Source organism: Variovorax paradoxus (assembly GCA_016806145.1).
Classification (GTDB): domain Bacteria; phylum Pseudomonadota; class Gammaproteobacteria; order Burkholderiales; family Burkholderiaceae_C; genus Variovorax.
The window spans coordinates 5,359,097-5,579,124 of sequence record CP063166.1; the positions used below are offsets into that span (position 1 = coordinate 5,359,097).

The 220,028-nt window shown below is 68.1% G+C and carries 231 protein-coding genes, 2 tRNA genes and 2 pseudogenes (2 of these 235 running past the window's edge); 112 read left to right on the forward strand and 123 right to left on the reverse strand.

Going from position 1 to position 220,028, the window contains the following annotated elements:
- A protein-coding gene (locus tag INQ48_24915; GenBank protein QRF56551.1) for a DUF262 domain-containing protein crosses the window boundary here: on the forward strand, positions 1–356 show its end. 898 nt of this gene lie to the left of the window's left edge; 356 of the gene's 1,254 nt are visible here — the last part of the coding sequence; its start codon lies off the left edge, out of view; the stop codon is at positions 354–356.
- A gap of 14 nt (positions 357–370) precedes the next feature.
- On the opposite strand, the gene INQ48_24920 is transcribed toward INQ48_24915, so the two are convergent.
- Positions 371–1,351: an SOS response-associated peptidase family protein gene (locus tag INQ48_24920; GenBank protein ID QRF56552.1), complete on the reverse strand. Its 981-nt coding sequence runs from the start codon at positions 1,349–1,351 to the stop codon at positions 371–373.
- 83 nt (positions 1,352–1,434) lie between these two features.
- On the opposite strand from INQ48_24920, the gene umuD reads away from it, so the two are divergent.
- From umuD to INQ48_24945, 5 genes are read left to right on the forward strand one after another with little or no spacing between them, the layout of a single operon-like run.
- Entirely contained in the window at positions 1,435–1,875 is a 441-nt protein-coding gene (gene umuD / locus INQ48_24925; GenBank protein ID QRF56553.1) for a translesion error-prone DNA polymerase V autoproteolytic subunit, read from the forward strand.
- 1 nt (position 1,876) lies between these two features.
- A complete protein-coding gene (locus INQ48_24930) occupies positions 1,877–3,175 on the forward strand; it encodes a Y-family DNA polymerase (GenBank protein QRF56554.1) in 1,299 nt (432 codons plus the stop codon).
- Positions 3,176–3,198: 23 nt separating this feature from the next.
- Positions 3,199–3,411 (forward strand): hypothetical protein, encoded by a 213-nt coding sequence (locus INQ48_24935; GenBank protein QRF56555.1) that lies wholly within the window; start codon positions 3,199–3,201, stop codon positions 3,409–3,411.
- 5 nt (positions 3,412–3,416) lie between these two features.
- Positions 3,417–3,680: a hypothetical protein gene (locus INQ48_24940; protein ID QRF56556.1), complete on the forward strand. Its 264-nt coding sequence runs from the start codon at positions 3,417–3,419 to the stop codon at positions 3,678–3,680.
- Positions 3,677–3,976, forward strand: coding sequence for a hypothetical protein (locus INQ48_24945; GenBank protein ID QRF56557.1), 300 nt, complete (start codon positions 3,677–3,679; stop codon positions 3,974–3,976). Before INQ48_24940 ends, INQ48_24945 begins: the two co-directional genes overlap by 4 nt.
- On the opposite strand, the gene INQ48_24950 is transcribed toward INQ48_24945, so the two are convergent.
- From INQ48_24950 to INQ48_25095, 30 genes and pseudogenes are all read right to left on the reverse strand, one after another.
- Positions 3,952–4,284: a hypothetical protein gene (locus INQ48_24950; GenBank protein ID QRF56558.1), complete on the reverse strand. Its 333-nt coding sequence runs from the start codon at positions 4,282–4,284 to the stop codon at positions 3,952–3,954. The two genes, INQ48_24945 and INQ48_24950, sit on opposite strands and share 25 nt — an antisense overlap.
- Entirely contained in the window at positions 4,281–4,634 is a 354-nt protein-coding gene (locus INQ48_24955; GenBank protein ID QRF56559.1) for a hypothetical protein, read from the reverse strand. The genes INQ48_24950 and INQ48_24955 overlap by 4 nt, the downstream gene beginning before the upstream one ends.
- Positions 4,631–5,215: a hypothetical protein gene (locus INQ48_24960; protein ID QRF56560.1), complete on the reverse strand. Its 585-nt coding sequence runs from the start codon at positions 5,213–5,215 to the stop codon at positions 4,631–4,633. Before INQ48_24960 ends, INQ48_24955 begins: the two co-directional genes overlap by 4 nt.
- The gene (locus INQ48_24965) at positions 5,212–5,607 is read right to left on the reverse strand and encodes a hypothetical protein (protein QRF56561.1); all 396 of its coding nucleotides are present in this window, start codon (positions 5,605–5,607) and stop codon (positions 5,212–5,214) included. The genes INQ48_24960 and INQ48_24965 overlap by 4 nt, the downstream gene beginning before the upstream one ends.
- Positions 5,594–5,965 carry a hypothetical protein gene (locus INQ48_24970; protein ID QRF56562.1) on the reverse strand — a complete coding sequence of 124 codons (372 nt, stop codon included), beginning with the start codon at positions 5,963–5,965 and terminating at the stop codon, positions 5,594–5,596. Before INQ48_24970 ends, INQ48_24965 begins: the two co-directional genes overlap by 14 nt.
- A 20-nt stretch (positions 5,966–5,985) precedes the next feature.
- Positions 5,986–6,219, reverse strand: a complete 234-nt coding sequence (locus INQ48_24975) for a hypothetical protein (GenBank protein ID QRF56563.1) — start codon at positions 6,217–6,219, stop codon at positions 5,986–5,988.
- Positions 6,220–6,222: 3 nt separating this feature from the next.
- Positions 6,223–8,115, reverse strand: coding sequence for a hypothetical protein (locus tag INQ48_24980; protein QRF56564.1), 1,893 nt, complete (start codon positions 8,113–8,115; stop codon positions 6,223–6,225).
- A complete protein-coding gene (locus INQ48_24985; protein ID QRF56565.1) occupies positions 8,105–8,515 on the reverse strand; it encodes a hypothetical protein in 411 nt (136 codons plus the stop codon). Before INQ48_24985 ends, INQ48_24980 begins: the two co-directional genes overlap by 11 nt.
- Entirely contained in the window at positions 8,512–9,996 is a 1,485-nt protein-coding gene (locus INQ48_24990; protein ID QRF56566.1) for a hypothetical protein, read from the reverse strand. The genes INQ48_24985 and INQ48_24990 overlap by 4 nt, the downstream gene beginning before the upstream one ends.
- A 1-nt stretch (position 9,997) precedes the next feature.
- The gene (locus INQ48_24995) at positions 9,998–11,215 is read right to left on the reverse strand and encodes a hypothetical protein (GenBank protein QRF56567.1); all 1,218 of its coding nucleotides are present in this window, start codon (positions 11,213–11,215) and stop codon (positions 9,998–10,000) included.
- Between the two features lie 18 nt (positions 11,216–11,233).
- Complete coding sequence (locus tag INQ48_25000; protein QRF56568.1) at positions 11,234–14,818, reverse strand: hypothetical protein; 3,585 nt, start codon at positions 14,816–14,818, stop codon at positions 11,234–11,236.
- Between the two features lie 3 nt (positions 14,819–14,821).
- On the reverse strand, positions 14,822–15,169 hold the full coding sequence (locus INQ48_25005; GenBank protein QRF60886.1) for a hypothetical protein: 348 nt from the start codon (positions 15,167–15,169) through the stop codon (positions 14,822–14,824).
- A 53-nt stretch (positions 15,170–15,222) separates the two neighbouring features.
- On the reverse strand, positions 15,223–17,940 hold the full coding sequence (locus INQ48_25010) for a phage tail tape measure protein (GenBank protein ID QRF56569.1): 2,718 nt from the start codon (positions 17,938–17,940) through the stop codon (positions 15,223–15,225).
- 97 nt (positions 17,941–18,037) lie between these two features.
- A complete protein-coding gene (locus tag INQ48_25015; protein QRF56570.1) occupies positions 18,038–18,823 on the reverse strand; it encodes a hypothetical protein in 786 nt (261 codons plus the stop codon).
- 10 nt (positions 18,824–18,833) lie between these two features.
- The gene (locus tag INQ48_25020) at positions 18,834–19,247 is read right to left on the reverse strand and encodes a hypothetical protein (protein ID QRF56571.1); all 414 of its coding nucleotides are present in this window, start codon (positions 19,245–19,247) and stop codon (positions 18,834–18,836) included.
- Positions 19,247–19,549, reverse strand: coding sequence for a hypothetical protein (locus tag INQ48_25025; protein QRF56572.1), 303 nt, complete (start codon positions 19,547–19,549; stop codon positions 19,247–19,249). Before INQ48_25025 ends, INQ48_25020 begins: the two co-directional genes overlap by 1 nt.
- Positions 19,550–19,559: 10 nt before the next feature.
- On the reverse strand, positions 19,560–20,573 hold the full coding sequence (locus tag INQ48_25030) for a major capsid protein (protein QRF56573.1): 1,014 nt from the start codon (positions 20,571–20,573) through the stop codon (positions 19,560–19,562).
- A gap of 45 nt (positions 20,574–20,618) precedes the next feature.
- Positions 20,619–20,996, reverse strand: a complete 378-nt coding sequence (locus tag INQ48_25035; protein QRF56574.1) for a head decoration protein — start codon at positions 20,994–20,996, stop codon at positions 20,619–20,621.
- A 26-nt stretch (positions 20,997–21,022) separates the two neighbouring features.
- Positions 21,023–22,369: a S49 family peptidase gene (locus INQ48_25040; GenBank protein ID QRF56575.1), complete on the reverse strand. Its 1,347-nt coding sequence runs from the start codon at positions 22,367–22,369 to the stop codon at positions 21,023–21,025.
- On the reverse strand, positions 22,366–23,994 hold the full coding sequence (locus INQ48_25045; protein QRF56576.1) for a phage portal protein: 1,629 nt from the start codon (positions 23,992–23,994) through the stop codon (positions 22,366–22,368). The genes INQ48_25040 and INQ48_25045 overlap by 4 nt, the downstream gene beginning before the upstream one ends.
- A gap of 2 nt (positions 23,995–23,996) precedes the next feature.
- Positions 23,997–24,266, reverse strand: coding sequence for a hypothetical protein (locus INQ48_25050; protein QRF56577.1), 270 nt, complete (start codon positions 24,264–24,266; stop codon positions 23,997–23,999).
- A 91-nt stretch (positions 24,267–24,357) separates the two neighbouring features.
- Positions 24,358–26,277 (reverse strand): AAA family ATPase, encoded by a 1,920-nt coding sequence (locus INQ48_25055; protein QRF56578.1) that lies wholly within the window; start codon positions 26,275–26,277, stop codon positions 24,358–24,360.
- Positions 26,264–26,764, reverse strand: coding sequence for a hypothetical protein (locus INQ48_25060; GenBank protein ID QRF56579.1), 501 nt, complete (start codon positions 26,762–26,764; stop codon positions 26,264–26,266). The genes INQ48_25055 and INQ48_25060 overlap by 14 nt, the downstream gene beginning before the upstream one ends.
- Positions 26,758–27,321: a hypothetical protein gene (locus INQ48_25065; GenBank protein ID QRF60887.1), complete on the reverse strand. Its 564-nt coding sequence runs from the start codon at positions 27,319–27,321 to the stop codon at positions 26,758–26,760. Before INQ48_25065 ends, INQ48_25060 begins: the two co-directional genes overlap by 7 nt.
- Before the next feature lie 341 nt (positions 27,322–27,662).
- Entirely contained in the window at positions 27,663–27,968 is a 306-nt protein-coding gene (locus INQ48_25070; protein ID QRF56580.1) for a hypothetical protein, read from the reverse strand.
- Between the two features lie 7 nt (positions 27,969–27,975).
- A complete protein-coding gene (locus INQ48_25075) occupies positions 27,976–30,027 on the reverse strand; it encodes a phage terminase large subunit family protein (GenBank protein QRF56581.1) in 2,052 nt (683 codons plus the stop codon).
- Entirely contained in the window at positions 30,027–30,560 is a 534-nt protein-coding gene (locus INQ48_25080) for a hypothetical protein (GenBank protein QRF56582.1), read from the reverse strand. Before INQ48_25080 ends, INQ48_25075 begins: the two co-directional genes overlap by 1 nt.
- A 181-nt stretch (positions 30,561–30,741) precedes the next feature.
- Positions 30,742–31,527 (reverse strand): hypothetical protein, encoded by a 786-nt coding sequence (locus INQ48_25085; GenBank protein QRF56583.1) that lies wholly within the window; start codon positions 31,525–31,527, stop codon positions 30,742–30,744.
- A gap of 602 nt (positions 31,528–32,129) precedes the next feature.
- A pseudogene (locus INQ48_25090) lies at positions 32,130–32,408 on the reverse strand (MarR family transcriptional regulator).
- Positions 32,409–32,419: 11 nt separating this feature from the next.
- Entirely contained in the window at positions 32,420–32,992 is a 573-nt protein-coding gene (locus INQ48_25095) for a phage regulatory CII family protein (protein ID QRF56584.1), read from the reverse strand.
- Between INQ48_25095 and INQ48_25100 the strand changes: the two genes are divergently transcribed.
- Together INQ48_25100 and INQ48_25105 are read left to right on the forward strand one after the other, a co-directional pair.
- Positions 32,991–33,284: a hypothetical protein gene (locus tag INQ48_25100; protein ID QRF56585.1), complete on the forward strand. Its 294-nt coding sequence runs from the start codon at positions 32,991–32,993 to the stop codon at positions 33,282–33,284. The genes INQ48_25095 and INQ48_25100 overlap by 2 nt on opposite strands.
- Positions 33,285–33,449: 165 nt before the next feature.
- A complete protein-coding gene (locus INQ48_25105; GenBank protein ID QRF56586.1) occupies positions 33,450–33,740 on the forward strand; it encodes a hypothetical protein in 291 nt (96 codons plus the stop codon).
- Between the two features lie 62 nt (positions 33,741–33,802).
- Here the strand turns inward: INQ48_25105 and INQ48_25110 are convergent, their stop codons facing one another.
- Positions 33,803–34,165 carry a hypothetical protein gene (locus INQ48_25110; protein QRF56587.1) on the reverse strand — a complete coding sequence of 121 codons (363 nt, stop codon included), beginning with the start codon at positions 34,163–34,165 and terminating at the stop codon, positions 33,803–33,805.
- Positions 34,166–34,377: 212 nt separating this feature from the next.
- On the opposite strand from INQ48_25110, the gene INQ48_25115 reads away from it, so the two are divergent.
- From INQ48_25115 to INQ48_25190, 16 genes are all read left to right on the forward strand, one after another.
- Positions 34,378–35,148 (forward strand): helix-turn-helix transcriptional regulator, encoded by a 771-nt coding sequence (locus tag INQ48_25115; protein QRF56588.1) that lies wholly within the window; start codon positions 34,378–34,380, stop codon positions 35,146–35,148.
- 89 nt (positions 35,149–35,237) lie between these two features.
- Complete coding sequence (locus tag INQ48_25120) at positions 35,238–35,435, forward strand: hypothetical protein (protein QRF56589.1); 198 nt, start codon at positions 35,238–35,240, stop codon at positions 35,433–35,435.
- Positions 35,436–35,438: 3 nt separating this feature from the next.
- Positions 35,439–35,789, forward strand: coding sequence for a hypothetical protein (locus tag INQ48_25125; GenBank protein ID QRF56590.1), 351 nt, complete (start codon positions 35,439–35,441; stop codon positions 35,787–35,789).
- Positions 35,786–36,217: a hypothetical protein gene (locus INQ48_25130; protein QRF56591.1), complete on the forward strand. Its 432-nt coding sequence runs from the start codon at positions 35,786–35,788 to the stop codon at positions 36,215–36,217. The genes INQ48_25125 and INQ48_25130 overlap by 4 nt, the downstream gene beginning before the upstream one ends.
- Positions 36,218–36,401: 184 nt before the next feature.
- Complete coding sequence (locus tag INQ48_25135) at positions 36,402–36,674, forward strand: hypothetical protein (protein ID QRF56592.1); 273 nt, start codon at positions 36,402–36,404, stop codon at positions 36,672–36,674.
- Between the two features lie 166 nt (positions 36,675–36,840).
- Positions 36,841–37,014: a hypothetical protein gene (locus INQ48_25140; GenBank protein QRF56593.1), complete on the forward strand. Its 174-nt coding sequence runs from the start codon at positions 36,841–36,843 to the stop codon at positions 37,012–37,014.
- Positions 37,011–37,355 (forward strand): hypothetical protein, encoded by a 345-nt coding sequence (locus INQ48_25145; GenBank protein ID QRF56594.1) that lies wholly within the window; start codon positions 37,011–37,013, stop codon positions 37,353–37,355. The genes INQ48_25140 and INQ48_25145 overlap by 4 nt, the downstream gene beginning before the upstream one ends.
- 22 nt (positions 37,356–37,377) lie before the next feature.
- Entirely contained in the window at positions 37,378–37,566 is a 189-nt protein-coding gene (locus INQ48_25150) for a hypothetical protein (protein QRF56595.1), read from the forward strand.
- The gene (locus tag INQ48_25155) at positions 37,563–38,228 is read left to right on the forward strand and encodes a hypothetical protein (GenBank protein QRF56596.1); all 666 of its coding nucleotides are present in this window, start codon (positions 37,563–37,565) and stop codon (positions 38,226–38,228) included. Before INQ48_25150 ends, INQ48_25155 begins: the two co-directional genes overlap by 4 nt.
- A complete protein-coding gene (locus tag INQ48_25160) occupies positions 38,222–39,976 on the forward strand; it encodes a DNA cytosine methyltransferase (protein ID QRF56597.1) in 1,755 nt (584 codons plus the stop codon). Before INQ48_25155 ends, INQ48_25160 begins: the two co-directional genes overlap by 7 nt.
- Entirely contained in the window at positions 39,973–40,422 is a 450-nt protein-coding gene (locus INQ48_25165; protein ID QRF56598.1) for a hypothetical protein, read from the forward strand. Before INQ48_25160 ends, INQ48_25165 begins: the two co-directional genes overlap by 4 nt.
- A complete protein-coding gene (locus INQ48_25170) occupies positions 40,419–41,849 on the forward strand; it encodes a hypothetical protein (GenBank protein ID QRF56599.1) in 1,431 nt (476 codons plus the stop codon). The genes INQ48_25165 and INQ48_25170 overlap by 4 nt, the downstream gene beginning before the upstream one ends.
- Before the next feature lies 1 nt (position 41,850).
- Positions 41,851–42,069, forward strand: a complete 219-nt coding sequence (locus INQ48_25175; protein ID QRF56600.1) for a sporulation transcriptional regulator SpoIIID — start codon at positions 41,851–41,853, stop codon at positions 42,067–42,069.
- Positions 42,066–42,551 (forward strand): DUF1643 domain-containing protein, encoded by a 486-nt coding sequence (locus tag INQ48_25180; protein ID QRF56601.1) that lies wholly within the window; start codon positions 42,066–42,068, stop codon positions 42,549–42,551. The genes INQ48_25175 and INQ48_25180 overlap by 4 nt, the downstream gene beginning before the upstream one ends.
- Positions 42,548–42,931 carry a hypothetical protein gene (locus tag INQ48_25185; GenBank protein ID QRF56602.1) on the forward strand — a complete coding sequence of 128 codons (384 nt, stop codon included), beginning with the start codon at positions 42,548–42,550 and terminating at the stop codon, positions 42,929–42,931. Before INQ48_25180 ends, INQ48_25185 begins: the two co-directional genes overlap by 4 nt.
- Positions 42,928–43,344 (forward strand): HNH endonuclease, encoded by a 417-nt coding sequence (locus tag INQ48_25190; protein QRF56603.1) that lies wholly within the window; start codon positions 42,928–42,930, stop codon positions 43,342–43,344. Before INQ48_25185 ends, INQ48_25190 begins: the two co-directional genes overlap by 4 nt.
- Positions 43,345–43,346: 2 nt before the next feature.
- Here INQ48_25190 and INQ48_25195 read toward each other — a convergent pair whose 3' ends face one another.
- Positions 43,347–43,595 (reverse strand): hypothetical protein, encoded by a 249-nt coding sequence (locus tag INQ48_25195; GenBank protein QRF56604.1) that lies wholly within the window; start codon positions 43,593–43,595, stop codon positions 43,347–43,349.
- A 163-nt stretch (positions 43,596–43,758) separates the two neighbouring features.
- Here INQ48_25195 and INQ48_25200 point away from each other — a divergent pair, with 163 nt between their 5' ends.
- Positions 43,759–43,947 carry a hypothetical protein gene (locus tag INQ48_25200; protein ID QRF56605.1) on the forward strand — a complete coding sequence of 63 codons (189 nt, stop codon included), beginning with the start codon at positions 43,759–43,761 and terminating at the stop codon, positions 43,945–43,947.
- Positions 43,919–44,977 (forward strand): hypothetical protein, encoded by a 1,059-nt coding sequence (locus tag INQ48_25205; protein QRF56606.1) that lies wholly within the window; start codon positions 43,919–43,921, stop codon positions 44,975–44,977. Before INQ48_25200 ends, INQ48_25205 begins: the two co-directional genes overlap by 29 nt.
- A gap of 2 nt (positions 44,978–44,979) precedes the next feature.
- Here INQ48_25205 and INQ48_25210 read toward each other — a convergent pair whose 3' ends face one another.
- The 6 genes from INQ48_25210 to INQ48_25235 all read right to left on the reverse strand — a co-directional run bounded on the left by INQ48_25210 (position 44,980) and on the right by INQ48_25235 (position 50,300).
- Positions 44,980–46,158, reverse strand: coding sequence for a tyrosine-type recombinase/integrase (locus tag INQ48_25210; protein QRF56607.1), 1,179 nt, complete (start codon positions 46,156–46,158; stop codon positions 44,980–44,982).
- A 174-nt stretch (positions 46,159–46,332) separates the two neighbouring features.
- A tRNA-Ser gene (locus INQ48_25215) sits at positions 46,333–46,422 on the reverse strand.
- Positions 46,423–46,503: 81 nt separating this feature from the next.
- The gene (gene serS / locus INQ48_25220) at positions 46,504–47,835 is read right to left on the reverse strand and encodes a serine--tRNA ligase (GenBank protein QRF56608.1); all 1,332 of its coding nucleotides are present in this window, start codon (positions 47,833–47,835) and stop codon (positions 46,504–46,506) included.
- A gap of 50 nt (positions 47,836–47,885) precedes the next feature.
- Positions 47,886–48,836: a threonine/serine dehydratase gene (locus INQ48_25225; GenBank protein ID QRF60888.1), complete on the reverse strand. Its 951-nt coding sequence runs from the start codon at positions 48,834–48,836 to the stop codon at positions 47,886–47,888.
- 11 nt (positions 48,837–48,847) lie between these two features.
- Positions 48,848–49,816, reverse strand: a complete 969-nt coding sequence (gene ispH, locus INQ48_25230; protein QRF56609.1) for a 4-hydroxy-3-methylbut-2-enyl diphosphate reductase — start codon at positions 49,814–49,816, stop codon at positions 48,848–48,850.
- A 31-nt stretch (positions 49,817–49,847) separates the two neighbouring features.
- Positions 49,848–50,300, reverse strand: a complete 453-nt coding sequence (locus INQ48_25235) for an FKBP-type peptidyl-prolyl cis-trans isomerase (protein ID QRF56610.1) — start codon at positions 50,298–50,300, stop codon at positions 49,848–49,850.
- 107 nt (positions 50,301–50,407) lie between these two features.
- Here INQ48_25235 and radC point away from each other — a divergent pair, with 107 nt between their 5' ends.
- Positions 50,408–51,085, forward strand: a complete 678-nt coding sequence (gene radC, locus INQ48_25240) for a DNA repair protein RadC (GenBank protein ID QRF56611.1) — start codon at positions 50,408–50,410, stop codon at positions 51,083–51,085.
- Positions 51,085–51,756: a Smr/MutS family protein gene (locus INQ48_25245; GenBank protein ID QRF56612.1), complete on the forward strand. Its 672-nt coding sequence runs from the start codon at positions 51,085–51,087 to the stop codon at positions 51,754–51,756. Before radC ends, INQ48_25245 begins: the two co-directional genes overlap by 1 nt.
- A 30-nt stretch (positions 51,757–51,786) precedes the next feature.
- Here the strand turns inward: INQ48_25245 and INQ48_25250 are convergent, their stop codons facing one another.
- The 4 genes from INQ48_25250 to INQ48_25265 all read right to left on the reverse strand — a co-directional run bounded on the left by INQ48_25250 (position 51,787) and on the right by INQ48_25265 (position 56,891).
- Positions 51,787–53,862, reverse strand: coding sequence for a bifunctional 2',3'-cyclic-nucleotide 2'-phosphodiesterase/3'-nucleotidase (locus INQ48_25250; GenBank protein ID QRF60889.1), 2,076 nt, complete (start codon positions 53,860–53,862; stop codon positions 51,787–51,789).
- Between the two features lie 151 nt (positions 53,863–54,013).
- A complete protein-coding gene (locus tag INQ48_25255; protein QRF56613.1) occupies positions 54,014–55,237 on the reverse strand; it encodes an FAD-dependent oxidoreductase in 1,224 nt (407 codons plus the stop codon).
- A gap of 28 nt (positions 55,238–55,265) precedes the next feature.
- A complete protein-coding gene (locus tag INQ48_25260) occupies positions 55,266–55,685 on the reverse strand; it encodes a group II truncated hemoglobin (protein ID QRF56614.1) in 420 nt (139 codons plus the stop codon).
- Positions 55,686–55,688: 3 nt separating this feature from the next.
- Positions 55,689–56,891, reverse strand: a complete 1,203-nt coding sequence (locus tag INQ48_25265; GenBank protein QRF56615.1) for a trans-2-enoyl-CoA reductase family protein — start codon at positions 56,889–56,891, stop codon at positions 55,689–55,691.
- A gap of 201 nt (positions 56,892–57,092) precedes the next feature.
- Here INQ48_25265 and INQ48_25270 point away from each other — a divergent pair, with 201 nt between their 5' ends.
- The 5 genes from INQ48_25270 (at position 57,093) to INQ48_25290 (ending at position 61,350) form a co-directional block, all read left to right on the forward strand.
- Positions 57,093–57,920 carry an ABC transporter substrate-binding protein gene (locus INQ48_25270; GenBank protein ID QRF56616.1) on the forward strand — a complete coding sequence of 276 codons (828 nt, stop codon included), beginning with the start codon at positions 57,093–57,095 and terminating at the stop codon, positions 57,918–57,920.
- A 218-nt stretch (positions 57,921–58,138) separates the two neighbouring features.
- Positions 58,139–58,834 (forward strand): amino acid ABC transporter permease, encoded by a 696-nt coding sequence (locus INQ48_25275; GenBank protein ID QRF56617.1) that lies wholly within the window; start codon positions 58,139–58,141, stop codon positions 58,832–58,834.
- Positions 58,835–58,853: 19 nt separating this feature from the next.
- Complete coding sequence (locus tag INQ48_25280) at positions 58,854–59,588, forward strand: amino acid ABC transporter permease (GenBank protein ID QRF56618.1); 735 nt, start codon at positions 58,854–58,856, stop codon at positions 59,586–59,588.
- Positions 59,585–60,328, forward strand: coding sequence for an amino acid ABC transporter ATP-binding protein (locus tag INQ48_25285; protein ID QRF56619.1), 744 nt, complete (start codon positions 59,585–59,587; stop codon positions 60,326–60,328). The genes INQ48_25280 and INQ48_25285 overlap by 4 nt, the downstream gene beginning before the upstream one ends.
- Positions 60,325–61,350: an isopenicillin N synthase family oxygenase gene (locus tag INQ48_25290; GenBank protein ID QRF56620.1), complete on the forward strand. Its 1,026-nt coding sequence runs from the start codon at positions 60,325–60,327 to the stop codon at positions 61,348–61,350. Before INQ48_25285 ends, INQ48_25290 begins: the two co-directional genes overlap by 4 nt.
- Here the strand turns inward: INQ48_25290 and INQ48_25295 are convergent.
- The 3 genes from INQ48_25295 to INQ48_25305 all read right to left on the reverse strand — a co-directional run bounded on the left by INQ48_25295 (position 61,293) and on the right by INQ48_25305 (position 63,715).
- The gene (locus INQ48_25295) at positions 61,293–61,616 is read right to left on the reverse strand and encodes a hypothetical protein (protein QRF56621.1); all 324 of its coding nucleotides are present in this window, start codon (positions 61,614–61,616) and stop codon (positions 61,293–61,295) included. The two genes, INQ48_25290 and INQ48_25295, sit on opposite strands and share 58 nt — an antisense overlap.
- A complete protein-coding gene (locus tag INQ48_25300) occupies positions 61,613–62,293 on the reverse strand; it encodes an HAD family phosphatase (GenBank protein QRF56622.1) in 681 nt (226 codons plus the stop codon). The genes INQ48_25295 and INQ48_25300 overlap by 4 nt, the downstream gene beginning before the upstream one ends.
- 87 nt (positions 62,294–62,380) lie before the next feature.
- Entirely contained in the window at positions 62,381–63,715 is a 1,335-nt protein-coding gene (locus INQ48_25305) for an MFS transporter (GenBank protein QRF56623.1), read from the reverse strand.
- A gap of 187 nt (positions 63,716–63,902) precedes the next feature.
- Between INQ48_25305 and cyoA the strand changes: the two genes are divergently transcribed.
- From cyoA to INQ48_25345, 8 genes are all read left to right on the forward strand, one after another.
- Complete coding sequence (cyoA, locus tag INQ48_25310) at positions 63,903–64,937, forward strand: ubiquinol oxidase subunit II (protein QRF56624.1); 1,035 nt, start codon at positions 63,903–63,905, stop codon at positions 64,935–64,937.
- 2 nt (positions 64,938–64,939) lie between these two features.
- On the forward strand, positions 64,940–66,943 hold the full coding sequence (gene cyoB / locus INQ48_25315) for a cytochrome o ubiquinol oxidase subunit I (GenBank protein QRF56625.1): 2,004 nt from the start codon (positions 64,940–64,942) through the stop codon (positions 66,941–66,943).
- The gene (gene cyoC, locus INQ48_25320; GenBank protein QRF56626.1) at positions 66,936–67,604 is read left to right on the forward strand and encodes a cytochrome o ubiquinol oxidase subunit III; all 669 of its coding nucleotides are present in this window, start codon (positions 66,936–66,938) and stop codon (positions 67,602–67,604) included. The genes cyoB and cyoC overlap by 8 nt, the downstream gene beginning before the upstream one ends.
- Positions 67,601–68,011 (forward strand): cytochrome o ubiquinol oxidase subunit IV, encoded by a 411-nt coding sequence (gene cyoD, locus INQ48_25325; GenBank protein QRF56627.1) that lies wholly within the window; start codon positions 67,601–67,603, stop codon positions 68,009–68,011. Before cyoC ends, cyoD begins: the two co-directional genes overlap by 4 nt.
- 59 nt (positions 68,012–68,070) lie before the next feature.
- Entirely contained in the window at positions 68,071–68,862 is a 792-nt protein-coding gene (locus INQ48_25330; GenBank protein QRF60891.1) for an SURF1 family protein, read from the forward strand.
- Positions 68,846–70,231 (forward strand): HAMP domain-containing histidine kinase, encoded by a 1,386-nt coding sequence (locus INQ48_25335; protein ID QRF60890.1) that lies wholly within the window; start codon positions 68,846–68,848, stop codon positions 70,229–70,231. Before INQ48_25330 ends, INQ48_25335 begins: the two co-directional genes overlap by 17 nt.
- Positions 70,212–70,781, forward strand: coding sequence for a response regulator transcription factor (locus INQ48_25340; GenBank protein ID QRF56628.1), 570 nt, complete (start codon positions 70,212–70,214; stop codon positions 70,779–70,781). The genes INQ48_25335 and INQ48_25340 overlap by 20 nt, the downstream gene beginning before the upstream one ends.
- 121 nt (positions 70,782–70,902) lie before the next feature.
- Entirely contained in the window at positions 70,903–71,541 is a 639-nt protein-coding gene (locus INQ48_25345; GenBank protein QRF60892.1) for a hemolysin III family protein, read from the forward strand.
- A 21-nt stretch (positions 71,542–71,562) separates the two neighbouring features.
- On the opposite strand, the gene INQ48_25350 is transcribed toward INQ48_25345, so the two are convergent.
- From INQ48_25350 to INQ48_25360, 3 genes are all read right to left on the reverse strand, one after another.
- Positions 71,563–71,787 (reverse strand): SlyX family protein, encoded by a 225-nt coding sequence (locus INQ48_25350; GenBank protein ID QRF56629.1) that lies wholly within the window; start codon positions 71,785–71,787, stop codon positions 71,563–71,565.
- A gap of 74 nt (positions 71,788–71,861) precedes the next feature.
- Entirely contained in the window at positions 71,862–72,758 is an 897-nt protein-coding gene (locus INQ48_25355) for an SDR family NAD(P)-dependent oxidoreductase (protein ID QRF56630.1), read from the reverse strand.
- Between the two features lie 29 nt (positions 72,759–72,787).
- Positions 72,788–73,531 carry an SDR family oxidoreductase gene (locus INQ48_25360; GenBank protein ID QRF56631.1) on the reverse strand — a complete coding sequence of 248 codons (744 nt, stop codon included), beginning with the start codon at positions 73,529–73,531 and terminating at the stop codon, positions 72,788–72,790.
- Positions 73,532–73,654: 123 nt separating this feature from the next.
- Between INQ48_25360 and INQ48_25365 the strand changes: the two genes are divergently transcribed.
- The 5 genes from INQ48_25365 to INQ48_25385 all read left to right on the forward strand — a co-directional run bounded on the left by INQ48_25365 (position 73,655) and on the right by INQ48_25385 (position 82,400).
- Positions 73,655–74,560 (forward strand): LysR family transcriptional regulator, encoded by a 906-nt coding sequence (locus tag INQ48_25365; GenBank protein ID QRF56632.1) that lies wholly within the window; start codon positions 73,655–73,657, stop codon positions 74,558–74,560.
- A 155-nt stretch (positions 74,561–74,715) separates the two neighbouring features.
- Positions 74,716–77,178, forward strand: coding sequence for a type VI secretion system tip protein VgrG (gene tssI, locus INQ48_25370; GenBank protein ID QRF56633.1), 2,463 nt, complete (start codon positions 74,716–74,718; stop codon positions 77,176–77,178).
- Positions 77,179–77,183: 5 nt separating this feature from the next.
- Positions 77,184–78,188 (forward strand): DUF4123 domain-containing protein, encoded by a 1,005-nt coding sequence (locus INQ48_25375; protein QRF56634.1) that lies wholly within the window; start codon positions 77,184–77,186, stop codon positions 78,186–78,188.
- A 20-nt stretch (positions 78,189–78,208) separates the two neighbouring features.
- A complete protein-coding gene (locus INQ48_25380) occupies positions 78,209–81,163 on the forward strand; it encodes a metallophosphoesterase (protein ID QRF56635.1) in 2,955 nt (984 codons plus the stop codon).
- A gap of 10 nt (positions 81,164–81,173) precedes the next feature.
- On the forward strand, positions 81,174–82,400 hold the full coding sequence (locus tag INQ48_25385) for a right-handed parallel beta-helix repeat-containing protein (protein ID QRF56636.1): 1,227 nt from the start codon (positions 81,174–81,176) through the stop codon (positions 82,398–82,400).
- A gap of 14 nt (positions 82,401–82,414) precedes the next feature.
- Here INQ48_25385 and INQ48_25390 read toward each other — a convergent pair whose 3' ends face one another.
- A complete protein-coding gene (locus INQ48_25390; protein ID QRF56637.1) occupies positions 82,415–83,974 on the reverse strand; it encodes an MFS transporter in 1,560 nt (519 codons plus the stop codon).
- A gap of 156 nt (positions 83,975–84,130) precedes the next feature.
- On the opposite strand from INQ48_25390, the gene INQ48_25395 reads away from it, so the two are divergent.
- A complete protein-coding gene (locus INQ48_25395) occupies positions 84,131–85,036 on the forward strand; it encodes a LysR family transcriptional regulator (protein QRF56638.1) in 906 nt (301 codons plus the stop codon).
- Between the two features lies 1 nt (position 85,037).
- Here the strand turns inward: INQ48_25395 and INQ48_25400 are convergent, their stop codons facing one another.
- The 3 genes from INQ48_25400 to selD all read right to left on the reverse strand — a co-directional run bounded on the left by INQ48_25400 (position 85,038) and on the right by selD (position 90,281).
- A complete protein-coding gene (locus tag INQ48_25400; GenBank protein ID QRF56639.1) occupies positions 85,038–86,519 on the reverse strand; it encodes an AAA family ATPase in 1,482 nt (493 codons plus the stop codon).
- Between the two features lie 113 nt (positions 86,520–86,632).
- Positions 86,633–89,149, reverse strand: coding sequence for an ABC transporter permease (locus INQ48_25405; protein QRF56640.1), 2,517 nt, complete (start codon positions 89,147–89,149; stop codon positions 86,633–86,635).
- Positions 89,150–89,195: 46 nt separating this feature from the next.
- The gene (selD, locus tag INQ48_25410; GenBank protein QRF56641.1) at positions 89,196–90,281 is read right to left on the reverse strand and encodes a selenide, water dikinase SelD; all 1,086 of its coding nucleotides are present in this window, start codon (positions 90,279–90,281) and stop codon (positions 89,196–89,198) included.
- Positions 90,282–90,390: 109 nt separating this feature from the next.
- Between selD and INQ48_25415 the strand changes: the two genes are divergently transcribed.
- Genes INQ48_25415 through mnmH form a run of 5 tightly spaced genes read left to right on the forward strand, consistent with a single transcriptional unit; the run spans position 90,391 to position 94,801 of the window.
- Complete coding sequence (locus INQ48_25415; GenBank protein ID QRF56642.1) at positions 90,391–91,245, forward strand: putative selenate ABC transporter substrate-binding protein; 855 nt, start codon at positions 90,391–90,393, stop codon at positions 91,243–91,245.
- 22 nt (positions 91,246–91,267) lie between these two features.
- Positions 91,268–92,080 (forward strand): ATP-binding cassette domain-containing protein, encoded by an 813-nt coding sequence (locus INQ48_25420; GenBank protein QRF56643.1) that lies wholly within the window; start codon positions 91,268–91,270, stop codon positions 92,078–92,080.
- Positions 92,071–92,904 carry an ABC transporter permease gene (locus INQ48_25425; protein QRF60894.1) on the forward strand — a complete coding sequence of 278 codons (834 nt, stop codon included), beginning with the start codon at positions 92,071–92,073 and terminating at the stop codon, positions 92,902–92,904. Before INQ48_25420 ends, INQ48_25425 begins: the two co-directional genes overlap by 10 nt.
- Positions 92,905–92,930: 26 nt before the next feature.
- Positions 92,931–93,695: a phosphonate ABC transporter, permease protein PhnE gene (phnE, locus tag INQ48_25430; protein ID QRF60893.1), complete on the forward strand. Its 765-nt coding sequence runs from the start codon at positions 92,931–92,933 to the stop codon at positions 93,693–93,695.
- A gap of 38 nt (positions 93,696–93,733) precedes the next feature.
- Positions 93,734–94,801 carry a tRNA 2-selenouridine(34) synthase MnmH gene (gene mnmH / locus INQ48_25435; GenBank protein ID QRF56644.1) on the forward strand — a complete coding sequence of 356 codons (1,068 nt, stop codon included), beginning with the start codon at positions 93,734–93,736 and terminating at the stop codon, positions 94,799–94,801.
- Here mnmH and fdhD read toward each other — a convergent pair.
- From fdhD to INQ48_25455, 4 genes are all read right to left on the reverse strand, one after another.
- Positions 94,735–95,643, reverse strand: a complete 909-nt coding sequence (fdhD, locus tag INQ48_25440; protein ID QRF56645.1) for a formate dehydrogenase accessory sulfurtransferase FdhD — start codon at positions 95,641–95,643, stop codon at positions 94,735–94,737. The two genes, mnmH and fdhD, sit on opposite strands and share 67 nt — an antisense overlap.
- Positions 95,644–95,704: 61 nt before the next feature.
- Positions 95,705–95,971, reverse strand: coding sequence for a hypothetical protein (locus INQ48_25445; GenBank protein QRF60895.1), 267 nt, complete (start codon positions 95,969–95,971; stop codon positions 95,705–95,707).
- Between the two features lie 44 nt (positions 95,972–96,015).
- A complete protein-coding gene (locus tag INQ48_25450; GenBank protein QRF60896.1) occupies positions 96,016–98,373 on the reverse strand; it encodes an FdhF/YdeP family oxidoreductase in 2,358 nt (785 codons plus the stop codon).
- Between the two features lie 111 nt (positions 98,374–98,484).
- A complete protein-coding gene (locus tag INQ48_25455) occupies positions 98,485–99,399 on the reverse strand; it encodes a LysR family transcriptional regulator (protein ID QRF56646.1) in 915 nt (304 codons plus the stop codon).
- A gap of 109 nt (positions 99,400–99,508) precedes the next feature.
- On the opposite strand from INQ48_25455, the gene INQ48_25460 reads away from it, so the two are divergent.
- Entirely contained in the window at positions 99,509–100,369 is an 861-nt protein-coding gene (locus INQ48_25460; protein QRF56647.1) for an NAD(P)H-binding protein, read from the forward strand.
- A 6-nt stretch (positions 100,370–100,375) separates the two neighbouring features.
- Here INQ48_25460 and INQ48_25465 read toward each other — a convergent pair whose 3' ends face one another.
- From INQ48_25465 to modB, 3 genes are read right to left on the reverse strand one after another with little or no spacing between them, the layout of a single operon-like run.
- A complete protein-coding gene (locus INQ48_25465; GenBank protein ID QRF56648.1) occupies positions 100,376–101,167 on the reverse strand; it encodes an ATP-binding cassette domain-containing protein in 792 nt (263 codons plus the stop codon).
- Positions 101,164–101,928, reverse strand: a complete 765-nt coding sequence (modA, locus tag INQ48_25470) for a molybdate ABC transporter substrate-binding protein (protein QRF56649.1) — start codon at positions 101,926–101,928, stop codon at positions 101,164–101,166. Before modA ends, INQ48_25465 begins: the two co-directional genes overlap by 4 nt.
- An 18-nt stretch (positions 101,929–101,946) precedes the next feature.
- Positions 101,947–102,630 carry a molybdate ABC transporter permease subunit gene (gene modB / locus INQ48_25475; GenBank protein QRF56650.1) on the reverse strand — a complete coding sequence of 228 codons (684 nt, stop codon included), beginning with the start codon at positions 102,628–102,630 and terminating at the stop codon, positions 101,947–101,949.
- A gap of 224 nt (positions 102,631–102,854) precedes the next feature.
- Here modB and INQ48_25480 point away from each other — a divergent pair, with 224 nt between their 5' ends.
- The gene (locus tag INQ48_25480; GenBank protein QRF56651.1) at positions 102,855–103,112 is read left to right on the forward strand and encodes a hypothetical protein; all 258 of its coding nucleotides are present in this window, start codon (positions 102,855–102,857) and stop codon (positions 103,110–103,112) included.
- A 2-nt stretch (positions 103,113–103,114) separates the two neighbouring features.
- Positions 103,115–103,762 carry a nitroreductase gene (locus tag INQ48_25485; GenBank protein ID QRF56652.1) on the forward strand — a complete coding sequence of 216 codons (648 nt, stop codon included), beginning with the start codon at positions 103,115–103,117 and terminating at the stop codon, positions 103,760–103,762.
- On the opposite strand, the gene tsaA is transcribed toward INQ48_25485, so the two are convergent.
- Both tsaA and INQ48_25495 read right to left on the reverse strand, forming a co-directional pair.
- Entirely contained in the window at positions 103,759–104,256 is a 498-nt protein-coding gene (gene tsaA, locus INQ48_25490; protein ID QRF56653.1) for a tRNA (N6-threonylcarbamoyladenosine(37)-N6)-methyltransferase TrmO, read from the reverse strand. The genes INQ48_25485 and tsaA overlap by 4 nt on opposite strands.
- The gene (locus tag INQ48_25495) at positions 104,253–104,600 is read right to left on the reverse strand and encodes a winged helix-turn-helix domain-containing protein (protein QRF56654.1); all 348 of its coding nucleotides are present in this window, start codon (positions 104,598–104,600) and stop codon (positions 104,253–104,255) included. Before INQ48_25495 ends, tsaA begins: the two co-directional genes overlap by 4 nt.
- 170 nt (positions 104,601–104,770) lie before the next feature.
- Here INQ48_25495 and INQ48_25500 point away from each other — a divergent pair, with 170 nt between their 5' ends.
- Entirely contained in the window at positions 104,771–105,346 is a 576-nt protein-coding gene (locus INQ48_25500; GenBank protein QRF56655.1) for a hypothetical protein, read from the forward strand.
- 34 nt (positions 105,347–105,380) lie between these two features.
- Here INQ48_25500 and INQ48_25505 read toward each other — a convergent pair whose 3' ends face one another.
- The 3 genes from INQ48_25505 to apbC all read right to left on the reverse strand — a co-directional run bounded on the left by INQ48_25505 (position 105,381) and on the right by apbC (position 109,594).
- A complete protein-coding gene (locus INQ48_25505; GenBank protein ID QRF56656.1) occupies positions 105,381–107,072 on the reverse strand; it encodes an OFA family MFS transporter in 1,692 nt (563 codons plus the stop codon).
- 140 nt (positions 107,073–107,212) lie between these two features.
- Entirely contained in the window at positions 107,213–108,160 is a 948-nt protein-coding gene (locus INQ48_25510) for a LysR family transcriptional regulator (GenBank protein QRF56657.1), read from the reverse strand.
- Between the two features lie 342 nt (positions 108,161–108,502).
- Positions 108,503–109,594: an iron-sulfur cluster carrier protein ApbC gene (gene apbC / locus INQ48_25515; GenBank protein QRF56658.1), complete on the reverse strand. Its 1,092-nt coding sequence runs from the start codon at positions 109,592–109,594 to the stop codon at positions 108,503–108,505.
- 76 nt (positions 109,595–109,670) lie between these two features.
- Between apbC and INQ48_25520 the strand changes: the two genes are divergently transcribed.
- Complete coding sequence (locus INQ48_25520) at positions 109,671–110,888, forward strand: patatin-like phospholipase family protein (protein ID QRF56659.1); 1,218 nt, start codon at positions 109,671–109,673, stop codon at positions 110,886–110,888.
- An 11-nt stretch (positions 110,889–110,899) separates the two neighbouring features.
- Here the strand turns inward: INQ48_25520 and INQ48_25525 are convergent, their stop codons facing one another.
- Genes INQ48_25525 through INQ48_25535 form a run of 3 tightly spaced genes read right to left on the reverse strand, consistent with a single transcriptional unit; the run spans position 110,900 to position 113,398 of the window.
- Positions 110,900–111,580, reverse strand: coding sequence for a YceH family protein (locus INQ48_25525; protein ID QRF56660.1), 681 nt, complete (start codon positions 111,578–111,580; stop codon positions 110,900–110,902).
- A 31-nt stretch (positions 111,581–111,611) separates the two neighbouring features.
- Positions 111,612–112,340, reverse strand: coding sequence for a phosphodiester glycosidase family protein (locus tag INQ48_25530; protein ID QRF56661.1), 729 nt, complete (start codon positions 112,338–112,340; stop codon positions 111,612–111,614).
- 26 nt (positions 112,341–112,366) lie between these two features.
- Complete coding sequence (locus tag INQ48_25535) at positions 112,367–113,398, reverse strand: NAD-dependent isocitrate dehydrogenase (GenBank protein ID QRF56662.1); 1,032 nt, start codon at positions 113,396–113,398, stop codon at positions 112,367–112,369.
- Between the two features lie 263 nt (positions 113,399–113,661).
- Between INQ48_25535 and metG the strand changes: the two genes are divergently transcribed.
- Together metG and INQ48_25545 are read left to right on the forward strand one after the other, a co-directional pair.
- On the forward strand, positions 113,662–115,758 hold the full coding sequence (metG, locus tag INQ48_25540) for a methionine--tRNA ligase (protein QRF56663.1): 2,097 nt from the start codon (positions 113,662–113,664) through the stop codon (positions 115,756–115,758).
- A 47-nt stretch (positions 115,759–115,805) separates the two neighbouring features.
- The gene (locus INQ48_25545; protein ID QRF60897.1) at positions 115,806–116,006 is read left to right on the forward strand and encodes a hypothetical protein; all 201 of its coding nucleotides are present in this window, start codon (positions 115,806–115,808) and stop codon (positions 116,004–116,006) included.
- A 117-nt stretch (positions 116,007–116,123) separates the two neighbouring features.
- Here the strand turns inward: INQ48_25545 and INQ48_25550 are convergent, their stop codons facing one another.
- Complete coding sequence (locus INQ48_25550) at positions 116,124–117,026, reverse strand: helix-turn-helix transcriptional regulator (protein QRF56664.1); 903 nt, start codon at positions 117,024–117,026, stop codon at positions 116,124–116,126.
- Between INQ48_25550 and INQ48_25555 the strand changes: the two genes are divergently transcribed.
- Positions 117,025–118,458: an amidase gene (locus INQ48_25555; protein ID QRF56665.1), complete on the forward strand. Its 1,434-nt coding sequence runs from the start codon at positions 117,025–117,027 to the stop codon at positions 118,456–118,458. The genes INQ48_25550 and INQ48_25555 overlap by 2 nt on opposite strands.
- Positions 118,459–118,462: 4 nt before the next feature.
- Here the strand turns inward: INQ48_25555 and INQ48_25560 are convergent, their stop codons facing one another.
- The 4 genes from INQ48_25560 to INQ48_25575 form a co-directional block, all read right to left on the reverse strand.
- Positions 118,463–121,993: an autotransporter outer membrane beta-barrel domain-containing protein gene (locus tag INQ48_25560; protein ID QRF56666.1), complete on the reverse strand. Its 3,531-nt coding sequence runs from the start codon at positions 121,991–121,993 to the stop codon at positions 118,463–118,465.
- A gap of 131 nt (positions 121,994–122,124) precedes the next feature.
- The gene (locus INQ48_25565) at positions 122,125–123,942 is read right to left on the reverse strand and encodes a hypothetical protein (protein QRF56667.1); all 1,818 of its coding nucleotides are present in this window, start codon (positions 123,940–123,942) and stop codon (positions 122,125–122,127) included.
- Positions 123,942–124,655: a response regulator transcription factor gene (locus INQ48_25570; GenBank protein QRF56668.1), complete on the reverse strand. Its 714-nt coding sequence runs from the start codon at positions 124,653–124,655 to the stop codon at positions 123,942–123,944. The genes INQ48_25565 and INQ48_25570 overlap by 1 nt, the downstream gene beginning before the upstream one ends.
- Before the next feature lie 98 nt (positions 124,656–124,753).
- Positions 124,754–125,230 (reverse strand): outer membrane protein assembly factor BamE, encoded by a 477-nt coding sequence (locus INQ48_25575; protein ID QRF60898.1) that lies wholly within the window; start codon positions 125,228–125,230, stop codon positions 124,754–124,756.
- Positions 125,231–125,301: 71 nt separating this feature from the next.
- On the opposite strand from INQ48_25575, the gene INQ48_25580 reads away from it, so the two are divergent.
- From INQ48_25580 to INQ48_25615, 8 genes and pseudogenes are all read left to right on the forward strand, one after another.
- Positions 125,302–125,508 (forward strand): DUF3460 family protein, encoded by a 207-nt coding sequence (locus INQ48_25580; protein QRF56669.1) that lies wholly within the window; start codon positions 125,302–125,304, stop codon positions 125,506–125,508.
- 75 nt (positions 125,509–125,583) lie between these two features.
- Positions 125,584–126,426, forward strand: coding sequence for a segregation/condensation protein A (locus INQ48_25585; protein ID QRF56670.1), 843 nt, complete (start codon positions 125,584–125,586; stop codon positions 126,424–126,426).
- 127 nt (positions 126,427–126,553) lie between these two features.
- On the forward strand, positions 126,554–128,143 hold the full coding sequence (nadB, locus tag INQ48_25590; protein QRF56671.1) for an L-aspartate oxidase: 1,590 nt from the start codon (positions 126,554–126,556) through the stop codon (positions 128,141–128,143).
- A 70-nt stretch (positions 128,144–128,213) separates the two neighbouring features.
- Positions 128,214–129,107 (forward strand): 3-methyl-2-oxobutanoate hydroxymethyltransferase, encoded by an 894-nt coding sequence (gene panB, locus INQ48_25595; GenBank protein QRF56672.1) that lies wholly within the window; start codon positions 128,214–128,216, stop codon positions 129,105–129,107.
- A gap of 42 nt (positions 129,108–129,149) precedes the next feature.
- A complete protein-coding gene (locus tag INQ48_25600) occupies positions 129,150–130,001 on the forward strand; it encodes a pantoate--beta-alanine ligase (protein ID QRF56673.1) in 852 nt (283 codons plus the stop codon).
- On the forward strand, positions 129,998–130,636 hold the full coding sequence (queE, locus tag INQ48_25605; GenBank protein ID QRF56674.1) for a 7-carboxy-7-deazaguanine synthase: 639 nt from the start codon (positions 129,998–130,000) through the stop codon (positions 130,634–130,636). The genes INQ48_25600 and queE overlap by 4 nt, the downstream gene beginning before the upstream one ends.
- A 36-nt stretch (positions 130,637–130,672) precedes the next feature.
- Positions 130,673–131,035: a 6-carboxytetrahydropterin synthase gene (locus INQ48_25610; protein QRF56675.1), complete on the forward strand. Its 363-nt coding sequence runs from the start codon at positions 130,673–130,675 to the stop codon at positions 131,033–131,035.
- 360 nt (positions 131,036–131,395) lie between these two features.
- Positions 131,396–132,042, forward strand: a pseudogene (locus tag INQ48_25615) (acid phosphatase).
- Positions 132,043–132,051: 9 nt separating this feature from the next.
- On the opposite strand, the gene nadA reads toward INQ48_25615, so the two are convergent.
- The 6 genes from nadA to INQ48_25645 form a co-directional block, all read right to left on the reverse strand.
- The gene (nadA, locus tag INQ48_25620) at positions 132,052–133,164 is read right to left on the reverse strand and encodes a quinolinate synthase NadA (GenBank protein QRF56676.1); all 1,113 of its coding nucleotides are present in this window, start codon (positions 133,162–133,164) and stop codon (positions 132,052–132,054) included.
- Between the two features lie 13 nt (positions 133,165–133,177).
- On the reverse strand, positions 133,178–134,053 hold the full coding sequence (locus INQ48_25625; protein QRF56677.1) for a carboxylating nicotinate-nucleotide diphosphorylase: 876 nt from the start codon (positions 134,051–134,053) through the stop codon (positions 133,178–133,180).
- Between the two features lie 39 nt (positions 134,054–134,092).
- Positions 134,093–135,121, reverse strand: a complete 1,029-nt coding sequence (locus INQ48_25630; protein ID QRF56678.1) for an NAD(P)-dependent glycerol-3-phosphate dehydrogenase — start codon at positions 135,119–135,121, stop codon at positions 134,093–134,095.
- Between the two features lie 29 nt (positions 135,122–135,150).
- The gene (gene secB / locus INQ48_25635; GenBank protein ID QRF56679.1) at positions 135,151–135,615 is read right to left on the reverse strand and encodes a protein-export chaperone SecB; all 465 of its coding nucleotides are present in this window, start codon (positions 135,613–135,615) and stop codon (positions 135,151–135,153) included.
- A gap of 129 nt (positions 135,616–135,744) precedes the next feature.
- Complete coding sequence (grxC, locus tag INQ48_25640) at positions 135,745–136,011, reverse strand: glutaredoxin 3 (protein ID QRF56680.1); 267 nt, start codon at positions 136,009–136,011, stop codon at positions 135,745–135,747.
- Positions 136,012–136,031: 20 nt separating this feature from the next.
- Positions 136,032–136,439 (reverse strand): rhodanese-like domain-containing protein, encoded by a 408-nt coding sequence (locus INQ48_25645; protein QRF60899.1) that lies wholly within the window; start codon positions 136,437–136,439, stop codon positions 136,032–136,034.
- Between the two features lie 84 nt (positions 136,440–136,523).
- Here INQ48_25645 and gpmA point away from each other — a divergent pair, with 84 nt between their 5' ends.
- From gpmA to moeB, 3 genes are all read left to right on the forward strand, one after another.
- Positions 136,524–137,267: a 2,3-diphosphoglycerate-dependent phosphoglycerate mutase gene (gene gpmA / locus INQ48_25650; protein ID QRF56681.1), complete on the forward strand. Its 744-nt coding sequence runs from the start codon at positions 136,524–136,526 to the stop codon at positions 137,265–137,267.
- Between the two features lie 109 nt (positions 137,268–137,376).
- A complete protein-coding gene (locus tag INQ48_25655; protein QRF56682.1) occupies positions 137,377–138,819 on the forward strand; it encodes a S41 family peptidase in 1,443 nt (480 codons plus the stop codon).
- 93 nt (positions 138,820–138,912) lie between these two features.
- Positions 138,913–139,677 carry a molybdopterin-synthase adenylyltransferase MoeB gene (moeB, locus tag INQ48_25660; protein QRF56683.1) on the forward strand — a complete coding sequence of 255 codons (765 nt, stop codon included), beginning with the start codon at positions 138,913–138,915 and terminating at the stop codon, positions 139,675–139,677.
- Positions 139,678–139,689: 12 nt separating this feature from the next.
- Here moeB and INQ48_25665 read toward each other — a convergent pair whose 3' ends face one another.
- Positions 139,690–141,711, reverse strand: a complete 2,022-nt coding sequence (locus INQ48_25665; protein ID QRF56684.1) for an AsmA family protein — start codon at positions 141,709–141,711, stop codon at positions 139,690–139,692.
- A 285-nt stretch (positions 141,712–141,996) separates the two neighbouring features.
- Between INQ48_25665 and INQ48_25670 the strand changes: the two genes are divergently transcribed.
- Positions 141,997–142,395 (forward strand): response regulator, encoded by a 399-nt coding sequence (locus INQ48_25670; GenBank protein ID QRF56685.1) that lies wholly within the window; start codon positions 141,997–141,999, stop codon positions 142,393–142,395.
- 24 nt (positions 142,396–142,419) lie between these two features.
- Here INQ48_25670 and INQ48_25675 read toward each other — a convergent pair whose 3' ends face one another.
- Positions 142,420–143,052: a response regulator transcription factor gene (locus tag INQ48_25675; GenBank protein QRF56686.1), complete on the reverse strand. Its 633-nt coding sequence runs from the start codon at positions 143,050–143,052 to the stop codon at positions 142,420–142,422.
- 131 nt (positions 143,053–143,183) lie between these two features.
- Between INQ48_25675 and INQ48_25680 the strand changes: the two genes are divergently transcribed.
- From INQ48_25680 to INQ48_25705, 6 genes are all read left to right on the forward strand, one after another.
- The gene (locus INQ48_25680) at positions 143,184–144,494 is read left to right on the forward strand and encodes a CHASE3 domain-containing protein (GenBank protein QRF56687.1); all 1,311 of its coding nucleotides are present in this window, start codon (positions 143,184–143,186) and stop codon (positions 144,492–144,494) included.
- 212 nt (positions 144,495–144,706) lie between these two features.
- Complete coding sequence (locus tag INQ48_25685) at positions 144,707–144,871, forward strand: DUF1328 domain-containing protein (protein QRF56688.1); 165 nt, start codon at positions 144,707–144,709, stop codon at positions 144,869–144,871.
- A 51-nt stretch (positions 144,872–144,922) separates the two neighbouring features.
- Positions 144,923–145,294 (forward strand): hypothetical protein, encoded by a 372-nt coding sequence (locus INQ48_25690; protein ID QRF56689.1) that lies wholly within the window; start codon positions 144,923–144,925, stop codon positions 145,292–145,294.
- 33 nt (positions 145,295–145,327) lie between these two features.
- Entirely contained in the window at positions 145,328–145,711 is a 384-nt protein-coding gene (locus INQ48_25695; GenBank protein ID QRF56690.1) for a hypothetical protein, read from the forward strand.
- Positions 145,698–146,234: a hypothetical protein gene (locus tag INQ48_25700; GenBank protein ID QRF56691.1), complete on the forward strand. Its 537-nt coding sequence runs from the start codon at positions 145,698–145,700 to the stop codon at positions 146,232–146,234. The genes INQ48_25695 and INQ48_25700 overlap by 14 nt, the downstream gene beginning before the upstream one ends.
- Complete coding sequence (locus INQ48_25705) at positions 146,231–146,785, forward strand: ferritin-like domain-containing protein (GenBank protein QRF56692.1); 555 nt, start codon at positions 146,231–146,233, stop codon at positions 146,783–146,785. Before INQ48_25700 ends, INQ48_25705 begins: the two co-directional genes overlap by 4 nt.
- Before the next feature lie 65 nt (positions 146,786–146,850).
- On the opposite strand, the gene INQ48_25710 is transcribed toward INQ48_25705, so the two are convergent.
- From INQ48_25710 to serA, 22 genes are all read right to left on the reverse strand, one after another.
- Positions 146,851–147,366 (reverse strand): BON domain-containing protein, encoded by a 516-nt coding sequence (locus INQ48_25710; protein ID QRF56693.1) that lies wholly within the window; start codon positions 147,364–147,366, stop codon positions 146,851–146,853.
- A 68-nt stretch (positions 147,367–147,434) separates the two neighbouring features.
- Positions 147,435–147,632, reverse strand: a complete 198-nt coding sequence (locus tag INQ48_25715; protein ID QRF56694.1) for a CsbD family protein — start codon at positions 147,630–147,632, stop codon at positions 147,435–147,437.
- A 147-nt stretch (positions 147,633–147,779) separates the two neighbouring features.
- A complete protein-coding gene (locus INQ48_25720) occupies positions 147,780–148,628 on the reverse strand; it encodes a DUF429 domain-containing protein (protein ID QRF56695.1) in 849 nt (282 codons plus the stop codon).
- Between the two features lie 3 nt (positions 148,629–148,631).
- Complete coding sequence (locus INQ48_25725; protein QRF56696.1) at positions 148,632–149,513, reverse strand: EamA family transporter; 882 nt, start codon at positions 149,511–149,513, stop codon at positions 148,632–148,634.
- A 77-nt stretch (positions 149,514–149,590) separates the two neighbouring features.
- Positions 149,591–150,013 carry a BLUF domain-containing protein gene (locus INQ48_25730; protein ID QRF56697.1) on the reverse strand — a complete coding sequence of 141 codons (423 nt, stop codon included), beginning with the start codon at positions 150,011–150,013 and terminating at the stop codon, positions 149,591–149,593.
- Between the two features lies 1 nt (position 150,014).
- Positions 150,015–150,746 (reverse strand): GTP cyclohydrolase I, encoded by a 732-nt coding sequence (locus INQ48_25735; protein QRF56698.1) that lies wholly within the window; start codon positions 150,744–150,746, stop codon positions 150,015–150,017.
- Positions 150,747–150,819: 73 nt separating this feature from the next.
- A complete protein-coding gene (locus tag INQ48_25740) occupies positions 150,820–151,575 on the reverse strand; it encodes an endonuclease/exonuclease/phosphatase family protein (protein ID QRF56699.1) in 756 nt (251 codons plus the stop codon).
- Positions 151,572–152,048 (reverse strand): dihydroneopterin triphosphate diphosphatase, encoded by a 477-nt coding sequence (gene nudB / locus INQ48_25745; GenBank protein ID QRF56700.1) that lies wholly within the window; start codon positions 152,046–152,048, stop codon positions 151,572–151,574. Before nudB ends, INQ48_25740 begins: the two co-directional genes overlap by 4 nt.
- Positions 152,038–152,349, reverse strand: a complete 312-nt coding sequence (locus INQ48_25750; protein QRF56701.1) for a CcdB family protein — start codon at positions 152,347–152,349, stop codon at positions 152,038–152,040. The genes nudB and INQ48_25750 overlap by 11 nt, the downstream gene beginning before the upstream one ends.
- The gene (locus tag INQ48_25755; GenBank protein QRF56702.1) at positions 152,350–152,631 is read right to left on the reverse strand and encodes a type II toxin-antitoxin system prevent-host-death family antitoxin; all 282 of its coding nucleotides are present in this window, start codon (positions 152,629–152,631) and stop codon (positions 152,350–152,352) included.
- A gap of 87 nt (positions 152,632–152,718) precedes the next feature.
- Entirely contained in the window at positions 152,719–154,530 is a 1,812-nt protein-coding gene (aspS, locus tag INQ48_25760; protein ID QRF56703.1) for an aspartate--tRNA ligase, read from the reverse strand.
- Between the two features lie 35 nt (positions 154,531–154,565).
- Positions 154,566–155,201, reverse strand: coding sequence for a DUF502 domain-containing protein (locus INQ48_25765; protein ID QRF56704.1), 636 nt, complete (start codon positions 155,199–155,201; stop codon positions 154,566–154,568).
- Between the two features lie 42 nt (positions 155,202–155,243).
- Positions 155,244–155,570, reverse strand: coding sequence for a zinc ribbon domain-containing protein (locus INQ48_25770; protein ID QRF56705.1), 327 nt, complete (start codon positions 155,568–155,570; stop codon positions 155,244–155,246).
- 106 nt (positions 155,571–155,676) lie between these two features.
- A complete protein-coding gene (locus INQ48_25775) occupies positions 155,677–157,125 on the reverse strand; it encodes a sodium:solute symporter family protein (protein QRF56706.1) in 1,449 nt (482 codons plus the stop codon).
- A gap of 75 nt (positions 157,126–157,200) precedes the next feature.
- Positions 157,201–158,766, reverse strand: a complete 1,566-nt coding sequence (ubiB, locus tag INQ48_25780) for a ubiquinone biosynthesis regulatory protein kinase UbiB (protein QRF56707.1) — start codon at positions 158,764–158,766, stop codon at positions 157,201–157,203.
- A complete protein-coding gene (locus tag INQ48_25785) occupies positions 158,763–159,329 on the reverse strand; it encodes a hypothetical protein (protein QRF56708.1) in 567 nt (188 codons plus the stop codon). The genes ubiB and INQ48_25785 overlap by 4 nt, the downstream gene beginning before the upstream one ends.
- Before the next feature lie 51 nt (positions 159,330–159,380).
- The gene (locus tag INQ48_25790) at positions 159,381–160,397 is read right to left on the reverse strand and encodes a Tim44 domain-containing protein (GenBank protein ID QRF56709.1); all 1,017 of its coding nucleotides are present in this window, start codon (positions 160,395–160,397) and stop codon (positions 159,381–159,383) included.
- A 31-nt stretch (positions 160,398–160,428) separates the two neighbouring features.
- On the reverse strand, positions 160,429–161,160 hold the full coding sequence (gene ubiE, locus INQ48_25795) for a bifunctional demethylmenaquinone methyltransferase/2-methoxy-6-polyprenyl-1,4-benzoquinol methylase UbiE (protein ID QRF56710.1): 732 nt from the start codon (positions 161,158–161,160) through the stop codon (positions 160,429–160,431).
- Positions 161,161–161,307: 147 nt separating this feature from the next.
- A complete protein-coding gene (locus INQ48_25800; protein QRF56711.1) occupies positions 161,308–161,721 on the reverse strand; it encodes a DUF971 domain-containing protein in 414 nt (137 codons plus the stop codon).
- A gap of 10 nt (positions 161,722–161,731) precedes the next feature.
- Positions 161,732–162,181: an HIT family protein gene (locus tag INQ48_25805; protein QRF56712.1), complete on the reverse strand. Its 450-nt coding sequence runs from the start codon at positions 162,179–162,181 to the stop codon at positions 161,732–161,734.
- Positions 162,178–166,056, reverse strand: a complete 3,879-nt coding sequence (locus tag INQ48_25810; protein ID QRF56713.1) for an FAD/FMN-binding oxidoreductase — start codon at positions 166,054–166,056, stop codon at positions 162,178–162,180. Before INQ48_25810 ends, INQ48_25805 begins: the two co-directional genes overlap by 4 nt.
- Positions 166,057–166,270: 214 nt before the next feature.
- Complete coding sequence (serA, locus tag INQ48_25815) at positions 166,271–167,503, reverse strand: phosphoglycerate dehydrogenase (GenBank protein QRF56714.1); 1,233 nt, start codon at positions 167,501–167,503, stop codon at positions 166,271–166,273.
- A 231-nt stretch (positions 167,504–167,734) separates the two neighbouring features.
- Between serA and ugpB the strand changes: the two genes are divergently transcribed.
- The 6 genes from ugpB (at position 167,735) to INQ48_25845 (ending at position 175,226) form a co-directional block, all read left to right on the forward strand.
- Positions 167,735–169,048 (forward strand): sn-glycerol-3-phosphate ABC transporter substrate-binding protein UgpB, encoded by a 1,314-nt coding sequence (gene ugpB / locus INQ48_25820; protein ID QRF56715.1) that lies wholly within the window; start codon positions 167,735–167,737, stop codon positions 169,046–169,048.
- Between the two features lie 128 nt (positions 169,049–169,176).
- A complete protein-coding gene (gene ugpA / locus INQ48_25825; protein ID QRF56716.1) occupies positions 169,177–170,058 on the forward strand; it encodes a sn-glycerol-3-phosphate ABC transporter permease UgpA in 882 nt (293 codons plus the stop codon).
- A gap of 63 nt (positions 170,059–170,121) precedes the next feature.
- Positions 170,122–170,970 carry a sn-glycerol-3-phosphate ABC transporter permease UgpE gene (ugpE, locus tag INQ48_25830; protein QRF56717.1) on the forward strand — a complete coding sequence of 283 codons (849 nt, stop codon included), beginning with the start codon at positions 170,122–170,124 and terminating at the stop codon, positions 170,968–170,970.
- A 17-nt stretch (positions 170,971–170,987) separates the two neighbouring features.
- Positions 170,988–171,995, forward strand: a complete 1,008-nt coding sequence (gene ugpC / locus INQ48_25835) for a sn-glycerol-3-phosphate ABC transporter ATP-binding protein UgpC (protein QRF56718.1) — start codon at positions 170,988–170,990, stop codon at positions 171,993–171,995.
- Positions 171,992–172,732 (forward strand): glycerophosphodiester phosphodiesterase, encoded by a 741-nt coding sequence (gene ugpQ, locus INQ48_25840; GenBank protein ID QRF56719.1) that lies wholly within the window; start codon positions 171,992–171,994, stop codon positions 172,730–172,732. Before ugpC ends, ugpQ begins: the two co-directional genes overlap by 4 nt.
- Before the next feature lie 70 nt (positions 172,733–172,802).
- Entirely contained in the window at positions 172,803–175,226 is a 2,424-nt protein-coding gene (locus tag INQ48_25845) for a mechanosensitive ion channel family protein (protein QRF56720.1), read from the forward strand.
- An 18-nt stretch (positions 175,227–175,244) separates the two neighbouring features.
- Here INQ48_25845 and INQ48_25850 read toward each other — a convergent pair whose 3' ends face one another.
- Positions 175,245–175,715 (reverse strand): Lrp/AsnC family transcriptional regulator, encoded by a 471-nt coding sequence (locus INQ48_25850; GenBank protein ID QRF56721.1) that lies wholly within the window; start codon positions 175,713–175,715, stop codon positions 175,245–175,247.
- Between the two features lie 256 nt (positions 175,716–175,971).
- On the opposite strand from INQ48_25850, the gene INQ48_25855 reads away from it, so the two are divergent.
- The 4 genes from INQ48_25855 to INQ48_25870 all read left to right on the forward strand — a co-directional run bounded on the left by INQ48_25855 (position 175,972) and on the right by INQ48_25870 (position 179,159).
- Positions 175,972–176,895: an ABC transporter substrate-binding protein gene (locus INQ48_25855; GenBank protein ID QRF60900.1), complete on the forward strand. Its 924-nt coding sequence runs from the start codon at positions 175,972–175,974 to the stop codon at positions 176,893–176,895.
- Between the two features lie 76 nt (positions 176,896–176,971).
- Entirely contained in the window at positions 176,972–177,868 is an 897-nt protein-coding gene (locus INQ48_25860; GenBank protein QRF56722.1) for an ABC transporter permease, read from the forward strand.
- On the forward strand, positions 177,868–178,662 hold the full coding sequence (locus INQ48_25865; protein QRF56723.1) for an ABC transporter ATP-binding protein: 795 nt from the start codon (positions 177,868–177,870) through the stop codon (positions 178,660–178,662). Before INQ48_25860 ends, INQ48_25865 begins: the two co-directional genes overlap by 1 nt.
- Positions 178,659–179,159, forward strand: coding sequence for a GNAT family N-acetyltransferase (locus tag INQ48_25870; protein ID QRF56724.1), 501 nt, complete (start codon positions 178,659–178,661; stop codon positions 179,157–179,159). Before INQ48_25865 ends, INQ48_25870 begins: the two co-directional genes overlap by 4 nt.
- Before the next feature lie 10 nt (positions 179,160–179,169).
- Here INQ48_25870 and INQ48_25875 read toward each other — a convergent pair whose 3' ends face one another.
- Positions 179,170–179,448 (reverse strand): hypothetical protein, encoded by a 279-nt coding sequence (locus INQ48_25875; protein QRF56725.1) that lies wholly within the window; start codon positions 179,446–179,448, stop codon positions 179,170–179,172.
- 104 nt (positions 179,449–179,552) lie between these two features.
- Between INQ48_25875 and INQ48_25880 the strand changes: the two genes are divergently transcribed.
- The 6 genes from INQ48_25880 to INQ48_25905 all read left to right on the forward strand — a co-directional run bounded on the left by INQ48_25880 (position 179,553) and on the right by INQ48_25905 (position 185,197).
- On the forward strand, positions 179,553–180,824 hold the full coding sequence (locus tag INQ48_25880; protein ID QRF56726.1) for a glutamyl-tRNA reductase: 1,272 nt from the start codon (positions 179,553–179,555) through the stop codon (positions 180,822–180,824).
- Between the two features lie 188 nt (positions 180,825–181,012).
- Positions 181,013–182,101, forward strand: a complete 1,089-nt coding sequence (prfA, locus tag INQ48_25885; GenBank protein ID QRF56727.1) for a peptide chain release factor 1 — start codon at positions 181,013–181,015, stop codon at positions 182,099–182,101.
- Positions 182,098–182,949 carry a peptide chain release factor N(5)-glutamine methyltransferase gene (prmC, locus tag INQ48_25890; GenBank protein QRF56728.1) on the forward strand — a complete coding sequence of 284 codons (852 nt, stop codon included), beginning with the start codon at positions 182,098–182,100 and terminating at the stop codon, positions 182,947–182,949. The genes prfA and prmC overlap by 4 nt, the downstream gene beginning before the upstream one ends.
- Positions 182,950–182,978: 29 nt before the next feature.
- Positions 182,979–183,305: a Grx4 family monothiol glutaredoxin gene (gene grxD, locus INQ48_25895; GenBank protein ID QRF56729.1), complete on the forward strand. Its 327-nt coding sequence runs from the start codon at positions 182,979–182,981 to the stop codon at positions 183,303–183,305.
- 13 nt (positions 183,306–183,318) lie between these two features.
- A complete protein-coding gene (locus INQ48_25900; protein QRF56730.1) occupies positions 183,319–183,834 on the forward strand; it encodes a cupin domain-containing protein in 516 nt (171 codons plus the stop codon).
- Positions 183,835–183,913: 79 nt separating this feature from the next.
- Positions 183,914–185,197 carry an HlyC/CorC family transporter gene (locus INQ48_25905; GenBank protein ID QRF56731.1) on the forward strand — a complete coding sequence of 428 codons (1,284 nt, stop codon included), beginning with the start codon at positions 183,914–183,916 and terminating at the stop codon, positions 185,195–185,197.
- Between the two features lie 15 nt (positions 185,198–185,212).
- Here the strand turns inward: INQ48_25905 and INQ48_25910 are convergent, their stop codons facing one another.
- Together INQ48_25910 and INQ48_25915 are read right to left on the reverse strand one after the other, a co-directional pair.
- Positions 185,213–185,890 (reverse strand): lytic transglycosylase domain-containing protein, encoded by a 678-nt coding sequence (locus tag INQ48_25910; GenBank protein ID QRF56732.1) that lies wholly within the window; start codon positions 185,888–185,890, stop codon positions 185,213–185,215.
- On the reverse strand, positions 185,887–187,632 hold the full coding sequence (locus tag INQ48_25915; protein ID QRF56733.1) for a proline--tRNA ligase: 1,746 nt from the start codon (positions 187,630–187,632) through the stop codon (positions 185,887–185,889). The genes INQ48_25910 and INQ48_25915 overlap by 4 nt, the downstream gene beginning before the upstream one ends.
- A gap of 137 nt (positions 187,633–187,769) precedes the next feature.
- Between INQ48_25915 and INQ48_25920 the strand changes: the two genes are divergently transcribed.
- Both INQ48_25920 and INQ48_25925 read left to right on the forward strand, forming a co-directional pair.
- Entirely contained in the window at positions 187,770–188,447 is a 678-nt protein-coding gene (locus INQ48_25920) for an RNA pyrophosphohydrolase (GenBank protein ID QRF60901.1), read from the forward strand.
- Positions 188,368–188,988: a hypothetical protein gene (locus INQ48_25925; GenBank protein QRF56734.1), complete on the forward strand. Its 621-nt coding sequence runs from the start codon at positions 188,368–188,370 to the stop codon at positions 188,986–188,988. Before INQ48_25920 ends, INQ48_25925 begins: the two co-directional genes overlap by 80 nt.
- Before the next feature lie 71 nt (positions 188,989–189,059).
- Here INQ48_25925 and INQ48_25930 read toward each other — a convergent pair whose 3' ends face one another.
- The 4 genes from INQ48_25930 to rplU form a co-directional block, all read right to left on the reverse strand.
- Positions 189,060–190,199 carry a glutamate 5-kinase gene (locus INQ48_25930; GenBank protein QRF56735.1) on the reverse strand — a complete coding sequence of 380 codons (1,140 nt, stop codon included), beginning with the start codon at positions 190,197–190,199 and terminating at the stop codon, positions 189,060–189,062.
- Positions 190,200–190,277: 78 nt separating this feature from the next.
- Complete coding sequence (obgE, locus tag INQ48_25935; GenBank protein ID QRF56736.1) at positions 190,278–191,354, reverse strand: GTPase ObgE; 1,077 nt, start codon at positions 191,352–191,354, stop codon at positions 190,278–190,280.
- 71 nt (positions 191,355–191,425) lie between these two features.
- On the reverse strand, positions 191,426–191,686 hold the full coding sequence (rpmA, locus tag INQ48_25940) for a 50S ribosomal protein L27 (GenBank protein ID QRF56737.1): 261 nt from the start codon (positions 191,684–191,686) through the stop codon (positions 191,426–191,428).
- 12 nt (positions 191,687–191,698) lie between these two features.
- Complete coding sequence (rplU, locus tag INQ48_25945; GenBank protein QRF56738.1) at positions 191,699–192,010, reverse strand: 50S ribosomal protein L21; 312 nt, start codon at positions 192,008–192,010, stop codon at positions 191,699–191,701.
- A 185-nt stretch (positions 192,011–192,195) separates the two neighbouring features.
- Between rplU and INQ48_25950 the strand changes: the two genes are divergently transcribed.
- From INQ48_25950 to INQ48_25995, 10 genes are all read left to right on the forward strand, one after another.
- Complete coding sequence (locus INQ48_25950; GenBank protein QRF56739.1) at positions 192,196–193,188, forward strand: polyprenyl synthetase family protein; 993 nt, start codon at positions 192,196–192,198, stop codon at positions 193,186–193,188.
- Positions 193,189–193,232: 44 nt separating this feature from the next.
- A tRNA-Pro gene (locus INQ48_25955) sits at positions 193,233–193,309 on the forward strand.
- A 121-nt stretch (positions 193,310–193,430) separates the two neighbouring features.
- Entirely contained in the window at positions 193,431–195,164 is a 1,734-nt protein-coding gene (gene pilB / locus INQ48_25960; GenBank protein ID QRF56740.1) for a type IV-A pilus assembly ATPase PilB, read from the forward strand.
- A 30-nt stretch (positions 195,165–195,194) separates the two neighbouring features.
- Entirely contained in the window at positions 195,195–196,430 is a 1,236-nt protein-coding gene (locus INQ48_25965; GenBank protein QRF56741.1) for a type II secretion system F family protein, read from the forward strand.
- Entirely contained in the window at positions 196,430–197,395 is a 966-nt protein-coding gene (locus tag INQ48_25970; GenBank protein ID QRF56742.1) for a prepilin peptidase, read from the forward strand. Before INQ48_25965 ends, INQ48_25970 begins: the two co-directional genes overlap by 1 nt.
- Positions 197,396–197,411: 16 nt before the next feature.
- Positions 197,412–198,020: a dephospho-CoA kinase gene (locus INQ48_25975; protein ID QRF56743.1), complete on the forward strand. Its 609-nt coding sequence runs from the start codon at positions 197,412–197,414 to the stop codon at positions 198,018–198,020.
- 74 nt (positions 198,021–198,094) lie between these two features.
- The gene (locus INQ48_25980) at positions 198,095–199,585 is read left to right on the forward strand and encodes an MBOAT family protein (GenBank protein ID QRF56744.1); all 1,491 of its coding nucleotides are present in this window, start codon (positions 198,095–198,097) and stop codon (positions 199,583–199,585) included.
- A gap of 1 nt (position 199,586) precedes the next feature.
- Positions 199,587–200,600 carry a hypothetical protein gene (locus INQ48_25985; GenBank protein QRF56745.1) on the forward strand — a complete coding sequence of 338 codons (1,014 nt, stop codon included), beginning with the start codon at positions 199,587–199,589 and terminating at the stop codon, positions 200,598–200,600.
- Positions 200,601–200,634: 34 nt separating this feature from the next.
- Positions 200,635–201,390: a cell division protein ZapD gene (zapD, locus tag INQ48_25990; GenBank protein QRF56746.1), complete on the forward strand. Its 756-nt coding sequence runs from the start codon at positions 200,635–200,637 to the stop codon at positions 201,388–201,390.
- Positions 201,387–201,611, forward strand: coding sequence for a DNA gyrase inhibitor YacG (locus INQ48_25995; protein ID QRF56747.1), 225 nt, complete (start codon positions 201,387–201,389; stop codon positions 201,609–201,611). Before zapD ends, INQ48_25995 begins: the two co-directional genes overlap by 4 nt.
- A gap of 55 nt (positions 201,612–201,666) precedes the next feature.
- Here INQ48_25995 and INQ48_26000 read toward each other — a convergent pair whose 3' ends face one another.
- From INQ48_26000 to secA, 4 genes are read right to left on the reverse strand one after another with little or no spacing between them, the layout of a single operon-like run.
- Positions 201,667–202,125, reverse strand: a complete 459-nt coding sequence (locus INQ48_26000) for an NUDIX domain-containing protein (protein QRF56748.1) — start codon at positions 202,123–202,125, stop codon at positions 201,667–201,669.
- On the reverse strand, positions 202,122–202,997 hold the full coding sequence (locus tag INQ48_26005) for an ATP-binding protein (protein ID QRF56749.1): 876 nt from the start codon (positions 202,995–202,997) through the stop codon (positions 202,122–202,124). Before INQ48_26005 ends, INQ48_26000 begins: the two co-directional genes overlap by 4 nt.
- Positions 202,998–203,004: 7 nt before the next feature.
- On the reverse strand, positions 203,005–204,234 hold the full coding sequence (gene argJ / locus INQ48_26010; GenBank protein ID QRF56750.1) for a bifunctional glutamate N-acetyltransferase/amino-acid acetyltransferase ArgJ: 1,230 nt from the start codon (positions 204,232–204,234) through the stop codon (positions 203,005–203,007).
- 25 nt (positions 204,235–204,259) lie between these two features.
- A complete protein-coding gene (gene secA, locus INQ48_26015; GenBank protein QRF56751.1) occupies positions 204,260–207,046 on the reverse strand; it encodes a preprotein translocase subunit SecA in 2,787 nt (928 codons plus the stop codon).
- A 221-nt stretch (positions 207,047–207,267) separates the two neighbouring features.
- On the opposite strand from secA, the gene INQ48_26020 reads away from it, so the two are divergent.
- The 3 genes from INQ48_26020 to INQ48_26030 all read left to right on the forward strand — a co-directional run bounded on the left by INQ48_26020 (position 207,268) and on the right by INQ48_26030 (position 209,798).
- Positions 207,268–207,576 carry a hypothetical protein gene (locus INQ48_26020; GenBank protein QRF56752.1) on the forward strand — a complete coding sequence of 103 codons (309 nt, stop codon included), beginning with the start codon at positions 207,268–207,270 and terminating at the stop codon, positions 207,574–207,576.
- 66 nt (positions 207,577–207,642) lie between these two features.
- Positions 207,643–208,632: an ornithine cyclodeaminase family protein gene (locus INQ48_26025; GenBank protein QRF56753.1), complete on the forward strand. Its 990-nt coding sequence runs from the start codon at positions 207,643–207,645 to the stop codon at positions 208,630–208,632.
- A 23-nt stretch (positions 208,633–208,655) separates the two neighbouring features.
- Positions 208,656–209,798: a DSD1 family PLP-dependent enzyme gene (locus INQ48_26030; GenBank protein QRF56754.1), complete on the forward strand. Its 1,143-nt coding sequence runs from the start codon at positions 208,656–208,658 to the stop codon at positions 209,796–209,798.
- A 36-nt stretch (positions 209,799–209,834) separates the two neighbouring features.
- Here the strand turns inward: INQ48_26030 and INQ48_26035 are convergent, their stop codons facing one another.
- Positions 209,835–210,977 (reverse strand): pyridoxal-phosphate dependent enzyme, encoded by a 1,143-nt coding sequence (locus INQ48_26035; protein QRF56755.1) that lies wholly within the window; start codon positions 210,975–210,977, stop codon positions 209,835–209,837.
- Positions 210,978–211,009: 32 nt separating this feature from the next.
- On the reverse strand, positions 211,010–211,918 hold the full coding sequence (locus tag INQ48_26040) for an amino acid ABC transporter substrate-binding protein (GenBank protein QRF56756.1): 909 nt from the start codon (positions 211,916–211,918) through the stop codon (positions 211,010–211,012).
- Between the two features lie 165 nt (positions 211,919–212,083).
- Between INQ48_26040 and INQ48_26045 the strand changes: the two genes are divergently transcribed.
- Positions 212,084–212,710, forward strand: a complete 627-nt coding sequence (locus tag INQ48_26045) for a PAS domain-containing protein (protein QRF56757.1) — start codon at positions 212,084–212,086, stop codon at positions 212,708–212,710.
- Positions 212,711–212,723: 13 nt separating this feature from the next.
- Here the strand turns inward: INQ48_26045 and INQ48_26050 are convergent, their stop codons facing one another.
- Together INQ48_26050 and INQ48_26055 are read right to left on the reverse strand one after the other, a co-directional pair.
- Positions 212,724–213,701 carry a tripartite tricarboxylate transporter substrate binding protein gene (locus INQ48_26050; GenBank protein QRF56758.1) on the reverse strand — a complete coding sequence of 326 codons (978 nt, stop codon included), beginning with the start codon at positions 213,699–213,701 and terminating at the stop codon, positions 212,724–212,726.
- A gap of 44 nt (positions 213,702–213,745) precedes the next feature.
- Positions 213,746–214,954 (reverse strand): pyridoxal-phosphate dependent enzyme, encoded by a 1,209-nt coding sequence (locus INQ48_26055; GenBank protein ID QRF56759.1) that lies wholly within the window; start codon positions 214,952–214,954, stop codon positions 213,746–213,748.
- Between the two features lie 108 nt (positions 214,955–215,062).
- On the opposite strand from INQ48_26055, the gene INQ48_26060 reads away from it, so the two are divergent.
- Positions 215,063–215,983 (forward strand): LysR family transcriptional regulator, encoded by a 921-nt coding sequence (locus tag INQ48_26060; protein QRF56760.1) that lies wholly within the window; start codon positions 215,063–215,065, stop codon positions 215,981–215,983.
- 3 nt (positions 215,984–215,986) lie between these two features.
- Here the strand turns inward: INQ48_26060 and INQ48_26065 are convergent, their stop codons facing one another.
- Positions 215,987–216,853: an alpha/beta hydrolase gene (locus tag INQ48_26065; GenBank protein QRF56761.1), complete on the reverse strand. Its 867-nt coding sequence runs from the start codon at positions 216,851–216,853 to the stop codon at positions 215,987–215,989.
- Positions 216,854–216,995: 142 nt separating this feature from the next.
- On the opposite strand from INQ48_26065, the gene INQ48_26070 reads away from it, so the two are divergent.
- The gene (locus INQ48_26070; protein ID QRF56762.1) at positions 216,996–217,628 is read left to right on the forward strand and encodes an ABATE domain-containing protein; all 633 of its coding nucleotides are present in this window, start codon (positions 216,996–216,998) and stop codon (positions 217,626–217,628) included.
- On the opposite strand, the gene INQ48_26075 is transcribed toward INQ48_26070, so the two are convergent.
- The 3 genes from INQ48_26075 to INQ48_26085 all read right to left on the reverse strand — a co-directional run.
- Positions 217,615–218,211: a hypothetical protein gene (locus INQ48_26075; protein QRF60902.1), complete on the reverse strand. Its 597-nt coding sequence runs from the start codon at positions 218,209–218,211 to the stop codon at positions 217,615–217,617. The two genes, INQ48_26070 and INQ48_26075, sit on opposite strands and share 14 nt — an antisense overlap.
- Positions 218,212–218,393: 182 nt before the next feature.
- Entirely contained in the window at positions 218,394–219,419 is a 1,026-nt protein-coding gene (locus INQ48_26080) for a response regulator transcription factor (protein QRF56763.1), read from the reverse strand.
- Between the two features lie 7 nt (positions 219,420–219,426).
- Positions 219,427–220,028: the 3' portion of a response regulator gene (locus INQ48_26085; GenBank protein QRF56764.1), read on the reverse strand. The gene runs 3,007 nt beyond the window's last position; the window shows 602 of its 3,609 coding nt (coding positions 3,008–3,609); its start codon lies off the right edge, out of view; its stop codon occupies positions 219,427–219,429.

Below are 220,028 nucleotides of genomic sequence, written 5' to 3' on the forward strand. Positions count from 1 at the left end.
CATGGTTCATGTGGACTGAGTTGAATGACATCCCGTCAGAAGAATACAGCGGTCGGCTTTATGAATATCATCGCTTATCGCAAGAAGGAGTTCAGAAAAAGTCAAATCGCTTAGCTCGATTTGACATTCTTACTCAGTATCTTCAAGAAACGCTGGGCGGGCAGCCCCAAGGCCACAACCGCCCTTTAGCCGTCAAATACAGCGATTCATCAGTTTTGAATTCCGCCGAATCGTATGAGATCGACTATTGGGCAAAAGCGCTTGGAGTAACCGACCAAGAACTCAGAGATGCCGTTGCAAAAATTGGCCCGTCGATCAATGAACTTAGAAAAGAACTTTCCAAGAAAAATACATAGCTGAACTTAGCAATCTAGGCTGCCATTTGATGCTCGTAATACGGCCGCTCCTTATCCTCAAGGATTTTTTCAAGATCAGCTTTTGATCGTCCCTCCGGGGAAAGCCAAGCCTCGACGTTTTCATGGCGCAGTTGCACGATGCAACGATCATGGCCCGCATCGGCGACCTCTAGCGGCGGCTCATCCGTGATCGCCGCGAAAGACCATAGTTCAGGCTCATCGGAGCCCTCCGGCGGCGTCCAATGCGAGTAAAGGCAAGCGATGAGCATGTCTTGTGTCGGCCGCGGCCGGAACTCGAGCACGACGTTTTCGGGCTCCTCGCCCGGCCGCAGCTCTCGGTGCTCCATGTCGTGCCGCTTCACGTTCTCGTAAAAGCCGTTGACGATCATGAGCCCATGGCTCTGCCCAAATTGGCCCTTCCAGAAGCCCTCGAGGCTGTTGCGCCGTGCGTTATAGGTGCCAGGGTACTTCGTGTCGTAGAACGCCGGTTTTCCCGCCGGCCGGCACTGGTAACGCATCGGCTTGATGAGCCATTCGCCATCCTCGATGACCAGCACCGGGGCATACCACCCCGGGAAGATGCGCCCGTCCCGCGGCTTCAGTTCGGTACGCTTCAAGTCCTCGAGCTTCGCCAGGGCCGCTGCGATTTTTTCAGACGCCACGCGCTGATCGTGGAGCGCCGTCTTCGTCTCCTTCTCCTGCAGCTTTCGCTCGGCCTTCACGAGGCGCGCGCGCTGCTCGAAAAGCGTTCGCTCATACCCCATCGCCTGCTCGGCGTCGTACTCATCGATCAACGCCTTGATGGCCCGCTCATCGTTGGTCGTCGGATTCGAAAAGTTGGCATCCATCGCCTTCGGAAACTTCGGCACGAAAGGCCTCGACTTCTTCTTGCGCGAGATGTATTCCCGATAAAAGTCCTTGATCGACAGTAGGGATTTCGGGAACAGCCGCCGGAAAGCGGAATGCTCAGCGCGGGTCGAGGCGGAAAAGCACATGCGAGGTGTCTCCGATGCGCGCCTGTGGGCGCTGTAAGCAAAAGGGCTGACGCCGCTGCGCCTGCCCGCCCTATACTGTATGCATGAACAGTATTGCAGCACAACCCGCCCCGGTGCCAGTTTGCATCGAGAGCCTGCTGCTGCCGATGGCCGAGGTAACGGTACACGCCGGCTTTCCGTCGCCTGCCGAGGATTTTCTCGTCAAGCGCATCGACCTCAATGCCATCCTCATCACGCACCCACAGGCAACGTTCCTCCTTCGCGTGGCCGGCGACAGCATGAGCGGGCACGGCATCGAGAACGGCGACATGCTGGTGGTTGATCGGGCGATCAAGCCGCAGCACGGGCATATCGTCGTGGCCGTGATCGACGGCGATTTCGCAGTGAAGTTTCTACATCTTCGCGGCGGCCGCCTCAAGCTCAAGGCCGGCAATCCCACCTACCCGGACATCACACCCTCGGAGGGCCAGACCGTCGAGGTGTGGGGCGTGGTGACGAGCAACATCAAGCAATTTCGTACGTGAGATGTTCGCGCTGCTCGATGGGAACAATTTTTACGTCTCCTGCGAACGGGTCTTCCGGCCCAGTCTGCAGGGGCGCCCCGTCGTCGTCCTGAGCAACAACGACGGTTGCGCGATCAGTCGCAGCGACGAAGCGAAGGCCCTCGGAGTCAAGATGGCGCAGCCGCATTTCGAGTTCCGGCACCTCGAGGAGCACGCCGGGCTCGTGGCGCTGTCGGCGAACTTCACCTTGTACGGCGACATGTCGGATCGCATGATGAGCCTGGCCGCCGGCATGGGACCTGGACAGGAAATTTATTCGATAGATGAATCTTTCATCGATGTCACGGGCGTGCAAGGCGATCTGCGGAAGCGAGCGCGCGCCGTACGGTCGCGCATCCTGCAATGGATCGGCATCCCCTGCTGCGTGGGCATCGCCCCCACCAAGACCCTCGCCAAGCTCGCGAACCACATCGCCAAGGACGCCGAACGGAAGCCCGGCAGCTATCCCGCAACGCAAGCCCAGGTCTGCGACCTCTCTTCGCTGTCGAGCAACGAAGTCGAGGAACTGCTCGCCAGCACCGAAGTGGGCGACGTGTGGGGCGTAGGCCGGCGCATCGGCGAGCAGTTGCGCGAGGGCGGCGTGACCACTGCGCTAGACCTCGCAAAGCTCGATCCAGCAACAGCCAGGCGACGGTGGTCCGTCGTGCTCGAGCGCACGGTGCGCGAGCTGCAAGGGCTGTCCTGCATCGACCTCGATGACGCCCCATCGCCAAAAAAGGAAATCGCCTGCACGCGCTCTTTCGGGCATCCCGTGCGCGAGCTGCCACCGTTGATCGAAGCAGTGAGTGAGTTCGCGGCACGCGCGGCCGAGAAGCTGCGCCGCCAGGGCAGTTTGGCCGGCATGGTCCACGTCTTTGCGCACACGTCGCCCTTCCGGCCTGGCCCAAAGTTCGCGCGCTCGCTGACCGTGCCTCTTCGTCGGCCAACGTGCGACACAGCCGCCATCACTCAGGCCGCAGTGATGGGCATTGAGCTGCTGTTTGAGCCCGGCTACAACATCGCGAAAGCAGGCGTGATGCTGCTCGAGCTCAACGACGGAAGCATCCTGCAGGGCGAGTTAGACCTCGAGAGCGAGGAAGGCCGCGAACGCAGCAAGCTGATGCGCGCAGTGGACACGCTGAACGATCGATACGGCAAGGGCACGCTACGCATCGCAAGCACCGGCACCGCAGGCGACCAACGCGAATGGACGATGAAACAGCAGCGACGCACACCGAACTACACCACCGACTGGCGCCAAGTCCCCATCGCACGGGCATAGCGCCCCCACTGACAATCGAAGCCATGAGCCAAGCAGATTTTTTTCCTCCCGAGCCCACCATCCTCAGCGCGCCGACCTGGTACAGCGATGAGGCCCGCGACGAGCACGCACTTCCCCTGGCACCTGGCGACTACAAGGTGACGCCCGGCACCCGATGGACCGTCACCTCTCTAAAAGATGGAACGACCGTCTACGACGGCATCGGCCCGGTGGAAATCCGGCGCGCCTCGAGGTGAGCGGCATGGCATCTCTATACCTTTCGATGACCGAGAAGCTGTCCGCCCACTGGAAAGCCAACAGCAACGTCTACCCGCAAAAATTCGTACTCACGCCGCCGCAGCTCGAGGCCTACACGGAATCGCGCATCCGATGCGGTGCCGACCCCAAAATTATCAGCAGCGAAACCCACATGGGCGTACGCATCGAAATCTCTGACAGCACGCCCGGGATCATGGTGGCCGCTGACGGCACCGAGATACCGCTACTGGGCACATCGGAAGCATGAAAACAGCCGAGCTGGCCGGTGCTGCCCTCAATGCTTGGATCGCAAAGGCGCTTGGCGAGCCGGTCGACATCGACTATGCGAACGAATGGCCGGGCTTCGACCGAGTGCTCGAGAGAGAGGCGATCCACATCGCACCTATGCCAGGCAAGGGTTATCAGTGGTGCGCCATCGTGACAGGCAAGCCAGGCAGTCGCTTTCCGGACGGGCGCGCGCCCTGGCAAGAGGGGCCGACTCCGCGCGTAGCCGTCGGCCGCGCCATTGTGGCCGCGCGCTACGGCGCCGAAGTGTTAGATTGACCGATCTTCGGCCCCGCTCGGCTTTTTGAAAGAGTCGCGCCAATCGGGGCCGCGCAAGCCCTCACAGCCGCGCGCAGTTCTCCCTCATAGCCCTCGCGCAGCTCGATTTCCGCCATCGCCGCCGCGGCAAACCGGTCGAGATCCACGCCAGGCGAAAGCGCCTCGGTGGGCATCGCCGGCCGCGCTGGCTCGGCGGCATCGCACGGGATAGGGATCGGCACTTTCACGGTTTGCACCGACGCAACCCCGCACGCCGCGAGAAGCCAACCGAGGCTCGCCATCACCCCCAGGAGCGCCAATCGCTTCACGGCTGCGCCCTCCCCTTCAGCCACCCATCGACGCGAACCTGTGCGCTCGCGCAGGCATCTCCCGGCACCGCCGGCGGCGTGCTCAGGATCGTGTGCGCCGCCTGCTGGCGCCCACCGGCATCAGCGCGCGCCACGGCCTGCGCATTCTTCACCTCGGCGCCGCGCTTGTCGGCCAGGTCGCGGAGATCCTCGGTCGCATCGCTGCAGGCCGAGGCCGCGGCGCGCGCGTCATCGCGCTGTAGCACCGACGTAGCCGCTCGTTCAAGGGCGCCCACCCAGGCCCAGCCGAGCGCAGCATTGCCCGCCAGGCTGATGCAGAGGGCCGCCATCAAGGCTTGCAGCATGCTCATGCGCTCAGCACCTTGAACGCGCGCGCCGTGGCGGCTTTGCGCTCGGCCAGCTTCAGGCGCTTTGGCCCGTTGACGCGGCCCGTCACGTCGTAGATGTCGCCGCGCTCGGCGGGCGCGATACAGCCCTTGTACTCGGCGAAAAACCAGCACGCCGAGAACGCCGCATGCTGCGGCTGCAGGAGGAGATCCGGATTGCCACGGTAGTCGGCGCCGATGGCGCGTCCCGCTGCAATGTAGGCCTCCTCCCAGGTCAACTGAATCAGGCCACGACCATGGAAACCCTTGTAGCGAAGCTGGCTTAGTGCGCGCGGGTTGCGAATGTAGTCCTCGGCGCGATAGCCCCCCTTCACGAACAGGCTCGGGAAGATCTCGCGCAAGCGATCCGGCGTCTTGTAGTTGAGATCCTCCTCGACCTTCTGCAGGGCATCCGACTCGATTGTGAGCTGTCCGAGAAATGCGGCCACCGCGCTATCGGAGTGAATCCGAAAACGGTTCATGCCGTCCGCAAGGTGCAGCGTGTAGCGCTCGGCGTCCGCGCGCGTCGCGCCCGTGCATGCGATGAGGGTTTGGGTGTCGATCATGGCTTCTTGAGATCCTTCGCCGCGGTCTTCGCGGCCTGGTTGGCGGTTTGTGCGGCGTTCTGCGCAGTGCTCGCGGCCTCGCCCGCGGTCTGCGCAGCGCTCGCTGCGGTATCGGCCGCCTCGGTGACGCGGCCGGCAATGGAAGAGAGGCGGTCGCCGTAGGCCTGGCGCAGCCGGCCTATCTCTGCGAGGTGGTCTTCGCGCTGGCGCGACATCTGCGCCTCTGCATTGCGCGTGGACCAGAAGTAACCCGAGCCGAAGCCGCCGAGGAAGAGGCTTCCGACGACGGCAACGGTTTCGAGCAGGCGGCGCCACTGGCGCGGAGCACGAAGGCGCGGCAGCTCCTCGAGCGGCGCTGCGTCAGAGTCAATGGGAAGGTCATTGCGGCGCATGAATTTGCTCCTTGAGTTGGCGGACCTGATCGCGCAAGGACGCAAGCTCGGACGTCTGCGCAGTGAGGGCCTCGTTCATTGCCTTGAGCTGCCCCCGCATCTCCCAAACCTGCTGCATCGCTTCGTTCCGCTCGGCCGCGAACTTGTCTGCCCGCTCCTCGGCCTTCACGCGGGCCGCGCGCTCTCCCTCGAGCAGCTCTTTCCACGTACCGAGCGCGGCAATCTGCCCTTCGCTGTCAGCACGTTCCTTGGCTTCGGTCGGCTGCTGCGCGCGCCAGACCTTGTAGCCACCCGCGGCCGACAAGATCAGGAACATCAGCTGCGCGATGGGATTGCCCGCGATGTCGCCTATGTCCATGTGTTCCTCTGCTTTCTTCGTCAAATCTCGAGCTGCACGAGCGGCAGGCCAGCGGGCGCGTCGCCCTCGATCACGCCATCGCGAACGAACACCTCGGCTCCGATGGCTCGGTCACCCACACCTCGCGCCGTAAGAACACCGCCGCCCGGCAGCGCGAGACGCGCGATATCTCCATCGATGGCGGTCACGGTCGCGATCTGCAGCGGCGTCGCCGGCAGCAAATCGAGAAACACGCGGTAAACGTTGCGGCTCATGCGTCACGCCTCAACATGCGTTTCGAGGCTCAGCACCTGGCGCAGCACCGGCCGCGACCAATCGAGCTGCATACCGCGTACGAGGCCCAAGCGCACGGCGTCGCCGCCGTCGTAGCTCACAAGCGAGCCAGGCAGGATCAGCCCCGTTTCGGGAAGTACCTGCATGCGCAGGCTGACGTTCGCTTGCCGTCCGGTGTTGCTCAACTCCGCGAGGCCGCGCTGCGCCGCCGCGTCTGCATGGGTCATCAGCGCATGCACGACCGGCGGGGCCACGCTGTCGCCCTGCGTGCCGCTGCGCGTGACCTGACCGCGGAAGCGCGGCTCGGTCGCGCCGGAAAGAAAGACACGGTTGTAGTCGGGCCGCGTGATCCACTCGACACCCTCCACCGCGATGGCATCGGCCGGCAGCACATAGTCGGGCGTGAGCGTGTTCCAGTTCCACGGCGCAGCCGGATAACGCGGCAGGATGCGCAGCGTTGCATCCGTTGCGTGCGGCTGCACGATGGCCCCGGCTGCGGAAGCGATATCGAGCAAGGCGGCTATCGGCGTGCCCTGGAACGCCCACGTGTCAGCCGGCACCAACCAATCGCCGATGCGGTAGTCAACGGCCCAGCCGTTTGACACGCCGTTGACGGTCATCGTCAAAGCCATGAGCTGCGCCGCAGTGCGCGCCGAGGAGGACGCGAAATTGAACACCGGCGCATACGGCGCGTCGAGAATCGCTGCGCGACCGCGCCCCTGCACACGCACCTCGGCTTTGCCGAAGCTCCGATCACGCCGATAGCTCTCGGCCGTGAGGCGGTAGGGCACACCGTTGACAGTCGCAATGACTTCTGCCGGATCGCCGCTGCCGTCGGCAGTCACGAGAGGCAACGCCGCGGCCGGAATCGTCGCGCTCCACGCCCATGTCCAAGAGTCCGCATCAAGGGACATGCCGAAGCCCTTCGCTTCGATGATTTCGCCGCCATCGACGCGCACGAGCGCAATACTGTTCTCCACGGAATAGACCTCCAGAAGGGGGACCACAACGGTTTCGCCGGTGGCCGGCGGCGGCCCGTGCCGCTCGCAATAAAAGACAAGGGACGTGCTGTAGCGCTGCCGCTCGCGGAGCACGAGCTGCGTCGAAGGCACATAGCAAGGGTCGAGCGGCACCACGACATCCGAACGGCCCGGCATCGGCGGCATGGCCGCCTGCCAACGCGCCAGCCAACCGCGGTCAACGACCTGCGCCACGCCAAAGGCCTCGACATGCGCGCGGTGCAGCCGACCCGCCTGCTGCCACTGCGCAACTGCCAGGCGGCGCAGGCGCAGCGCCTCTTGAAAACGAACCGCCACCGCAGCCGGCGCGAGCTGCTCGGCCGCCTGCCATCGCACCGCACCGCCGCGAACCACGCGACCGGCCTCCTGATGTCGCTGACCCGACGACATCGCAAGCCCATCGGCTGCCTGGTGCCGAGCACCCGCGGCATATCGCGCGTGCTCAGCGTCTTCCCAGCGCACCGTACCGGCCGTTGCGCGAGGCGCTGCGCGCTGCCATGCGGCGATCTGGCCGCGCTGGGCGAGGGCAGCGCTCTGGTGCAAGGCACGCACAACGGCCCGCCCAGGCTCAGCAACCTGCCAGGCGCTCGACACCTTACCCACGAGCGGGCGAGACACCGCGCTGTCGTAGCGCGTCGCCCCACTCACCATGAATGCGGGCAACGGAATCGCGCCGGATGCAGTAGCCCGCGGGGGAAGCGTCGCAGTGACCGTGCCCAGCACCATGAATGCGGGCAAGGCGATGCGTCCGAACGCATGGGCCGCGCCGCTGGCAGGTGCATCCGGCTCGCCCAAAACGAGGACGTTCGGCGGGCCACCAGCCGGCGGCTTGCGAAAGATGAGATCGTTAGCCGCCAATCTTCACCTCGCCGAGGAAGAACGTGCCGCCCTGGTAGACCTTGCCCTCGGGGTCGTTCTCGGGCGGGTTCTGTACGAGGATCTTCACCTGCCCCGCGCCTGACGGCCCGCTCACGCTAAAGTCGGCCACCCACACGCCACTGGCGAGCTCAACGCGCCCCCAGGTCGAGATTCCGGTCGCCAGCACCATGTCGCCATCCGCACTCGCCTGAGCCAGCATCAGGGCGCCTGCATCGACAGCGCCGGCCGGCACGGCGAGCACCGCCGATGCAAGAACCGTCGTCAGCGCCCCACCTTCGAGCGGCTGCACACCGTCGCACACGAGGAAGCGCGCGCCCTCCCCGAGATACGCCACAAGGCCCGGGCCGGCGAGCATTGCATTGATAGCGAGCACGTTCACGGCATCAGCTCCACCTTGCCATTGGCAAGGGTCAGGCTGTCAGCGATCACCGCGCGCTTGTCGTGTGTGTAGTCGTGTGCGATGACGGTATAGGCCTCGCCTTCCTCGACATACTGGAAGTCATAGACGCCGGTGGCACGGTCGCTCCACTGCTGCATCACGATCAGCATGTCGCGCTCGCGCACCAGAGAGACGCGCCGGCTCACCGGGACATTGGTGATGCCACTGAACAACAGCACATTCCCACGCACGCGACCGCGCGCGAGCGGGTCAAACAGATAGCTCGGCCGAGCGCGAGCCTGCAGCGCCTTCAAGCTGACGCCAGCAAAGGAAGACATCGCGCCGGGCGTCGGAACAACTACCGGTCGCGTGAATGCTGGCGAAAAAGTTACCGCGTCGATCATCCACTCGGGCTGCGGGACGATGGCAGCGGGAGGCGTGAAGTCGCCGAAGTACAGCGCCTTGAAATCAATGCCGACCTCATCGATGACGCCAAGGAACGAGTTCGATCCTCCCACGGTGTAGTTGCCGATAGTGAAATCTGGGTTGCTGTAGCCCGTGAATGTGCCGGCTCCCGTGGTCGTTGCAACAAGAACACCGTCAATAAAAAGCCGGAGTACACCGTTCTCACTGGTCGCAGCTACGTGGCGATTGACGTTCAATGGGCCGAAAGCGCCGGCAGGGCTGACCACAAAGCGCGTAGTCGAGCCGACGACCGATAGCGAGACAGTCCCTGTGCTGGAGTCGAGCCCGAGATACGCAACCGATATACCGTCACGCATCCCGCCGAACGCAGCGATCACGCGCATGCCCGAGATGCTTGCAGTAGGCCGAACCCTCGCCTGTATCGTGAAGTCAAGCCCCGCTGAAAACGCGAAAGAGGACACCGAAGTGACCGACAGCGACCCAGTGCCAGAAAACTGTACAGAGCGTGCACCACTGATTGGGTTGACGGTCAATGCGCTTGCGCCTACGCTGGCCGAAAAAGAGACAGAAGGCCCGTACTCGTTCAGCCACCAACTGGCGGGTTCGAACGACATCCGGATCGTCCTTTGCTCTATTGGTGGAATGCGCAAAACGCTCTCAGTGAGTGTTCGTGCACCGGGCCACTTGATACCCGCCCAATTGCGAAGCAGCTGCAGTTCTCGCCAAACTACACCATCGTCCGACCACTCGACGTAGCAGATAGCCGGGAAACGACCGCGGCCATCCCCGGCGCCCATGCGGATGTTCGTGACATCGGTGGGCACGCCAAAGTCCCACGACAAGACGGTCTTGTCCGAAAGAAGAACACCGGTCGAAAGATCGTTGTCCTGTAGCGATGAGAGCGCACCGCTGACCGGTGCGATGTTGCTACTCAGCGTGACACCTGCGTCTGCACGGGTCGCGCCGCTGAGTAGCCAGAACTCGTTGAGCTCAACGACTGAGCCTAGGTCGTAGGGCCGAAGCCCCGACACTCGCCAATAGCGATGTGCAGCCATATCAACGCCACGGCCCCGTCACGTCAAAGAACGCGATACCGGTGTTTGACGAATCCGAATTGTTGTTCTTCGTCGTCGCAGAAGCCGGGCAGGTAAAAGCAGCGAGATTGCGGCCTGTAAGAGCACCGGTAGCAGGCGCTCGATCCCCTGTCTTGAAGAAGTTATACAGACCACTCTGTAGCACTCTGTAGAGACCGGGGAATTCACCACGAGGTTCAACCGTCCCCGCTCCCGTCCAAAACTCCTTGGCCATGTACATCGCACCATCTACGCGATTAGGGAAGCCGCCGTGCAGCGCGGTGGCACCGCTGTAGTAGAGGCTTCCGCTACTCCCTCCCCAATGCTGTGGGTATCCGAGGACCGCAGAGCCAAGGCCAGTGAAACTCCGCGGCACAGCAATCTGGCTGGAGCCGTTGTTTCCAAGGCAGTTGTCGACGGAGGTCGTCGTTCCGGTAAAGCTGCCTGCGATGAAAGTCGCGAACGCATCGCCCGACGGACGAAGCGCAACCAAGTCCCCGAAGCCCCAGATCGTGCCCATGTCGTAGCCCGCGCCCTGCGACAGACCTGACCGGATGCTGTGGTAGAAAGTTCGGCTGTCACCCGCAAAAGCCCACCCGACGGCTATCGCATTTGCGCTAACCGATCTATGCCAATACGCACCGCCGTTGACCTGAGCCGTCGTCGGAAACAAGCCCGTCCCCGTATCAACGTCCGTCATCGTCTCGTATCCAATCACGCGCATCCACTGAGCGTTGGTGTCATCGACACGCAGGCACATGCCGTTCGAGGCCGGGTCGCTGCTCTTGTACACGGCAACGTTCGTTTTGCTGAAAAGCTTGGTGAAGCCCAGCGGCGCCATCTTGATCGTGATGGTCCCGGTGTAGGTGCCGTCGGTGGCCGCCGTGGCAAAGGTCAGCGTGTTTGTGGTTGGTCTGCCCGTCACCTTCTGCTCGCCATTCAGGCCTGCGAATCCCGACGGGCCGCCGCTCACGCCGGCCACCGCTATAACCGAATCGAGGATCGCGCTATGCGAGCCAGTGAAGGCAGCAGTGGCCACGCCCCCGGCCACGGTGAGCGCGCTCAAGGTCTTCGTGTCGAAGCCGTTCACGAGCAGCGCGTCGAGCCAGGCAATGCCCGAGCCCACGGTGCCGGACAGCACCGGCGCGCCCGCCATCGTGCTCAGAAAATGCTTGACGCTGGTGTCTACAGGGGATGCCATGTGGTTCTCTCTCTCGAATCAGGGACGGTCGACGCCGATGCGCACGAGCAGCTCGAACGAGTCATCGAGCACGGTTTCGGCGCCCATCTGCACGGTGCGGATGACGACAAACGGGAAGGTCGCGGCGATGGTGTTGAAGCGGATCACCGAGCCAGCGGGCCAGCCTCCAGAGCCGAAGCCAGCGGCCGGGATAGTCATGTAGGGAACGCCCGAGGGCCCGAGCGGCGAGCAATCGGCCGAGAGGGCTTGCCCTGTCACGATCTGGCCGACGTGCTCGCCAATCAGGTTGTAGGTGGTGCCGTTGCTGTTGATCTGCATGCGCCAACGCTCGGTCACGGCGCCTTTGTTGGTGACCGTGATCGGGAAGTCGATGTCGTTGAACGTCGGGTCGGCGGCGTTGCCGATCAGGCTGTCGGACCACACTCCCGTCCAGCTCTGCTGATCGAACAGCAGCGGAACGCGCGCCTTAAGGTCGCCCATTCGCACGGCGCTGCTGACATAGCTTTCGCCGGCCAGGTAGTCATGTGAGATGCGACTCGCGAAAGCGAGCCGACCGTCGATCGACACATCGCTGACGGTGAGCAAGTCCTCGACAGTGTGCTCGTAGGTCACGGGCTGCGCATAGCCACTCACGTCCGAGAACAGCACAGTGCCCGCGTCGAGGTTGCGCACATAGCCAGCCTGAACGGCCAGTCCATTCGCATCGAGGATGCGCATACGGGACAGCCGCTCGCGGCCTGCATCGAGCGTTTGCCCGTTCGCCACGACCTGGGGCCCGAGCTTGCGCGTGTTGCCGATGATGGCCAAGCCACCCTTCTTGAAAATCGGCACGCGACCATCGGGCGGCAGCCGCACCGGGTCGATGCCGAGCAAGGTCGCGTCCATCGGCAGCGTGGAGGTCCCGACCGCGTTGAACCGCACGGTGTTGGCGAACACCGGCACCGGCCGCCAAATCTTGCCGTCGCTCCCAACCGCATCCGGCGAATACCAAGGCTGTGACTCGTTGCCTGCGGCGGTCACCCAATCGCCGAAGCGGACCTTGCCCACGCCGGTGTTGGCCTCGATGGTGCCGTGCACGTTGGCCGCGCTGATATTGCCGTTGGCGTCGGCCGTGACATTGATCGTGCCGCCGTTGAGCTTCGTCGCGAGGAGCTGCAGCGATCCGGGGGCGATAGGTGCCACCGGCGTGCGAAACACCACGTACTCGACGGGCTGACCGTCCAGCGCTGTCAACAGGCTGTTGACCCTGACCGGCCCGGACGCAGCCGAGGGCCAGACCGAGAGGCTCGCCATACTGGTGGCGTAGTCGTAAGTCCCTGCGAGGGTTGCCGCGCCCGTTGCTGGATCAAGGTCGATGTAGAGGGATCCCGCGCGGTCGAAGTAAGTTTTATCGCCGTAGGTGAAGTTGACACTGCCAGGCACGCTCACCTCGCTCGCATTCGTCAGCAGACGAATTGAGAGCTTCGGCTGATTGAAAACCTGGCTCTTGGCAGTGCCGGCGCCGGCTACCCGGAAATTCACGTTCACGAGACCTGTCGAATCGACAGGCAGCGTCGCGTCGAGCGTCACGTAGTTGTAGCCGGTCAGCGTGTTGCGGAAGATGCCCGGGAGGTTCGGAGAAAGCACCGTGCCCAGCGCCCCGAGCTGGTTCACGGCCCACTGCGGCACCGCGACCGAGACCTGCGCTTCCGGATGCAGCGTGATGACGCCCGTGGCGTAGACGATGGTCCCGAAGGCCACGCCCAGGCCGTCGCGCAGCGTGCCCGCGCCGTCATCGGTGATGGTCTTCGTGGACGCGAAGTTCTGCGGCACCCAGAGGTCAGCCGGCACACCACCGGTGGAGAGCAGCACCAGATTCCAGTCGAGCGACACCGACCGCGGCGCGATGTTGGTCTGCCCAAGGTTCAGCGTGATGGAACCATCACCGTTGCGTGCAGGCGCCGGGAACGCCTTCGCCTGCGGCGTGCCGTGGCTGTAGTTGACGGTGAAGGCCACCGAGGACGCCGGCAGCGCATTGGGCCTCAGCTCGATGGTGCTGGTCGCATAGGCCACGGGGCCGGTGGCATCACCGGTGAGCGCCCCGCTGCCGTTGTCGGTTGCCACACGGGCGGCGCCGTCGTTCCAGTTCACCGAGATGGTGGTGGCCTGTGCTGCCTGGCTGTCCAGCGCCAGCGCTACGAACGGTGCGGCCGCGAGCACGCCGCTGCGGTCGCGGTAGTTGACCTTGGCGCCCCAGAAGAAGATGACTTCGCTGCCCACGTCGGGCAGCGCGCCCAGAGTCGGAGCCACCGTGCCGGTGCCGTAGTCCACCGTGCCGGTGCCGATGGTCGCGTCTGCACCTCGAAGCCGGCCCGCGCCATCGTCAGCCAGCTCGTACCAAGAGCCGCCGGCTCGGAACGCGACGCGCAGGGTGCCAGGCGCTGGCGGCGGCAGTATCGTCAGCGGATAGTTGATCCGGCGCGACTCGGCGGTCACGACGATGGAAGCCGAGTCCGCCAGCTCGATGGGCGCGCCGGCCGGCGCGTAGGTGATGGCTTTCGTGCCCGTGATCTGCGGTGCATCGGATGCGCATGTGATCGTGCCACCGACATACGACACGCTGCCGATGGTGAGCGCGCCCAGCTTGAGGCGGCCGCCATCGTCGGTGATCGTGCCGGCGCTGGTCGCCACCGACAGCGTGCCGGCATAGATCGGGTTCCCGAGCGTCAGGACGACATTCGGCCCGATCAGCGCCCCGGTGTTGAGCGACACCGTGCCGCTGCCCGAGCGCACCAGCGCCACCGACGAACCGGCCGCGAGCGTGTCCACGATGGGTATCTCGGTCGTCGCGCTCGGCACGAGCTGCGTGTCGATGCGCTCAACCTTCGCCGAAAGGTCGCCGGTCGTGACGTTGGCCGCCAGCTTCGACACGCCATAGAACCGAGCTGCGTCGGCCGTCAGCATGCGATTGATGGCCGCGGCGGTGGGACTGCGCTCGAAAAGGCGATTGGCAGCGGTGCCCGTGTAGTCGTTCTTGAGCCCGGACTCGAGTTCGCACACGCAGACCTGCGCCTGATAGTCCACGAAGCTGCCGCCGGTCGAGTAGCTGTAGGTCCGCGTCTCGATGTCGACATCCACGAGCCGAATCGATTCGGTCTTGCCGCCGCCGCTGATCTGCACCGTGCTGTTGATGCTTGGAGGGGTGGCACCGGGTCGCTGGAAGATTTGCAGCGACCGCTGCCCCTGCACGTGATTCGACAGCATGAAGCCGGACACTTCTTCCCCGGCGGTCGTGTAGGCCTCGACACGGCCCTGGATGGCCGCGCGCCGGTCGAAGAAGTCGCCCGTGACGAACAGCGTCGCGCTCACCTTCGGGTCGGCCGGTGGGCGCGCGATGCTGACCGTGCCGCCAAGAGCGGTATCGGTGTTGAGCGTCTGGACGGTCGCGGCCACCTTCATGATGGACACGTCACCCTGCGCACGGTCCACCTCGCTGATGTCCTTGAAGATGGCATTACTGGCGCCATCGGGGATCACGGTCGAGGTCGGCGCGCCGCCGCCTTCGGGCACGTCGTCCATCACCTGGGTGGCGACGATCTTGATGTCGGATTCGAGAATGGGCATGGGTCAGACGGTGATGAGTCGAACGGTCGCGATGTAGGGCTGCTGGTCATCGGGAAGCTCGGGGCGCGCGAGCGGCTTGCCCTCGACAGGGATTGCGGCCGGCGCAAACTGCACGTTGAACGTGCGGCCATCTGCCAGCACGAGCGTGTACGACGCCACGGCATCGGCTTCGGAGAGCTGGCGCAGCGCCTCGAGCTTTCCGCGCTGAATCCATCCGGCATCTACTTCGCCCTGCAGAGTGATAGGCCGGCCGGCTTGACGCTTGGCGCCATCGATGAGCGCGGCGCCTGTGAGCGAGTACTCGAGACTCTTCTCGACGGCGCTCCATCCGTATTCATCGACCCAGACCATGCCGCGCGAGATCTGCAATCCGTTGAGGGCGTGAAACTTCGGTGCTGGCATGCTCAGCTCCCCGGCCGAATGGAAGAGGTGCCGGCGGCGGCGCCGAGTTGCGCGAGCAGACCTTGAATCGCATCAGCGCCCGCGCTGTCGGTGTTGACGGTGCCGAGGTCGCGGCCGTTGAGTCGCAGGTTCAAGTCAACGCGCCGCGTCGATTCCGGCCTCGGGATCGTGGTGGCCGTGTCACCCTTGCCAAAGAAGGTCTCTTTTTCTGCGGCGCGCAACAGCGCCTGGCTGATCGTGTCCCCGCCGTAGAGGCGCTGGCCGGGGTTGCCGAAGAAAGGAATGTTTCCCTTCCCATCGGAAAACTGTAGCGCGATGGCGCGGGCCTTCTTCTCGTCGGCAATGCCGGCTTCTTTCAGGAAGGCAGCGATGCCGGTCAAGGTGTTGAGGTTCCCCCCGGCGTTGACCGTGTTGCCGGCCTTGTCGGTTGAGAAACCGTTTTTATCGACGCCCAGCCGCTTGCGCTCGAGTTCCTGCTCGCGCTCGGCGAGCTGCAGCGCCTTCTCGCGCGCCTCGATGTCTCGTTCCCGCGCGCTGGTCACCTCGCGGATGGCACCAGCCAGGCCATAGGCCGCCTGGGTCGCATCCTGCTGTGCATCGCGCAGCTTGAGTGTCGAGCGGCCCGCGCTGTCGAGCACCACGTCGAAGCCACGAAGCGCCGCCTGCGCCTGCACCCAACCAGGCGCGATGCCGTTCGCCGCAGCGATGGCGGCCTCGGCTGCGCGCTTCCACGCCTCGCCCAAGCCGATGGCGGTCGCCTGCCCGCTGTCGCGGATCATCTCGAAATCACGCAGCGCCGTCTTTGCTGCTGTCTCAAGTTCGACCTTCGTCTGCACGCCGGCTCGCTGGAACGCCGCCGCGATCTCGGCCGCAGCTTCGGTCTGCGCGTTCTTGTTGGCCGTAGCCGCCTGCGCCGCGGCGATGTTGGCCTTGCGCAGCTCCTCGAGCTTCTCGGCCGCGAGCTGCATATTCTCTGTAGCGATGGCTTGCTTGTATTCGGCCCGCAGACGCTCGACCGCGGCGCGCGCCTGCTCGGCACTCAGTTTCTGGGCCTCGGACGCGCCTGCAGCCTTCTGGCCCGCTTCCTGCGCGCTGTCGCCTGCGGCCTGCATCGACGCCGCCATGTCCGCGAAGGCATTGCTACCGGCCGCGGCTGCTGCGGCCGTTTGCTCCGCATCGCTGGTCAACCCCGCCCATCCCGCACGCGCCGCCTCTGCGCCCTCGGTGGCACGGTCGAAGGCCTCTGCCGCCTTCTCCCCGAAGGCCTCCGCCACGGCAGCGGTCGCCTCGGCGGAGAGCTGGACCTCGGCCGCCGCCGCCTTGAACGCCGCGGCCACCTCGCCGAACGTGACCCGCGAGAGGCCCGACAGGATCAAGCCAATACCTTCCTGCACCGTCGAGGCGGCGTGCGCCATGCCCTCGGCGATCTTGAACGTGATCGCCACGACAGCATTGCCGCCGGCAACCATCACGCCCCAGACGGTTTGCACGATGTTGCCCGCCGCCTGCGCCCTCTGGCCGATGCTGTCGAGCTGGGCACCAACCCGCGCCGCCAGGTCTTCAGCCTTCGCGACAAGGGCGGGCACATCCACGCTCGCGACAAACTCCTGCACCCACTTGATGCCATTGCGGAAAGCCGAGGCCAGCGCTTCGCCGAAGCGGCCCACGGTGCCGTCCGCCACCGCGCTGCGCAGCGCGCCCGCCAGGCGCTCCACGGCCTGCGTGAGCACTGGCAGGATGGGAGTCGTGAGCGCGTTGCGTACCGAGTCCCAGGCGGTCACCAGCCCCGAGAATGCGCCCTTGAGGTTGCGCTGCATGATCGCAGCCGCTTCCGCCGCGCTGCCGCTCGCTTCCTGCAGCGACTTCTTCAGGTCATCGAGCTTGCCGATGCCCTGATTCAGCAGCGCACGCAACGCCGGGCCAGCCTCTTGGCCCACAGCAGCAATCGCCCGCTGCCCGGCCGGGCCGGCGGCAGCCAGCTCGTGCAGCATCTTCTCGAAATTCGTCGTCGTGATGCCGGCAGCGGCCAGCTCGGTGCGGAACTTGGAAGCAGGGTCTGAGAACTGCGCAAGAATGCTGTTCAACGCTGTGCCGGCGCGGCTTGCATCGATGCCGGCGTCTGCAAACTTACCGATGATCGCGACCGTCGCCTCAAGGCCGATGCCCAGGGTATTCGCGAGAGGTGCGGCATAGCTCAACGCCTGCGCCAGGCCGACAACACTGGTGTTCGTGGCGTTGGCCCCCTTGGCGAGGACGTCCGCGACGCGGCCCGACTCCGAGAACGAAAGTCCCAGCCCGTTGACAATCTTCGTGAGGTACTCGGCAGAGGTCGCAAGCTCGACATCGCCGGCCCGCGCCAGCGACATCGCCGCCGGCAGCGTTGCAATCGCATCGCGCACCGATAGACCCGCTTTCGCGAGGTTCTCCAATGCACCCGCCGCCTCAAGCTGCGTAAAGTTGTAGCGCGCATCCGCCGCCGCATCGGCGGTCGCCTTCCGCAGCAACCGCATTTCCTCTGCCGTCGCCCCCGTCGCAGCCTGCACCCGACTGAGCTGCTGCTCAAGATCCGCCCCGCCCTTGACCCACCCCGCAAAGGCTTGAATGCCGAAGTACCCAGCCACCAGCGCGGCGAATGCAATCACCCGCTGCTGCAGGCGATCAAACACCTTGGACGCATCGTCCTTCGCGTTGATGAGGATCTGAATCGGCTTGAATGCCATGGGAGCTAGCTAGGAGAGAGTCAGGAGACGGATGCGGCCTCGCCGGAAGCCGCATGCGTCACCCGCCCGACCCCACGAGGGACCGGGCGCATGGAGGTCAGGCGACCGGTCGGCCTCCCACGTAGACGGCTTCCGCGTTCGCGGGCTTCAACACGTCGATGTCGAACTCGACTTTCACGAACTCGACATCCGCCGACACGATGGGCAGCTCGCCCGACGGCGTGACGTTGACTCGGGGCATGTACCAATCCTTGTTGCTACCCGCGGCGTTGTCGGCCACCACACGAATCGCGGCGAGGAACGTGGTGTTACCGCCGGTCTTAAGACGCTGGTACGTGCCGGCGGCAGGCGTGTAGCCGAACTGCACCACGCCAGCAGCGATGCCGCCCCCGGCCATGATTTGCACGGCGCCGGTTTCCGGATCGACGTTGAAATCCTCGCCGGCCACGTAGGGCGTGTTGCCGTCCTCGGTCTTTACCGTGACGGCGCTCACGTTGCGCACGCCGATAGGATTGGCGGCAGTCTGGCCGAGCTGGTAGATCTTGCCCGGCAGCACCTTGCGGAGTTCTGCGGTCACGGGCGCCGACGATTGCGTCACCGTCTCGCTGGTCGCCGCGAGGAAGCGCTGATAGGTCGCCATGCTCATGTTGTTGCAGACGATCTTGGCGGTGCGCTTGATCTTTCCCGTCATCGTGCCGATGAGTTCGCTCGCCGCCGTCTCGGACGAAAACTCCTCCGCTTTCTCCGAGTCGATGGAGAGGACGAAGCTCGGGCAGTTGCCCATCTCTTCCTCGCCCGTCAGCTCCTCGAGGGCGTTCATGATGTCGAGACGCAGGCGGCCACGCGGGGCCGACAGCTCGGTTTTCTGATGCACGATAGGCATGGTTTTCCTTTCAGGGTTGCCCGTCGAAGCGGGCCGATGTTGAAAAAGCGAGTTCGATGCCGATAAGGCCGTTCTCGAGAAAGGGGGGCGGCTTCACGCGCAGCAGTTGAAGACGTTCCCACCGCCTGCCGCTCACTTGCCCCGGCGCCCAGCCGTGAAGCGCCTCGATGACTTGCGCGAATGCGCTATCGAGCTGCGACAAGGCCGCTGCATCGGCGCGCCTACCAACGAGCGTTATGAGCCACAACGGCCGCACCAGCACGCCAGGAACCTCACTGGCCGGCACATCCGCATCACCAAACATCACGGACGCGAAGAAGTCGGGCTCCCGCTTTCCGGGGTCGGAGAACATGCCCTTTACGGTCCATGCTTCGGTCAAGATCGCGCGCAGCCGCTCCACGATGGCGGGTTCAAGTGCCAGCATCAGAGGCTCCCCAGCACGAGGCGGATGAAGCCGGCGCCATCGGGCTCCGCAGTCACCACCTCGTAGCTGCGCCCGCGCAAAACAATGGTGTCGCCCCGCTCGACATTTGCTAGTAGCTCGGCGGCCCCGCTGCATTCAGGTGCGCTGGCGTCGATCTGCCCGCCGAAGGACTGCGCGGACGGCACATCGAAGATGACCGGCACGTCGACGCCCGCCACCGTCGCGATGGCGTTCGTAAGGTGGCCGAGCACCCCGGCATCCACCATGGCTTCGATATCGGCGAAGGGCGCGCGTGCGGACATGCTCGGGGCCTCAGCGAACCTTGGCCGACATCGAGGCATTGACGCGGTACGGCACCGGCAGCGGGGCCGATTGCAGCAGCAGCAGGCGCACGGCCGGGTCCTTCTCCACCCAAGACTTCGAGAAGTACGGCATGGCCTGGAAGCCGGACTCTTCGTCTTTGATCGCACCGTAGGCGCGCGTGCCTTCGAGGTCCGGGCTCGTGATGAGCACCGTGTGGTCGGGTAGGTACGGCGTCAGCTCACCGGTGTCCGGGTCTTCGTACCAGCCGGCATAGACCCAAATATCGAAGTCGCCGATGTTGCCCATGTAGCGACCGCCCTCGCCGAGCACGGTCGCGTTGAGCTTGTCGGCGCCGCGGAAGCGGTCGAGCAGCTTCTGCACCGAAGGCGCAGCGCTGAAGAGCTGCCAGGCCTTCACGTCCATGATGAGCGTATTTCCGGCCGCCCCGGAGTGCTGCGTGACGCCCATCGACCAACCCTGCACGTCCTCGAGCGGGTCGACGCCGGTTTCGCCCCAGCGGTCGCCGGCAGTGAGTTCGACGGTCAGGTCGGCATGGCGGCCGAAATCCACGACCACCGTCGGATACTGCTCGCCCTTGACGGTAACCTTGCCGGTGCGCAGCGCTTCCACGGCCATGACTTCCTGACGGCGGGCGAGCATCTCGAGCTGATCCTGCAGATCGGCGGCGAGCAACGCCTGCAGGCGCTGCGCCGGCGACAGCTCACCGCCGATGCGCTCACCGATTGCGCGCTTGAACGGGCGCGAACTGTCAAAGACGCGCTTGTCCTTGATGTAGGCGGGCTTGAAGGTCTTGGTGACGAAGCCCTTCGATTGCACGACCTTGCCGGCCACGATGGGCGCGACGAACGGCGCCAGGCGGCGACGGCCGCTCTCCACATCGAAGTGGATCTCCTCGCTCGTTTCGGTCTGCATGGCAGTGAAGAACGAATTGAGGATGAACGGCGCGGGGGCCGGAAGCTCGGCGATCACACGCGCGAGGACGCCGATGGAAAAGATGTCCATGAAAGTTGCTCCTGATTGAGAGGTTGAATTGCTGGGTGCTGGGCGTCAGGCCACGTCGGCCAGCAGGGTGATGCCCTTGATGCGCAGGGCTTCGGTGATGCTGGCAACGGTGTGGCCCGCGCCGAGCACGATCGCGCTCGTGTTGAAGTCGCCGCGTGCATAGCCGAGCGCCTCGCGGTCGCCTGCGGTGGCGTCGACCGTTTCGGCCAGGATCAGGTCCGGCTTTTCGCTGCCATCGGTGGCCGCCGAGGCGCTGACGGTGTGCTTCTTCGAAGCAGTGATGACGCCGAGCACCGTGCCGGCCGCGTAGACCGCGCCCGCCAGCAGGGTGACCTTGCGGCCCACCAGCAGGTGGGCGTTGCCGGCCACGAGCACCTTGGAGGCAGAGACGCCTTCGGTCGAGAAACTTGCGCGATAGTTCATGTTCGCAACTCCTGTGAATGGTTGAATCAGCGCGAGCCGCGGAAGCTCGCGACGATCTGGCTCGCGAGTGCGGTCTCGTCGGTCTGCGCGCCGCTGGCGGCCTCGACGCCCGAAACATCGGGATTGCCCACCGCGGCCATAGCGGCGGCGAAGACATTCACCGGCGCGGCGGTCGCCACCGGCGCGGCACCGAGAACGGCGCCGGCTTGCTCGACGCTCAGGCCGCTGGTGACGCACTGAATGGCGAGCTGCGTGCGCCCGGCCGCGGCCTCGTGCGCAAAGATGCCGCTCACGCGGGTGCGCTCGGTCAGCGCGCCCTCATCGCGGCCTTCCGCGCGTGCCTCATCCACATTGGCCTGCGTGAAGGCGGAGGGAACTGCCGGCGCACCGGCGAGGGCTGCTGCGGCTTGATGACCGCCCGCCTCGTTGGGGGAAATGCCAGACATAGATGCTCCTTTGTCGTTGGCGTTGGATCGGGCGGTCGGCCCGACAGGAAAGGACCGGCCGCGTTGGGCGGCCAGTTCGGAGATCAGCTGGTCTGTGGTGGCAATGCGGTCGGCCAGGCCAGAGGCCACGGCCGCGACGCCGGAATAACTGGCGGCCTGCGTCTTGCGCACTGCCGCCGCTTCCATGCCGCGATGGCGCGCGACCGCATCCACGAACATCGTGTAGAGCCCGTCAATCTCGGCTTGCCAGGCGCTGCGCACGTCGGCAGGCAGCGGCTCGTAGGGGTTGCCGTCGACCTTGTGCGCACCGGCAAAGATGTGCGTCACGGTAATGCCGTCCTGATCGAGCGCGCGCGAGAAGTCGACGTGCCGCGAGACCACACCCACGGAGCCGGCATAGCCGGTTGCGGTAACCGCCACTTCGTCGGCGGCGCTGGCACCCAGGTAGGCGGCAGACAGCGCCATGCCGTCAGCGATGGCTTGCATGGGCTTGCGACCACGCAAATCGAACACGCGCTGCGCATATTCGAATGCGCCCTGCGCTTCGCCACCCGGGCTGTCGTAGACCTGAAGGACCGCGTGGATGTCAGGATGACTCATCGCATCCTCGAGGTCGGCGGCCAGGTCGTTGTAGCCAACGAGGAAAGTGCTCTCCGCCACATCGAGACGGCTGCGATGCAGCAATGCGCCGTTGACGTTGAGCACCGCGACGCCCTCGACCACGCGATAGCCGCGGTCGCTCTGCTCGCCGCGTCGCGTCGAAAACAGTTCAGGGGCCAGCTTGGGCAAGCCATCGGCCGAGGCAACCATCAACGGCACGGCGCCGAGCAGGCGGTCGCTCAGGCCGGCAATGATGGCGTCGAGCTTTTGCGGATGGATGAGCAGCGGCGTGTTGAAGATCCTCGCTGCGAGATGGGGGTATTTCATGCGGAGGTTTCCTCGTTCTGCTCCTGGGATGCGCCAGGCTGTTCGTCGTCGGATTTGCCCTGCTCGGCCGAAGCCAGAGCCACGGCGATGGGTTGCGCGGTGCTGAGGCCGCGGTCAGAGGCCATGCGCAACTCGATAGCGCGCTGATCCATGATTTCTTCGTAGTCGTCGCCCTGCTCTGCGCACTCTTTCTCGAGCGTGGAGATGCCCATTTCGATGCGCAGCCCGGCGGCCTGCGCCTCCTTCACTGGGTCTACCCAGCCGCGGCCGCCGAAAATGAAGCGGGCACGCAAATAGGCGTAGCGGTTTTCGTAGAAACCTGGCGCTTCGATCTCACCGGCGTTTACGGCTTCTTCGAACCACAGTTCGTAGATGGCCCGAAGCCAGTAGTCGGTGAGCCAGCGGCGGCGGCCGTGGAAGTAGCGCCAGGCCTCAAGCAGGGCGGCACGCGCGCTGCTGTAGTTCGACTTGCTGAAGTCCTTCAGCAGCAGCTCATAGGGCAGGTTCATGCCTGCTGCGATGTGCCGCAACGAGGCCAGCATGAATGCCTCGAAGGCTTGATTTGGGCGGCCAGGTGTGAAGCTGGATAGTCGCGCTCCAGCGGGCAGCGGAATGACCGCAGCGCCCTTGAGCTGGCGGATGTTGCGGGTCTGCGCCACTGACGCATTCCACTGGTCGCGCGGGTTGTCGCCAAACAGTGCGGCTGCCGAGTTCGGATCGAGGTCCGACTCAAGAAATGCGGCAACGAGCGAGTTCGCAAGACTGGCCTGCAGCTCGTTTGCCGCGTACTTGCCGGCCATATGGAATTCGCGCATAACGGCGGTAACAACGGGCTTGCCCCGCGATTGGCCGGTTCGTTCCTTGTCGTGCAGATGGATGACGCGACGACGTCCCCACGCGGTGAACGCGGGGATGCGGTCCCATTCCATGAGCTGCGCTTCTCGGGTCATGCCATAGAAGCCGAACGCGAACACATCGCCCGGGTGGCGCTTGAGGATGTGGTACGCGACGGGCGCGCCCCAGCGATCGAACTCAATCCCCTTGCGAATGTCGTCGCGATGCTCGAGTCCCAACGGCGTGGCGAGCCGGTCCGCCTCGACCATCATCAATCGTGTGTTCCAGCGAGTGCCAGGACGGGGCAGCCACAGAGGCAAGCCCAAGGCGTCACCGTTGAGCATCGCACCGCCAAGAGCCTGCAACGTCAGGCCGAGCAGGTTCTGCGTGCGCGCCGCATCGCACTCGGTAGTCTCGGCCCATGAACGAAACTTCGCTTCGACCACGTTGCCCCACTCGCGGCCTTGCTCACGCGTCCACCCGAGCAAGCGATAGTCCGGCGTTGAACTGAGGCGCAGCACCGATCCCACGATGTTGTCGCGCATCGTCTGCATGCCACCGGCCATGAGGCCGTTGTTGCGGCCGAGGTCGCGCGAGCGTGCCGCCAGCGTGTCGAGGTCGGGTAGCAGATCCGCATCTGCGCTGCCGGCGATGGGGTTCCAACCATGCAAAGCCAGGTCGTTAGTTGACGCGGCTTCGTGCGCGTTCATTCCCGCGCCTGCGGGACCGCTGGCCCCAAGCGCGGAGATGCGCTGGCCAGCGGACATGAGGCGGCGATTGCGGCGACCCATCTTCAAACGATGTAGATGGGGCCGCGCACTGCGCCGCCGGAAGCACCAGCTCCGCGAGATTCCAGCTCCTCGCTCAGCGCCGCGATTTCCTTACGGATTTCAGCGACGTTCTGCTGATACTGAACGGAGCGCCCGTGGTGGGCTGCGGATGTAGGGGAAGCAAGTCGATCCTGCAGCGACGCCATTAGGCGCGTGCGCATCGCTTGAAGCTCTGGAACTGTGAGGTGGCGGTAAATGCCCATGAAGCGATGACAACAGCTCATCGCGGACATTTCCGCTGGACAATGTCACAAACACGCGTCCAGCCTCAAAAAACTAGATGCTTGAGTCGCCCTCTAGCTCGACCCCCCAGATTATTAGGATTCAAATATCGTGAACCTTGAGGGATCTCGATTCTGGCGTGAATGCTTTTCCAACTACCAACTCGGATCCCTCCAATACAGGATTGATTTCGGACGTCGCGAAAATCAGTTGAAAGTCTGATTTATAGGTCGCACACTCTTCGACTATGATTCGCTGCAGCTGATGGCTTCTCCCCTTTTCCATGCCGCCATCATCGATTCCGTCAAGCAACAAAAATCTTGGGACCCGCATATATGCCAATTCCATGCTGGCACTCAGTAGCGCCAGATGGAAAAGATGCCGCAAAACCACTGCCGAACTCTCAGAGAAATTTCTAGATCCATTAATCCACACAGTGTTGTTCGCAAACGAAATAACCACTGATTTCGGGTCAATGAACTCAGGCTGAAGCGGAATGTCTTTCTTCAAAAGTCGAATCAAGGCGCGTTCAATCGCGGCATGCACCTCTGCCTGCCTAGTCTCTTGATTCTTCTTAAGTGAAGAAATAGTATCGCCAAGATGCAACATCTCTGTTTTCACTGCATCGCGTCGAGCCTGTAGATCTGAAATTACAGCTGCGAGCTTTTGCCGTTCATATGCATGCTTGATTTCTTCATCAAGCACCCCAAGCATTCGGTTTATCTCTTCGAGTTTTGTTTCAACATCACTCGACCAAGATGATGAAACAACTGAATACTCTCTCTCGAGGCGTTTAATTCGCTCGATTAAAGAAGGGATTTCCCGCCTCAAAGCCTCTGCATCGGATGAGCGCTGCTCCAACAGTGTGCTTGATTCTTTGAGCTGAATGCTTAGCTCATTTCGCATTCTCAGCAGTTGTGCATCTCCTCGCCCGTCCTCCAAAAGGGATGAGCAAAGATTGCAATGCTCTTTGTCCGAGTCCCCGTTTTTTAACTCCGATAGGCAGCTGGGGCAAAACTGAAACTGTACCCGCCCGAAATAAGATCGAGTTTGCTTCGACTCATCCAGATTTGCCAGACGATCTTCAAGCTCTCGTACAAACAGCAAAGAATCCGCGAGGTCCAATTCCAAAGAACTCAAACGCTCTTTCAGGATGGATTCATTTTTCCTCGCCTCATTTAGTAGACTTCGGAGATTGTCCGCCTTGACTCTTGCTTCGTTTGCATCTTTTCTCGGAAGCGCTCGCTTTAACTTCAATTGAATAACCTGCCGAGTGAGATCCTCGCGCCTCGCCTCAAGCTCCAAAATATGCGCACCGGTGATTACAAGCTCCGGAGTTTGGCCAGATTGGCCAAGCACACTAAAAATCCCGCGAAGTTCCGCCTCAAAGCTAGAGAGCTGCGCATTAACTTCACGCAGTCTCAGTTGTGCTGAATAGAGCTCGTCGTCAAAGGCACCAGAAAGATAGCTACCCACAGTCTCTCGAGTGAGCGCCTTATCGAAAATGTCATCGCGGAAGATAGGACTATGAATGGACGGCTGATCTGCATACAGGACGCGAATAATCTGATGGAGGGTCAGATTTGAAGCTCCCTCGCCTTGCGCCAAGGGCATTTCAAGGGCAGTAAATATGGCTTGCGAAAAGCTAACCTGATGCTCGGTGCGTCTAAAAGGAAACTGTTGCCAATCCTGAATTTTGGCGCCCGCAAGATCACTCATTGCGCCCCAAAATATCCTCATAGGTCGTTGCGATTCCGTACTTATATCTCTCGATAGGCAAACAGTTTTACCATTCAGATCGACTTCGACTAAAGTTTGCGTGCACCGCAGCGCCTCTGGCTTCCATCGGATGTTTTCAGAACCCAATGAAAAGGCCAACAAGTCCATCACCGTTGTTTTGCCTGAACTGTTCCGGCCGCGAACCACATTCACACCAGCATGAAAAATGCAATCGAATGCAACATGTGCATTTTGATAAACAATAAGCCTATTAACCTTTAAGGTCGGCCTAAGCAATGTCATACCGGTGTTCCATAAGTTCCGTACGATGTTTCAAACCGTTATCACCTCTAAGAGGTAATGATGCCAGTTTTGTCAAAACGACTCCGGCCACAGGCTGACGCTTCGCAATAAATTCCGAAATTTTTTGGCTGATTTCACTTGGGATTTGTCGTGATGTTCGAACAATCATTCCCTTCGCAAGCTTTTGGACCTCTATAAGCTCAGAAGCAGCAATACATTTAAGTGCAGCCATTTGAATCTGCTCCATGTCCCGAAACGTCGTGGCAACGTTAATTGGATCATGATAAACGTTAGAAAAAGAATTTGCTTGTCGCCGCGCCTCCTTTACCTCAGCTGGCAGGCGAATTTTAGAAACTGCCGCGGGAAACATTAGATAGAAATCAAGTATTTGAGCTTTCTCCACTTCCAAGCTCTGAAGTGTCTCAGCAATCATCAACATTCTAAATATGCAGTGATACGCGTCGAAGGCGGGGTGATAAATTAGCATTTATCCCACCTTATATGACAATTCCCTCCAAGGAAATACAACAAGGCGTACAAGTCCTTGACCGTAATTTCAAGAACATTCTCGCCCAGCATCGAGCGCGTCTCGTCCAATATTTGCTTGATGGACAAGTCAACAGCTGGGCGTGGTGCACCTTGTTCGATCAACGGAGTAACCGTAAGCGAAAAACGCGTGTGCAAATCGTCCAAAACAATCGTGTAGATCCTTTGGGCGGTGCGCGAAGTTTGATGTTTCATTACTGCCTTAGTTGCGCGCTCTTTAAGGTCAGTAGCAAAAGAGATTAAATCCGCTCGGCCGCTCGCAATTAGCTTTTCCCTCAAGCCACGAACATCAATCTGCGAATTTGCCGACAAATAGTGCTCGAGCTTTTCGCAAAAATTTCCGTCCGACGGGTCGCCAACATCATTGAGTTTCAATTTCGCATAAAGCGCGTTCAGTTCCTCATTCGAGGTGGCGTGAACGATATTGAAGTTATTCGTATTTTTATTGCCTGCAACGATATCTCCGTCGGCTTCGTTGCCGGTCTGGCGGACCAAAATCATGGCCGCGGGGGTCGTGAATTTGTGTGCTTGTCGCCGGCGACGATGTCGCCCTTTGCTTCGTTGTTCCGCTGGGAAACAACCGTTGTCCGTGAGGTTCGAGAGGACCGGCTCGAAATGATGACCTTCAAAGTCCAGCCGGCTCCCAAGCCGGCAACGAACGCTACTGCGTGGGACCACCAATCCATAAATCGCCTCCAGAAATTTCGGATTGCTACATCTTGTTAAACCATTGTAGTACCCGTTACGAAAAGCAAGCAATGCCAGTGTTCTTGAGGCGCGGAACGGTGACACTAACTCAGGGTCGCACAATGGACCGGGACCGAAGGGCCCTTCCAATCTCATGTACGCATCGAGCGATGTAGCGCGACGATACGGCGAACGTGTCGAGGCGTGAGCTGAAACTCGCGCGCTAACTCAAAGAGGTTGCTGCCATTAAAACGTTGGGCAATTTCTTCGTGCGTTCTGCGTCGATCTCTTGAGGTTCGTTGCGGAAGGTAGATGTGCGACCCACCGAGTCGAAGAAGGATCCGATCGACAAGCGACGCCGCAGCTTCATCAGGCGCAGCCGCGCCAAAGCATCGAGCCATCGCTCGAGCCTCTGCCTCGATGATGGACAACGGCTCGTCTTCAGGAATGTGATGCATCGTTTCGTCAGGTAAGTGAAATTGGCGAGAAAACGTCTACTTCATCCGCGGCAGATGGTTCGGAACTCGGAAGTGCGTGTGCTGTCGCGAAGGGCGGCGCCCTCGAGTCGAGTGCGGTTTTCAAACTCGCTGGCGGGGGAGTGAAAAGGTCGACCGGTGGTTGAACTGAAGCTTCAAGGTCACTCCAGCGCTTGTCTGTGTAGTTGTGAAGCCCGAGGCCGAAGGCGGCGTGCAGCGCGTAATTGCGGTTGTCGAGCACTTCGTTGCGCGGCCTGCGCTTAACCCAACGATAGGCTTCTTTCCCGTTGACCTTCACAAGGATGCGCTGCTCCGACGTGAGTTGCTCGAACCACTCTTGCGGCAAATCCTGGCTGAAATGCACAAAGCCCGGCCCCGGCTTCTCGATGGCGAGTTGTCCAAGCAACAGATCCTTCGCCGAGTCGATGCCCACATTCCACAGCTTGATGCCGTTGGGGATCTTCGTACCGTTCCAACGCACCTCCTGCGGGCTGCTAGGACCCAGGACGGGTACGTTCTCTTCGCCTCGCCCCTTGATGGCGCGCAATCTCGGAAGCTGGTGTTGTGTTTTTCGCACCCAGTTGTAGACCGCCTGCGTTTGGTCGCTCGAGTCGATGGAAATTGCGCTCAACCCCATTGAGCCGCCATGCCAAGCCTGCACGTAGCGGCTCGAAAGGTAGGCCGCGACCGGAGCCCAGTCATCTTCGGACGCAGGATTGCCATGGATGACGTGGTGGTCAACGTGCCACGACTCCAAACCGCGGCCCCATGCCCACACGTCGATTTCCCAACGGTCGCGCTGCACGTCCACGCCTGCTGTCAAGATCAGGCCGCCGGCCGGCACGGTCTTCAGTGGATAGTCCTCGGCGCGCGATTGCAGCGCATGCTCATCGGTGCGCTCACCGACAACTTCCCATGTCTCACCGAGCGTCTCGTTGACGAAGAGCTGCATCGGCCCCGAGTCGCCGCGGGCGAGCGCGTCAAGCGCCTCCTCGAATTCCTTCACGATATTTTCCCAGGTTCGCTGCGGGCTGTACGCGGCCCAGATGTGCACGCCCAAGGTCCTCGGCGGGCGAGTGGGCATGCCGGCGCTGTCGCGCCATACCCTGTCCGGCCCGAACCTCTTGCCCGTCTTCTCGCATACCCAGGTGCCCTGCATGGGAAGGCCGCCCTGCAGGAAGTCGCTTTGTCGAATGGACTTGCGGCAATGCGGGCAGACATGGTGCACGCTGGCGGGGTTGCCGCGGTCCCACTTGAAACCGTGCAGTTTTCCTTTGCCACCCCATGCGAGCGGATGCTCAAGGCCACAGTACTTGCAGTCGATGTAAAAGCGAACAAAGCCCTCGGCGTTGAGCACTGCACGCTCAACATGGCACAACCCTTTGAAACCAGGCGTCGAGCCGCCAACGAACTTCGGATAGGGCGCGCCTTCAAGGCGGCCCTTCGCCAGGCCGCCCGGATCACCTGATTTCTCGATGGTCTGGTCGAAGGCTGACCACTCATCGAGGATGGCAATCGCCACGGTGATTCGACGATAGGCTCGCTTCGCCTTTCCGCCGAGCAGATGAAGAACGCTGTCGCGAAACTTCTTCATCTTGATGGTGTCATCGTTGCCGCCACCTTTGCGACGCGCGGCCTGCACCGAAGGCACACCGTCGCGCGCATCGAGGATAGGGTCAATCTCGCTCTTGACGTAGCTGTCACGGTCGTCGTCTGTCGGCTGCCAAAGCGCCTGCTTGCGCCTGCGGTGCGCGATGTTGTAAGCCACGAAGGCGGTGATCATCTTCGTGTAGCCGACGCGCTTGGACTTCATCACATCGAGTTCCTCGATGCGGTCGTCGCTCATGAAGTCGAGGATGCCGATCTGAAAGAACCACGCGATCCATCCGCCTTTCTGGTGCGAGCTTTCGCCAGCGAGCTTGAAGTTGTCGCGGGCCCACTCACTGAGCGTCTGAAAGACCTCGGCGCGCAAACTGCCAAGGCCAAGGCTCACCGCGTGGATCACGGCGCGTAATGTTTCACGCGAAACGTACTCGGCCACTACTGCCCCGTCTCTTCACCGAGCGCATCCTCTGCGCTGCCGTCGTCGTCCGAAGCCAACCGATCCATCTCAAGCACCACGAGCTTTTCGGTCGCGCGAATCCACTCGTTGCGCGCGTTCGCAATGACCTGCTGCACGGTGGCCTTCGCCTCGTCCGGCAAGTCAGGGCTCGCCTTGCGCAGCGCACCCTCGAGCTGCTCGAAGCGATCCACGACCGCGCTCGATGCCATGCCGAGCACGTCGGCGAGCAGGCCGATGGGCGCGAACTCGCCACGCGCCACGGCGTTCTTGATGTCCTGTGCTTCGCGCTGGCTGCGCGCGAGCCTGGCGCGCTCTTGCACGAGGTCGAGGCCGCCGTCTTCGGCCGATGCGCGGCCAGCGGCCACCTCGCGCAGCCGTTCGCAGTACGCGAGCAGCCACGCATGCGCGGTCTGGCCACGCTCGATGACGCCCTCGCCCACCAGCTGGCTCGCCTTTGCTTCGCTCACCCCGACCAGCACAGCAAACTCCGCTTGCGTGATGCCCACGCCCATAGCCTCAACTACCTTCACTTAACCCCCTTAGGAAGGTCGGTGAACAGTCCGAGGACGCGGTTCGAATTACCCGCATTGCAGACCTCCAGGAGGGACCCGCCCCGCTGTTGACGCGCGACACCCCGCAAGGCCGCACGAGAGGTGCGGGACACAGCGGACATCGATTGAAATGACGTTCTATTCATTCGCCTGCCAGCCTGCGGATGCGATAGCGGATGCGACGCTCGATGTATGGCTCGAGGTCTGCACGCTCGGCAACGCGCTCTCTGCTGATGCGTGGTTCGTAGATGCCATCACGAACGAACATGAGCACAGGCCGCACGATGAACCCATCAAGCCCGGTCGCCGCCCATATGCCTGGCGCCAGGTGCTTCGCTGGCCCGCTGCGCAGATAGCCGAACGAGACGAAGAAGCGCACACCCTCGCGCGTCTTCGTGCCCTTGTGCAGCCGGGCCTTGCGCCTATCCGTCATGTTGGCCTTGTAGCCTTGCTCTCCCATCGCCTGGAAGTAGGACAACAACTGCACTAGGAAGCCACCACGGATGTTGCCCCTACCGTCATCACTACCCGGGTAGGGCGTTGCCGGTATCGCCGTCTGATAGCCCGACGGCAGGATGCCGATACGCCGCAGCGCCGCCTCGCTTCGCTTGTCTCGACGCGCGCCGCCGAACTCCTGCGCTTGGAGGATCTTTTGCGGGTCCACGCCCTTGCCACCGAAGTACGTGGGTTCAATCTCCACGCTCAACCGCTCGGGCGTGGCCTTGCGCACGTACACGCTCTTGAGGATGTAGGGGGTTGGCCGGTCGAAATGGTCGCGCATCTCGCGCTGCCATTCGCGCCGCCCCTGAAAGCCACCATCGTTCAGGCCCTCGGCATACGCCTGCTTCACCTGTTGGCCCGACAGCTTGGCGAGCTGCGACTGCACGCTCTTGAGGCTGCTCGGGTCAAATGCCACGGTCACACGCATACCGCCTCCCCTGCCGCTGCCGCGGCGCGCATCACGGTGCGGGTGAACGCGATGAAGTCTGGGCCGCGCCCCACCGAGAAGGCGACTTCATCCCACGGCGCGAGGCCCAGCTCGATGGCCCTCGCGTCGATGCCACCTCGCGTCTCATGCCACGGGCGCGCCGCCACCGCGGGAACGCAGACCTCATCGAGCCAGCGTGCATTACGAAGCCAGGTCGCGAACTCGGGCACGAACTCTCCATCGTCCTTCGTCCACTTCCTGCTAAGCCTTTGGGCCTCGATGGCCGAGCGCATCGTTTGCTGCAGCGCTGCGGTCGGCGCGATCCGAAGGTATCTACGCTCAGCCTTGAGGCGGTTGGCATGGTTCGGGTAGATCGACCAAAGGTCATCAAACCCGGTCGCCCCCCCGCCGGGGGGTAGGGGGGTATGGTTAATGACGGTTCCTGAAGATTCGGGTGACATAGCTGTGTCACCCCCCCGCGACATAGCTATGTCACCCCTCGCGTCACCGGTGTCACCCCTCACGCCATCTTCGACGGGTGTCAATCTGTCACCCGTGTGGATAACTTCGCCCCCTTCATGGGGTGTCACTTTGTCACCCCTCGGTGCGATGTCCTGTCCGGCCACCCACGAAGGGGCCACGCGGTATTCGTTGGTCGAGCCTCTCCGCCCGGTCGCGGCGCTGACGCGCTCCAACCACCCGAGGGCTACCATCTTTTGAAGCTGCCGCTGGACCGTGCGCGTGCTCTGTCGCGTCTTGCGCGCCAGCTCACCGACGGACGGCCAGATCTTCGAACCATCGTCATGGGCGTGATCGGCCAGCGCGAGCGCGAGCAGCATCTCGCTGCCACCCTCGGGATAGCGGTCAAACACCATCGTCATCAGCCGGATGCTCATGGGGCGGCGCGCTCTCCCCGCCCCGCCTGAGGCGCACCGCCCATCCGCGGCTCCTCGCGCATCAGGCTGCGCAGCAACGCGAGCGCGTGCCCGATACCGGCGACCGCTTCGGCCGCGTGGAACTCCGCTTTGCGCATCTGGTTGGCAGACACCCCACCAGCACGTCGGGTGAGCGCCTCGCCGAGCGCCTGCGCGTAGTCCGCGAACGCCATCTGCATCCGTACCAAGGTGTCGATCGGATCGCCCTCGGAATGGACCGGCGTGGCCGGAATGCAGGCGAACCCCAGCTCACCCGCGATGGCATGCAGGATCCGATAGTCACGGCTCTGCCACTGCATCTCGATGGCGTCGCGCAGCGTCAGAAAGTGGGTGGTGTTCTTAGGGTTGACCTTGTGTGTCAACGTGTTGGCATTGACCTGCATGCGCTTCGCCAGAGCATCGATGCCCCCGGCATACCCGTGCGCCGTGTCGTGCGCCGCAATCGCGGCATCGTGGCCGCGGGGCATGTCGGGCACAGGCTCATCGGCGCCATAGCCGTGCGCCGCGTCAATTGAGATATTCGTTCTCATGCAGACCTTGGAAAAAAGCGACCAGTACCCCGCGCCTGCTGGCTCGGCTCCGACGCTGGCGGAGCGGATCGACGCCATCGAGCAATTCCTGCAGCAGCTCGTGGTGCTGCTGGAAGTCGAGCCAGACCTAAATCGAGAGTGCATCGCTGCGTGGATTGAAATATCCACCTCGAGCGCGAGCGCCCATGGCTTATTGACGCTACGAGAAAGAGCTGCGATGGAGCGGCTGTGCGCGCGCGTGTTCTCGCCTGCGGTTGAAGTGCTACAGCCGGCGGCGGATTGCCTGTCATGAAGAGGGAAGGAAACGCGCCGGCCAACGCCAGGCGCATCCACCTAGCGCGAGGGCTACACATGAGCGCCGGCTCCCTGGGCATCAACTTCCAGACACCCGCGCGGCACATCCACGTACCTGTGGCCAAGCGAAAATTCCTCGATCTCCATTTCGCCAGAGGCACTCATGCACGATCCGGAAGAGTTCCAGAAGCAGACGATCAAGGCCATCACCGATCTTCAAAACATGCTTGCGCAGAATCAGAGTCGCCTTTTGGCGCTCTCGGCCGTGGTCCGAGCGGTTCTGACTCAGGTTCATCCGGCGCGCATCCATCAGGTGATCGAGGAGTTCGACACCGGAGTCGATCAACTAGTCGCGCAACTGGATCCGAAGTACCAACGCCCCAAATACTGGGAGGAATGGTCGGAGTTGCTTCAAGACCTGCAGGAGAAGATGAAGGGTGCGCCGCCAACTTGAGCAACGAGACGCGCGCATGCGCGAGGTCGGTTTCGGCGATGCCGGGAAAGATGCGTTCGCACTTAGCCATGCCAAGCTTCCCGTTCTCGTCTGCGGAGCGCCTCGACGCCCACCTCACCCAGCACGCACATGAAGCCAAGAAGACCGTGCCCGCACCAAATCAACGCGACAGCGAGCGCTATGCCGAAGGCGCGTACATACCGCCATCCGTAGGCATAGGGCAACGGCCGATCCTCCGGACGAAGCTGCACGGCCGGCAGCAACATGCCGACCCCGAAAACTCCAGAAACAACAATCCACGCCGAGAGGACGTTCCCGGCGCCCGGCACATCGCCGACCTTCCAGACAAGCAGCAGGGCGCACTCGGCGCCGATGCCCGCCCAATCGATCACGGTGGCGAGGCGACGGCTGATGCAGCTAGGCATGAGCCCCTCCTCCACAATCGCCCACCGGGCCGACATCGATGCCCAAGAGAGCCGGCGGAAGGTGCTTCCGCGCCTGGGCCGCGAGAACGCGGTCTTCGATGCGTGGCGGAAGCTCGTCCGGCCACTTATCGACCGCTTGGTAGGACACACGTACTGCTGCCGCAGCGGCAGCAATCGTGCCTCCTAGCAGTTCAATAGCTGTTGACTTGCGCATGCGCGATATTGAACCACAGTTCAACATTGTTCGCCACCGCAGTTCAAATCATCTCTGCGAATATGCAACCATGGTTGAACTAGGTGAGCGGCTGAGTTCCGCGATGAAAGACCGCGGGGTCTCGATTTCTGCCTTGGCCACGGCAGTGGGAATGTCCTATCAGGGCATCCGAAAGATCGTGCGTGGCGAAACGAAGGAAATGGAGGCGAGCAACTGCGACAAGATCGCCGCCTTCCTACATATCAACAGCCGTTGGCTCTCGACTGGCGTAGGTGAGATGTCGTCTTCACCACCGGCAGATGGGGATGCAGCGAGCACCGAACTCCCCGACGGGGCGATTCCAGTAGATCCGGAAAAGGCGAAACGTATCTGGGTCGTTGGCAAAGGGGCTGGCGGACTCGCAGCCCGCATCTGGACCGATGGGGACTACCCCGTCGGAGTAACCGAGCGATACGGCCTGGTCGCCAGCACGGACCCGCATGCATTCCTGACTGAGGTCAGCGAGGAAAGCATGATCCCGAAGTACACGCCGGGCGATTTTGCACTGGTCGAGCCAGGCACAGAACCGGAACTTGAAGACGACGTGCTGGTGCGGTTGATCGGCGGCGAAACCATGATCAAGCGCCTTCTCTCAAGGCGCGGGGCATATCGTTTCGGGAGCTACAACAGCACGGCCGTGCTTCATTTTCCATTCGATCAGGTCGATTGGGTGTACTACGTCGCGCACCCTGTGCCACGACGCAAGATCAAGTCACGCCACTGGGACTGAACCGCAGTTACGAAAATCTTGCGGACAATTTGAACTGTGGTTGCAATCATGATTGAACTGTGGTTCAATATTTCCATCTCAACACGGAGATGGAAGTGCAAACCACAGCCACACGCAGCTATCGCTGCTTCTACACGCCCAAGGATGCCCTCGGGCACCTAACCCCCTCGGATACCGGCGCCCTGCCCTTTGTGCAGGTGCTGGCTGCAACTGCTGAGCACGCTCAGCACAGCGCCCGCCACGTCACCGGATGCCCGGTGGCCGAAGTCGTCCGCATCGAAGACTGAGCGATGGCACGCGCTCAGATCAACCACGCGGCACCCGGCCGCGCGACCGGCGGCCTCATCGCCACAGGAAACGCGCGGGTCGAAATCTGGCTGCGCACGACTGGCCGCAGGCGCCAGGCCTTCTACCGGTGCGCCGCCGTCGGCATCGCGACTTGGCAACCCCTCGGCGTGCCGCTCGCCAACAAGGCAATCAAGGCCGGAAAGATCAGCCTCCCCGGCATCGCTGACGCGCCCGTCGCGCAGTGGGAAGACGAGGAGGAAGACCACCCGCTGGCCGCCGAATTCGCCGCGCGCGCAACCGCGCTCAACGGCGAAATTGACGTGATCAACCTCGCCGCACGGGGCGCAGCATGAAGACGCCGGCCATCCCGCCGTCGCTCTACGGTGTGCATTGCGCCATCGTCAGCTTGCCGAGCCAGCTCTGCGAGCGCTCCCGCCCGCTGCAAGAGCGCTATGTCTTCTTCGAGGCCAAGGGCGAACCCGGCGCCCACCTCGAGAAGCTGCTCGCCATCACCTGGGGCGTGGACACGCGCGGATGGTGCGAGAACTGCTGGATCTACAACGTCCGCTCCGCTCACGACCGCATCGCGGAGGCAGTGGGCGAGGGCAATTCGCGCGTCTTCGAGTGCGGATGGGGCGGCCCTGAGCGCATCACCTACATCGACCGCGCCGACTGCGATTTCCTCGTGACGCCGCGCATGCGGTCGCGCCTTGAAGCCGCGCATGCAGAAGCCATGGCCGCCGCAAAGCGCCTGCGCGCCAGTGCGAGGGCGACATCGTGAGCGCAGCGCAGCACACACCTGGGCCGCTTCCTGCGGCGCCGCTTTACGGCTTCTTCATGTTGCCGCGTGGCCTGCTGCTCAAGGTGCACGCTGAGCCGTGCGTGTACGCACCGGGCTACTTGCAGTCCATCCGCCCGCGCTGGCCCGGCGCCGCCCCTAGCCAGGCCACCGAAAGCGCAGCGTAATGACCTTCCTGTTCCGCTGCCCCGAGTGCCGCACGCGCCGCCGCGACTATGGGCTGTTCACGCAGCACCTTCGCGCGACCGGGCATCGCCTCTGCCGGTGCGGCGGATACCACTTCGAGCACCGCCCGGGCTCGCCGTATTGCGAGCGCAATCCGATGAGCGCCGCCCTGATCGCCAGCCGTGCCGGCGCATCCGACGAAGAGGTGTTCGACATCGCGCTCGAGATCTCCCTCACCACGACGATGCGCGCGACCGCGCATTGCCCCTTCTGAAAGCGCCACGCATGAATCGCGATGCGCACCCCACGACGCGAGGCCCCATGCGGACCTCGCCCGTAGAGCCCTGCCCGGGCCTTCTCAAAACCGCCGCCATGTTGGCGGTGCCCTTCGTCCTGCCCTGCGCCCTCGCGGCGATGTGGGTCTACGCCTGGAGCACTCCATGAGCATTCTCGTTCCCGATCAGCGCCGCCGTCGCCCCATCCAGACGCCGCGCAGCGGCCCCGTCGGCGGCCTCGATGACCATCGCTTCGTCTACACGCCGAGCGTCGCTACTGACATCCGCAAGACCTTCCGCCGCATTCGCGCCGAGCAGCAGCGAGGGGAGCGCCAGTGACCACCACAACCACCGGCATTTTCTTCGTCGGCAAGGACCGCGGCCCGACGCAACCCGCCGTGAGCGAACACAACAACGATGCAGGCGAGTTCGTCCTGAAACTTCGCCTCATCGACAACCAGGGCCCGCGGCGCACCGAGGTCTACGTCGCGCGCTGGACTGGCGCCGACGCTGCCGCCTGGCGCAAGCGACATCCGCACCTCAAGGCCGGCGACGCGCTGCGCCTCAAGCTGGTCAACCCCCGCTCTATGCCTGGCGCAGTCGCGCCGGAGATCCACGCCGCCATCCGCGCGTGCGAGCTGCTGCCGGCCCGCTCGGCCGCCGCGGCGCAACCCGCCTGACCCACCACCCTTCGGAGACTTCATGGACTTTCCCATTGTGTCGCTCGCACAGATCGAGCGCGAAGCGAAGGAGGCGGCCGAGGCAGGCCATAGCCTCGACTTCGCTTGCCCGTATCCCTTCAACGATCCCGCCGGCCAAGAGTTCCGGCGCGTCTTCAACGCTCGCCGCGCCGCCCTCACCGTGCCGGCATCCGCGGAGGTCGCGCAATGACGTGGATCCTCACGGCCAGCGGCGCCGACTACCACCTGACCGGGACCGCGATCCTTGGTCCCGAAGCGCGCCCCATCCTCATCGAGGACATCGCGCACCATCTCGCGATCATCAATCGCTTCACGGGCGCGACCTCGCGGCCGTACAGCGTGGCCGAGCACTCGCTGCTTTGCTGCGACATCGCCCAGCGCGCAGGCGCGCCGGCCTTCGTGCAGCTCGCGGCACTCATGCACGACGCGCACGAAGCCTACGTCTCCGACGCCAGCAGCCCGGCGAAAACCGCCATCAATGGCTACAGCATGGCCGGTGGCGGCGTGCCGGCGTGGACCGTCTTCGAGATCGAGCACATGAAGGCCGTGCGCGAGCACTTCAACCTGCGAACCGCATTCGCCGGTTATGGCGGCTTCATTCGCGAGCTGGACCTGCAGGCCCTGGCCACCGAGCGCCGCGACCTCACCGCGTACGACCCCGAGCGCTGCGCCGGCTGGCCGGTCCTCGGCGAAGGCGGTCCCACGCCCATCAGGCCGCTCGACTGGGCGCACCTCAACACGACCTATCGCGAGCACACAACGTGGCAAGAGTGGCGCGAGGACTTCAAGAACCGCTTTCATCGGCTGCAGGCCGAGGTGAGGGCATCGACCACAGCGAGGTCTGCATGCTGAATCCTCAATTCGATCTCAACCTCGCCTCGAAACTGGTGGTGGTGCTGTTCGCGGGTTCGGGCGGAAGCTGCACGGGCATTGAGCAAGCCATCGGCCGGCATGTAGACATCGCGGCCAACCACAACGACGACGCAACTTCGTGCCACGCCAAAAACCACCCGCAGACGAAGCACTACCGCGCCGACGTGCGCGAGCTGTGCCCTCGCGAACTCGTTGCCGGCCGCCCCGTGGGCTACTTCCACGCCTCGCCAGACTGCACGCACTTCAGCCAGGCTCTCGGCGGTCAGCCGCGAGACACCGCCATCCGCTCCCTCTCGTGGATCGTGCTGCGGTGGGCCGGCCAGGCGGCGCCGGATGTCATCACGCTCGAAAACGTCGAGCAGATCCGCAAATGGGGCCGCCTGATCGCCAAGCGCGACAAGGCCACCGGCCGAGTAGTGAAGCTGGACGGCATCGTGGCCGAACCCGGCGAAGTCGTGCCGCTGCGAATGCAGCACCTCGTGCCCGACCCGAAGCACGTCGGCAAGACTTGGGAACGCTTCCTGCGCCTCTTGCGCGGGATGGGCTATGCCGTCGAGCACCGCCTGCTATGCGCCGCAGACTATGGCGCACCCACCACGCGCACGCGCCTCTTCATGGTCGCGCGTCGTGACGGTCTTCCCATCTGCTGGCCGACGCAAACGCACTTCCGCAATCCCACCACCGGGCAGATGCGCTGGCGTGCCGCGGCCGAATGCATCGACTTCTCGCTGCCGACCGCGAGCATCTTCGACCGGAAGCGGCCCCTTGCCGAGGCAACCTGCCGGCGCGTAGCGCATGGCCTTAAGCGCTTCGTCCTCGACAGCGCCAATCCGTTCATCGTTCCCGTGACCCACTCCGGTAGCGTTCGCGTGCACGACATCCGCGAGCCGCTTCGGACCATCACCACTGCCCAGCGCGGCGAGTTCATGATGGCATCGCCCGTCATGATCCAGATGGGCCACGGCGAAGGCAAGCCCGGCGCACGCCGGTGGAGCTACGGCGCCACCTCACCGACGAATCCGCTCGGCACGGTCACCGCCAGCGGAGGCGGTCACGGCATCGCCATCGCATCCCTCGTGCAAACGGGCTATGGCGAGCGGGCCGGCCAGGCGCCGCGCGCGCTCGACATCGAGAGTCCCCTCGGGACCGTGGTCGCAGGCGGCGCAAAACACGCGCTGGTCACAGCGTTTGTCGAGCAGGCCAACGGCGGCCACAACACCGTCCCGGCGCGCCCCGCTACCGCGCCTCTCTCGACTGTGACCACGAGCGGAAGTCAGCAGCGCCTCGTGACTGCTGAACTTGCCCACGCAGGCGAGAGCAGCAACGCATGCGAAGCGCCGAGCTACGACCTCGCCCCCGATGCGGAGGCCGGCGCGCTGCGCTGCGCCGCCTTCCTGATCCGCTACTACGGCGAGGGCGGCCAGCTCGGCGACCTGCACGAGCCGATGCACACCATCACAACCAAAGCGCGCCTCGCGCTGGTCACCGTGTGGATCAAGGGCGAACCGTGGGTCATCGTGGACATCTGCCTTCGCATGCTGATGCCGCGCGAGCTCGCGAACGCCACGAGCTTTCCGCCGCAGTACGTCATCGAGCGCGGGCACGACGGCCGGATGTTCTCCAAGTCGAAGCAGATCACCATGATCGGCAACGCCGTTCCGCCGCTGCTGCAGCGCGCTGTGACCGCTGCGAACTACTACGAACGCGACATGCGGAGGGCTGCATGAAGCGCAACAGCCGCCGATCCAACTTCGTCGCGATGGCCTCGGTGGTCGCCGCCCGCCAGGCGCATTCGCGCGGGCGGACCGGCGACGCCTTGAACAAGCTGCGCAGCGCCGTATCTGCCCTCTGCTCTGGCATCGCAGAAGAGACAGTCTTCGCTCACGTCGTGCGAACCCTTGATGTAGCCATCGTCTGGTCCGAGGAATTCGACAGGCTGCTTATTCAGCCGCTGCAGGACGCGCGCGAAGCGCTGGACCGCTGCAATGCGATCTATTGCCGGCATGGCCGCTACGGCTTCGACGGCCTCGGCCTGCAGGCCATGAGAGGCGCGCTCGACGCCTACGAACAGCTCGTTCACAACAGCACCCCCCAACAAATGTGCGACGCCTTCACCGAGGCGCTCGCACGCTCGCGCCGCTGGGATGCGGCAGACGAAGGATTTCTCAAATGATTCACCTCGCAACCGATCAAGACCCCAAGACCGGCGAAGCGCCCGAGGCGGCGGCGTGGCGCTTCGAAGAAAAGTATGCGGATGCAGAGGTTCACACCGTCACCGATGGCCGGCTGCTCGCAGTAGTGCACGCCGGCCCCGAGCAGCAGCGCATCCTTCGCGCCCTGAAGTTGGCCGCATCGGTGGACGGACAGAGCGCCACAATCTTCATCGACTTCAAGCAAGCATCCGACATCCTGTCGATGTTCGGCGGCGAGCCGGGCGAGGTCACGCTGCAGCTCGGACAAGGGCACAGCGGGCGCGGCCTGTATGCGCACTACACCGAGTATCCGGAGGAAGGCGCCGAGTTCCTGGGCATGACTGACGCGGAAGCGACGCCCGTCGCCGATGCGGGAGAAGCGGCCAAGCCGGCGGGCTTGCATCCGGCAACGGCCGCCCTCGTGCGACGCTTCTCCGCAGCACTGACCGAGAAGTTGGCAGCCGCCGAAAAGAAGTACGGCTACAGCGACGGATGGGCGTCGGCCGACTGGATGGAAGAGTGCCGCGCGAAGCTGATGGAGCACATCGCCAAGGGTGATCCGCGCGACGTGGCGGCCTACTGCGCGTTCCTGTGGCACCACGGGGCAAGCACGGCGCCCGCCGCTATACCGGCCGCGCCTATGACGGATGGCGCTGCGCGCGAGCAGGAGGTTGACGAAGCTACCGCCATGAAGGGCGGCCGGTGGGTATCCGCTGACGATATCGAGCACATGACCGGCGAGCTACTGTCGCTTGTCACCGGCGATCCGTACACGCCGACCAAAATGGTTGATGCGTTCCAGACGCTGCGCTCCGCCCTCGCCCATAACGCGCCCATGCAGCAGGACGCGGCGCACTACCTGCTTCCTGGTGACCTCGCGGCGCTCGAGCGGTTCATCGAAACGACCGAAGACGACCAGAGCTACGACATCGGCAAGGCCGCTATCAAGCGCCTCGCAGAGTTGGGCGTCGTGCAAAGCCACAACTTCGGCCGGTACAGCATCACGGCATTCGGCCACTGGGTGCATGAGAAGTGCGCGGCGCTGCCCCTCCTGCTCAACAGCGACCGGGACGCCCGCCACCGCGCAGCAATCCAGCCCACCCAGGGCGCAGCGCCGATGCCCTGGCCCAAGGCCCGCGACGTGGGCCGCCTCGGCGACATGAGCCCGACCGCCAGCATGCGAGTCGGCCTGGACTCCGACAACGATGTCTACGTCGCGGTCTATGGCGACGACGGCGGGGGCAGCGTGGAGTTCTGCACGCCCGGCAGCGGCGGCGGCCAGTCGCCGCGCGTGCGCGAGGCCCTGATTGCCCTCATGGTGGCGATGGAGGAGGACAACGCCACCAGCCCCAGCCGCGACTGGTGGGCTCGGCGCATCGGCAAGCCCGCCCAGGGCGAGGGGGCGTGAGATGGCGAACAAGAAGCCACGACCATCAACGGCGGCAGACATCGAGCTGCGGCTGACCCTCTCGGAAGCCACGCTCGTGCAGGCCGAGATGCAGTTCGGCGTCGACGTGGGCTCGATTCACAAGGACTTCGCGCGAGTCCTGAGAAAGGTAAAGCGCGCCATTGCTACTACTCAACGCGCAGCCCTCAAGAGCACGGGCCCGGGAAGTGCAACACCATGACCGCGATCATCAGCGCCTGCGGCAAGTACCGCTATCGCCTCGAGCGAACCGTTGGCATGGAAGGCCCGGTTTACGGGTTCTTCGGGATCAACCCGAGCACCGCCGATGCGAGCATCGATGACGCCACGGTCCGGAAATGGATCGGCTTCACGAAGGTCTGGGGCGGAAGCCGGTTCATCGTGGGCAACGTCTTCGCCTACCGAGCCACCGATGTGAAAGCACTCGCCGATGTCGAGGACGCTTTCGGCGACGAGATCGGCGACCACACCACGGCAATCATCGAGGATGCCGACATCCTCGTGCCTTGCTGGGGATGCGTCGACAAGGCGCCGCCGAGGCTGCAGTTCGCGTTCGATGTCCTGATGGACGCGCTCCTCTCGTCGGGCAAGCCCGTGAAGCACTTTGGCCTTACAAAAGACGGCTACCCAAAGCACCCGCTCATGCTGGGCTACGACACGAAGCTGCAGGAGGTCGACCAATGAGCGACGCATGCTTCTGCGACTATGACCCGGCCGAGTTCTACTGCAAGACCGAGTACACCGCGCGCAAGGAACACAAGTGCGCGGAATGCGGCCGGGCCATAGAGCCAGGCCAGCGCTACGAGAAGGTCGTGGGCAAGTGGGATGGCCGTCTCGGCTTCTTCAAAACCTGCAGCCGCTGCGCCGCATTGCGTGAGCACCTGTCGGCGCACGTCAGCTGCTTCTGCTGGGCCCATGGCCATCTGCTCGAAGACATTCGCGAGGAGGTGCGTTACCTGCCCGCCGAAGCCCATGGGTCGGGGCTGCTCTTCGAGCTGGGCCGCATGGCCGTCGCGATCAGGCGAGCCCCGCGGTACTGCGCATCACGCGGAGGCGCCCGATGAAGCTCACGAAGGCCCAACGCGCGACCCTACGCGAGAAGTTCGCCGGCCGCTGCGCGTACTGCGGCGTTGACCTGGGCGAGCGCTGGCACGTAGACCACTTCGAGCACGTCGAACGGAAGATGAAATGGACTGACGCGCCAAACGGCACGCGCCGACTGGTCTGCACCGGGGAAGTCCACCGGCCCGAGCGCGACACCATCGGCAACCTGATGCCGTCCTGTGCGCCGTGCAACATCGACAAGCACGCGATGACGCTCGAGGACTGGCGCCGGAAGCTGCAGAACGCGGCCGAGGTGCTGCGCCGGAACCAGCCGACATACCGCCACGCCCTGCGATTCGGCCTCGTGCAGGAGACGGACGCTCGGATCGTCTTTCACTTTGAGCGCGCGGCTCTTCAGGAGGCCGCCCGGTGAAATCAATCCACCTCGAGGTCGAACTGCATCTGCAGCTGCCGCATGACGCGCGCTATATCCACGCGATGCGTAGATTGATCGGTCATCACCTTGACCGTCCAGTTCGGGCCGCCCTCGTGGCCCGGATCCATCCACACCACGCCGCCGCGCGCCACGTCCGTGAGTTGCCCGCGAAGGTCGGGAATTTCTTTGTCAATACGTGCGAGCAACAGCTCTTGAAGCTGCTCGGCGGTGCGGGTTGGCTTTGCCATCCTGTGATTATGTGAAAAGGGAACACCTCACAATGGCTCCGCCTGAAATCGTCAACACTACCCCTTTTCCGCCAGCTACACAGCTCGTTCGAACGGAAGATCGGCTGATCTATCGCAGCGAACTCTGTCAGTTGACTGGCGTTGGATCAGAAGCCGTACGAAGATGGATCAAAGCCAAGAAGATCCCACCACCGGACGTAGCAATCAGTCAGAAAACCATGGCCTGGAGACTTTCTACTCTTCGCGCGGCGGGCATTGGGCTCATTTAGGCATTTCTCCCGGATTGCTTCATACTTACACCAACTTTTTCGGCGGAGGAGCGAGTGTCAACATCTTCGATACGGAACATTGAAAACTGGTTTCACGCAGAGCGCCCAAAATATGAGGCACTTGCAAAAGCGGTATCGTCTACTCTTGAAAATCTGATCGAAAGCGCGGGAATCGTAGGAACATCTGTCGCTTACAGAGCAAAGACCCCCAAGAGTTTCTCCGAAAAAATTCGAAGAAAAAAATACACAGACCCGCAACGCGAGATGACCGATCTTGCAGGAATTCGCGTTATCACTTTGATTGAACGCGACGTTTTACTCGTTGGCAACCTAGTTGAACGAGCATTTGCAGTACACGCAGCCGACAGTTACGACAAAAGCACAGAACTTGGATTTGATAGATTTGGATATCGGTCGGTGCACTATGTTTGCGACTTGGGTCCAAAGCGAATTGATTTAGAAGAAATGGCCCGATTTGCCAATGTGCCGTTCGAAATCCAAATTCGAACATCCCTTCAGCATGCTTGGGCAGAAATCGAACACGACAGGGGCTACAAATTCAAAGGCGTGCTGCCTAATGAATTCAAACGCCGCTTTCATTTGCTTGCCGGGCTACTCGAGTCCGCTGACAGGGAATTTGGCAGACTAACCGAAGACTTAGAGCGGTATGCAAGCGAAGCCGAGTCAAAAATAAGTCAGAAAATTCCCGTCGACCTAAACAGCACAACAATAGAGTCTCTGCTTTCGTTGGTATTTAGCGAGAATGGATCCGATGTCGAAATCGACTCAGGAGGAATTGATAAAGCATTTATAAAGGAAATGAGGGACTTCGGAATAAAGTCGATATCAGATATAAGAGATATACTCACCCCTGATTTTGTGCTTCAATCCCAAAATGAAACATCCGTCGGCATTTTGAGAAATGCAATGATGTACAAAGACATTGATCGATATTTTCGTAATGCCTACAAAGATCAATGGCATGGATGGGACAACTTCTCGGTCCAAATGATGGAAAGAAAATATGGCGAAGACAAAGTGATGGCCATTTTTCGAGAATTCAACCCCATCATGGAATGGGAGTTAATCGAAAGCTCTCCTGGCCTCAAATAAAATCAGCTGTGGATTTCAACTTTTGTCATAGCTGATTCATCTAGCCAATCCGCCCACGCTTGCATCATGGGCCGCCGCACCCGCATGTACTCGGCCCGGTTGTAGGCGGCCCGTACCTTGTCTTCCGGCGAGTGAGCGAGCTGGCGCTCGATGGCATCGGGCGGATAGCCGTGCTCGTTCGCCCAGGTGGAGGCAATAGACCTCCACCCATGGCCGGTCATCTCGCCCTTGTAGCCCATCCTCGCGATCAGAGCGAGCACGGTGTTCTCACTGATAGGGCGGTCGATTCGATGATCCGAGGGAAACACGTAGTCGCAGCCCGGCCGCCGGCGCGACCACATCGCAGCAAGGATCTCGAGCGCCTGGCGCGGCAACGGCACGAGGTGGTCTTTATCCCGCTTCATCCGCTCGCTGCCGATCTCCCAGAGATCCCCCTCAATCTCCTCGAAACGCATCATGCGCATTTCGCCAGTGCGCACCCAGGTGTACGCCATGAAGCGGCAGGCCAACACCGAGGTGAGATCCTTCTCGAAACTCAAGCGCCTCAAGAATTCAGGCACCTCCCGGAGGCTCAATGAAGCGTGATTCTTGACCTTGCGACGGCCGAACGCCTTCTTCGGGTTTATCAACTCGGCCGGGTTGGTCTTCGCGAGATCCTGCTCGATGGCCCAGTCGAAGACCTGGGACACCCACATGCGCACCTTGCGCACGAACACGAAGCGGCCCTTTGCATCCATCCGGTTCAGCTCGGTCAGCAGCATGGCCCTATCGATCTCTGCAGTCGCCTTCTCGCCGAGCTGCGGCTTCAGGTGAAGCTCGAGAGCCCGTAGCGCGTTCGCCTTGTAGTCGGACGAGACATCTTCACGGCCCTTCCAGTAGGCTTCGCAATCCTCCCAGAACGTAGTCTTTGGGCGTTTTTTCTTCGTGACAGGGGCCACGCCCTCCAGTAGGCCTTTCCGCAGCTCTGCGGACCGCACACGAGCCTCCGCCAGCGTGACCAAAGGGTAGGCCCCGAGCGATTTCTGTTTCGGTGTGCCATCGACGCGATAGGCCAAGCGCCAGACCTTGGCGCCTGTCGGGGAAATGAAGAGGTGAAGGCCGTGGCCGTCGAAGAGCTTGATCGGCTTTTCCCCGGGCTTCGCGGTCTTGCAGATGGTGTCGGTGAGGGTGTTTGTAGGCATCGTGATCGGATGCCGCTCGATGCCTACAACGATGCCTACCGAGCGCCGGTGTGGAACGGCTTTTGACGGTGGGAAATCGACGGAAACGCAGGCGTCAGAATCGGCTAAGGCCTTGATTCTGCTGGGTTTTCGGTGGGGAATGGGCAAAAAAATAGCCCCTTGCGGGGCCATTCTTGGAGGAGAGGGAGGGATTCGAACCCTCGGTACTATCGCTAGTACGCCTGATTTCGAGTCAGGTACATTCGACCACTCTGCCACCTCTCCGGTTGCTCTGTCGAGCCTGCGATTATAGCCAGGAAAATCGACACAACCATCCCGTGCCGCGATTTTCCTGTCGTTTTTTCGTCAGCCGCGCAGCACCTCGGTGCCGCCCAGGTAGGGCCGCAGCACCTTCGGCACGTTGATCGAGCCGTCTTCGTTCTGGTGGTTCTCGAGCACCGCCACCAACGTGCGGCCGACCGCCAGGCCCGAGCCGTTGAGGGTGTGCACCAGCTCGTTCTTGCCCTGGGCATTCTTGAAGCGCGCCTGCAGGCGCCGCGCCTGGAAGGCCTCGCAGTTCGAGACCGAGCTGATCTCGCGGTAGGTGTCCTGCGCCGGCAGCCAGACCTCGAGGTCGTAGGTCTTGGTCGAGCCGAAGCCCATGTCGCCGGTGCACAGCAGCACGACGCGGTACGGCAGCTCGAGCGCCTGCAGCACCACCTCGGCATGGCCGGTCATCTGCTCGAGCGCCTCGTAGCTCTTCTCGGGATGCACGACCTGCACCATCTCGACCTTGTCGAACTGGTGCTGGCGGATCATGCCGCGGGTGTCGCGGCCCGCGCTGCCGGCTTCCGAACGGAAGCACGGGGTGTGGGCCGTGAGGCGGATCGGCAGCTGCGCCTCGGGCACGACCTCGTCGCGCACGAAGTTCGTGAGCGGCACCTCGGCGGTCGGGATCAGGTAGAGCGCCGACAGGTCGGGCGCGGGCTCGCCGTCCTGGCCGCCCTTCTTCGCGGCGAACAGGTCGCCCTCGAACTTGGGCAACTGGCCGGTGCCGCTCAGGGTGGCGGCATTGACGATGTAGGGCACGTAGCACTCGGTGTAGCCGTGCTGCTGGGTCTGGATGTCGAGCATGAACTGGGCGAGCGCGCGGTGCAGCCGCGCGATCGGGCCCTTCATGACGGTGAAGCGCGAACCCGAGAGCTTGGCGCCCATCTCGAAGTCGAGGCCGAGCGGCGCGCCCAGGTCGACGTGGTCCTTCGGCGCGAAGCCCAGCGGCGTGGCCGAGGCGCCGGCGCCGCCCTGCGGGCTCCAGCGGCGCTGCTCGACGTTGCCGGTCTCGTCCTCGCCCAGCGGCACGCTGGCATGCGGCAGGTTGGGCACGGCCAGCAGCAGCGCCTGCAACTCGGGCTGGATCTCGTCGAGGCGCTTCGATTGCGATTCCTGCTCGCCCTTGAGCGCGTTGACCTCGGCCATCAGCGCGTCGACCGACTCGCCCTTGGCCTTGAGCGGGCCGATCTGCTTGTTCAGCGTGTTGCGGCGCGCCTGGATCTCCTCGGTGCGGGTCTGCAGCGTCTTGCGCTCGGCTTCGAGCGCGGTGAAGGCCGAGACGTCGAGGTAGGGCTGGTTCTTCTTGCGTTTTTCGAGGCCGGCCACGGCGGCGGCCAGGTCTTTGCGGAGCAGGGTGATGTCGAGCATCGCCCGATTTTAGGTGGGCCAGACGGCACCCCGCCCCGCGCGGGGCTGGTTCAGCCGACGGTGGCCGGATCGACGTTCGCGCCGCAGACGATCAGGCAGACCTTCTCGCCCGCGCGCGGCACGTAGGCGCCGCTGTGCAGCGCGGCCAGCGGCAGCGCGGCGGCCGGTTCGACGGCCAGCTTCATCTCCTTCCACAGCCACTGCTGCGCGGCGCGGATCGCCTCGTCGGACAGCAGCAGCGCATCGGCGACGTGGCGCTGCGCGATGTCCCAGGCGATGGCGCCGATGCGGCGCGCGCCCAGCGAATCGGCCGCGATGCCGCCGACCTCGACGTCGACCGGCGCACCGGCCTCGCGGGCCCGGAACAGCGTGGGCGCGCCCTCGGGCTCGAGCGCGATCACGCGCGCGCGTTGCTCGAACCAGCCGGCGAGGCCGCCGATCAGGCCGCCGCCGCCCACGCTCACGAGCACGGCATCGGGCAGGCCGCCCTGGGCCTCGATCTCGCGGCCCAGCGTGCCGGCGCCGGCCACCACCTCGGGCTGGTCGTAGGCATGGGTCAGCAGGGCGCCGGTTTCGGCCTGGCGCGCCAGGCAGGCGGCCAGCGCATCGGGATAGAGCTGGCCAACCACCACCACCTCGGCGCCCAGCGCGCGCAGGCGCGCGCGCTTGGCCTCGGGCGAGACGCCGGGCAGGTAGACCTCGCAGCGCACGCCGAGCGCGCGCGCCGCGGCGGCGGTGGCGATGCCGGCATTGCCGCCCGAGGCGACGATCACGCCGCTCTCGGGGATGCCGTTGGCCAGCAGCCGGTTCATCATGCCGCGCGCCTTGAAGCTGCCGCTGACCTGCAGGTGCTCGAGCTTGAGCCAGACCTCGGCGCCGGGCGCCGCGACGCCGAGCGCGGCCGCCGGCAGCTTCCACAGCGGGGTCTGGCGCAGGAAGTGGTTCGAGCGTTCGTTCAGGCGTTGCCAGGCGCTATCGATTTCGGAGCGCCATTCGGTGATTGCGGCAGCGGTCAAGAGATGTGTCCAGGAGGAGGAATGTCGGCCAGCTTGAGGCCCTTGGGCAGCGGGAACTTGATGGTTTCCTCGATGCCGTCCATCTTGCGCACCGAGACCGCGCCGAACGCGCGCACGCGCTCGATCACCTCGCGCACCAGCACCTCGGGTGCCGAGGCGCCGGCGGTCAGGCCGATGCGGGTCTTGCCCTCGAACCATTCGGGCTGGAGCTCGTCGGCCGAATCGACCATGTAGCTCTCGGTGCCCAGGCGCTGCGCCAGTTCGCGCAGCCGGTTGCTGTTGGAGCTGGTGGGGCTGCCGACCACGATCACGAGGTCGACCTGCGGGCTCATGATCTTCACCGCGTCCTGGCGGTTCTGGGTGGCGTAGCAGATGTCCTGCTGCTTGGGCTCGCGCACGGCCGGAAAGCGCGCACGCACGGCGGCGGCGATCTCGGCCGCGTCGTCCACGCTCAAGGTGGTCTGCGTGACCACCGCGAGCTTCTCGGTCTGGCCCGGCGCGACGCGCGCGACGTCCTCCACGTCTTCCACGAGGTGGATGCCGCTCGAGAGCTGGCCCATCGTGCCCTCGACCTCGGGATGCCCCTTGTGGCCGATCATGATGAACTCGTAGCCTTCCTTGGCGAGCTTGGCGACCTCGACGTGCACCTTGGTCACCAGCGGGCAGGTGGCGTCGAAGATCTCGAAGCCGCGGTCGCGCGCCTCCTGCTCCACCGCCTTGCTCACGCCGTGCGCGCTGAACACCAGCGTGGCGCCGGGCGGCACGTCCGACAACTCCTCGATGAAGATCGCGCCCTTGGACTTGAGCTCGTTGACCACGTAGGTGTTGTGCACGATCTCGTGGCGCACGTAGATCGGCGCGCCGAACTTGGCGATGGCGCGCTCGACGATCTCGATCGCGCGGTCCACGCCGGCGCAGAAGCCGCGCGGCTCGGCGAGGATGACTTCCTCGATGCCTTCGTTCATCGTGCCTCCCCGGCCGCGGCGGCGCGTGCCATCACAACACCCCGATCAGTTGCACTTCGAAGGTCACGGGCTGGCCTGCGAGCGGATGGTTGAAATCGAAGCGCACGCCGGTCTCGTTGGACTCGATCACCGCGCCGGCATAGCTGCCGGTGCCGTCGGGCGTGGGGAACTGCACCACGTCGCCCACGGCGTACTGCTCGTCGGGGTCGCCGATCTGCGCCAGCAGCTTCTTCGCGACCCACTGCTGCATCTCGGGATTGCGCTCGCCGAAGGCCTCGCCGGCCGGCAGCTCGAAGGTGGCGTGCGCGCCCTCCTCGAGGCCCAGCAGGCGCTGCTCGACCGCCGGCGAGAGCTCGCCGTTGCCCAGCGACAGCGTGGCGGGCTTGTCGGCGAAGGTGTTGATGATGTCGCCCGCGGGCCCGGACAGCCGGTAGTGCAGAGTCAGGAAGGAGCCGGGGGTGACGACGTGGGGCGTTTGGGACATGGGGGCAGCAATGGTTGACAAAGACAAGACGGGTGTCCCGATAAACTGGGCTGCATTTTAAGGACGGGCGCTTCCACCCGCCCCGTTCAAGGTTTAGCAGGCTCTCCATGGCTTTCAAGGATCTCCCCGAACATGCCCGCCCGCGCGAGAAGCTCATCGCGCGCGGCGCCGCCGCGCTGGCCGACACCGAGCTGCTCGCGCTGCTGCTGCGCACCGGCGTGGCCGGCAAGAACGTGCTGCAGCTCGCGCAGGAGCTGCACGAGCGCTTCGGCGGCCTCGCGGGCCTGCTGCAGGCCAGCCCCGAGCAGTTGCGCGGCGTGCGCGGCATGGGCGGCGCCACCAAGCGCGCCGAGCTCATCGCGGTGCTCGAGCTCGCGCGCCGCGCCATGGCCGAGCAGCTCTCGCAGCGCACCGTGCTCGACGCGCCCGAGGCCGTGCAGCAGTACGTGCAGCTGCACATCGGCACGCGGGCGCACGAGGTGTTCGCGGTGCTGTTCCTCGATGCGCAGCACCGGCTGATCGTGCTCGAGGAGCTGTTCCGCGGCACCCTCACCCAGACCAGCGTCTACCCGCGCGAGATCGTGCTGCGCGCGCTGCACCACCATGCGGCCGCCGTGGTGCTGGCCCACAACCATCCGAGCGGCAGCATCGAGCCCTCGCGTGCCGACGAAGCCCTCACGCAAACGCTGCGCGCCGCACTCTCGCTGGTCGACGTGCGCGTGCTCGATCACGTGATCGTGAGCACGGGCCGCAGCTTCTCGATGGCCGAACGGGGGTTGCTCTGATGGCCGCCGCACGTCCGCCCGCGCCCAGGAGCCTGAAGAACCTCGCCGACCTCAAGCAGGTGCAGCGCCAGCTCGCCGAAACCCGCGAGCGCGAAGCGGCCGAGGCCGCCGAGCGCGCCGCGGCCGAGCGCAAGCGCGCGGCCGAAAAGGACCTGTTCGCGCGCGCCGTCGGCGCCACCGAGCCGCTGCGCCCCAGGACGCGCACCGTGCCGCTCGCGCCCGAGCCACCGGCGCCGATCCCGGTGCAGCACCAGCTCGACGAGCAGCGCGTGCTGCGCGAATCGCTGTCCGACGAGTTCGATGTCACCACCTTGCTCGACGTCGACGACGCCATGAGCTTCCGCCGGCCCGGCATCGGCACCGACGTGACCGCACGGCTGCGCAAGGGCGACTGGACGATCCAGGCCCAGGTCGACCTGCACGGCCTGCGCAGCGACGAGGCGCGCGAGGCGCTCGGCGGCTTCATCCGCAACGCGCACAAGCAGGGCCTGCGCTGCGTGCGCGTGGTGCACGGCAAGGGGCTGGGGTCGCCCGGCAAGCAGCCGGTGCTCAAGACCAAGACCCAGCGCTGGCTGATCCAGAAGAACGAGGTGCTGGCCTTCGTGCAGGCCAAGCCGGCCGAGGGCGGGGCCGGAGCGCTGGTGGTGCTGCTGGCGCCGGTTAAGCGCTGAGCTGCTCCCTCCGGCAGGAGGGAGCCCCCCTCACTTGCTCAGATCGAGCTTGTAGACCGAGCGCCCCTTCCCGCTCCCGTCGTCCGCCGTCAGCAGCGAGACGTTGTCCAGCCCCGCCGCCGTCGCCGACGCGAGCTGGCCCTGCCCCGAGGTGAACACCACGTTGCCGGCCGTCGTGGCCTTGGTGAAGCGCCAGCTGCGCGCCGCGCCGTTGGCCGCGCGCGTGATGGTCTTCTTCGCCTTCACGTAGGCGATCAGCACGTCGCGGTTGGCATCGGGCGAGGCATAGATCGTCGCGCGGCCGTCGAGCGCGGGGATGAAGCTCGCGCCGCTGGTGGCGCGGTAGTTGTTGGTGGCGATCACGAATTCCTTGGCCGGATCGATGGCCGCGCCCAGGTAGGTGAGGTTCCGGATGCGGCTGCCGACCTCCTGCGTCACGTCGATCTCGTACTGCACGTCGGGCGTGGTGAACATGTCGAAGTTGTAGCCCGGGAAGGTGCCGATCAGCTGCTGGTCGGCCGTGGCCGTGGTGCTGATCCTGTTGAAGCGCTTGGCCGCGGCCTCGAGCCAGGCCTTGATCTCGGCGCCCGTGACCTTCACTGCGTACACGGTGTTCGGGTACAGGTAGAGGTCGGCCGCGTTGAAGATCGCGAGGTTGCCCACGGCCACGTCGGTGTAGTCGCGCCCGCCCTCGTAGCCCGACTTGAAGGGCGCGCTGACCGACAGCACCGGCAGGCTCGCGTACTGCGGCAGGTTGGCCTGGATGTAGCTCTTCACGTAGTCGGCCTGGGCCTGGTTCACGATCTGGATCGCGCCCGGGTCGCCGACGTCGGCGAAGTAGGTGTTCATGCGGAAGTCGGTGCTGCCGATCGGCGTCTTCACGTAGTCGATCGCGGCCTGGTGCTGGGTCTCGATCAGCGGCGCGATGGCCGGGTCGGCATCGACGTAGACCGCCTTGCCCGCGTCGTCCTTGCCGGTCTGGGTGGAGCGCGCCTCGACCGCCGTCTTGCTCTTGTCGATGGCCCAGGCCTTGCCGTCCCACGACAGCTCGAGCTTGATCACCCCCAGCGCCTTGCCCCACGAGCTCGGCATCACGGCCGGCACGCCGTTCACGGTGCCGGCGGCGTTGTGCACGCCCGGCTGCTTGAAGCCGGGGCTGGCGCCGCGGTCGGGGAACACGCCGTGCTGGTGGCCCATCAGCAGCGCGTCGATGCCCGGCACCTTCGACAGGTGCAGGCCCGGGTTCTCCATGGTCGGCGTGTAGGCCGCGGCGTCGAGGCCGCCGTGCTGCAGTGCGACCACGATGTCGGCGCCCTTGGCGCGCAGCTCCGGGATGTAGCGCGTGGCCGCTTCCACCGCGCCCTCGGTGCGCAGCTTGCCCTCGAGATAGCGCTTGTCCCAGTTCATGATGCCCGGCGTGGTGAAGCCGATCACGCCGACCTTCAGCGGCACCGTCACGCGCGAACCGTCGGGCGCGGTGGCGGTGAAGCGCTTGTTGACGATGGTGTAGGGCGCGAGCAGCGGCTTGCCGCTCTTCACGCTCTGCACGTTGGCCAGCACCAGCGGGAAGTTCGGGCCGGCGCACTTCTTCGTGCCGTCCACGCCCTCGACGTCGAGGCCGCCGCCGATGGCCTGGTTGAGGAAGTCGAGGCCGTAGTTGAACTCGTGGTTGCCCAGCGTGCCGGCGTCGAAGCCAGCGGCGTTCATCGCCTTGTACATCGACAGCGGCTGGGTGCACGGGATGCGGCTCACCAGCGCCTCGTAGTCGGCCAGCGCGGTGCCCTGGATGGTGTCGCCGTTGTCGAACAGCAGCGTGTTCGCGAACTCCTTGCGCGCGGCCGCGATCAGGGTGGCGGTGCGCTCGTAGCCATAGGACTTGTCCTCGGCGAGCTTGAAGTAGTCGTAGCTGCGCACGTTGAAGTGCAGGTCGGTGGTCTCGAGCAGCGCGACGGTAGCGCGCGTGCCGGCCGCGATCGGCGCGGGGGCGGGCGCCGGGGACGGTGCCGGCGCGGGCGGCGGCACCGGCAGGAACACGCCGCCGCCGCCATCGCCGCCGCCGCACGCGCTCAGCATGGCGGTGGCGATCAGTGCGGCGCAGGCGGTCATGGACGCGGTGCGTGGAAAGCGGGTGTTTGCGCGTGGCTTCATCGAAAGGTCTCCCTCCTGTTCAAGGAAGACCAGTCTCCGAAGCCGAAGTGACAGTCCGGTGAATGAATCCTGAAATGCAGCCGCGTTGCGACAAGCCGTGACCGGATGTTTACGCGAGGTGATTCTTAAGTGGTACCGCAGCGTCCGCGATCGCCGCGGGGTCGGGGCTGCGGCCCGCGTCGAGCAGCTTGCGGCTCATCATGTGATCGACCGGCGCGTTCACCGATTCCACGCACGCGAGTTGCCCGTCGACGTAGTGGAACAGCGAGAAGGCGTCGGGCTTGGGCCCCGCGCGGCGCACCGTGACATGGCCCGCCGTGCCCTCGGCCGGCACCAGGCCCACCATCTGCAGCCGCATGCCGCCCTGGTCGGACCAGAACCATGGCACCACGTCGTGCGCGCGCGCCGTTCCCAGCAGCGTCGCAACCGCGGTGCGCGCCTGGTCGTTGGCGTTTTGCACCGACTCGAGCCGCAGCGCGCGGCCCGCGCGCCGGTCGGGGAAGCGCGTGCAGTCGCCAACCGCGAGCACGCCGGCCGCACTGGTCTGCATGTGCTCGTCGACCACGATGCCGTCGGCGCATTCGATGCCTGCGGCCTGCGCGAGCGCGGTCTCGGGCACCGCGCCGATGCCCAGCAGCAGCAGGTCGACCGGCTGCGGCGCGCCGTTCACGCGCAGCGACACCAGCCGGTCGCCCTCGACCTCGAAGCCGTCGGCGGTCGCGCCCAGCACGATGTCGATGCCGGCGGCGCGGTGCGTGGCCAGCACGTGGTCCGAGAGCTCGGGCGAGACCGCGCGGCCCAGCAGGCGCGGCGCGCTCTCGATCACCTGCACCTCCTTGCCGAGCGCCTTGGCGGTGGCCGCGACCTCGAGGCCGATGAAGCCGCCGCCGAGCACCGTGACGCGCTGCGCCTCGGCCAGCCGCGCGCGCAGGCGATGCGCCTCGTCGGCCGCGCGCAGGCTCGCGACATTGACCAGCTCGTGCGAGAGCGCGGCGATCCGGCGCGCGCGCGTGCCGGTGGCCAGCACCAGCGCTTCCCACGGCAGCACCGCGCCCGAGCGCAGGGTCACGTTGCGCGCCTCGCGGTCGATGGCCACGGCCGCATCGCCCAGGTGCAGCGTGATGCCGGCCTCGCGGTACCAGTCGGCCGCCTTGTGCGGCTGCGTGGCTTCCTCGGCGCTCTTGAGGAAGGCCTTCGACAGCGGCGGGCGGTGGTAGGGCTCGCAGGCCTCCTCGCAGACCAGGTGCACGCGCGCGCCCTGCCCCGCCTCGGCGAGACCGGCGCACAACTGGGCCGCCGCGTGGCCGCCGCCGATGATGACGATGGAATTCATGAAGTGAGTCTTTCGAAGGTCGTTGTGCTCAGCCGGCGCGGTTGCGCATCCAGTCGGCGGTCTTGAAGAAGGAGTCGCGCAGCCGCGCGCGCAGGTCCTCGGGCACCTCGGTCTCGCCCATGGCCTGGTCCATGCACGCCAGCCACTGGTCGCGTTCCTTGATGCCGATGCTGTGGCCGCCGATGCTCTGCGGCAGGTGGCGCGCGCGCAGCATCGGATGGCCGAAGCGGTCGGTGTAGTAAGCGGGGCCGCCGAGCCAGCCGCAGAGGAACCAGAACAGCCGCTGGCGCGCGTTGTCGAGGTCGCTGCCGTGCACCGCGCGCAGTTGCGCGTAACCGGGCTCGAGGTCCATCAGGTCGTAGAAGCGCTCGACCAGCGCGCGCACTTTTTCCTCGCCGCCGATCCATTCGAAGGGCGTGTCGAAGGGCGGCTTGTCCTGGATCTGCATCGCTCAGCCCACCTGCACGAGGCCGGGGATCGGCACGTCGGGATTGGCATCGGCCGCGTAGTCCACGCCCTCGATGCCGAAGCCGAACAGGCGCAAGAACTCGGCCTTGTAGCCCGCGAAGTCGGTCAGCGCCTGCAGGTTCTCGCTCGTGACCTGCGGCCAGAGCTCGAGCACGCGCGCCTGCACTGCGGGCGCGAGCTCCTTGCGGTCGGCGCGCAGCCGGCCTTCCTCGTCGAGCGGCGGCGCGCTGCCGTAGAGGCCTTCGCGGAACAGGCCGTCGACCTGCTCGATGCAGCCCTCGTGCGTGCCCTCTTCCTTCATCACCTTGAACAGCAGCGAGAGGTACAGCGGCATCATCGGGATCGCCGAGCTGGCCTGCGTGACCACGGCCTTGAGCACCGCCACGCGCGCATCGCCGCCGCCATGGGCCGCGAGCTTGGCGCGGATCGCGGGCACGGTGCGGTCGAGGTCCTTCTTGGCCGCGCCGATCGAGCCGTTCCAGTAGATGTCCTGCGTGATCTTCTCGCCGAGGTAGGTGAAGGCCGTGGTCTTCGCGCCCTCGGCCAGCACGCCGGCTTCGTGCAGCGCGTCGATCCACAGCTGCCAGTCCTCGCCGCCCATCACGGCCACCGTGTTGTCGATCTCCTCCTGCGTCGCGGGCTCGAGCACGGTCTCCTTGACCGTGCCGCTGTCGGTGTCGATGCCGCGCAGGCTCACCGCCTGGCCGATGGGCTTGAGGGTGGAGTTGAAGATCTGGCCGGTCTTCGGATGGGTGCGCCGCGGCGCCGCGAGGCTGTAGACCACGAGGTCGACCTGGCCCAGGTCCTGGCGGATGGTCTCGATCACCTGCTGCTTGACCGCATCGGAGAAGCCGTCGCCGTTGATGCTCTTCGCATAGCGGCCCTCGGCCGTGGCGAGGCGCTCGAAGGCGGCCGTGTTGTACCAGCCGGGCGTGCCGGTCTTGGTGGCGCTGCCGGCGCGCTCGAAGAACACGCCCAGCGTGTCGGCGCCGCCGCCGAAGGCCGCGACGATGCGCGCCGCGAGGCCATAGCCGGTGGAGGCACCGATCACCAGCACCCGCTTCGGCGCGCCCGCGACCGGGCCCTGGGCCCGCACGTGCTCGATCTGTTGCCGGACATTGGCCTCGCAGCCGACGGGATGGGTCGTGACGCAGATGAAGCCACGCACGCGCGGTTGGATGATCATGGGGAGGAAGGCAGTCTGGGAAAGGAAAAGGACGGGTGGCGCGCGAGGCGCCGGGCACCGGTCTCTTGACGGGCGCGCGGGCGCGAATTTACCGCACGTTCATTCCCATGCGGCCATGTACATATATGGATTGACCATTTAATGAACCGAAGTTTTGTTGATATGGTGCCGCCCTTGCATTCACAGAAGGAGAAGAAACACATGCGCCTGAACATCCTCGCCGCGGCCCTCGCCGCCTCCGCCCTGCTCGCGGGCACCGTGGCCCACGCCGACCAGCTGGCCGACATCAAGAAGAAGGGCGAACTCGTGGTCGGCGTGCTCGGCACCGACGAGCCCGCCACCTTCATCGACCCCAAGACGCGCCAGATCGTGGGCTACGAGGTCGACCTCGCCAACGCCATCGCCAAGAAGATCGGCGTGAAGACCACGCTCAAGCAGATCGCCGTGGCCGCGCGCATTCCCGAGTTGCAGCAGGGCCACGTCGACCTGGTCGCCGCCGGCCTCACGCACAACAAGGAACGCGAGGCGCAGATCGACTTCTCGCTGACCACCTTCGTGACCGGCCAGAAGGCGATCGTGAAGAAGGACAGCGGCATCGCCGAGGTATCGCAACTCGGCGGCAAGAAGGTGCTGACCATCCGCGGCGGCACCCAGGAACCCAACATCCGCAAGGCCGTGCCCACGGCCGACGTCGTGACCTTCGACACCAGCCAGCAGGCCTTCCAGGCGCTGCAGCAGGGCAAGGGCGTGGGCTACGTCGACGACGAGGCCGCGCTGCTGCGCAGCTACGCCAAGCTCGGCCCGCAGAAGGCCCAGTACGTGGTGCTCAAGCAGAACCTCAGCACCGAGGCGCTGGCCATCGGCATCAAGAAGGGCGAGACCGGCCTGAAGGCGGTGGTGGACGACACGCTGCGCGAGCTCGAGAAGTCGGGCGAGGCCGAGAAGATCTTCGTGAAGTGGTACGGCCCGAACACCGCCTCGGGCTTCCAGACGCGCGACTTCAAGTTCGAGAGCGACAAGATCGACTGATCTCCCATATCGGGATCGGGCCACCGGACGCAGAGGACGCGAAGGTTTCGCAAAGGACGCGAAAAGAGAAAGAAAGTCTTCCAGGTTTTCTTTCGCGCTCTTCGCGTCACCTTCGCGTCCTCTGCGTCCGGCTGCCCGCATTCGGCAGCCGCCCCATTGCCCGCCACGCTCCCGGGTAGTGGGCGGACTCCTCTCGCGGCAGCGATACTGTCGCCCCCATGCCCCTGTTCGACTATTCCTTGCTGCTGACCGGCAAGTACCACGACATGCTCGTCGCGGGCTTGTGGCTGTCGCTGCAGCTGCTCGCGGCCTCGCTGGTGTGCGCGCTGCCGATCGCGCTCGTGGTGGCCATGCTGCGCCTGTCGCCGCTGGCGCCGCTGCGCTGGCTCGGCTTCGCCTACGTGGAATCGATCCGCAACATCCCGCTGCTGGCCCACATGCTGTTCTGGTACTTCGGCGCGCCCGAGCTGCTGCCCGAAGGCGTGAAGCAATGGCTCTACGCGGGCCACATCGAGGCCTACAGCGCGATCGTCGCGCTGTCGCTCTACACGGCCGCCTTCATGGCCGAGGACATGCGCAGCGGCATCCGCTCGATCCCCGCGGTGCAGTTCGAGGCCGGCCGCGCGCTGGGCTTCGGCTGGCTCGCGACGATGCGCCGCGTGGTGCTGCCGCAGGCGCTGCGCGTGACCGTGCCGCCGCTGATCTCGCAGACCCTGAGCCTGTGGAAGAACACCTCCATCGCCACCGTGATCGGCGTGGCCGAACTCATGTACCAGGCTGGCCAGGTCGAAAGCGCGACCTTCCGCAGCTTCGAGTCCTTCGCCTTCGCGAGCGCGGCCTACCTCACGGTCTCGCTCGCCATCACGGCGCTCGCGAGCTGGTACCACCACCGCTTCCCGGTGAGGACGCTGTGATGCGCACGGAGGCTTCGCGATGATCGAGCTGATCCAGGACTACTGGCTCTACTTCCTGATCGGCCAGTACCCCAACGGCCCGCTCGGCGGGCTGGTGCTGACCCTGCTGCTGGCCTCGTGCGGGCTGGTGCTCGCGCTGCCGCTGGGCATCGTGCTCGGCCTGGCGCGCGTGAGCCCGTGGCGCTGGCTGCGCTGGCCGGTCAGCGGCTTCGTGTTCGTGGTGCGCGGGCTGCCGCTCCTGATGGTGATCTTCTGGGCCTACTTCTTCCTGCCCAGCGTCACCGGCGTGAAGACCGACCAGTTCGCCACGATGCTGATCGCGCTGGTGGTGTTCGACGCCGCCTACCTGGCCGAGATCGTGCGCGCCGGCATCCAGGGCCTGCCGCGCGGCCAGATGGAGACCGCGCGCGCGCTCGGTCTGAGCTGGAGCCGCGCGATGCGCCTGGTGGTGCTGCCGCAGGCGCTGCGCAGCATGCTGCCCTCGCTGGTGAACCAGTTCGTCTCGACCATCAAGGAGACCTCGCTGGGCTACATCATCGGCCTGGCCGAGGTCTCGTTCATCGCCACCCAGATCAACACCCAGGTGTTCACCAAGCCGGCCCAGGTCTTCGGCATCCTCGGGCTGACCTATTTCATCCTCTGCTTCGGCCTCTCGCGCTTCGCCTACTGGCTCGAGCGCCGCCTCGCGCGGCGCGGCCTGCCGGTGGTCGCGGTCACCGAGGGCCGGGCCGCCGCCCGCAAGGCTTCCGCATGATCGAACTCCAGAACGTCAACAAGTGGTACGGCAGCTACCACGCGCTCGTGGACGTGAGCGAAACCATCCACAAGGGCGAGGTGGTCGTGGTCTGCGGCCCCTCGGGCTCGGGCAAGTCCACGTTGATCCGCACCTTCAACCGGCTCGAGGCGATCCAGTCGGGCCGCATCCTGATCGAGGGCAAGGACATCCACGCGCCGGGCACCGACGTGAACGCCTTCCGCTCGCGCATCGGCTTCGTGTTCCAGCAGTTCAACCTGTTCCCGCACCTCACGGTGCTGCAGAACTGCACCATGGCGCCGATGCAGCTGCACGGCCTCTCGCGCGCGCAGGCCGAGGAACGCGCGATGGCGCTGCTCGCGCGCGTGGGCCTCGCGAACAAGGCCCGGGCCTGGCCCAGCGAGCTGTCGGGCGGCCAGCAGCAGCGCGTGGCGATCGCGCGCGCGCTCGCGATGCAGCCGCCGGTGATGCTGTTCGACGAACCCACGAGCGCGCTCGACCCCGAGATGGTCGGCGAGGTGCTGCTGGTGATGCGCGACCTGGTGCGCGACGGCATGACCATGGTCTGCGTGACGCACGAGATGGGCTTCGCGCGCGAGGTCGCCGACCGCGTGATCTTCATGGACGAGGGCAAGGTGCTCGAGCGCGCCACGCCCGATGACTTCTTCAACCGCCCGCAGCATCCGCGCGCGCAGCAGTTCCTGTCCGACATCCGCTCGCCCTTCGCACGCATCCCATGACGAATACCGCTTCCCTCCAGACCCTGCCCGTGATCGACGTCGCGCCGCTGGTGGCCGGCGACGCGCCGGGCCGCGAGGCCGTGGCCGCGCGCATCGGCGAGGCCTGCCGCGCGCACGGCTTCTTCTACGCGACGGGGCATGGCGTCGACCCCGCGCTGGTGGCGCGGCTCGAGACCCTGAGCCACCGCTTCTTCGACCTGCCCGAGGCGACCAAGATGCAGTGGCGCATGGCGCTCGGCGGGCGCGCCTGGCGCGGCTACTTCCCGCTCGGCGGCGAACTGACCTCGGGCCGGCCCGACTGGAAGGAAGGGCTCTACCTCGGCACCGAGCTGCCGGCCACGCATCCACTGGTGCAGGCCAGGACGCCGGTGCACGGGCCGAATCTCTTTCCCGACGCGCCGGGCCTCGAGGACTTCCGCGACACCATCCTCGGCTACATGGCGGCCGTGACGCAGCTCGGTCACCGGCTGATGGAAGGCATCGCGCTGAGCCTCGGCCTGCCCGCCGACTACTTCGCGGCGCGCTACACGGGCGATCCGCTGATCCTGTTCCGGCTCTTCGACTATCCCTCGCAGCCGGTGCCCGAGGGCCTGGACGTGCAATGGGGCGTGGGCGAGCACACCGACTACGGCCTCTTGACGATCCTGCACCAGGACAGCGTGGGCGGCCTCGCGGTGCACACGCCCGCGGGCTGGATCGATGCGCCGCCGATCGCGGGCTCCTTCGTCTGCAACATCGGCGACATGCTCGACCGCATGACCGGCGGCCTCTACAAGTCGACGCCGCACCGCGTGAAGCGCAACACCTCGGGGCGCAACCGGCTGTCGTTCCCGCTGTTCTTCGATCCCAACTTCGAGGCGCGCGTGCAGCGCATCGAGGGCCTCGCGGGCGCGGTGGCCGCGGACGACAGCGCCGAGCGCTGGGACCGCGCCAACGTGCACGCCTTCAGCGGCCGCTACGGCGACTACCTGCTGGCGAAGGTGTCGAAGGTGTTCCCGCAGCTGCGCGACGAAGTGCTCTGAGGCGCGCTCGCCGGGAGGTCGAGGAACTCGTCCTCCCAGCGGCCGACATCTGCGCCGGGGTCGGAGATCGGCACCAGCTTGTCGCTGCGGCAGTAGAAGGTCCAGCCCTCGAACAGCACGTCGTAGTAGGTGCCGGGCAGGTAGCGCTCGCTCGGCGCTTCATAGGGTGCCGAGACCACCTCGACGATGCGGCCGACCGCGCGCTCGGTCATCGGCGACGCGAGGCAGCTGTCGAGCACATGGCACAGGGTGCCGATCCTGATCACGGCCGCACCATCTCGCCAGGAAACCAGCGCGGCAGGTGCGCGTTCGCGTCGTGCAGCGACTCGAGCACGTGGAAGGCCTGCTCGACGATCGCCGCGGGCGGGTGCTTGAGGTCCGGCACGATCACCACCCGCAGGCCCGCGGCCAGCGCGGCCTTGGCGCCGTTCTCGCTGTCCTCGAAGGCGATGCACTGCGTCGGGTCCACGCCCAGGCGCGAGGCCGCGAGCAGGTAGAGCGCCGGGTCGGGCTTGGCGCGCGGCACCTCGTCACCACCCGCGAAGGCCTCGAAGTGATGCAGCACGCCGAGGCTGCCGAGGCAGGCCTGGATCTGCCCGCTGGTGGAGGACGAGGCCACGGCGCAGCGCGTGCCGCGCGCGCGCAGGGCGCCCAGGAACTCGGCCGCGCCGGGCTTGATGGGGAACAGCGGCGTGCCGTCGGAGCGTTCGAGCGCCAGCGCCTGGCGCACGTGCTCGAGGGCATGGCGGAAGGCGGCCTGGCCGCCGAGCAGGCCCGAGAGGATGAGCTCGGACTCGGCGGTGGCCAGGCCCACCACCTGCAGGTACTGGGCGTGGCTGAGCTCGACGTCGAGCGTGCGGGCGGCCGCCATCCAGGCGGCCATGATGGGCCGCTCGGAGTCGATCAGCAGCCCGTCCATGTCGAAGATTGCGGCGGAGAACATCGCCACGATCCTACCCTCGAGCCCCGCCCCGAATGACGAAGGGGCCGCAAGGGCCCCTTCTCGTGCAATGGATGCGACGGCGCGCGCTCAGTCGCGCACCAGCGCCCGGTTCAAGCCCAGCGCCGCCAGCGTTCCGGCCGCGCCCGACAGCAGGTACACACTCACGTAGGCCAGCCCGAAGTGCGCCGACAACCCCAGCGCGACCAGCGGCGCGAAGGCGGCGCCGATCAGCCAGGCCAGGTCGGTGGTCAGCGCGGCGCCGGTGTAGCGGTACTTGGCCTCGAAGTTGCCGGTCACGGCACCGGCGGCCTGGCCGTACGACAGGCCCAGCAGGATGAAGCCCAGCAGGATGAACACGTCCTGGCCGATCTTGCCGCCGTCGAGCAGCGTGGGCGCGAACCCGCTGAACACGGCGATCAGGCCCGCGAGGCCGCCGAGCGTGGAGCGGCGGCCGATGCGGTCGGCGATCAGGCCCGAGGCCACGATGCCGCCGGCGCCGAGCACGGCGCCGATCATCTGGATCACCAGGAACTCGGTGATGGCCTGGTTCGAGTACAGCGTGATCCACGACAGCGGGAACACGGTGATCAGGTGGAACAGCGCATAGCTGGCCAGCGCCGCGAAGGCGCCGATCAGCAGGTTCGAGCCCTGCGAGCGGACCAGCTCGACCACGCTGGTGGGCTGCAGTTCGCGCTCCTCGAGCAGGCGCGCGTACTCGTCGGCCGCCACCAGGCGCAGGCGCGCGAACAGCGCCACCACGTTGATCGCGAAGGCCACGTAGAAGGTGTAGCGCCAGCCCCAGTCGAGGAAGTCCTCGAGCGTCAGGCTCGAATAGAGGTACGCGAACAGCGCGCTGGCCACGAAGAAGCCGATCGGCGCGCCGAGCTGGCCCAGCATGGCGTACCAGCCGCGGCGGTTGGCCGGGGCGTTGAGCGCGAGCAGCGACGGCAGACCGTCCCACGAGCCGCCGAAGGCCAGACCCTGGCCGAAGCGGAAGATCGACAGCAGCACGATCGAGGTGAAGCCCAGGCTGGCATAGCCCGGCAGGAAGGCGATGCCGGCGGTCGAGGTGCCGAGCACGAACAGCGCGAGCGTGAGCTTGGTCTCGCGGCCGAAACGTCGCTGGATCTCCATCGAGATGACAGTTCCGAACGGCCGTGCGATGAAGGCGAAGGAAAAGACCACGAAGGCCCAGAGGGTTCCCTCGAGCCGCTGCTCGAACGGGAAGAAGACCGCCGGGAACACCAGCACCGAAGCGATGCCGTAGACGAAGAAGTCGAAATATTCCGAGGCGCGGCCGATGACCACGCCGACGGCGATCTCGCCCGGGTCGATGCGCGAGTGGTCGTCCTCCGGGGCGCCGGTGTCGGACGTGTGCGGCACAGGCGATGCGCCTTGCGGGCTGATGCTGGACGTCGTCATTGGGTTATGTAATTCGGTTGTCACGAAGCGTGACAAAGGTAGGCCATGAAACAGACTCCGAGCGTCTCACCGAACGAGGATTCCCGCCATAGGACAAAACGTCCAATAGCCTGCGGGAACCTTTGGTCGTAGATTGTGGGGTCTTTCGCGCGGCCCTGGCCACCCTTCCGCCCTTCCGTCTCTCGGCATGCCCATCCTCCACACCCTTCGCCGATGGCTCCTGCTGTTGCCCCTCGCCTTCCTGGCGGGCTGCAACACGGTGCTCCTGAATCCCTCCGGCGACATCGCCAACCAGCAAGGACGGCTGATCGTCGTCTCGACCGTGCTGATGCTGATCATCATCATCCCGGTGATCGCGCTGACGGTCTTCTTCGCCTGGCGCTACCGCGCCTCGAACAAGGAAGCCATCTACAAGCCGAACTGGGACCACTCGACCCAGCTCGAGCTCGCGATCTGGGCCGCGCCGCTCTTGATCATCATCGCGCTGGGCGCGATCACCTGGATCAGCACCCACACGCTCGACCCCTATCGCCCGCTCAGCCGCATCGACGCGCAGCGCCCGGTCACGGCCGACATCAAGCCGCTGACCGTGGAAGTGGTGGCGCTCGACTGGAAGTGGCTGTTCATCTACCCCGAGCAGGGCTTCGCCACGGTGAACGAACTCGCGGCCCCGGTGGACCGCCCGATCACCTTCAAGATCACCGCCTCGTCGGTGATGAACTCCTTCTTCATTCCCGCGCTGGCCGGCCAGATCTACGCCATGCCCGGCATGGAGACCAAGCTGCACGCAGTCATCAACGCGCCCGGCGAGTTCGACGGCTTCTCGGCCAACTACAGCGGCGCCGGCTTCTCGGGCATGCGCTTCAAGTTCCACGGCCTGAGCAACGCCGACTTCGACCAGTGGGTGCGGAAGGTCAAGTCCAGCCCCGAAGGCGAACTCAGCCGCGAGCGCTACCAGAAGCTCGAAGTGCCGAGCGAGCGTGAGCCGGCGAAGCATTTCGCGAGCGTGTCGCCCGACCTCTACGGCGCCATCCTCAACCGCTGCGTCGACCGCAGCAAGATGTGCATGAGCCAGATGATGGCGATCGACGCCGACGGCGGCCTGGGCAAGCCCGGCGCCTACAACGTGGCGACCGCCAAGCCCTGGCAACCCGACGACATCAATTCGCCCAAGCGTGCGTACGGCAAGTACGTCACGGCGATGTGCACCACCGAAGAATGACGATGCTCCAGAACCTCGACCTGACGAAGCTCGTCTTCGGCCGCCTCACGTGGGAGGCGATCCCCTACCACGAACCGATCCTGCTGGTGACCTTCGCCGCCGTCGTGCTCGGCGGCGTCGCGCTGCTCGGCGCGATCACCTACTTCAAGCTGTGGAACACGCTGTGGCACGACTGGATCACCAGCATCGACCACAAGAAGATCGGCATCATGTACATCGTGCTGGGCCTGGTGATGCTGCTGCGCGGCTTCGCCGACGCGCTGATGATGCGCGCCCAGCAGGCCGTCGCCTTCGGCGACAACGCGGGCTTCCTGCCGCCGCACCACTACGACCAGATCTTCACGGCCCACGGCGTGATCATGATCTTCTTCGTGGCGATGCCTCTGGTCACGGGCCTGATGAACTTCGTGGTGCCGCTGCAGATCGGCGCGCGCGACGTGGCCTTCCCGTTCCTGAACAACTTCAGCTTCTGGATGACCACCTTCGGCGCCGGCCTCGTGATGGCCTCGCTGTTCGTCGGCGAGTTCGCCAAGACCGGCTGGCTGGCCTACCCGCCGCTGTCGGGCATCCTCTTCAGCCCCGACGTGGGGGTCGACTACTACATCTGGTCGTTGCAGATCGCGGGGGTGGGCACATTGCTCTCGGGCGTGAACCTGCTGGCGACCATCGTGAAGATGCGCGCGCCCGGCATGACCATGATGAAGATGCCCGTCTTCACCTGGACCGCGCTGTGCACCAACGTGCTGATCGTCGCCGCCTTCCCGGTGCTGACCGCCGTGCTGGCCCTGCTGTCGCTCGACCGCTACGTCGGCACCAACTTCTTCACGAACGACCTCGGCGGCAACGCCATGATGTACGTGAACCTGATCTGGATCTGGGGCCACCCCGAGGTCTACATCCTGATCCTGCCGGCCTTCGGCATCTTCTCGGAGGTGGTCTCCACCTTCTCGGGCAAGCGCCTGTTCGGCTACGCCTCGATGGTCTACGCCACGGTCGTGATCACGATCCTGTCGTACCTGGTGTGGCTGCACCACTTCTTCACCATGGGCTCGGGCGCCAGCGTGAACTCCTTCTTCGGGATCACGACGATGATCATCTCGATCCCGACCGGGGCGAAGATCTTCAACTGGCTCTTCACCATGTACCGCGGCCGCATCCGCTTCGAGCTGCCGATGATGTGGACCATCGGCTTCATGATCACCTTCGTGATCGGCGGCATGACCGGCGTGCTGCTGGCCGTGCCCCCGGCCGACTTCGTGCTGCACAACAGCCTGTTCCTGATCGCCCACTTCCACAACGTGATCATCGGCGGCGTGCTGTTCGGCATGCTGGCGGGCATCACCTACTGGTTCCCGAAGGCCTTCGGCTACAAGCTCGACCCGTTCTGGGGCAAGTGCTCGTTCTGGTTCTGGATCGTCGGCTTCTGGTTCGCCTTCATGCCGCTGTACATCCTGGGCCTGATGGGCGTGACGCGCCGCATGAGCCACTTCCAGGACATGTCGCTGCAGATCTGGTTCCAGGTCGCCGCCTTCGGCGCCGTGCTGATCGCGCTGGGCATCGCCTCGTTCCTGATCCAGATCGTGGTGAGCTACATCCGCCGCGACTCGCTGCGCGACACCACGGGCGACCCGTGGGACGGCCGCACGCTCGAATGGTCGACCTCGTCGCCGCCGCCGGCCTACAACTTCGCGTTCACGCCGCGCATCCATGACAACGACGCCTGGTCCGACATGAAGGCACGCGGCTACCAGCGTCCGCTGGAAGGCTTCAGCCCGATCCACATGCCCAAGAACACGGCCGCCGGCTTCATCATCGCGGCGCTGAGCGCGGTGTTCGGCTTCGCCATGATCTGGCAGATGTGGCTGGTGGCCGGCGTGGGCTTCTTCGTGATGCTCGTGGCCATCATCGTCCACACCTTCAACTACAAGCGCGACTACCACATCCCCGCGGACGAAGTCGTCCGCACCGAAGACGCTCGCACGCGCCTCCTGGCCGCCCATGTCTAACAGTACCGCCCTCCCCTCCAGCCCCGCCGGCACCCACACCGTGGGCAATGCGCCGAGCGTGCCGACCTTCGAGCTGTTCAACGTCCGCAACGAGGACCACCATCCGGAGAACGGCACCCTGCTCGGGTTCTGGCTCTACCTGATGAGCGACTGCCTCATCTTCGCCTGCCTGTTCGCGGTGTACGGCGTGCTGGGCCGCAGCTACGCGGCCGGCCCCTCGGGCGCCGACCTGTTCGACCTGCCGCTGGTGGCGATCAACACCTCGCTGCTGCTGCTGTCGTCGATCACCTACGGCTTCGCGATGCTCGAGATGCAGAAGCGGCGCATGGGCGGCACGCTGGTGTGGCTGGCCATCACCGGCCTGCTGGGCGCGGGCTTCATCGGCCTCGAGCTCTACGAATTCGCGCACCTGCTGCACGAAGGCGCGGGCCCGCAGCGCAGCGCCTTCCTGTCCTCGTTCTTCGCGCTGGTCGGCACCCACGGCCTGCACGTCACCTTCGGCATCGTCTGGCTGGTCGTGCTGCTGTTCCAGCTGCCCAAGCACGGCTTCACCGCCGCCAATCGCCGCCGCCTGATGTGCCTGTCGATGTTCTGGCACTTCCTGGACGTCGTCTGGATCGGCGTCTTCACCTTCGTGTACCTGATGGGATCCATGGCATGAGCGCAGCACCCCACGACACCCATGGCCACGGCCATGACGACCACGGCCACGGCGAGCACCACGACGACGGCCCGGTGAGCCACAGCACCTTCAAGGGCTACATGACCGGCTTCGTGCTGGCCGTGATCCTCACCGCCATTCCGTTCTGGCTCGTGATGGGCAAGGTGCTCGACAACAAGAGCACGACCGCGCTGATCATCCTCGGCTTCGCCGTGGTGCAGATCGTGGTGCACATGGTGTACTTCCTGCACATGGACACCAAGTCCGAAGGCGGCTGGAACATGCTGGCGCTGATCTTCACGCTGGTGCTCGTGGTCATCACGCTGGCCGGTTCGCTGTGGGTCATGTACCACATGAACACCAACATGATGCCGCCGTCGATGCACGACATGAAGAACATGCCTTGAGCGCGCCGGCCACCGACCGCACGCCCACCGGCCGCCAGCGCTCCGCGGCCGGGCTCGTGGTGCTGGCGGTCCTCGGGGCCGTGCTGTTCGCCGGTTTCTTCGCGCTCGGCACCTGGCAGGTCGAGCGCCGGGCCTGGAAGCTGGCCCTGATCGAGCGCGTCGAGCAGCGCGTGCACGCCGTGCCGGTCGCGCCCCCGGCGCGCGCCGACTGGCCGCGCGTCAATGCCGCCGACGACGAGTACCGCCACGTGCGGCTCTCGGGCACCTTCCTCCACGAGAAAGAGACGCTGGTGCAGGCCAGCACCAACCTCGGCGCCGGCTTCTGGGTGCTGACGCCGCTGCAGACCGCGCGCGGCGTGGTGATGGTCAACCGCGGCTTCGTGCCGCCAGAGGCGCGCGAGCGCGCCGTGCGCACCGCGCCCGAACCGATGGGCGAGACCCAGGTGACGGGCCTGCTGCGCATCAGCGAACCGCGCGGCGGCTTCCTGCGCAGCAACGACCCGGCCGGCGGGCGCTGGTACTCGCGTGACGTGGCGGCGATCGCCGCGGCGCACGGCATCGCGGCCGACGCCGTCGCGCCCTACTTCATCGACGCCGAGGCCGAGCCCGGCATTCCGCGCGCGCTCGACGGCGCGCCCGCCTGGCCCGCGCCCGGCCTCACCGTCATCGCCTTCCACAACAGCCACCTGGTCTACGCGCTCACCTGGTACGGGCTGGCGCTGATGGTCGCCGCGGGCGCGGTCTTCGTCTGGCGCGACGAGCGCCGGCGCCGCGGCGGCGACAATGCGCGCCATGCCGACGGACCGCCCCACGCCGCCCACGCTTCCCATCGCGATGCCGACCGCGGCTGACGCGGTCGCGGTCGCCGGCGCGCTGCAGGCCCCGCGCGCGGGCGTGGCCAGCCTGGACAACGCGACCGGCCACAAGAACATGCAGCAGCTGATCCAGCTGCGCTGGTTCGCCGTGGTGGGCCAGGTGGTGACGATCCTGGTGGTGCACTACGGCTACCGCATCCACCTGCCGCTCAACCAGATGCTGCAGGCGCTGACCTGCCTGGCGCTGTTCAACCTCGCGAGCCTGTTGCGCTGGCGCACCCACCGGCGCGTGACCAACGGCGAGCTGATGCTCGCGCTGCTGGTCGACGTGGCGATCCTGACCTCGCTGCTCTACCTGAGCGGCGGCGCCAGCAACCCCTTCGTCTTCCTCTACCTGCTGCAGGTGATCCTGGGCGCGGTGCTGCTCAAGCCCTGGTCGACCTGGACCGTGGTGGGCGTCACCACCCTGTGCTTCGCGGGGCTGGCCCTGTTCTCGCGCCCGCTCTCGCTGCCGCCCGACCACGACCGCGGCCTCTGGAGCCCCTACATCCAGGGCACGCTGGTGTGCTTCGCGCTCAACGCGGCGCTGCTGGTGGTGTTCATCACGCGCATCAACGGCAACCTGCGCGAGCGCGACGCCAAGCTCGCGGGCCTGCGCCAGCGCGCCGCCGAGGAGGAGCACATCGTGCGCATGGGCCTGCTCGCCTCGGGCGCGGCGCACGAGCTCGGCACGCCGCTGGCCACGCTGGCTGTGATCCTCGGCGACTGGCGCCGGCTGCCGCACTTCAGCTCCGACCCCGAGCTGCTGCAGGAGGTCAGCGAGATGGAGATCCAGATCCAGCGCTGCAAGTCGATCGTCAGCGGCATCCTGCTGTCGGCCGGCGAGGCGCGCGGCGAATCGTCGGAAGAGACCACGGTCAGCACCTTCCTCGACGACCTGGTCGAGGAGTGGCGCACCACGCGGCCGGTCGACAGCTTCGTCTACGACAACCGCTTCGGCCGCGACCTGCCCATGGTCTCCGACTCGGCGCTCAAGCAGATGATCTGCAACGTGCTCGACAATGCGCTCGAAGCCTCGCCGCACTGGGTTCGGCTCGAGGTCGCGCACGAGGGCGACGACCTGCAGCTGGTCGTGACCGACGCCGGCCCGGGCTTCGCGCCCGCGATGCTGGCGCAGTTCGGCAAGCCCTACCAGTCGAGCAAGGGCCGCCCCGGTGGCGGCCTGGGCCTGTTCCTGGTGGTCAACGTGGCGCGCACCGTGGGCGGCCGCGTGGCCGCGCGCAACCGGCCCGAGGGCGGCGCCGCGGTCACGCTCTCGCTGCCGCTCGCGGCCATCGTGCTGGAAGAAGAGGACGACGAGGAAGAGAACATCGGGATGCATGGCCATGACGGAATCCCCCACTGACACCGGCGCCGCGGCCGAGGCCGAACGCCAGTTGCTGATCGTCGAGGACGACGCGGCCTTCGCGCGCACGCTGGGCCGCTCGTTCGAGCGCCGCGGCTACACGGTGCTGCACGCGAGCAACCTCGAGGACGTCGAGGACCTGCTGCGCCACCATGCGCCGGGCTACGCGGTGGTCGACCTCAAGCTCAACGGCGAGGCCTCGGGCCTGGCCTGCGTGCAGACGCTGCACCGGCACAACGCCAAGACGCTGATCGTGGTGCTGACCGGCTTCGCGAGCATCGCCACCGCGGTCGAGGCCATCAAGCTCGGCGCCTGCCACTACCTGGCCAAGCCCTCGAACACCGACGACATCGAGGCCGCCTTCGGCCGCGCGGTCGGCACCACCGAGGTCGAGCTGACCAACCGCTCGACCTCGATCAAGACCCTCGAATGGGAACGCATCCACGAGACCCTGGCCGAGACCGGCTTCAACATCTCCGAGACCGCGCGCCGGCTCGGCATGCACCGGCGAACGCTCGCGCGCAAGCTGGGCAAGCAGCAGGTCAAGTAGCGGCTGCAGCGGCGCGACATCGAGGAACCCACGGCAAGCACCGACACTCTTTTTTCGGATGACCATGCACCCGACACCGACGCCCGCTCCCCTCGCCGCCCCAGCCCGCCGCGCCGCCCCGGTGGTGCGCGACCAGACCACGCTGGAAGAGATCTTCAACGCGCTGAGCCACGGCCTCGGGCTGCTGCTGGCGATCGCCTCGCTGCCGATCCTGGTCTACAGCGCGGCGCAGAAGGGCACCGCGGCCGGCATCGTCGGCGCCAGCCTGTTCGCCGGCACCGCGATCGTGCTGTACCTGATCTCCACGCTGTACCACGCGCTGCCGATGGGCCGCGCCAAGGCCTGGTTCAACCGCTTCGACCATGCCGCGATCTACCTGTTCATCGCCGGCAGCTACATGCCCTTCGTGCTCGGCGTGCTGCGCGGGCCCTGGGGCTGGACGCTGTTCGGCGCGATCTGGGCCGCGGCGGCGCTGGGCGTGGGCGCCAAGCTGTTCGACCGGCTCAAGCATCCGCTGTGGTCGACCGGCCTCTACGTGGCGATGGGCTGGATGGCGCTGATGGCGGCGGTGCCGCTGGTGGAGCGCATGTCGGGCGCGGGCCTGGGCTGGCTGGTGGCCGGCGGCCTGTTCTACACCGCGGGCGCGGTGGTGTTCCTGTTCGATTCCAAGGTGCGCTTCGCCCACTTCGTCTGGCACCTGTTCGTGCTCGCGGGCAGCACCTGCCACTTCTTCGCCGTGCTCTGGCACGCGCACGGCTGAGTCGGCAATCCAGCTTCGGCTTCAGTAGTGCGGCGGCAGCTCGTCGCGCAGGTTGCGCGGCGCGCCGCCCTGGCCCGCCGACTGCACCTGTTCGCGCAGCTGCCCCAGCTGGGCCAGCAGGCCGTCGATCTGCTGCTGCTGGCGGTAGATCGTGAGGTTGAGCTGCTCGAGCAGGTCCTCGGCATAGCTGGCCTTGATCTCGAGCGCGTCGAGCCGCTCGGTGACGTCGTGGGGCGAATGTTCCATGGTGCTATTGGACAGGAAGACCGGCCACGGTTTCGTGACGATTCCATGCGGCCGGCCCGGGCCTGCCGCATGGCTCAGCGCCGCACCTTCGCCTCGAGCAGGTCGGCCATGCCGATGCGGTGCGCGAACTCGATGCGCACGCGCTCCGACACCTCGAACACCTCGGCCGCGCCGTCGTTCACGAAGTCGATCACCGGCCGCATCGGCCGCTGGCCCGCGGGCAGCCCCACGATGCGCACGATCTCGTCGGCCACCGCCTGCGGATCGGCATGGTCGGGCGTCAGCGCAGAGAGCTTCGCGCCGATCTGGTCCATCAGCCCGTCGTAGCGGCCATAGGCCGCGGCCGTGGCCGCGTCGGCCGGCTTGCCCGCGCTCGGGAAGTGGTCGGTGCCGCGCGTGAACGCGCCCGGCACCACGATCGAGGTCTCGATGCCGAAGCGCGCGATCTCGTAGGCCAGGGTCACGGCGAGCGAATCCATCGCCGCCTTGGCCGCGCCGTAGGGGCCCATGAACGGCGGGAAACCGCCCTTGGTGGTGGTGCTGCTGATCCACAGCATCAGGCCCGACTCCTGCCGCCGCAGGTAGGGCAGCACCGCGCGGTTGACGCGCTGCGCGCCGAGCACGTTGGTGTCGAACACCTTCACGATCTCCTCGGGCGTGAAGGCCTCGGTCGGGCCGACCACCAGGTGACCGGCGTTCTGCATCACCACGTCGAGCTGGCCCTGCTCGCGCACGATCGTCGCGGCGGCGGCATCGGCCGAGTCCTGCGACAGCACGTCGAGTTCGAGCGGATGCAGCTCGAGCCCCCTGGCCGCCGCCAGCGCGCGCAGTTCGGCCGCGCGCGGCGCGTTGCGTCCCGCGATGTCGCGCATCGAGGCGTAGACGATGTGGCCCGCCTCGGCGAGCGACTGGGCGCTGAGCTTGCCGATGCCGGTGCCGGCGCCCGTGACGAGGATGATCTGCTTGTTCATGAGGGTTCTCCGTCGATAAATGGAAGGGATCAGGCGAGGCCGCCGTTGGCGCGCAGGATCTGGCCGTTGACCCAGCCCGCGTCGGGACCGGCGAGGAACGAGACCACCGAGGCGATGTCCTCGGGCTGGCCCAGGCGCTGCAGCGGCGGCATCTTGGCGAAGGCCTGGACCTGCTCCTCGGTCTTGCCGTCGAGGAACAGCGAGGTGGCGATCGGGCCCGGCGCGACCGCGTTCACCGTCACGTTGCGGCCGCGCAGCTCCTTCGCGAACACGTGCGTGAAGGCCTCGACCGAGGCCTTGGTGGCGTTGTAGATCGCATAGCCGGGCATGTTCAGCGCCAGCGTGGTGCTCGAGAAGTTGACGATACGGCCGCCGTCGGCGAGGCGCTTGGCCGCTTCGCGCAGCGTGTTGAAGGTGCCGCGCACGTTGATGTCGAAGACCTGGTCGTAGAGCGCGTCGTCGTGCTCGGCCAGCGGCACGGTCTTGAGGATGCCGGCGTTGTTGACCAGCACGTCGGCGCGGCCGAGCTGCTGCTCGACGGTGTCGAACATGCGGCGCACGTCGTCGGCGCTGGCGACGTCGGCGCGCACGGCGATGGCCCGGCCGCCCGCGGCCTGCAGCTGGGCGACCAGCGCCTCGGCCAGCGCCGGGCTCGAGGCGTAGTTGACGGCGACGTAAAAACCGTCGGCCGACAGGCGCTGCGCGATGGCGGCGCCGATGCCGCGCGATGCGCCGGTGACGATCGCGACCTTGGGGTTGGAGGACTGGTTCATGGCGTGTTTCCTTGCGGTGGTGGGTGGGTGAGACGAATCTTCGATCGTTCCGTCCAAAAGATAATCACCGCTAAATCGCCATTACCATTCCATCTACTTCAACAATAGACCGACGGCATCGCCATGGACCGCTTCCAGGAAATGCAGGCCTTCGTGCGCATCGCCGAGCGCCAGAGCTTCACCCAGGCCTCGGAAGACCTCCAGATTCCGCGCGCCACCGTCACCAACCTGATCAAGCGCGTCGAGCAGCGCATCGGCACGCGGCTGCTCGAGCGCACCACGCGCACCGTGCGCCTCACGCAGGACGGCGAGGCCTACTACCGCCGTTGCGTGCGCCTGCTGGCCGACATGGAGGAGGCCGAGGGGCTGTTCCGCAACACGGCGCCCAAGGGGCTGCTGCGCGTCAACCTGCAGGGCACGCTGGCGCGGCATTTCGTGGTGCCGGCGCTGCCGGACTTCCTGGCGCGCCATCCCGAGCTGACGCTGCACATCGGCGAGGACGACCGCCTGATCGACCTGGTGCGCGAGGGCGTCGACTGCGTGCTGCGCGCGGGCACGCTGCAGGACTCCTCGATGGTCGGGCGTCGCATCGCGCTGCTGCCGCAGGTCACGGTGGCGAGCCCCGGCTACCTGGCGCTGCATGGCGAACCGGCGGAGCCCGCGGCGCTGGCCGCGCCCGGCTCGACGCACCGCGCGGTCGACTACCTCTCGAGCGCCACGGGCAAGCCGGTGCCGCTCGAATTCACCGTCGACGGCCGCGTGAACACGCTGCAGCTGCCGGCCACCGTGTCGGTCACCGGCACCGACCTCTACACCGGCTCGGCCGTCGCGGGCCTGGGGCTGGTGCAGGTGCCGCGCTACCGCGTGGCCGCGGAGCTGGCCGACGGGCGGCTCCAGGTGGTGCTCGGTGGTTTCGCGCCGCCGCCGATGCCGGTGTCGGTGCTCTATTCGCAGCACCGGCAGCTGTCGGCGCGCGTGCGCGTGTTCACGCAATGGCTGCGCGAGGTGTTCGAAGCGGCCGAACTGTGATCGGCGTGTGAAGCGCGCGTGCGCGCCCCTTCGACTTTTGCACGCTCGGCGCGGATTTGTGGCGCGCCACCGCGCGGGTTGACCGTTGTTTGCAGACCCGGCGCCGCGTGCGCCGCACACTGGCCCGACCGCTTCGCCCACCAAGGAAGTCGTCGATGCCGCCACGCACCCTGCGGGTCCATTCGCCCGCGATCCCTCTCGTTTCCGGCCGCCCCGCGCTCGAGCCCGTGCGCCTCGCGGGGCAGGAAGGCATCAATGGCCTGTTCGACTACGAACTGCTGCTCGAGGCATCCGACGCAACGGACCTCGACCTCGACGCCTTCATCGGGCGCGAACTCCACTGCGAGATCGCGCTCGACGATGGCCAGGGCGGCAGCCGCGAGATCAACGCGCTGATCGCCGAGGCCGCCTGCCTGGGCGAGTCGCAGCGCCACGCGCGCTACCGGGTCGTGCTGCGCCCCTGGCTGCACCTCGCCACGCTGCGCAGCGACTGCCGCATCTTCCAGGACCTCGACGTGGAGCGGATCCTCGACCTGCTGCTCGAGCCCTATGGTTTTCCGATCGAGAAGCGCCTGTCGCAGCGCTACCCGGTGCGCGACTACCAGACCCAGTTCAACGAGAGCGACTTCGCGTTCTTCAGCCGTCTGTGCGAGGAGTGGGGCATCAACTACCACTTCGCGCATGCGCGCGGCGCGCACCGCCTCGTGCTGTGCGACCACATGGGCGCCCACGCGCGCTTCGCGAGCCCGGCCTGCGCCGAGGTCGAACACCACGCGCCGGGCTCGAAGCTCGATGCCGAGTACCTGCACCGCTTCGTGCCCGAACACCGCCTGACGAGCGGCCGCTATGCCACCCGCGATCACGACTACCTGCGGCCGCACGCCGACCTCGGCGCCGGCCACCGCGACCCGCGCCCCACGGGCCAGGCCGACGGCGAGGTCTACCAGTGGCACGACGCCCGCGCCGGCAGCCACATCGCGCAGCCCGGCGCGGGCGCCGCGCCCGGCAACGACCCCTTCGGCGAAGGCCGGCTGCTCGCGCGGCTGCGCATGCAGGCGCTGCGCGCGCACGGTGTGCGCGCGCGGGCCAGCGGCAACCTGCGCGGCATGGTGCCCGGATGCAGCTTCGGCCTGCGCAAGCATCCGCGCGCGGCCGCGAACGCCGAGTACCTGGTGCTCCATGCGCGCTTCCTGCTCGAGGACACGGGCCACGAGAGCCAGCGCGACACAGCCGACCCGCAGCGCTGGCGCGCCGAGGTCGAGCTGGTCGCGCATCCGATGGCCGAAACGCTGCGGCCCGTGCCCACGCAGCCCAAGCCGCGCGCCGGCGGTCCGCAGGTGGCCGTGGTGGTCGGCCCCGCGGGCGAGAACCTCTGGACCGATGCGCTGGGCCGCATCAAGGTGCAGTTCCCCTGGGACCGGCTCGGTGCCCATGATGTTCACAGCAGCTGCTGGCTGCGCGTCTGCTCGCCGTGGGCCGGCAATCAGCTCGGCGCGATCCACGTGCCGCGCATCGGGCAGGAGGTGCTCGTCGACTTCATCGGCGACGACCCCGACCTGCCGATCTGCACCGGGCGGGTTCACAACGCGCTGAACCTCCCGCCCTGGGCCCTGCCCGCGCAGCACGCGCTGAGTGGCTTGCGCAGCCGCGAGCTGGCACCGCGCGGTGGCAACGCCGCCGCGGGCCGCGGCAACCACCTGCTGATGGACGACAGCGAAGGCGAGATTCAGGCACAGCTGCGCAGCGACCACGGGCATTCGAGCCTGGGCCTGGGCTTTCTCACGCGCGTGGAAGACAACGCCGGGCGCAAGGAGGCGCGCGGCCAGGGCTTCGAGCTGCGTACCGACGCGCATGGCGTGCTGCGCGCGCACGACGGTCTGCTCGTGAGCACCGAGGCGCGGCCCGACGCCGCGAAGCATGCCAAGCACATGGACGAGACGACGCGGCGGCTGGCGCGGGCCACCGGTCGGGTCGAAGCGCTCGCGCTGGCCGCGCGCCATGCCGACGCGCAGGACGGAGAGGACGACCAGGCCATCGTCGCGGCCGCGCTGCGGCAGCAGAACGATGCGCTGCGCGGCACGCACGGCGACTTCCCCGAACTCGACGCGCCGCATCTGGTGCTCGCGAGCCCCGCCGGCATCGCCTTCAGTGCCGACCAGGGGCTGCACGGCCACAGCGGGGCCCACACCCAGTTCAACAGCGCCGGCCATGCCTCGATCGGCACCGGCCGACGGCTGCTGGCCAGCGTCGCCGAGGGCCTGCGTGTCTTCGCGAAGCGCCATGGCATCCGGGCCTTCGCCTCGGAAGGCGAAGTCCGTTTCGAGGCGCAGAGCGATGCCATCGAAACCACCGCGCTGAAGGACATCGAGATCGTCAGCACCGAGGACACGGTCTACATCGTCGGCAAGAAGAAGGTCACGCTGGTGGGCGGCGCGAGCTTCAGCGAGTGGCGCGAGGGCGGCATCCGCCATGGCACGCCCGGCAGCTGGGTCGAGCATGCGGCCCTGCATGCGACGCCGGGACCGGACACGCGACCGACCGCCGAGGCCGCCAGCGTCTGCGAGGCCTGCATGGCGCGCGCCCGCGCGCAGCGATCCGGCGTGGTGCCGCGCGAATGACGGCCATGGCATCGATCGAGGCGGCGCTGCTGCGGCGGCTGGCCGGCGACCTCCACCGTCTGCGGCAGGCGGCGCCTGCGGGCTCCACCGTGTACGCGCTCGCGGAGGCCGCACTCTGCACGCCCGAAGGCGCGCTCGCGCGCTGGATCGCGTGCCACGGCCTCGAGGCCTGCGCCCTGCTCGACGGCACGCCCGAGGCGCGCTTCGCGAGCGACGGCCCCTGGCTCGTGGCATTGCCGGCGCGCATGCCCGACGCAGCCATCGACGAACTGGCGCGCCTCGCCGCGCTGCCGCAGGCCCTGCTGCTGCTCGGCAGCCCGCTGCCGATGCTGCGGCTCGCCAACCACCTGCGCAGCTGGCTCGATGCCGCCATGATCGATGCGGAGGGCGGCCGCACCGACCTGCTGCTGCGCTGCTTCGATGCCTGCACCGGCATGGCGATGGTCGACCTCTGGCCCGCGGTGGAACGCCAGGCCTTCGTGGGCGCCTTCGACGGCTGGTGGGGCTGGAATGCCCGCTTCGGCCTCGAACACCGCGCGGGCGCCGCACGGCCGATGGCGGCGCCGCGCACCGAAGCGCTGGTGCTGGGCGAAGCGCTGCTCGAGCGCATCGACGCCCTCAACCGCGCCGAACGCCTGCTGCACCTGGTGCTCGACGAGGACGTTGCGGCCGGCGAACTCGATGGCGTTCCGTGCTGGCTGCACCGCGCCATCGCCAGGCGGGCGCTGGCGCATGCGCAAGCGCTGGGCCTGACGGGCTGGCACAACGAGCGCATCGCGGTGGCGCTGTGCCTGCGCGTGCATCCCGCGATCCTCGAGCAGCCCTGGATGCGCGCGCTCGCGGCCGGCGCCCGCACGCAGAACGGCGGCCTCCTGCGCGCCGTCGCAGGCATCGCGCCCGAGGTCCTCGAGGACGAACGCCGGCGCCATGCGGCGCGCGTGCTCGAGGACATGGCGCGCGAGATCGCGGGCCGCGCCTCCAGCCATCAACCCGCCGCTTCGCCGCACTGAGCGCCCCAAGAGAACCGCCCATGGACATCGCCAGCAGCCTCGCCAACGCCGCCAACGGCCAGCACGACCGCAGCGTCAGTTGCCATTCCTCCGAGGCCACGGCGCGCGTCGCGGCCGTGATCCTGTACCCCAGCCTCGGCTGCCCGCTGGTGCTGGCACCGGGCCAGACCCGCGCGCGCCTCGTGATCGGCGTGAACGCCGGCGACAGCCGCCGCTTCGCCGTCGACGCCACGACCGGACTCGCGCAGGCCGCGCATCCCTACATCGACCGCCACCTGCGCCTGTGCTCCATCGAGCGCAAGCCGGCCGACACCGATACGACGCAGGGCACGCTGTTCGGCGATGGCCGCACCTACGCAAAGGCGCGCGCCGCGCTCAAGACGCGCGCCCTCGGCCCCTTCCGCGCGCAGACGATCGCGCATTGCGGCGACGGCACGGCCTTCAGCATCTCGCCCGCGGGCATGCGGCTCTACCGCGAGTTCGAGGGCGGCACGCTCTACGAGATCGAGTTCGACCCGCGCACCGCGCCCTTCACGCGCATCGATGCCTCGGGCTTCCTGAGCTTCGCCTGGATGGTGGCGCTGACGCCGGCCGAGCAGAAGGCCTGGCCCGGCGGCGATGCGCCCTGCGCGGCGCACTATCAGGACCTGCTGGTCCAGCGCTTCCTGCAGACGCAGCGCGGCACGCGCGGCGGAGCGATCGGCGACCTGCGCGAGTACGACGTCGAAGCCATCGGCGCCACGCGCATCGGCGCGCCCGGTGCCGACCGGCTGCGGTTGCAGGCCTGGCACCCCGTGATCCGCGCGCGCACGCCGACGCTGCGGATCGCGCACTTGAGCGACGTGCACGTCAACCTGCGCCAGCAGGCGCTGGCTCGTTCGCGCGCGATCCTGCTCGAGGGCGCGGCCGATGCCGGCGCGCTCGCCGAGCCCTTCGCCGCGCGCACCCTGTGCAATGCCTTCCTGCACCTGCGTGCCCTGTTCGAGGCCGTCACCCCAAATCGCGAGCCCGACACGGCCCTGCTGCTGACCGGCGACCTGATCGACTTCAACCGCAACATCGATCCCGCGCGCGCCGGCGCCACGCTGGGCGAGCAATGGCGCGCGTTCAACATCCTCGGCAACGCGCACGACGCCGAGCTCTACGCGCGCTGGCAGGACGACATGCAGGTCTACAGCCTCGTGCGGCATGCCTATGCGCGGCTCAAGCTGCCGGTCTTCATGACCACCGGCAACCACGAGGCCTACGAGATGCCCTACGGCATCAGCCCGCGCGTGGGCGGCTGGGGCATGGCGCTCGGCGCGATGGAGAACGCCGGCCGGCATGCCGGCCCTTCGGTCGCGGAGCGCACCGACCCCGCCCTCGCGCGGCATCGCACGCGGCTCGAGGAGGCCAGCCGCTTCTCGTCGACCCGCGCCAACGAAGGCATCGCGGCCGACCACAACCTCACGATCTACGAAGCCGCGCTCGCCTATGGCCCCACCTACGGCCAGACCTACACCTCGCTCAACTACGACGCCGCCAACTTCGATCTCTTCGGCGCGCTGTTCAATCCGCTCGGCGACTTCGTCGTCGGGTTCGGTGGGCGGCAGGGCGCGCGAACGGCGGGCCAGCTGCTCGTGGGGCTGGCCTGGGGCGAGCACGAGAACTTCCAGAACCTCGCGGGCGGCACCGGCAGCGTGGGCGTGGACCGCCAGGGCGCCATGATCCTGCCGCGCGCCGCGAGCAGCTTCAGCCCCGGGCAGCAGGCGCTGCTGCGGCATGCGCAGCAGCTCAAGGCCGCGAACGGCGCATCGCTGCTCGTGGCGAGCCACTTCACGATCTTCAGCTACGACCAGGACGTGCCCTTCTCGGCCACCGATGCCGGCTTCACGCCGGCCGACGCGCCCGATGGCCAGCTCCACAGCCCGGGCGGCCTCACCGCCTTCAACATGGGCACCTGTGAGCGCCGGCTGCGCTGGTACTTCGACCATCTGGTCCTCGGCGATGGCCCGCGGATCGACTGGCACTTCAGCGGCCACAGCCACCGCGCCGGCGTCTACCAGGCCGCGCGCAGCGCGCGGTCCAGGGGACGCGTCGAGGTCACGAGCGCCAGGGATCCGGGGCTGGAGGGACCGCAGGCGGGCGATGGCCGCGCCACGCGCTTCGTCGTGTCGAGCTGCGGCGGACCCATCGGCTACCAGAACCTCGACGGCGAACTCGCGGGCTGGACCTTGCGCCCGCCCGCGGGCAGCGTGCTCGACCCGGTGCGCCATCGGCTCTCGCAAGTGCGAAGCGCGACGGGGACGGGGCGGCCTCGGCTGGCGGTGGCGCTGGACTACCTGCACCTGATGCATCCGAAGGATCCGCCGCTGCGGTTCGTCTGGGCGCAGCGCGTGGGGCTGCTGACATCGCGGCGGTCGCCGGAGGTCGAGGTGGTGTTGAGCGAGCGGATGGCGGTGCTGGATTGCATCGTGGGGGTCGGGATTTGGGTGTGCGAGATGGTCGAGAGCCAAGGAAACGCACTCAAGAAGACGCGGCCACGATGGCATCGCCTCGAACCCGCGCTCATCCATCGTCGGCAAAGAACGCTCGTCTTCAACCCACACGACCTCGATGCATTGGCCAGAGGAATGGTTTCACTCCACAGCGCCAACAAGATTGCGGAAGAACGCGAGATGCCGCGTCCCGGCGATCGCCACCAGGTGATCGAACGGGCCCCGCAGGCCTTTTGCGAAGTCATCCTGAGATCACCGGCGATCGCCAAGGGCACGCCCGACTGGAGCACGGACATGAATGTCGACGACCCCTGGCTTTTTCCTCTCGATATCGGTACCGCCCGCCTGGGCACCACCTTCATCGACTTCATGCGCCGCCGCGCGGGAGAGCAAGGCGAAGTGCCCGACTGGGATTGGCTCCATCGCACCTGGGGCAAATATCCGACGCCGGCCGGCAACCTCTATCCGGACCCCAAGAAAGTCATCCGGCTGGATTGACGAGGATCCCATGCAACGCCGCCACCTGTTCACCTCGCTCGCGAGCCTGTCGATCGCACCCTCCATCCCCCTGCTTACCAGCTGCCGCCTCATGAAGAAAGACATCAAGGAATTCGGCAAGACCTTCGAGTACCTGAAGGACGATGCCGCGCGTGCCAAGGAGACAGGCAATGCACCGTTAGTCATCGAGGGGGCATCGTTCGACGGCACGCAGTTTCACGGACAGGTGTGGCGCCATCTGAAGTTCGTCGATTGCGATTTCACGGGCGGCTACCAGATCCGCCTCGAAGCGATGGCCGACGTCGAATTTCGCAACTGCCACTTCGCCGGTGTCATCGAATTCGGCGTCATGACCGACGTGCGCTTCCACGGTTGTTATTCCCAGGGCAATTCGAACTGGGGCGGCCAGCGAGGCAGCAGGAACGTGGTGTTCGAAAAATGCCGCTTCATCGGCTCGAGCAGCGACAGGAACCGCCAGGGCGCGATCGGCACCTACGGCGACGCGACCTTTCTGGGCTGTGCGATCAAGTGGTTCGACATCAGTGCCGATACGGGACTGGTCGCCAAGGACTGCGACTTCGACGGCGTGTCCTATCACCCTGAGAACGCCACCGTCCTGATCGAAAACTGCAGGCTTCGGGGGCTCTTCAACATGGTGCCCGCGGGCCTCGCCTCACTGACGGTACGCGACACGGTCGTCGATCACCTGGACTTCAATCGCGCGGAGGTGAAGGGCGACATCCTGATCGAGCGCGTGCGCGGTGGATCGCTGCTGGCACGCATCGCTGGCGGGCTTCGCATCACCGTCCGCGACAGCCAGTTCAAGTCCAGCCCGCAAGGGCCTTCTCCGTTCAAGCTGGTGTCGGCCGATACGCTGCACGCAACGATCGACAACGTCCAGTTCCTTGGCGGCAGCAAGCCCGTCGAACTCAGCTTCGGCCTCGTCGGTTCCGCGACCGAAGGCGTCGCCCCTCAAGTCAACCAGACCTTCACCCTCCGCCACAGCCACATCGACCACCTCGACGCCACCTACCTGCGCAGCGCCCACGTGCGTTTCGAAGGCAACGAGTTCGGCCGCCTCGAGCTGCAGCACAGCCGCATCGGCACGCTGGAGCTGCTCGGCAACACCATCGTGCGCACGGTCGACTTCACGAACGTGGAAGCCGACGACGCCAAGGTGCAACCGCTGGGCGCCGGCCAGGCCCGGCTCGAGGGCTCGAACATCCGGCTCGACTGACGCGCGGGCGCCCCTCAGGACGCCGGGCAGTTCAGCGCCGCCTCGGCGCCCTGCGCCTGTTCCTCGCCGCGCAGGAACGCGAACACCACCACCGCGGTCAGCACCGTCACGGCGGCAAGCCCCAGCAGCAGCGTGGCGAAGGCGTCGCCATACACCTGCAGCACGGCGGCGCGGTCCAGGCCCGGCAGCAGCGCGAGCGCCTGCTGCAGGCCGCCGGTCGTGACCTGCTGCGCGGCCTGCGAGGCGGCCGACGATCCCGAGGCCATGGCGCCGACGCCCGGCAGGTGCGCCAGCCGCGCCCCCACCAGCGCCGTCAGCGCCGCGCCGACCAGCGCCAGCGCGATGCCCTCGCCCGCCACGCGCACGGTGTTGAAGATGCCCGAGGCCATGCCCGCGCGCTCGCGCGGCACCACGCCGACCGCGAGCCCGTCCATCAGGCCCCAGGGCAGGCCGATGCCGCCGCCGATCAGCAGCAGGGGCAGCAGCAGTTCGCGCGGTGCCGCGCCCGGCGCGCAGCGGCCCAGCGCGTACAGGCCGACGGCGCAGACCAGCAGCCCCACGGCCGAGATGGCGCCGGCCGGGAAGCGGTGCGCGAGCCACGCGGCCAGCGTCGGCACGACCAGGATCGGCCCCGACAGCGCGAGCATCAGCCGGCCGGTCTCGGCCACGTCGCGCCCCTCGAGGCCGACGAAGCGGATCGGCAGCAGCACCAGCAGCACGACGAAGGCATAGGCCGGCGCGCTCGCGAGCAGCTGCACGCCGACGAAGCGCGGATAGCGGAACAGCGTCAGGTCGAGCATCGGATGCGCGACGCGGCGCTCGATCGCGACGAAGACGACGCCCAGCAGCACGGCGCCGGCCAGCGCGCCGATCACCCAGGGGCTGCCCCAGCCGCTGTCGGGCGCCTGCAGCACGCCCAGGGTCAGCAGGCTCAGCGCGCCCGTGAAGCTCAGCGTGCCGGGCACGTCGAGGCCCATGGCCTGCGGGTTGCGCGACTCGCGCATGCACGCCGCGCCGATCGCCAGCGCCGCCAGGCTCACGAGCGCGGGGCTCCACATCACGGCCTGCCAGCCGAAGCGTTCGCCGAGCCAGCCCGCGAGCAGCGCGCCCGAGGCGAGGCCGGCGCCGAACGAGGTGCCGATCAGGCTGAAGGCGCGCGTGCGCGCCGCCCCATCGAAGACCTGCGCCAGCGCGGCGGTGCCGGCGGCGAAGGCCGCGGCCGCACCGAGCCCCTGCGCGGCGCGCGCGAGGTCGAACCACACGATGCCCGGCGCGCACACCGCGAACAGGCTGCCGAGCAGGATCAGCAGCAGCCCGAGCACGAACACGCGCTTGCGCCCGCAGGCATCGGCCAGCGCGCCGGCCGCCATCAGCGTGCCGCCGAAGCTCAGCATGAAGGCGTTGGTGACCCAGTTGAGCTGCACCGGGCTGCCGCCCAGCGCGGCATGGATGGCGGGCAGCGCCACGGCCGGGCCGGTGAAGCTCAGCGGCATGCCGATCCCGGCCAGGCAGACGGCGGCGAGCAGCCAGTACGGGCGTGGCGCCGGAGAAGACGAAACAAGAGAAGAAGACATGGACACCCTTCACGCAGGACCGAAGACAGGGCCGGGCGGCGCCGGTCCGGAGGCCCGGCCGACGCCCTCATCGGCGTGATGAGAAGATAAAAATGATTGAATGCAAAGAGAATGGGCATACCGATCCACTCACTCCCAACCTGAGGTTGCCAATCGATGGACAGTTTCAGCGGCCTCGAATCCTTCGTGCGGGCGGCCGACCTGCTGAGCTTCGCCAAGGCGGGGCGCCTGCTCGGCATCTCCGCCTCGGCGGTCGGCAAGAACGTGGCGCGGCTCGAGCAGCAGTTGGGCCTGCGGCTGTTCAACCGCACCACGCGCCAGGTGCGGCTCACGCAGGAAGGCGCGATGTTCCACGAGCGCTGCCGCCGCATCCTCGACGAGCTCGACGATGCGCGCGCGATGATGCAGGACGCCGTCGCCCAGCCGCGCGGCCGGCTGCGCGTGAGCCTGCCGACCATCGGCTACCGCTTCCTGCTGCCGATGCTGCCGGACTTCCAGGCCCGCTATCCGCAGATCGAGCTCGACCTCGACTTCAACGACCGGCTGGTCGACGTGATCGCCGAGGGCGTGGACGTGGCGATCCGCAGCGGCGAGCTGGTAGATTCGGGGCTGGTGGCGCGCGGGCTCGGGCCGTTCCGCTTCCTGCTGGTGGCCGCGCCGGCCTACCTCGCGCGCCACGGCGTGCCGCAGCAGCCGGCCGAGCTCGCCGGCCATGCCTGCCTGCGCTACAAGTTCGTGACCGGCACGCGCATCGAGGACTGGACCCTGCCGGGCCTGCCCGAGCGGCTGCCCTGCACGATGCTGTGCAACAACATGGAGGCCATGCTCGGCGCCGCCATCGCCGGGCTCGGCATCGGCTTCATGCCCGACTTCCTCGCGCGCGATGCGCTGGCGCGCGGCGAGCTGCAGCGCGTGCTCGCGCCCCACGTGACGCACCGCGGCCAGTTCTCGGCGCTGTGGCCGTCGAGCCGGCAGCTGTCGCCGAAGGTGCGGGCCTTCGTGGACTTCGCGGTCGAGCGGATGTTTCCGCCGCCGACCGACGAAGGCGACGGGCGCGACTGACTCAGGCGGCCGCGGCGGCCACCGCCGGCTCGGCTGGCACGGTCGCTGCGGCCGACTCGGACACCGCGGCCGGCGGCTCCTGCGCCAGATCGAACAGCGCACCGATCCGCGCATTGCCGCCGATCGCCGCCAGCTCGCGGCTGCTCAGCGTGGTGCCCGCGCTGCCCTCGAGCTGCGCGATCCGCACCGAGGCCTTCTCGCCGGCCGGCACCATGAAGGGCGAGTGCGTGGTGTAGACGATCTGCTGCGCGAAGTCCTGCTCGAAGTGCGCGAGCAGGTCGGCCTGCGAGCGCGGATGCAGGTGCAGGCCGGGCTCGTCGAGCAGCAGCACGATGGCGCCATCACCTTGCTCGCCGGCCTCGCCGCGCAGGCCCGCGAAGAAGGCCACGTGGAACGCGAAGAACCACTGGAAGCCGCGGCTGCGCTCGTCGAGCCCGACCTCGACCTCGTAGGCGCCGCCCGGGTCGGACACCAGCGTGTCGAACTCGTCGCCGTCGAGGTTGAAGCGCACCTTGAGCGGCCGGTCCTTCCACAGCCGGCGGATCTCGGCCGTCATCGCCGCACCCGCGCGGTTCACGAGCTGGTTGCGCGTGGCCTGGTCGCCGCGCTCGTGCAGCGCGTGCAGCTCGCGCGGATCGAGGCCGGCGGCGCGGCACAGGGTGCCGAAGCTGCGCTGCGCGCTCGAGAGATGGTCGCGCGCCTCGCTCGAGAGGTAGTCGGCGATGTTCTGGCGGCCCTGCAGCGCGGGGTATTCGTCGACGAACACGAAGCGCGGCAGCCGCTCGAGGATCCAGTCCTTGGCGCGCGCGAGCGCGGGCCCGTCGCTGACGATCGACAGCGACAGCTCCTCGAGCTCGGTCACCATCTGCGCGGGCTTGTCGGCCAGCTCGGCACCGGCCGCGGCCAATGCCTGGCGCAGTGCTGCCAGCGCCAGCTGCGCACCCTCGGACCACTTGAGCAGGTCGGGGTTGAGGATCATCGCGCCGTCGAAGGCATCGGCCGCCTGCTCGAGCGGCGCGCGCAGTTCGTCGGCCAGCTTCTCGGCCGCGGCCTTCACGGCCGGCACGATCTTGCGGATCTTGCCCTTGGCGTCGCCGACGTCGATCGACAGGTCGCCCAGGCCCTCGAGGCCGGCCCAGCGCGCGGGGCCATAGCCACGGCCCGCGGTCACATGGCTCACGCCCGAGGCGCGCGGCAGCATGCGCACCAGCTCGGCCTGCTCCTGCGGCTCGAGGCGCCAGCGCGTGTGGACCACGGGCGTGTCGGCCGTGCATTCGCTCAGGCGGCGATGGCGCGGAAAGTTCTTGATCGGGCTCAGCGCGCTCACCGGCCCCTCGGCCGGGTTCAGGCTGTGCAGCGCGCGCAGCAGGTTGGATTTGCCGGTGTCGTTGCGGCCGAGGATCGTGGTGATCCGGGAGAGTTCGATGGGACCGCTGTCGTTGATCGAGCGAAAGTGGGTGATCTGGAAGGACGCCAGGCGCATGCGGGAAAGTCGATTCACAAAAAAGCAGGGCCGGGGAATGTAGTGCACTCCCGGCCCCTTTCCGATCGGCGCGCGAAAAAAATCGGCGCGCGATGCATGGCTGGCGACTCAGCTCATTCGGCGGCGCGCCGCAGCGTCTCGACCACCGGCCGGCGCAGCACCTCGCGCAGCCCCCACCAGCCCGCGCCGAGCGCAAGCACCGCACCGGCCAGCGCACCGGCCACGGGCACGAGCGGCGAGGCGGTCCAGGTGAACTCGAACACGAAGCGCGCCAGGCCCCAGCCGATCACCGAGGCCACGATGCTCGCGAGGAAGCCCGCGAGCAAGCCCACGCCCGCGAGTTCGGCGCGCTGCACCTCGCGCAGCAGGCTGGCGCGCGCGCCGACCGCACGCATCACGGCGAACTCGCGCGCGCGCTCCTCGCGCGTGGCGGTGACGGCCGCGAACAGCACCACCAGCCCGGCCGCGAGCGTGAAGCCGAACAGGAACTCGACCGCGCGGATCACCTGGTCGAGCACCGTCTGCACCTGGTTGATGGTGGCGCTCATGTCGACGTTGGTCACGTTCGGGAAGGCGCGCACCAGCGCGTTGTCGAAGCCCTTGGTCTCGGGCGCGCGGAAGGCGCCCATGAAGGTGGTGGGCACGTCGGCCAGCGTGGGCACGGTGTACATCACGAAGAAGTTGGCGTGCAGCGAGCCCCAGTCGACCTTGCGCAGCGAGGTGATGCGCGCGTCGTTCTGCATGCCGCCGATGTCGAAGCGCAGGCTGTCGCCGAGCTTCAGGCCCAGGGTCTCGGCCAGGCCTTCCTCCACGCTCACCTCGCCCTGCGCGCCGGGCGTCCAGCGGCCGGCCACGATGCTGTTGTGCGCGGGCGCCTCGGCGCTGTTGCTGAGGTTGAACTCGCGGTCCACCAGTCGCTTGGCGCGGTCCTCGGTGTAGTCGTCGGGCGTCACGGGCTTGTCGTTGATCGCGATCAGGCGGCCGCGGATCATCGGGTACCAGTCGAACTTGTCGACGCCGCCGCTGCGCAACGCCTTCTGGAAGGCCTCGCTCTGGTCGGGCATCACGTTGATGACGAAGCGGTTGGGCGCATCGGGCGGCGTGGCCTTGCGCCAGCTCGCCACCAGGTCGGTGCGCAGCAGCACCAGCAGCACCAGCGCCAGCAGGCCGACCGCGAGCGCGCTGACCTGCACCACCGCATAGGCCGGCCGCGCCGAGATCTGCCGCGTGGCCAGCACCAGCCAGCGCGGCGCGGTGGTCTCGTTGACGCTGCGCCGCAGCAGCTTGACCGCGAGCCAGCTCAGCAGCGCGAACACCGCCACCGCGCCCGCGAAGCCGCCGACCGCGATCAGGCCCAGCTTGATGTCGCTGCTGGCCGCCATCAGCAGCGCCGCGAAGCCCGCCACGCCGATGCCCAGCACCGCGAGCGAGGCCGGCTTGAGCCCGCCCACGTCGCGCCGGATCACGCGCAGCGGCGGCACGCGCGCGAGCTGCAGCACCGGCGGCAGCCCGAAGGCGAACAGCAGCGTGAGGCCCATGCCCAGGCCGAAGGCCGCGGGCCACAGCGTGGCCGAGGGCAGCGCGGTCTCGACCAGGCCCGCCAGCAGCAGCACGAACACGTAGTGCACGCCGAAGCCGATCGCCACGCCCAGCGCGCTGGCCACCAGCCCGACCACCGCGAACTCGAAGGCATAGGCCCAGGCGATGGTGCGCTGGCTCTGGCCCAGCACGCGCAGCATCGCGCAGTCGTCGAGGTGGTTGGCCGCGAAGCCGCGCGCGGCCAGCGCCACCGCCACGGCCGACAGCAGTGCCGCCAGCAGCGCCACCAGGCTCAGGAATTTCTCGGCGCGGTCCAGCGTCTGGCGCATCTCGGGCCGGCCGCTCTCGAAGGAGTCGAGCCGCACGCCGCGCAGCTCGCCCTTCTTGATCTGCGCCTCGGACCAGTCGACGAAGCGCTTCACCGCCGCATCGGGCCCCGCGACCGCGAGCCGGTAGCCCACGCGGCTGGCCGGCTGCACGAGGCCGGTGCGCGGCACGTCGGCCTGGTTGAGCATCACGCGCGGCGAGAAGCTCATGAAGCCCGCGCCGCGATCGGGCTCGAGCGTGATGACGCGACCGACGCGCAGGCCGGTGTCGCCCAAGAGCAGCGTGTCGCCGACCTTGAGCGCCAGCGAGTCGAGCAGCGAGGCATCGACCCAGACCTCGCCCGGTGCCGGCACGTCGCGCGTGACCGCGCCCGGCGCGCCGAGGGCCGTGGCCGTCTGCACGTTGCCGCGCAGCGGATAGCCCTCGGCCACCGCCTTCAGCGCCACCAGCTTGCTCGCGCCGCCCTGCGCATCGTCGGCCCGCGCCATGGTCGGAAAGCCGTAGGTGCCCGCGGACTGCAGCCCCAGCGAGCGCGCCTGCGCCACGAAGGCCTCGGGCGTCGGGTTGTCGCTGACGATGACCGCGTCGCCGCCCAGCAGCTGGCGCGCATCGCGCTTCAGGCCGCCCTGCAACCGGTCGGCGAAGAAGCCGACGGCCGTGAGCGCGGCCACGGCCAGCAGCACGGCGACGATCAACAGGCGCAGCTCGCCGGCGCGCAGGTCGCGCCAGAGCGTGCGCCAACCCAGGCGGAGGGAAGCGTTCATGGGCGCGACGATAGCCCAGCGGGCGCCTGGGCGGCGGGTTCGAGGGTTATTGCCCCGTCACCACCCGCAGCGACGGCGGACCCGCCTCCATGCCGCCGATCACCGCCGCCTGCGCGAAACCCTCGCGCCTGAAGATCTCGAGCACCGCGTCGACCGCCTCGGGCGCGCAGCTCACCAGCAGGCCGCCCGAGGTCTGGGGATCGCTGAGCAGCGCCTGCGCGCTGGGCGGCAGGCCGGCGGCGAGTTCGACCTCGGCGCCGTAGCCGGCCCAGTTGCGGCCCGAGGCGCCCGTGACGAAGCCCTCGGCGACCATCGCCGTGACCTGGTCGAGCAACGGCACCTTCGACCATTCGACGACGGCCGAGAGCTTCGCGCCGCGCGCGAGCTCGAGCGCATGCCCCGCGAGGCCGAAGCCCGTGACGTCGGTCAGCGCATGCACGCCCTCGAGCGCCGAGAGCGCGATGCCGGGGGTGTTGAGCTTCGTCGTGTTCTCGATCAGCCGGCGGTAGCCGGTCTCGGACAGCTGCTCCTTCTTGAGCGCGGCCGACAGCACGCCGACGCCCAGCGGCTTGCCGAGCACCAGCACGTCGCCCGCCTTCGCGTCGGCATTGCGCCGCACGCGGTCGGGATGCACCAGGCCCATGGCGACCAGCCCGTAGATCGGCTCGACCGAATCGATGGTATGGCCGCCCGCGATCGGAATGCCGGCGGCGCGGCAGACGTCCTGGCCGCCACGCACGATCTCGGCGATCACTTCCACCGGCAACTGGTTGATCGGCATCGCGAGGATGGCCAGCGCCATGATCGGCCGTCCGCCCATGGCGTAGACGTCGCTGATGGCATTGGTGGCCGCGATGCGCCCGAATTCGTAGGGATCGTCCACGATCGGCATGAAGAAATCGGTGGTGGCGATCAGTGCCTGCTCGTCGCTGAGCCTGTAGACTGCCGCGTCGTCGGCGGTCTCGATGCCCACCATGAGCTCGGGCGGAATCAGTCCCCCCGCATGGTTCTTGAGGATTTGCGACAGCACCCCGGGTGCGATCTTGCAACCGCAGCCGCCACCATGCGAGAAGCTGGTGAGCCGCAGCGGCGCCAGCGGATTCAGGGGCCTGGAAGATGCAGCATCGGTCATGGCAGCGCGTCAATCGATGAATGAGACAAGGCGAGATTATCGAAGCCTCGACCGCAAGCCGCCCGCGTCCCCGCTGACGACCCATTTCGATTCACCAAAGGCCACGCCCATGAAAACTCCCGCTCGCATCGCCCTCGCGCTCACGCTCTCCCTCGCCGCCGTCGGCGCCTTCGCGCAAGGCGTGCTGCGCGTCTCGGCCATTCCCGACGAGGCGCCGACCGAACTGCAGCGCAAGTTCACGCCGCTGGGCGACTACCTCAAGAAGGAAACCGGCATGGACGTGCAGTTCACGCCCGTGACCGACTATGCCGCCGTGGTCGAGGGCCTGGCCACCCACAAGATCGACCTCGCCTGGCTCGGCGGCTTCACCTTCGTGCAGGCGCGCATCCGCACCAACGGCGGCGCCGTGCCGATCGTGCAGCGCGCCGAGGACGAGGTCTTCACCAGCAAGTTCATCGTGCCGGCGGACAGCAGCGCGAAGACGCTCGCCGACCTCAAGGGCAAGACCTTCGCGTTCGGCGCGCCCTCCTCCACCTCGGGCAGCCTGATGCCGCGCTACTTCCTGCTGCAGGCCGGCATCAACCCCGAGAAGGACTTCAAGACGGTCGCGTTCTCGGGCGCGCACGATGCCACCGTGGCCTTCGTGGCCGCCTCGCGCGCCGAGGCCGGCGTGCTCAACGCCTCGGTGTGGGACAAGCTGGTGGAGGCCAAGAACCCCAATGCGCTCAAGGTGCGCGTGCTCGCGACCACGCCGACCTACTACGACTACAACTGGACCGTGCGCCCGGGCCTCGACGCGGCACTCACGAAGAAGCTCACCGACGCCTTCCTCAAGCTCGATCCGGCCAACCCGGCGCACAAGGAGATCATGGCGCTGCAGCGCGCGAGCAAGTTCATCCCGACCAAGTCGTCGAACTACGACGGCATCGAGACGGCGGGCAAGTCGGCCGGCCTGATCAAGTAAGCAAAAGGCGGAGAAAGCGCGCATGGGTTTCTCGCTCGACGGCGTGGGCGTGGTGCACCCCAACGGCCAGCGCGCGCTGGCCGGCGTGAAGCTCGCGGCGCGCGATGGCGAGCGCCTCGCGGTCATCGGGCCCTCGGGCGCGGGCAAGACCACGCTGCTGCGCGTGCTCGGGGCCGCGCTGCGACCCGGCGAAGGCGAGGTGCGAACGCTCGACGCGCAGCCCTGGCAACTGCCGGCCGCTGCGCTCAGGAAATTGCGCGCGCGCATCGCCACCGTGCACCAGGCACCGCCGATCGCGCCGCGGCTGCGCGTGGTCACGGCCGTGCTCGCGGGCCGGCTGGGCCAGTGGTCGAGCTGGCGCGCGCTGGCCTCGCTGTTCCATCCTTCCGACATGGCCGGCGCGCACGAGGTGCTGGCGCGCCTGTCGCTCGAGGACCGCCTGTTCGAGCGCTGCGACCGGCTCTCGGGCGGGCAGCTGCAGCGCGTGGGCATCGCACGCGCGCTCTACCAGCGGCCGGCGCTGCTGCTGGCCGACGAGCCCGTCTCCGCGCTCGACCCCACGCTGGCCGATGCCGCCGTGGGCCAGTTGGTCGCGCAAAGCGAAAGCACCGGCGCCACGCTGGTCGCCTCGCTGCATGCGGTGGACCTGGCGCTGCGCTGGTTTCCGCGCGTTGTCGGCATGCGCAACGGGCAGCTGATGTTCGACCTGCCGACCGCCGAGCTCACGCCTGCGCTGCTCGACGCGCTCTATGCCAGCGAGGGCGGCGTGGCCTTGCAGCGCACGCCGCAACCCGTGGCGGCCGAGGCGGCCTTCCAGCGGCCGGGCTGCGCTTGAGCGCGAACGCCGTCCACCGCGATCCGCAGGCGCGGCGCCGGCTCGGCTTCGGGCTCGCCGCGCTGGTCGTCGCCTGGCCGATGCTGACGCTGGCCGAGTTCAAGCCCTGGGCGCTGTTCGACGGCGGCAACCTCGCGGTCATCGGCGGCTTTCTCGCGGGCTTCCTTCCGCCCGATGGCTCGCCCGCCTTTCTCGCGCTGCTCGCCAAGGCCACGCTCGAGACGCTGGCCATGGCCACGGCCGGCACCGCGCTCGCGCTGCTGATCGGCGCGCCGCTGGCCTTCGTGACGACGCGCGCGCTGTCGATCTCGCGCATCGGCCCCGGGCCGGGCCGCGTGCGCGCCGGCATCGTGCGGCAGGCGGCGCGCTGGCTGCTGATGGTGCTGCGCGCGATCCCCGAGATCGTCTGGGCGCTGCTGTTCGTGCGCGCGCTGGGCCTGGGCCCCGCGGCCGGCGTGCTGGCGCTGGCCATCACCTACGGCGGCATGCTCGGCAAGGTGTACGCCGAAATCCTCGAATCGACCGACACCCGCCCCGCGCGCGCGCTGCTCGAGGCCGGCAGCGGCCGGCTCGCGGCGCTGTGCTATGGCCTCTTGCCGCACACGGCGCAGGAGCTGGCCTCGTACACCGTGTACCGCTGGGAGTGCGCGGTGCGCGCCTCGGTGGTGATGGGCTTCGTCGGCGCGGGTGGCCTGGGCCAGCTGATGGACCAGTCGATGAAGATGCTCAACGGCGGCGAGGCCAGCAGCATCCTGCTGGTGTTCCTGCTGCTGGTGCTGCTGGCGGACGTGCTGAGCAACGCGCTGCGCAGGCTGCTCGCATGAACCTGCCGCCACGCCCACCGCCCTGCCTGCGCTGCCGGATCGCGCTGCTGCTGATCGCGGCGGCGGTGGTCGCGAGCTTCGTCTACCTCGGCATCGATTACCGCGCGCTGGGCTCGGCCGAGTCGCTCGCTCTCATGGGCAAGTTCATCGCCGAGTTCTTCCCGCCCGACCTCTCGGGCGGCTTCCTCGCCAAGGTCGTCCATGGCGCGCTGCAGACGCTCGCGGTGTCGGCGCTCGGCACGGTGCTCGCGGCGCTGGCGGGCGCCCTGCTCGCGCTGCCCGCTTCCGGCCGCGCCGGCTGGCTGCCGCGCCACGCCGCGCGCTTCATCCTCAACCTGCTGCGCAGCGTGCCCGAGCTGGTCTGGGCCGCGCTGATGGTGCTGGCCGCGGGCATCGGGCCCTTCGCGGGCGCGCTGGCGCTGGCGCTGCACACCACGGGCGTGCTGGGCCGCCTGTTCGCCGAGGCGCTCGAGAACGCGCCGCGCGAGCCCGAGCATGCGCTGACGCTCTCGGGCGCCGGCCCGGTCGCGGCCTTCAGCTACGCCAGCCTGCCGATCGTGCTGCCGCAGTGGGTGGCCTACACGCTCTACCGCTGGGAGATGAACATCCGCATGGCCGCGGTGCTGGGCTTCGTGGGCGGCGGCGGGCTCGGACAGCTGCTGTACTTCCACCTCTCGATCTTCCAGCAGCAGCAGGCGATGACGGTGCTGCTCGCGATGTTCGTGCTGGTCACGCTGGTGGACTTCGCGAGCGCTCGCTTGCGCCGGGGACTCGGTCCCGCCTACGCCTGAAGCCTCGGGGCGACAATCGGGGGCATGAGGTTCCCGCCATGAGTCACCGCCAGCCCGTGCGGGTCGTCGACCGCCACGCCTTCACGATCATCGATGCGCGTTCGCCGGCCGAGTTCGCGCTCGACCACATCCCGGGCGCCATCAACTGCCCCGTGCTCGACGACGAGGAGCGCCGCATCGTCGGCACCGTCTACGTGCAGACCGGCGCCTTCGAGGCGCGGCGCATCGGCGGCGCGATGGTCGCGGCCAACATCGCGCGGCACCTGCGCGACACCCTGGCCGACCGGCCCGAGAAGTGGAAGCCGCTGGTCTACTGCTGGCGCGGCGGCATGCGCAGCGGCTCGATGGTGACCTGGCTGCGGCTGGTGGGCTGGGACGCGCAGCAGCTCGCGGGCGGCTACAAGAGCTTCCGGCGCCACGTGATCTCGCAGCTCGACGCGCTGACGCCGCGGCTCGACCTGCGCGTGGTCTGCGGCGCCACCGGCAGCGCCAAGACCCGCGTGCTGCATGCACTGGCCGCGCGCGGCGAGCAGGTGCTCGACCTCGAGGACTTCGCGCACCACAAGGGCTCGCTGCTGGGTTCGCTGCCGGGCGTGGCGCAGCCCTCACAGAAGCATTTCGAGACCCGCATCGCGACGGTGCTCGAAGGCATCGACCTGCAGCGCCCGCTCTACGTCGAGGGCGAGAGCATCCGCATCGGCCGTCTCTCGCTGCCGCTGTCGCTGGTGGCGAAGATGCGCACCGCGCCCTGCATCGAGGTAGTGGCCACGCCCGAGGCGCGGCTGGCCTACCTGCTGCGCGATTACGCCTACCTCGGCGACGACCGCGCGGCACTGGCCGGCCAGCTCGGCCTGCTCAAGGAACTGCAGGGCAAGGAGACGGTGGCGCGCTGGCAGCAGTGGGCGCACGAGGCGCAGCTGCCGCTGCTCTTCGCCGAGCTGATGGCGCTGCACTACGACCCGCACTACGAGAAGTCGCAGGAGCGCCACTTCAAGACCTGGGCCACGCGGCGCCGCGTGGCCGCGGACGACCTCGACGATCAGGGCATCGAGGCGCTGGCCGACGCGGTGCGCGCGCTCGAGGGCGACGCCAGCCCGTCGGCATAGAGCACGCCGCGCGGCGCGCGGCACAGCCCCCACAGCCGCAGCCCGCTGAGCTCGGCCATGCGCACGCCCATCGCGGTCGGCGCCGAGATGGTGGCCATGGCCGCGATGCCGAGCCGCGCGCACTTGCGCACCAGCTCGTGGCTGCCGCGGCTCGACAGCACCACGAAGCCCGGCTCGCCGAGCCGCCCGGTGCGCGCGAGCCGGCCCAGCAGCTTGTCGAGCGCGTTGTGACGGCCGACGTCCTCGAGCACCTCGACCAGTTCGCCCTCGAGCGTGGCCCAGCCCGCGGCATGGATCGCGCCGGCGCTGGCATTGAGCAGCTGGCGCGCGGGCAGCGCCGCGAAGGCGCGCAGCACGGTGGGCAGGTCGATGCGCGCGAGCCAGTCGTGCGCGGGCAGGCGTTCGGACGCGAGGTCGAGCGCGGCGAAGCTCTCGACGCCGCAGACGCCGCAGCCCGTGCGGCCCGCGAGGCTGCGCCGCCGGCCCTTGAGCCGCTCGAAGGCGCGCGTGGAGATCTCGAGCCGCACCTCCACGCCGGGCATGCCCTCGGGCAGGCCGGCATCGTGGGCATCGACGGCCTCGACCTCGATGCCGCGGCAGTCGTCGGCGGCGTCGAGGATGCCCTCGCTGAGCGCGAAGCCCAGCGCGAAGTCCTCGAGCTCCTGCGGCGTGGCCATCATCACCGCGTGCGAGATGCCGTTGAACACCAGCGCCACCGGCACCTCGGCCGCGAGCGTGTCCTCGCGCGCGATGCCATCGGGCGGCGCGCCGGCCTCGCCGTAGACGCGCACGCCGAGGCGCGAGATCGAGGGCAGCGGTGCGAGTTCGGTGTCGGTGGACATGGCGCGGAAGCGAAGGAGTGGGCGCCTATTGTGGGCCTGCCCGCCGCGATGGGCCAGGCGTTCAGGCGGCGGGCGCGTCGCTGACGAGGGATTCGGCCAGCGCGCGGCCGGTGTCGCTCAGGCGCGCCAGCCAGCGCTCGCCGTCGCGCTCGACCGCGACCCAGCCCGGCCCCGGCACGCCGCCGAGGGCCGCGTCGCCCATCAGCGCGAGCTGACGCATCAGCACGCTCGCGCCCTGGCCGAGCCGCTTGCCCAGGCGCGGCAGCGAGACGCTGTCCAGGCCCTCGGCCTCGAACTCGGCCAGCGCGAGCAGGATCGCGGCGGGCAGCGGGAGGGCGTCGTTCGCTTCGTCGGACATGGCGCGCGCCAGCCTCAGGCCGCGATCGCTTCGCCCGTGACCGAGGCCGGGCCTTCCTCGGCCTGCGCGAGGTGCGCCACCAGCATCACGGGAATCGACTTCGAGGTCGGTGTGCCCGCGTTCTCGGCCACCGAGGACAGCGGCACCAGCGGATTGGTCTCGGGGTAGTAGGCCGCGAGGTTGCCGCGCGGGATGTCGTAGGCCACGAGCTTGAAGCGGTCGGCGCGCCGCTCCTGGCCGTCGTCCCACACCGTGAGGATGTCGACCCAGTCGCCGTCCTTGAAGCCCAGCGCGCGAATGTCCTCGGCATGGATGAACACCACGCGGCGCTGGCCGAACACGCCGCGATAGCGGTCGTCCATGCCGTAGATGGTGGTGTTGTACTGGTCGTGCGAACGCGTGGTCAGCAGGGTGAAGACCTTCGCGTCGCCCTTGCGGCCGTGGCGCGCGCGGGCGCGGTGCACCGGCGTGTCGGTCGGCACCGCATGGGTGAAGAACACGGCCTTGTTCTGCGGCGTGTTCCACACGCGCTCGCTCGCGGTGTTGCGCAGGCGAAAGCCGCCGGGCGTGGCGACGCGCGTGTTGAAGTCCGCGAAGTCGTCGAACACGGCCTCGATCTTGTCGCGGATGCGCGCGTAGTCCTCGATCATCCAGAGCCACGGCGTGCGGCTGCGCGCGCCCAGCGTGGCGGCCGCGAGGCGCGCGACGATAGCGGGCTCCGACAGCAGCTGCGCCGAGGCCGGCGGGTTGATGCCCATCGAGATGTGCACCATGCTCATCGAGTCCTCCACCGTCACGCCCTGCGCGCCGGCGGCCTGCATGTCGATCTCGGTGCGGCCCAGGCAGGGCAGGATCAGCGCCTCGCGCCCGTGCACCACGTGGCTGCGGTTGAGCTTGGTCGCGACGTGCACCGTGAGGTCGCACTGGCGCAGGCCCTTCCAGGTCTGGTAGGTGTCGGGCGTGGCGGCCGCGAAGTTGCCGCCGAGCGCGAAGAACACGCGGCCTTTGCCGTCGAGCATGGCCTGGATCGCCTCCACGGTGTCGAAGCCGTTCTCGCGCGGCGGCTCGAAGCCGAACACCTGCTGCAGCCGGTCGAGCAGCGCGGCCGGCGGCTTCTCCCAGATGCCCATGGTGCGGTCGCCCTGCACGTTGCTGTGGCCGCGCACCGGGCAGGCGCCCGCGCCCTCGCGGCCCATGTGGCCGCACAGCATCAGCAGGTTGACGATCATCTGGATCGTGGCCACCGAATGCTGGTGCTGCGTGATGCCCATGCCCCAGCAGGCGATGACGCGTTTGGCGCCGAGGTAGACCTCGGCCGCGGCGCGGATGTCGGCCTCGGACAGGCCCGATTCCTGTTCGAGCAGCTCCCACGACTCGGCGCGCAGGTCGGCGGCCAGCGACTCGAAGCCGGTGGTGTGGGTGGCGATGAACTCGCGGTCGAGCAGCGAGGCGCCGCTGGCGGCGATGCTCCGGTCGTCGCGCTCGACGACATGCTTCATCATGCCCTTGAGGGCCGCGAAGTCGCCGCCCACGCGCAGCTGGTAGTAGTGGGTGCTGATCGGCGTGGAGCCCAGCGTGGCCATCTCGAGCTTGCTCTGCGGATCCTGGAAGCGCTCGAGGCCGCGTTCGCGCAGCGGGTTGAAGCTCACGATGCGCGCGCCGCGCTTCGAGGCCGCGCGCAGCTCGCCGAGCATGCGCGGATGGTTGGTGCCGGGGTTCTGGCCGAAGATGAAGATCGCGTCGGCCTTGTCGAAGTCGTCGAGCGTGACCGTGCCCTTGCCCACGCCGATCTGCGGCCGCATGCCGCTGCCGCTGGGCTCGTGGCACATGTTCGAGCAGTCGGGGAAGTTGTTGGTGCCGTACTCGCGCACGAACAGCTGGTAGAGGAAGGCGGCCTCGTTGCTGGCGCGGCCCGAGGTGTAGAAGATGGCCTGGTTGGGATCGGACAGCGCGTTGAGGTGGCGCGCGATCAGCTCGAAGGCCGCGTCCCATTCGATCGGGCGGTACTTGTCGCTCGCGCGGTCGTAGACCATCGGGTGCGTGAGCCGGCCCTGGTCCTCGAGCCAGAAGTCGCTCTGCTGCATCAGCTCGGCCACCGTGTGCTTCGCGAACAGCTCGGGCCCGGCGCGGCGCGCGGTGGCCTCGGCCGCCACGGCCTTCACGCCGTTCTCGCAGAACTCGAAGGTCGAGGCGTGGTTGCGGTCGGGCCAGGCGCAGCCCGGGCAGTCGAAGCCGTCGGGCTGGTTGGCCGACAGCAGGGTCTTCGCGCCCTTGAGGGGAATGTCCTGCCGCAGCAGCGTGTTCTTCACGCTGCGCAACGCGCCCCAGCCGCCCGCGGGGCCCTTGTAGAACTCGATCTTCTGTTCGCCGATATCGCCAATGCTCATGCGGGAGAGTGTTCGCCGCGTGCGCCGGGAGCGTCAAATTGAATCGGGACATGCTCCGATTCAAAACGGAAATGACGGGGCCCGCGCCGGGCCGGCTCAGCCCGCGGCGCGCGGCGCCAGCACCTCCTCGACGAAGCCGATGAAGGCGCGCACCTTGGCGGCCGGCAGGTGGCGCGAGGGATAGAGCACGTGCAGCGAGAAGCGCTCGTCGGGCCAGTCGGGAAAGAGGTCGACCAGTTGCCCCGCATCGAGCAGTTCCTGGATGCCCAGCGCCTTGATCTGCGCGATGCCCGCGCCCGCGACGCAGGCGCCGAGGATGGTGCCGGGATCGGTCAGCAGCAGCCGGCCCGCGGTCGGCACCTCGATGGCCTTGCGGCCGCGGCGGAACTCCCAGGCGAAGGGCTGGCCGGTCAGCGGATCGCGCACCTGGATGCAGACATGCCGGGCGAGCTCGGCCGGCTTCGCGGGCCGGCCGTGGCGCGCGAGGTAGCCGGGTGCGGCCACGGTCGCGACGCGGGTCTCGATCAGCTTGCGCGCCACCAGCGAGGAGGCCGGCGGCGTGCCGAAGCGCAGCGCGATGTCGAAGCCCTCGCCCACGAGGTCGCCGAGCTGGTCGCGCGCGATGAGCTCGAGCGAGAGCTGCGGATGCCGCTCGACGAAGCGGTGGATGTGCGGCGCCAGCAGCAGCCGCGAGGTGAAGGCGTCGACGTTGACGCGCAGCCGGCCCTGCACCGCGCCCGCGGAGCCGCTGGCGCGCGTCACCGCGTCCTCGATGCCGAGCACCAGCGGATTGATGCTGGCGTAGAGCTCGCGGCCCTCGTCGGTCAGGCCCAGCGAGCGCGTGGTGCGGTCGAGCAGCCGCACGCCGATGCGCGCCTCGAGCCGCGCGATGGCCCGGCTCACGCCCGAGGGCGTGACGCCCAGTGCATCGGCCGCCTTGGCGAAGCTGCCGCTGTCGACGACGGCGGCGAGCACGCTGACGTTGGAGAGCAGTCGTCCGTCGAGAGCCATGGATTCATCCGTGATTTGAAGTCACGAATGATATGAGCTGCCCGGCATTTACTCAAAGGCCCACGATTCCTAGCATTCACCCCGTCGCATTCGTTCAAGGAGAAATCACATGCATGCCATCACTGGAATCACGGGCAAGGTCGGCGGTGCCGCCGCGCGCGCCCTGCTCGCTTCGGGCCAGAAAGTCCGCGCCGTCGTGCGCGATGGCTACAAGGCCCGGCCCTGGGCCGCGCTCGGTTGCGAGGTCGCCGTCGCCGAGATGGAAGACGCCGACGCGCTGGCGCGCGCCTTCGCCGATTGCACCGGCGTGTTCGTGCTGCCGCCGCCGTGCTTCGATCCGCTGCCGGGCTATCCCGAGGCACGCGCATCCATCGCCGCGGTGCGCCAGGCGCTCGAGGTGGCGCGGCCCGCGCGCGTGGTCTGCCTCTCGACCGTGGGGGCGCAGGCCGCGCAGCCGAACCTGCTGAGCCAGCGCTCGCTGATGGAAGAAGCGCTGTCGCCCCTGCCGCTGCCGCTCGCGCTGCTGCGGCCGGCCTGGTTCCTCGACAACCTGGCCTGGGACGTGGCCCCGGCGCGCGAACGCGGCGTGCTGCCCGGCTTCCTGCAGCCGCTCGATCGGCCGATGCCGATGGTCTCGACGCTCGACGTGGGCCGCGTGGCCGCCGAACTGCTGCAGGAGAACTGGCAGGGCCGGCGTGTGGTCGAGCTCGAGGGCCCGACGCGCGTGACGCAGCACGAGATCGCCGCCGCCTTCGCGCGCGTGCTCGGCCGGCCGGTGCAGGCCGAGGCCGTGCCGCGCCAGACCTGGGGCGCGCTGTTCCGCGAACAGGGCATGCGCGACCCGGTGCCGCGCATCCAGATGCTCGACGGCTTCAACGAGGGCTGGATCGCGTTCGAGGGCGACGCTGCCTCGGTGCGCAAGGGGCGCGTGACGCTCGAGGACGTGGTGCGCCAGCTCGTGGCCGGCTGAGCCAGCTCAGGCGCCCGGCGCGTCCTGCATCAGCAGCCCGCGCAGCTTGCTGCGCAGCGGCGTGTCCGCCACGACCGGCACGCCGGCCGCCTCGCGCAGCGAGAGCTCGCGGCTCTCGGCCGTGTGCAGGTCGATCTCGCGCACCACCTGGCCGTCGTTGTAGACGAAGGCCACGTCGGCCAGCGCGAGCACGTCCTCGATGTCGTGCGTGATCATCAGCACCGGGATGCCCCAGGCGCGGCGCACCTCGGCGAGTTCTTCGCGCAGTTCGGCGCGCAGCATCGGGTTGAGCGCGGCGAAGGGTTCGTCGAGCAGCAGCACCTGCGGCCGGCAGGCCAGCGCACGCGCCAGCGCCACGCGCTGCTGCTGGCCGCCCGAGAGCTTCTGCGGCCGGCTGTCGGCCAGCGCCGCGAGGCCGAAGCGCTCGAGCAGCGACTGCACGTTCTCGGCCTCGTCGGGCGGCAGGCGCCGGCGGCGCCAGGAGGTCAGGCCGAAGGCCACGTTCTGGCGCACCGTGAGGTGCGGGAACAGCGCGTAGTTCTGGAACAGGTAGCCCACGCGCCGCTCGGAGGCCGGCACGTCGACGCCGCCGGCGGCGTCGTAGAGCGTGCGGCCGTCGAGCCGCACATGGCCGCCCGTGGGACGCAGCAGGCCGGCGATGGCCTGCAGGGTCAGCGACTTGCCGGCGCCCGAGGGACCGTAGAGCGCGGCGAAGGGAACGTCGGTCGAGAAGCGCGCGGCCAGGTCGAAGCGGCGGCTGCCGTCGGTGACCGTGAGCTTCAGATCGACATCAATCATGGTTTGCCGAAACCATAGCGCGTGAGCACCTCCCGTGCCGCGTCGCTCGAGAGGAAATCGATGAAGTCCTTGGCCACGGCCTTCTGCTTGCTCTCGGCCACCACGGCGATCGGGTAGGTCACGGGGCTGTTGCCGCTGGGCGTGAGCACGATCTTGACCTTGTCGCCCATCACGGCCGCGTCGGTGCGGTAGACGAAGCCGGCCTCGACCTCGCCGCGGCCCACGTAGTCGAGCACCTGGCGCACGCTGTCGGCCTGCACGAACTTGGGCTCTAGCGTGGTCCAGAGGTTGGCGGCATCGAGGACCTGCTTGGTGTAGCGGCCGACCGGCACGGTGGCTGTCTTGCCGACGGCGATCTTCTTCACGGCCGGGCCGGCCAGGTCCTGCAGGCTCTTGACGCCCACGCCGTCCTTCGACGGCTCGATCAGCACCAGGCTGTTGCTGACGAAGTTCTTGCGCGTATCGGTGTCGATGTGCTTCTGCTCGACGCCGCGGTTCATGGTCTCCTGGTCCGCGCTCGCGAACACGTCGACCGGCGCGCCCTGGCCGATCTGCTGCAGCAGCACGCCCGAGGCGGCGAAATTGAAGCGCACCGTGGTGCCGGCCTTCGCGGCCTCGAACTTGGGACCGATCTCCTTGAAGGCGTCGGTCAGGCTGGCCGCGGCCGAGACGGTGATCTGCTGCGCGGCGGCCCCGATCGGAATCGCCAGGGCGAGGACGGAAGCGAGGGCGAGGGACGACAAGGCGCGGATGGAACGCATGCGAAGCTCCTGGATGAATCAGCGAAGGGAAAAGAAGCGGTTGGACAGCACCAGCACCGTGATCGACAGCAGCGAGGTCACGATCACCAGCAGCAGCGCGAGGTCGTCGTGGCCGGCCTGCACGGCGTCGTAGATCGCCATCGACAGGGTCTGGGTCTGTTGCGGGATCGAGCCGGCCACCATCAGCGAGGCGCCGAACTCGCCCATGGCGCGCGCGAACGCCAGCAGCGTGCCGGCCAGGATGCCGGGCCAGGCCAGCGGCAGGGTGACGCGCACGAACACCGAGAAGCGCGACTGGCGCAAGGTGCTGGCCGCGGCCTCGAGCGAGCGGTCGACGCCCGCGAAAGCGGCGCTGGCCGACTTGAGCACCAGCGGCAGCGCGACCACGGCCGAGGCCACCACGGCGCCATGCCAGCTGAAGATGATGGTGTAGTCGAAGTGCTCGCGCAGCCACGCCCCGAGCGGGCTGCGCCGGCCCGCCACCACCAGGATGCCGTAGCCGATGACCGTGGGCGGCAGCACCAGCGGCAGCATGAACACCGCCTCGAGCACGCTATGGCCCCAGAAATGCTTGCGCGCGAACAGCCAGCCCAGGGCCAGCCCGACGACCAGCGCGAGCAGCGTCGCCACGCTGGCGACCTGGATCGACAGCACCAGCGGATGCCAGTCGGTCTGCGTGATGAGCGATTGCGTCGTGTTCATGAAGATACGGCGTGATTGTTGCATGACGCGCCGGAACGGCTCGGCGATGAAACATGGGTTCCAGGTTTTATTAGGGTAAATCCAGTGTGCGGCGAGCGCGCGACGGGTGCGCATCCCAAGGCTCCTCCATATACTGGCAGATACAGCGTCGCAGGCCTTTACCCCCGGGGCCGCGGCGCCAGATCCACCCCCTGTCCCACGAGGACCCCGACCGACCGCCGACCATGCGCGCCTCCGCCCACGACACCGTTGTCCGCTCGATCTCCGGCCGGCCCGAGCTGCGCCAGGTGACGCAGGTCCAGGAATGGCGCGTCGAGCGCACGCTCGACGACGACGGCGGCGTGGTGCTGTCGATCGTGGCGCCGGGCGGCGAGAGCCAGTCCTTCCTGGTCGGCCAGGCCGACGCGCACGACATCGGCGAGGTGCTGCGCCGCAAGGCCGCCTGGGTCGAGCGGCTCGAACACGGGGAACCGCAGCGCTGACCATGAGGTGGCGCCACATGACGGGTGCCGAGCGCATCCTCGAAGTGCTGCTGACGCGGCGTTCGGTCTCGCCGCGCCGGCTGCGGCCGCCCGGCCCCAATCCCGAGGAACTCGACGGCCTGCTGCAGGCCGGCCTGCGCGCGCCCGACCATGGCGCGCTGCACCCCTGGCGCGTGATCGAGTTCAGGCCCGCGAGCCGCGAGGCCCTGGCCGACTGCTTCGAACAGGAGAAGCTGCGGCGCGACCCGCTCGCGAGCCCCGCCGACCTGGGCCGCGCGCGCGAGCACGCGTTGCGGCCGCCGCTGCTGCTGGCCTTCGTGGTGTCGCCGCGCGCGCGCAGCCAGGTGCCCGCGCGCGAGCAGTGGCTCAGTGCCGGCGCGGCGCTCGGCAACATCCTGAGCGCGGCGCACCAGCTCGGCTACGGCGCGATCGTGCTGAGCGGCGAGCGCTGCTTCGACGAGACGCTGGCGCGCCAGCTCGGCGTGCAGCCCGGCGAGGAGCTGGTCGGCTTCATCAGCGTGGGCACGATCGCGGAAGCACCGCCGCAGCCGCGCGAGACACTGTCGCAGAACGTATGGTCGTGCTGGCAGGGCGAGGCGCCGTGGGTGGCGTCGCCCGGCGCGCTACCGCCGCCGCCGGAAGCCGGCTAGCGCATCCGGTCGTCGGAGCGCGTGTCGGGCAGCCGCTCGAGCCGCGCGCTGAACCAGCCCACGCGCTCGGTCTCGCGCACGTCGAAGCGCGGCACGTAGGGCTTGATGTCGAGCACCGGGGTGCCGTCCATCATGTCGTTGCCGCTGAAGTGCAGGATGCGGCCCTCCACCGCCGTGAGCCGCACGATCGACAGCCCCAGCCGATTGGGCCGCGCGGGCGCGCGCGTGGCGAAGACGCCGTGCGAACTGTCGTCGAGGAAGGGCACGACCTCGAGCTTCTCGTTCTCGCAGGCATGCAGCCGCGTGATCAGGATCAGGTAGTCGAAGCCCTCGATGTCGCGCAGCCCCGGCACGAATTCTGGATGGACCTCGACGCGGCCCGTCTCCTCGGGCGCGCCCGCGGTCTGGATCGGCATGCCGGTGGCCTCGGTGAAGCGGCTGCGCACCACGCCCACGGAGCGCAGCACGATCTGGTCGCGCGCTTCGGCGCTCATGGCGCGAGCAGCCTCGTGAGCGCGCGGATGTCGGCGGCCGTGGCGAGCCGCGCGGCGTTCTCGATCGCGCGGTAGTGCTTGACGATCTCCTCGCCCACCGGCGTGAGCGCGGTGCCGCCGCCATGCGAACCGCCGGCGGCGGTGTTCACCGCGGGCGAGCTCAGCGCATGGTTCATCTCGTCGATCAGCATCCAGGCACGCCGGTACGACATGCCCAGCAGCCGGGCCGCGCCCGAGATCGAGCCGGTCTCGGCCACGGCCTCGAGCACGGCGATCTTGCCGGGGCCGATGGCGATGACGTCGTCGCGGTAGACGCGCAGGCGGAACTGGACTTTGGATTTCATGGCGGACGGAAAAAGCGCGGGCGTGGGCGAGAAGGGTAAACGATGCAGCGACCGGCCCGGCCGCCGGATTACCCGATGGCGCGGACTCGCCCGTCGAAGTCGTCATGTCAGAATGAACACAGCGCCAGGGCCGGCCCACGCCGGCTGGCCATCGGATGAGGAATCGAAGCATGCGCCCCCTGTCCCTCGAAGCCTCCGGCAGCACCGCGCGCGGGCTGCTCGGCATCGCCGCGATCGTCGCCCTGCTCGCGGGCTGCGCCGGCACGCCGCCCACCGCACCGGCCGCGGCCACGGGCCATGGCCCCTCGGCCAGCGACGAGGCCTCGCCGGCCTTCACGGTCTCGGGGGCGGTACTCAAGCGCGCGCGCTTCGATCTCGCCGAGCTGCGCGCCATGCCCGCGACCACGCTCACGGTCGGTGCCGACACCTACACGGGCGTGAGCCTGTGGTCGCTGCTCAACGATCCCGCGGTCGGGTTGCAGGCCGATGCGCGCGTGCGCAACCCGCTGCTGTCGATGTACGTGGTGGCCGTCGGCAGCGATGGCTACCGCGCGGTGGTGTCGCTGGGGGAGATGTCGCCGGAGTTCGGCAACAAAACGGCGCTGCTGGCCTATGCGCGCAATGGCACGTCGCTGGGCCGCAACGGCGCGGCACGCCTGGTGGTGGCCGGCGACCAGAAGCCGGGCCGTTCGGTGGCGCGGCTGGCCGCGATCGAGGTGTTCGCGGCGCAGCCTTCGGGGCGCTGAGGATGAGGCCGGGGCCGCGGGCCCCGGCGTGGGTTCAGTGGAAGAACTTGGCCGCGCTGATCAGCGTCTTGTAGACGCCCCAGGCCAGCGGAATGCCCACCGCCGCCCACGCCAGCACCACGACCGCCGGGCTCACCGTGTCGGCACGGCCCGAGCCCTCGCCCACTTCGGAGGCCGCGGCCTTCTCGTGCGCGAGCTTCTTCTCGATGGCGAGTTCGGCATCGCTCATGAAGTGCTTGTCGGCCACCGGGCGCACCAGCAGGTTGGCGATGAAGCCGATCGCCAGCATGCCCACGAGGATGTACATGGTCTGGTTGTAGACCTGCTCGCGCGGCAGGCCCAGGCCGAGCTGGTACTCGCGCATGTAGTTCACGACCACCGGGCCGAGGATGCCGGCCGTGGCCCAGGCCGTCAGCAGGCGGCCATGGATGGCGCCCACGAACTGGGTGCCGAACAGGTCGGCCAGGTAGGCCGGCACCGTGGAGAAACCGCCGCCGTACATCGAGACGATGATGCAGCACGCGCCCACGAACAGCAGCTTGCTGCCCGCGCCGGCCGACGAGGGGATGCTCGCGTAGAGCACCGCGCCGAGCACGAAGAACACGGTGTAGGTGAGCTTGCGGCCGAGCTTGTCGGACAGGCTGGCCCAGACGAAGCGCCCGCCGATGTTGAACAGCGACAGCAGCGCGGTGAAGCCGCCGGCCACGACCGCGATGGCCGCGAGCTGGGTCTTGTCGAGTTCGCCGAACTTGCCCGGCAGGTCGATCAGCGCGCCGCCGAACACTTCCTGCAGCATCGGCGAGGAGATGCCGATCACGCCGATGCCGGCGCTCACGTTCATGCACAGCACCAGCCACACGAGCCAGAACTGCGGAATGCCCCAGACCTTCTTCACGTGCACGTGGCGCTGCGTGATCATGGCGTTGCCGGCCTGCGCGGGCGGCGGCGTCCAGCCGGCCGGCTTCCAGCCCGTGGGCGGCACGCGGTAGCCGAGCGCGCCGGCCATCATGAAGACGAAGTAGCCGATGGCCATCACGACGAAGGTCTGCATCACGCCGACGTCGTGGGCGTTGGAGAAGCGCTTCATGAGGTCGACCGCGAGCGGCGAGCCGATCATCGCGCCGCCGCCGAAGCCCATGATGGCCATGCCGGTGGCCATGCCGCGGCGGTCGGGGAACCACTTGATGAGCGTGCTGACCGGCGAGATATAGCCCAGGCCCAGCCCGATGCCGCCGATGACGCCCGAGCCGAGGATCATGAGCCAGAACTGGTGCAGGTGGATGCCCAGCGCCGACAGCAGCATGCCGCCGCACCAGCACACGGCCGACACGACGCCGGCCTTGCGCGGACCCGCGCGTTCGAGCCAGCCGCCCCACAGGGCCGCCGAGCAGCCGAGGAAGACGAAGAACAGGGTGTACATCCAGCCCAGCGTGGCCACACGCCAATCGCAGTTCGTGGCGAACAGCTCGGCGAAGAAGCTCATCTCGCGCGCGCAGGCCTGGGCGCCGGTGCCGGCGGTGGCGAGCGCCTTCGACAGCGGCAGCCAGAACACCGAGAAGCCATAGGCCATGCCGATGCACAGGTGGATGGCCAATGCTGCAGGCGGGACCAGCCAGCGGTTGTAGCCGGGGCCGGCGATGATGCGTTCCTTGTCGAGGAAGCCGGGCGCTGCGCCCGAGCCCTGGATGCGATCTCCCTCGAGAACGCCTGCAGTTGAACCTGCCATATCACTCCTAAATTGCCGGATCTGGGAAAACGGACTGTTGAAAATTTCCGGCGGCGGAGTGTGGTCGGGGCAGCCCCGCGCCGTCAAATTCGATCGGCGCATGGGCCGATTCAAGAACTAAATGGCGACGGCCCCTCGCGCTATTCGCCCAGCGTGCCGCTGTGCAGCGCGGCCTGGGCGAGCCACTCGGGCGTCTGCAGGAAGGCCAGCGCGGCCTCGAGGGCGCGCGAGGCCCGCACGCCGTCCTGGGTCATGAAGCCGATGGGGGTGAGGATCTCGGGCGCCACCAGCGGCAGGGCCTCGAGCTCGCGGTAGCTGCGCACGGCGGCCACCATGGCGCCGGGCAGCACGCTGCTGACCGTGCCGGCGATGACGGCCAGCACGAGCGCGAGCACGGAGTTGGTCTCGATGGCCGGTGCCACGACGGTGCCGACGGCTTCGCGCAGCGCCTGGTCGACGATGGCGCGGTTGTGCATGTCGGGCGTGAGCAGGCAAAGCGGCAGCGTCGCGGCCTCGGACCAGGCCAGGGGCTTGCCGATGCGCAGTTGGTCGTCGGAGGGCACGGCGGCCCGGCGCAAAAGAAAGTAGTGCTCGATGCTCTGCGGCCAGGCGGTGAGCTTGATGCCGGGCATGTGCATGCGCTCGGTGTAGCCGAGCGCAAGATCGACCGAGAGGCTCTCGAGGCCGGTCTCGAGCTCCTGCGAACTCATGGAGATGACGCCGGGCACGATCCCCGGATGGCGCTGATGCAGCATGGCCGCGAAGCGCGAGAGCATGGGTATCGCCGTGGGCACGGCCGCCATGCGCAGGCTGCCACGCGGTTCTCCGGCCTCGCTGCGCAATTCCTGCAGCAGCACTTCGTTGTCGCGCAGCATGCGTTGCGCGGTGGCGAGCACGCGTTCGCCCTCGTGCGTGAGGCCGACGTAGACGCGGGCGCGCTTGACGATGACGACGCCGAATTCGGATTCGAGCGCGCGCAGGGCGTTGGACAGCGCGGGCTGGGTGATGTGGCAGGCGGCGGCGGCTCGGCCGAAATGCTTGTGTTCGCTGAGGGCTACGAGGTAGCGCATGGAGGCGAGTAGGTTCATCTCGCTGTCCTTGCTGGGTGGGGGAATCGGGTGCAGCGTCCGGGGCGCGTGCACAGGACAGCGGGTACTTCCCTCCGCGAATGTCCCCCGCCTTCGGCTCCTCCTTTATTTCGCTGCGGGAAGCACCCACTGCCCTGTGCACGTAGGCGCAGTCGTTGTGCCGGCCGGTTCAACCGACCTGCCCCAGGCTCACGTCGATGGGGTACTCCCCGCAGCGAAATCAAGGAGGAGGCCGCAGGCCGGGGGACATTCGCGGAGGGGAGTACCCCGTCGGCGTGAGCCCGCTCCCAGCCGCACCCCCGGCAGCAAGAAGCGCGACGAACCACCCCCCCGAAATCCATCCTAGGTACTCTTGCTCACCGTGATCGTCGGAAACTTCGCCGAGAAATCCTTGGCCTTCTCGGCAATGCCCACCGCCACCTGCAGCGCCACGGCACGGTAGAGCCCGGCGATCTCGCCCTCGGGATCGGCCACCACCGTGGGCTTGCCGCTGTCGGCCTGCAGCCGGATGTCGATCGACAAGGGCAGCGCGCCCAGGTAGGCCATGCCGTCCTGCTCGGCCAGCTTCTTGCCGCCATCGGTACCGAAGATGTGTTCGACGTGGCCGCAGTTCGAGCACACGTGCACCGCCATGTTCTCGACCAGGCCGAGGATCGGCACGCCGACCTTCTCGAACATCTTGATGCCCTTCTTGGCGTCGAGCAGCGCGATGTCCTGCGGCGTGGTCACGATCACCGCGCCGGTCATCGGCACGCGCTGGCTCAGCGTGAGCTGGATGTCGCCGGTGCCCGGGGGCATGTCGACGATCAGGTAGTCGAGGTCCTTCCAGTTGGTCTGGCGCAGCAGCTGCTCGAGTGCCTGCGTGGCCATCGGGCCGCGCCAGATCATGGCCTGGTCGGCGTCGACCAGGAAGCCGATCGACATCACCTGCACGCCGTGGTTCTCCAGCGGCTCCATGGTCTTGTTGTCGACGCTCTCGGGGCGGCCCTCGATGCCCATCATCATCGGCTGGCTCGGGCCGTAGATGTCGGCGTCGAGCAGGCCCACGCGCGCGCCCTCGGCCGCCAGCGCCAGCGCCAGGTTGGCCGCGGTGGTGCTCTTGCCCACGCCGCCCTTGCCCGAGGCCACGGCCACGATGTTCTTCACGTTGGGCATCAGCTGCACGCCGCGCTGCACCGCGTGGCTGATGACCTTGGTCGTGATGTTGACCGACACGTTGTCCACGCCCGGCACCGTCTTGGCCGCGGCCACCAGCGCCTTGCGCAGCGCCGCGTGCTGGCTCTTCGCGGGATAGCCGAGCTCGATGTCGAAGGACACGTCGCCCTCCGATATTTGCAGGTTCTTGAGCGCGCGGGTGGACACGAAGTCCTTGCCGGTGTTGGGGTCTGAGACGCTCTGGAGGGCGTTCGAGATCGCCTCGGGGGTGATGGCCATTGATCTAACTCCTGGAAGGCGGGTAGTCTAGTGCGCCCCGTCGGGGCCGACTCCCAACGCTTCGAATAACCGAAAAATGCCAGAGACAAGCCCCGCGACGACCGGCCTGCTGCTCACCGGCGGTGGCGCCCGCGCCGCCTACCAGGTGGGGGTGCTGCAGGCCATCGCCGAGATCCGGCGCGCGGCCGGCGCCGCCGGTGGCGGCAACCCCTTCCCGGTCATCACCGGCACTTCGGCCGGCGCCATCAACGCGGCCGTGCTGGCCTGCGGCGCCGACGACTTCGATGCCGTGGTGGCCCACATCGCGCAGTTCTGGGGCGAGTTTCGCGCCGGCCAGGTCTACCGCGCCGACTCGCTGTCGGTCATCGGCAGCGGCGCGCGCTGGCGCATGCTGCTGGGCCTGGGGCGCTTCGCGGCCAACTGGATGCGCGTGAAGCCGCGCTCGCTGCTCGACAACACGCCGCTGTCGGAGATGCTCGAGCGCATGGTGCCGCTGGACCGCCTGCCGAAGCTGATGCAGCAGGGCCACCTGCGGGCGCTGGCGGTCACGGCCTCGAGCTACAGCTCGGGCGAGCACGTGACCTTCTTCGAATCGGGCACGCCGATGGCGCCCTGGGTGCGCTCGCAGCGGCTGTCGGTGGGCTGCCGCATCTCGCACGCCCACCTGCTGGCCTCGGCCGCGATCCCCTTCGTCTTTCCGGCCACGGCGCTGCCGATGGAGGGCCACACCGAGTACTTCGGCGACGGCTCGATGCGCCAGTCGGCACCGATCGCCGCGGCCATCCACCTGGGCGCGCAGCGCATCGTGGTCATCGGCGCGGGCCGCATGCACGAGCCGCGCGAGGCGCCCGCGCCCAACACCCACAGCGGCTATCCGACCATGGCGCAGATCGCGGGCCATGCGCTGTCGAGCATCTTCCTCGACGCGCTCGCGGTCGACATCGAGCGCCTGCGCCGCATCAACCACACGCTGGGCCTGATCCCCGAGGAGGCGCGCGCCGCGAGCGCGCTGCGCCCGATCGACCTGCTGGTGATCTCGCCCTCGGAACGCCTCGACGTGATCGCCGCGCGCCACGTCGACGCCCTGCCCGGCGCCGTGCGCCACCTGCTCGGCGGCTCGCAGGTCGCGGCCGACGTCAAGGGCGGCGCGCTCGCGAGCTACCTGCTGTTCGAGTCGGGCTACACGCGCGAGCTGATGGCGCTCGGGCATGCCGATGCGATGCGGCAGCGCGAGGAGGTGCTGCGCTTCTTCGGTTGGGAGGAGACGAGGCAGCCCGAATCGATGGCCGCCTGAGCGCCGACCGCTCAGCCCTCCTCGGAAATCCCGAGCTCCGAGCACACCCGCCCGAGCAGCGCCTTGAGCTGCGCCACCTCGGTCTCGAGCCGCGCCACGTTGGCCTTGAGCGCCGCCACCTCGCCCAGCGAGACATCGTGCGCGGCGCGCGGCGCCTCGTAGCCGCCCGCGGGCGCGGGCTCCTCGGCCGGCGTGCCGCTCAGCAGGTGCGCCCAGCGGCTCTCGCGCGCGCCGGGCAGCCGTGCGAGCTTCACCACCAGTGCGCCGGCCGAACGCTCGGACAGCTCGTCGAGGAAGCCCTCGACCGAGGAGATGTCGGCGAAGTTGTGCATGCGGTCGCAGGCGATGCGCAGTTCGCCCGCGGTCTGCGGGCCGCGCAGCATCAGCACCGTGAGCAGGATCACCGACTGCGAGGGAATGCGCAGCACGCGGTCGATGTTGTGCTCGTAGCGCCAGGCGCGGCCGCCGCTGGTCTCGGCCACCAGGCTGTAGCCCTTGAGGCTGTCGATCGCGGCCTGCACCTGCGACTCGCTGAGCTCGAGCACCGGGTTGCGGCTGGTCTTCTGGTTGCAGCCCGACACCAGCGCGTTGAGCGTCAGCGGATAGCTGTCGGGCACGGTGCGCTGCTTTTCGGCCAGCACGCCGAGGACGCGGGTTTCGACTAGGGACAGGACGGGCAGCGCAGTGGTCATGGCTCGGCAGGAAAACGAAGGGGGACGGGATTCAGGGCGAAACGACCGCGAGTATGGGCCCGAGCTCGCGCACGAAGTCGCTGCGCCCGAGCGCGGTCGAATGCAGGGCCGAGACGGTGCCGTCGAGATAGAGCGCGTCGCGGCAGTGCAGCACGTCGCGGAAGTAGAGCGCGAACTCGTGGAAGTTCACGGGCGTCTCGCTGAGCACGAAGATCGCCGTGTGGCCCGACACGCCGACGCCGTTGCGGATCTTGCGCGAGGGCGAGTCGACGATGAACGAGCGATGCACCGCGCCATGGCGCAGCAGCAGCGGACCCGACTGGGTGGCGATCGACAGCCCGCGCAGCCGCGGCGCGAGCGCCGGGTACTCCGACGACTCGATCACGCGCGGGCCCTCGTCCGAGACCAGGAACACGCCGTTCGGCTGGAGGAAGAAATTGCCGGTGCCGGCCTCGAGGTTGAGCGGCGATTCCTCGCGGCCCTCGCGCACCAGCAGGCCCACGGGCGCGAAGTCGGCGTGGTACATGCCGGCATTCACCGCGAAGTCGAGCCGGCGCCCGCGCTCGGCCAGCCAGGCCTGCAGCCGGTCGAAGCGCTTGAAGGCGATGCCGCTGTCGTCGTTGAGGAACAGCGAGAGCCGGTCCTTGCGCAGGTCGATGCGCACCACCGTGTAGCGCGCCGGCTCGGCGCGCGCCGACGCGGCCAGGCCCAGCACGAGCCCCGCCACCAGCATCGACAGCCACAGCAGGCGCCTGGGCATCGGGATCGTCGCCGGTGCGGCGTGCCTCAGGCGTTCCGGATGCGCGCCACCAGTGCCTTGGTGAAGGCCTCGGTGCCGGCGCTGCCGCCCAGGTCGCCGGTGCGCACCTGGTCGATGTTGAGCGTGTCGTCGATGGCCTGGCGCAGGCGCGTGGCGAGTTCGGGCAGCTTGCAGTGATCGAGCATCAGCGCGGCCGCGAGCATCAGCGCGATCGGGTTCGCGATGCCCTTGCCCGCGATGTCGGGCGCCGAGCCGTGCACCGCCTCGAAGATCGCGGCATTGGTGCCGATGTTGGCGCCGGGCGCCATGCCCAGGCCGCCGACCAGGCCCGCCACCAGGTCCGACAGGATGTCGCCGAACAGGTTGGTGGTGACCAGCATGTCGAACTGCCAGGGGTTGAGCACCAGCTTCATCGCGCAGGCGTCGATGATGACCGTGTCGAGCTCGAACTGGCCCTTGTACTTCTTCTCGTAGAGGTCGAGGCCGGTCTCGAGGAAGATGCCCGTGAGCGCCTTCATGATGTTGGCCTTGTGCACGATCGTGACCTTCTTGCGGCCGGTGGCCACGGCGGTCTGGAACGCGTACTCGAGGATGCGGCGGCTGCCCTGGCGCGTGTTGATGCCGGTGGCCATGGCCACGGCATGCGGGTCGCCGTCGATCGGCACGTAGTGCTCGTGGCCGATGTACAGGCCCTCGAGGTTCTCGCGCACCACCATCAGGTCGATCTTGTCGAAGCGCCCGCCCGGGATGATGGTGCGCGCCGGGCGCAGGTTGGCGTAGAGCTCGAACTCCTCGCGCAGCCGCACGTTCGACGAGCGGTAGCCGCCGCCCGAGGGCGTCTCGAGCGGGCCCTTGAGCGCGAGCCGGGTGCGGCGGATGCTGTCGAGCGTGGCCGCGGGCAGCGGATCGCCCGAGGCCTTGACGCCGCCCAGGCCGGCGATCTGGCGGTCCCATTCGAAGGGCGCCTTCAGCGCGTCGAGCGCGGCCAGCGTGGCGTCGACGATCTCGGGGCCGATGCCGTCGCCGGGGATCAGGGTTGCGGGAATGGGGGTGGTCATGAGGGGCGCCCTTGGTCGAGGAATGGGGAGTCGCGGCCGCCGGGGCGCGCGGAGGCCGAAGAATAACGCCGGGCCCATGGCATCGCCTTGACGAGGCCCGGCGCCGCGAGGGTCATTCCCGGGCCGGTCACCGGGACACGGCGGGGTGCGGCATGGGGTCGATGCTCCCATCGAACCCGCCGGAACGCGGCGCCACCTAAAATGCCCGGTTCTCCCGCTGCGTCGCTTCCGACGCTCCCGCAACTCCGAAAGCGCCTCCCCCGATGTCCGCCCCGCGCAAGCTCTTCGTCACCACCGCCCTGCCGTACGCCAACGGCAAGTTCCACATCGGCCACATGATGGAGTACATCCAGGCCGACATCTGGGTGCGGAACCAGCGAATGAACGGTGCCGACGTCAACTTCGTCTGCGCCGACGACGCGCACGGCGCGGCGATCACCATCGCGGCCGACAAGGCCGGCGTCACGCCGCAGGCCTTCGTGGCCGAGATCGCCGCGGGCCGCAAGCAGTACCTCGACGGCTACCACATCGCCTTCGACAACTGGCACTCGACCGACGGCCCCGAGAACCACCAGCTGGCGCAGGACATCTACCGCGACCTGCGCGCCAACGGCCTGATCAGCACCAAGAGCGTCGAACAGTTCTACGACCCCGAGAAGGGCATGTTCCTGGCCGACCGCTTCATCAAGGGCGAGTGCCCGAACTGCCACTCGAAGGACCAGTACGGCGACAACTGCGAGGTCTGCGGCGCGGTCTACGCGCCCACCGAGCTGATCAACCCCTACTCGGCGCTGTCGGGCGCCAAGCCCGAGCTGCGCAGCTCCGAGCACTTCTTCTTCAAGCTGTCCGACCCGCGCTGCGAGGCCTACCTCAAGGAATGGACCGCCGCGCCCGGCCACGTGCAGCCCGAGGTGCAGAACAAGATCCGCGAGTGGCTCTACAAGGACGACGAGGGCAAGGGCGGCCTCGGCGACTGGGACATCAGCCGCGACGCGCCCTACTTCGGCATCGAGATCCCCGATGCGCCGGGCAAGTACTTCTACGTCTGGCTCGACGCGCCCGTGGGCTACCTGGCCTCGCTCAAGAACCTGCTCGACAAGCGCTGCATCGAACTGGGCGGCGACGGCATCTCGTACACCGAGTACATGGCCGACCCCGAGCTCGAGCAGGTGCACTTCATCGGCAAGGACATCATCACCTTCCACACGCTGTTCTGGCCCGCGATGCTGCACTTCAGCGGCCGCAAGGCGCCCGACGCGGTCTACGTGCACGGCCACCTGACGGTGAGCGGCGAGAAGATGAGCAAGAGCCGCGGCACCGGCATCGACCCGCTCAGGTACCTGTCGCTGGGCCTCAATGCCGAGTGGCTGCGCTACTACATCGCGGCCAAGCTCAACGGCCGCAACGAGGACATCGACTTCAACCCCGAGGACTTCGTCGCGCGCGTCAACAGCGACCTGGTGGGCAAGTACATCAACATCGCGAGCCGCGCGGCCGGCTTCATCGGCAAGCGCTTCGGCGGCAAGCTGGGCGCGGTGTCGGCCGATGGCGACGCGCTGCTGTTCGCGCTGCGCGAGGCGGCCGGCGAGGTCCACGCGCTCTACGACGGTCGCGACTATGCACGCGCGCTGCGCGAGGTGATGGCGCTGGCCGACAAGGTCAACGAGTACGTCGACCAGAACAAGCCCTGGGAACTGGCCAAGAAGGAAGGCGCCGAGGCGCGTCTGCACGACGTCTGCACGGTCTGCATCGAGGCCTTCCGCCTGCTCACGCTGTACCTCAAGCCGGTGCTGCCGGCGCTGGCCGCGAACGTCGAGGCCTTCCTCAAGATCGCGCCGCTCGCCTGGACCGATGCCGCGCAGGCGCTGCCCGCGGGCCATGCGATCGGCGAGTACAAGCACCTGATGCAGCGTGCCGACGCCAAGGTGGTCGACCAGCTGTTCGATGCGCCCGAGCCGGTGGCCGCCCCCGCCGCCGCACCCGCGGCGGATGCGCTGCCCGGCGGCGAGGCCATCGCGCCCACCATCGGCATCGACGACTTCGTGAAGATCGACCTGCGCATCGCGAAGATCGTGGCCTGCGAGAAGGTCGAGGGCTCGACCAAGCTGCTGCGCCTCACGCTCGACGCGGGCGAAGGCAAGACCCGCAACGTGTTCAGCGGCATCGCCTCGGCCTATCAGCCCGAGCAGCTCGTGGGCAAGCTCACGGTGCTGGTCGCGAACCTCGCGCCGCGCAAGATGAAGTTCGGCGTCAGCGAAGGCATGGTGCTCGCCGCCAGCCACGCCGACGAGAAGGCCCAGCCGGGCATCCACGTGCTCGAGCCCTGGCCCGGCGCCACGCCCGGCATGCGCGTGCGCTGAATCCCGCGTTCTCCCGAAGAGGTACCGCCATGACGACACCGCTGCCGATGTTCTTTCGCGCCACCCTCGCGGCGGCGCTGCTGGCCGCGCTCGGCGGCTGCGCGGTGGTCTCGGTGGCGAGCACCGCGGTCAGCGTGACCGCGGGCGCCGTGGGCCTCGCGGCCGACGCGGCGATCGGCACCGCGCGCATCACCGGCAAGGCGGTGGGCGCTGCGGCCGATGCGGTGATTCCGGACAGCGGCAAATAGGCGCCGCCTTTCATACCGGTCGATCGAAAAGAACCGTTCGGGCTGAGCCTGTCGAAGCCTCGCGCGGCGCTTCGACAAGCTCAGCGTGAACGGATTTTCGTGACCCGCAACTGAATATCAGGCAGGTGCCACTGGCGCGCCCACCAGCCGCGCCATCTGCACCTTGCTCGTCACGCCCAGCTTGGCATAGACCTGCCGCAGGTGATGGCGCACCGTGGCCGGCGAGCTGCCGAGCGTGCGCGCCACCATCTTGTAGCTCTGCCCCTGCGCGAACAGCCGCGCCACCTCGGCCTCGCGGCGGCTCAGCAGCGTGAGGGCGGCCGATGCCGGCACCGGCGCCTCGTGCAATCCCAGCCCCTGCACCAGCACCAGGTGCGGCATCAGCAGCTCGACCAGCGCCTGCGCGCGCGCACCGAGGCCGGCCGCCTCGCGGCTGTAGAGCGACAGGTGCATCCACCACGGCGAACCGGGCGCGGGCACGATCACGCTGAGCGCCTGGCCGATGCCATGGTCGGCCGCGAAGGCGCGCATCGAGGCCACGGGCGGCAGCTCGTGCGCGCCCAGCGCGACGCCATGGCCGGGCTGCGCCATCGCGGCCGGCACCACGGGATCGATGTGCCGCACGCGGCACCAGTCGTTCACGAAATCGGGCGCCAGGCCGCGCGTGTGGCCGCCCTGCGGCCGCAGGGTGCCGGCCTCGAACAGCGAGCGGCCGAACCAGGCACCGTCGAAGGCGATGTGGCGCGCCAGCCAGTCGAGCAGCGCGCCCGCGCCCAGCCGCTCGGGCTCGGCGGCCAGCGGATAGAGGCCGAGCAGCATCGCGCCGAGCTGCTCGGCGGGAACGCCCGACATCGACGGAAAAGCCTGCTGCGCCATGCGGCGCGATCTTAGGCGCGCGCCGCGCGCCTGGGGCGCGGAGATTCCCGCATCGTTCATCTGAACGACTGCCGCGACAGGCAGCGCCCACCTACGCTGCGGACGGCCTTTCACTCCAACGAAGACACAGGACCCCGCCGCCATGCATCTCGCCGACTACAGCCGCCTCGACGCCACCGCGCTCGCCGACGCCATCCGCCGCAAGGAGACCACCGCCGCCGAGGCGCAGCGCTGCGCGCGCGAGGCCGCGGCCGCGCTGAACCCGCGACTCAACGCCATCATCGAGCTGTTCGACGCACCGCTCGCGCACGAGGCGCAGGGCCCGTTCGGCGGCGTGCCCTTCCTCATCAAGGACCTGGTGCTGCAGGCCGAGGGCGTGCGCTGCCAGGCCGGCAGCCGGCTGTTCGGCCCGGGCCTGCCCGCGCCGGCCGACAGCGCGCTGATGGCGCGCTTCCGCCGCGCCGGCTTCGCCACGCTGGGGCGCACGCACACGCCCGAGTTCGGCTTCAACGCCACCACCGAGAGCGCCTTCGGCGGCGCCACGCGCAACCCCTGGAACCCGACGCACAGCACGGGCGGCTCCAGCGGCGGTTCGGCCGCGGCGGTGGCCGCGGGCATCGTGCCGGTCGCGCATGCCAACGACGGCGGTGGCTCGGTCCGCATTCCAGCCGCGGCCTGCGGCCTGGTCGGGCTCAAGCCCAGCCGCGGCCGCGTCAGCGCGGGCCCGGGCTACGGCCTGCCGCTGATGGGGCTGGGCATCGAGGGCGTGGTGTGCCGCACGGTGCGCGATGCCGCCGGCGCGCTCGACGCGATGCACGGCCCCGAGCTCGGCGATCCCTTCCTGATGGCGCCGCCCGCGCAGCCCTATGCGCAGGCCATCGGCGCGCCGCCGCGCCGGCTGCGCATCGCGGTCACGACGCAGTTCCCGGGCACGCAGCCGGCCGCGCGCGCCTGCGTCGAGGCGGTCGAGGCCACGGCGGCGGTGCTCGCCGACCTGGGCCACGTCGTGGAATGGGCCACGCCCGCCTATGCGCACGAGGCCTTCCTCGCGGCCACGCGCACCTTCTGGTCCTCGTTCCTCGCGGCCGGCGTGGCGGGCGTGGCGCAGGCGCTGCAGATCGGTGTCGACCAGGCGCTGGCCCAGGTGCAGGCCTGCACGCGCGCCACCGCCGAGCACGGGCTGCGCCTGAGCGCGCTCGACCTGGAACTGGCGCTGATGCAGATGAACGCGGTGTCGCGCGAGGTCGCGCCCTTCTTCGCGCGGCACGACATCCTGCTCTCGCCCACGATGCGCACCCCGCCGGTGGCGCTGGGCGTGCTCGACCAGGACGACGCCACGCGCGACGCGCAGGGCTTCTTCGACCACCTGTTCGACTACGCCGCCTGCACCCCGCTGGCCAACCTCACGGGCCAGCCCGCGATCTCGCTGCCGCTGGCGATGGCCGGCGACCTGCCGATCGGCGTGCAGTGCATGGCGCCGATGGGCGACGAGGCCACGCTGCTGCAGCTCGCGGCGCAGCTCGAGCAGGCGATGCCCTGGAGCGCGCGGCGGCCGGCGCTGCACGCGGCGGCCTGAGTCCTCACCAGCGCACGTTGACCCCGGCGCTCGCCTGCACCGAGGCGCGCGAGCGCAGGCCGCCGCCGAGCGCGAAGCGGCGGCCCAGTTCGCCATAGACGCTGACCGCGGGCCCGATGCGCCACGAGAAGCCGCCCGCGAGCTCGGCCGCGCTGCCGCTGGCACTGCTCGCGATGTCGGCGGACGCGGCCGGGCCGGCGAAGCGCGCGATGTCGGCGCCCGCGGCCATCCGGTAGAGGTTGATCCGGCCATAGGGCTCGACCACGCCCTCGCCCGCGGCGATGCGGCCCTTCAGCCGCAGGCCGGCGCGCGCCATCCAGCCGTTGGCGCTGTCCTGCGACACCACCGCGGCGGGGATCAGAGCCTCGTCGATGGAGCGGCTCTGGTGGATCAGCTGCAGCTGCGGCTCGAGCGCCCAGCCCGCGCCGAGCTCGAAGGACTGGCCGATCTCGAACGAGGCCACGGTGCTGCGCCCCTTGCCCTCGATCGGCAGCGCGGCGAGCGGATGCGCCGTGTAGTCGTGGCGGCCGAACTGCAGCACCGCGTCGGCATAGAAGCCGCCGGGCTCGGTGAAGGTGGCGTAGCCGCCGAGGTAGCGGCTGCGCAGGTCGGTGCGGCCGATCGCGCCCCACAGGCCGCTCGCGAAGCCCTGCACGTCGGCCTTGCCCTCGAGCTGGCCCACGTAGACGCCGGCGCGCCATGCGCCGCCGGCCCAGAGGTCGGTGCCGGCCTGGAAGCCGCTCAGGTGCATCTCGCTGCGCGGATCGACCGCGCCGCGCTGTGCCAGCGTCGGGTCGGCCACGATGACCCGGCCCCAGGCGCGGCGCACGGGCGGGCCGTCGCCGGCGGCCTGTGGCGCGCCGCTGCGCTGGTGCAGGTTCGACAGCATCGTGAGGTCGCTCTCGCGCAGCTGCGCGGGCAGCGCGGCGAGCATCGGCACCTGCACGCGGTAGGCCGGGCGCTCGACCGGCGCGGGGGCCGGCGGCAGCGTCGGCGGGGGCGGCGGCTCCACGGTGCCGCCGCCGGAGGAAGGTGGCGCGGGGGGCGGGGGAGGAGGCGGCGGCGTCACCCCCACGCTCGAGCGCAGGTACCAGTTCTCGCCGAGCCCCTGCGCATCGGCCGCGTGCAGCCGGTATTCGAAGGCACCCGCGTCCACGCGGCCGCCCACGAGCGCGAAGGCATCGCGCGTGGTCTGCGCGGTGGTGGTGGCGCCGTTGATCGCGCTCACGACCTCGATGCCGTCGCCGGTGGTCAGCGCGCCCAGGCCGCCGAGGTTGACGATCTGCACCTGGGTGCGGCCCGTCACGCTGGCGGCGGCGTTGGCGCGCAGGCCGGTCGCGGTGGCGCTCACGGTGCCGGCCTTCAGGGCGCGGGTCTCCTCGCGGACGCCGCCGTCGATCACCAGCCGGTCGCTGAGGCTGCCGCTGTCGCCGAGCCGGGTGCCCAGGCGCAGGGTGCCGTCCTGACCCACATAGGGCCCGCGCACGGTCAGCCGCGTGCCGGGCTCGGTGCCGACCAGCGACACCGTGCCCGCCACCGTGAGGCCGGCCACGGTCTGGTCGTGGCCCGCGAGGTCGAGCGTGCCGCCACGGCGCACGTCGTGGTGCGAGGCCTCGCTGAAGGTGTTGGCGCGGCCCGCGCGCAGCACGCCCTCGTCGACCGCGGTGACGCCGCCGTGGTCGTTGCGGCCCGCGAGCACCAGCGTGCCGGGGCCGGTCTTGAGGATGCCGCCCGGGCCCTCGATGCCCACGTTGAAGGTGGCGGTGACGCCCGCGTCGACGCGCACCGGCGCCTCGGGCAACTGCGGCACCAGCCGCCCGGGCAGCGAGCCCTCGGCGTGCGAACCCTCCTCGAGCCGGTAGCCGTCGCTGCGGAACTGCATGCCCTTGAAGTCGAACAGGCCGTCGATGGTGACCGCGCCCGCGCGGCCCTGGAAGATCGCCATGTTGCCGTTCCAGGCCTCCGCGTTGCGTCCCGCGATGTCGGTCCATTGCGGCTCGAGGTAGCGCCAGCTGCCGTCGCCGCCCGCGACCACGCCGTCGCCGGCCGTGCCGCCGCCGTCCCAGAACTGGTTGGTGCCGACCGCGCCGCCGCTGACCTCCAGCTCCACGGTCGAGCCGCGCACGTGCACCGCGTGCGTGAAGCCCGTGGGCATGGCGCCGAGCTCGAGGCCGTTGTCGGCGATGCTGCCGTCGACCCGCATCAGGGTCTGCACGCCGTTGCCGTAGCCGACGCGCTCGCTGACGTCGAGGCTGCCGTCGAGCGTGAGGTTGCCCGCGACCGTGACCAGATCGCCGGCCCCCGGCACGCCCGGCGTGCCGAGGTCGTAGTGCAGCCGGCTGCCGGGGTCGAGCGCGAGGTCGCCGAGCACGGCGAAGGTGCCCACGCCGCCGTCGCCGGGCGCCAGCGTGCCGCCCGCGCGCACGGTGGCCGCCTTCACCTGCCCGAGGCCGCCCAGCGTCGCGCCGCCGGCCACCTCGACCGTGCTGCGCGGCAGCGCGCCGTTGACCAGCAGCGTGCCGCCGAGCACGCGCGTGCGGCCGTCGGTGTCGTGCGCGCCGCCGAGCGCCAGGGTGCCGGCGTTCTCCTTGTCGATCGCGATGCTGCCGCCGATGGCACCGTCGTAGGCCACGCGGCCCGGGCCGCGGTCGAACACCACGCGGCCGAAGCCCGAGAGGTTGCCGGTGATGGACCCGGCGTTCGCGCCGTCGCCCACGCGCAGCGTGCTGCCCAGCACGATGTCGCCGCTCTGGGTGTTGTCGCCGGTCAGCGTGACCGGGCTCGAGACCTCGAAGCGGCCCGGGCCGGAGATCGCCGCGCCCAGCACCAGCGGGGCCGTGCCGGCGCGCGAGATTTCCAGCGTCGAGCCCGGCGTGGCGAGCACGATGCGCTGGGCCACCAGCGCGTCGACCGGGGTCTCGCCGATCACCAGCACGTGGCCGTCGGCCGTGCCCGCCTGCCCGATCTGCAGCGTGCCCGCGCTCACGCGCGCGCCCTCGTCGAGCTGCATCATCCCGGTGCCGCTGCGGCCGATCTGCAGCTCGCCGGCGACGTTGAGCGCGCTGCCCGCGCCGCTCAGCGACACCGTGTTCTCGGTGCCGCCGCCGCCCTGCGAGACGAAGCGCGCGGCATTCACGATGCCGCCGCTGCCGATGCGCAGCAGGGTCTGCACGTCGCGGCCGTCGCTGCTGCCGAGGTTGAACAGGCCCGTGTCGAGCCGTCCCGCGCCCTCCACCACCATCAGCGTGCCGTTCGAGGCATCGACCGATGCCGCGCTGGCCGGGCCCGAGACGATGCCGACGACGGTGCCGGGCACGAGGTTCACCGTCACGGCCGTGCCGGTGCCCGGCACGCCAGCGCTCCAGTTGGCGGCGTTGAACCAGTCGGCGCGCGCCATGTCGGCATAGGGCGGCGCGGAGGTCCAGGCGCTCTGCGCGAAGGCGCGCGGCAAGGCGGATGCGCACACCAGGCCGGCGACGGCGGCGGCGATCAGGGTCGGCGTGAAGACGGCACGCGGCCGAAGAACAGGTGTCATGGCGAGGAGGCGCGAAGGGGTGGAACGACCCGTGCGCGCGGGGCCTGGCGGGCCTGTGCGATGCGCAGCGGGGGCTGCGTTCGAATCTAGGAAAACGGGGCGCGCGGCGCGCCCCATAAAGATGGCGGTCGCTACGCGAGCGGCAGCCGCAGCACCACGCGCGTGCCGGGCTCGGCCTTCTCGATGCGCAGCTCGACGCCGGCCTGCGCCGCGCGCTGGCGCATCGAGCGCAGACCGTTGCCACGCGCCTCGCCGAGGCCGCAGCCGTCGTCGCGCAGCACGATCTCGATGGCATCGCCACCGACCGTCGTGCTGACCGCCGCGCTGACCGCGAGCACGCGTGCGCGTGCGTGCTGCAGCACGTTCGAGATCGCCTCCAGCAGCATGTACTGCAGGTGCCGCGTGGCCTCGTCGGAATCGCAGCGCCAGCGCGGCAGGTTCGCCACCGACCAGTCGAGCGCGAGCCCCGCGGCCTCGATGCGCGGCTGCAGCCGGAAGCGCATGCTCGCGAGCAGCGCGTTGGCGTCGCCGGCCGGCAGGTTGATGGCATCGATCGACAGCCGCAGCTGGTCGAGCGATTCGCGCAGGGTCTGCATCACCTCCGACTTGGTGGCCACGCCGCGCTCGAGCTGCAGCATGGCGGTGATCAGGTGCGCGCCGGCGCCGTCGTGCATGTCGCGCAGGATGCGCGCGCGCTCGGCCGCGACCGCGCTCGCATGCTCGAGCCGGCGCAGCTCGGCATGCTTGTCGGCCAGCTCGGACTCGCGCAGGCGGATGCGGTCCTCGAGCGACAGGTGCAGCTGGCGCAGCTCCTCGCGCGTGCGCTGGAAACGGATGCCCACGATGGCGAGGATCGCGAGGCTCACCAGCACGGCCGCGAACTTGGTCCAGCCGGCCTCGTCGAAGCGCTCGACCAAAAGCCGCGCGATCACGCTGTCGCGCACCAGCGCGACCCAGCCCGCGACCAGGATCAGCAGCATCCAGGCGCGCTCGCCGGCCCGGTGGCGCCAAGCCTCCCAGCCCAGCCGCAGCGACAGCGCCAGCCAGCCGGCCACCAGCAGCAGGATCCAGCCGAGCACCCAGTTCTGCGTCTGCTGCAGCGTGCCGAGCGCCAGCGCCACCGGTCCCAGGCCCAGCACGCCCCAGACCAGCCACTGCTCGCGCCGCGGCCGGCCGCGCCAGACCTGCCGGATCACGAGGTAGGTGGCGATGTGGCCGAGCCAGAACACCGCGAGCACCACCTTGAACCAGCTCGGCCAGGCGAGCAGCCCCTCCTCCCACCAGGTGGTGGCGATGCGCAGGCTCCACAGCGCCTCGCACAGCGCGGCCCAGCCGTAGACGGCCTCGCGCTGCTGCGCCCACAGCATCAGGCAGAACACCGCCACCAGCAGGCTGAACAGCGTGATCACGCGCGGCAGGGTGACGTGGCGCCATTCGAGCGCGTCCCACTGCGGCTGCAGCAGGCGCTCGGCGCCCAGGCGCACCGGCGCGATGCCGGCGCGGCGCGAGGGATCGGCGCGCACCGCGATCTCGAGCAGGTTCTCGCCGTCGCGCAGCAGCGAGGGCGGCACGCGCAGCCACAGCGGGCGGCGGTTCGACCAGCCGTCGTTGATCTGCTCGAGCTTGCCGGCGGCCGCGATCACCTGGCCGTTGAGCTTCACGCGGTAGGCGTTGCCGATGCGGCTGACGAGCAGCGCCTGCGGCTCGTCGGCATGGCCCGCGGGTGCGGCGAAGCGGATGCGCAGCTGGGCCCAGCCGACGGCGCGCGGCCAGTGGGCGTCCCAGTGCAGCGGCAGCGTGACCTCGGCCGGCGGCGGCGAGGCGCGGCCGACGAAGCGCACCTGCAGTTCGCCGCGGTCGAGTGCGAGCACCTCGCTGGCGGCCCCCGCCGTGGCGGGCATCAGCAGCACGGCCACCAGCGCGAGGACGGCAAGCAGGAGGCGGCGCATCAGCCCAGCATGCGCCCCAGCAGCCCCATGCGGCTGGCCTCGAACACGGCCTCGCCGCGCGAATGCACCGCGAGCTTGCTGTAGAGGTTCTTGATGTGGCCCTGCACCGTGTGCTTGGTCACGCCCTGCAGGCGCGCGATCTCGCCGTACGAGTAGCCGCGCGAGATCAGCTCCAGCACCTCGGTCTCGCGCGGGGTCAGCATCATGGCGGCGGCCGGGTCGGGCGCGGCCGATGCGGCGGGCCTGGCATCGCCGCCGCGCACGTGCAGCAGCAGCTTGCGCGCGATCATCGGCGAGATCGGCGAGGCACCGTGCTTGATGTCGACGATCACCTGGGCGATGTCGGCCGGCGAGGAATCCTTTTGGATGTAGCCCACCGCGCCCGCGCGCACGCAGTCGAGCACCGTGTCCTCGTCGCCGAAGACCGAGACCACCAGCACCTCGCAGGCCGGCTGGCTGCGCACCACCTGGCGCAGCAGCTCGAGCGCGTGGCCGTCGGGCAGCGCGAGGTCGGTCAGCAGGATGTCGGCCTGGTGGCTGTCGAACCAGGCCGTGGCCTCGGCCATCAGGCCCAGCGAGGCGACCAGCTCGAGTTCGGGATGGGCGGCGATGCAGGCCTCGAAGAAGTGCCGGACCTCGGCATCGTCCTCGAGCAATGCGACGCGCCAGCGCAGCGCGGAAGTGGAAGCGGCGGGGGTGGCGGCGTCGGGCATGGGGTGGCGCCGAGCTTAGTCGGCGCCGCGCGCTTCGCGCCCCCCATTTTCATGGGGTGACCGGGCGCGTTTCCCGGACTCAGAACGTGTTCATGGTCTCAGGGCGCCTCGGTGCCGCGGTCGGGCGAGGAGCCGCTGCGCACCACCCGCTGGTCGTCGTTGAGCACCGCGGTGAACACCATCGGCGAATTGGGCGGCTGCAGCCAGCGCCATTCCCATTCGTACTCGCGGCGCAGCGGATAGGGCGTGACCTTGGCGGGCTTGCCGAGCATCTTGCGCAGGTCTTCCATCGCCATGCCGTTCTTCACGCGCGCGAAGTTCTCGGGCGTGAGCACCTGGCGCAGCGCGCTCATCTTTCCGTCGGCGCCGATGGTGACCATGTAGTTCTTCTGGCCCTGGGGCTGGCGGTTGTATTCGAACACCCGGCCGCCGGGCGCGTCCCAGACGTTCTCGGGTTCGCCGAAGCGCGCACGCACGTCGGCCTCGGTCGATACGCCCTCCTCGAGCTGCTCGATGCGCTGCGAATCGCAGCCCGCAAAGAGGGCCGCCACCGCCGCCAGCCACACGGCCGCCACCCCGATCCGCCAGACTCGTACCTGCCCCATGCCGTCCCCCGGTAAAATTCGCGCCCACAAAGGTTCAGTCTATGTCCATCTTCCGCCGCCCCCACTACACCTCCGAGATCACCAGCTTCATCGACGAGATGAAAACCAAGAAGCCGACGCTCGAGGCGGAACAGCGCGCGGGCCGCGCCCTGCTCTGGGACAAGCACCTCGACCGCGGCCTGCTCGAGGAATACGCGGAAGCCCGCGTGCCGCAGCAGCCCTACGTCTACCAGACCCAGGCCAAGTAAGAACATGATGCCGATGCGGCATCCGTCGCCCGCCAATGCTGGGCACGGCGCTACCTTTTCGATAGCACCTGCCCGATGAGCGGACCGCGCGACGAGGACAGCGACACGCTGGTCGTGGCCATGCCCGAGGTGGTCGACCAGGTCGCGCTCGCCCGGCTCTACGGCGAGCCGCTGTTCGCGATGCCGAAGGACCTGTACATCCCGCCCGAGGCGCTGCAGGTCTTCCTCGAGGCCTTCGAGGGCCCGCTGGACCTGCTGCTGTACCTGATCCGCAAGCAGAACTTCAACATCCTCGACATCCCGATGGCCGCGCTGACGCGGCAGTACCTGAGCTACGTCGACGAGATCCGCCAGACCAACCTCGAGCTCGCGGCGGAATACCTGCTGATGGCCGCGATGCTGATCGAGATCAAGTCGCGCATGCTGCTGCCGCCCAAGAAGGCGGCCGAGGGCGAGGAAGCCGAGGACCCGCGCGCCGAGCTCGTGCGGCGGCTGCTCGAGTACGAGCAGACCAAGCTGCAGGCGGCCTCGCTTAATGCGATGCCGACCTACGGGCGCGACTTCTGGCGCGCCCAGGTCTACATCGAGCAGTCGCTCAAGCCGCGCTTCCCCGAGGTGGGAGTGGTCGACCTGCGCGATGCCTGGGCCGACATCATGAAGCGCGCCAAGCTCGTGCAGCACCACAAGATCTCGCGCGAGGAACTCAGCGTGCGCGAGCACATGAGCATCGTGCTGCGCCACCTGCAGGGCCAGCGCTTCGTGGAGTTCGAGAAGCTGTTCGACATCTCGCGCGGCGCGCCGGTGATGGTCGTGACCTTCATCGCGATGCTCGAGCTGGCCAAGGAAACGCTGATCGAGATCACGCAGGCCGAGGCCTTCGCGCCGATCTACGTGCGGCTGGCCTACTCCCCGGCCTGAAGTCCCATGCGGCCCACCTCCTTCGCGCGCCGCCCGGCGGCGCGGCACCTCCCTCTCACCCTGCCGTCGGGCCGGACCGGTGCGCTGCCGCACCACCGATCCTGACCCTCGTCCCTTCCCGCGCGCCATGGCCTCCTCCCTCGATTTCGACGTCCTCATCGTCGGCAGCGGCCTCGCCGGGCTCTCCGCGGCCCTGCTGCTGGCGCCCACGCACCGCGTGGCGGTGCTGACCAAGCGCGCGCTGGCCGACGGCTCCAGCGGCTGGGCCCAGGGCGGCATCGCGGCGGTGCTGGCCGCGGGCGACAGCTTCGACGCCCATGTCGACGACACGCTGGTGGCCGGCGCCGGCCTGTGCGATCCGGCCGCCACGCGCTTCGTGGTCGAGCACGCGCCCGAGGCCATCGGCTGGCTGCGCGAGCTCGGCGTGCCCTTCTCCGAGGAGGACGGCGACCTGCACCTCACGCGCGAAGGCGGCCACAGCCAGCGCCGCATCGTGCACGTGACCGACGCCACCGGCGCGGCCGTGCAGCAGGTGCTGATCGAGCGCGTGCGCCGCACGCCCAACGTCACGCTGTTCGAGCACCACACGCTGGTCGACCTGGTCGCCGGCGAGCGGCTCGGTGCGCCCGAGGCGGGCTGCGCGGGCCTCTACGCGCTCGACGACGCCAGCGGCGAGGTGCTGGCCTTCCGCGCGCCGCACACCATCCTGGCCACGGGCGGCGCGGGCAAGGTCTACCTCTACACCACCAACCCCGACACCGCCACCGGCGACGGCATCGCCGCCGCCTGGCGCGCGGGCTGCCGGGTGTCGAACATGGAGTTCATCCAGTTCCACCCGACCTGCCTCTACCACCCGCATGCCAAGTCCTTCCTGATCAGCGAGGCGGTGCGCGGCGAAGGCGGGCTGCTCAAGCTGCCCGAATCGGCGGGAGGCACCCGCTTCATGCCGCGGCACGACGAGCGCGCCGAACTCGCGCCGCGCGACGTGGTGGCGCGCGCGATCGACTTCGAGATGAAGAAGCACGGCCTGGACTGCGTGCACCTCGACATCTCGCACCAGAGCCCCGATTTCCTGCGCGCGCATTTCCCGAACATCCTCGCGCGCTGCGCCGAGCTCGGCATCGACATCACGCGCGAGCCGATCCCGGTGGTGCCGGCCGCCCACTACACCTGCGGCGGCGTGGTGACCGACCTGGCCGGCCGCACCGACCTGCCGGGCCTCTACGCGATCGGCGAGACCGCCTGCACCGGGCTGCACGGCGCGAACCGGCTGGCCAGCAATTCGCTGGTGGAGTGCATGGTGTTCGCGCGCGCGGCCGCGGCGGCCATCGGCGCCGCGCCGGCACGCAAGCCGGTGGCGCTGCCGGCCTGGGATGCGAGCCAGGTGACCGATGCCGACGAGGCGGTGGTGATCTCGCACAACTGGGACGAGCTGCGCCGCTTCATGTGGGACTACGTGGGCATCGTGCGCACCAACAAGCGCCTGGAGCGCGCGAGCCACCGCATCGCGCTGCTGCAGGCCGAGATCCACGAGTTCTACGCCAACTTCCACGTCACGCGCGACCTGCTCGAACTGCGCAACCTGGTGCAGGTGGCCGAGCTGATCGTGCGTTCCGCGCAGGCCCGCCACGAGAGCCGGGGCCTGCATTTCAGCCGCGACTACCCTTCGCTCGCCGAGCCCACCGCGCCCACGGTGCTGGTGCCGGCCGACCGATAGACCCACCCGTTCCCGCTTTCTTCAACCCCAGGATGCCCGGCCACCGACGCCCGCAGGGAGAAACCCAACCATGTCCACCGCCTCCACCCCGAACGAAGCCACCGCCGCCACGCCCTACGGCACGCTGCCGCCGGCCTCGCAGCCCGCCACGCGCAAGCCGCTGAGTCTGCCGCGGCTGGCCGAGCTGCATGCGCGCGGCGAGAAGATCGCGATGCTCACGGCCTACGACGCCACCTTCGCGGCCGTGGCCGATGCCGCGGGCGTCGAATGCCTCTTGGTCGGCGATTCGCTCGGCATGGTCTGCCAGGGCCTCTCGAGCACGGTCGGCGTCACGCTCGAGACCATGCGCCACCACACCGACAGCGTCTCGCGCGGGCTGCGCCGCGTGCAGGGCACGGCCTGGCTGATCGCCGACCTGCCCTTCGGCAGCTACCAGGAATCGCGCGAACAGGCGCTGCGCAGCGCCACCGTGCTGATGCAGGCCGGCGCCCACATGGTGAAGCTCGAGGGCGGCGGCTGGACCACCGAGACGGTGCGCTTCCTGGTCGAGCGCGGCATCCCGGTGTGCGCGCACCTGGGCCTGACGCCGCAGACCGTGCATGCGCTCGGCGGCTACCGCGTGCAGGGCAAGGGCGACGCCGCCGCGGCCCGGCTGCGCGAGGAGGCCCAGGCGCTGCAGGACGCGGGCGCCGCGATGCTGGTGCTCGAGATGGTGCCGGCCGCGCTGGCCGCCGCGCTCACGGCCGAACTCACGCGCTGCGCCACCATCGGCATCGGGGCCGGCCGCGGCACCGCGGGCCAGGTGCTCGTGCTGCACGACATGCTGGGCCTGAACCTGGGCCGCATGCCGAAGTTCGTGCGCAACTTCATGGACGGCGCCGGCGGCATCCCGCAGGCGCTCGCGGCCTATGTGCGCGCCGTCAAGGACGGCAGCTTTCCCGACGACCGGCTGCACGCCTGGTAAGCCCCTCTTCGTTTTTTCCATCGTTCCAAGGAGGACTTCCTCATGTTCATCGCCCGCACCATCCCCGAACTGCGCGACCACCTGGCACGCTTCGAGCGCCCCGCCTTCGTGCCGACCATGGGCAACCTGCACGACGGCCACATCGCGCTGGTCACGCAGGCGAAGCCGCTGGGCGACGCCACCGTCGCGAGCATCTTCGTGAACCGGCTGCAGTTCCTGCCGCACGAGGACTTCGACACCTATCCGCGCACCTGGGACAGCGACTGCGCCAAGCTGGAAGCCGCCGGCTGCGACGTGCTGTTCGCGCCCGACGAGCGGGCGCTCTATCCCGAGCCCCAGACCTGCAAGGTGCATCCCGACCCGGCGCTGGCCGACATCCTCGAGGGCCACTTCCGGCCCGGCTTCTTCGTCGGCGTGTGCACCGTGGTGATGAAGCTGTTCAGCTGCGTGCAGCCGCGCGTGGCGGTGTTCGGCAAGAAGGACTACCAGCAGCTGATGATGATCCGTCACCTGGTGCGGCAGTTCGCGCTTCCGATCGAGGTCGTGGGCGGCGAGACGCGCCGCGCCGACGACGGCCTCGCGCTCTCCTCGCGCAACGGCTACCTCAGCGAGGGCGAGCGCGCCGAGGCGGTGCAGCTCTCGCGCGCGCTCAAGGAGATCGCCGAGGCCGTGCGCGGCGGCGGCGAGCTCGCGGCGATCGAGGGACGCGCGATGCAGGCGCTGGCGCAGCGCGGCTGGCAGCCCGACTACCTGACGGTGCGGCGGCGCCTCGACCTGCAGCCGCCGGCCGCGCTCGACGGCACCGAGCCGCTGGTGGCGCTCGCGGCCGCGCGCCTGGGCAGCACGCGGCTGATCGACAACCTCGAGATCGAGCCCTGGGCGGCGACGCGATGAGCTACAGCGTCAAGGAGATCTTCTACACGCTGCAGGGCGAAGGCGGCCAGGCCGGCATGCCCGCCGTGTTCTGCCGCTTCGCTGGCTGCAACCTCTGGAGCGGCCGCGAGGCCGACCGCGCCAGCGCCGTCTGCCGTTTCTGCGACACCGATTTCGTCGGCACCGACGGCACGCTGGGCGGCAAGTTCAAGGAGGCCGATGCGCTGGCCGACACCATCGCCGCGCAGTGGCCCGCCGACGACGCCGGCCATCGCCTCGTGGTGCTGACCGGCGGCGAGCCGCTGCTGCAGGTCGACGCCGCGCTGATCGATGCGCTGCATGCGCGCGGCTTCCGCATCGCCGTCGAGAGCAACGGCACCGTGGCCGCGCCCGAGGGTATCGACTGGCTCTGCATCAGCCCCAAGGCCGGCGCGCCCTGGGTGCAGCGGCGCGGTCAGGAGCTCAAGCTGGTGTGGCCGCAGGAGGGCATCGACCTCGACGCGATGGCGCGCAGCGGCGAGTTCGCGCACCGCTTCCTGCAACCCATGGATGGCCCGCGGCAGGCCGCCCACACCGCGCTGTGCATCGACGCCTGCCTGCGCCAGCCGCGCTGGCGCCTCAGCGTGCAGACCCACAAGTTCACCGGCATCCGCTGATGCGCTGATGCCCGCTTTCCCGTTCCTCCGTTCCCCATGCGATTCACGATCAGCCAACGCTTCTTCTTCGACGCCGCCCACACCCTGAAACGCGAGATCGAGGCCGAAGGCAGCCGCCGCATCCACGGCCACACCTACCACGCCGAAGTCTGGCTCGCGGGCGAGCGCGATCCCGCGACCGGCATGGTGATCGACTTGGGCCTGCTGCGACGCCGGCTCGAGGACGTGCGCGAGCGGCTCGACCACCGGCTGCTCGACGAGGTGCCGGGGCTGCATCCGCCCACGCTGGAGAACCTGTGCCTGTTCATCGCCGAGGCGTTGGGCGAGCTGCGCGCATCGCTGGCGCGCGTGCGGGTGTGGCGCGCGGCGCTCGGCGACTCCTGCACGCTGGAGTTCTGACTCGGCGCTCCCGCGCGGCGCGGTGACCAGCGCATCCGCAAGCCCGAGGGCTATAAATAAAAACCGCTGCGCAAGCAAAGCCGGACGACGAAGCCGGTTTGATACAACGGCGGGCGCACTTTTTCTACAACACGATCCAGGGAGGATTGCAGCTTGAAACCCCATTCGACCCCCCGCCGCTTCGCGGCCATCGCCGGCGCCACGGCCGCGCTGCTGCTCGCCGCGGGCTGCGCCCAGACGCAGGCCCCGCCCGCCGCCGCGGGCGCCGGCACGAACAACCTGCTGATCGGCGCCGTGGCCTGGAAGCAGACCGCGGCCGAGTACCGCGCGCTCTATCACCAGGGCTTCAACGTGGCGCGCATGCACGTGGAAGCGGCACTGAAGAAGCGCCGCCCCGGCGACAAGCCGCTGGCGGTGGTGACCGACATGGACGACACGATCCTGCTGCCGCTGGCCTACTGGGGCTACCTGATCAACGAGGGCCAGGATTTCTTCGACGATCCGAAGTGGGACGCGTGGATCCCGAGGAACCAGATCGTGCCCTCGCCCGGCTCGCAGGAGTTCCTGCGCTCTGCCGGGAGAACGGCGTGGAGGTGTTCTACGTGACCAGCCGCGAACAGGGCGAACGCACCTACGAGTACGCGATGGAACACCTCAAGGTGCTGGGCGCGCCCTATGCCGACAAGGAGCACCTGACCGTGTTGCGCGACAGCAGCAACAAGCAGCCGCGGCAGGAGCAGATCGCGCAGCAGTTCGACGTGGTGGTCTACCTCGGCGACAACCTCAACGACTTCCGGCGCAAGTACTACGTGAAGAACGTCGACCAGCGGATGCAGGCGATGGAAGCCGACCGCGAGCAGTTCGGTCGCAAGTACGTGCTGTTCCCGAACCCGACCGACGGCCACTGGATGGCCGCGATCTTCGGCGACTCGGAGCCGCCGGCGAGCGACGCCAACCGCCAGCTGTTCAGGAAGGCCGCGACCCGTTCCGCCTGGGACGGACGCTGACGGGCTTCTTCAGGCCGCGCCGATCCCCGCCACCAGGCTGCCGGGCGCGATGCCGTTCTTCAGCCCGGCCGTGAAGGCCAGCATGCGGTCGATCGGCACGCGCGCGCGCAGGCCCAGCGCCGGGTCGACGTGGATCTCGCCGGCGCCGGTCTCGAGCGCGTTCGCGAGGTCGGCCAGCCCGTTCATCGCCATCCACGGGCAATGCGCGCAGCTCTTGCAGGTGGCGCCGTTGCCGGCCGTGGGCGCCTCGATGAAGGTCTTGCCCGGGTTGAGCGCACGCAGCTTGTGCAGCATGCCGTTGTCGGTCGCGACGATGAACTCGGTCGCGTCGAGCTGGCGCGCGGCGTTGAGGATCGCCGAGGTCGAACCCACGGCATCGGCCAGCGCGATCACCTCGGCCGAGGACTCGGGATGCACCAGCACCTTGGCGCGCGGATGGGCCTGCTTGAGCAGCTCGAGCTCGAGCGCCTTGAACTCGTCGTGCACGATGCACGCGCCGTTCCAGCTCACCATGTCGGCACCGGTCTGGCGCTGGATGTAGTCGCCGAGGTGGCGGTCGGGGCCCCAGAGGATCTTGCGGCCCTGCGCATGCAGCGCGCCCACCACGTCGAGCGCGCAGCTCGAGGTGACGAGCCAGTCGGCGCGCGCCTTCACGGCGGCGCTGGTGTTGGCGTAGACGACCACGGTGCGGTCGGGATGGGCGTCGCAGAAGGCGCTGAACTCGTCGACCGGGCAGCCCAGGTCGAGCGAGCAGTTGGCGTCGAGGTCGGGCATCAGCACCCGCTTCTCGGGCGACAGGATCTTGGCGGTCTCGCCCATGAAGCGCACGCCCGACACCACCAGCGTGCCGGCCGCGTGGTCGCGGCCGAAGCGCGCCATCTCGAGCGAATCGCTGACGATGCCGCCGGTTTCCTCGGCCAGGTCCTGCAGGTCGGGGTGGACGTAGAAGTGCGACACCATGACCGCGTTGCGCTCGCGCAGCAGGCGGCGGATGCGCTCCTTGAGCGCCTCGCGCTCGGTGGGCGTGGGCTCGGGCGGCACGCGGGCCCAGGCGCGGCGGGTGTCGCAGACGCTCCCTTCTGCAGGCTGTTCGTACTCGACATCGATGACGGAGGAAGCCATGCGCGCGTCTTTCTCAGCGGTCCTGGAAGCGCATCGAGAAATCGATGGCCTTGACGTCCTTGGTCAGCGCGCCGACCGAGATCCGGTCGACGCCGGTCTCGGCCAGCTCGCGCAGGCCCTCGAGCGTGACGCCGCCCGAGATCTCGAGCACCGCGCGGCCTTCGCCGGCGGCGTCGTTGATGCGCACCGCCTCGCGCAGGGTCGGCAGGTCCATGTTGTCGAGCAGCACCATGCGCGCGCCGGCCTCGAGCGCCTCGCGCAGTTGCGCCAGCGTCTCGACCTCGATCTCGACGAAGTCGGCACGCTCGGCCGCGGGGGCCACGGCGCGCAGCGCGGCGGCCACGCCACCGGCCGCGGCGATGTGGTTTTCCTTGATCAGCACGGCGTCGTACAGGCCGATGCGGTGGTTGAGGCCACCGCCGGTGCGCACCGCGTACTTCTGCGCCAGGCGCAGGCCCGGCAGGGTCTTGCGGGTGTCGACGATGCGCGCGCGCGTGCCCTCGACGATGTCGCTGTAGAGCGCGGCCTTGGTCGCCACGGCGCTCAGCAGTTGCAGGAAGTTGAGCGCGGTGCGCTCGGCGGTCAGCAGCGCGCGGGCCGGGCCTTCCATCTCGAGCACGACCTGGTTCGGCTCGCAGCGCCCGCCCTCGGCGCAGCGCCAGTCGATGCGCACCTGCGGATCGAGCTGCGCCAGCGTGGCCTCGACCCAGGGCGCGCCGCACAGCACGGCCGGCTCGCGCACCAGCACGCGCGCCTGGGCGCGGCGGCCGGCATCGACCAGGGAGGCGGTGAGGTCGCCGTCGGCGACGTCCTCCTGCAGTGCGCGGACCGCATCGGCCTGGGCCAGCGCGGCGATGGCCGGCGCGGAGAAATCGAAACGGGAACGCATGGGGCGGCTTGTCTTCCGGATGTTGTTATGGGGCCGCCTTCAGGGCGGCGGCCGGACCGATTCGGGCACCGGGTCGCGCCCGGTGAGCGCGGCCACGGCATCGGCCGGGCTCACGCGGCCGTCGAGCAGCGCGACCACGCCCTCGGCAATGGGCATTTCCACGCCCAGCCCGCGCGCGCGCTGCACCACGGTGCGGGCGCAGTAGACGCCCTCGGCCACGTGGCCGAGCGAATCGACCGCCTGCGCCAGGGTGCGGCCCTGGGCCAGCAGCAGGCCGACCTTGCGGTTGCGCGACAGGTCGCCGGTGGCGGTCAGCACCAGGTCGCCCAGGCCCGACAGGCCCATGAAGGTGTCGGTGCGGGCGCCGAGCGCGAGGCCGAAGCGGGTCATCTCGGCCAGGCCGCGCGTGATCAGCGCGGCGCGTGCATTGAGGCCCAGCGCGAGGCCGTCGCACAGGCCGGTGGCGATGGCCAGCACGTTCTTGACCGCGCCGCCGACCTCGACGCCGACGATGTCGTCGTTGGCATAGACGCGCAGCGCGGGGCCATGGAAGGCATCGACCAGCGCGTCGCGCACGGCGGCATGCGGGCTGGCGGCGACCAGTGCGGTCGGGCGGCCCTCGGCCACTTCCTGCGCGAAGCTCGGGCCGCTGAGCACGCCGGCCAGCAGATCGGGCGCGACCTGCGCGCGGATCTCGTGAGCCAGCAGGCCGAAGGAGGAAGCGGTGGTGTTCGCGGCCTGCGCGGGCTCGACGCCCTTGCAGAGCCAGGCGACCGGCACGCGGGTGCCGCTGTCGCGCAGGGTCTCGAGCTGCAGGCGCAGCGCGGCCATGGGCGTGGCCACGATGACGAGGTCGGCGCCGGCCTGCGCCTGGCCGATGCCGCCCGCGCGCACCGAGAGCGAGGCCGGCAATGCCAGCCCCGGCAGATAGCGGGTGTTCTCGCGGGCCCGGGAGATGGTCTCGGCCTGGGCCGCGTCGCGGGCCCACAGCGTGACCTCGTGGCGGGCGGCCGCATTGACGGCCACCGCCGTGCCCCAGGCGCCGGCGCCATGAACGCAGATCTTCATCGGCGTCGCGGCGTTGCGTGCCGTCAGGCTTACTGCGTGATGATGGGCGACGGCTGGCCGGCGGCCTGTGCCTGCTGCTGCTCGTACATGGCCTGGAAGTTGATCTCGGCCAGGTGCACGGGCGGGAAGCCGCCGCGCTGGATCACGTCGGCCACGTTGCCGCGCAGGTAGGGGTAGACGATCTGCGGGCAGGCGATGCCGAGGATCGGGCCCATCTGGTCTTCGGGCAGGTTGCGGATCTCGAAGATGCCGGCCTGCTTGGCTTCGACCAGGAACACGGTCTTGTCGCCGATCTTGGTCTGCACGGTGGCGGACACCGACACCTCGAAGATGCCGTCGGCCACGGGCTGGGCGTCCACGCCGAGCTGGATGTCGACGGTGGGCTGTTCCTGTTCCAGCAGGATCGCGGGCGAGTTGGGTTGTTCGAGCGACAGGTCCTTGAGGTAGACGCGCTGGATCTGGAACACGGGATCTTGGGCTTGCTGGTCGGCCATGGCTGAACTTTCGAGGGTCAAAACAAGGCCCGCCGGGGGATGGTTTCCCGCGGCGGGCCGCAGATGGTGAACGGGCGATTATCGCCCGGCGATGTGACGGCTACGGACCGGCGGTCGGCCGGGCTCGGATCAGGCCGCCTGGCCCTGCAGCAGCGGCACCAGGCCGCCGCGGCTGTCGAGCGCCATCAGGTCGTCGCAGCCGCCCACGTGGGTGTCGCCGATGAAGATCTGCGGCACCGTGCGGCGCTGGGTGATCTCCATCATGGCCATGCGCGCCTGGGGATCGCTGTCGATGCGGATCTCCTCGATCTGCTCGACGCCCTTGGACTTGAGGATCTGCTTGGCGCGTGTGCAGTAGGGGCACACGGCGGTGGTGTACATCTTGACGGCTTGCATGGTTCGTATCTCGGTGGGGTTCAGGCCTTTTCAACCGGCAGATTAGCCGCTTTCCACGCCTTGAGCCCGCCGGACACCGCTTGGGCCTGCTCGTAACCCAACTTCTTGGCCGCGGCCACCGCGCGCTGCGCGCGCGAGCCGTTCTCGCACACCAGCAGCAGCGGCACGTTCTTGTTCTTGACCGTGGAGGCCAGCTTTTCCTCGAGCTGGGCCAGCGGCACGTTCTTGGCGCCGATCATGTGGCCGGCGGCGAATTCCTCGGGATCGCGCAGGTCGACCAGCACCGCGCGCTCGCGGTTGATGAGGTGCACCGCCGCGTCGGCCGTCAGCGTGCCGCCCCCCGCGCCGCGAATCAGCGGCCAGGCCAGCATGGCGCCCGAGCTGAGCACGATCAGGACCAGCATCCAGTTCGCGGTGACGAATTCGATCAATTTCACGGAGGTTCCTTGGAGAGAGGCAAACCCGGGATTTTAGAATGTCGGGTTTACAAAGCGCTGCCAAAGGCCTCCGACATGCACAAACTGGTACTGATCCGCCACGGCGAATCGACCTGGAACCTCGAAAACCGCTTCACCGGCTGGACCGACGTCGACCTGACCGAGACCGGCGTCGAGCAGGCCAAGCAGGCGGGCCGGCTGCTGAAGGCCGAGGGCTACGACTTCGACGTGGCCTACACCAGCGTGCTCAAGCGCGCCACGCGCACCCTGTGGCACACGCTCGACGAGCTCGACCGCACCTGGCTGCCCGTGGTGCATTCGTGGCGCCTCAACGAACGCCACTACGGCGGGCTGCAGGGCCTGAACAAGGCCGAAACGGCCAAGAAGTACGGCGACGAGCAGGTGCTGGTCTGGCGCCGCAGCTACAGCACGCCGCCGCCGCCGCTGGAAGCCGACGACCCGCGCAGCGAACGCAGCGACGTGCGCTACGCCAAGCTCGCGCCCGAACAGATCCCGCTGACCGAATGCCTGAAGGACACGGTGGCGCGCGTGCTGCCGTTCTGGAACGAGTCGATGGCCCCGGCCATCCGCACCGGCCGCCGCCTCGTGGTGGCGGCGCACGGCAACTCGATCCGCGCGCTGGTGAAGTACCTCGACGGCATCTCGGACGACGACATCGTCGGCCTGAACATCCCGAACGGCATTCCCCTGGTGTACGAGCTCGACGACGATCTCAAGCCGCTGCGGCACTACTATCTGGGCGATGCCGCCGCCGCCGAGAAAGCCGCCGCCGCGGTCGCCTCGCAAGGCAAAGGCTGAAGCCGAGCTGTAGAAAAACCGTGCCCGCCGCTCCACCCGTGGAACCCCGGCGGGCAATTTGTTTCCAAGCTGTGTATATTGGTTCGACAGCCGACAAGGACACTTACCCATGGGCCAGAAACTCAAGATCACCGGCTGGGTCGCCGCCGGCGCCGTTGCAGGCGTCCTGACCACCGCCTCGCTGCAGACCGTCGCGCGCGGCTCGCTCGCGCCCCTGCCGCTCGAGGAACTGCAGCAGCTCGCTGCCGTGTTCGGCATGGTCAAGAGCGACTACGTCGAACCGGTCGACGAGAAGAAGCTGATCTCCGACGCCATCTCCGGCATGGTCGCCGGGCTCGACCCGCATTCCCAGTACTTCGACAAGAAGTCGTTCAAGGAATTCAGGGAAGGCACCACCGGCCGGTTCGTCGGCGTGGGCATCGAGATCTCGCAGGAAGACGGCCTGATCAAGGTGGTCTCCCCGATCGAGGGATCGCCCGCGTTCCGTGCCGGCCTCAAGCCCAATGACCTGATCACCAAGATCGACGACACCGCGGTGCGCGGCCTGTCGCTCAACGAGGCGGTCAAGCGCATGCGCGGCGAGGCGAACACCAAGGTGCTTCTGACGATCTTCCGCAAGGACGAGAGCCGCACCTTCCCGGTCACGATCACGCGCGAGGAAATCCGCACCCAATCGGTGCGCGGCAAGATGATCGAGCCGGGCTACGGCTGGATCCGCCTGTCGCAATTCCAGGAGCGCACGGTCGACGACTTCGTGAAGAAGATCGACGACCTGTACAAGGAAGACCCGAACCTCAAGGGCCTCGTGCTCGACCTGCGCAACGACCCGGGCGGCCTGCTCGACGCGGCCGTGGCGGTGTCGGCGGCCTTCCTGCCCGAGAACGCCACGGTGGTCACCACCGACGGCCAGCTCGCCGAGAGCAAGGCGGTCTACAAGGCGGCGCCCGAGTTCTACCAGCGCCGCTCCGGCAGCGACCCGCTGCGCAGCCTGCCGGCCGCGCTGAAGTCGGTGCCGCTGGTGGTGCTCGTGAACGAAGGCTCGGCCTCGGCCAGCGAAATCGTCGCGGGCGCGCTGCAGGACCACAAGCGCGCCACCATCATGGGCAGCCAGACCTTCGGCAAGGGCTCGGTGCAGACGGTGCGTCCGCTCGGCCCCGACACCGGCCTGAAGATCACCACCGCGCGCTACTACACCCCCAGCGGCACCTCGATCCAGGCCAAGGGCATCGTGCCGAACGTGCTGGTCGACGAGAGCGCCGAGGGCAGCCCCTTCGCAGCGCTGCGCATGCGCGAGGCCGACCTCGAGAAGCACCTGGCCAGCGGCCAGGGCCCCGAGGTGAAGGACCCCGAGCGCGAGAAGGCCCGCGACGAGGCCCGCAAGCGCCTCGAGGAAGAAGCCAAGAAGCCGCCGCAGGACCGCAAGGTGCCCGAATTCGGCTCCGACAAGGACTTCCCGCTGGTGCAGGCGCTCAACCGTCTCAAGGGCCAGCCGGTGCTGGTCAGCAAGACGCAGGTGATCGTCGACAACAAGGAAGAGAAGAAGGAGAACTGACCGGCCGGGGCTCGAGCCCCTTCCGGACGCTCCGACTTCGCATCCCACCGCAGGGGACCGGCCAGACCGGTCCCTTTTGCTTTCTCCACCGCCATGAACGAAGACGACGACCTGCTGCGCTACTCGCGCCACATCCTGCTCGAGGAGTTCGGCATCGATGGCCAGGCGCGCGTGAGCGCCGGCCGGGTGCTCGTGATCGGCGCCGGCGGGCTGGGATCGCCGGCCGTGCTCTACCTCGCGGCGGCGGGCGTGGGACGCATCGTGCTGGTCGACGACGACGAGGTCGACCTCACCAACCTGCAGCGCCAGGTCGCCCACACCGAGGCGCGCGTGGGCCAGCCCAAGGTGACCTCGGCGGCGCAGGCCATGCGCGACATCAATCCCGGCATCGCCATCGAGACCCACGTGCTGCGCCCCGACGCCGACCAGTTGTCGGCGCTGGTCGCCGCGGCGGACGTGGTGCTCGACTGCACCGACAACTTCGTGACGCGCCAGGCGGTCAACCGCGCCTGCGTGGCGCACGGCAAGCCGCTGGTGGCGGGCGCCGCGATCCGCTTCGACGGCCAGCTCAGCGTGTACGACGTGCGCGATCCGGCCTCGCCCTGCTATGCCTGTCTGTTCCCGCCCGACGCGGCCTTCGAGGAGACGCTGTGCGCGGTGCTGGGCGTGTTCGGACCGGTGGTCGGCACCATCGGCACCTTGCAGGCGCTCGAGGCGCTCAAGCTGCTCGCGGGCATCGGGCCGTCGCTCACGGGCCGGTTGCTGATGTTCGACGGGCGCAGCGCCTCGTTCGATACGCTGCGCGTGGCGCGCGATGCGCACTGCGGCGTCTGCGCGGCGCATCGCGCCGCACCCTAGCCTAGATCGAACTCAGGGCTGCTGTTTCGCGCCCTTGGCCCGGGCCGCCCCGGTGGCGGCGGCGCCGGCGGTCGGCTTGTTCGCCTGGGCCAGCATCGCCTTGCAGTCGGAATCCTCGCCGGGGCCGGTCTCGATGGTCGCGGCCAGCGCCAGCAGCGGATTGACGGCGCCCAGCGCCAGGGCCGCCAGTCCACGGCCCGCCAGCGGCCCGACCTGCAGCCCGCCCTTGGGATCGCCGAAGCTGCCGCTGACCACCAGCGGCGTGCGGATCGACAGCAGGCTCTTGCTCTTGGGCTCCTGGTGAACCACGAAGTCCAGCCCCTCGGTGGCGAAATTGGCCTGCCCCGTGGCCGTGAACAGCGCGTTGGTGGTGTCGACCATCAGCGTGCGGCCGGTCGCCAGCCCCTTGTTCACGTCGAAGGCCACGGCCGCGCAGCGCAACTCGACATCGCGGTCGCCGCGCAGCAGGAACTTGAGGATGTCGCCGCCCACGAGGGTCGCGAACACCGGCAGCAGGTTGCCGAACTGGCCGCGGCCGGCGAGCACCGCCACATCGCCCGAGGCACCGCCGAGCCAGTTGGCGACGGTGCTGCCCGAGCCCGAGAGGTTGATGCGACCGTCGAGCCGGCCCAGGCTGTTGCCGGTGGTCTCGAGCTTGGGGAACAGCCGCGCCAGCTGCATGCCGCGCACGTCGAGCGCGGCGCGGATGTCGGCCGGGTTCTTCGAGCCGTCGATGCGGATCGCGCCGCCCAGCTTGCCGCCGGCCACGCCGAGCAGCAACGGGTCGAGCGAGAGCACGCCGTCCTTGAGCTTGACCTGCACGCTGCCGCTGTCGAGCGGGATGTCGCGCACGTTGCGGATGCTCTCGGCCGTGTACTTCACGTCGGCATTCATCGCGCGCAGCCGCTCGAAGTCCAGCGGCGCGGTCGGCAGCACCTTGCCGCCCGGGCGCTTGACCTGGGTCACGGTCGGCGGCGGCGCCACGCCTTCGACGGTGGCGGCGGTGCGCGCCGTCGGCGGCAGGCCGATCAGCGGGCCGAGATCGTCCATGTCCATCACCTTGGAGCGCAGTTCGCCCGCGAGGTAGGGCACCTGGGTCGCCTGGTCGAAGCGCATGTCGCCGCCGATGTCCGACAGGCCCAGCTTGCCCTGCAGCGCCTTGGCCTCCCACAGCGTGCCGCGCTTGCTCAGGTTGCCGCGCACCGCGTAGGGCGAGGTCTGCGGCAGCGCGATGCCCAGCAGCGGGAACAGCGCGCCCAGGGTCTGGCCGCGGATGTCGAATTTGGCGTCGATGCCGTCGAGGTCGGCGAGCGAACCCACGGTGCCGGCGGCCTTGAGCTTGGTCTGGCCCGCGGCCGCGTCAATCTCGAGCGGGAAAGGTGGCGCGCCGGCCGCGTTGATCTGCATCACGTTGCCGGTGCGGCCCTGGGCCGTGAGCGGCTGGCCCTTGTAGCGGCCCTTGATGCGGTAGTGCACCGGTAGCGCGCCGCGCGCGGTGTCGTAGCTGACGTCGGCATGGATGTCCACGCCCAGGTGCTTGGCCAGGAAGTCGATGGCGCCGCCGTCGATCTCGATCGTGCCGATGGTGGGCGCGGTGCCGGCGTCGGAGGTGTCCTTGCCGAAGGCCCAGGTGCGCCGGCCGTCGGCTTCCATCTGCAGGCCCACGGTGGGCGAGGCGAGCACCAGCCGCGGGATGTCGATGCGGCGCGAGATCAGCGGCCACAGGCGGATGTCGAACTCGGCGCGCTCGGCCTTCACGAGGTAGGGATCGCGCGCCCACGAGGGATTGGCGAACTCGATGCCGTCGAACTTGACGGTGGCGCGGCGCCAGCCCAGGTCGACGTCGAGCCGGCGCGTGATCTCGAACTTGCGGCCAGTCTTCTCGCTCACGTAGCGGTTGAGCGGCTCGCGCAGCACGTCCCAGGGAAAGAACAGGACCACGGCCACCAGCACCACCAGCAGGGTGAGCAGCAGCGCGGCCAGCTTCTGCCACAGCGGGAAGCGGCGCGGGTGGGTGTTGTGGGTGTGATCCATCGCCATGTTTGCATGATGACCGCGTCGCGCGCGCCGTCCAGGTCGGCGCAGGGCCGCAACCCGCGTGCGGCATCACCTACCTGCTGCGCGCAACGCCGACCACGGTCCTCGCCTGCGGCCGCGTCAGAACCCGCCTACAGTTGGGGAACACTGAACCCTGCATGATGCGCGGCAGGGAGGCCTCATTGTCCAGAGCCCGGTCCAGCCAGCGCCAGCCCTCGGCATCAGAGCGCCGGCCGCGCGGCACACATCATTCGGGCAACGTCGGAGGAAGCGCGGTTCGTCATGGATTCCAGATTGAAGACCTACATCGTCGAGGACAACCTCACGATCCGTGAAAACCTCATCGGCACCCTGGAAGAACTGGCGCGCACCGTGGTGGTCGGCTTCGCGGAGACCGAGGACCACGCGGTCGAATGGCTGCGCACGCATGCCGGCGAATGGAACCTGGCGGTGGTCGATCTCTTCCTCAAGCAGGGCAGCGGGCTGGGCGTGCTGCAGGCCTGCACCGAGCGGCGCCCCGAACAGAAGGTGGTGGTGCTCAGCAACTATGCGACGCCCGACATCCGCAGGCGTTGTGCGCAGTTCGGCGTGGACGCGGTGTTCGACAAGTCCAACGAGATCGACGCACTGGTCGACTTCTGCCTGCGCGCGGTGGCGCTGCAGCCACCGGGGCCGGGCTGAGGCCCGGCGCGAACGGTGGCTTTCTCAGTCGATCAGCTTGTTCTTGAGGGCGTAGTACGTGAGGTCGCTGTTGGAGGAGAGGTTCATCTTCTCCATCAGCCGCGTGCGGTAGGTGCTCACGGTCTTCACCGACAGCGACAGCGTCTTGGCGATGTCGCCCGCGGTCTCGCCCTTGGCCAGCTTCAGGAACACCTGGAACTCGCGCTCCGAGAGCTGCTCGTGCGGCGCGGCGTCGTCCTTGCGGTCAAGCTGGCGGGCCAGCAGTTCGGCCACGGCGGGGGTGATGTAGCGGCGGCCCAGCGCGATGGTGCGGATCGCGTTGACGATCTCCATCGGGTCGCATTCCTTGTTGAGGTAGCCGCTCGCGCCCTGCCGGATCAGGTTCATCGCGTAGTGTTCCTCGGGGTACCCGCTCAGGATCAGGATGCCGACGTCGGGCGCCTTGGCACGGATCATGGCGAGCGCGTCGATCCCGCTCTGGCCCGGCATCGACAGGTCCATCACCAGCACGTCGAGCTCGGTGGTGCGCACGAGCTCGATCGCCTCGCGACCGCTGGCGGCCTCGCCGGCCACGCGCAGATCCACGTGCTCGGAGAAGAACTGCCTGAGACCCGATCGCACGATGGCGTGGTCGTCCACAATTCCAATTTTGATCATCTGTTACTTTCGTCGTTGTGTTGCCGGTCCGCGGGCCGCAACATGCCGGTTCCCTGATCGTTGTCAATTATTCACGATCTTGTCTAGAAAGCGGACTCAATAGTTTCATGCGTTGGCTAGCCTTTCCCAAAATGGCCTTGAGCCTGCTGCTCGCCGCCCTGGCGGCGCTGGCGCTCGTCGGCATCAACGAGGCGGGCTATCGGCAGTCCAGTATCGCCCTGGCCGAGATCGACGCCGCCCAGAAGGTGCGCAGCGTGCTCAACCAGCTGCTGCAGAACATCCTCGATGCCGAAACGGGCCAGCGTGGCTTTCTGCTGACAGGGGAAGCCGCCTACCGGCAACCCTACGACAACGCCATCAAGGAGATCGACGGCAACCTGGCGAGCCTGCGCGAGCAGTATGCCGGCCGGCCGGCCGAGACGGCCCAGCTGGCCGAACTGTCCAAGCACGTGCTGCGCAAGGTCTCCGAGATGGACATGAGCGTGCGCCTGCGCTCGGACGGCAAGGAGGACGCCTGGAAGTTCGTCATCACCACCGACGTCGGCCGCGAGGAGATGGATTCCATCCGCGAGAAGGCCCGGGGCCTGGTGGAACTCAGCAACAAGACCCTGCACGACAGCCAGACCCAGGTGATGCTGTCGCTGCGGCTGGCGCGCTTCGGCACCAGCATCGTGGCGCTGGCGGCCCTGTTCGCCTTCTTCCTGTACCTGCGCCAGACGCATGTGCTGCGCTCGATCGGCGAGCGCCAGCAGGAGACGCTGCAGCGCGAGCGCAATGCCCTGGAAGACGAGGTGCGCGAGCGCACCACCTCGCTGGCCGAGCTGGCGACCCATCTGCAGGACGTGCGCGAGACCGAGCGCGGCTTCCTGGCGCGCGAGCTGCACGACGAACTGGGCTCGCTGCTGACCGCCGCCAAGCTCGACGTGGCACGGCTCAAGTCGCGGCTGGCCGATTCGCCCGACGCGATCCAGCGGCTGCAGCATCTGACCGAGCTGCTCAACAGCGGCATCGCGCTCAAGCGCCGCATCATCGAGGACCTGCGCCCGTCCTCGCTGGCCAACCTGGGGCTGGTGGCCTCGCTCGAAATCCTCGGGCGCGAGTTCGGCGAGCGTTCGGGCATCCACGTCGACATGCAGCTGGAGGCGGTCAGCACCGACGAGTCACGCCAGCTCACGATCTACCGGATGGTGCAGGAGAGCCTCACCAACATCGGCAAGTACGCCGAGGCCACCGAGGCCACGATCTCGATGAAGGACCACGACAGCCATGTGCTGGTCGAGGTGCTCGACAACGGCAAGGGCTTCGACGCCCAGAAGATGCGCCCGTCGACCCATGGCCTGGCCGGCATGCGCCACCGCGTGGAGGCGGCGCACGGCAAGCTCACGGTGGCGTCGACGCCCGGGCACGGCACGCGGATCACGGCGATGCTGCCGGTGGCCTGAGCCCGAACCCGGGGCGATGCACCGGCGCAATCGGTGCCGGAAAGCGCGCGATTTCCGAGGCAGCCGGCGAACTCGGCCATCTCCTACGCCCCGCCACCCCTGTCACTGACAGGTCCGCCAAGGGGCCGCCCTTAAGGTCTGTCCATGCCGTGATGCTCCGCTTCGGACACACGGCTTTTCCAACAACGAGGGCAGCCTCCAAGGAGTTCCGCATGTTGCACTATGCAGTGGTCTTTCTGGTCATCGCGCTAATCGCCGCCTTGTTCGGCTTCGGCGGCATCGCCGCCAGCGCCGTCGGCATCGCCAAGATCCTTTTCGTGATCTTCGCGGTACTCGCCATCGCGAGCTTCCTGGCCGGCTTGCTACGAAGCAAGTAGCGTCGGTACGATTCACAAGCTCTCGCAAACCATTCCCGGAAAGGACTTTTCATGAACACGACCAAGACCCCCCAGCAACTCGCCGACGATGCACGCCAGACCGCCAACGACGCTGTCGACACCACGCGTGCCTATGCACAGAACGCGGTGAATGCAGCGGGCGAAAAGGTTCGCGAGCTGCGCCGCGACGCGGAACCGGCGGTCGAGCAACTGGCGGCGCGCGTGCAGCAGGCCGTGCAGCGCGGCCTCGATGCCGCCTCGACCACCAGCGCGCGCGCACAGCGCCGCCTCGAGCAGGCCGCCGACGTGACCGGCCGCTACATCTCCGACCAGCCCGTGCGCTCGGTGCTGATCGCCGCCGCGGCCGGTGCCGCGATCACCGCACTGATCGTTCTGGCCAGCCGCCGTCGAGACGACTATTGATCGATTGAAGCATTCGGCCCGCTCCGCAGCACCATGCTTCATCCGATCTTTTCCACGGTGCTCGGGCACCCGGAGCTCATCGCCGAACACATCGCCAACTACGCGGCCCTGGTCCGGCAGGAGTCCGGTACCGCGGCCCGTGGGCTGATCGCCCGCATCGTCGCGGGCATCCTGGCCGCGGCCACCTTCGTGCTGGCGCTGGGACTCACCGGCGTGGCGGTGCTGCTGGGTGTGCTGCACGGCAGTTTTCATTGGGTGCTGGTCGCGGTTCCCGGCGTTGCGCTGGTGATCGCCGCGATCTGCGCCTGGATCGCATCCCGTCCCTTCATCGCCCACGGGTTCGACGATCTGCGTGCGCAGGTCGACGCCGACCTGCAGGCCCTTCACGAAGCCGGAGGCCGCCATGGCCGGCACTGATCCCCGCGCCGTCCTGACACCGAAGGAACGGCTGGCGCTGTCGCGCCGCGCGCTGGTGCGCGAACTCAATGGCGGCCGCGAGCCCGAGCCGGAACCCCGCACGCCGCAGCAGGAACGCGCCCGGCGCGATGCCGAAGCGGCCTTCGCGCAGTCCGACCCCGACGATGCCGGCGCCGCCTTCGAAGGCCAGCGCGCGCACGATCCGGGCCCTGGCCGCGGCGGCAGCGCCCGCATCTGGGCCTCGGTCGCGCGCAGCATGGCCGAGCGCTGGTGGCGCCGCCATCCGGCGCACGCGGCGGGCCAGCTGGCGCGGCCGCTGCTCGAGCGCTATGCGCGCAAGGAGCCGGCCAAGCTGATGGCGATCGCCGCGGCCACCGGCGCGGTGGTGGTGTTGGTCAGGCCCTGGCGGCTGCTGTCGGTGACGGCGGTGCTGGCGGCGGTGCTCAAGACTTCCGACCTGGCCGACATCGTGAACACGCTCATGCAGCAGAAAACAACTCCCCCACGAAAGGATCCTCCATGAAAGCCAATGCCTCCACCCCGGCGACGGACCACCAGCACCTGGTGCTGGACCAGAAGGGCCTCGACGCCGCGGCCCACAGCCTCGACGATGGCGCCGTCACTCCGGCCTACGGTCCGTGGCGCGACGACATCGTCAAGCTCTTGAACGACGCGCTCGCCACCGAGCTGGTCTGCGTGCTGCGCTACAAGCGCCACTACTTCACCGCCAACGGCGTGGAATCGCCGGCCATCGCCGACGAATTCCTGGTGCACGCCAACGAGGAGTCGGCCCACGCCGACCGCATCGCCGAACGCATCGTGCAACTCGGTGGCGAACCCGACTTCGCGCCCGACCACCTGCGCGAACGCAGCCACGCCGGCTACGACGAATCGACCGACCTGCAGGCTATGGTGCGCGCCAACCTCGTGGCCGAACGCATCGCGGTCGAGTCGTACCGCCAGATGATCAACCTGATCGGCGACAAGGACCCGACCACCCGCCGCATGCTCGAGGACATCCTGTCGGACGAGGAAGAGCATGCCGACGAACTGAAGGACTGGCTGGGTCACTGACCCGGCAGCACCCAAGAGAAAGCCCGGCATGCCGGGCTTTCTTCATTGGGGAGCGAAAAAGCGGGTTAGGAAACCGAGCCCTTCACCTCGAGCCGGTTGTCGACCGAGGTCACGCCCTGCACGCCCTTGGCGATCTGCTCGGCGCGCTCCTTGGCGGCGGCGCTCGGTGCGGGCCCCTGCAGGCTCACGGCGCCGGCCTTGGTGTCGACGTCGATCTTGATGGCGCTGAGGTCGGGATCCTTCGCCAGGCCGGCCGAAACAGCGGCGGTGATGGCGGCATCGTCCACCGTGTTCGCCACGGCGCTGCCGGCGTCCTTCACGGCTTCCTTCGCATTGGCCGCACCGTCCTTCACGCTCTGCGAATCGATCTTGGCCTTGGCCTCCTCGGCCATCTGCACGGTCTTGTCGCGCGCGGTGTCGACGGCCTGGCCCGTGCGCGCCACCGCGCTGTCGAGCTTCTCGCCGGCGGTGCGGCCGTCATTCTTGTCGCAGGCGGCCAGCGCGAGGCTGCCGCCGGCGATCGCGAGCACGGCGAGCCAGGTGCGCGTGCGCGAGGCGGACGGCTGTATCGAAATGGTCATGGGGACCTCCACGTCGATGGAATGAAAAGAAAAATGGCTGCGCGCCCGCAGGCCGCAGCCATGTTGCATCAGAGCTTGTCGGCGCCGGACTTGATGGCGTCCTTGGCCTTTTCCTTCACGTCGCCGTAGGTGCTCTGCACCTTGCCGGCGGCCTGGTCGGCGATGCCCTCGCCCTGGAGCTTCTCGTTGCCGACGACCTTGCCGGTGACTTCCTTGATCTTGCCCTTGGCCTGGTCGACGCGGCCTTCCACTTGGTCCTTGTTCATTGCGATGTCCTTCCTGATGCGGTCACGAAGCGCCCGGAGACCGGGCGCATGAGCCGGCGGCCCATGAGTTCAATCTAGCGACGGGGCTGGAGAACGCCGCCACGACGGGGGCGCGAAGCGCTGTAGGACAACCGGGCCCGGCCGGGGTCAGGCGGAGACGATCCAGCCCTCGAGCGGATCGATGTCCGTCGGCAGCCCATAGCCAGGGCCCGCGCTGTCCGCGCGCCGCAGGCCCCAGGCGGCCTGCACCAGGCACAGCACGGCGTCGAGGTCGTCGCCGCGCGGGTCATCGAGCAGTTCGCGCCGCTGCCCGGCCGAGAGCACGAGGCGCAGGCCGAGCCGCGTGCGGCCCGCTTCGAGCGCGGCCAGCAGCTCGGCCCGCGCGTCGCGGCGCTCGGGCGTCTGCTTGGCGAGATCGTCGCTCTTGTAGCTGCGGCGCCCGACCAGCTCGCGCGCCAGCAGCCCGGGATAGGCCTCGAGCGCCACCCGGTCGACCGGCCGCGCCGCGCGCAGCCCCGGCAGATGGGCGCCGGCCGCGAGCAGCGGCGGCACGCCGGCATGCAGCATGAAGGCCACCGGCGGATTGACCCACTTCATCGACGGGCTCGAGCCCGCGGGCCCATCGGTGGCGCGGTGCGCGAACTTGCCGCCCACGGGACGCGCGGCGCAGAAGGCGGCGAAGGTCTCGCGGATTTCGGCGCGGGTGAGCGCGGCGTAGTGCGCGATCAGCGGCTCGAAGTGCAGCGGCCAGCCCAGGTGCTCGACCAGCTCGCGCGGCAGGCTGAACGGGAAGTCGAAGCCGCCGACCCAGGCCGGCGTGGCGTGCAGCCAGCGGCTCCAGGCCTCGAGCGTGGCAAAGCGCTGCAGGCCGTGCAGCGCAACCGCGTCATCGGACGCCGGCTCGCCGGTGGCCACCACGATCGGCTTGCGCGCGGTCGGCGCGCTCGAAAAGTCGCAGCCGAACAGCACCACCGGGGCCGGCTGCGTCGCGCCCATGGCTCAGCCCAGCGCGAGCGCCACCACGCCCGCCGCGATGAAGAGCGCGCCCAGCAGGCGCAGCAGCCGGTCGCCCTCGCGCAGCAGGTGGCCGCCGATCAGCGCGGCGAACAGCATCGACACCTCGCGCGCGGGCGCCACGTGCGAGATCGGCGCCTGCTGCACCGCGTAGAGCACCAGCACGTACGACACCGGACTCACGGCCGCCACCACCAGCGCGTACTTCCATTGCGCGCGCCACATGCGCGCGGTGGTGGCGCGGTCGTGCAGCGCGGCCGGCAGCAGCAGCACCAGCCGCACGAGGTTGCCGAAGTAGTCGAGCAGGATCGGCGACATCGCGAGGAACTTGACGGCGTAGCTGTCGGCCACGGTGTAGGCCGCGATGAAGCCGCCGGTCAGCACGCCGTAGCGGATGCCCTTGTGCACGCGCTCGCGCTGCGCCGGGTCGTGCGCCTTGTGCCAGAGCTTGGGGCCGCCGGCGACCAGGAACACGCCACCCACCACGCCCACGATGCCCGCCACGCCCACGAGGCTGATCTTCTCGCCGAGGAACAGCACCGCCACCAGCGAAGACAGGAGCGGCCCCGAGCCCCGTGCCAGCGGATAGACCACCGTGAGGTCCGACTTGCGGTAGCCGCGCAGCAGCACGATGAAATAGAAGATGTGCAGCACGCCGCTGAGCGTGACGAAGCCCCACTCGGTCGCGCCCCAGTGGGGCACCACGTTCCAGCCCAGCACGATGCCCACGGGCGCCCAGATGAGCATGTTGAACACGCTGGTCTGGAAGCTGAAGCGCACGTCGCCGTTGGCCTTCTTGGCGACGATGTTCCAGCCCGCGTGGATGAGCCCTGCGAGCAGGATCAGCGCGAATGCGGAAAGAGGCACGGGATCAGGTCAGGAAAATCGCTCGCCCGCCGGCCGGCGGGCCATGAAAAAGGGGGCCAAGGCCCCCGACTCGTTTTTCAGTGGCGCCCGACGATGGCCGCCGTGGCCATCAGCTCCTCGAGCAACGCCAGCGAGACCTTGCCCGAGACCTTGTACGGGTCGAGCTCGGGCTTCTCGGAATACTTCAGCAGCGTGGAGGCGTTGAGCTTGGAGAGGTTGACCTGCCCCATGGTCCAGCCGCCGAAGCGGCGCTCGAAGATTTCCTCGTAGTGCAGCAGCACCACGTCCTTGTGGCGCGCATCGCGCTGGATGTGGCCGTAGAGCTCGCTGATCGCCATGCGGCCGCCTTCGATCGCCTGCAGGAAGGTGCCGCCGCCGTAGCAGAGGATGCCCGTGATGCCGCAGGCCGTGTTGTGCGAGCGCGATTGCGTGAGGATCGCCTCGATGGCCGCGGGGCTGGTGTCGACGGCGCGGCTGGCGTAGAGGAGTCGGACCAGCATGTCAGCTCTTTCGAGGCAGGAGGGAAAGGAATTCGCGGCGCAGGCTCGGGTCCTTGAGGAACACGCCGCGCATCACGGAATTGATCATCTTGCTGTCCATTTCCTTCACGCCGCGCCAGGCCATGCAGAAGTGCTCGGCCTCGACCACCAGGGCCAGACCGTCCGGCTGGGTCTTCTCCTGGATCAGGTCGGCCAGCTGCACCACGGCTTCTTCCTGGATCTGCGGACGGCCCATCACCCATTCGGCGAGGCGCGCGTACTTCGACAGGCCGATGACGTTGGTGTGCTCGTTGGGCATCACGCCGATCCAGAGCTTGCCGATGATCGGGCAGAAATGGTGCGAGCAGGCGCTGCGCACCGTGATCGGGCCGACGATCATCAGCTCGTTGAGGTGCTCGGCATTGGGGAATTCGGTCAGCGAGGGCGGCGGCACGTAGCGGCCGCGGAACACCTCGTTGACGTACATCTTCGCCACGCGCCGCGCCGTGTTGTCGGTGTTGTGGTCGTTCTCGATGTCGATGACCAGGCTCTCGAGCACGCCCTTCATCTTGACCTCGACCTCGTCGAGCAGGGCCTCGAGTTCGCCCGGCTGGATGAACTCGGCGATGTTGTCGTTGGCGTTGAAGCGCCGGCGCGCCGCGTTCAGGCGTTCGCGGATCTTCACGGAGACGGGCGTGCCCTCGTCGTCGTCTTTGGGAACGGGGAGCGTGTCCACTTCGGTTTTCCTCAGCATCGGGCCATCGTACCAGTGAATGCATGCCCGCCGTTCGGGCCGCGAATGCCCGTACCTTCTGCGGGCCTTGCTATCAATTCGGCAGCAAGAAGTCGGTGACCAGCGGCAGGTGATCCGACATGCGGGCCCAGATCGGTCCGCGCGGCACGCTGCTGGTCAGCGGTTCGATCTCGCGGCCGTAGATGAAATCGAGCTGCGCCACCGGCAGCCGCGAGGGATAGGTCAGCGTGCGCGGGCCGCGCAGGTCGCTGGTGTCGCGCAGGCCCATGGCGTTCATCGCATAGCGCATGCGCGCGCCCCAGTCGTTGAAGTCGCCGGCCACCACCACCGGCTCGCCGTTCGGCACCTCGCGCTCGATGAATTCGCGCAGCCGCGCCACCTGCCGCACGCGGCTGCCCTTGATCAGCCCCAGGTGCACCACGATGGCGTGCATGGGCCGCCCCTCGACCTCCATCACCACGTGCAGCAGGCCGCGCTGCTCGAAGCGGTGGTCGGAGATGTCCTGGTGATTGGTGCGCAGCACCGGCCAGCGCGTGAGCAGCGCGTTGCCGTGCTCGCCGTGGCGCGTGATGGCATTGGTTTCGTAGACCGCCGTGTAGCCCTCGGGCGCGAGGAAGTCGGCCTGCGGCAGCTCGGGCCAGCGCGGAAAGCGCACCGCGGCCTGGCGGTTCATCTTGCGCACTTCCTGCAGGCAGACGATGTCGGCGTCGAGCTGCTCGATCGCATGGCCGAGGTTGTGGATCTCGAGCCGCCGCGCGGGGCCGATGCCCTGCACCCCCTTGTGGATGTTGTAGGTGGCGACCCGGAAGTTGGGCGTCTGCGAGTTCATCGCGCAAATTCTGGCAGCAACAGAATGGCTTCGGCGTTCGATGGGGAAAAGCAGGCGTCGGCGGCCTCGCGGTAGGGCAGCCAGCGCCAGTCGGTGTGCTCGCGCGGCGCCAGCACCGGCACCACGCGCTCGGGCACGCACAGGCCGAACAGGTGCTCGGTGTTGTGCGTGACGCCGGGCGCATAGCGCGCACGCCAGCGCGGATAGATCTCGTAGACGTTGCGCAGGCCCCAGTCGACCAGCTGCGCCGCGAGCGCGCTGCCCTGCCCGCACAGGATGCCGGTCTCCTCCGCCACCTCGCGCGCGGCCGTGAGCGCCAGCGGCTCGTCCTCCGCGTCCTTGCTGCCGGTGACCGACTGCCAGAACTCGGTCTCGGCGTCGGCGCGGCGGATCAGCAGCACGTCGAGGGCGGGCGTGTGGATCACGACCAGCACGGACTGGGGGATCTTGAAAGGGCGCGTATCAGAAGCCACTGAGTACGGCATCCATGGCGGCTGCGACCTCACCGGCGCGGGAAGCGAGCGAGGCGACCGGCTTCTTGAGTAGCTTGGCCGACAGAGGGGCCGCCAGGTGCGGCATCAGGGACAAGGTCTCCCCGCCCATTTCCACCGGCGGGCACAGGTTGACCGGTGCCTGGCGCGCGCCGACGCGAAACACGGGAATGACAAGGCGGGTCGACAAGTGATCGAGCAGCCCGCTTTGCACGTCGACGACGTAGGGAACCGTCCGGCGCGCCTCGGGCCGAGGGTTCTCGTAGAGGTCGAACTGCGCCATTCAGGACGCTTCCTGCCAGGCCACTATGCCATCGGACCACAAGCCGTGCTTCTCCACCAGTTCGTTCTGCGCGGCGATCCAGTCCTTGTATTGCGCATTGAACTCGCGCTTGCGCTGAGCCATCGATTTCTTCTGCTCCAGCGCTTCGAGTTCCGCAAAGCGCGCCGCAGAAACGAGAACGACCGCCACGCGGTCGTTCTTCATCACATGCACCGGCTCACGCTCGGCCTGGCCGAGGTAGTAGCCGAATCGGTTCTTGGCTTCGGTGGCGGTGATCTGCATGGCTGGCTCCGGGGAGTGATTAGCCATTTTAGCCACCGCCCTCGTCGGGGCAAACGCCGACGATCTGGCCGACGATCTGGCCGCCGATCAGGCCGCCTGCTGCGGCTGCACGTTGCGCAGCCGGATGTGCAGTTCGCGCAGCTGCTTCTCGTCGACCGGGCTCGGCGCCTGCGTCAGCAGGTCCTGCGCGCGCTGGGTCTTCGGGAAGGCGATCACGTCGCGGATCGACTCGGCGCCGGTCATCAGCATGACGAGGCGGTCCAGGCCGATGGCGATGCCGCCGTGCGGCGGGGCGCCGTACTGCAGCGCGTCGAGCAGGAAGCCGAACTTGAGCTGCGCGTCTTCCGCGCTGATCTTGAGCGCGCGGAACACCTTGCTCTGCACTTCCTCGCGGTGGATACGCACCGAACCGCCGCCCATCTCGATGCCGTTGAGCACCATGTCGTAGGCCTTGGCGATGCACTTCTCGGGCGCGGTGTCCATGAGGTCCTCATGGCCGTCCTTCGGTGCGGTGAACGGATGGTGCACGGCGCTCCAGCGCTGGCCTTCCTCGTCGAACTCGAACATCGGGAAGTCCACCACCCACAGCGGTGCCCAGCGGTCGTCGAACAGGCCGCTCTTCTTGCCGAAGGCGCTGTGGCCGATCTTCACGCGCAGCGCGCCGATGGCGTCGTTGACCACCTTCTCCTTGTCGGCGCCGAAGAACAGGATGTCGCCGTTGCGCGCGCCGGTGCGGGCGATGATCTCGGCCAACGCGTTGTCGTCGAGGTTCTTCACGATCGGGCTCTGCAGGCCCTCGCGACCCGCGGCCGCGTCGTTGATCTTGATGTAAGCCAGGCCCTTGGCGCCGTAGATCTTCACGAACTCCTGGTAAGCATCGATCTCGCCGCGCGACAGGCCGCCCTCCGCACCGCCGCCGGGCACGCGCAGCGCGACCACGCGGCCGCCCTTCATCGTGGCGGCGTTCGAGAACACCTTGAATTCCACGCGCTTCATGAGCTCGGTGAGTTCGGTGAACTCGAGCTTCACGCGCAGGTCGGGCTTGTCCGAGCCGTACTTGAACATCGCCTCGCCGTAGGTCATGGTCGGGAACACCGGCAGCTCGATGCCCGCGGCATTGCGGAACACGTTGCGGATCATGCCTTCGAACATCTCGCGGATCTCTTCCTCGGCGAGGAACGAGGTCTCGATGTCGATCTGCGTGAATTCGGGCTGGCGGTCGGCGCGCAGGTCTTCGTCGCGGAAGCACTTGACGATCTGGTAGTAGCGGTCGTAGCCGGCCACCATCAACAGCTGCTTGAACAGCTGCGGCGACTGCGGCAGCGCGAAGAAGCTGCCGTCGTGCACGCGGCTGGGCACCAGGTAGTCGCGCGCGCCTTCGGGCGTGGACTTGCCGAGCATCGGGGTCTCGATGTCGATGAAGCCGTTGGCGTCGAGGAACTTGCGCGTTTCCATCGTCACCTTGTAGCGCAGCATCAGGTTGCGCTGCATCGCGGGGCGGCGCAGGTCCAGCACGCGGTGCGTGAGGCGCGTGGTTTCCGACAGGTTGTCGTCGTCGAGCAGGAACGGCGGCGTGACCGAGGGGTTGAGCACCTTGAGCTCGTGCGCCAGCACTTCGATCTTGCCGCTCTTGAGCTGGTCGTTGGTGGTGCCTTCGGGGCGTGCGCGCACCAGGCCCGTGATCTGCACGCAGAACTCGTTGCGCAGGTTCTCGGCGACGGCAAAGGTCGAGGCGCGATCGGGGTCGCACACCACCTGCACGTAGCCTTCGCGGTCGCGCACGTCGATGAAGATCACGCCGCCGTGGTCGCGGCGACGGTTGACCCAGCCGCAAAGGGTGACGGTCTGGCCCAACAGGGCTTCGGTCACGAGACCGCAATAGTGAGTACGCATGGCCATGGCTAGATTCCGGCGCCGTTGCGGCGCGTTCGTTTTTATGGGTTGGACGGTTTGGTCGCCGCGATGCTGGCGGGGCTGCCGGGAACGACCACCCCCATCGAGACGATGTACTTGAGCGCCTCGTCCACGCTCATCCGGAGCTCGATGCAGTCGCTGCGCTTGAGCATCACGAAATAGCCGCCCGTGGGATTGGGCGTGGTGGGCACGTAGACGCTGAGGAACTCCTCGTTGCCCAGGTGTTCCGCGACCTCATTGCCGGGCGCGCCGGTGACGAAGGCGATGGTCCACACGCCCTCGCGCGGCCACTGCACCAGCACCGCGGTGCGGAAGGCGTTGCCGTTCTCGGAGAACAGCGTGTCGGACACCTGCTTGACGCTCGAATAGATCGAGCGCACCACCGGGATGCGGCGCACCACGGCGTCGCCCCAGCCGAGCAGGCGCTTGCCGACGAAATTGCTCGCGGCCGCGCCCACCACCAGCAGGATCGCCAGCGTGAGCAGCACGCCCAGGCCGCGCACCCGGTGGTCGCTGAGCCAGACCTGCCACTGCTCGGGCAGCAGCCACAGCGTCTGGTCGAGCGTGCCGATGATCCAGTTCAGCACGCCGAGCGTGATGACCAGCGGCACGATCACCAGCAGGCCGGACAGCAACCATTTGCGCAGGGCGAGCATCGGGAGGTTTCTTCTCAGGGGGCGGCGGGCGGTTCGGGCGCCTCAGTCCGTGCTCTTGGCGGCCGGCGCAGGGGCCGGCGCGGGCGCGGGCGCCGGGCTGGGCGCAGCGGCGGGTGCTTCGGCGGACTTGGTGGCGCCGTCGCCCGAAGCGGCCGGCGCGGTGGCGGCTTCGGACTTCTTGCCGCCGCCGTCACGGAAGTCGGTCACGTACCAGCCCGAGCCCTTGAGCTGGAACCCGGCCGCCGTGACCTGCTTTTCGAACGCGCTCGCGCCGCATGCCGGACACACCGTGAGCGGCGGATCGGACATCTTCTGCAGGGCATCCTTGGCGAAGCCGCAGGCGCTGCACTTGTAGGCGTAGATGGGCATGGGAAATCGAGTGGGGAAAGCGGCCAGGCGGCCGCTCGCAAAGCCCTCGATTATAGGGGCGCCCCCCGGCCGGCCGACGCCCCGGGGATTGCGCCCGGCGCGAGATTCAGGCCGTTTCGGTCGCCAGCGGGCGGTGCGGCGTGTGAGTGTTCACCACCCATTGCGGCGCCAGCGAGCCGAGCACCATGCCCGCGAACGAGGCCAGCACGCCCGCGAGCTGGGCCGGGAACACCGCGCCCCAGGGCATGGCCATGAACAGCAGCCAGGTGCCGATGCCGAACAGGATCGCGGCGATCGCGCCCTGGGTGGTGGCGCGCTTCCAGTAGAGGCCGAACACCAGCGGGACGAAGGCCCCGACCAGCGGCACCTGGTAGGCGCCCGAGACCAGTTCGTAGATCGGCGTGCCCTGCATGCGGATCGCGTAGGCCAGCACCGCGGCGCTGAACAGCAGCACCGTGATGCGCATGGTCCGGAGGTTCTCGCGGTCGGTGCCCGCGGGACGGAACTGGCGCCAGATGTTCTCGGTGAAGGTGACGCTGGGCGCCAGCAGGGTGGCCGAGGCGGTCGACTTGATGGCCGACAGCAGGGCGCCGAAGAACAGCACCTGCATCACGAACGGCATCTTCTCGAGCACCAGCGTGGGCAGCACCTTCTGCGGATCCTCCTTGAGCAGCGTGGCGGTCTGCTCCGGCATGATCAGGAGCGCGCTGGCGACGAGGAACATCGGCACGAAGGCGAACAGGATGTATGCCAGGCCGCCGATCACCGGACCGCGCGTGGCCGCCTTGACGCTGTTGGCCGACATCACGCGCTGGAACACGTCCTGCTGCGGGATCGAGCCGAGCATCATGGTGATGGCGGCCGCGAAGAAGAAGACCATGTCGTGCCAGTTGGGCTCGGGCCAGAACTTGAACAGGTCCTTGCTGACCGCGAAGGCGACCACCTTGTCGGCGCCGCCGGCCATGTTGCCCGCGAACATCGCGATGATGGCCAGGCCGGCCACCAGGATGATCATCTGGATGAAGTCGGTGACCGCCACCGACCACATGCCGCCGAACAGCGTGTAGGCCAGGATCGAGACCACGCCGATCACCATGCCGGTCGACAGCCCGATGGCGCCGCCCGAGAGCACGTTGAACACCAGGCCCAGCGCCGTGACCTGCGCCGAGACCCAGCCCAGGTAGCTCAGCATGATGATCAGCGTGCAGGCCACCTCCACGCCGCGTCCGTAGCGCTCGCGGTAGTAGTCGCTGATGGTCAGCAGCGTCATGCGGTAGAGCTTGCCCGCGAAGAACAGGCCCACGAGGATCAGGCAGGTGCCGGCGCCGAACGGGTCCTCGACCACGCCGTTGAGGCCGCCCTCGATGAACTTGGCCGGGATGCCCAGCACCGTCTCGGAACCGAACCAGGTCGCGAAGGTGGTCGTGACGATCATGAAGAGCGGCAGGTGCCGCCCGGCGATCGCGAAGTCGGTGGTGTTCTTCACGCGCCGGGCCGCATACAGGCCGATGGCGATGGTGAGCAACAGATAGACGATGACCAGGGTCAGCAGCACGTCAGGTTCTCCTCTTTCCTCGATTCCAAGGCAGCACGCCCATCTTTTCCGGGCCGTGGCGGCCAGCGCCACGGTTCAGATGATTTGAACGCGCACCAGCAGCTGCATGGCCAGCAGACCCAATACAAAACCTATGCCACCGTAGACGATCGACTGGAGCAACCGGTTGGTGCGCTTCTGCGCGGCCAGCAGCTCCAGCAGCTCGCGCCGGTGGTCGGGCGGCCGATTCTCCAGGAAATCGTGCAGCAGGCGCGGCAATTCCGGCAACAGCTTGGCGTATCGCGGCGCCTCGTCCTTGAGTTGCTGGAACAGCTTCTTGGGGCCGATCTGGTCGACCATCCACTTCTCGAGGAAGGGCTTGGCCGTGTGCCAGAGGTCGAGCTCGGGATCGAGCTGGCGACCCAGCCCCTCGATGTTGAGCAGCGTCTTCTGCAGCAGCACCAGCTGCGGCTGGATCTCGACGTGGAAGCGGCGCGAGGTCTGGAACAGCCGCATCAGCACCATGCCGAGCGAGATCTCCCTGAGCGGCCGGTCGAAGTAGGGTTCGCAGACGGTGCGGATCGCGGCCTCGAGCTCGTCGATGCGCGTGCCCTCGGGCACCCAGCCGCTCTCGAGGTGCAGCTCGGCCACGCGCTTGTAGTCGCGCCGGAAGAAGGCCACGAAGTTCTGCGCCAGGTACTCCTTGTCGGACTCGGTGAGCGTGCCGATGATCCCGAAGTCCAGCGAGATGTAGCGCCCGAAGGTCTGGGGCTCGAGGCTGACCTGGATGTTGCCCGGGTGCATGTCGGCATGGAAGAAGCCGTCGCGGAACACCTGGGTGAAGAAGATGGTGACGCCGTCGCGCGCGAGCTTCGGGATGTCGACGCCGGCGGCGCGCAGCCGCTCGAGCTGCGCGATCGGCACGCCCTTCATGCGCTCCATCACGATCACCTCGGGATGGCAGAAGTCCCAGAACATCTCGGGAATCAGCACCAGGTCGAGCGAGGCCATGTTGCGGCGCAGCTGGGCGGCGTTGGCGGCCTCGCGCACCAGGTCGAGCTCGTCGTGCAGGTACTTGTCGAACTCGGCCACCACCTCGCGCGGCTTGAGCCGCTTGCCGTCGGGCGAGAGCTTCTCGACCCAGCCGGCCATCATGGCCATCAGGCCCAGGTCCTTCTCGATCACGCCGCGCATGTTGGGGCGCAGCACCTTGACCGCCACCTCGCGCAGCTGGCCGTCGCTGGTGCGGATGGTCGCGAAATGCACCTGCGCGATCGAGGCGCTCGCGATCGGCGTTTCGTCGAACTGCACGAACACGTCGCTGACGGGCCGGCGGAACGCGCGCTCGATGGTCGCCACGGCCACCGCCGAGGGGAACGGCGGCACGCGGTCCTGCAGGAAGGTCAGTTCGTCGGCGATGTCGGGCGGCAGCAGGTCGCGCCGCGTGGAGAGCACCTGGCCGAACTTGACGAAGATCGGGCCCAGCCGCTCGAGCGCCTCGCGCAGGCGCTGGCCGCGCGGTGCGTCGAGCCGGCGGCCGAAGGAGACGATGCGTGCGACCACGCGCAGCCAGGGCTTCTGGAAGCTCGTGAGCACGAGCTCGTCGAGGCCGTAGCGCAGCGCGACCCAGACGATGAAGAGGCTGCGATAGAAGCGGCTCATTCGGCGGTGCCCGCCGAACCGATACCGGATCTGCCGGCCGCCGCGCGGTTGCCCACGAACTGGCGCAATGCGCCCACCACGCGCCGCACCGCATTGCCGATGGCATGCGCGGGCACGTCGCCGATCACGCGCGCGAGGTCGTCCTCGACGTCCCAGCGCACGTGGTCGACCAGCCAGTTGACCTCGGCCGCGAGCTGCACGTCGCCCACGATCTGCACCGAGGGCTTGTCGCCGCGCAGCGTGGCGCGCGCGATCTCGAAGGGGTTGTCATCGGTGACCGACAGCGTGAGCTCGGGCAACGAGCCCGGCGGCGCCAGGTCGAGCAGGCCGGCGGGCGTGGCCACCAGCTCCATCGTGACGAAGCGCCACTGGAAGCGCACCACGCGGCCCTGCTGGCGCACCAGCCGCTGCTGGGCCTCGGGCTCCTGCTGCAGCACGTGGTTGAGGAACAGCACGGCGCGGTGCTGGATCTCGTGCACGGCCCAGGGCGGCGGCTGCAGGCGCTCGCCGACGCGATTGAACAGGTCGCCGAGCAAAGAAAAAGGGGACGATGGTGTGGCCATGGTCCCCATTATCCTTTCTGCAGGCGGCCGGGCCGCCTTCGAAGCCGCTGCTTATTGCAGGGCTTGCACGCCGGCCACGAGCCAGCCGTTGCCGCCGGTGGTCGGACGCGTCATGTTCCAGACTTCGCGGAACGGGCCCGGGCCCGCCGAAGCGTCTTCGCGGATCATGCCGGAGAACTCCACGCTGGCCATGTAGGCATCGGCCAGTTCCTCGATGCCGAGCAGCTTGGCGTCGAGCATGACCACTTCGGTCTTGTTCGACACGCCACCGGTGTGGCTGGCGCGGTCGGCGAGCTGGCTGCGGATTTCCTCGATCATCTCGTCGGTCATCATCGAACGCAGCATGGTGATGTCGGCGCGGTCCCAGGCATCCTGCAGGGTCACGAAGTTGCGCTTGGCGGCGGTCAGGAAGCCATCGACGTCGAAGCCGGCCGGGATGCCCCAGCTCTGCGAACCGGCCAGGGCCGAACCGATCATGCTGCCGCCACCGGCCGCGGCACCCGCGGACGAGAGGCTGCTGCCGTGCGAGGTCGCGGCGGGCGTGGCATCGAAGTTGGTGGCGTTGCGCTCCCACGGACGGGCCGAGGCGTCGTTGCCGACGTTGCTCGGGCTGTACTGCGCCGGCGCCGCCGGGTTGCCCGGGCCGCCCGCGCCCTGGAAGGCGAAGCCGCCCTGGCGTGCACCGGCGGGCTGCGAGCGCGACTTGATCATGCGCCACACGAACACCGCGGCCAGCACCAGCAGGCCGATCAGCAGGATGTTGCCGAAGCCCGCACCCAGGCCCAGCGAGCTCGCGAGCCATGCGAGGCCCAGGCCCGCGGCCAGGCCGCCGAGCATGGCGCCCCAGGGGCGCTTCGGCGCCGCGGCGGCGGGTGCCGGCGTGGCAGGCTTGGCGGCCGCGTTGGTGGCGTTCTGTTGCGCGGGCGCAGCCGGCGGCGTGGCCTGGCGTTGCGTCACGTTCGAGGATTGGCGGCCGACGGATTTACCGCCGCCCATGCGCGCCGCGTCGGCCTGGATGCTGACGAGCGCGAGTGCGCCAGCCAGAAGCAAAGTACTCAAACTCTTCATAAGGTCTCCTCTCGAACGAAATCTCGTCTGATCAACACTTGATTCCAACATGGAGGGCGACCACGCCACCCGTCATGTTGTGATAGTCCACATGCCCGAAACCGCCCTCTTTCATGAGGGACTTGAGCTCGTCCTGGCCCGGATGCATGCGGATCGATTCGGCCAGGTAGCGGTAGCTCGCGTCGTCGCCCGCCACCACCTTGCCCAGGCGCGGCAGCACGTTGAAGGAGTACCAGTCGTAGACCTTCTCGAGCGGCTTCGCGACCTTCGAGAACTCGAGCACCAGCAGCTTGCCGCGCGGCTTGAGCACGCGGTTCATCTCCTTGAGCGCGACGTCCTTGTGCGTCATGTTGCGCAGGCCGAAGGCGACGGTGACGACGTCGAAGTGGTCGTCGGGGAACGGCAGCTTCTCGGCGTCGCAGACCGTGGTGGGCAGCACCACGCCGGCGTCGAGCAGGCGGTCGCGGCCGGTGCGCAGCATGGCTTCGTTGATGTCGGTGTGGACCACCTGGCCGCTGGCGCCGACCTTCTTCGCGAAAGCCAACGCGAGGTCGCCGGTGCCACCCGCGATGTCGAGCACGCGCGAGCCCTCGCCCACGTTCGCGACCATCACGGTGTAGGCCTTCCATGCGCGGTGAAGCCCCATCGACATGAGGTCGTTCATCAGGTCGTAGCGCGTGGCGACCGAGTCGAACACGCCGCGCACGCGGCCGGCCTTCTCGCTCTCGTCGACTTTCTCGAAGCCGAAATGGGTGGTGGTCATGCGACCGATGTTAGGCCGTTCGTCCTCGCATCAAGACGACGACCCCGCTGTACCGGCGGTCATTTGTTGCTTTTTCTGCAAACGCTGAGGTCTTGTAACGCCCGTCACGTCTACCGACGAAGCTATGCTTTCAATAGCAAACGCCGGTCAATGGCTGCCGCACGCGTGGCCGCCCTTCTCGGCCATCGGTGCGTCGCGATCGACGCCCGCTTCGGCCAGCTTCTGCTCGTAGGCGGCCCAGAGCTCGGCCTCTTGCGAACCCAACTGATACAGCAGGTCCCACGAGTAGATGCCCGAGTCGTGCCCGTCGCTGAAGCTGGGCTGCACCGCGTAATTGCCCACGGGTGCGAGGTTCACCAGCTCGACCTCGCGCTTGCCGGTCTGCAGCACCTCCTGGCCCGGGCCGTGGCCCTGCACCTCGGCCGAGGGCGAATAGATGCGCATCAGCTCGAAGGGGATGCGGAAGGTGGCGCCGTCGGAGAAGCCCACCTCGAGCACGCGCGAGCGGCCGTGCACGGTGATCGATTGCGGCGTCGGTGCGCCCTGTGTCAAGCCTGCCATCGCGAACTCCTCAGTTGCCCGGGCCACCCATGCGGCCGAGGCGCTCGATCATCGCAGCCTCCGCGGCCGGCAGGCGCGCCGCGACCTGCGCTTCGCGCACGGCATCGCGTTCGCGAAGCGCGCCGGCCCACACCGAGCCCGGAAAATGGCTGTCGTCCGCGAAGCGCGCGATCACGTGCCAATGCAGGTGCGCCACCATGTTGCCGAGCGCGGCCAGATTGATCTTCGCCGGCTGCAGGTGCTCGCGCAGAGACTGCTCGACCACCGCCACGGCCTCCATGCACAGCACGCGGTCGGCCGTGTCGAGGTCGGAGAACTCGGGCGCATGCGCGGTCCACACGACGCGGTAGAAGGCCGGGAAGCCCGCCTCCTGCGCATGGATCACGCGCAGCTTCGCGCCCTCGAACACGAGGCGACCGCCGGGTCCCTCGCACAGCACGCAGCCCGGGACCGCGCTCACACCAGCACCCGTTCGATGCCACCCTGGTTCGCGGCCGCCACGTACGCGGGCATCCAGTCGGCGCCGAGGATCTTGTTGGCCATCTCGACCACGATGTAGTCGGCCTCGAGCAGGCCGCTGTTCAGGTCGCTGCCGTAGCGCGACAGGCCCTGCAGGCAGCTCGGGCAGCTGGTGAGGATCTTCACGTTCTCGCCGGCGCCGATCTTGCCGCCGTCGCGCAGCGCGGCCTCGCCCTTCTTCAGTTCCTCTTCCTTGCGGAAGCGGATCTGCGTCGAGATGTCGGGCCGCGACACGCCCAGCGTGCCCGACTCGCCGCAGCAGCGGTCGTTCTTGAGCACGTTGTCGCCGACCAGCGCCTTCACCGTCTTCATCGGGTCCTGCTGCTTCATCGGCGTGTGGCAGGGGTCGTGGTAGAGGTAGCCGGCACCGCCGGCATCGCCCAGGGTGATGCCCTTCTCGAGCAGGTACTCGTGGATGTCGATGATCCGGCAGCCCGGGAAGATCTTGTCGAACTGGTAGCCCTGCAACTGGTCGTAGCAGGTGCCGCAACTCACCACCACCGTCTTGATGTCGAGGTAGTTGAGCGTGTTCGCCACCCGGTGGAACAGCACGCGGTTGTCGGTGATCATCTTCTCGGCCTTGTCGAACTGGCCGCTGCCGCGCTGCGGATAGCCGCAGCACAGGTAGCCCGGCGGCAGCACCGTCTGCACGCCCGCATGCCAGAGCATGGCCTGCGTCGCCAGCCCCACCTGCGAGAACAGCCGCTCCGACCCGCAGCCCGGGAAATAGAACACCGCCTCGGTCTCCGAGGTCGTGGCCTTGGGGTTGCGGATGATCGGCACGTAGTCCGCGTCCTCGATGTCGAGCAGCGCGCGCGCCGTCTTCTTCGGCAGGTTGCCCGGCATCTTCTTGTTGATGAAGTGGATCACCTGCTCCTTGATCGGCGCCGGTCCGAGCGAGGCCGGCGGCGCCGCCGTCTGCTTCTTCGCGAGGCCGCGCAGCAGGTCGTTGGCCATGCGCTGCGCCTTGAAGCCGATGCCCACCATGCCCGCGCGCACCGCCTTGATGGTCTGCGGATTGGTCGCGTTGAGGAAGAACATCGCGGCCGCGTTGCCGGGGCGGAAGCTCTTCTGCCCCATCTTGCGCAGCAGGTTGCGCATGTTCATCGACACGTCGCCGAAGTCGATCTTCACCGGGCAGGGCGTGAGGCACTTGTGGCACACCGTGCAGTGGTCGGCCACGTCCTCGAACTCCTCCCAGTGCTTGATGCTCACGCCGCGCCGGGTCTGCTCCTCGTAGAGGAAGGCCTCGACCAGCAGCGAGGTCGCGAGGATCTTGTTGCGCGGGCTGTAGAGCAGGTTGGCGCGCGGCACGTGGGTGGCGCACACCGGCTTGCACTTGCCGCAGCGCAGGCAGTCCTTGACGCTGTCGGCGATGGCGCCGATGTCGCTCTGCTGCATGATGATCGACTCGTGCCCCATCAAGCCGAAGCTCGGCGTGTAGGCGTTGGTCAGGTCGGCATGCAGCGACTGCGCGCCGGCGCCCGGCTCGCGCAGCAGCTTGCCCTTGTTGAAGCGACCTTCGGGATCGATGCGCTGCTTGTATTCGGCGAAGGGGCGCAGTTCCTCGTCCGACAGGAACTCGAGCTTGGTGATGCCGATGCCGTGCTCGCCCGAGATCACGCCGTCGAGATGGCGCGCCAGCTTCATGATGCGCGCGACCGCCTCGTGCGCGGTCTGCAGCATCTCGTAGTTGTCGCTGTTGACCGGGATGTTGGTGTGCACGTTGCCGTCGCCCGCGTGCATGTGCAGCGCGACCCACACGCGGCCCTTGAGCACGCGCTTGTGGATCGCCGTGCACTCGGCCAGGATCGGCGCGAAGGCGGCGCCCGCGAAGATCGCCGACAGCGGCTGGCGCAGCTGGGTCTTCCAGCTCGCGCGCAGCGAATGGTCCTGCAGCTGCGGGAACAGCGCATCGACCTCGTCGAGCCAGCCGGCCCACAGCGCGCGCACCTCCTGCAGCAGCGCCACGGCCTGCGCCACGCGGTCCTCGAGCAGCTCGGCCGAGGGGATCTCGTTGGCGTCGTCGGTCTTGCCCAGCGGCAGGTTGCCGTGCACGAAGAACTTCTCGAGCTCGTCGACCAGCGCGAGCTTGTTGCGCAGCGACAGCTCGATGTTGATGCGCTCGATGCCGTCGCTGTACTCGGCCATGCGCGGCAGCGGGATCACCACGTCCTCGTTGATCTTGAAGGCGTTGGTGTGGCGGCTGATCGCGGCGGTGCGCTTGCGGTCGAGCCAGAACTTCTTGCGCGCCTCGGGGCTGATGGCGATGAAGCCCTCGCCGCTGCGCGAGTTGGCGATGCGCACCACCTCGGAGGTGACGCGCGCCACCGCGTCGGCGTCGTCGCCCGCGATGTCGCCGAACAGCACCATCTTCGGCAGGCCGCCGTGCTTCTTCGACTTGGTGGCGTAGCCCACGGCCTTCAGGTAGCGGTCGTCGAGGTGCTCGAGGCCGGCCAGCAGCACGCCCGAGCGCTTCTGCTCGGCGAACATGAAGTCCTTGATCTCGACGATGCTGGGCACCGCGTCCTTGGCATTGCCGAAGAACTCGAGGCAGACGGTGCGCGTGTGCGCCGGCATGCGGTGCACCACCCAGCGGCAGCTCGTGATCAGGCCGTCGCAGCCTTCCTTCTGGATGCCCGGCAGGCCCGAGAGGAACTTGTCGGTCACGTCCTTGCCGAGGCCTTCCTTGCGGAAGGTGCGGCCCGGGATGTCGAGGCGCTCGGTGCGCAGCGGCGTCTTGCCGTCGGCCGCGAAGTACTGGAGCTCGAACAGCGCGCTCTCGGCGTCGTGGATCTTGCCGAGGTTGTGGCCGATGCGCGTGACCTCGAGCCATTCGGCCTGCGGCGTGACCATGCGCCACGAGGCCAGGTTGTCGAGTGCGGTGCCCCACAGCACGGCCTTCTTGCCGCCGGCGTTCATCGCGACATTGCCGCCGACGCACGAGGCCTCGGCCGAGGTCGGGTCGACCGCGAACACGTAGCCCGAGCGCTCGGCCGCGTCGGCCACGCGCTGCGTGACCACGCCGGCCTCGGTCCAGATGGTGGGCACGGGCGCCTCGAGGCCGGGCAGCGCAACCAGCTCGACCTCGGTCATCGCCTCGAGCTTCTCGGTGTTGATGACCACGCTGTTCCAGGTCAGCGGGATCGCGCCGCCGGTGTAGCCGGTGCCGCCGCCGCGCGGAATGATGGTCAGGCCCAGCTCGATGCAGCCCTTGACCAGCAGCGCCATCTCGGCCTCGGTGTCGGGGCACAGCACGACGAAGGGGTACTCCACGCGCCAGTCGGTGGCATCGGTGACGTGGGCCACGCGCGAGAGGCCGTCGAACTTGATGTTGTCCTTGGCCGTGAGCCGGCCCAGCACGCGCGTGGCCTTGCGGCGCAGCGCGGCGATGTCGCGAAACAGGGTGTCGAAGGCCTGCACGGCCTCGCCGACGCGGGCGGTGAGCTCGCCCACGAGCTGGTCGCGCGGCAGGTCGCTGTCGGGCGTGCGGCGCTTCTGCACCTCGGCCAGGCGATGCCGCAGCGCATCGACCAGCAGGCCGCGGCGGCGCGGGTTGTCGAGCAGGTCGTCGATCAGGTAGGGGTTGCGCTGCACGACCCAGATGTCGCCGAGCACCTCGTAGAGCATGCGCGCCGATCGGCCGGTGCGGCGCTCGGCGCGCAGCGTCTGGAGCAATTCCCAGGCGCGCTCGCCCAGCAGGCGGATCACGATCTCGCGATCGGAGAAGCTGGTGTAGTTGTAGGGGATCTCACGCAGTCGTGCAGGCTCTGCGGCCTGCGACAGCAGCGCGTTCAACGCGGTCGGAGCATTCATCGGGGTGGGGCCTCGGCCGGGCGCCACGCGTCCATAGCCGGGGTGGGGATTTTAGGTCAGGGGGGCGGTCCTTGCCCTGACCTGCCCGTATTGCTCCCTCCCCCGCTGGGGGAGGGTCGGGGTGGGGGCACCGGACCTTCGCCCAAGGCGCAACCGTATCGACCGCCCGCAGCCCCCATCCCGGCCTTCCCCAGAGAAGGAAGGAGAAAAACCATCAGAACAGCACGCGGCTGCGGATCGTGCCCTGCACCTTCGCGAGCTTCTCGAGCGCGAGGTCCGAGGAGGCGGCGTCGATGTCCATCACCACGTAGCCGATCTTCTCGTTGGTCTGCAGGAACTGCGAGGAGATGTTGATGTGGTTGTCCGAGAAGATCTTGTTGATCTCCGACAGCACGCCCGGCACGTTGCGGTGCACGTGCAGCAGGCGATGCTTGCCCGGGTGCGCGGGCAGCGCCACCTCGGGGAAGTTCACCGACGAAGTCGAGGTGCCGTTGTCGCTGTACTTGACCAGCTTCTCGGCCACCTCGAGGCCGATGTTGGCCTGCGCCTCCATCGTCGAGCCGCCGATGTGGGGCGTGAGGATCACGTTGTCGAGTCCGCGCAGCGGCGACTGGAACTCGTCCTTGTTGCTGCGCGGCTCGACCGGGAACACGTCGATGGCGGCGCCCAGCAGCTTCTTCTCCTTCAGCGCGCCAGCCAGCGCGTCGATCTCGACCACGGTGCCGCGCGAGGCGTTGATCAGGATCGAACCGGGCTTCATGGCCGCGATCTCGGCCGCGCCGATCATCCATTGCGTGGCCTGCGTCTCGGGCACGTGCAGGGTCACGATGTCGCTCTGCGCCAGCAGCTGGTGCAGGTCGCGCACCTGGCGCGCATTGCCCAGCGGCAGCTTGGTGACCACGTCGTAGAAGGCCACGTGCATGCCGAGCGCCTCGGCCAGCACCGACAGCTGCGCGCCGATCGAGCCGTAGCCCACGATGCCCAGCGTCTTGCCGCGGATCTCGAAGGCGTTGTCCGCCGACTTGAGCCAGCCGCCGCGGTGCGCCACCGCGCTCTTCTCGGGCACGCCGCGCAGCAGCAGGATCGCCTCGGCCAGCACCAGCTCGGCGACCGAGCGGGTGTTGGAGTAAGGCGCGTTGAAGATCGCCACGCCATGCTCGCGCGCGGCCTCGAGGTCGACCTGGTTGGTGCCGATGCAGAAGCAGCCGGCGGCCACCAGCTTGTGGGCGGCCGCGAACACCTCGGCGGTCAGCTGGGTGCGCGAGCGGATGCCGAGGAAGTGCACGTCGGCGATCTTGGCCTTGAGCTGCTCGTCGGGCAGCGCGCCCGGCAGCGACTCGACGTTGGTGTAGCCCGCCGCATGGAGCACCTCCACGGCCGAGGGGTGGATACCCTCGAGCAGAAGAAACTTGATCTTGCTTTTGTCGAGGGAGGTCTTGCTGCTCATGCTGCTGCTCGCGGTAGCCCCGGCCATGGCAACAGGCTAGGCCGAAAAAGGGAGGGCGATGCTAGCATGGTGCAGCGCAGCAAGCAGGGGCCCCGCGCGCGAGCGCCCTGTCGTCCAAGGGGGTTTCCCCGGGTTTCTCGACGTGTGCACTCCGTGCGACAAAGCCGCAGAACCGTCACTTATGTAACCTAACATCGACGGTTTTACTTACTTTTCCCTACAGGAGTCTTAATGCGCTTCAAGACGCTCGCCATCGCATCCACGCTGGCTGCCGCTCTGGCCGTGCCAGCCCTCGCCCAGGCCCAGACCGAGATCCAGTGGTGGCACTCGATGGACGGCGCCCTCAACGACTGGGTCAACGACCTCGCCAAGCAGTTCAACGAGAGCCAGAAGGACTACAAGGTCGTGCCCACCTACAAGGGCGAATACGACCAGTCGATGGCCGCCGGCATCGCGGCCTACCGCTCGGGCAACGCGCCCGACATCCTGCAGGTGTTCGAAGTGGGCACCGCCACCATGATGTATTCCAAGGGCGCCATCAAGCCCGTGGCCGACGTCATGAAGGAAGGCGGCCAGAAGTTCGACCCCAAGGCCTACATCCCCGCGGTGGCCGGCTACTACACCGCCCCCAACGGCCAGATGCTGTCGTTCCCGTTCAACAGCTCGACGACGGTGTTCTATTACAACAAGGACGCCTTCAAGAACGCCGGCCTCGACCCCGAGAAGGCACCCGCCACCTGGCCCGAAGTGGTCTCGGCGGCCGCCAAGCTCAAGGCCAGCGGCAACCAGTGCCCGTTCACCACCTCGTGGATGAGCTGGGCCCAGCTCGAGAGCTTCTCGGCCTGGCACAACACCTCGTACGCCTCGAAGAACAACGGCTTCGGCGGCCTCGATGCCCGCCTGGAATTCAACTCGCCGCTGCACGTGCGCCACTTCGAGAACCTGTCGAACATGTCGAAGCAGGGCCTGTTCGTCTACAAGGGCCGCGCCAGCAAGCCGATCACCTCGTTCACCTCGGGTGAATGCGCGATGTTCATCGGCTCGTCGGGCAGCTACGCCAGCGTGAAGCGCGACGCCAAGTTCAAGTTCGCCGAATCGGCGCTGCCCTACTACCCGGACGTGCAGGGCGCACCGCAGAACACGATCGTCGGCGGCGCCAGCCTGTGGGTGATGTCGGGCAAGCCGGCCGCCAACTACAAGGGCGTGGCCGCGTTCTTCACCTTCCTGTCGAGCCCCAAGGTGCAGTCGGAAAGCCACATGCGCACCGGCTACCTGCCGATCACCACGGCCGCCTACGAGCTGACCGAGAAGGCCGGCTTCTACAAGGAAAACCCGGGCACCGACGTCGCGGTGAACCAGATGATCAAGAAGACCACCGACAAGTCGCGTGGCGTGCGCCTGGGCAATCTGCCCCAGATCCGCGCCATCGAGGACGAGGAAACCGAGCTGATCTGGACCGGCAAGAAGACCCCGAAGGAAGCGCTGGACAGCGCCGTGAAGCGCGGAAACGAACTTTTGGTGAAATTCCAGGCCGCAAACAAGTAAGCTCCGACCCCGGACCGGCGCGAACGAATGTTCGTTTCGGTTCGTTTTACCCGCCACAAGCCAGGCTGACCCGTGCAGTCCTGGCTGTTTGCTTATTTAGTGTGTCCGTGACCTGAACGCCCTGCCCCATGGAAAAACGCGTCATCTTTCGTTCGAACTGGCTGCCCTGGGCATTGCTGGCGCCGCAACTGTTCATCGTCGGCGTCTTCTTCTTCTGGCCCGCGGGCCAGGCGCTGGTGCAGTCGCTGCAGCAGCAGGACGCCTTCGGCAACTCGATCACCTGGGTGGGGCTGGAGAACTTCGAGGCGCTGTGGAACGACAGCACCTACATGGCCTCGTTCCACACGACCATCGTCTTTTCGGTGCTGGTGACGGTGCTGGGCCTGAGCATCGCCCTGGTGCTGGCGGTGTTCGCCGATCGGGTGGTGCGCGGCACGCGCTTCTACCGCAGCGTGCTGATCCTGCCGTACGCGGTCGCCCCCGTCGTGACCGGCCTGCTGTGGTCGTTCATGTTTTCCTCCTCGATCGGCATCGTGGCCTACTGGCTCAAGAAGATCGGCTTCAACTGGAACCACCTGCTCAACGGCGACCACGCCATGGCGCTGGTCGTGATGGCCTCTGTCTGGAAGCAGATCTCCTACAACTTCCTGTTCTTCCTCGCGGGGCTGCAGTCGATCCCGAAGTCGCTGATCGAGGCCGCCTCCATGGACGGCGCGCGCCCGATGCGCCGCTTCTGGACCATCCAGTTCCCGCTGCTGACGCCGACCACCTTCTTCCTGCTGGTGATCAACATGGTGTACGCCTTCTTCGACACCTTCGCGATCATCGACGCCACCACCCAGGGCGGCCCCGGCAAGGACACGGCCACGCTGGTCTACCGCGTGTACTTCGACGGCTTCCGCGGCATGGACTTCGGCGGCGCCGCGGCCCAGTCGGTGGTGCTGATGGTGATCGTCATCGCGCTGACGGTGGTGCAGTTCCGCTACGTCGAGAAGAAGGTCCAGTACTGATGACCGCCCCCATGCACCCCTTCTACCCCGCCCGCCGCGCGGCCACCGCCACGGAGGCCCGCCATGGTTGAGCGCCGTCCCTCGCTGGGCATCCTCGCCCACGTGATCATGATCATCGGCGTCCTGCTGGTGATGTTCCCGATCTACCTGGCCTTCATCGCCTCCACCCATACGCCGCAGGAGATCATGCAGGCGCCGATGCCGATCCTGCCCGGCAGCAACTTCCTGGAAACCTACAAGGCGGCGCTGACCGGCGGCGGGCGCACCAGCGCCAACGTGTCGGTCGCGCGGATGATCTGGGTGAGCACGGTCATCACGCTCGTCATCACCTTCGGCAAGATCAGCATCTCGCTGCTGTCGGCCTTCGCGGTGGTGTATTTCCGCTTCCCGCTGCGCGGCCTGTGCTTCTGGCTGATCTTCATCACGCTGATGCTGCCGGTCGAGGTGCGCATCGGCCCGACCTACCAGGTCGTGGCCAGCCTCGGCATGATCAACAGCTTCGCCGGCCTCTCGATACCGCTGATCGCGTCGGCGACCGCCACCTTCCTGTTCCGGCAGTTCTTCCTGACGGTGCCCGACGAGCTGGTCGAGGCCGCGCGCGTCGATGGCGCCGGGCCGATGCGCTTCTTCAAGGACATCCTGCTGCCGCTGTCGAAGACCAGTATCGCGGCGCTGTTCGTGATCCAGTTCATCTACGGCTGGAACCAGTACCTGTGGCCGCTGATCGCCGCCACCAGCGAGGACATGTACCCGATCGTCGTCGGCATCAAGGCCATGATCGGCAACGGCGAGTCGCCCGTCGACTGGAACGTGGTGATGGCCACCGCCGTACTGGCCATGCTGCCGCCCGCGGTGGTCGTGGTGCTGATGCAGAAGTGGTTCGTCAAGGGCCTGGTCGATACCGACAAATAAAACGCTGAACTGAAAACATGGCTGCCATTTCCCTACGCAACGTCATCAAGCGCTACGGCCACGGGCCCAAGGCCAACCAGGTCATCCACGGCGTGAGCGCCGAGATCGCCGACCACGAGTTCGTCGTCATCGTGGGCCCTTCGGGCTGCGGCAAGTCCACGCTGCTGCGCATGGTGGCCGGCCTGGAGGAGATCTCCGCCGGCGAGATCGCCATCGGCAACCGGGTGGTGAACCAGCTCGAGCCCTCCGAGCGCGACATCGCGATGGTGTTCCAGAACTACGCGCTCTATCCGCACATGACGGTGTTCGCGAACATGGCCTACGGCCTGAAGATCGCGAAGGTGCCGGTGGCCGAGATCAAGGTGCGCGTGGACAAGGCCGCGAAGATCCTCGAACTGGGCCACCTGCTCGAGCGCAAGCCGCGCGAGCTCTCGGGCGGCCAGCGCCAGCGCGTGGCCATGGGCCGCGCGATCGTGCGCCAGCCGCAGGTGTTCCTGTTCGACGAACCGCTGTCGAACCTCGACGCCAAGCTGCGCGCCCAGACCCGCCTCGAGATCCAGAAGCTGCACCGCGAGCTCGGCATCACCTCGCTGTTCGTCACCCACGACCAGGTCGAGGCCATGACGCTGGCGCAACGCATCATCGTGATGAACGGCGGCGTGATGGACCAGTTCGCGACGCCCGAGGAGGTCTATTCGCGCCCCGCCACCACCTTCGTCGCGAGCTTCATCGGCTCGCCGCCGATGAACCTGCTGCGCCATGCGCCGGGCGTGCGGCCGGGCCAGATCCTGGGCATCCGCCCCGAGCACATGGCGCTCGACGAGAGCGGCTGGTCGGTGCAGGTCGAGCAGGTCGAACTGCTGGGCGCCGAGCGCCTGGTCTACGGCCGCATCGGCGACGAGCAGATCATCATGCGCACCGACGAGGCCGACCGGCCGCCGATGGCGGGCGACACGGTGAAGATCGCCGCGCGCGAGGACAAGCTCCACTGGTTCGACGCCGGTTCGGGCAAACGCACCGAATGAGCACGCCCTGGCCCTATCCGCGCTGGATCGCCCACCGCGGCGCCGGCAAGCTCGCGCCCGAGAACACGCTCGCGGCCTTCCGCTTCGGCGCCGCGCACGGCTATCGCATGTTCGAGTGCGATGCCAAGCTCAGCGCCGACGGCGTGGTGTTCCTGATGCACGACGCCACGCTCGAGCGCACCACCAGCGGCCGCGGCATCGGCGGCCAGAAGCCCTGGCGCGAACTCGCCCAGCTCGACGCGGGCGGCTGGCATTCGCGCGCCTTCGCGGGCGAACCGCTGCCCACGCTCGAGAACCTCGCGCGCTTCTGCCTGGCCAACGGCCACCTGCTGAACATCGAGATCAAGCCCACGCCGGGCACCGAGCGCGAAACCGGCGAGGCGGTGGCGCGGCAGGCCGCGGCGCTGTGGCGCGATGCGGCCGTTCCGCCGCTGCTGACCTCGTTCCAGGTCGATGCGCTGAAGGGCGCGGTCGCCGCGGCGCCCGAGCTGCCGCGCGGCCTGCTGCTCGACACGCTGTGGAGCGGCTGGCTCGAGACCGCGCGCGAACTCGGCTGCGTGGCCATCGTCTGCAACCACGCGCTGTGGGACGCCGCGGTGGTGGCGCAGGTGCACGGCGCCGGACTGCGCGCGCTGAGCTACACGGTCAACGACGACTGGGCCGCGCAGCGCCTGATCGAGCTGGGCACCGACGGCATCATCACCGACCGCGTCGATCTGTTCAGCCCCGCGCGCTGAACGCAAATCCGTCACATGCTGTGACGCGCCGCGAAGCCGGGCCTTCAGGTACGGCTTCTATGATGCGCGCATGAGCTGGACCTCCCGTCTCGCGGCCTTCCTGATGGCCGCCCTGCTGCTGTGCGGCACCGCCTTCGCGCAGCAGGACCCCGATCTCGCGCCCGCGCCGCCCGCCCCCACCGTGGCCGAGCTGCGCGCACTGCTCGCGAAGATCGACCAGAGCACCGACTCGGCCGAGGATGCGCGCAGCCGGCTGACGCAGATCAACGCGATCGGCGCGCAGGCCGACAAGTTCGTGGCGGCGCGCACCGGCGAACTCGACGACCTCAACGCGCGCCTGGGCGAACTCGGCAACCCGCCCGCGGCCGGCGCCAGCGAAGACCCCGACATCACGCGCCAGCGCGCGCGCCTGACCAAGGAGCGCAACGCGCTCGACGCCGACATCCGGCTCGCCAAGCTGCTGGCGATCGACGTGCGCCAGCGCGGCACCGACCTGCTGACGCAGCGCCGCGCGGTGTTCGAGGCCCAGCTCACCGAGCGCGCGGCCTCGCCGCTGACCGGCGAGTTCTGGAGCGACCTGCAGGAGGCCTGGCCCGACGACATCGACCGGCTGCAGGCCATGGCGGCGAGCGTGCAGACGGGCCTCGCCACCGCCTTCGGCGGCGAGGGCCGCGCGCTGGTGATCGCGGCGCTGGTTGGCGCGCTGCTGCTGGCCTTCGCGGGCGTCTGGGCCGCCGAGCACGGCCTGACCCGGCTCGCGGTGAAGCTGCTGCCCGCCGGGCGGCTGCGGCGCTCGCTGCTGGTGATCGCCATCGTCGTCGCCCACGTGCTGCTGGTGGCGCTGGCGGCGCACGGCTTCGTCTACGTGCTCGAGCAGCACGCGGGCTGGGCGCCGCAGGCGCGCAAGGCGATGCTGTCGCTGGCGCAGGCGCTGGTGTTCATGGCCTTCGTGATCGGTCTGGGCCGCGCGCTGCTGGCCATCGGCCGGCCGTCGTGGCGGCTGCCGCCCATTCCCGACAGCATGGCCGCGCGGCTGGCGGCCCTGCCCTGGCTGGTGGCACTGGTGGCGGCCCTGGCCTGGGCGCCGGCCGAGATCAATGCGCTGGTCGACGCCAGCCTCTCGGCCGTGGTCGCCACGCACGTGCTGACCGCGCTGCTGCTGACCGCGCTGGTCGGCGCGGTGCTCTACCGGCTCAAGGCGCTGCGCGCCGGCGCGCCCGAGGAGGGCCTGCCCGAGCGGCCGATGTGGGTCGGCATCCTGGTGGCGCTGATCGCGATCCTGATGATCGTGATCTGGGTGCTGGTGGCCGTGGGCTACGTGGCGCTCGCGAGCTTCCTGGCCTCGCAGCTCACCTGGAGCGGCATCGTCGCCACCGCGTTCTACGTGCTGTTCAAGTTCGCCGACGACGTGTTCATGGCCACCGTGTCGTCGCGCAGCGGCTTCGGCCAGCGGCTGCAGAAGAGCTTCGGCCTGGCGCCGCAGACGCTGGACCAGATCGCCACCGTGCTGTCGGGCCTGAGCCGGGTGGCGCTGTTCTTCTACATGCTGATCGCGCTGGCCGCGCCGCTGGGCACCAGCCCCGGCGAGGTGTTCCAGCGCAGCGGCAAGTTCGGCACCGGCGTGAAGATCGGCGAGTTCCAGCTCGTGCCGGGCGCGATCCTCAGCGCGGTGGCGGTGCTGGCCGTGGGCTTCGTGATGCTGCGCATCTTCAAGCGCTGGCTGGCCGCGAGCTACCTGCCGACCACCAAGTTCGAGCCCGGCATGCAGAGCTCGATCAGCACCCTGCTGGGCTACGTGGGCGGCATCCTGGTGATCGCGTTCTCGCTCTCGGCGCTGGGCATTGGCGTCGAGCGCATCGCGTGGGTGGCGAGCGCGCTGTCGGTGGGCATCGGCTTCGGCCTGCAGGCGATCGTGCAGAACTTCATCTCGGGCCTGATCCTGCTGGCCGAGCAGCCCGTGAAGGTGGGCGACTGGGTGGTGCTGGGCACGGCCGAGGGCGACGTGCGGCGCATCAACGTGCGCGCCACCGAGATCCAGCTCGGCGACCGCTCCACGCTGATCGTGCCGAACTCGGAATTCATCACCAAGACCGTGCGCAACATGACGCTGGCCAACGCCGAGGGCCGGGTGCTGATCCGCCTGCCGATGCCGCTGACCACCGACGCGCAGAAGGTGCGCGACCTGATCCTCGAGGCCTGCAAGGCGCACGAGGGCGTGCTCGAGACGCCGGCGCCCTCGCTCACGCTCGAGGGCATCGAGAACGGCCTCTTGATCTTCCAGGCGATCGCCTACGTGGCGAGTCCGCGGCTGGCTGGCGGCGTGCGCAGCGACCTGCTGTTCACCATCCTCGACGCGCTGCGCCAGGCCGACCTGCCGATGGCGACGCCCACGCTGGTGATGGCGGCCGCGCCGGCGGCCCCCTCGGCGCTCTCGACCGCGCCCTCGCCGGTGCCCTCCTCGCCGGCCTCGCCGCTGCCGGGCGTGCAGGGCTGAGGGCCGGCTGCGCTCGACTCAACTCAGCGGCAGGGTGGTCGTGCACTTCACCTCGTTGAGGCACACGCTCGAGCGCACCGCCGACACGCCGGGCATGTGCATCAGCGTGTCCATCAGGAACTGCGACAACGAATGCAGGTCGCGCGCGACCACCTTGATGACGTAGTCGAAGTCGCCGGTGACCGAATAGCACTCGAGGATCTGCGGCAGGTCTGCCACCAGGTCCTGGAACTTCGGCAGCTCGCCGATGTGGCCGCGCGCCATGGTCACGTGGATGAAGGCGATCACGCCGAGCCCCACCTGGCGCGCGTCGAGCCGGGCCGCGTAGCCGCTGATGAAGCCCATCTCCTCGAGCCGCCGGTGCCGCCGCAGGCACTGGGCCGGCGACAGGTTGGCCACTTCGGAGAGTTCGAGGTTCGATGCACGGCCATGGGCCTGCAAGTGGTCGAGGATCTTCCTGTCGATGCGGTCGAGCGTGATCTCGTGCAATTTCGTCTCCTTCAAATCCCGATGACCGCAATCATATTTCTCAAAGCGGGGTAAGCACTGGCGCGGGATGCACCTTAATTGTGCAAACCACGCTCTAGACTTCAGGCTCTGGAAGTGCATGCCGCATTTCCGTGCCATCGATTCCCTGCCCCGGTGCATGCCGGGGCGTCGGAACCGTCCCGTTCCCTCTTTCCGGAGATCCCACGTGAAATTCGCCCTGCTTCGCACCCCTGTCGCCGCCGCCCTGGCCCTCGGCATGCTCGCCGCCGCGCCCGCCTTCGCGGCCGACAAGTCGGTGGCCGTGACCGCCATCGTCGAGCACCCGGCGCTCGACGCCGTGCGCGACGGCGTCAAGGCCGAGCTGAAGGCGGCCGGCTACGAAGAGGGCAAGAACCTCAAGTTCACCTACCAGAGCGCGCAGGGCAACGTGGGCACCGCGGCCCAGATCGCCCGCAAGTACGTGGGCGACCAGCCCGACGTGATCGTCGCGATCGCCACCCCCTCGGCCCAGGCCACGCTGGCCGCCACCAAGACGATCCCGGTCGTCTACTCGGCCGTGACCGACCCGGTGGCCGCCAAGCTGGTGAAGAGCTGGGACGCCACCGGCACCAACGTGACCGGCGTGTCGGACCTGTCGCCGCTGGACAAGCACATCGCCCTGATCAAGCAGGTGGTGCCTACCGCCAAGCGCATCGGCGTGATCTACAGCCCCGGCGAAGCCAACTCGGTGGCGATCGTGGCCGACCTCAAGAAGGCCGCGACGGCCGCCGGCATGACGGTGGTGGAAGCCGCCGCCGCGCGCACCGTCGACGTGCCGACCGCCGCCCAGAGCCTGGTCGGCAAGGCCGACGCGATCTACACGCCGACCGACAACAACGTGGTGTCGGCCTTCGAGGGCATCGTGAAGGTGGCGCAGCAGGCCAAGCTGCCGGTGGTGGCGGCCGACACCGCCACCGTCGAGCGCGGCGCGGTCGCGGCGCTGGGCCTGAACTACACCGACATCGGCCGCCAGACCGGCAAGATCGTGGTGCGCATCCTCAAGGGCGAGAAGCCCGGCGCGATCGCCTCGCAGACCAGCACCAACTTCGAGCTGGTGGTGAACCCGGGCGCGGCCAAGCTGCAGGGCGTGACCCTGTCGGACGAGCTGCTGAAGACCGCCAAGGTCGTGAGCACCAAGTAAGTCCCGGCCTCATCGCCGCCGACGGGCCGTCCTGCGGGCGGCCCGTCTTTTCGTTTTCGCCGGGAGCTTCTTCCTCATGTCCCTCATCGCCTCGCTGGGCGCCATCGAGATCGGCCTGATATTCGGGCTGGTCGCGCTGGGCGTCTTCATGTCCTTCCGCATCATCAACTTCCCCGACCTCACGGTGGACGGCAGCTTCCCGCTCGGCGCCGCCGTGGCCGCCACGCTGATCGTGGCCGGCTGGAACCCGGTGGCCGCCACCGCGGTGGCCTGCGTCGCGGGCGCCGTCTCGGGCTGGGTCACGGCCTGGCTCAACGTGAAGCTCAAGATCATGCAACTGCTCGCGAGCATCCTGGTGATGATCGCGCTCTACTCGATCAACCTGCGCGTGATGGGCAAGCCCAACGTGGCGCTGATCACCGAGCCCACCGTGTTCAGCATGGCCAGCTTCGGCGGCATGCCCGAGCAGTGGGCCAAGCCGCTGTTGCTGCTGCTGATCGTGATCGCCGCGAAGATCGTGGTCGACCTGTTCTTCGCCTCCGAGGCCGGCCTGGCGATGCGCGCCACCGGCGGCAATGCGCGCATGGCGCGCGCCCAGGGCATCTCGACCGACTTCCACACCATGGCGGGCCTGGCGCTGTCGAACGCGCTGGTGGCACTGGCCGGCGCGCTGTTCGCGCAGAGCCAGGGCACGGCCGACATCTCGATGGGCGTGGGCACGATCGTGATCGGCCTGGCGGCGGTGATCATCGGCGAGACGCTGATGCCCGCGCGCAGCATGGTGATCACCACGCTGGCCTGCATCCTGGGGGCGCTGCTCTACCGCTTCTTCATCGCGATGGCGCTGAACACCGACTTCATGGGCCTGCAGGCGCAGGACCTGAACCTGGTGACCGCCGTGCTGGTGGCCTTCGCGCTGCTGGTGCCTGCCTACAAGCGCAAGCTCGGCGGGCTTTTCAAGGGGAAGAACTGATGCTGCGCGCCGAACAACTAGAGATGACCTTCAACCCGGGCACGCCGATCGAGAACCGTGTGCTGCGCGGGCTCGGCCTGGAGATTCCCACCGGCCAGTTCGTCACCGTGATCGGCTCCAACGGCGCCGGCAAGTCGACCTTCCTCAATGCGGTGAGCGGCGACCTGATCGTCGACAAGGGCCGCATCGAGATCGACGGCAAGGACGTCACGCGGCTCAACGCCTGGCAGCGTTCGGGCATGGTGGCGCGCGTGTTCCAGGACCCGATGGCAGGCACCTGCGAGGCGCTGACCATCGAGGAGAACATGGCGCTGGCCTGGAAGCGCGGCGAGCGGCGCGGCCTGGGCCTGTCGCTCAACCGCGGCCTGCGCGAATTGTTCCGCGAGAAGCTGTCGATCCTGAAGCTCGGGCTGGAGAACCGGCTGGCCGACCGCATCGGCCTGCTGTCGGGCGGCCAGCGGCAGGCCGTGAGCCTGTTGATGGCCTCGCTCAAGCCCTCGCGCATCCTGCTGCTCGACGAGCACACGGCCGCGCTCGACCCGAAGACCGCGGCCTTCGTGCTCGAGCTCACCGCGCGCATCGTCGAGGAGAGCAAGCTCACCGCGATGATGGTCACGCACAGCATGCGCCAGGCGCTGGACTACGGCTCGCGCACGGTGATGCTGCACGAGGGCCAGGTGATCCTCGACGTGGCGGGCCCCGAACGCTCGGGCCTCGACGTGCCCGACCTGCTGCGCATGTTCGAACAGACGCGCGGCGAGAAGCTCGACGACGACAAGCTGCTCCTGGCATGACCGCTGTGCGCGCGATGCGGCCCGAGGACCTGCAGGCCGTGCTGGCGATCCAGCTAGCCTGCTACGGCGCGGGCTTCGTCGAGGACGGAGCGCTGATCGTGCGCCGGCTCGCCGCGGCGCCGCGCACCGGCTGGGTGATCGAGCACGCGGGGCGGGTGGCCGCCTACCTCGCGGCCTATCCCTCGCGCGTGGGCAAGCTCACGGCCCTGCACGGCGACTTCGAGGTGCTGCCCGAGGCACAGGCCGACGCGCTCTACCTGCACGATCTCGCGGTCGACCCGGCCGCCTCGGGCCATGGCCTGGGACCGGCGCTGGTGCGGCATGCGCTGGCCTTCGCCGACGCGGCGGGCTGGCGGCGCTCGGCGCTGGTGTCGGTGCAGGCCTCGCTGGGCTTCTGGGAACGGCACGGCTACGCGGTGCATGCGCTGGCCGACGCGGCGCAGCAGGCGCGCCTGGCGAGCTATCCCGCGCCGGCGCACTACATGGTGCGGGCCTGAAAGCCGCCGCTCAGCGCCGCCAGCCGCGCTGCAGCAGCCACTGCACGGTGCCGCAGACCACCACCAGCGCGGCATAGCTCGCGATGCGGCCGTCGTGGCCCGTGACCACCAGCCCGGCCAGCAGCACCAGCACGCCAGCTATCGTATTGATAGCGAATTGCGCCCATATGGCAGGCGTTCCGGGCTTTCGCGGCATCAGGAAGCGGCCGCACAGCGCGAGCACCCCGGCCACGAAGACGGCCGGCAGCGCGAAGTTGAGGAGGTGGTTGAGCAGGGCGAGCGCGGACATTCGGCGGGCGGGCAGGAAGGGGCGAAAGCGTCATCCGCCAGCCGCTATGGAGGTCATAGACAGCGCGGTGCCGGGACGGGCTCCGCAAATTTTATAATCTCGACATGTCTGTCTGGGCTCTTGGCTTGAACCACACGACCGCGCCGCTCGATCTGCGCGGTCGTTTTGCGTTTGCGCTCGACCAGATCGCTCCCACCCTGCAGAGCCTGCGCAGCTCGTTCTCGAGCGGCCGCCACCCGCAGGTCGAGGCCGCCATCATCTCGACCTGCAACCGCACCGAGATCTACTGCGCCGCCGACCATGCCGCGATCGACCACACGGTCGGCTGGCTGGCCCAGAGCGGCGGCGTGGCCCCCGCGCTGCTGCGCTCGCATGCCTACACCCTGCACGACGGCGACGTCGCGCGCCATGCCTTCCGCGTGGCCAGCGGCCTCGATTCGATGGTGCTCGGCGAAGCCCAGATCCTCGGCCAGATGAAGGACGCGGTGCGCGCCGCCGAAACCGCCGGCGCGCTCGGCAGCACGCTCAACCAGTTGTTCCAGCGTTCGTTCGCGGTCGCCAAGGAAGTGCGCACCGCCACCGAGATCGGCGCGCACTCGATCAGCATGGCCGCCGCCGCCGTGCGCCTGGCCGGCCAGCTGTTCGAAGACCTGCGCCAGACGCGCGTGCTGTTCGTCGGCGCCGGCGAGATGATCGACCTCGCGGCCACGCACTTCGCGGCCAAGGAGCCGAAGTCCATCGCCATCGCCAACCGCACGCTCGAACGCGGCGAGAAGCTGGCCTCGCGCTTCGGCGGCGAGGCGATGCGGCTGGCCGATTTGCCGGCGCGGCTGGCCGAGTTCGACATCGTCGTGAGCTGCACCGCGAGCACGCTGCCGATCATCGGCCTGGGCGCCGTGGAACGCGCGCTCAAGTCGCGCAAGCACCGCCCGATGTTCATGGTCGACCTGGCCGTGCCGCGCGACATCGAGCCCGAGGTGAAGGCGCTCGAGGACATCTACCTCTACACCGTGGACGACCTCGCCCAGGTGGTGCAGCAAGGCCAGGCCAACCGCCAGGCCGCGGTGGCGCAGGCCGAGGTCATCATCGACGCCGGGGTGCAGAGCTTCATGCACTGGCTGGGCCAGCGCGGCACGGTGCCGCTGATCCAGCAGCTCAACGCGCAGACCGACGAATGGCGCGCCGCCGAACTGGCGCGCGCGCGCAAGCTGCTCGCCAAGGGCGAATCGGTCGAAGCCGTGCTCGAAGCCCTGTCGCGCGGGCTCACGCAGAAGATGCTGCATGGCGCGCTGGCCGAGCTGCACGCGGGCGATGCCGCCTCGCGCGAGCAGACGGCGCAGACCATCTCACGCCTGTTCCTGCGCAAAGAGCGTTAGCGACGCTGGCTGGCGTTGTCGTCCGCGCTGAATGAAAGCGGACATCCGAACGCAGAGGGCGCGAAGGTTTCGCGAAGAACGCGAAAGAAACCTTCAAAAGATTTTTCTCTCCTTCTGCGGCTTTTGCGAAACCTTCGCGCCCTCTGCGTTCGGTTTCCGCTCCCGATCCCGCTTTTCCACCCTCACCCGTGAAGCCTTTTCTCCGCCACCAACTCGAACGCTATGCCGCCCGCCTCGGCGAACTCGACTTCCTGCTCTCGCGCGAGGACATCATGGGCGACATGGCGCAGTACCGCACCATCTCGCGCGAACATGCCGAGGTGACGCAGGTGGCCGGCCGCTATGCGCGCTACGTGCAGCGCGAGGCCGACATCGCGGGCGCGAAGGAGATGCTCGACGACCCCGACATGGCCGAGATGGCCGCGCAGGAGATCGCCGAGGGCGAGGCCGAGCTCACGCAGCTGGAAGACGAGCTGCAGCGCCTGCTGCTGCCCAAGGACCCCGACGACGCGCGCAATGCCTTCCTCGAAATCCGCGCCGGCACCGGCGGCGACGAATCGGCGCTGTTCGCGGGCGACCTGCTGCGCATGTACACGCGCTATTGCGAGCGCGCCGGCTGGCGTTGCGAGACCGTGAGCGAAAACGAGAGCGAGCTCGGCGGCTACAAGGAAGTGGTGGTGCGCATCTCGGGCGACGAGGTGTTCGGCAACCTGCGCTTCGAATCGGGCGGCCACCGCGTGCAGCGCGTGCCGGCCACCGAGACGCAGGGCCGCATCCACACCAGCGCCTGCACGGTGGCGGTGCTGGCCGAGCCCGACGAGGCGCAGGCGGTGCAGATCAATCCGGCCGACCTGCGCATCGACACCTACCGCGCCAGCGGCGCCGGCGGCCAGCACATCAACAAGACCGATTCGGCGGTGCGCATCACGCACATCCCGACCGGCATCGTGGCCGAGTGCCAGGACGACCGCAGCCAGCACCGCAACAAGGCCAAGGCGCTGCAGGTGCTGTCGGCGCGGATCCAGGAGAAGGAGCGCAGCGAACGCGCCGCCAAGGACGCCGCGCTGCGCAAGGGCCTGATCGGCAGCGGCGACCGCTCCGACCGCATCCGCACCTACAACTTCCCCCAGGGCCGGCTCACCGACCACCGGATCAACCTCACGCTCTACAAGCTGCTCGCGATCATGGAAGGCGACCTCGGCGACGTGCTCGAGGCGCTGCGCGCGGCGCGCGCGGCCGAGCAGCTGGCCGAGCTCGAGTCGAGCCTGCCCTCATGAGCACCGAGCCGCTCGCGCCTTCTACCGTGACCCAGGCGCTGGCCGCGGCCGCGCGGCTGGGCGTCGACCGGCTCGATGCCCAGTTGCTGCTGCTGCATGCGCTGGGCCGGCCGCCGCACGACCGCGCCTGGCTGCTCGCGCACGACACCGACGCGCTGCCCGAGCCGCTGTGGACCGAACTGTCGGCGCGGCTGCTGCGCCGCCTCGCGGGCGAGCCGGTGGCCTACCTGCTGGGCGAGAAGGAATTCCACGGCCTCGATCTTCGCGTCGACCCGCGCGTGCTGGTGCCGCGGCCCGACACCGAGACGCTGGTCGACTGGGCGCTGGAATGCCTCGAAGGCCAGGCCGCGCCGCGCGTGCTTGACCTGGGCACCGGCAGCGGCGCGATCGCGCTGGCGCTGCAGCATGCACGGCCCGACGCACGGGTCGATGCCGTGGATGCCAGTGCCGACGCGCTCGCGGTGGCCCGCGCCAATGCCGAGCGCCTGAAGCTGCCGGTGCGCTTCGCCCAGGCCGACTGGCTGGCGGGCGCGGCCCCGGGTTACGCGCTGATCGCCAGCAACCCGCCCTACATCGCCGCCGGCGACCCGCACCTGCCGGCGCTGCAGCACGAGCCCCTCTCGGCGCTGGTGGCCGGCGCCGACGGGCTCGACGACATCCGCCGCATCGTGGCCGACGCGCCCGCGCACCTGGCCGAAGGCGGCTGGCTGCTGCTGGAGCACGGCCACGACCAGGCTCCCGCCGTGCGGCAGCTGCTGGCCGCCCACGGCTTCGCCGAGGTGCAAAGCCGCGACGACCTGGCAGGCATCGCGCGCTGCTCGGGCGGAATCCGGCGCACGGTGAAATAATCCCTCCAGCCTACTTTTCAGGAGCCCCCATGTCCGACGCCCAGCAACGCATCGACGACCTCGTCAAATCCAACGAACTCGTGCTCTTCATGAAGGGCAACGCCAGCTTCCCCATGTGCGGCTTCTCGGGCCGCGCGATCCAGATCCTCAAGGCCGTGGGCGTCGACACCAAGTCGCTCAAGACCGTCAACGTCCTCGAGGACGACGGCATCCGCCAGGGCATCAAGGACTACAGCAACTGGCCCACCATCCCCCAGCTCTACGTCAAAGGCGAATTCGTCGGCGGCTCGGACATCATGATGGAGATGTACGAATCGGGCGAACTGCAGAAGGTGCTGGCCGGCGACGCTGCCTGACCCGGGCCCGGCGATGAGCCACGGCCACGATCATCACGACCACGGGCATCCGCACGACGAGGCTGCGGCCCCGGCGTGGAAGCACGACGGCGTGCGGGTGATCGCGGCCAACCAGCTCGACGCCAACACCGCCCAGACGCCCGGCATGAACCGGGCCGCGGCGATCAATTTCGCGCGCGTCGGCGCGCAGAAGCTCTGGGCCGGCACGGTCACCATCCATGCCGACGCCAAGACCGGCGCCCACCACCACGGCCACCTCGAATCGGTGATCTATGTCGTGCGTGGCCGCGCCCGCATGCGCTGGGGCGAGCAGCTCGAGTTCACGGCCGAGGCCGGACCGGGCGACTTCATCTACGTGCCGCCCTACGTGCCGCACCAGGAAATCAACGCCAGCCCGACCGAAGCGCTCGAGTGCGTGCTGTGCCGCAGCGACGGCGAGGCCGTCGCGGTGAACCTCGACATCGAACCGGTCGAGAAGCCCGAGTCGGTGCTGTGGGTCGACCCGACCCACCCGCACGGCGGGGTCTGAGCACCCATTCGTCCGCGGGCCGCGCCCGTGGCGGGCGCCCGCTGCGCCATGGCACCATCGGGGTCTGCTGGTGAACACCATGACCCTGACCCAAAGCCTGCTCGTCATTGCGCTCCTGATCGCGCTGAGCGCCTTCTTCTCCCTCGCCGAGATCGCGCTGGCCGCCTCGCGCCGGCTGCGCCTGCGCCAGATGGCCGACGACGGCGACGCGCGCGCCGACCTCGTGCTGCGCATCCAGGAGCAGCCCGGCTACTACTTCACCGTGGTGCAGATCGGCCTCAACGCGGTCGCGATCCTCGGCGGCGTGGTCGGCGAAGGCGCGCTGAGCCCCTACTTCGCGCGCCTGTTCACCGGCTGGCTCGGCCCCGAGGGCGCGCAGAGCGCGGGCTTCCTGTGCTCCTTCGTGACCATCATCGCGGTGTTCCTGGTGTTCGCCGACCTGTTCCCGAAGCGGCTGGGCATGAACGACCCCGAGCGCCTCGCGGTGCGCATCGCCAAGCCGATGCAGCTGCTGATCACCACCTTCAAGCCGCTGGTGTGGTTGTTCACCGCCTGCACCGACCTGCTGTTCAAGCTGCTGGGCATGCCGATCGCGCGCGACGACAAGATCACCTCGGCCGACATCCTCGCGATGACCGAGGCCGGCGCGCGCGCCGGCGTGCTCGCGGTGCGCGAGCAGCAGGTGATCGCCAACGTGTTCGAGCTCGAGACGCGGCTCGTGAGCAGCGTGATGACCGCGCGCGATAGCATCGCCTGGTTCCTGCACGACGACCCCGAGTCGGTGCTGCGCGCGCGCATCGTTGCCGAGCCCTTCTCGGCCTATCCGGTGTGCGACGGCGACATCGACCACGTGCTGGGCTATGTCGATGCCAAGGACATGTTCCAGCGCGTGCTCAGCGGCCAGCCGCTGGCCTTCGATCAGGGGCTGCCGCTGCACAAGGCGCTGGTGATTCCCGACCGGCTGTCGCTGACCGAGGTGCTCGAGCAGTTCCAGCAGGCGCATGAAGACTTCGCGATCATCGTCAACGAGTACAGCCTGGTGGTGGGCGTGATCACGCTCAACGACGTGATGAGCACGGTGATGGGGGACCTGGTGTCCATGCCCGACGAGGAGCAGATCGTGCGCCGCGACGAGAACTCCTGGCTGATCGACGGCATCACGCCGATCCAGGACGTGCAGCGTGCGCTGCAGATCGACGAGCTGCCGCATGCCGACGAGTACGAGACGCTCGCGGGCTTCCTGATGGTGATGCTGCGCCGCGTGCCCAAGCGCACCGACAGCGTGAGCTGGGCGGGCTATACCTTCGAGGTGATGGACGTCGACAGCTACCGCATCGACCAGGTGATGGTCACCAAAACCTGATCGCCCGTACCCGGGTCAGGCCGCGGAACGGGCCTTGTCCTGTTCCTTGCGCTCGATCTCGCGGTCGGCCCAGGCCCACAGCCGCTGGTTCGAGAACACCGCGTTCGGATACGGCGCCTTGCCGCGGCTGCCGTTGTAGCGGCCCAGCGTCAGGAACAGGTCGCCGCTCTCGCGGTCGAGGTAGTGGCGCAGGATCACGCAGCCGAAGCGCAGGTTGGTCTGCATGTGGAACAGCTTGGCCGGGTCGCTGTCGCCGATCACGCGGGTCCAGAACGGCATGACCTGCATGTAGCCGCGCGCGCCCGCGCTCGACACGGCGAACTTGCGGAAATTGCTCTCGACCTGGATCAGCCCGAGCACCAGGCTCACCTCGAGCCCCGAGCGCTTGGCCTCGTACCAGACGGTCTGCAGGAATTCGATGCGCGAGGGCGCGTCGGCGATCTTCTTCTTGAGCCGTTCGCTCATCTCGCCGAGCCAGCGCAGGTAGGTCAGCCGGGCCTCGGTGTTCGCGAACTGCGGCACCGGCGGTGCCTTGTTGTGGATGGCCGAGCTCAGCGCGGTGCGCACCGAGTCGATCAGCGGCTCCTCGATCTGCGCGCCGGCCAGTGCGGGGCGCGGCAGCGACAGCGCCGCGAGGGCGCCCGCCGCGGCGCTCAGACAGCGGCGTCGCGAGAAGCCGCCCGTCAGGCTCATGCCGCGAGCTTGCCCGCGATGAAGTCCGCGATGCCGGCGGCCGGCACCTTGGTCGCGGCGGTGTCGCGGCGATGCTGGTATTCGAGCTGGCCTTCCTTGAGGCCGCGGTCGGAGATCACCACGCGGTGCGGCACGCCGATCAGTTCCCAGTCGGCGAACATCGCGCCCGGGCGCTCGCCGCGGTCGTCGAGCAGCACGTCGACGCCCTTGGCGAGCAGCTCCTCGTAGAGCGCCTCGGCCGCGGTCTTGACCTCGGCGCTGCGGTCCATGCCGATCGGGCACACCACCACGGTGAACGGCGCGATCGCGTCGGGCCAGATGATCCCGCGCTCGTCGTGGTTCTGTTCGATGGCGGCAGCCGGCAGGCGCGTGACGCCGATGCCGTAGCAACCCATCTCGAGGAACTGCGGCTTGCCGGCCTCGTCGAGGAAGGTTGCGTTCATGGACTTGCTGTACTTGGTGCCCAGCACGAAGACGTGGCCCACCTCGATGCCGCGCTCGATCGCCAGCACGCCCTTGCCGTCGGGAGAGGCATCGCCCGCGACCACGTTGCGCAGGTCGGCCACCAGCTCGGGTTCGGGCAGGTCGCGGCCCCAGTTGACGCCGGTCATGTGGAAGTCGACCTCGTTGGCGCCCGTGATCCAGTCGGCCATCAGCGCGACTTCGCGGTCGGCCACCAGCTTCACCGGCTGCTTGAGGTTGAGCGGGCCGAGGTAGCCCGGCTTGCAGCCGAAGTGCGCATCGATCTCGGCGAGGGTCGCGAAGCGGAAGCCCTTGTCGAGGCCGGGCAGCTTGCCGACCTTGATCTCGTTCATCTCGTGGTCGCCGCGCAGCAGCAGCAGCCAGACCTGCGAGCCCTTGATGTTGCCGGCCTCGTCGAGGATGTCCGTGGCCAGCACCAGCGACTTCACGGTGGTGGCGAGCGGCACGCCGAGCAGCACGGCGACGTCCTCGCAAGTGCTCTTGCCGGGCGTGGGCGTCTTCTCGAGCGCGTTGGCAGCGGCGGGACGCGGGCCGGCCGGGGCCAACGCCTCGGCCTTCTCCATGTTGGCCGCGTAGTCGCTGTCGGGGCAGTAGACGATCGCGTCCTCGCCGGTGGCGGCGATGACCTGGAATTCCTCGCTGAGGTCGCCGCCGATGGCGCCGCTGTCGGCCGCCACGGCGCGATAGCGCAGGCCGAAGCGGTCGAAGATGTTGCGGTAGGCCTGCGCCATCGCCTGGTAGCTGGCCTTGGCCGCGTCGAGATCGCGGTCGAAGCTGTAGGCGTCCTTCATGATGAACTCGCGCCCGCGCATCAGGCCGAAGCGCGGACGGCGCTCGTCGCGGAACTTGGTCTGGATCTGGTAGAAGTTCTTCGGCAGCTGCTTGTAGCTGCGGATCTCCTGGCGCGCGATGTCGGTCACCACCTCTTCGCTGGTGGGCTGCACCACGAAGTCGCGGTCATGGCGGTCCTTGATGCGCAGCAGCTCGGGGCCCATCTTGTCGAAGCGGCCCGACTCCTGCCAGAGCTCGGCGGGCTGCACCACCGGCATCGTCATCTCGACCGCGCCGGCGCGGTTCATCTCCTCGCGCACGATCGCCTCGACCTTGCGGATCACGCGCAGGCCCATGGGCATGTACGTGTAGATGCCGGTGCCGACCTTCTTGATCATGCCCGCGCGCATCATGAGACGGTGGCTCGCCACCTCGGCATCGGCCGGCGCTTCCTTGAGGGTGGAGACGAAGAAACGGGATGCTTTCATCGGAAATGCGGTGCTGGTTCGGAGTGAAACGAGACGGACGACGGCCCCCGTAGAGACCCTGAGAGTCCGGAACCGGTCGCTTGCCGAGTGCAACCCGGCATGCATAATCGACTCAGTTCAAAAATTGGGGTTTGATTATGCTCGACCGGGACGGCTTCAGGCCCAACGTCGGCATCATCCTGCTCAACCAGAAAAACCAGGTTTTTTGGGGCAAACGCATCCGCACGCATTCCTGGCAGTTTCCGCAAGGCGGCATCGACCGCGGCGAAAGTCCCGAGCAAGCCATGTTCCGGGAATTGCATGAGGAAGTGGGTCTCCATCCGGAGCACGTGCGTATCGTGGCCCGTACCCGCGACTGGTTGCGCTACGAGGTGCCGGATCGGTTCATCCGACGAGACGCACGAGGTCACTACAAGGGCCAGAAACAAATCTGGTATCTGCTGCAACTGGTCGGCCACGACTGGGATCTGAACCTGCGTGCCACGGATCATCCCGAATTCGACGCCTGGCGCTGGCACGACTACTGGGTGCCGCTCGACGTCGTCGTCGAATTCAAACGGGGCGTCTACGAGATGGCGCTCACCGAGCTTGCTCGCTACCTGCCACGGCAGGATTTCCGCAACCGCTTCCTGCGCAGCAATGTGCGCGCCCGAGAGTTCGAGCGCCATCCTTCCGCGGGCGGCCACGACGCCAACTTCGAACTGCCTCCGGGCGCGAGCTTCGACCCGGATCCCAATGCCAAACCTGCGACCGACACTTCCGACGGCCCCGTCTTCCCGTCCGCATCCGCTGCGCAACCTCCCACGCCGCGTTAGCCCGGCACTCGTTCTCGCCGGCGCCCTGCTGCTGGCGGCCTGCGGCTCGGGCCAGCACAACACCGACAACCCCGACTGGGCACAGGGCGGCATGCCGCCGCCGCCCAAGACGACGCAGTCGGATGGCGAATGGCAGGAATCGGCCGCTCCGCCGCCGCCGGCCTTCGATCAGAACCGCCTGGTGCCGATCGAGATGCCGCCCTACATGACGCTGAAGTTCGGCATCGATCCGAAGACCATCACGATCACGCCCGACGGCGTCGTGCGCTACGTGGTGGTGGCGAGCAGCAAGTCGGGTGGCACGGTCAACGCCTTCTACGACGGCGTGCGCTGCAAGACCGGCGAGATGAAGAGCTACGCGCGCTACAGCGGCAATGCCTGGGAGCTGGCCAAGGCGCCCGAGTGGAAGCGCATCACCGACCTCAACTCGCGCTACACCTGGGCCATCGCGACCCAGGGCCTGTGCCGCGACAGCGCGCCGCGCTCGACGGCCAGCGAGATCGTCCAGTACATCCGCAATCCGGTGCGCGAAGTGCAGTGAGCGGCACGCCGGCACCATGAGAAAAGGCCCCGATCGGGGCCTTCTTCTTTGGTGCGGGGCCGAGGCCAGCCTCAGCTTGGCATCAACACCATGTTGTCCCGGTGCACCATCTCCGGCTCGGCCGCGTAGCCCAGCAGTCGCTCGAACTCGGCCGAGGGCTTGCGGCACAGCAACCGCGCCTCGACGCTCGAGTAGTTGGCGAGGCCACGCGCCAGCTCGATGCCCTCGGCATCGCGCACCGCGATCACGTCGCCGCGCGAGAACTCGCCCGACACGCTCGTCATGCCGATCGGCAGCAGGCTCTTGCCCTCGGCGCGCACCTTGGCGGCCGCGCCGGCATCGACGATCACGGCGCCACGCAGCTGCAGATGGTCGGCCATCCAGCGCTTGCGCGCCTGGTGCTTCGCGGTCTGCGCCACCAGCAGCGTGCCGATCGCCTCGCCGTGCGACAGGCGCAGCAGCGCGTCGTTCTCGCGGCCCCAGGCGATCACGGTGGAAGCGCCCGAACCGGCCGCGCGCTTGGCCGCGAGGATCTTGGTGATCATCCCGCCCTTGCCGATGCTCGAGCCCGCGCCGCCGGCCATGGCCTCGAGCGCCGGGTCGCCCGCGGCGGCCTCGTGGATGAACTTCGCGTCGGGGTCCTTGCGCGGATCGGCCGAATAGAGGCCGCGCTGGTCGGTGAGGATCACCAGCGCATCGGCCTCGACGAGGTTCGCGACCAGCGCGCCGAGCGTGTCGTTGTCGCCGAACTTGATCTCGTCGTTGACCACGGTGTCGTTCTCGTTGATGACCGGCACCACGCCCAGGCGCAGCAGCGTCACCAGCGTCGAACGGGCATTGAGGTAGCGCTCGCGGTCGGCGAGATCGGCGTGCGTGAGCAGCACCTGCGCGCTGCCGATGCGGTTCTCGCGCAGCTTGGTCTCGTACATCTGGGCCAGACCCATCTGGCCGACGGCCGCGGCGGCCTGGAGCTCGTGCACCTCGTGCGGCCGGGTCTTCCAGCCGAGGCGCTTCATGCCTTCGGCGATAGCGCCGCTCGAGACCATCACCACCTCGCGCCCGTCGCGCACCAGCGCGGCCAGCTGCCGGCACCACTCGCCGATGGCGCCCTCGTCGAGGCCGCGGCCCTCGTTCGTCACGAGGCTCGAGCCCACCTTGACGACGATGCGGCGGGCGTCCCGCAGGGCTGTGGATCCGGTATTCGAGGTCATGGAAGGCTGTGGCTGGCGTGAAGACTGACGATTATGCTATTCAATCAATAGCATTGCAGGACCGGACCGAAGGCCCGCTCAAGGCTTTTCGGGCGGCAGTTCGACGAAGCGCGGATCGATCTCGGCCGGCGGCTGCTCGGCGACCTGCTGGGCCTTCACCTGGCGATAGATCGCGTGCACGAGCGGTTCGCAACCTTCGCGCGTGAGCGCGGAGATCTCGAACACCGGGCCCTTGAAGCGCAGGCGCTTCACGAAGTCCTTCACGCGCGCGGCGCGCTCTTCCTCGGGAATCATGTCCAGCTTGTTGAGCACCAGCCAGCGCGGCTTCTCGTAGAGCTGTGCGTCGTACTTCTTGAGCTCGCCGACGATCGCCTTGGCCTGCGCGACCGGGTCGACGCCTTCGTCGAAAGGCGCGAGGTCGACCACGTGCAGCAGCAGCCGGGTGCGCTGCAGGTGGCGCAGGAACAGGTGGCCGAGACCGGCGCCCTCGGAGGCGCCCTCGATCAGGCCGGGCAGGTCGGCGACCACGAAGCTCTGTTCGGGACCGACGCGCACGACGCCGAGGTTCGGGTGCAGCGTGGTGAACGGGTAATCGGCGATGCGCGGGCGTGCGTTCGAGATCGCGCTGATCAAGGTCGACTTGCCGGCGTTCGGCATGCCCAGCAGGCCCACGTCGGCCAGCACCTTGAGCTCGAGCTTGAGGCTCTTGCGCTCGCCGGGCCAGCCGGGCGTCTTCTGGCGCGGGGCGCGGTTGATGGCGCTCTTGAATCGCAGGTTGCCGAAGCCGCCGTCGCCGCCCTTGGCGATGGTGATGACCTCGCCGGGCGTGAGCAGTTCGTAGAGCACCTCGCCGGTTTCGGCGTCGGTGATGATTGTGCCGACCGGCATCTTCAGCGTGATGTCGTCGCCCGCGGCGCCGAACATGTCGGAGCCCATGCCGTGCTCGCCGCGCTTGGCCTCATGCCGACGCGAGTAGCGGAAATCCACCAGCGTGTTGAGGTTCGAGTCGGCCACGGCGAACACATGACCGCCGCGCCCGCCGTCGCCCCCGTTGGGACCGCCGAATTCCTTGTACTTCTCATGGCGGAACGACACGCAGCCGTTGCCGCCATCGCCGGCGGCGATGTCGATGAAGGCTTCGTCGACGAACTTCATGGGATGTCCAGTTTACAAATGAAGAAGCCCCGGCAAAGCGGGGCTCCGAAACAGTCGAAGTGGCTGGAGGCTCAGGCCGCCGGCGTCACATTGACCATGTGCTTGTTGAGCGCACCCTTGAAGCCGAACGACACGTGGCCGTCGACGAGGGCGAACAGCGTGTGGTCCTTGCCCACGCCGACGTTCACGCCGGGGTGGAACTGGGTACCGCGCTGGCGCACGATGATCGAGCCGGCGCTGATCAGTTGGCCGCCGAAGGCCTTCACGCCGAGCATCTTGGGCTTGGAATCGCGCCCGTTTCGCGTGGAGCCGCCGCCTTTTTTCTGTGCCATGGAGTCTGCTCCTTAACCGGCGATCGCGCCGATTTGCAGCTCGGTGAACTGCTGGCGATGGCCTTGACGTTTCTGATAGTGCTTGCGACGGCGCATCTTGAAGATGCGAACCTTGTCGTGCTTGCCGTGCGACAGCACCGTGACCGTCACCGTTGCACCGGACACCAGGGGCGTGCCAACCTTGATTTCAGCGCCGTTTCCGACGGCCAGAACCTGGTCGATCACGATTTCCTGGCCAACGTCCGCAGCAATCTGTTCTACTTTGATTTTCTCGCCGGAAGCAACGCGATACTGCTTGCCACCGGTTTTTATGACCGCGTACATGTGAACCTCTTGAGGATGGAGTCTCCGCGGCGAATTCCGCAGAGCCCAAGACTATAGCACGGTTTGCGCATGCTCACATGCCCGGGCACCCGGCCGAGGCTGGTGGCCGCTTCCCGCTCCCTATAATCGGCGCCTTCCGGCGTCCGCGCCATCTTCTGTATTCAGCAGCGCCCAGCGCCCACGCTTTGTCAGTTCCCGCCGCCGACACCTCCCCCACCGCCGCAGTCCTCGGCCTGATCGCCGGTGACATGGTCGAAGTCGACCGCGTGATCTCCAACCGCCTCGACACCGGGGTGCCGCTGGTCAGCCAGGTCTCGAAGTACATCATCTCCGCGGGCGGCAAGCGCCTGCGGCCGGCCCTGCTGCTGCTGATGGCCGGCGCGCTCGGCTACACCGGCGAGCAGCGCTTCAATCTCGCGGCCGTGGTGGAGTTCATCCACACCGCGACCCTGCTGCACGACGACGTGGTCGACGAGTCGACGCTGCGCCGCGGGCGCCCGACCGCCAACGAATCCTTCGGCAATCCGGCCAGCGTGCTGGTCGGCGACTTCCTCTATTCGCGCGCCTTCCAGATGATGTTGGATGCCAACAACATGCGCGTGATGCAGATCCTGGCCGAGGCGACCAACGTGATCGCCGAAGGCGAGGTGCTGCAGTTGATGAACATGCACGACGCCTCGCTCGACGAGTCGGCCTACCTGCGCGTCATCCGCTCCAAGACCGCCAAGCTGTTCGAAGCCAGCACGCGCCTGGCCGCGGTGCTGGCAGGCGTGACGCCCGAGGTCGAGGAAGCTTGCGCCACCTATGGCCAGGCGCTCGGCACGGCCTTCCAGGTGATCGACGACGTGCTCGACTATGCGGGCGACGCCAGCGAGACCGGCAAGAACCTCGGCGACGACCTGCGTGAAGGCAAGACCACGCTGCCGCTGATCTTCGCGATGCAGCGCGGCACCGCGGAACAAAGCGCACTGGTGCGCGCCGCCATCGAGGCGGGCGACACCGCCCAGCTGGGCAAGATCGTCGAGATCGTGCGCGAGACCGGGGCCCTCGATGCATCGCGCGCAGCCGCCGCGGCGGAGGCTCAGCGTGCTATTTCTGCACTCGACGGCTTCGCGGCCAATTCGCACGCTTCAGGTTTGCTACAATTAGCGGCTCAGCTGCTTGAGCGGCGTGCCTGACACCTCTCACGAGTTGGCCAAGGACGACTGACTTTTCGCACCATCGGGGTGTAGCTTAGCCTGGTAGAGCGCTACGTTCGGGACGTAGAGGCCGGAGGTTCGAATCCTCTCACCCCGACCAGTCTTTTCGAGACTGGCATAAACCATCAAAATGCCATTTTCTGTTGCTGTACAGCGATTTACAGCACAGGAGTGTTCAGCGATGATCGTGAAGCAATTTCTCACATCTCTTGCATTCGCTGATGGCTGCAGCCGAACTTCCCGTTAAAGAAAACCCGCAAGTCGCCTTGCCAGGGCTGGCACGCGCGCTGGTTTCGGCGGGCAAGCTGCCGGTGAAGACGGCGGAGGATCTTTATCAGAAGTCGTTGAGCAGCCGCTCGAGCTTCATCGCCGAGCTCACGGGCACCGGCGCCGTCTCGGCCTCCGACCTCGCTCACACGCTGTCGAATGCGTTCGGCGCCCCGCTGCTCGACCTCGACGCCATCGACCACCAGCGCCTGCCGAAGGACCTGCTAGATCCCAAGCTCTGCCAGGCCTATCGCATCGTCGTCCTCAGCAAGCGCAACAACCGCCTGATCGTCGCCACGGCCGATCCGTCCGACCAGCAGGCCGCCGAGAAGATCAAGTTCGCCTCCCAGATGGGCGTGGACTGGGTCATCGCCGAGTACGACAAGCTCTCGCGCATGGTCGAGGCCGCCGCCGCGAGCGCGGCCGAAACCATCAACAGCATCGTCGGCACGGAGTTCGAGTTCGACGACGTCAGCGCCGACACCGCGGGCGACGCCAATGAGCAGGCGATCGCCGAGGTCGAGGACGCGCCGGTCGTGCGCTTCCTGCACAAGATGCTGCTCGACGCGGTCAGCATGCGCGCCTCGGACATCCACTTCGAGCCCTACGAGCACCACTACCGCGTGCGCTTCCGGGTCGACGGCGAACTGCGCGAGGTCGCGAGCCCGCCCACGGTGATCAAGGACAAGCTGGCGTCGCGCATCAAGGTCATCTCGCGGCTCGACATCTCCGAGAAGCGCGTGCCCCAGGACGGGCGCATGAAGCTCAAGATCGGTCCCGACCGGGTGATCGACTTCCGCGTGAGCACACTGCCCACGCTGTTCGGCGAGAAGATCGTGGTCCGGATTCTCGACCCCAGCAGCGCGCGCATGGGCATCGATGCGCTGGGCTACGACGCCGACGAGAAGGAACGCCTGCTGCACGCCATCAGCCGCCCCTATGGCATGGTGCTCGTGACCGGACCGACCGGTTCGGGCAAGACGGTGTCGCTCTACACCTGCCTCAACCTGCTGAACCAGCCGGGCGTGAACATCGCGACCGCCGAGGACCCGTCGGAAATCAACCTGCCGGGCGTCAACCAGGTCAATGTGAACGAGAAGGCCGGCCTGACCTTCGCGGCCGCGCTGCGGGCCTTCCTGCGGCAGGATCCCGACATCATCATGGTCGGCGAAATCCGCGACCTCGAAACCGCCGACATCTCGATCAAGGCCGCCCAGACCGGCCACCTGGTGCTGTCGACGCTGCACACCAACGACGCCCCCACCACCCTCACGCGGATGCGCAACATGGGCATCGCGCCCTTCAACATCGCATCGAGCGTGATCCTGATCACCGCCCAGCGGCTCGCGCGGCGGCTGTGCATGACCTGCCGCACGCCCGCGGACATCCCGCGCGAGGCGCTGATCGAGGCCGGCTTCAAGGAGCACGAGGTCGACGGCAGCTGGAAGCCCTACCGGCCCGTGGGCTGCGCGGCCTGCACCGGCGGCTACAAGGGCCGGGTGGGCATCTACCAGGTGATGCCGATCTCCGAGGCGATCCAGGAGATCATCCTGCGCGACGGCAGCGCGCTCGACATCGCGCAGCAGTCGGAAGCCGAAGGCGTGCGCTCGCTGCGCAAGTCGGGCCTGCGCAAAGTGATGCAGGGCCTCACCTCGCTCGAGGAAGTGGTGGCGGTCACCAACCTATAACGAACACATCGGAAGCGGAGATCGAACCGAATGGCCACAGCAGCATCGACGGCAAACCGGCAGCGGCGCGACGTCAAGGAATTCGTCTTCGAGTGGGAAGGCAAGGATCGCAACGGCAAGCTGGTGCGCGGTGAGCTGCGTGCCGCCGGCGAGAACCAGGTGCAGGCCGCGTTGCGGCGCCAGGGCGTGCTCGCCAGCAAGATCAAGAAGCGCCGCACGCGCTCGGGCAAGAGCATCAAGCCCAAGGACATCGCGATCTTCACGCGCCAGCTCGCCACCATGATGAAGGCCGGCGTGCCGCTTCTGCAGTCCTTCGACATCGTGGGCCGCGGCAACGCCAACCCCAGCGTCGCCAAGTTGCTCAACGACATCCGCAGCGACGTCGAGACCGGCACCTCGCTGTCGTCGGCCTTCCGCAAGTTCCCGAAGTACTTCGACAACCTCTACTGCAACCTGGTCGAGGCCGGCGAAGCGGCCGGTATCCTCGAAGAACTGCTCGACCGCCTGGCCACCTACATGGAGAAGACCGAGGCGATCAAGTCGAAGATCAAGTCGGCGCTGATGTACCCGACCTCGGTGGTCGTGGTGGCCTTCGTGGTGGTGGCGATCATCATGATCTTCGTGATCCCGGCCTTCAAGCAGGTGTTCACCTCCTTCGGCGCCGACCTGCCCGCCCCCACGCTGTTCGTGATGGCGGTCAGCGAGTTCTTCGTGGCCTACTGGTGGCTGATCTTCGGCGTGATCGGTGGCGGCCTCTACTTCTTCTTCCAGGCCTGGAAGCGCAACGAGCGCGTGCAGCGCGTCATGGACCGCCTGCTGCTGCGGATACCGATCTTCGGCGCGCTGATCGAGAAGTCCTGCGTCGCGCGCTGGACGCGCACGCTGGCCACCATGTTCGCCGCAGGCGTGCCGCTGGTCGAAGCGCTCGACTCGGTGGGCGGCGCCTCGGGCAACACCGTGTACGGCGACGCCACGGCCAAGATCCAGCAGGAGGTGTCGACGGGCACCAGCCTCACGAACGCGATGACCAACGTCAACCTGTTCCCCTCGATGGTGATCCAGATGACCGCGATCGGCGAGGAATCGGGCTCCATCGACCACATGCTCGGCAAGGCCGCCGACTTCTACGAGTCCGAGGTCGACGACATGGTCGCCGGCCTCTCGAGCCTGATGGAGCCGATCATCATCGTCTTCCTCGGCGTGATCATCGGCGGCATCGTGGTCTCGATGTACCTGCCCATCTTCAAGCTCGGCCAGGTCGTCTGATGCCGGTGTCGCAGGGATTCGACGCCGCGCTGGCCGGCGTCCTCGGTCTGTTGATCGGCAGCTTCCTCAACGTGGTGATCTACCGCACGCCGGCGATGATGTATCGCGACTGGCTCAACGACGCGGTCGCGAACCTCATGAGTTCGAAGGACATGCCTTCGCTCTGGTCGCTGGTCTTCGGCCCGAAGGCGCAGCCGCCGGCCGGTCTCGAGGCCGCGGCCGACAAGGCCGCGATCGAGCTCGAGAAGCTGCCGCGCTTCGACCTCATGCGGCCCGGCTCGCGCTGCGGCAGCTGCGGCCACGTGATCCGCTGGTACGAGAACATCCCGGTGCTGAGCTACCTCGCGCTGCGCGGCCGCTGCGGCGCCTGCAAGACGCGCATCAGCCCGCGCTATCCGCTGGTCGAACTGGCCACCGCCGCGCTGTTCGCGCTGTGCGGCCACCGCTTCGGCCTCACGCCGGCGGGCGCGCTCTGGGCCGCCTTCGCGGCGCTGCTGGTCTGCCAGTTCCTGATCGACTTCGACACCCAGTTCCTGCCCGACTCGCTCAACTACCTGCTGCTGTGGCTCGGCCTGATCGGCGCGGCCGCGGGCTGGACCGGTACCTCGCTGCAGCTCTCGGTCTGGGGCGCGGTGTTCGGCTACCTCAGCCTCTGGCTGGTCTACCATGGCTACCGACTCGTCACGGGCAAGGAAGGCATGGGCTACGGCGACTTCAAGCTGCTGGCGGCACTGGGCGCATGGCTCGGTGCCGACTACCTGATCGCGATCATCCTGGTCTCGTCGCTCGTGGGCGCCGTGCAGGGCCTGGGCATGCGTTTGGCCGGCAAGCTGGCCCACAAGGACATCCCGATCGCCTTCGGCCCCTTCCTCGCGGGCGCGGGCCTGGTCTGCCTCGTCATCGGCCCGGGCGCAGTCAAGCAATGGGCGCCCTTCGCCTTCCCGCTCGGCCCCTGGCTGCACTGAAGGCCAAGCCCCTCCCATGATCCGGCGCATCGGCCTCACCGGCGGCATCGGCAGCGGCAAGAGCACCGTCGCGGGCCTGCTGGTCGCCGAGGGCGCCGTGCTGGTCGACACCGATGCCATCGCGCGCCGCATCGCCGAACCCGGCGGCATCGCGATGCCGGCGCTCGAGGCGCGCTTCGGCGCCGCGGTGCTGCGGCCGGACGGCGGCCTCGACCGCGCCCGCATGCGCGAGATCGTGTTCCAGGACGCCGAGGCCAAGCGCGCGCTCGAAGGCATCCTGCATCCCCTGATCGGCGCCGAGACCCGGCGCGAGGCGGCCGACGCCGGTCCCGATGCCACCGTCGTCTTCGATGTCCCGCTGCTGGTCGAATCGGGACGCTGGCGCGCGCTCGTCGAACGCGTGCTGGTGGTCGACGCCACCGAAGCCACCCAGCTGCGGCGCGTCGTCGCGCGCTCGGGCTGGACGCCCGAAGCGGTGCGCTCGGTGATCGCGCAGCAGGCCCCGCGGGCGCTGCGCCGGGCCGCGGCCGACGCGGTCATCGACAACGAAAGCCTGACCCTGGAGGAACTCGCCGCGCAGGTGCGGGGTCTCTGGAAACGGTGGGCCTCGGCCGGCACGCGATAATCGCCGGTTAGCCGCAGCGGCGGCTGCACCACGATTACGACAAAAAGGCGCTCGCTGCAGCGCCTCCTTTCGAGATGCTGTTCAACTCGTATCCCTTCATCTTTGTCTATTTCCCGCTGGTGCTGCTCGGGTTCTTCCTGATCGGCAAACGCAACATCCGGGCCGCGGCCGGGTTTCTTGCGCTGGCCTCGCTGTTCTTCTATGGCTGGTGGAGCGTGCAGGCCCTGCCGCTGCTGCTGGCCTCGATCTGCGTCAACTACTGGTTCGGCCTGCGCCTGACGCCGGCACCGGGGCGCGACGACCGTCGGCGCAAGACCCTGCTGATCACCGCGCTCACGGTCAACCTCGTGGTGCTGGCGGTCTTCAAGTACGCGAACTTCTTCGTCTCGAACGTCAACGACGGCCTGAGCGCCGCGGGCCTCGCGCCGATCCCGCTGCTGCACATCGTGCTGCCGATCGGCATCTCGTTCTACACCTTCACGCAGATCGCCTTCCTGGTCGACTGCTGGCAGGGCAAGGTGCACGAGCGCAGCTTCATCCACTACGTGCTGTTCGTCACCTACTTCCCGCATCTGATCGCGGGCCCGGTGCTGCACCACGCGCAGATGATGCCGCAGTTCGCCAACCCGGCGACCTACCGCGCCGACCCCAACAAGATCGCGCTCGGGCTGGCCATCTTCACCTTCGGCCTGGCCAAGAAGCTGCTGATCGCCGACTCGATGGGCCAGTACGCCGACCTGGTCTTCAACGGCGTGCACAACGGCATCGAGCCCACGCTCTACACGGCTTGGTTCGGCGTGCTCGCCTATACGCTGCAGATCTACTTCGACTTCTCGGGCTACTCCGACATGGCGGTCGGCCTGTCGCTGTGCCTGGGCGTGCAGCTGCCGCTGAACTTCAACTCGCCCTACAAGTCGACCAGCATCATCGAGTTCTGGCGCCGCTGGCACATCTCGCTTTCGACCTTCCTGCGCGACTACCTGTACATCCCGCTGGGCGGCAACCGCAAGGGCCCGAAGCGCCGCCACGTGAACCTGTTCCTCACGATGGTGCTCGGCGGCCTGTGGCACGGCGCGGCCTGGACCTTCGTGATCTGGGGCGCGCTGCATGGCATCTTCCTGATGATCAACCACGTCTGGACCACCACCTTCCGCAAGGGCCCGTCGGGCATCGCCGGCCGCGTCTTCGGCTGGTTCCTGACCTTCCTGTGCGTGATGATCGCCTGGGTGATGTTCCGCGCCGAGAGCCTGCATGCCGCCATGGACATCTATCGCGGCATGCTGGGCCTGCACGGCGCGCCCGACACCGCCTTCCGCGAGTTCCTCGCGGTGCCCTACCGCAAGCCCGAGTTCTTCCAGACCATGCTGGTGGCGATCATCATCTGCCTCGCGCTGCCGCCCACCATCACGCTGCAGCGCTGGGTGCCGCAGGCCGCCGCGCTCGCCGGCCGGCCCCAGCTCAACAAGCTGTTCACGGCCGCGATGGCGCTCTTCACCGTGACGCTGCTCGGCATCTGCATCTCGAAACTGGGCACCTACAGCCCCTTCCTCTATTTCCAGTTCTGACATGACGCCCGCAAAACTGTGGCTGCGGATCTTCGTGGCCGGATTCCTCCTCATCTCGTCGCTGCTGGTGCTCACGCTCGCGACGCCCATTCCCTATGGCGACCTGAGCCGCATCGGCCTGATGTCCGACCGCGAGTTCGGCTGGACCCAGGAGCCGCCGAAGGTCGCGCCCGAGTACCTGCGTGCCGTACCGCTCGACCAGGCCGACATCCTCGTGATCGGCGACAGCTTCTCGATGACGCACCGCTGGCAGTCGGTGCTGGTCAAGGGCGGCTACAAGGTCACCACGGCTTTCTGGGGGCAGTTCGACGAGCGCCTGTGCGGCGACTTCGATGCCTGGCTCGCGCGTGCCGGCTTCAAGGGCAAGCTCGTGATCGTCGAGAGCGTGGAGCGCATCCTGCAGGAGCGCATGCGCTACACGCGCAGCTGCGAGACCATGAAGCGGCCCTTCGCCGCACGCACCGAGCCTTTCGCGCCGCCGCTCGAGCACGTGCCCGGCTTCGCGCTCAACTGGGGCGCCAAGCTCACCTCGGGCCTGGACACGCTCAAGTACACGCGCGCCGCCAAGGCGACCACGGCCGACACCGTCTCCACCGACCGCACCAAGGCGCGCACGGTGGTCAATGGTTGCGAAATGTTCAGTCACCGCCTGTGCAACAAGGCGCTGTTTTTCGGCGAGGACGACGAGAACGGCGAGCTGCCGGCCGAGGACGTGGCCGCGATGCAGGCCTTCACGAAGTCGCAGACCGCGTTCCCGATGCTCTGGATGGTGATCCCCAACAAGACCACCACCTACATCGATCCCTCGCATTCGAAGGCCTTCGTCGAGGCGTTCAGGGCCTCGGGCCTCGGCCCCGACCTGTTCGCCTTCGCGCAGCAGAAGAAGACCCAGGTCCGCGACTTCTACTTCCCCAACGACACCCATCTGTCGATGCACGGCCAGCTCGCGCTCGGCGAGCTGATGCTCGGCGAGGTGCGCAAGATCGTGCCCGAGCCCCCGTCACGCACGCCATGAGGCTATCATCGCCTCGTCAGGAGACCGAGCCCGCGTGATCCTCTACGAGTACCCCTTCAACGAGCGCATCCGGACCTATCTGCGACTCGAGCACCTGTTTCGCCGCCTTGGCGAGCTGGTGCCTGCCGAGTCGCCCCTGTCCCACCACTTCGCGCTCGTCACCATCTTCGAGATCATGGATGTGGCCGCGCGCGCGGACCTCAAGTCCGACGTCATGCGCGATCTCGAGAAGCACAAGTCCACCTTCAACGCCTATCGCGGCAATCCGAACATCTCGGAAGCCGCGCTCGACCAGGTGGTGGCGCAGCTCGAGCGCAACTTCAACACGCTCAACGGCATCGCGGGCAAGGCCGGCCAGTCGCTGACCGAGAACGAGTGGCTCATGAGCATTCGCAGCCGCGCGAGCATCCCGGGCGGCACCTGCGAATTCGACCTGCCCGCCTACTACGCCTGGCAGCACCGCAGCAGCCAGAGCCGCCGCGCCGACCTCGAGCGCTGGTCGGGCACGCTGGCGCCGCTGGCCGAATCGATCTACCTGCTGCTCAAGCTGCTGCGCGACGCCGACGTGCCCTACAAGGTCATCGCCACCAACGGGCAGTTCCAGCAGAACCTGCCGCAGGGACGCAGCTTCCAGCTGCTGCGCCTGCGCATCGATCCCAAGCTCGGCCTGATCCCCGAGATCAGCGGCAACCGGCTCATGGTCTCGGTGCGGCTCATGCGCCACGAGAGCGACGACCGCCTCCACCAGAGCAGCGACGACACCCCCTTCGAACTCACCCTGTGCGCATGACAGGCGAAGAGCGCATCGAGCCCCGCGAGGGCGAACGCATCGTCCGCTGCCCGAGCTGCGGCGGCGACAGCGTGTATTCGGAACGCAACCCCTACCGCCCCTTCTGCAGCGCGCGCTGCAAGGGCATCGACCTCGGCGCCTGGGCCAGCGAGGAGTTCAGGATGCCGGCCGAGGCCCCGCCCGACGACGAGCCTTTCGGCGATCCCAAGGCGCAGCAGTAGCAAGCCCGCGGAAATCCGTGGGCGGCCTGCCTGCCGCAGGCGTTGCGATTTCCTTTCAGGCCAGGGTCGACACGGCCTGGGCCGCCGACGCGGGCAGGCCGCGCTCCTGCACCAGCCATTCGAGCACCGGCAGCGCGCCCGGCAGCACGGGCGCCACGTCCAGCGGCAGGTGTTGCCAGGCCATCTGCTGGCCTTCGCGCATCTCGAAGTCGCCGTGCCAGGCCGTGACCTTGCACCAGTGCAGGCGCACCAGCGCATGGGGGTAGTCGTGCTCGGTCACTTTCCAGACCGTGGCGCCGTCGATGGTGATGCCGAGCTCTTCCTGCAGCTCGCGCCGCAGCGCCTCCTCGACCGTCTCGCCGGCTTCGATCTTGCCGCCCGGAAACTCCCAGTAGCCCGCATAGGGCTTGCCGGGCGGACGGGTCGATAGCAGCAGCGCATCGTCGGCCGTGCGGATCAGCACGCCGACCGCGACCTCGGTGTGCTTGCGCGGCTGGGCCGGCTCCGTGCTCATGCAGTGGCCCGCCCCGCGTAGTCGCGCGCGAACTGGTAGGCCACGCGGCCGCTGCGCGAGCCGCGCTCGAGCGCCCAGACCAGCGCCTCGGGCCGCGCGGCCTCGATCGCGGCGGCATCGACACCGAAGGACGCGAGCCACTGGGCCACGATGGTGAGGTACTCGTTCTGGCTGAACGGGTAGAAGCTGACCCACAGGCCGAAGCGCTCCGACAGCGAGATCTTCTCCTCGATCACCTCGCCCGGATGGACCTCGCCATCCTCGGTGTGGGTGTAGCTGAGGTTGTCCTTCATGTACTCGGGCAGCAGGTGGCGCCGGTTGCTGGTCGCGTAGATCAGCACATTGGGCGTGGCCGCGGCGATCGAGCCGTCGAGGATCGACTTGAGCGCCTTGTAGCCCGGCTCGCCCTCGTCGAAGCTCAGGTCGTCGCTGAAGACGATGAATTTCTCGGGCCGCTGCGACACCACCTCGACGATGTCGGGCAGATCGGTGAGCTCGGCCTTGTCGACCTCGATCAGGCGCAGGCCCTGCGGCGCGTAGGCCTGCAGGCAGGCGCGGATCAGCGAGGACTTGCCGGTGCCGCGCGCGCCCGTCAGCAGCACGTTGTTGGCCGGCTTGCCCTCGACGAACTGGCGCGTGTTGCGCTCGATCTTTTCCTTCTGGACGTCGATTTCCTTCAGCGCATCGAGCGCCATCGTCGCCACGTGCCGGACCGGCTCGAGCACGCCGTGGCCCGAACTGCGGCGGCGGTAGCGCCAGGCGATGGAAGCGTTCCAGTCGGCCGGTTCGGCCAGCGGCTGGGGCAGGATCGACTCGATGCGGGTGATGAGCTGCTCGGCGCGCTCGATCAGTCTCTGGAACTGCTCGTTCATCGAAAAATCAGGATCTGTAGTCGGCGTTGATCGACACGTAGTCGTGGCTGAAGTCGCAGGTCCAGACGGTTTCGCTGGCGTTGCCGCGGCCGAGGTTCACGCGCACCGTGATCTCGCTTTGCTTCATCACGCGCTGGCCGTCCTCCTCGCGGTAGGCCGGGTTGCGGCCGCCCTTGACCGCCACGTGCACGTCGTCGAGGAACAGGTCGATGCCGGTCTGGTCGAGGTCGGCGATGCCCGCGTAGCCCACGGCCGCGAGGATGCGGCCGAGGTTCGGGTCGCTGGCGTAGAAGGCGGTCTTGACCAGCGGCGAATGCGCGATCGCATAGGCCACCTGGCGGCATTCGGCGGCGTCGCGGCCGCCGTCGATCTGCACCGCGATGAACTTGGTCGCGCCTTCGCCGTCGCGCACGATGGCCTGCGCGAGCAGGCGCGCCACCTCCTGCATCGCGGCCACGAGCGCCTGGCCCTCGGCCGAATCGAGCGAGGTGATGGTCGCGTGCGCGGCCTTCTGCGTGGCGATGACCACGAAGGAGTCGTTGGTCGAGGTGTCGCCGTCGATGGTCACGCGGTTGAACGAAGCGTCGGCCAGCTGTTTGGCCAGCGGCTGGATCAGCGCCGGGTCGATCTTCGCGTCGGTGGCCATGAAGCCCAGCATGGTCGCCATGTTCGGGCGGATCATGCCGGCGCCCTTGCTGATGCCGGTGACGCTGACCGTGGCGCCGCCGATCTGCACCTGGCGGCTGAAGGCCTTGGGCACGGTGTCGGTGGTCATGATGCCTTCGGCGGCACGGGCCCAGTGGTTATCGGCGGCATCGGCCAGCGCGGCGGGCAGGCCGGCCTCGATGCGGTCGATCGGCAGCGGCTCCATGATCACGCCGGTCGAGAACGGCAGGATCTGCTCGGGCGCCAGGTCGAGCTGGCGCGCCAGCGCGATGCAGGTGGCGCGGGTGCGCGCCAGGCCGTCCTCGCCGGTGCCGGCGTTGGCATTGCCGGTGTTGATCAGCATTGCGCGGATGCCGTGGCCGGCCGCGAGGTGGTCGCGGCAGACCTGCACCGGCGCGGCGCAGAAGCGGTTCTGCGTGAACACGCCGCCGACCGCGGCGCCTTCATCGATCAGCACGACCGTCAGGTCCTTGCGGTTGGCCTTGCGCACGCCCGCTTCGGCTACGCCGATGCGGACGCCGGGGACCGCGAACAAGGCGGCGGGATCGGGAGCGGACAGGTTCACGGGCATGGCGGTATCTCTTCGGAGTTGCGGGTCAGCTGAGTTTGCCGTGGCAATGTTTATATTTCTTGCCACTGCCGCAGGGGCACGGGTCGTTGCGGCCGACGCGCGCGAAGGCGGCCGCCTCGGCGCTCAGCGTGCCCAGGCCCGCGGCCGCGATGCGGCGCTGGCTTTCCTCGTCGACGCGCACCTCGACCTCACCGGTCTCGGTGGGTGCCGAATAGGTGATGTTCGAGACGTTCTCGCCGCGGTTCTCCATCGCCTCGGCCGCCTCGTCGAGCTGCTCGCTCGACTGCACGCGCACCGTCATGAGCTGGCGCGTGACCTCGTTCTTGACCGAGTCGAGCAGTTGGCCGAAGAGCTCGAAGGCTTCGCGCTTGTATTCCTGCTTGGGCTGCTTCTGCGCATAGCCGCGCAGGTGGATGCCCTGGCGCAGGTAGTCGAGCGAGGCCAGGTGTTCGCGCCAGTGGGTGTCGATGCTCTGCAGCAGCACCATGCGCTCGAACTGCGTGAAGTTCTCGGCGCCGATCAGCGCGACCTTGGCGTCGAAGGTCTCGTTGGCGGCATGCACCACCTTCTCGACGATGTCCTCGTCGGAGATGGCTTCGGAACCCTCGACGATCTTCGCGAGCGGCATGTCGATGCCCCACTCGTTGAACAGGGCCTGCTCGAGCGCCGGGATGTTCCACTGCTCTTCCACCGACTCGGCCGGCACGTACTGGCGCACCAGGTCGATGAAGCAGCCTTCACGCAGCGCCGCGATCTGGGCGCCGAGGTCGCCGGCGTCGAGGATGTCGTTGCGCTGCTGGTAGATCACCTTGCGCTGGTCGTTCGACACGTCGTCGTACTCGAGCAGCTGCTTGCGGATGTCGAAGTTGCGCGCCTCGACCTTGCGCTGCGCGCTCTCGATGCTGCGCGTGACGATGCCGGCCTCGATGGCCTCGCCGTCGGGCATCTTCAGGCGGTCCATGATCGCCTTCACGCGGTCGCCCGCGAAGATGCGCATCAGCGGATCGTCCAGGCTCAGGTAGAAGCGCGAGGAGCCCGGGTCGCCCTGGCGGCCCGAACGGCCGCGCAGCTGGTTGTCGATGCGGCGCGACTCGTGGCGCTCGGTGGCGATGATGCGCAGGCCGCCGAGCGACTTCACGAACTCGTGGTCGTTGTTCCACTCGGCGCGGATGTGCTCGATGTCGGCCTTCTTCGCGGCCTCGTCGCGGCCTTCGTCGGCCTCGACCGCCTCGATCATCTTCTCGATGTTGCCGCCCAGCACGATGTCGGTACCGCGGCCGGCCATGTTCGTCGCGATCGTGATCATCTTGGTGCGGCCGGCCTGCGCCACGATGTCGGCCTCGCGCGCATGCTGCTTGGCGTTGAGCACCTGGTGCGGCAGGCCCGCCTGCGTGAGCAGGCCGTCGATGATCTCGGAGTTCTCGATCGAGGAGGTGCCCACCAGCACCGGCTGGCCGCGCTCGTAGCACTCGCGGATGTCCTGGATCGCCGCCTCGTACTTCTCGCGCGTGGTCTTGTAGACGCGGTCGAGCTGGTCGTCGCGCTTGCTCACGCGGTTCGGCGGGATGATCATGGTTTCCAGGCCGTAGATCTCCTGGAATTCGTAGGCCTCGGTGTCGGCCGTGCCGGTCATGCCGGCGAGCTTGCCGTACAGGCGGAAGTAGTTCTGGAACGTGATCGAGGCCAGGGTCTGGTTCTCGGCCTGGATCTCCACGCCTTCCTTGGCTTCCACGGCCTGGTGCAGGCCGTCGCTCCAGCGGCGGCCGGTCATCAGGCGGCCGGTGAACTCGTCGACGATCACCACCTCGCCCTGCTGCACCACGTAGTGCTGGTCGCGGTGGTAGAGGTGACGGGCGCGCAGCGCCGCGTTCAGGTGGTGCATCAGCGTGATGTTGGCCGGGTCGTAGAGCGAGGCGCCCTCGGGCAGCAGCTTGAACTCGCCGAGGATGCGCTCGGCGTTCTCGTGGCCGTCCTCGGTCAGGAACACCTGGTGCGTCTTCTCGTCGACCGTGAAGTCGCCGGGCACCGTGACGCCCTCGCCGGTGCGCGGGTCGGCTTCGCCTTCCTGCTTCTTGAGCAGCGGCACCACCTTGTTGATGGCGAGGTACAGGTCGGTGTGGTCCTCGGCCTGGCCGCTGATGATCAGCGGCGTGCGGGCCTCGTCGATCAGGATCGAGTCCACCTCGTCGACGATCGCGTAGTTCAGCTTGCGCTGAACCCGGTCGCCGGGCTCGTAGACCATGTTGTCGCGCAGGTAGTCGAAGCCGTACTCGTTGTTGGTGCCGTAGGTGATGTCGCTGCCGTAGGCGGCCTGCTTCTCCTCGCGCGGCATCTGCGGCAGGTTGATGCCGACCGTGAGCCCGAGGAAGTTGTAGAGGCGGCCCATCCAGGTCGCGTCGCGGTTGGCCAGGTAGTCGTTGACCGTCACCACGTGCACGCCCTTGCCGGACAACGCGTTCAGGTACACCGGCAGCGTGGCGGTCAGCGTCTTGCCTTCGCCGGTGCGCATTTCGGAGATCTTGCCGTTGTGCAGCGCCATGCCGCCGAGCAGCTGGACGTCGAAGTGGCGCATCTTCATCACGCGCTTGGAGCCCTCGCGCACGGTGGCGAAGGCTTCGGGCAGCAGGTCGTCGAGGCTCTCGCCCCTGGCGATGCGGTCCTTGAACTCCTGGGTCTTGGCGCGCAGCGCGTCGTCGCTCAGTTTTTCGAATTCGGGTTCGAGCGCGTTGATGCGCGCGACCGTCTTGCGGTACTGCTTGAGTAGCCGGTCGTTGCGACTGCCGAAGATCTGGGTCAGGAAGTTGGTGGCCATGGGTGGAGGTGGGCGGGCACCTGACACGACAGGCACTGCGACCGGATTCCCTAAGATATGGTGAGAGCAGTTGGGCGCACCTCTTTCAAAAGCAAGCCTTCGAAAGTCGGAAGCCCGTGCCGGTTATCGGTAGTCGGGTTATCGGATTTGAACGATTTTCCCGGCGGGACCGCCGGCAAACCGGGCATTTTAGCTGTCTTGTTTCACCCACAGAATTACGAATGAATCGCCGTTCCACGCCCCCGTTCACGCTGCAGCAGGCGGCCGAGGATTCGCCCACGCTGGCGAGCCTGATCGCCCGCGCGCGCGACGCCGGCGACCGGCTGCGCGCGGTCGAGGAACTGATCCCGCCGCTGATGCGCCCGGCCATCCAGGCCGGCCCGGCCGAGGGCGACGAATGGTGCCTGCTGGTCAAGGGCAGCGCCGCGGCCGCCAAGCTGCGCCAGCTGGCGCCGATGCTCGTGACCCGGCTGCGCAACCGCGGCTGGGAGGTGCGCAGCATCCGCATCAAGGTGCAGACCGGACGCTGAAGCCCGCGGCGGCCGGCCGCCCTTCCTGCATTTTACTTTTCGTCTGGAATTGGATAATATTTCCAGATGAATGAAGCCCCATCGTCGCCCGCCGACGCCTCGCTGCTGCTGCTCGACAAGCACCAGGTCGACGCCCTGCTCGCTCCCGAGGACGTGCTCGAGGCCGTGCGCGAGGCCTTCGTGCTGCACAGCGCGCGCGAAGGCCGGGTGTTTCCGGTGGTGCGCGAGCCGCTGGCCACCGGCGGCGTGTTCGGCATCAAGTCGGGCGACGTGCCCGCGCAGGGGCTGCTCGGCTTCAAGGCCGCGGGCTTCTGGCCGGCCAACCGCGCGCGCGGCGGCGAGCCCCACCAGGCCACGATCCTGCTGATCGACCCGGTGACCGGCCGGCCGCAATGCCTGATCGACGGCAACGCGGTCACCACGCTGCGCACCGGCGCGGCCGGCGCGCTGGGCCTGCGCGCGCTCGCGCGGCCCGGCAGCACGCGCGCCTGCGTCTTCGGCACCGGCGTGCAGGCGCGGGTGCAGCTCGATTTCGCGCTGCGCACCCTGCCCGCGCTGGCCGAGGTGCGCTACGTGAGCGCTCGCGGCGGGCGCGACGCCGACTTCGAAGCCGCCTTCGCCGCGCGCTGCGCGATCGCGCCGGCGGCCGACCGCCACGAGGCCGTCGCCCACAGCAACGTCGTGATCACCGCCACGCCCGGCGCCGGCGCGCTGTTCGACCTCGATGCCGTGCAACCCGGCACCCATCTGAACTGCGTGGGTGCCGACACGCGCGGCAAGCGCGAACTGCCCGACGGCCTGCTGCCGCGCGTGCGCCTGGTCGTCGACGACCGCGTGCAGGCACAACAGATCGGCGAGACCCAGTGGGCGCCCGACACCGCCGGCATCGAGCTCGGCGACCTGCTTTCGGGCCGCGCGGCCTTCGAACGCGCCGCCGACGACATCACCGTGTTCGACATGACCGGCCTCGCGCTGCAGGACCTGACCGTGGCGCGCATGCTGCAGCGGCGCGCGGCCGCGACCGGCACCGGCACGCGCATCGCCTGGCCCTGGTAACTCCCTCCTCGTTCCTCCCCGCCATGACCACCACCCCCACCCTCGCCGAACTCGACACCCCCGCCGCCCTGATCGACCTGCCGCGCATGCAACGCAACATCGCGCGCATGCAAGCGCGCATGGACGCGCTGGGCGTGCGCTTCCGCCCGCACGTGAAGACCAGCAAGTGCACGCCGGTCGCCCAGGCGCAGCTCGCGGCGGGCGCGCAGGGCATCACCGTCTCCACGCTCAAGGAGGCCGCGCAATTCCACGCCGACGGCATCGACGACATCCTCTATGCGGTGGGCATGGCCGCGGCCAAGCTGCCGCAGGCGCTCGCGCTGCGCCGCGCGGGCTGCCGGCTGACGATCATCACGGACAGCCTGGCCTCGGCCCGCGCCATCGCCGACTTCGGCCGCGCGCAGGGCGAGGTCTTCGAGGTGCTGATCGAGATCGACACCGACGGCCACCGTTCGGGCATCAAGCCCGGCGAGGCCGCGCTGCTCGAGGTCGGGCGCGTGCTGCACGACGGCGGCATGCGGCTCGCGGGCGTGCTCACGCATGCGGGCTCGAGCTACGAGCTCGACACGCCCGAGGCGCTCGCGGCCATGGCCGAGCAGGAACGCGCGGGCTGCGTGCAGGCCGCCGAGCGGCTGCGCGCGGCCGGCCTGCCCTGCGCGGTGGTGAGCGTGGGCTCCACGCCCACCGCGCTGTCGGCCGCGCGGCTCGACGGCGTGACCGAGGTGCGCGCCGGCGTCTACGTGTTCTTCGACCTCGTGATGCACAACATCGGCGTCTGCGCGCCCGAGGACATCGCGCTGAGCGTGCTGGCCACCGTCATCGGCCACCAGGCCGAGAAGGGCTGGGCCATCCTCGACGCCGGCTGGATGGCGATGAGCCGCGACCGCGGCACGGCGAAGCAGAAGCACGACTTCGGCTACGGCCAGGCCTGCGACCTCGAAGGCCGCGTGATCGAAGGCTATGTGCTGAGCGGCGCGAACCAGGAGCACGGCATCCTGTCGCTCGCGGGCGGCACGGCCACGGACATCGTCGAACGCTTCCCGATCGGCACGCGGCTGCGCATCCTGCCCAACCATGCCTGCGCGACCGGCGCCCAGTTCCCCGAATACCACGCGCTCGCGCAGGACGGCAGCCTGCGGGCCTGGCCGCGGCTGCACGGCTGGTGAAGCGAACGCCCCGCCACGCGCGGGGCGCCCGGTCGATCAGCCGGCCGCCCCTGCGAACAGCTCGGTCATGAACTGCGTCGACTTGAGCCCCGTGCCCGTCAGCAGCACCACCGTCTTCTCGCCCGCGCGGATCTCGCCGCGCTGTTCCAGCACCTCGATGGCGGCAGCGGCCGACGAGGAGGTCGGCTCGGCATAGAGCCCCGTCGCCGCCAGCCGCCGCACGGCTGCCGCGATCTGTTCCTCGGTCAGCGCCACCGTGCCGCCGCGCGTCTCGCGCAGCGCCTGCAGGATCTCGCGCAGCCGCACCGGCCGCTTGATCGCCGTGCCCTCGGCGATGGTCGGCGCCACCGCGCGCTCGACCAGCGTGTCGGCACCGGCCGTGAAGCTCGCGTCGATCGGCGAGCAGTTCAGCGGCTGCGCGACGAAGATGCGCGGCAGCCGGCGGATCTGCCCGGCCGCGAGCAACTCCTGGAAGCCGATGTGGCAGCCCAGCACGTTGCTGCCCGCGCCGGCCGGGATGATCACGTTGTCGGGCGCCTCGAAGCCCAGGTCCTCCCAGAGCTCGTAGGCCAGCGTCTTCGTGCCCTGCAGGAAGAAGGGGTGCCAGTTGTGGCTGGCGTAGAAGATCTCGCTGGACTGGCGCACCGCCTCTTCTTCGGAAGCCTCGCGCGGGCCGGGCACGAGCTGCACCTCGGCGCCGAAGGCGCGGATCTGCGCCACCTTGGGCGCGGGCGTGTAGGCGGGCGCGAGCACCTTCACGCGCAGGCCCGCCGCGGCACCGGAGGCGGCGATCGCGGCGCCGCCGTTGCCCGAGCTGTCCTCGAGCACCGCGTCGACGCCGATCTGGCGCAGGAAGGACATCATCACGGCCGCGCCGCGGTCCTTGAAGCTGCAGGTGGGGTTGAACCACTCGAGCTTGAAGAAGGGCTCGAGCCCGCCCCAGCGCTTCTGCACGAGCGGCGTGCAGCCTTCGCCCAGGCTCGCAGGCTGCTCGATCGCCACCGGCAGCGCCGCGCGGTAGCGCCACAGCGAGCGCACGCGCGTGTCGATGTCGTCGCGCGAGATGCCGGGCAGCGGCGTGATCATCATCGGGTGGCCGTCGTCGGAGCGCCAGCGGCGCTCGAGCAGGCCGTGGGTGCGGCCGGTGCGGGGGTCGATGTAGTGCGGGGTGTTCGGCATGGCTATGTTCCTTCGTTGCTTGATGAATGGGTTCAGCGGGCCTGGTAGGCCTCGGAGGGGTTGTCGTTCGGTGCCGCGATCGCCTGGCGCAGCGCGGCGCTCATCGGCAGGTTCAGCGCCGCGTTGCGCGGCGGGATCGGCTGCACGAACCACTTGTCGTGGAGCTTCGCGAGCTCGCCGTCGGCCATCAGCCGGCGCAGCTGGGCATCGACCGCGGCCTTGAAGGCCGGGTCGTCGCGCCGCAGCATGATCGCGATCGGCTCCACCGCGAAGCTCTCGCCCGCGATGCGGAAGTCGCCCGGCGTGCGCGCGCTCGCGATGTTGCCCGCGAGGATGTTGTCGTCGTCGATCCAGGCGTCGGCGCGGCCGGTCTGCAGCATGAGGAAGCTGTCGCCCGTGTCCTTGCCGTAGACCTCCTGGAACTCGACGCCGGCCGCCTTCCTGTGCAGCCGCGCGGTCTTCACCGCGCTCGAGCCCGAGGTCACGACCACCGTCCGGCCCTGCAGCTGCGCGATCGAGGCGATGCCCGACTTCGCGGCCACCGCGAGCCGCACCTCGGTGACGTAGGTGGTGAGCGCGAACGCCACCTCCTTCTGGCGCGCCGCGTTGTTGGTGGTGGTGCCGCACTCGAGGTCGACCGTGCCGTTGCGCACCAGCGGAATGCGGTTCGACGAGGTCACGGGCTGGTAGTCGATGGCCAGCGCGGGCAGCCGCTGCGCCTCGCGCAGGCCGGCGATCACGCGTTCGCAGAGCTCGACGTGGTAGCCGGTGTAGCGGCCCGCGCCGAGCGCATAGGACAGCGGCGCGCCCGAGTCGCGCACGCCAATCGCGATGCGGCCGCTGTCGGCGAGCTTGCGCAGGGTGTCGGCCGAGGCCGGGCCGGCACCGGCGGCCAGCAGCGAGAGGACGAGGACAGGGAACGCCAGACGGATCTTCTTCATGGGTTTCTCCGAGCAGAGAAAGAAAGAGGGAAGTCGGCGCGCCGCCCGCGAAGGCGGCCGCCGGAGGGCACCGCGGTTCCAGACAATATATCCATTAATGTACTTTTTGTACAGTTTTGACGTGCGGTTTGGATGCTTCGTCCAGACCTGGATACATTCACCCACATGAAGAAGAAGTCCGACAAGCACCTGCTCGAGATGCTCGACCACATCGCCGAGGGCCTGGGCCAGACCTTCGCGCCCTTCTGCGAGGTGGTGGTGCACGACCTGCGCAATCCCGAGAACGCGATCCATGCGATCGAGAACGGCCTGAGCGGCCGGCAGGTCGGCCAGTCGGTCACCGAGCTCGGGCTCGCGCGCATCCGCGATCCCGAATTCCCGGCCGTGATCGCGAACTACGCCAATGCCTTTCCCGACGGCCGCAAGGTCAAGAGCACCTCGATCGGCATCAAGGACGAGCACGGCGAGTACGTGGCCGCGCTGTGCCTGAACGTGGACCTGACCCTGTTCCAGAGCTTCCAGAGCGCGATGTCGCAGTTCACGCGCATCGACGACAGCGAGGTGCGCGAGCACCTCGAGCCCGGCAGCGGCCAGTCGGAGCGCATCCATGCGCGCATCGACGCTTTCGCGGCCGCGCGCGCGACCACGCCGCGCTCGCTCAAGCCCGCCGACCGCAAGCAACTGGTGCAGGAGCTGAAGAAGGAAGGCTTTCTCGAGATCCGCCGCGGCGCCGAGATCGCGGCCGCGCACATGGGCGTGTCGCGCGCCACCGTCTACAGCGACGCCCGCTAGGAGCCGGCGCGGCCTACTGCGGCTGCAGCCCGATTTCGCGCGCCACGCGCTGCCAGCGCTCGGCCTCGGCGCGCATGAAGGCGCGCAGTTCGCCGGTGGTCGAGCCGCGCAGTTGCACGCCGAGCGCCGTCATGCGCTCCTTCACCGAGGCATGGGCCAGCGCCGCGACGGCCTCGGCGCGCAGCTTCTCGACCACCTCGAGCGGCGTGGTGGCGGGCGCGACCAGCGCCCACCACTGGTCGATCTCCATGCCCGCGAGGCCGCTCTCGGCCAGCGCGGGCACGCCCTGCAGGCCCGGGATGTCCACGCGCTTCGCGCTCGCCACCAGCAGCGGCCGGATGCGGCGCGCGCCCACCAGGCTCGCGCCGCTGGCCAGGGTCGCGAAATGGCCGGCCACCGTGCCCGCTGCCACGTCGGTGAGCGCGGGCGCCGAGCCGCGGTACGGGACCATGTTGAAGCGGATCCCGGAGCGCTGCGCCAGCAGTTCGCCCGCGAGATGGCTCACGGTGCCCGCGCCGCTGTGCGCGATCGCGGGCGGCGAGGCGCTCGCCGCGGCCGTCTTCATGAAGCCGCGGAAGTCCTTGCTGCCCTCGTCCATGCCCGCGAACAGCACCAGCGGCGAGGTGCCGATCATGGTCACCGGCGTGAAGTCGCGCAGCAGGTCGTAGGGCAGCTTCGCGGTCACGGCCGGCGCGATGGCATGTGGCAGCTCGACGATGACCAGCGTGTAGCCGTCGGGCGGCGCCTTGGCGGCGGCGTCGGTGCCGATCTGGCCGGCCGCGCCCGGACGGTTGTCGACGATCACCGACTGGCCCAGCGTCTGGCTCATGCGCTGCGCCATGGCGCGCGCTATTGCGTCGGTGCTGCCGCCCGCGGCCCAGGGCACGACCAGCTTGACGGGCCGGTCGGGAAAGGCGCCCGCCCGGGCGGTGCCGGTGGCGCCCAGCAGGGCACCTGCCGATGAAACGGCAATGAAGGTACGTCGGCGCATCGCGTGCTCCGTGAACGAGGAAGGAAAGGGGAGAAGAACCGGTCTCAGACCGACGGATCGGGCCAGCTCGGATCGCAGGCGGCGCTCGCGGTGAGCATCAGCACCACGTGCGCATCGGCCGCCACCAGGCCGTTGTCGCGCAGTTGCCGCAGCGCGCCCAGGCCAGCGGCCGCGCAGAGTTCGGCGCTCACGCCTTCGGCCGTCAGCAGCCGGCGCGCGGTGCGCGCCTCGTCGTCGTTGACCACCACCGCGCCGCCCGCGGTGGCGGTGGCGGCCTGCCATTGCAGGTAGGTGACGGTGGCGCCCGCGGTCGAGAACTGCGCCGTGTGGCCCGGGTAGCTGCCGTTGACGGCGCCGCCCGCGAGCACGCGCGACAGCCGCGGGAACGGCTCCACCAGCCACAGCCGAGGCAGCCGCGCGATGCGCCCGGCCGCCAGCAGGTCGCGAAAGCCCGCGTAGATGCCCCAGGCCAGGTCGCCGCGCGCGGTCGGCACCACGATGTGGTCGGGCAGCCCGCCCTCGGCCAGGCATTCGGCCGCGATCGGCTTGTAGCCCTCGATCGCGAGCGGCGCGCTGCCCAGCGCGGGCAGCCGGTAGTTGGTGAGCGCGAAGTAGCCCGGATGCTGCGCGCGCTCGCGCACGAAGGCCCAGCGGCCCGCGTTGTCGGAGAAGGCGTAGCGGCGCGCGCCGAGCGCGTCGAGCTGGCGCGCATAGGCGGCCGGCAGGCCTTCGTAGCCCGCGACCTCGCAGGACAGGCCCGCGGCCCAGGCATAGTGGGCCGCCGACACCGCGGCATTGCCCGAGGAGGCCAGCACCAGCGTGTGGGCGCCGGCTTCCAGCGCCTGCGCCACCCCGACCGCGGTCATGCGGTCCTTGTGCGAGCCGGTCGGGTTGACCGATTCGTCCTTGAGCGCCAGCCGCGCCACGCCCAGGCGCTGCGCCAGTTCGGGCAGCTCGCGCAGCGGCGTGTTGCCCTCGCCGAGCGTGAAGCCCGGCAGGTAGGGCATCGGCATGCCGGTCTCGGTGCCCGGCAGGTAGCTGGCGCGCAGGCCGATGTGCACGCCCATGCGGCGGCAGGCCGGGCAGCCGTCGTTGAGCGAGGACACCGGATAGAGCGTCTCGCAGCGCAGGCACTGGAGGCCGCGCAACTGCGGGTTGCGCACCGGCCGCGCGGCATCGGCCGCGAGGGCCTCGTCCGCGGCGGTGCCGCAAGAAAGGTCGGCGGGCTGGGTATCGAGCGCGTGGAGTGTCATCGCACTGGGGGGTGTGAAGGAAGTCGGTCGGGGTGGCGGGCCGAATCTTATGCGTTCGGAAATAAAATCAGAAGGCCCAAAATACTCAACCGATAACGGAACTTATCGATGCGATTTGCGGAGATCGAGACTTTCCGGGCGCTGATGCGCAGCAGCTCCACGCGCAAGGCCGCGGCGCTGCTGCATGTGACGCAGCCGGCGATCAGCCAGTCGCTCAAGCGGCTCGAGACGCAGGCGGGCATGCAGCTGTTCCAGCGCACCGGTGGACGGCTGGTGCCCACGCCCGAGGCGCGCGCGCTGTGGGTGGAGGTCGAGCGCGTGTTCATCGGCATGGACGCCATCGAGCACCGCATGCGCAGCCTGCGCGACTTCGGCACCAACCAGCTCGAGCTCAGCTGCTATCCGGCCTTCGGGCTGGGCTTCATGCCGCGCGCGCTCGAGCGCTTCAAGGCGCACCGCGGCGCGAGCGCCTGGCCGCAGGTGTCGCTGCAGGTGCTCAGTTCCAAGGACGTGCGCGACCGGGTCTCGATGGGCATCTCCGACTTCGGCCTGATGGCCGACGAGCTCTCGCTCGAGGGCCTCGAGCATTCGACCTTCGCGCATTTCCCGGGCGTGGTGGTGATGCCGCAGGGCCATGCGCTCGCGCGCTTCAAGAGCATCGAGCCCGAGCAGCTGGTGGAAGCGCCCTTCCTCGCGCTCAACCCCGAGGACCCCTCGCACCGCCGGCTCGAGGCCGCGCTGGCGCAGAAGAGCCTGGCGCTGCGCATGGTGGTGCAGACGCCCTACGCCGCCAGCGTCTGCGAGATGGCGCTGCGCGGGCTCGGCGTGGGCCTGGTCAATCCGATCACCGCGCTCGACTACGCCGAGCGCGGACTGGTGGCGCGCAAGCTGTCGGTCGACATCTCCTTCGCCTGCATCCTCGCGCTGCCGGCCGGCAAGGTGCTGTCGTCGACCGCGCGCGACTTCCTCTCGGTGATGCGCCAGCAGCTGGCCGACGACGAGAAACGCATGCAGCGCTACCTGCGCTGAGCTTCAGCCCTCGGCCGGCAGTCCGCCGAGGAAATCGCCGATCGCCGCGCCGATCTCCGCCGCATGCGTCTCGAGCGCGAAGTGGCCGGTGTCGAGAAAACGCACCTGCGCGTTCGGGTTGTCGGTCTTGAAGGCCTCGGCGCCCGGCGGCAGGAAGAAGGGATCGTTGCGGCCCCAGATCGCGAGGAAGGGCGGACGGTGGTTGCGGAAGTAGTCGTGGAACTTCGGATACAGCGCCACGTTGTTCGCGTAGTCGAGGAACAGGTCGAGCTGGATCTCGATGTTGTCGGGCCGCTGCATCAGCGCCCAGTCGAGCTCCCAGGCCTCGGGCGCCACCTGCAGCGGATCGGGCGTGCCGTGCACGTACTGCCAGCGCGTGGCCTCGTGCGTGAGCTGGGCCGCGCGCACGGCCTCGCGGTTGGCGGCATTCGGCTCGCGCCAATAGGTGCGCAGCACGCCCCAGCCTTCGCTCAGGCCCTGCTCGTAGGCATTGCCGTTCTGCGACACGATCGCGCTCACCCGCTCGGGCCGCGACAGCGCGAGCCGGAAGCCCACGGGCGCGCCGTAGTCGAACACGTAGATCGCATAGCGCCGCAGGCCGAGCGCGTCGGTGAAGCCCTCGATCACCTTCGCGAGGTTGTCGAAGGTGTAGGCGAAGGCCGGCCGCGCGGGCGACTCGGTGAAGCCGAAGCCCGGCAGGTCGGGCGCGACGATGTGGAAGCGGTCCGCCAGCAGCGGGATCAGGTGGCGGAACATGTGCGACGAGCTCGGGAAGCCGTGCAGCAGCAGCAAGGTGGGCCGCGAGGGATCGCCGGCCTCGCGATAGAAGACCTTGTGCGCGCCGACGGCGACGGTGTGGAAACGAACCATGGGAAGACTCCTGCAAGCCGATGGCGGCGCCGAGGGCTCCCGGACTTGAATAACCTGCTAACGACGTTTTTAAAGGTTATTCATCGCCGAGTAACCTGTCAATCTATTTTTTGGCGGTTATCATCGCGCCAGGAGTTTCGCCATGACCACCACCGCCGTCCCCATGCCCGCGCCCTTCGTCGGCGACCATCTCGCGCTCGATTTCGTCAACAGCACCGCCACGCCCGACGGGGTGCGCGTCGAATGGCTGGCCGATGGCGCAGCACTGCTGCAATGGCTGCTGGCGGCGAAGCTGATCGCGCCGGCCGATGCCGAGCGGCTGCGGGCCGCCAGGGGCGGCGGGGCCGCGCTCGATGCGGTGGCGCAACGCGCGCGCGAACTGCGCGACGGTTTCCGGCACTTCGCCGAACGCCATGCGGGCCGGCCGCTCGACGTGGAGGCGGCAGCCGAACTCGAGGCCCTGAACCGCCTGCTCGCGCAGGACCAGAGCCATGTGGAAGTCGCGGCCGACCCCGAGGGCGGCGGCTTGCGGCTGCGCCGCGTCGAGCCCTTCTCGGCGCCCGATCAGCTGCTGCAGCCGATCGCGCGCGCCATGGCCGAGCTGCTGTGCGACGAGCGTTTCGAATGGGTGCGCGCCTGCGAAGGCCACGCCTGCACGCTGATGTTCCTGGACCGCACGAAGACCCACTCGCGCCGCTGGTGCAGCATGGCCTCGTGCGGCAACCGCGCGAAGGCGGCCGCGCACCGGGCGCGGCGCGGCCTCAGTGCCAGCTGAACTCGTGGTTCAGGCCGATCACGACACCGCGCACGCCTTGCGGCCCGGTGCGTGAGGCGCTGAGGTCGAGGCTGATCAGCGGCGTGAGGCTCAGGCGCGCGCCCACGCGCGAGGTCCACAGCCGCGAGACCCGGCTGCGTTCGGCGATCAGCGACAGCGTGTCGTTGAGCGCCCACTCGCAGGCCAGCCCGCCGCGCGTCGTGCGCTGGCCTGTGCCGGGCGCCCAGTCGGCACCGAGGTTGGCGTGGATCTGCAGGCTCTGCGTCGGGCGCCAGCTGACCGGCACGACGAACTGCCCGCCCGTGCGGCCGCCGGTGCGCAAGTCCGACACCGTGCCGGCCGAGACCGCGGCGCTCCAGGTGGCATCGGGCGCCGGGCCGAAGAAATTCCACTTGATCTGCGGCCCGCCGGTGACCGTGCGCACGCCCAGCGTCGACAGCCGGTCGAGGTTGAAGCCCAGCTCCACGGGGCCGATGCGGCAGGCCGGCCCCAGGTGGAAGCCGATGACCGGTTCGGTGCCGGTGCGGCCCCACCAGGTCTCGTACTGGCACTGGCCCGGATCGAGCGTGGCGGCATCGTCGATGTCGAAATGGCCGGCCGCGTGCGCGCTCGCGCCGGCCCACAGGCCGCAGGCGGCCAGCAGCCATCCGATGCGCGTCCCTCTGGTGGCGTGTTCGTTGTTCTTCATCGCGGGCGTTCCGGTGAAACCGGCGCGCGATTCTAGGCAGGCGGAAAGTCGGCGGCGTGACGCCGCCGCAACGAACGCTAGATCTCGAACTGCGGCTGCAGCTCGCGGATGCGCTTGATCGCCACGCCCGCCGCGGCCGTGCGCGTCTCCACGCCGAGCTTCACGTAGACGCGCTCGAGGTGCTTCTTGGCCGTGGCCGGGCTGCTGCCGAGGATTTCGCCGATGTCCTTGTTGGTCTTGCCCTTGACCACCCAGTAGAGCACCTCGGCCTCGCGCGCCGTGAGCTTGAGGCTCAGGCTCATGGCCTCGATCACGGCGGTGTCGGACACCTCGCGCATGATGATCATCCACTCGTCGCCGTCGTCGTCGTGCCCGGTCTGCTGGTGCAGGCGCAGCGTGAGGCTGCTGGCGCCCTGCGCGATCGACAGCGCCGGCGGCTCCACGCCGCGCTGGCGCGCCGCCGGCGCATGGCTGCGCAGCCAGTCGAGCACGGCGGCCGGGGTCTCGGGCGCGCGCGTCTCGCAGTAGCGCTGCAGCAGGTCGCGCGCCAGCGCCGTCTGCCAGATCAGCCGGCCCTCGGGCAGTCGCACCGTGATGCTGGCGTAGCCGAAGGCGTCGAGCGCATTGCGCGCCTGGCCGGCCTGGCGCGCCACCTGGCGCGCGCGCCGGGCGCCCTGCAGGTGCACGTTCATGCGCGCCAGCACCTCCTTGGGCTTGATCGGCTTGGTCACGTAGTCCACGCCGCCGGCCTCGAGCGCGGCCACCAGGTGCTCGGTCTCGGTCAGGCCGGTCATGAAGACGATCGGGATGTGCGACGTCATCCCGTCGGCCTTGAGCCGGCGCGCGACCTCGAAGCCGTCGATGCCCGGCATCATCGCGTCGAGCAGCACGATGTCGGGCCGCGCCTGCGCGGCGCGCTGCAAGGCCTGTTCGCCGTTGGTGGCGATCAGCACCGTGTAGCCCGATTCGTCGAGGGCGTCGTGCAGCACCGCGAGGTTGTCGGGCACGTCGTCCACGATCAGCACGAGATCGCTGTTGGCGCTCTTGTCGCGCAGCGACTGGGCGAGCGGCACGGGTTCGGCAGGTGTGGCCGGTGTGTTCATCTGGTTGTCATCCCGCATGGGCCGCCTCGGCCAGCGCGCGGCCCATGGCCTCGAACTGGAACTGCCGCGCCAGCACGCGCTGCGCCTCGGTCCAGGCGGCGCACTCGGGCTGCTCGCCGTCGATGGCGTCGAGCTGGTTCATGATGCCGCGGAAGTAGCCGAGGCTCACGGCCTCGTCGAGCGCGCGCAGCCGCTCGCGCGACGGCGGGCGCAGCACCGGCTGCACCGGCGCCGGCGCGCTCGCCACGGCCGCTTCGGTCCAGCGCAGGCCGAGCCGGCGCTCGAGCCAGTCGAGCAGCTCGGTGTGGCGCACCGGCTTCACGAAGAAGTCCTCGGGCGCGATCTCCACGTCGTTGTCGAGCCCCTTGTCGAAGGCGTTGGCCGAGACGATCGCCACCGCGGCGTCGGCCAGCCCGAGCCGGCGCGCGCGGCGGATGGTCTCCCAGCCGTCGATGCCGGGCATCGCGAGGTCGACGAACATGGCGTCGGGCCGGTAACCGGCGGCGATCAGGTCGAGCGCATCGTGGCCGCTGGCCGCGCTGCGCAGCTCGAAGCCCAGCGGCGCCAGCACATGGCCCAGCAGCTCGCGGTCGGCCTCCTCGTTGTCGA

What these genes read in the sequence shown, in the direction of transcription:
- INQ48_25135 (QRF56592.1), top strand. Translation starts at nt 36,402, where the DNA reads ATGACCTTCCTGTTCCGCTGCCCCGAGTGCCGCACGCGCCGCCGCGAC.
- INQ48_25010 (QRF56569.1), bottom strand. Translation starts at nt 17,940, where the DNA reads ATGGCATTCAAGCCGATTCAGATCCTCATCAACGCGAAGGACGATGCG.
- ugpC (QRF56718.1), top strand. Translation starts at nt 170,988, where the DNA reads ATGGCTGCCATTTCCCTACGCAACGTCATCAAGCGCTACGGCCACGGG.
- secB (QRF56679.1), bottom strand. Translation starts at nt 135,615, where the DNA reads ATGGCCGACCAGCAAGCCCAAGATCCCGTGTTCCAGATCCAGCGCGTC.
- INQ48_24990 (QRF56566.1), bottom strand. Translation starts at nt 9,996, where the DNA reads ATGGCTGCACATCGCTATTGGCGAGTGTCGGGGCTTCGGCCCTACGAC.
- INQ48_25740 (QRF56699.1), bottom strand. Translation starts at nt 151,575, where the DNA reads ATGAACTCGCAGACGCCCAACTTCCGGGTCGCCACCTACAACATCCAC.
- panB (QRF56672.1), top strand. Translation starts at nt 128,214, where the DNA reads ATGTCCACCGCCTCCACCCCGAACGAAGCCACCGCCGCCACGCCCTAC.
- INQ48_25150 (QRF56595.1), top strand. Translation starts at nt 37,378, where the DNA reads ATGGACTTTCCCATTGTGTCGCTCGCACAGATCGAGCGCGAAGCGAAG.
- INQ48_25735 (QRF56698.1), bottom strand. Translation starts at nt 150,746, where the DNA reads ATGCTGAGGAAAACCGAAGTGGACACGCTCCCCGTTCCCAAAGACGAC.
- INQ48_25190 (QRF56603.1), top strand. Translation starts at nt 42,928, where the DNA reads ATGAAGCTCACGAAGGCCCAACGCGCGACCCTACGCGAGAAGTTCGCC.
- INQ48_25415 (QRF56642.1), top strand. Translation starts at nt 90,391, where the DNA reads ATGAAAACTCCCGCTCGCATCGCCCTCGCGCTCACGCTCTCCCTCGCC.
- prmC (QRF56728.1), top strand. Translation starts at nt 182,098, where the DNA reads ATGAGCACCGAGCCGCTCGCGCCTTCTACCGTGACCCAGGCGCTGGCC.
- INQ48_25680 (QRF56687.1), top strand. Translation starts at nt 143,184, where the DNA reads ATGGCCTTGAGCCTGCTGCTCGCCGCCCTGGCGGCGCTGGCGCTCGTC.
- INQ48_25810 (QRF56713.1), bottom strand. Translation starts at nt 166,056, where the DNA reads ATGAATGCTCCGACCGCGTTGAACGCGCTGCTGTCGCAGGCCGCAGAG.
- INQ48_25265 (QRF56615.1), bottom strand. Translation starts at nt 56,891, where the DNA reads ATGATCATCCAACCGCGCGTGCGTGGCTTCATCTGCGTCACGACCCAT.
- INQ48_25395 (QRF56638.1), top strand. Translation starts at nt 84,131, where the DNA reads ATGGACAGTTTCAGCGGCCTCGAATCCTTCGTGCGGGCGGCCGACCTG.
- aspS (QRF56703.1), bottom strand. Translation starts at nt 154,530, where the DNA reads ATGGCCATGCGTACTCACTATTGCGGTCTCGTGACCGAAGCCCTGTTG.
- INQ48_25025 (QRF56572.1), bottom strand. Translation starts at nt 19,549, where the DNA reads ATGTCCGCACGCGCGCCCTTCGCCGATATCGAAGCCATGGTGGATGCC.
- INQ48_25040 (QRF56575.1), bottom strand. Translation starts at nt 22,369, where the DNA reads ATGAAATACCCCCATCTCGCAGCGAGGATCTTCAACACGCCGCTGCTC.
- INQ48_25545 (QRF60897.1), top strand. Translation starts at nt 115,806, where the DNA reads ATGTTCTTTCGCGCCACCCTCGCGGCGGCGCTGCTGGCCGCGCTCGGC.
- INQ48_25155 (QRF56596.1), top strand. Translation starts at nt 37,563, where the DNA reads ATGACGTGGATCCTCACGGCCAGCGGCGCCGACTACCACCTGACCGGG.
- INQ48_25720 (QRF56695.1), bottom strand. Translation starts at nt 148,628, where the DNA reads ATGGGCGCGACGCAGCCGGCCCCGGTGGTGCTGTTCGGCTGCGACTTT.
- INQ48_26020 (QRF56752.1), top strand. Translation starts at nt 207,268, where the DNA reads ATGAATCGCCGTTCCACGCCCCCGTTCACGCTGCAGCAGGCGGCCGAG.
- nadB (QRF56671.1), top strand. Translation starts at nt 126,554, where the DNA reads ATGGCCTCCTCCCTCGATTTCGACGTCCTCATCGTCGGCAGCGGCCTC.
- radC (QRF56611.1), top strand. Translation starts at nt 50,408, where the DNA reads ATGGCTTTCAAGGATCTCCCCGAACATGCCCGCCCGCGCGAGAAGCTC.
- INQ48_26040 (QRF56756.1), bottom strand. Translation starts at nt 211,918, where the DNA reads ATGAAGAAGATCCGTCTGGCGTTCCCTGTCCTCGTCCTCTCGCTGCTG.
- obgE (QRF56736.1), bottom strand. Translation starts at nt 191,354, where the DNA reads ATGAAGTTCGTCGACGAAGCCTTCATCGACATCGCCGCCGGCGATGGC.
- INQ48_25755 (QRF56702.1), bottom strand. Translation starts at nt 152,631, where the DNA reads ATGCAGATCACCGCCACCGAAGCCAAGAACCGATTCGGCTACTACCTC.
- ugpA (QRF56716.1), top strand. Translation starts at nt 169,177, where the DNA reads ATGGAAAAACGCGTCATCTTTCGTTCGAACTGGCTGCCCTGGGCATTG.
- nadA (QRF56676.1), bottom strand. Translation starts at nt 133,164, where the DNA reads ATGGCTTCCTCCGTCATCGATGTCGAGTACGAACAGCCTGCAGAAGGG.
- INQ48_25050 (QRF56577.1), bottom strand. Translation starts at nt 24,266, where the DNA reads ATGTCCGCGATGAGCTGTTGTCATCGCTTCATGGGCATTTACCGCCAC.
- ugpB (QRF56715.1), top strand. Translation starts at nt 167,735, where the DNA reads ATGCGCTTCAAGACGCTCGCCATCGCATCCACGCTGGCTGCCGCTCTG.
- INQ48_25675 (QRF56686.1), bottom strand. Translation starts at nt 143,052, where the DNA reads ATGATCAAAATTGGAATTGTGGACGACCACGCCATCGTGCGATCGGGT.
- INQ48_25375 (QRF56634.1), top strand. Translation starts at nt 77,184, where the DNA reads ATGGCATCGATCGAGGCGGCGCTGCTGCGGCGGCTGGCCGGCGACCTC.
- INQ48_25965 (QRF56741.1), top strand. Translation starts at nt 195,195, where the DNA reads ATGGCCACAGCAGCATCGACGGCAAACCGGCAGCGGCGCGACGTCAAG.
- tssI (QRF56633.1), top strand. Translation starts at nt 74,716, where the DNA reads ATGCCGCCACGCACCCTGCGGGTCCATTCGCCCGCGATCCCTCTCGTT.
- INQ48_26005 (QRF56749.1), bottom strand. Translation starts at nt 202,997, where the DNA reads ATGAACGAGCAGTTCCAGAGACTGATCGAGCGCGCCGAGCAGCTCATC.
- INQ48_25260 (QRF56614.1), bottom strand. Translation starts at nt 55,685, where the DNA reads ATGCAGATCCAGGACAAGCCGCCCTTCGACACGCCCTTCGAATGGATC.
- INQ48_25020 (QRF56571.1), bottom strand. Translation starts at nt 19,247, where the DNA reads ATGCTGGCACTTGAACCCGCCATCGTGGAGCGGCTGCGCGCGATCTTG.
- INQ48_25015 (QRF56570.1), bottom strand. Translation starts at nt 18,823, where the DNA reads ATGCCTATCGTGCATCAGAAAACCGAGCTGTCGGCCCCGCGTGGCCGC.
- INQ48_25600 (QRF56673.1), top strand. Translation starts at nt 129,150, where the DNA reads ATGTTCATCGCCCGCACCATCCCCGAACTGCGCGACCACCTGGCACGC.
- INQ48_25005 (QRF60886.1), bottom strand. Translation starts at nt 15,169, where the DNA reads ATGGTCTGGGTCGATGAATACGGATGGAGCGCCGTCGAGAAGAGTCTC.
- INQ48_25460 (QRF56647.1), top strand. Translation starts at nt 99,509, where the DNA reads ATGCATGCCATCACTGGAATCACGGGCAAGGTCGGCGGTGCCGCCGCG.
- INQ48_25200 (QRF56605.1), top strand. Translation starts at nt 43,759, where the DNA reads ATGGATCAAAGCCAAGAAGATCCCACCACCGGACGTAGCAATCAGTCA.
- gpmA (QRF56681.1), top strand. Translation starts at nt 136,524, where the DNA reads ATGCACAAACTGGTACTGATCCGCCACGGCGAATCGACCTGGAACCTC.
- INQ48_25165 (QRF56598.1), top strand. Translation starts at nt 39,973, where the DNA reads ATGAAGCGCAACAGCCGCCGATCCAACTTCGTCGCGATGGCCTCGGTG.
- serS (QRF56608.1), bottom strand. Translation starts at nt 47,835, where the DNA reads ATGCTCGACATCACCCTGCTCCGCAAAGACCTGGCCGCCGCCGTGGCC.
- INQ48_25715 (QRF56694.1), bottom strand. Translation starts at nt 147,632, where the DNA reads ATGAACAAGGACCAAGTGGAAGGCCGCGTCGACCAGGCCAAGGGCAAG.
- ubiB (QRF56707.1), bottom strand. Translation starts at nt 158,766, where the DNA reads ATGAGCCGCTTCTATCGCAGCCTCTTCATCGTCTGGGTCGCGCTGCGC.
- INQ48_25465 (QRF56648.1), bottom strand. Translation starts at nt 101,167, where the DNA reads ATGATTGATGTCGATCTGAAGCTCACGGTCACCGACGGCAGCCGCCGC.
- moeB (QRF56683.1), top strand. Translation starts at nt 138,913, where the DNA reads ATGAACGAAGACGACGACCTGCTGCGCTACTCGCGCCACATCCTGCTC.
- INQ48_25055 (QRF56578.1), bottom strand. Translation starts at nt 26,277, where the DNA reads ATGACATTGCTTAGGCCGACCTTAAAGGTTAATAGGCTTATTGTTTAT.
- INQ48_24955 (QRF56559.1), bottom strand. Translation starts at nt 4,634, where the DNA reads ATGAGCATGCTGCAAGCCTTGATGGCGGCCCTCTGCATCAGCCTGGCG.
- cyoB (QRF56625.1), top strand. Translation starts at nt 64,940, where the DNA reads ATGCTCCAGAACCTCGACCTGACGAAGCTCGTCTTCGGCCGCCTCACG.
- INQ48_25245 (QRF56612.1), top strand. Translation starts at nt 51,085, where the DNA reads ATGGCCGCCGCACGTCCGCCCGCGCCCAGGAGCCTGAAGAACCTCGCC.
- INQ48_25865 (QRF56723.1), top strand. Translation starts at nt 177,868, where the DNA reads ATGCTGCGCGCCGAACAACTAGAGATGACCTTCAACCCGGGCACGCCG.
- INQ48_25765 (QRF56704.1), bottom strand. Translation starts at nt 155,201, where the DNA reads ATGCTCGCCCTGCGCAAATGGTTGCTGTCCGGCCTGCTGGTGATCGTG.
- modB (QRF56650.1), bottom strand. Translation starts at nt 102,630, where the DNA reads ATGAACACGACGCAATCGCTCATCACGCAGACCGACTGGCATCCGCTG.
- umuD (QRF56553.1), top strand. Translation starts at nt 1,435, where the DNA reads ATGAACAGTATTGCAGCACAACCCGCCCCGGTGCCAGTTTGCATCGAG.
- INQ48_25100 (QRF56585.1), top strand. Translation starts at nt 32,991, where the DNA reads ATGCAGACCTTGGAAAAAAGCGACCAGTACCCCGCGCCTGCTGGCTCG.
- INQ48_25520 (QRF56659.1), top strand. Translation starts at nt 109,671, where the DNA reads ATGCCAGAGACAAGCCCCGCGACGACCGGCCTGCTGCTCACCGGCGGT.
- INQ48_26070 (QRF56762.1), top strand. Translation starts at nt 216,996, where the DNA reads ATGACCACCACCGCCGTCCCCATGCCCGCGCCCTTCGTCGGCGACCAT.
- selD (QRF56641.1), bottom strand. Translation starts at nt 90,281, where the DNA reads ATGACCGATGCTGCATCTTCCAGGCCCCTGAATCCGCTGGCGCCGCTG.
- INQ48_26000 (QRF56748.1), bottom strand. Translation starts at nt 202,125, where the DNA reads ATGAGCACGGAGCCGGCCCAGCCGCGCAAGCACACCGAGGTCGCGGTC.
- INQ48_25790 (QRF56709.1), bottom strand. Translation starts at nt 160,397, where the DNA reads ATGAAGAGTTTGAGTACTTTGCTTCTGGCTGGCGCACTCGCGCTCGTC.
- INQ48_25115 (QRF56588.1), top strand. Translation starts at nt 34,378, where the DNA reads ATGCGCGATATTGAACCACAGTTCAACATTGTTCGCCACCGCAGTTCA.
- serA (QRF56714.1), bottom strand. Translation starts at nt 167,503, where the DNA reads ATGAGCAGCAAGACCTCCCTCGACAAAAGCAAGATCAAGTTTCTTCTG.
- INQ48_25920 (QRF60901.1), top strand. Translation starts at nt 187,770, where the DNA reads ATGCTCGACCGGGACGGCTTCAGGCCCAACGTCGGCATCATCCTGCTC.
- INQ48_25250 (QRF60889.1), bottom strand. Translation starts at nt 53,862, where the DNA reads ATGACCGCCTGCGCCGCACTGATCGCCACCGCCATGCTGAGCGCGTGC.
- INQ48_25070 (QRF56580.1), bottom strand. Translation starts at nt 27,968, where the DNA reads ATGCATCACATTCCTGAAGACGAGCCGTTGTCCATCATCGAGGCAGAG.
- INQ48_26060 (QRF56760.1), top strand. Translation starts at nt 215,063, where the DNA reads ATGCGATTTGCGGAGATCGAGACTTTCCGGGCGCTGATGCGCAGCAGC.
- INQ48_25875 (QRF56725.1), bottom strand. Translation starts at nt 179,448, where the DNA reads ATGTCCGCGCTCGCCCTGCTCAACCACCTCCTCAACTTCGCGCTGCCG.
- INQ48_25045 (QRF56576.1), bottom strand. Translation starts at nt 23,994, where the DNA reads ATGGGTCGCCGCAATCGCCGCCTCATGTCCGCTGGCCAGCGCATCTCC.
- INQ48_25560 (QRF56666.1), bottom strand. Translation starts at nt 121,993, where the DNA reads ATGACACCTGTTCTTCGGCCGCGTGCCGTCTTCACGCCGACCCTGATC.
- INQ48_25035 (QRF56574.1), bottom strand. Translation starts at nt 20,996, where the DNA reads ATGAACTATCGCGCAAGTTTCTCGACCGAAGGCGTCTCTGCCTCCAAG.
- INQ48_25060 (QRF56579.1), bottom strand. Translation starts at nt 26,764, where the DNA reads ATGCTAATTTATCACCCCGCCTTCGACGCGTATCACTGCATATTTAGA.
- INQ48_25385 (QRF56636.1), top strand. Translation starts at nt 81,174, where the DNA reads ATGCAACGCCGCCACCTGTTCACCTCGCTCGCGAGCCTGTCGATCGCA.
- INQ48_26045 (QRF56757.1), top strand. Translation starts at nt 212,084, where the DNA reads ATGAAGAAGAAGTCCGACAAGCACCTGCTCGAGATGCTCGACCACATC.
- INQ48_25505 (QRF56656.1), bottom strand. Translation starts at nt 107,072, where the DNA reads ATGGCAGGTTCAACTGCAGGCGTTCTCGAGGGAGATCGCATCCAGGGC.
- INQ48_25380 (QRF56635.1), top strand. Translation starts at nt 78,209, where the DNA reads ATGGACATCGCCAGCAGCCTCGCCAACGCCGCCAACGGCCAGCACGAC.
- INQ48_25110 (QRF56587.1), bottom strand. Translation starts at nt 34,165, where the DNA reads ATGCCTAGCTGCATCAGCCGTCGCCTCGCCACCGTGATCGATTGGGCG.
- INQ48_25390 (QRF56637.1), bottom strand. Translation starts at nt 83,974, where the DNA reads ATGTCTTCTTCTCTTGTTTCGTCTTCTCCGGCGCCACGCCCGTACTGG.
- cyoC (QRF56626.1), top strand. Translation starts at nt 66,936, where the DNA reads ATGTCTAACAGTACCGCCCTCCCCTCCAGCCCCGCCGGCACCCACACC.
- INQ48_25285 (QRF56619.1), top strand. Translation starts at nt 59,585, where the DNA reads ATGATCGAACTCCAGAACGTCAACAAGTGGTACGGCAGCTACCACGCG.
- INQ48_25705 (QRF56692.1), top strand. Translation starts at nt 146,231, where the DNA reads ATGAAAGCCAATGCCTCCACCCCGGCGACGGACCACCAGCACCTGGTG.
- INQ48_25670 (QRF56685.1), top strand. Translation starts at nt 141,997, where the DNA reads ATGGATTCCAGATTGAAGACCTACATCGTCGAGGACAACCTCACGATC.
- argJ (QRF56750.1), bottom strand. Translation starts at nt 204,234, where the DNA reads ATGCCCGTGAACCTGTCCGCTCCCGATCCCGCCGCCTTGTTCGCGGTC.
- INQ48_25510 (QRF56657.1), bottom strand. Translation starts at nt 108,160, where the DNA reads ATGAACCTACTCGCCTCCATGCGCTACCTCGTAGCCCTCAGCGAACAC.
- queE (QRF56674.1), top strand. Translation starts at nt 129,998, where the DNA reads ATGAGCTACAGCGTCAAGGAGATCTTCTACACGCTGCAGGGCGAAGGC.
- pilB (QRF56740.1), top strand. Translation starts at nt 193,431, where the DNA reads ATGGCTGCAGCCGAACTTCCCGTTAAAGAAAACCCGCAAGTCGCCTTG.
- INQ48_25000 (QRF56568.1), bottom strand. Translation starts at nt 14,818, where the DNA reads ATGCCCATTCTCGAATCCGACATCAAGATCGTCGCCACCCAGGTGATG.
- ispH (QRF56609.1), bottom strand. Translation starts at nt 49,816, where the DNA reads ATGAACGAAGGCATCGAGGAAGTCATCCTCGCCGAGCCGCGCGGCTTC.
- INQ48_25485 (QRF56652.1), top strand. Translation starts at nt 103,115, where the DNA reads ATGAGGTGGCGCCACATGACGGGTGCCGAGCGCATCCTCGAAGTGCTG.
- INQ48_25290 (QRF56620.1), top strand. Translation starts at nt 60,325, where the DNA reads ATGACGAATACCGCTTCCCTCCAGACCCTGCCCGTGATCGACGTCGCG.
- INQ48_25095 (QRF56584.1), bottom strand. Translation starts at nt 32,992, where the DNA reads ATGAGAACGAATATCTCAATTGACGCGGCGCACGGCTATGGCGCCGAT.
- INQ48_25185 (QRF56602.1), top strand. Translation starts at nt 42,548, where the DNA reads ATGAGCGACGCATGCTTCTGCGACTATGACCCGGCCGAGTTCTACTGC.
- INQ48_25665 (QRF56684.1), bottom strand. Translation starts at nt 141,711, where the DNA reads ATGGATCACACCCACAACACCCACCCGCGCCGCTTCCCGCTGTGGCAG.
- INQ48_25930 (QRF56735.1), bottom strand. Translation starts at nt 190,199, where the DNA reads ATGACCTCGAATACCGGATCCACAGCCCTGCGGGACGCCCGCCGCATC.
- cyoA (QRF56624.1), top strand. Translation starts at nt 63,903, where the DNA reads ATGCCCATCCTCCACACCCTTCGCCGATGGCTCCTGCTGTTGCCCCTC.
- INQ48_25210 (QRF56607.1), bottom strand. Translation starts at nt 46,158, where the DNA reads ATGCCTACAAACACCCTCACCGACACCATCTGCAAGACCGCGAAGCCC.
- INQ48_25570 (QRF56668.1), bottom strand. Translation starts at nt 124,655, where the DNA reads ATGCCCGACGCCGCCACCCCCGCCGCTTCCACTTCCGCGCTGCGCTGG.
- secA (QRF56751.1), bottom strand. Translation starts at nt 207,046, where the DNA reads ATGGCCACCAACTTCCTGACCCAGATCTTCGGCAGTCGCAACGACCGG.
- INQ48_25785 (QRF56708.1), bottom strand. Translation starts at nt 159,329, where the DNA reads ATGGCCACACCATCGTCCCCTTTTTCTTTGCTCGGCGACCTGTTCAAT.
- INQ48_24935 (QRF56555.1), top strand. Translation starts at nt 3,199, where the DNA reads ATGAGCCAAGCAGATTTTTTTCCTCCCGAGCCCACCATCCTCAGCGCG.
- INQ48_25690 (QRF56689.1), top strand. Translation starts at nt 144,923, where the DNA reads ATGAACACGACCAAGACCCCCCAGCAACTCGCCGACGATGCACGCCAG.
- INQ48_25365 (QRF56632.1), top strand. Translation starts at nt 73,655, where the DNA reads ATGGACCGCTTCCAGGAAATGCAGGCCTTCGTGCGCATCGCCGAGCGC.
- INQ48_25565 (QRF56667.1), bottom strand. Translation starts at nt 123,942, where the DNA reads ATGCGCCGCCTCCTGCTTGCCGTCCTCGCGCTGGTGGCCGTGCTGCTG.
- INQ48_25480 (QRF56651.1), top strand. Translation starts at nt 102,855, where the DNA reads ATGCGCGCCTCCGCCCACGACACCGTTGTCCGCTCGATCTCCGGCCGG.
- INQ48_25845 (QRF56720.1), top strand. Translation starts at nt 172,803, where the DNA reads ATGAGCTGGACCTCCCGTCTCGCGGCCTTCCTGATGGCCGCCCTGCTG.
- INQ48_25995 (QRF56747.1), top strand. Translation starts at nt 201,387, where the DNA reads ATGACAGGCGAAGAGCGCATCGAGCCCCGCGAGGGCGAACGCATCGTC.
- INQ48_25800 (QRF56711.1), bottom strand. Translation starts at nt 161,721, where the DNA reads ATGGCAGGCTTGACACAGGGCGCACCGACGCCGCAATCGATCACCGTG.
- INQ48_24965 (QRF56561.1), bottom strand. Translation starts at nt 5,607, where the DNA reads ATGCGCCGCAATGACCTTCCCATTGACTCTGACGCAGCGCCGCTCGAG.
- INQ48_25140 (QRF56593.1), top strand. Translation starts at nt 36,841, where the DNA reads ATGAGCATTCTCGTTCCCGATCAGCGCCGCCGTCGCCCCATCCAGACG.
- metG (QRF56663.1), top strand. Translation starts at nt 113,662, where the DNA reads ATGTCCGCCCCGCGCAAGCTCTTCGTCACCACCGCCCTGCCGTACGCC.
- INQ48_24945 (QRF56557.1), top strand. Translation starts at nt 3,677, where the DNA reads ATGAAAACAGCCGAGCTGGCCGGTGCTGCCCTCAATGCTTGGATCGCA.
- INQ48_25770 (QRF56705.1), bottom strand. Translation starts at nt 155,570, where the DNA reads ATGCCCATCTACGCCTACAAGTGCAGCGCCTGCGGCTTCGCCAAGGAT.
- INQ48_25710 (QRF56693.1), bottom strand. Translation starts at nt 147,366, where the DNA reads ATGACCATTTCGATACAGCCGTCCGCCTCGCGCACGCGCACCTGGCTC.
- INQ48_24930 (QRF56554.1), top strand. Translation starts at nt 1,877, where the DNA reads ATGTTCGCGCTGCTCGATGGGAACAATTTTTACGTCTCCTGCGAACGG.
- INQ48_25340 (QRF56628.1), top strand. Translation starts at nt 70,212, where the DNA reads ATGACGGAATCCCCCACTGACACCGGCGCCGCGGCCGAGGCCGAACGC.
- INQ48_25925 (QRF56734.1), top strand. Translation starts at nt 188,368, where the DNA reads ATGCCAAACCTGCGACCGACACTTCCGACGGCCCCGTCTTCCCGTCCG.
- INQ48_26030 (QRF56754.1), top strand. Translation starts at nt 208,656, where the DNA reads ATGACCACCACCCCCACCCTCGCCGAACTCGACACCCCCGCCGCCCTG.
- INQ48_25525 (QRF56660.1), bottom strand. Translation starts at nt 111,580, where the DNA reads ATGACCACTGCGCTGCCCGTCCTGTCCCTAGTCGAAACCCGCGTCCTC.
- INQ48_25335 (QRF60890.1), top strand. Translation starts at nt 68,846, where the DNA reads ATGCCGACCGCGGCTGACGCGGTCGCGGTCGCCGGCGCGCTGCAGGCC.
- INQ48_25910 (QRF56732.1), bottom strand. Translation starts at nt 185,890, where the DNA reads ATGAGCCTGACGGGCGGCTTCTCGCGACGCCGCTGTCTGAGCGCCGCG.
- INQ48_25405 (QRF56640.1), bottom strand. Translation starts at nt 89,149, where the DNA reads ATGAACGCTTCCCTCCGCCTGGGTTGGCGCACGCTCTGGCGCGACCTG.
- INQ48_25625 (QRF56677.1), bottom strand. Translation starts at nt 134,053, where the DNA reads ATGCGTTCCCGTTTCGATTTCTCCGCGCCGGCCATCGCCGCGCTGGCC.
- INQ48_25195 (QRF56604.1), bottom strand. Translation starts at nt 43,595, where the DNA reads ATGGCAAAGCCAACCCGCACCGCCGAGCAGCTTCAAGAGCTGTTGCTC.
- INQ48_25530 (QRF56661.1), bottom strand. Translation starts at nt 112,340, where the DNA reads ATGCCCAGGCGCCTGCTGTGGCTGTCGATGCTGGTGGCGGGGCTCGTG.
- INQ48_25915 (QRF56733.1), bottom strand. Translation starts at nt 187,632, where the DNA reads ATGAAAGCATCCCGTTTCTTCGTCTCCACCCTCAAGGAAGCGCCGGCC.
- INQ48_25125 (QRF56590.1), top strand. Translation starts at nt 35,439, where the DNA reads ATGGCACGCGCTCAGATCAACCACGCGGCACCCGGCCGCGCGACCGGC.
- INQ48_26025 (QRF56753.1), top strand. Translation starts at nt 207,643, where the DNA reads ATGAATGAAGCCCCATCGTCGCCCGCCGACGCCTCGCTGCTGCTGCTC.
- INQ48_25500 (QRF56655.1), top strand. Translation starts at nt 104,771, where the DNA reads ATGCGCCCCCTGTCCCTCGAAGCCTCCGGCAGCACCGCGCGCGGGCTG.
- INQ48_25080 (QRF56582.1), bottom strand. Translation starts at nt 30,560, where the DNA reads ATGGGCGTGGGCATCACGCAAGCGGAGTTTGCTGTGCTGGTCGGGGTG.
- INQ48_25355 (QRF56630.1), bottom strand. Translation starts at nt 72,758, where the DNA reads ATGAACAAGCAGATCATCCTCGTCACGGGCGCCGGCACCGGCATCGGC.
- INQ48_25550 (QRF56664.1), bottom strand. Translation starts at nt 117,026, where the DNA reads ATGGCGGCGGGGTCCTGTGTCTTCGTTGGAGTGAAAGGCCGTCCGCAG.
- INQ48_26080 (QRF56763.1), bottom strand. Translation starts at nt 219,419, where the DNA reads ATGAACACACCGGCCACACCTGCCGAACCCGTGCCGCTCGCCCAGTCG.
- INQ48_25350 (QRF56629.1), bottom strand. Translation starts at nt 71,787, where the DNA reads ATGGAACATTCGCCCCACGACGTCACCGAGCGGCTCGACGCGCTCGAG.
- modA (QRF56649.1), bottom strand. Translation starts at nt 101,928, where the DNA reads ATGCGTTCCATCCGCGCCTTGTCGTCCCTCGCCCTCGCTTCCGTCCTC.
- INQ48_25985 (QRF56745.1), top strand. Translation starts at nt 199,587, where the DNA reads ATGACGCCCGCAAAACTGTGGCTGCGGATCTTCGTGGCCGGATTCCTC.
- grxC (QRF56680.1), bottom strand. Translation starts at nt 136,011, where the DNA reads ATGCAAGCCGTCAAGATGTACACCACCGCCGTGTGCCCCTACTGCACA.
- INQ48_25585 (QRF56670.1), top strand. Translation starts at nt 125,584, where the DNA reads ATGAGCGGACCGCGCGACGAGGACAGCGACACGCTGGTCGTGGCCATG.
- INQ48_25730 (QRF56697.1), bottom strand. Translation starts at nt 150,013, where the DNA reads ATGCTGGTCCGACTCCTCTACGCCAGCCGCGCCGTCGACACCAGCCCC.
- INQ48_25535 (QRF56662.1), bottom strand. Translation starts at nt 113,398, where the DNA reads ATGACCACCCCCATTCCCGCAACCCTGATCCCCGGCGACGGCATCGGC.
- INQ48_25860 (QRF56722.1), top strand. Translation starts at nt 176,972, where the DNA reads ATGTCCCTCATCGCCTCGCTGGGCGCCATCGAGATCGGCCTGATATTC.
- INQ48_25855 (QRF60900.1), top strand. Translation starts at nt 175,972, where the DNA reads ATGCTCGCCGCCGCGCCCGCCTTCGCGGCCGACAAGTCGGTGGCCGTG.
- INQ48_25180 (QRF56601.1), top strand. Translation starts at nt 42,066, where the DNA reads ATGACCGCGATCATCAGCGCCTGCGGCAAGTACCGCTATCGCCTCGAG.
- INQ48_25420 (QRF56643.1), top strand. Translation starts at nt 91,268, where the DNA reads ATGGGTTTCTCGCTCGACGGCGTGGGCGTGGTGCACCCCAACGGCCAG.
- INQ48_25235 (QRF56610.1), bottom strand. Translation starts at nt 50,300, where the DNA reads ATGTCCCAAACGCCCCACGTCGTCACCCCCGGCTCCTTCCTGACTCTG.
- INQ48_25750 (QRF56701.1), bottom strand. Translation starts at nt 152,349, where the DNA reads ATGGCGCAGTTCGACCTCTACGAGAACCCTCGGCCCGAGGCGCGCCGG.
- INQ48_25870 (QRF56724.1), top strand. Translation starts at nt 178,659, where the DNA reads ATGACCGCTGTGCGCGCGATGCGGCCCGAGGACCTGCAGGCCGTGCTG.
- INQ48_24920 (QRF56552.1), bottom strand. Translation starts at nt 1,351, where the DNA reads ATGTGCTTTTCCGCCTCGACCCGCGCTGAGCATTCCGCTTTCCGGCGG.
- INQ48_25030 (QRF56573.1), bottom strand. Translation starts at nt 20,573, where the DNA reads ATGGACATCTTTTCCATCGGCGTCCTCGCGCGTGTGATCGCCGAGCTT.
- INQ48_25495 (QRF56654.1), bottom strand. Translation starts at nt 104,600, where the DNA reads ATGAAATCCAAAGTCCAGTTCCGCCTGCGCGTCTACCGCGACGACGTC.
- INQ48_25160 (QRF56597.1), top strand. Translation starts at nt 38,222, where the DNA reads ATGCTGAATCCTCAATTCGATCTCAACCTCGCCTCGAAACTGGTGGTG.
- INQ48_25900 (QRF56730.1), top strand. Translation starts at nt 183,319, where the DNA reads ATGAGCCACGGCCACGATCATCACGACCACGGGCATCCGCACGACGAG.
- INQ48_26035 (QRF56755.1), bottom strand. Translation starts at nt 210,977, where the DNA reads ATGCCGAACACCCCGCACTACATCGACCCCCGCACCGGCCGCACCCAC.
- grxD (QRF56729.1), top strand. Translation starts at nt 182,979, where the DNA reads ATGTCCGACGCCCAGCAACGCATCGACGACCTCGTCAAATCCAACGAA.
- INQ48_25695 (QRF56690.1), top strand. Translation starts at nt 145,328, where the DNA reads ATGCTTCATCCGATCTTTTCCACGGTGCTCGGGCACCCGGAGCTCATC.
- INQ48_25975 (QRF56743.1), top strand. Translation starts at nt 197,412, where the DNA reads ATGATCCGGCGCATCGGCCTCACCGGCGGCATCGGCAGCGGCAAGAGC.
- INQ48_25255 (QRF56613.1), bottom strand. Translation starts at nt 55,237, where the DNA reads ATGAATTCCATCGTCATCATCGGCGGCGGCCACGCGGCGGCCCAGTTG.
- rpmA (QRF56737.1), bottom strand. Translation starts at nt 191,686, where the DNA reads ATGGCACAGAAAAAAGGCGGCGGCTCCACGCGAAACGGGCGCGATTCC.
- ugpE (QRF56717.1), top strand. Translation starts at nt 170,122, where the DNA reads ATGGTTGAGCGCCGTCCCTCGCTGGGCATCCTCGCCCACGTGATCATG.
- tsaA (QRF56653.1), bottom strand. Translation starts at nt 104,256, where the DNA reads ATGAGCGCCGAAGCGCGCGACCAGATCGTGCTGCGCTCCGTGGGCGTG.
- INQ48_25400 (QRF56639.1), bottom strand. Translation starts at nt 86,519, where the DNA reads ATGCGCCTGGCGTCCTTCCAGATCACCCACTTTCGCTCGATCAACGAC.
- INQ48_25280 (QRF56618.1), top strand. Translation starts at nt 58,854, where the DNA reads ATGATCGAGCTGATCCAGGACTACTGGCTCTACTTCCTGATCGGCCAG.
- INQ48_25630 (QRF56678.1), bottom strand. Translation starts at nt 135,121, where the DNA reads ATGAAGATCTGCGTTCATGGCGCCGGCGCCTGGGGCACGGCGGTGGCC.
- INQ48_25120 (QRF56589.1), top strand. Translation starts at nt 35,238, where the DNA reads ATGGAAGTGCAAACCACAGCCACACGCAGCTATCGCTGCTTCTACACG.
- INQ48_25580 (QRF56669.1), top strand. Translation starts at nt 125,302, where the DNA reads ATGTCCATCTTCCGCCGCCCCCACTACACCTCCGAGATCACCAGCTTC.
- INQ48_25970 (QRF56742.1), top strand. Translation starts at nt 196,430, where the DNA reads ATGCCGGTGTCGCAGGGATTCGACGCCGCGCTGGCCGGCGTCCTCGGT.
- INQ48_25275 (QRF56617.1), top strand. Translation starts at nt 58,139, where the DNA reads ATGCCCCTGTTCGACTATTCCTTGCTGCTGACCGGCAAGTACCACGAC.
- fdhD (QRF56645.1), bottom strand. Translation starts at nt 95,643, where the DNA reads ATGTCCACCGACACCGAACTCGCACCGCTGCCCTCGATCTCGCGCCTC.
- INQ48_25685 (QRF56688.1), top strand. Translation starts at nt 144,707, where the DNA reads ATGTTGCACTATGCAGTGGTCTTTCTGGTCATCGCGCTAATCGCCGCC.
- INQ48_24995 (QRF56567.1), bottom strand. Translation starts at nt 11,215, where the DNA reads ATGGCATCCCCTGTAGACACCAGCGTCAAGCATTTTCTGAGCACGATG.
- INQ48_25175 (QRF56600.1), top strand. Translation starts at nt 41,851, where the DNA reads ATGGCGAACAAGAAGCCACGACCATCAACGGCGGCAGACATCGAGCTG.
- INQ48_25980 (QRF56744.1), top strand. Translation starts at nt 198,095, where the DNA reads ATGCTGTTCAACTCGTATCCCTTCATCTTTGTCTATTTCCCGCTGGTG.
- ugpQ (QRF56719.1), top strand. Translation starts at nt 171,992, where the DNA reads ATGAGCACGCCCTGGCCCTATCCGCGCTGGATCGCCCACCGCGGCGCC.
- INQ48_25300 (QRF56622.1), bottom strand. Translation starts at nt 62,293, where the DNA reads ATGTTCTCCGCCGCAATCTTCGACATGGACGGGCTGCTGATCGACTCC.
- INQ48_25455 (QRF56646.1), bottom strand. Translation starts at nt 99,399, where the DNA reads ATGGCTCTCGACGGACGACTGCTCTCCAACGTCAGCGTGCTCGCCGCC.
- cyoD (QRF56627.1), top strand. Translation starts at nt 67,601, where the DNA reads ATGAGCGCAGCACCCCACGACACCCATGGCCACGGCCATGACGACCAC.
- INQ48_25085 (QRF56583.1), bottom strand. Translation starts at nt 31,527, where the DNA reads ATGCGTGTGACCGTGGCATTTGACCCGAGCAGCCTCAAGAGCGTGCAG.
- INQ48_24975 (QRF56563.1), bottom strand. Translation starts at nt 6,219, where the DNA reads ATGAGCCGCAACGTTTACCGCGTGTTTCTCGATTTGCTGCCGGCGACG.
- INQ48_25105 (QRF56586.1), top strand. Translation starts at nt 33,450, where the DNA reads ATGCACGATCCGGAAGAGTTCCAGAAGCAGACGATCAAGGCCATCACC.
- INQ48_25655 (QRF56682.1), top strand. Translation starts at nt 137,377, where the DNA reads ATGGGCCAGAAACTCAAGATCACCGGCTGGGTCGCCGCCGGCGCCGTT.
- INQ48_25170 (QRF56599.1), top strand. Translation starts at nt 40,419, where the DNA reads ATGATTCACCTCGCAACCGATCAAGACCCCAAGACCGGCGAAGCGCCC.
- apbC (QRF56658.1), bottom strand. Translation starts at nt 109,594, where the DNA reads ATGGCCATCACCCCCGAGGCGATCTCGAACGCCCTCCAGAGCGTCTCA.
- mnmH (QRF56644.1), top strand. Translation starts at nt 93,734, where the DNA reads ATGAGTCACCGCCAGCCCGTGCGGGTCGTCGACCGCCACGCCTTCACG.
- INQ48_24970 (QRF56562.1), bottom strand. Translation starts at nt 5,965, where the DNA reads ATGGACATAGGCGACATCGCGGGCAATCCCATCGCGCAGCTGATGTTC.
- rplU (QRF56738.1), bottom strand. Translation starts at nt 192,010, where the DNA reads ATGTACGCGGTCATAAAAACCGGTGGCAAGCAGTATCGCGTTGCTTCC.
- INQ48_26055 (QRF56759.1), bottom strand. Translation starts at nt 214,954, where the DNA reads ATGACACTCCACGCGCTCGATACCCAGCCCGCCGACCTTTCTTGCGGC.
- INQ48_24960 (QRF56560.1), bottom strand. Translation starts at nt 5,215, where the DNA reads ATGATCGACACCCAAACCCTCATCGCATGCACGGGCGCGACGCGCGCG.
- INQ48_25130 (QRF56591.1), top strand. Translation starts at nt 35,786, where the DNA reads ATGAAGACGCCGGCCATCCCGCCGTCGCTCTACGGTGTGCATTGCGCC.
- INQ48_26050 (QRF56758.1), bottom strand. Translation starts at nt 213,701, where the DNA reads ATGCGCCGACGTACCTTCATTGCCGTTTCATCGGCAGGTGCCCTGCTG.
- INQ48_24940 (QRF56556.1), top strand. Translation starts at nt 3,417, where the DNA reads ATGGCATCTCTATACCTTTCGATGACCGAGAAGCTGTCCGCCCACTGG.
- INQ48_25905 (QRF56731.1), top strand. Translation starts at nt 183,914, where the DNA reads ATGACCCTGACCCAAAGCCTGCTCGTCATTGCGCTCCTGATCGCGCTG.
- INQ48_25880 (QRF56726.1), top strand. Translation starts at nt 179,553, where the DNA reads ATGTCTGTCTGGGCTCTTGGCTTGAACCACACGACCGCGCCGCTCGAT.
- INQ48_25270 (QRF56616.1), top strand. Translation starts at nt 57,093, where the DNA reads ATGCGCCTGAACATCCTCGCCGCGGCCCTCGCCGCCTCCGCCCTGCTC.
- INQ48_26065 (QRF56761.1), bottom strand. Translation starts at nt 216,853, where the DNA reads ATGGTTCGTTTCCACACCGTCGCCGTCGGCGCGCACAAGGTCTTCTAT.
- INQ48_25610 (QRF56675.1), top strand. Translation starts at nt 130,673, where the DNA reads ATGCGATTCACGATCAGCCAACGCTTCTTCTTCGACGCCGCCCACACC.
- INQ48_25700 (QRF56691.1), top strand. Translation starts at nt 145,698, where the DNA reads ATGGCCGGCACTGATCCCCGCGCCGTCCTGACACCGAAGGAACGGCTG.
- ubiE (QRF56710.1), bottom strand. Translation starts at nt 161,160, where the DNA reads ATGACCACCACCCATTTCGGCTTCGAGAAAGTCGACGAGAGCGAGAAG.
- INQ48_25555 (QRF56665.1), top strand. Translation starts at nt 117,025, where the DNA reads ATGCATCTCGCCGACTACAGCCGCCTCGACGCCACCGCGCTCGCCGAC.
- INQ48_25305 (QRF56623.1), bottom strand. Translation starts at nt 63,715, where the DNA reads ATGACGACGTCCAGCATCAGCCCGCAAGGCGCATCGCCTGTGCCGCAC.
- INQ48_25360 (QRF56631.1), bottom strand. Translation starts at nt 73,531, where the DNA reads ATGAACCAGTCCTCCAACCCCAAGGTCGCGATCGTCACCGGCGCATCG.